Annotated in this window: 158 protein-coding genes, 1 tRNA gene and 9 pseudogenes; 53 read left to right on the top strand and 115 right to left on the bottom strand. The window is 61.2% G+C overall.

Annotated elements, in window-relative coordinates; all coding sequences use genetic code 11:
* Both DLM46_RS24135 and DLM46_RS24140 read right to left on the bottom strand, forming a co-directional pair.
* A pseudogene (locus DLM46_RS24135) lies at positions 1–366 on the bottom strand (helix-turn-helix domain-containing protein); the annotation flags it as partial.
* A 432-nt stretch (positions 367–798) separates the two neighbouring features.
* On the bottom strand, positions 799–1,941 hold the full coding sequence (locus DLM46_RS24140; protein WP_115104633.1) for a porin: 1,143 nt from the start codon (positions 1,939–1,941) through the stop codon (positions 799–801).
* A 283-nt stretch (positions 1,942–2,224) separates the two neighbouring features.
* On the opposite strand from DLM46_RS24140, the gene DLM46_RS39120 reads away from it, so the two are divergent.
* Complete coding sequence (locus tag DLM46_RS39120; RefSeq protein ID WP_133300368.1) at positions 2,225–2,479, top strand: hypothetical protein; 255 nt, start codon at positions 2,225–2,227, stop codon at positions 2,477–2,479.
* Positions 2,480–2,785: 306 nt separating this feature from the next.
* Positions 2,786–3,751 carry a LysR family transcriptional regulator gene (locus DLM46_RS24145; protein WP_115104635.1) on the top strand — a complete coding sequence of 322 codons (966 nt, stop codon included), beginning with the start codon at positions 2,786–2,788 and terminating at the stop codon, positions 3,749–3,751.
* An 84-nt stretch (positions 3,752–3,835) separates the two neighbouring features.
* On the opposite strand, the gene DLM46_RS24150 is transcribed toward DLM46_RS24145, so the two are convergent.
* The 3 genes from DLM46_RS24150 to DLM46_RS24160 all read right to left on the bottom strand — a co-directional run bounded on the left by DLM46_RS24150 (position 3,836) and on the right by DLM46_RS24160 (position 8,573).
* Positions 3,836–5,173: an MFS transporter gene (locus tag DLM46_RS24150; RefSeq protein ID WP_244306354.1), complete on the bottom strand. Its 1,338-nt coding sequence runs from the start codon at positions 5,171–5,173 to the stop codon at positions 3,836–3,838.
* Between the two features lie 172 nt (positions 5,174–5,345).
* Complete coding sequence (locus tag DLM46_RS24155; protein WP_115104637.1) at positions 5,346–6,725, bottom strand: MFS transporter; 1,380 nt, start codon at positions 6,723–6,725, stop codon at positions 5,346–5,348.
* A gap of 48 nt (positions 6,726–6,773) precedes the next feature.
* Positions 6,774–8,573: a tannase/feruloyl esterase family alpha/beta hydrolase gene (locus DLM46_RS24160; RefSeq protein WP_115104640.1), complete on the bottom strand. Its 1,800-nt coding sequence runs from the start codon at positions 8,571–8,573 to the stop codon at positions 6,774–6,776.
* Positions 8,574–8,935: 362 nt separating this feature from the next.
* Between DLM46_RS24160 and DLM46_RS24165 the strand changes: the two are divergent.
* A pseudogene (locus DLM46_RS24165) lies at positions 8,936–9,829 on the top strand (helix-turn-helix transcriptional regulator); the annotation flags it as partial.
* On the opposite strand, the pseudogene DLM46_RS41315 reads toward DLM46_RS24165, so the two are convergent.
* Positions 9,816–9,890 (bottom strand): annotated as a pseudogene (locus DLM46_RS41315) (DUF2970 domain-containing protein); the annotation flags it as partial. The pseudogenes DLM46_RS24165 and DLM46_RS41315 overlap by 14 nt on opposite strands.
* Before the next feature lie 272 nt (positions 9,891–10,162).
* Between DLM46_RS41315 and DLM46_RS24170 the strand changes: the two are divergent.
* Positions 10,163–11,953, top strand: a complete 1,791-nt coding sequence (locus DLM46_RS24170) for a nitrite/sulfite reductase (RefSeq protein ID WP_115104646.1) — start codon at positions 10,163–10,165, stop codon at positions 11,951–11,953.
* Entirely contained in the window at positions 11,950–12,327 is a 378-nt protein-coding gene (locus tag DLM46_RS24175) for a DUF934 domain-containing protein (protein WP_115104648.1), read from the top strand. The genes DLM46_RS24170 and DLM46_RS24175 overlap by 4 nt, the downstream gene beginning before the upstream one ends.
* 54 nt (positions 12,328–12,381) lie before the next feature.
* Here DLM46_RS24175 and DLM46_RS24180 read toward each other — a convergent pair.
* From DLM46_RS24180 to DLM46_RS24230, 11 genes and pseudogenes are all read right to left on the bottom strand, one after another.
* Positions 12,382–13,820, bottom strand: a pseudogene (locus DLM46_RS24180) (aminotransferase-like domain-containing protein).
* A 197-nt stretch (positions 13,821–14,017) separates the two neighbouring features.
* Complete coding sequence (scpA, locus tag DLM46_RS24185; RefSeq protein WP_115104651.1) at positions 14,018–16,150, bottom strand: methylmalonyl-CoA mutase; 2,133 nt, start codon at positions 16,148–16,150, stop codon at positions 14,018–14,020.
* Positions 16,147–16,971 carry a Pnap_2097 family protein gene (locus tag DLM46_RS24190; RefSeq protein ID WP_115104653.1) on the bottom strand — a complete coding sequence of 275 codons (825 nt, stop codon included), beginning with the start codon at positions 16,969–16,971 and terminating at the stop codon, positions 16,147–16,149. Before DLM46_RS24190 ends, scpA begins: the two co-directional genes overlap by 4 nt.
* 13 nt (positions 16,972–16,984) lie before the next feature.
* Positions 16,985–18,283 (bottom strand): MSMEG_0569 family flavin-dependent oxidoreductase, encoded by a 1,299-nt coding sequence (locus DLM46_RS24195; RefSeq protein ID WP_115104655.1) that lies wholly within the window; start codon positions 18,281–18,283, stop codon positions 16,985–16,987.
* Between the two features lie 78 nt (positions 18,284–18,361).
* Positions 18,362–18,646 carry an MSMEG_0570 family nitrogen starvation response protein gene (locus DLM46_RS24200; RefSeq protein ID WP_115104658.1) on the bottom strand — a complete coding sequence of 95 codons (285 nt, stop codon included), beginning with the start codon at positions 18,644–18,646 and terminating at the stop codon, positions 18,362–18,364.
* A 25-nt stretch (positions 18,647–18,671) separates the two neighbouring features.
* Positions 18,672–19,841, bottom strand: coding sequence for an MSMEG_0565 family glycosyltransferase (locus tag DLM46_RS24205; RefSeq protein WP_115104660.1), 1,170 nt, complete (start codon positions 19,839–19,841; stop codon positions 18,672–18,674).
* Complete coding sequence (locus tag DLM46_RS24210) at positions 19,838–20,824, bottom strand: sll0787 family AIR synthase-like protein (RefSeq protein ID WP_115104662.1); 987 nt, start codon at positions 20,822–20,824, stop codon at positions 19,838–19,840. Before DLM46_RS24210 ends, DLM46_RS24205 begins: the two co-directional genes overlap by 4 nt.
* On the bottom strand, positions 20,821–21,384 hold the full coding sequence (locus tag DLM46_RS24215) for an MSMEG_0567/Sll0786 family nitrogen starvation N-acetyltransferase (protein WP_115104665.1): 564 nt from the start codon (positions 21,382–21,384) through the stop codon (positions 20,821–20,823). The genes DLM46_RS24210 and DLM46_RS24215 overlap by 4 nt, the downstream gene beginning before the upstream one ends.
* A 2-nt stretch (positions 21,385–21,386) precedes the next feature.
* Positions 21,387–22,541: an MSMEG_0568 family radical SAM protein gene (locus DLM46_RS24220; RefSeq protein ID WP_244306355.1), complete on the bottom strand. Its 1,155-nt coding sequence runs from the start codon at positions 22,539–22,541 to the stop codon at positions 21,387–21,389.
* Entirely contained in the window at positions 22,495–23,532 is a 1,038-nt protein-coding gene (locus DLM46_RS24225; protein ID WP_115104972.1) for a Nit6803 family nitrilase, read from the bottom strand. Before DLM46_RS24225 ends, DLM46_RS24220 begins: the two co-directional genes overlap by 47 nt.
* Before the next feature lie 20 nt (positions 23,533–23,552).
* A complete protein-coding gene (locus DLM46_RS24230) occupies positions 23,553–24,035 on the bottom strand; it encodes an MSMEG_0572/Sll0783 family nitrogen starvation response protein (RefSeq protein WP_115104667.1) in 483 nt (160 codons plus the stop codon).
* 385 nt (positions 24,036–24,420) lie between these two features.
* Here DLM46_RS24230 and DLM46_RS24235 point away from each other — a divergent pair, with 385 nt between their 5' ends.
* Positions 24,421–25,812: an aminotransferase-like domain-containing protein gene (locus DLM46_RS24235; protein ID WP_115104669.1), complete on the top strand. Its 1,392-nt coding sequence runs from the start codon at positions 24,421–24,423 to the stop codon at positions 25,810–25,812.
* Positions 25,813–26,594: 782 nt separating this feature from the next.
* Here DLM46_RS24235 and xylB read toward each other — a convergent pair.
* The 3 genes from xylB to DLM46_RS24255 form a co-directional block, all read right to left on the bottom strand.
* Positions 26,595–28,058, bottom strand: coding sequence for a xylulokinase (xylB, locus tag DLM46_RS24245; RefSeq protein WP_115104675.1), 1,464 nt, complete (start codon positions 28,056–28,058; stop codon positions 26,595–26,597).
* Positions 28,059–28,091: 33 nt separating this feature from the next.
* A complete protein-coding gene (locus DLM46_RS24250; RefSeq protein ID WP_115104677.1) occupies positions 28,092–28,820 on the bottom strand; it encodes an SDR family oxidoreductase in 729 nt (242 codons plus the stop codon).
* A 408-nt stretch (positions 28,821–29,228) separates the two neighbouring features.
* The gene (locus DLM46_RS24255) at positions 29,229–30,140 is read right to left on the bottom strand and encodes a LysR family transcriptional regulator (RefSeq protein ID WP_115104679.1); all 912 of its coding nucleotides are present in this window, start codon (positions 30,138–30,140) and stop codon (positions 29,229–29,231) included.
* Between the two features lie 80 nt (positions 30,141–30,220).
* Between DLM46_RS24255 and DLM46_RS24260 the strand changes: the two genes are divergently transcribed.
* Positions 30,221–31,144 carry a carbon-nitrogen hydrolase family protein gene (locus DLM46_RS24260; RefSeq protein ID WP_115104682.1) on the top strand — a complete coding sequence of 308 codons (924 nt, stop codon included), beginning with the start codon at positions 30,221–30,223 and terminating at the stop codon, positions 31,142–31,144.
* Positions 31,145–31,491: 347 nt separating this feature from the next.
* Here the strand turns inward: DLM46_RS24260 and iaaH are convergent, their stop codons facing one another.
* The 6 genes from iaaH to mdlC all read right to left on the bottom strand — a co-directional run bounded on the left by iaaH (position 31,492) and on the right by mdlC (position 40,105).
* Positions 31,492–32,937, bottom strand: coding sequence for an indoleacetamide hydrolase (gene iaaH / locus DLM46_RS24265; RefSeq protein ID WP_115104684.1), 1,446 nt, complete (start codon positions 32,935–32,937; stop codon positions 31,492–31,494).
* A 337-nt stretch (positions 32,938–33,274) separates the two neighbouring features.
* A complete protein-coding gene (locus DLM46_RS24270) occupies positions 33,275–34,738 on the bottom strand; it encodes a benzaldehyde dehydrogenase (protein WP_115104687.1) in 1,464 nt (487 codons plus the stop codon).
* A 44-nt stretch (positions 34,739–34,782) separates the two neighbouring features.
* A complete protein-coding gene (locus DLM46_RS24275; RefSeq protein WP_115104689.1) occupies positions 34,783–36,132 on the bottom strand; it encodes an MFS transporter in 1,350 nt (449 codons plus the stop codon).
* Positions 36,133–36,241: 109 nt separating this feature from the next.
* Positions 36,242–37,321, bottom strand: a complete 1,080-nt coding sequence (locus tag DLM46_RS24280; RefSeq protein WP_115104691.1) for an enolase C-terminal domain-like protein — start codon at positions 37,319–37,321, stop codon at positions 36,242–36,244.
* Positions 37,321–38,505, bottom strand: a complete 1,185-nt coding sequence (locus DLM46_RS24285) for an alpha-hydroxy-acid oxidizing protein (RefSeq protein WP_115104693.1) — start codon at positions 38,503–38,505, stop codon at positions 37,321–37,323. The genes DLM46_RS24280 and DLM46_RS24285 overlap by 1 nt, the downstream gene beginning before the upstream one ends.
* Before the next feature lie 19 nt (positions 38,506–38,524).
* Positions 38,525–40,105, bottom strand: a complete 1,581-nt coding sequence (gene mdlC, locus DLM46_RS24290; protein WP_115104696.1) for a benzoylformate decarboxylase — start codon at positions 40,103–40,105, stop codon at positions 38,525–38,527.
* A gap of 107 nt (positions 40,106–40,212) precedes the next feature.
* Between mdlC and DLM46_RS24295 the strand changes: the two genes are divergently transcribed.
* Positions 40,213–41,109 carry a LysR family transcriptional regulator gene (locus tag DLM46_RS24295; protein ID WP_115104698.1) on the top strand — a complete coding sequence of 299 codons (897 nt, stop codon included), beginning with the start codon at positions 40,213–40,215 and terminating at the stop codon, positions 41,107–41,109.
* A gap of 126 nt (positions 41,110–41,235) precedes the next feature.
* On the opposite strand, the gene DLM46_RS24300 is transcribed toward DLM46_RS24295, so the two are convergent.
* Both DLM46_RS24300 and DLM46_RS24305 read right to left on the bottom strand, forming a co-directional pair.
* A complete protein-coding gene (locus DLM46_RS24300; protein ID WP_115104700.1) occupies positions 41,236–42,279 on the bottom strand; it encodes a carbon-nitrogen hydrolase family protein in 1,044 nt (347 codons plus the stop codon).
* Between the two features lie 75 nt (positions 42,280–42,354).
* Positions 42,355–43,236 (bottom strand): transporter, encoded by an 882-nt coding sequence (locus tag DLM46_RS24305; RefSeq protein ID WP_115104702.1) that lies wholly within the window; start codon positions 43,234–43,236, stop codon positions 42,355–42,357.
* 99 nt (positions 43,237–43,335) lie between these two features.
* On the opposite strand from DLM46_RS24305, the gene DLM46_RS24310 reads away from it, so the two are divergent.
* Both DLM46_RS24310 and DLM46_RS24315 read left to right on the top strand, forming a co-directional pair.
* Positions 43,336–44,412 (top strand): AraC-like ligand-binding domain-containing protein, encoded by a 1,077-nt coding sequence (locus DLM46_RS24310; RefSeq protein ID WP_115104705.1) that lies wholly within the window; start codon positions 43,336–43,338, stop codon positions 44,410–44,412.
* Positions 44,413–44,498: 86 nt separating this feature from the next.
* Positions 44,499–45,145, top strand: a pseudogene (locus tag DLM46_RS24315) (IS6 family transposase); the annotation flags it as partial.
* A gap of 67 nt (positions 45,146–45,212) precedes the next feature.
* On the opposite strand, the pseudogene DLM46_RS24320 reads toward DLM46_RS24315, so the two are convergent.
* From DLM46_RS24320 to catA, 6 genes and pseudogenes are all read right to left on the bottom strand, one after another.
* Positions 45,213–46,208: pseudogene (locus DLM46_RS24320) on the bottom strand (methyl-accepting chemotaxis protein); the annotation flags it as partial.
* 1,038 nt (positions 46,209–47,246) lie between these two features.
* Positions 47,247–48,023 carry a benzoate diol dehydrogenase BenD gene (gene benD, locus DLM46_RS24325; protein WP_115104710.1) on the bottom strand — a complete coding sequence of 259 codons (777 nt, stop codon included), beginning with the start codon at positions 48,021–48,023 and terminating at the stop codon, positions 47,247–47,249.
* Positions 48,020–49,048 carry a benzoate 1,2-dioxygenase electron transfer component BenC gene (gene benC / locus DLM46_RS24330; protein ID WP_115104713.1) on the bottom strand — a complete coding sequence of 343 codons (1,029 nt, stop codon included), beginning with the start codon at positions 49,046–49,048 and terminating at the stop codon, positions 48,020–48,022. The genes benD and benC overlap by 4 nt, the downstream gene beginning before the upstream one ends.
* Positions 49,049–49,087: 39 nt before the next feature.
* On the bottom strand, positions 49,088–49,576 hold the full coding sequence (benB, locus tag DLM46_RS24335; protein ID WP_115104716.1) for a benzoate 1,2-dioxygenase small subunit: 489 nt from the start codon (positions 49,574–49,576) through the stop codon (positions 49,088–49,090).
* Positions 49,573–50,931 (bottom strand): Rieske 2Fe-2S domain-containing protein, encoded by a 1,359-nt coding sequence (locus DLM46_RS24340; protein ID WP_115104718.1) that lies wholly within the window; start codon positions 50,929–50,931, stop codon positions 49,573–49,575. The genes benB and DLM46_RS24340 overlap by 4 nt, the downstream gene beginning before the upstream one ends.
* A 113-nt stretch (positions 50,932–51,044) precedes the next feature.
* The gene (gene catA / locus DLM46_RS24345) at positions 51,045–51,980 is read right to left on the bottom strand and encodes a catechol 1,2-dioxygenase (RefSeq protein ID WP_115104719.1); all 936 of its coding nucleotides are present in this window, start codon (positions 51,978–51,980) and stop codon (positions 51,045–51,047) included.
* A gap of 173 nt (positions 51,981–52,153) precedes the next feature.
* Here catA and DLM46_RS24350 point away from each other — a divergent pair, with 173 nt between their 5' ends.
* The 3 genes from DLM46_RS24350 (at position 52,154) to catC (ending at position 54,685) form a co-directional block, all read left to right on the top strand.
* The gene (locus DLM46_RS24350) at positions 52,154–53,077 is read left to right on the top strand and encodes a LysR family transcriptional regulator (protein WP_115104722.1); all 924 of its coding nucleotides are present in this window, start codon (positions 52,154–52,156) and stop codon (positions 53,075–53,077) included.
* Between the two features lie 106 nt (positions 53,078–53,183).
* Positions 53,184–54,311: a muconate/chloromuconate family cycloisomerase gene (locus tag DLM46_RS24355; protein ID WP_115104725.1), complete on the top strand. Its 1,128-nt coding sequence runs from the start codon at positions 53,184–53,186 to the stop codon at positions 54,309–54,311.
* 95 nt (positions 54,312–54,406) lie between these two features.
* Entirely contained in the window at positions 54,407–54,685 is a 279-nt protein-coding gene (gene catC / locus DLM46_RS24360) for a muconolactone Delta-isomerase (protein WP_115104727.1), read from the top strand.
* A 328-nt stretch (positions 54,686–55,013) separates the two neighbouring features.
* Here the strand turns inward: catC and DLM46_RS24370 are convergent, their stop codons facing one another.
* The 13 genes and pseudogenes from DLM46_RS24370 to DLM46_RS24435 all read right to left on the bottom strand — a co-directional run bounded on the left by DLM46_RS24370 (position 55,014) and on the right by DLM46_RS24435 (position 66,896).
* A complete protein-coding gene (locus DLM46_RS24370; RefSeq protein ID WP_133300369.1) occupies positions 55,014–55,295 on the bottom strand; it encodes a hypothetical protein in 282 nt (93 codons plus the stop codon).
* 66 nt (positions 55,296–55,361) lie between these two features.
* Entirely contained in the window at positions 55,362–55,778 is a 417-nt protein-coding gene (locus DLM46_RS24375) for a MarR family winged helix-turn-helix transcriptional regulator (RefSeq protein WP_115104975.1), read from the bottom strand.
* Between the two features lie 114 nt (positions 55,779–55,892).
* On the bottom strand, positions 55,893–56,312 hold the full coding sequence (locus DLM46_RS24380) for a Fe(II)-2OG oxygenase family protein (protein ID WP_244306356.1): 420 nt from the start codon (positions 56,310–56,312) through the stop codon (positions 55,893–55,895).
* A 244-nt stretch (positions 56,313–56,556) separates the two neighbouring features.
* A pseudogene (locus tag DLM46_RS40480) lies at positions 56,557–56,706 on the bottom strand (ABC transporter substrate-binding protein); the annotation flags it as partial.
* On the bottom strand, positions 56,679–56,837 hold the full coding sequence (locus DLM46_RS24390; protein ID WP_208866319.1) for a hypothetical protein: 159 nt from the start codon (positions 56,835–56,837) through the stop codon (positions 56,679–56,681). The pseudogene DLM46_RS40480 and the gene DLM46_RS24390, both read right to left, overlap by 28 nt.
* 52 nt (positions 56,838–56,889) lie before the next feature.
* Positions 56,890–57,591: an alpha/beta hydrolase gene (locus DLM46_RS24395; protein ID WP_115104734.1), complete on the bottom strand. Its 702-nt coding sequence runs from the start codon at positions 57,589–57,591 to the stop codon at positions 56,890–56,892.
* Between the two features lie 1,046 nt (positions 57,592–58,637).
* The gene (locus tag DLM46_RS24405) at positions 58,638–59,858 is read right to left on the bottom strand and encodes a tyrosine-type recombinase/integrase (protein WP_208866320.1); all 1,221 of its coding nucleotides are present in this window, start codon (positions 59,856–59,858) and stop codon (positions 58,638–58,640) included.
* 173 nt (positions 59,859–60,031) lie between these two features.
* Positions 60,032–60,119, bottom strand: a tRNA-Ile gene (locus DLM46_RS24410).
* A gap of 152 nt (positions 60,120–60,271) precedes the next feature.
* Positions 60,272–62,683: an RNA polymerase sigma factor RpoD gene (gene rpoD / locus DLM46_RS24415; RefSeq protein ID WP_115104739.1), complete on the bottom strand. Its 2,412-nt coding sequence runs from the start codon at positions 62,681–62,683 to the stop codon at positions 60,272–60,274.
* A 91-nt stretch (positions 62,684–62,774) separates the two neighbouring features.
* Positions 62,775–64,646 carry a DNA primase gene (gene dnaG, locus DLM46_RS24420; RefSeq protein WP_115104741.1) on the bottom strand — a complete coding sequence of 624 codons (1,872 nt, stop codon included), beginning with the start codon at positions 64,644–64,646 and terminating at the stop codon, positions 62,775–62,777.
* 78 nt (positions 64,647–64,724) lie between these two features.
* On the bottom strand, positions 64,725–65,171 hold the full coding sequence (locus DLM46_RS24425) for a GatB/YqeY domain-containing protein (protein ID WP_115104743.1): 447 nt from the start codon (positions 65,169–65,171) through the stop codon (positions 64,725–64,727).
* Positions 65,172–65,397: 226 nt separating this feature from the next.
* Entirely contained in the window at positions 65,398–65,610 is a 213-nt protein-coding gene (gene rpsU, locus DLM46_RS24430; protein ID WP_028196180.1) for a 30S ribosomal protein S21, read from the bottom strand.
* Between the two features lie 68 nt (positions 65,611–65,678).
* Positions 65,679–66,896: a BaiN/RdsA family NAD(P)/FAD-dependent oxidoreductase gene (locus tag DLM46_RS24435; RefSeq protein WP_115104746.1), complete on the bottom strand. Its 1,218-nt coding sequence runs from the start codon at positions 66,894–66,896 to the stop codon at positions 65,679–65,681.
* A 110-nt stretch (positions 66,897–67,006) separates the two neighbouring features.
* Between DLM46_RS24435 and tsaD the strand changes: the two genes are divergently transcribed.
* Positions 67,007–68,035: a tRNA (adenosine(37)-N6)-threonylcarbamoyltransferase complex transferase subunit TsaD gene (gene tsaD, locus DLM46_RS24440; protein ID WP_115104748.1), complete on the top strand. Its 1,029-nt coding sequence runs from the start codon at positions 67,007–67,009 to the stop codon at positions 68,033–68,035.
* Positions 68,036–68,113: 78 nt separating this feature from the next.
* On the opposite strand, the gene folE2 is transcribed toward tsaD, so the two are convergent.
* From folE2 to DLM46_RS24460, 4 genes are all read right to left on the bottom strand, one after another.
* Complete coding sequence (folE2, locus tag DLM46_RS24445) at positions 68,114–68,920, bottom strand: GTP cyclohydrolase FolE2 (RefSeq protein ID WP_115104751.1); 807 nt, start codon at positions 68,918–68,920, stop codon at positions 68,114–68,116.
* Between the two features lie 286 nt (positions 68,921–69,206).
* The gene (dxs, locus tag DLM46_RS24450) at positions 69,207–71,114 is read right to left on the bottom strand and encodes a 1-deoxy-D-xylulose-5-phosphate synthase (protein WP_115104978.1); all 1,908 of its coding nucleotides are present in this window, start codon (positions 71,112–71,114) and stop codon (positions 69,207–69,209) included.
* 86 nt (positions 71,115–71,200) lie between these two features.
* The gene (locus DLM46_RS24455; protein ID WP_115104754.1) at positions 71,201–72,082 is read right to left on the bottom strand and encodes a polyprenyl synthetase family protein; all 882 of its coding nucleotides are present in this window, start codon (positions 72,080–72,082) and stop codon (positions 71,201–71,203) included.
* The gene (locus DLM46_RS24460; protein WP_115104756.1) at positions 72,079–72,387 is read right to left on the bottom strand and encodes an exodeoxyribonuclease VII small subunit; all 309 of its coding nucleotides are present in this window, start codon (positions 72,385–72,387) and stop codon (positions 72,079–72,081) included. The genes DLM46_RS24455 and DLM46_RS24460 overlap by 4 nt, the downstream gene beginning before the upstream one ends.
* A 288-nt stretch (positions 72,388–72,675) precedes the next feature.
* On the opposite strand from DLM46_RS24460, the gene DLM46_RS24465 reads away from it, so the two are divergent.
* Together DLM46_RS24465 and DLM46_RS24470 are read left to right on the top strand one after the other, a co-directional pair.
* Positions 72,676–73,782, top strand: coding sequence for an aromatic ring-hydroxylating oxygenase subunit alpha (locus DLM46_RS24465; protein ID WP_115104758.1), 1,107 nt, complete (start codon positions 72,676–72,678; stop codon positions 73,780–73,782).
* Positions 73,783–73,961: 179 nt separating this feature from the next.
* Positions 73,962–74,831 carry a sulfurtransferase gene (locus DLM46_RS24470; protein WP_115104760.1) on the top strand — a complete coding sequence of 290 codons (870 nt, stop codon included), beginning with the start codon at positions 73,962–73,964 and terminating at the stop codon, positions 74,829–74,831.
* 161 nt (positions 74,832–74,992) lie between these two features.
* On the opposite strand, the gene DLM46_RS24475 is transcribed toward DLM46_RS24470, so the two are convergent.
* The 3 genes from DLM46_RS24475 to polA all read right to left on the bottom strand — a co-directional run bounded on the left by DLM46_RS24475 (position 74,993) and on the right by polA (position 80,186).
* Complete coding sequence (locus tag DLM46_RS24475; protein ID WP_115104762.1) at positions 74,993–75,865, bottom strand: dienelactone hydrolase family protein; 873 nt, start codon at positions 75,863–75,865, stop codon at positions 74,993–74,995.
* Between the two features lie 80 nt (positions 75,866–75,945).
* Complete coding sequence (locus tag DLM46_RS24480; RefSeq protein ID WP_115104764.1) at positions 75,946–77,286, bottom strand: NAD(P)/FAD-dependent oxidoreductase; 1,341 nt, start codon at positions 77,284–77,286, stop codon at positions 75,946–75,948.
* Positions 77,287–77,444: 158 nt separating this feature from the next.
* Positions 77,445–80,186, bottom strand: coding sequence for a DNA polymerase I (polA, locus tag DLM46_RS24485; RefSeq protein WP_115104767.1), 2,742 nt, complete (start codon positions 80,184–80,186; stop codon positions 77,445–77,447).
* Position 80,187: 1 nt separating this feature from the next.
* Between polA and DLM46_RS24490 the strand changes: the two genes are divergently transcribed.
* Positions 80,188–80,931: an LOG family protein gene (locus DLM46_RS24490; protein ID WP_115104769.1), complete on the top strand. Its 744-nt coding sequence runs from the start codon at positions 80,188–80,190 to the stop codon at positions 80,929–80,931.
* A 53-nt stretch (positions 80,932–80,984) separates the two neighbouring features.
* Here DLM46_RS24490 and DLM46_RS24495 read toward each other — a convergent pair whose 3' ends face one another.
* Positions 80,985–81,902, bottom strand: a complete 918-nt coding sequence (locus DLM46_RS24495) for a transcriptional regulator GcvA (RefSeq protein WP_115104772.1) — start codon at positions 81,900–81,902, stop codon at positions 80,985–80,987.
* 97 nt (positions 81,903–81,999) lie between these two features.
* Between DLM46_RS24495 and DLM46_RS24500 the strand changes: the two genes are divergently transcribed.
* The 3 genes from DLM46_RS24500 to DLM46_RS24510 all read left to right on the top strand — a co-directional run bounded on the left by DLM46_RS24500 (position 82,000) and on the right by DLM46_RS24510 (position 83,907).
* Positions 82,000–82,569: a chromate transporter gene (locus tag DLM46_RS24500; RefSeq protein ID WP_115104980.1), complete on the top strand. Its 570-nt coding sequence runs from the start codon at positions 82,000–82,002 to the stop codon at positions 82,567–82,569.
* Entirely contained in the window at positions 82,566–83,096 is a 531-nt protein-coding gene (locus tag DLM46_RS24505) for a chromate transporter (RefSeq protein WP_115104774.1), read from the top strand. Before DLM46_RS24500 ends, DLM46_RS24505 begins: the two co-directional genes overlap by 4 nt.
* 352 nt (positions 83,097–83,448) lie before the next feature.
* Entirely contained in the window at positions 83,449–83,907 is a 459-nt protein-coding gene (locus DLM46_RS24510; protein WP_115104777.1) for a hypothetical protein, read from the top strand.
* A gap of 512 nt (positions 83,908–84,419) precedes the next feature.
* On the opposite strand, the gene DLM46_RS24520 is transcribed toward DLM46_RS24510, so the two are convergent.
* Together DLM46_RS24520 and DLM46_RS39125 are read right to left on the bottom strand one after the other, a co-directional pair.
* Positions 84,420–85,178: a hypothetical protein gene (locus DLM46_RS24520; RefSeq protein WP_115104781.1), complete on the bottom strand. Its 759-nt coding sequence runs from the start codon at positions 85,176–85,178 to the stop codon at positions 84,420–84,422.
* Position 85,179: 1 nt separating this feature from the next.
* The gene (locus DLM46_RS39125) at positions 85,180–85,662 is read right to left on the bottom strand and encodes a hypothetical protein (RefSeq protein ID WP_133300370.1); all 483 of its coding nucleotides are present in this window, start codon (positions 85,660–85,662) and stop codon (positions 85,180–85,182) included.
* A 282-nt stretch (positions 85,663–85,944) separates the two neighbouring features.
* On the opposite strand from DLM46_RS39125, the gene DLM46_RS41145 reads away from it, so the two are divergent.
* Complete coding sequence (locus DLM46_RS41145; protein ID WP_341868597.1) at positions 85,945–86,280, top strand: hypothetical protein; 336 nt, start codon at positions 85,945–85,947, stop codon at positions 86,278–86,280.
* Complete coding sequence (locus DLM46_RS40485; protein WP_133300371.1) at positions 86,277–86,555, top strand: site-specific integrase; 279 nt, start codon at positions 86,277–86,279, stop codon at positions 86,553–86,555. Before DLM46_RS41145 ends, DLM46_RS40485 begins: the two co-directional genes overlap by 4 nt.
* A 55-nt stretch (positions 86,556–86,610) precedes the next feature.
* Here DLM46_RS40485 and DLM46_RS24535 read toward each other — a convergent pair whose 3' ends face one another.
* Complete coding sequence (locus DLM46_RS24535) at positions 86,611–88,137, bottom strand: AMP nucleosidase (protein WP_115104982.1); 1,527 nt, start codon at positions 88,135–88,137, stop codon at positions 86,611–86,613.
* Between the two features lie 200 nt (positions 88,138–88,337).
* Here DLM46_RS24535 and DLM46_RS24540 point away from each other — a divergent pair, with 200 nt between their 5' ends.
* From DLM46_RS24540 to DLM46_RS40490, 6 genes are all read left to right on the top strand, one after another.
* Positions 88,338–88,733: a hypothetical protein gene (locus tag DLM46_RS24540; protein WP_115104788.1), complete on the top strand. Its 396-nt coding sequence runs from the start codon at positions 88,338–88,340 to the stop codon at positions 88,731–88,733.
* 244 nt (positions 88,734–88,977) lie between these two features.
* Positions 88,978–89,973 (top strand): homoserine kinase, encoded by a 996-nt coding sequence (locus DLM46_RS24545; RefSeq protein ID WP_115104790.1) that lies wholly within the window; start codon positions 88,978–88,980, stop codon positions 89,971–89,973.
* On the top strand, positions 89,964–90,770 hold the full coding sequence (locus DLM46_RS24550; RefSeq protein WP_115104792.1) for a BPSS1780 family membrane protein: 807 nt from the start codon (positions 89,964–89,966) through the stop codon (positions 90,768–90,770). Before DLM46_RS24545 ends, DLM46_RS24550 begins: the two co-directional genes overlap by 10 nt.
* Positions 90,771–90,917: 147 nt before the next feature.
* Entirely contained in the window at positions 90,918–91,370 is a 453-nt protein-coding gene (locus tag DLM46_RS24555; protein WP_115104795.1) for a MarR family winged helix-turn-helix transcriptional regulator, read from the top strand.
* A gap of 168 nt (positions 91,371–91,538) precedes the next feature.
* Positions 91,539–91,958, top strand: a complete 420-nt coding sequence (locus DLM46_RS24560) for an organic hydroperoxide resistance protein (protein WP_115104797.1) — start codon at positions 91,539–91,541, stop codon at positions 91,956–91,958.
* A 128-nt stretch (positions 91,959–92,086) separates the two neighbouring features.
* Positions 92,087–92,218, top strand: a complete 132-nt coding sequence (locus tag DLM46_RS40490; RefSeq protein WP_341868598.1) for an FAD-binding domain-containing protein — start codon at positions 92,087–92,089, stop codon at positions 92,216–92,218.
* 216 nt (positions 92,219–92,434) lie between these two features.
* Here DLM46_RS40490 and DLM46_RS24575 read toward each other — a convergent pair whose 3' ends face one another.
* A complete protein-coding gene (locus DLM46_RS24575) occupies positions 92,435–92,611 on the bottom strand; it encodes a DUF3563 family protein (RefSeq protein WP_115104799.1) in 177 nt (58 codons plus the stop codon).
* 107 nt (positions 92,612–92,718) lie between these two features.
* A complete protein-coding gene (locus DLM46_RS24580) occupies positions 92,719–93,915 on the bottom strand; it encodes an extracellular catalytic domain type 1 short-chain-length polyhydroxyalkanoate depolymerase (protein WP_115104801.1) in 1,197 nt (398 codons plus the stop codon).
* A gap of 376 nt (positions 93,916–94,291) precedes the next feature.
* Between DLM46_RS24580 and DLM46_RS24585 the strand changes: the two genes are divergently transcribed.
* The 4 genes from DLM46_RS24585 (at position 94,292) to DLM46_RS24600 (ending at position 97,360) form a co-directional block, all read left to right on the top strand.
* The gene (locus DLM46_RS24585) at positions 94,292–94,993 is read left to right on the top strand and encodes a phosphatase PAP2 family protein (RefSeq protein ID WP_115104984.1); all 702 of its coding nucleotides are present in this window, start codon (positions 94,292–94,294) and stop codon (positions 94,991–94,993) included.
* A gap of 140 nt (positions 94,994–95,133) precedes the next feature.
* Entirely contained in the window at positions 95,134–95,907 is a 774-nt protein-coding gene (modA, locus tag DLM46_RS24590) for a molybdate ABC transporter substrate-binding protein (protein WP_115104804.1), read from the top strand.
* A 75-nt stretch (positions 95,908–95,982) separates the two neighbouring features.
* Entirely contained in the window at positions 95,983–96,657 is a 675-nt protein-coding gene (gene modB, locus DLM46_RS24595; RefSeq protein WP_115104806.1) for a molybdate ABC transporter permease subunit, read from the top strand.
* A 1-nt stretch (position 96,658) separates the two neighbouring features.
* Complete coding sequence (locus DLM46_RS24600; RefSeq protein WP_115104809.1) at positions 96,659–97,360, top strand: ATP-binding cassette domain-containing protein; 702 nt, start codon at positions 96,659–96,661, stop codon at positions 97,358–97,360.
* Positions 97,361–97,382: 22 nt separating this feature from the next.
* Here DLM46_RS24600 and DLM46_RS24605 read toward each other — a convergent pair whose 3' ends face one another.
* Positions 97,383–98,219: a TOBE domain-containing protein gene (locus DLM46_RS24605; RefSeq protein WP_115104811.1), complete on the bottom strand. Its 837-nt coding sequence runs from the start codon at positions 98,217–98,219 to the stop codon at positions 97,383–97,385.
* 89 nt (positions 98,220–98,308) lie between these two features.
* Positions 98,309–98,692 (bottom strand): tautomerase family protein, encoded by a 384-nt coding sequence (locus DLM46_RS24610; protein ID WP_115104813.1) that lies wholly within the window; start codon positions 98,690–98,692, stop codon positions 98,309–98,311.
* A 101-nt stretch (positions 98,693–98,793) separates the two neighbouring features.
* On the opposite strand from DLM46_RS24610, the gene DLM46_RS24615 reads away from it, so the two are divergent.
* Complete coding sequence (locus tag DLM46_RS24615; protein ID WP_115104816.1) at positions 98,794–99,645, top strand: LysR family transcriptional regulator; 852 nt, start codon at positions 98,794–98,796, stop codon at positions 99,643–99,645.
* Between the two features lie 366 nt (positions 99,646–100,011).
* On the opposite strand, the gene DLM46_RS24620 is transcribed toward DLM46_RS24615, so the two are convergent.
* Positions 100,012–100,605 carry a hypothetical protein gene (locus DLM46_RS24620; protein WP_115104989.1) on the bottom strand — a complete coding sequence of 198 codons (594 nt, stop codon included), beginning with the start codon at positions 100,603–100,605 and terminating at the stop codon, positions 100,012–100,014.
* Between the two features lie 112 nt (positions 100,606–100,717).
* Between DLM46_RS24620 and DLM46_RS24625 the strand changes: the two genes are divergently transcribed.
* Together DLM46_RS24625 and DLM46_RS24630 are read left to right on the top strand one after the other, a co-directional pair.
* Entirely contained in the window at positions 100,718–101,155 is a 438-nt protein-coding gene (locus DLM46_RS24625; RefSeq protein WP_208866321.1) for an MbcA/ParS/Xre antitoxin family protein, read from the top strand.
* Positions 101,152–101,853, top strand: a complete 702-nt coding sequence (locus DLM46_RS24630; RefSeq protein WP_115104821.1) for an RES family NAD+ phosphorylase — start codon at positions 101,152–101,154, stop codon at positions 101,851–101,853. Before DLM46_RS24625 ends, DLM46_RS24630 begins: the two co-directional genes overlap by 4 nt.
* Positions 101,854–101,907: 54 nt before the next feature.
* Here DLM46_RS24630 and DLM46_RS24635 read toward each other — a convergent pair whose 3' ends face one another.
* The gene (locus DLM46_RS24635) at positions 101,908–102,648 is read right to left on the bottom strand and encodes a metallophosphoesterase (protein WP_208866322.1); all 741 of its coding nucleotides are present in this window, start codon (positions 102,646–102,648) and stop codon (positions 101,908–101,910) included.
* 273 nt (positions 102,649–102,921) lie between these two features.
* Between DLM46_RS24635 and DLM46_RS24640 the strand changes: the two genes are divergently transcribed.
* The 8 genes from DLM46_RS24640 to treY all read left to right on the top strand — a co-directional run bounded on the left by DLM46_RS24640 (position 102,922) and on the right by treY (position 122,446).
* A complete protein-coding gene (locus tag DLM46_RS24640; RefSeq protein ID WP_115104823.1) occupies positions 102,922–103,584 on the top strand; it encodes a DUF1345 domain-containing protein in 663 nt (220 codons plus the stop codon).
* A gap of 476 nt (positions 103,585–104,060) precedes the next feature.
* Positions 104,061–107,504, top strand: coding sequence for a maltotransferase domain-containing protein (locus tag DLM46_RS24645; RefSeq protein WP_115104825.1), 3,444 nt, complete (start codon positions 104,061–104,063; stop codon positions 107,502–107,504).
* Complete coding sequence (gene treS / locus DLM46_RS24650) at positions 107,501–110,962, top strand: maltose alpha-D-glucosyltransferase (protein WP_115104827.1); 3,462 nt, start codon at positions 107,501–107,503, stop codon at positions 110,960–110,962. The genes DLM46_RS24645 and treS overlap by 4 nt, the downstream gene beginning before the upstream one ends.
* Positions 110,955–113,165, top strand: coding sequence for a 1,4-alpha-glucan branching protein GlgB (gene glgB / locus DLM46_RS24655; RefSeq protein ID WP_115104829.1), 2,211 nt, complete (start codon positions 110,955–110,957; stop codon positions 113,163–113,165). The genes treS and glgB overlap by 8 nt, the downstream gene beginning before the upstream one ends.
* A gap of 98 nt (positions 113,166–113,263) precedes the next feature.
* On the top strand, positions 113,264–115,459 hold the full coding sequence (gene glgX, locus DLM46_RS24660) for a glycogen debranching protein GlgX (protein WP_115104832.1): 2,196 nt from the start codon (positions 113,264–113,266) through the stop codon (positions 115,457–115,459).
* Positions 115,460–115,482: 23 nt separating this feature from the next.
* A complete protein-coding gene (treZ, locus tag DLM46_RS24665; protein ID WP_115104834.1) occupies positions 115,483–117,399 on the top strand; it encodes a malto-oligosyltrehalose trehalohydrolase in 1,917 nt (638 codons plus the stop codon).
* Positions 117,396–119,591, top strand: a complete 2,196-nt coding sequence (gene malQ, locus DLM46_RS24670; protein ID WP_244306357.1) for a 4-alpha-glucanotransferase — start codon at positions 117,396–117,398, stop codon at positions 119,589–119,591. The genes treZ and malQ overlap by 4 nt, the downstream gene beginning before the upstream one ends.
* Complete coding sequence (treY, locus tag DLM46_RS24675; RefSeq protein ID WP_115104838.1) at positions 119,588–122,446, top strand: malto-oligosyltrehalose synthase; 2,859 nt, start codon at positions 119,588–119,590, stop codon at positions 122,444–122,446. The genes malQ and treY overlap by 4 nt, the downstream gene beginning before the upstream one ends.
* A gap of 61 nt (positions 122,447–122,507) precedes the next feature.
* Here the strand turns inward: treY and DLM46_RS24680 are convergent, their stop codons facing one another.
* Positions 122,508–123,851 (bottom strand): hemolysin family protein, encoded by a 1,344-nt coding sequence (locus DLM46_RS24680; RefSeq protein WP_115104991.1) that lies wholly within the window; start codon positions 123,849–123,851, stop codon positions 122,508–122,510.
* A gap of 94 nt (positions 123,852–123,945) precedes the next feature.
* A complete protein-coding gene (locus DLM46_RS24685; protein WP_115104840.1) occupies positions 123,946–124,752 on the bottom strand; it encodes a sensor histidine kinase in 807 nt (268 codons plus the stop codon).
* Positions 124,753–124,936: 184 nt separating this feature from the next.
* On the opposite strand from DLM46_RS24685, the gene DLM46_RS24690 reads away from it, so the two are divergent.
* Entirely contained in the window at positions 124,937–125,278 is a 342-nt protein-coding gene (locus DLM46_RS24690; RefSeq protein WP_006047612.1) for an FKBP-type peptidyl-prolyl cis-trans isomerase, read from the top strand.
* A 32-nt stretch (positions 125,279–125,310) separates the two neighbouring features.
* Complete coding sequence (locus DLM46_RS24695; protein WP_115104843.1) at positions 125,311–126,090, top strand: AraC family transcriptional regulator; 780 nt, start codon at positions 125,311–125,313, stop codon at positions 126,088–126,090.
* Positions 126,091–126,218: 128 nt separating this feature from the next.
* Here DLM46_RS24695 and DLM46_RS24700 read toward each other — a convergent pair whose 3' ends face one another.
* The 5 genes from DLM46_RS24700 to folC all read right to left on the bottom strand — a co-directional run bounded on the left by DLM46_RS24700 (position 126,219) and on the right by folC (position 132,127).
* Complete coding sequence (locus tag DLM46_RS24700; RefSeq protein WP_115104846.1) at positions 126,219–127,409, bottom strand: O-succinylhomoserine sulfhydrylase; 1,191 nt, start codon at positions 127,407–127,409, stop codon at positions 126,219–126,221.
* Between the two features lie 288 nt (positions 127,410–127,697).
* Positions 127,698–129,248, bottom strand: coding sequence for an amidophosphoribosyltransferase (gene purF / locus DLM46_RS24705; RefSeq protein WP_115104849.1), 1,551 nt, complete (start codon positions 129,246–129,248; stop codon positions 127,698–127,700).
* 116 nt (positions 129,249–129,364) lie between these two features.
* Entirely contained in the window at positions 129,365–129,859 is a 495-nt protein-coding gene (locus tag DLM46_RS24710) for a CvpA family protein (RefSeq protein ID WP_115104851.1), read from the bottom strand.
* Between the two features lie 7 nt (positions 129,860–129,866).
* Positions 129,867–130,787 (bottom strand): SPOR domain-containing protein, encoded by a 921-nt coding sequence (locus DLM46_RS24715; RefSeq protein WP_115104854.1) that lies wholly within the window; start codon positions 130,785–130,787, stop codon positions 129,867–129,869.
* A gap of 29 nt (positions 130,788–130,816) precedes the next feature.
* Complete coding sequence (gene folC / locus DLM46_RS24720; RefSeq protein ID WP_115104856.1) at positions 130,817–132,127, bottom strand: bifunctional tetrahydrofolate synthase/dihydrofolate synthase; 1,311 nt, start codon at positions 132,125–132,127, stop codon at positions 130,817–130,819.
* 25 nt (positions 132,128–132,152) lie between these two features.
* Here folC and DLM46_RS24725 point away from each other — a divergent pair, with 25 nt between their 5' ends.
* Complete coding sequence (locus tag DLM46_RS24725; protein ID WP_133300372.1) at positions 132,153–132,407, top strand: hypothetical protein; 255 nt, start codon at positions 132,153–132,155, stop codon at positions 132,405–132,407.
* Between the two features lie 72 nt (positions 132,408–132,479).
* Here DLM46_RS24725 and accD read toward each other — a convergent pair whose 3' ends face one another.
* The 14 genes and pseudogenes from accD to DLM46_RS24795 all read right to left on the bottom strand — a co-directional run bounded on the left by accD (position 132,480) and on the right by DLM46_RS24795 (position 146,638).
* Complete coding sequence (accD, locus tag DLM46_RS24730) at positions 132,480–133,352, bottom strand: acetyl-CoA carboxylase, carboxyltransferase subunit beta (RefSeq protein ID WP_115104860.1); 873 nt, start codon at positions 133,350–133,352, stop codon at positions 132,480–132,482.
* A gap of 81 nt (positions 133,353–133,433) precedes the next feature.
* On the bottom strand, positions 133,434–134,246 hold the full coding sequence (gene trpA, locus DLM46_RS24735; RefSeq protein ID WP_115104863.1) for a tryptophan synthase subunit alpha: 813 nt from the start codon (positions 134,244–134,246) through the stop codon (positions 133,434–133,436).
* Between the two features lie 35 nt (positions 134,247–134,281).
* Complete coding sequence (locus DLM46_RS24740; RefSeq protein WP_115104865.1) at positions 134,282–135,190, bottom strand: DNA-methyltransferase; 909 nt, start codon at positions 135,188–135,190, stop codon at positions 134,282–134,284.
* Positions 135,191–135,201: 11 nt separating this feature from the next.
* Positions 135,202–136,395 (bottom strand): tryptophan synthase subunit beta, encoded by a 1,194-nt coding sequence (gene trpB, locus DLM46_RS24745; protein ID WP_115104868.1) that lies wholly within the window; start codon positions 136,393–136,395, stop codon positions 135,202–135,204.
* A gap of 60 nt (positions 136,396–136,455) precedes the next feature.
* Positions 136,456–137,169, bottom strand: coding sequence for a phosphoribosylanthranilate isomerase (locus tag DLM46_RS24750; RefSeq protein WP_115104870.1), 714 nt, complete (start codon positions 137,167–137,169; stop codon positions 136,456–136,458).
* Positions 137,166–137,978, bottom strand: a complete 813-nt coding sequence (gene truA, locus DLM46_RS24755; protein WP_115104873.1) for a tRNA pseudouridine(38-40) synthase TruA — start codon at positions 137,976–137,978, stop codon at positions 137,166–137,168. Before truA ends, DLM46_RS24750 begins: the two co-directional genes overlap by 4 nt.
* On the bottom strand, positions 137,975–140,518 hold the full coding sequence (locus tag DLM46_RS24760; protein ID WP_115104875.1) for a motility hub landmark protein FimV: 2,544 nt from the start codon (positions 140,516–140,518) through the stop codon (positions 137,975–137,977). The genes truA and DLM46_RS24760 overlap by 4 nt, the downstream gene beginning before the upstream one ends.
* A gap of 140 nt (positions 140,519–140,658) precedes the next feature.
* Positions 140,659–141,780: an aspartate-semialdehyde dehydrogenase gene (gene asd / locus DLM46_RS24765; protein ID WP_115104877.1), complete on the bottom strand. Its 1,122-nt coding sequence runs from the start codon at positions 141,778–141,780 to the stop codon at positions 140,659–140,661.
* Positions 141,781–142,114: 334 nt separating this feature from the next.
* A complete protein-coding gene (leuB, locus tag DLM46_RS24770) occupies positions 142,115–143,182 on the bottom strand; it encodes a 3-isopropylmalate dehydrogenase (protein WP_115104879.1) in 1,068 nt (355 codons plus the stop codon).
* A gap of 65 nt (positions 143,183–143,247) precedes the next feature.
* A complete protein-coding gene (gene leuD, locus DLM46_RS24775) occupies positions 143,248–143,901 on the bottom strand; it encodes a 3-isopropylmalate dehydratase small subunit (RefSeq protein WP_115104882.1) in 654 nt (217 codons plus the stop codon).
* 86 nt (positions 143,902–143,987) lie between these two features.
* Positions 143,988–144,146 (bottom strand): entericidin A/B family lipoprotein, encoded by a 159-nt coding sequence (locus DLM46_RS24780; protein ID WP_115104884.1) that lies wholly within the window; start codon positions 144,144–144,146, stop codon positions 143,988–143,990.
* Between the two features lie 5 nt (positions 144,147–144,151).
* On the bottom strand, positions 144,152–145,561 hold the full coding sequence (gene leuC / locus DLM46_RS24785) for a 3-isopropylmalate dehydratase large subunit (RefSeq protein ID WP_115104886.1): 1,410 nt from the start codon (positions 145,559–145,561) through the stop codon (positions 144,152–144,154).
* Between the two features lie 207 nt (positions 145,562–145,768).
* Positions 145,769–146,292, bottom strand: a pseudogene (locus tag DLM46_RS24790) (YbiU family protein); the annotation flags it as partial.
* 67 nt (positions 146,293–146,359) lie between these two features.
* Entirely contained in the window at positions 146,360–146,638 is a 279-nt protein-coding gene (locus tag DLM46_RS24795) for a YciI family protein (RefSeq protein ID WP_115104889.1), read from the bottom strand.
* A 228-nt stretch (positions 146,639–146,866) separates the two neighbouring features.
* Between DLM46_RS24795 and DLM46_RS39130 the strand changes: the two genes are divergently transcribed.
* On the top strand, positions 146,867–147,070 hold the full coding sequence (locus DLM46_RS39130; protein ID WP_133300373.1) for a hypothetical protein: 204 nt from the start codon (positions 146,867–146,869) through the stop codon (positions 147,068–147,070).
* A 23-nt stretch (positions 147,071–147,093) separates the two neighbouring features.
* Here the strand turns inward: DLM46_RS39130 and DLM46_RS24800 are convergent, their stop codons facing one another.
* Positions 147,094–147,882 carry an alpha/beta fold hydrolase gene (locus DLM46_RS24800; protein WP_115104892.1) on the bottom strand — a complete coding sequence of 263 codons (789 nt, stop codon included), beginning with the start codon at positions 147,880–147,882 and terminating at the stop codon, positions 147,094–147,096.
* Between the two features lie 413 nt (positions 147,883–148,295).
* Between DLM46_RS24800 and DLM46_RS24805 the strand changes: the two genes are divergently transcribed.
* Positions 148,296–149,162 (top strand): helix-turn-helix domain-containing protein, encoded by an 867-nt coding sequence (locus DLM46_RS24805; RefSeq protein ID WP_165848055.1) that lies wholly within the window; start codon positions 148,296–148,298, stop codon positions 149,160–149,162.
* Positions 149,163–149,226: 64 nt separating this feature from the next.
* Here the strand turns inward: DLM46_RS24805 and DLM46_RS24810 are convergent, their stop codons facing one another.
* The 11 genes from DLM46_RS24810 to DLM46_RS24860 form a co-directional block, all read right to left on the bottom strand.
* Entirely contained in the window at positions 149,227–150,186 is a 960-nt protein-coding gene (locus DLM46_RS24810; RefSeq protein ID WP_115104896.1) for a fumarylacetoacetate hydrolase family protein, read from the bottom strand.
* A 153-nt stretch (positions 150,187–150,339) separates the two neighbouring features.
* Positions 150,340–151,629 (bottom strand): MFS transporter, encoded by a 1,290-nt coding sequence (locus DLM46_RS24815; RefSeq protein WP_115104899.1) that lies wholly within the window; start codon positions 151,627–151,629, stop codon positions 150,340–150,342.
* Positions 151,630–151,730: 101 nt separating this feature from the next.
* Entirely contained in the window at positions 151,731–152,933 is a 1,203-nt protein-coding gene (locus DLM46_RS24820; RefSeq protein ID WP_115104901.1) for an acetamidase/formamidase family protein, read from the bottom strand.
* 39 nt (positions 152,934–152,972) lie between these two features.
* On the bottom strand, positions 152,973–153,386 hold the full coding sequence (locus tag DLM46_RS24825) for a GlcG/HbpS family heme-binding protein (protein ID WP_115104903.1): 414 nt from the start codon (positions 153,384–153,386) through the stop codon (positions 152,973–152,975).
* A 325-nt stretch (positions 153,387–153,711) separates the two neighbouring features.
* Positions 153,712–154,041, bottom strand: coding sequence for a hypothetical protein (locus DLM46_RS24830; protein ID WP_115104905.1), 330 nt, complete (start codon positions 154,039–154,041; stop codon positions 153,712–153,714).
* Between the two features lie 153 nt (positions 154,042–154,194).
* Positions 154,195–155,325, bottom strand: a complete 1,131-nt coding sequence (locus DLM46_RS24835; RefSeq protein WP_133300374.1) for a YncE family protein — start codon at positions 155,323–155,325, stop codon at positions 154,195–154,197.
* 108 nt (positions 155,326–155,433) lie between these two features.
* On the bottom strand, positions 155,434–156,552 hold the full coding sequence (locus tag DLM46_RS24840) for a porin (protein WP_115104911.1): 1,119 nt from the start codon (positions 156,550–156,552) through the stop codon (positions 155,434–155,436).
* A gap of 593 nt (positions 156,553–157,145) precedes the next feature.
* Complete coding sequence (locus tag DLM46_RS24845; RefSeq protein ID WP_115104913.1) at positions 157,146–158,153, bottom strand: ABC transporter permease; 1,008 nt, start codon at positions 158,151–158,153, stop codon at positions 157,146–157,148.
* On the bottom strand, positions 158,150–159,121 hold the full coding sequence (locus tag DLM46_RS24850; RefSeq protein WP_115104915.1) for an ABC transporter permease: 972 nt from the start codon (positions 159,119–159,121) through the stop codon (positions 158,150–158,152). Before DLM46_RS24850 ends, DLM46_RS24845 begins: the two co-directional genes overlap by 4 nt.
* A gap of 3 nt (positions 159,122–159,124) precedes the next feature.
* Complete coding sequence (locus DLM46_RS24855; protein WP_115104918.1) at positions 159,125–160,636, bottom strand: sugar ABC transporter ATP-binding protein; 1,512 nt, start codon at positions 160,634–160,636, stop codon at positions 159,125–159,127.
* Positions 160,637–160,731: 95 nt separating this feature from the next.
* Positions 160,732–161,730, bottom strand: a complete 999-nt coding sequence (locus tag DLM46_RS24860; protein WP_115104921.1) for a sugar ABC transporter substrate-binding protein — start codon at positions 161,728–161,730, stop codon at positions 160,732–160,734.
* Between the two features lie 352 nt (positions 161,731–162,082).
* Between DLM46_RS24860 and DLM46_RS24865 the strand changes: the two genes are divergently transcribed.
* The gene (locus DLM46_RS24865) at positions 162,083–163,144 is read left to right on the top strand and encodes a LacI family DNA-binding transcriptional regulator (RefSeq protein ID WP_244306359.1); all 1,062 of its coding nucleotides are present in this window, start codon (positions 162,083–162,085) and stop codon (positions 163,142–163,144) included.
* Positions 163,145–163,168: 24 nt separating this feature from the next.
* Here the strand turns inward: DLM46_RS24865 and DLM46_RS24870 are convergent, their stop codons facing one another.
* The 11 genes from DLM46_RS24870 to DLM46_RS24920 all read right to left on the bottom strand — a co-directional run bounded on the left by DLM46_RS24870 (position 163,169) and on the right by DLM46_RS24920 (position 174,777).
* Complete coding sequence (locus DLM46_RS24870) at positions 163,169–163,936, bottom strand: AraC family transcriptional regulator (RefSeq protein ID WP_115104923.1); 768 nt, start codon at positions 163,934–163,936, stop codon at positions 163,169–163,171.
* A gap of 57 nt (positions 163,937–163,993) precedes the next feature.
* Entirely contained in the window at positions 163,994–164,347 is a 354-nt protein-coding gene (locus DLM46_RS24875) for a cupin domain-containing protein (RefSeq protein WP_115104926.1), read from the bottom strand.
* On the bottom strand, positions 164,344–165,321 hold the full coding sequence (locus DLM46_RS24880) for a quinone oxidoreductase family protein (protein ID WP_115104929.1): 978 nt from the start codon (positions 165,319–165,321) through the stop codon (positions 164,344–164,346). The genes DLM46_RS24875 and DLM46_RS24880 overlap by 4 nt, the downstream gene beginning before the upstream one ends.
* A gap of 10 nt (positions 165,322–165,331) precedes the next feature.
* Entirely contained in the window at positions 165,332–165,871 is a 540-nt protein-coding gene (locus tag DLM46_RS24885; RefSeq protein WP_115104931.1) for a gamma carbonic anhydrase family protein, read from the bottom strand.
* Entirely contained in the window at positions 165,868–166,749 is an 882-nt protein-coding gene (locus DLM46_RS24890; protein ID WP_115104933.1) for a beta-keto acid cleavage family enzyme, read from the bottom strand. Before DLM46_RS24890 ends, DLM46_RS24885 begins: the two co-directional genes overlap by 4 nt.
* A gap of 17 nt (positions 166,750–166,766) precedes the next feature.
* Entirely contained in the window at positions 166,767–167,516 is a 750-nt protein-coding gene (locus tag DLM46_RS24895; protein WP_115104936.1) for an SDR family NAD(P)-dependent oxidoreductase, read from the bottom strand.
* Between the two features lie 14 nt (positions 167,517–167,530).
* On the bottom strand, positions 167,531–168,445 hold the full coding sequence (locus DLM46_RS24900; RefSeq protein ID WP_115104938.1) for a dioxygenase family protein: 915 nt from the start codon (positions 168,443–168,445) through the stop codon (positions 167,531–167,533).
* Positions 168,446–168,791: 346 nt separating this feature from the next.
* Positions 168,792–170,597 carry a tetratricopeptide repeat protein gene (locus tag DLM46_RS40495; RefSeq protein ID WP_244306360.1) on the bottom strand — a complete coding sequence of 602 codons (1,806 nt, stop codon included), beginning with the start codon at positions 170,595–170,597 and terminating at the stop codon, positions 168,792–168,794.
* Positions 170,598–171,123: 526 nt separating this feature from the next.
* Positions 171,124–172,935 (bottom strand): ABC transporter transmembrane domain-containing protein, encoded by a 1,812-nt coding sequence (locus DLM46_RS24910; RefSeq protein WP_115104941.1) that lies wholly within the window; start codon positions 172,933–172,935, stop codon positions 171,124–171,126.
* Positions 172,936–173,177: 242 nt separating this feature from the next.
* A complete protein-coding gene (locus DLM46_RS24915) occupies positions 173,178–173,525 on the bottom strand; it encodes an MTH938/NDUFAF3 family protein (RefSeq protein ID WP_115104997.1) in 348 nt (115 codons plus the stop codon).
* A 229-nt stretch (positions 173,526–173,754) separates the two neighbouring features.
* Positions 173,755–174,777 carry an SGNH/GDSL hydrolase family protein gene (locus DLM46_RS24920; protein ID WP_115104943.1) on the bottom strand — a complete coding sequence of 341 codons (1,023 nt, stop codon included), beginning with the start codon at positions 174,775–174,777 and terminating at the stop codon, positions 173,755–173,757.
* A 234-nt stretch (positions 174,778–175,011) separates the two neighbouring features.
* Between DLM46_RS24920 and DLM46_RS24925 the strand changes: the two are divergent.
* Positions 175,012–175,269 (top strand): annotated as a pseudogene (locus tag DLM46_RS24925) (cupin domain-containing protein); the annotation flags it as partial.
* 424 nt (positions 175,270–175,693) lie between these two features.
* Here the strand turns inward: DLM46_RS24925 and gltA are convergent.
* From gltA to DLM46_RS24960, 7 genes are all read right to left on the bottom strand, one after another.
* Positions 175,694–176,995 carry a citrate synthase gene (gene gltA / locus DLM46_RS24930; RefSeq protein WP_115104946.1) on the bottom strand — a complete coding sequence of 434 codons (1,302 nt, stop codon included), beginning with the start codon at positions 176,993–176,995 and terminating at the stop codon, positions 175,694–175,696.
* Positions 176,996–177,078: 83 nt separating this feature from the next.
* On the bottom strand, positions 177,079–177,351 hold the full coding sequence (locus tag DLM46_RS24935) for an FAD assembly factor SdhE (RefSeq protein ID WP_115104948.1): 273 nt from the start codon (positions 177,349–177,351) through the stop codon (positions 177,079–177,081).
* Positions 177,352–177,435: 84 nt separating this feature from the next.
* The gene (locus DLM46_RS24940) at positions 177,436–178,140 is read right to left on the bottom strand and encodes a succinate dehydrogenase iron-sulfur subunit (RefSeq protein WP_115104951.1); all 705 of its coding nucleotides are present in this window, start codon (positions 178,138–178,140) and stop codon (positions 177,436–177,438) included.
* A gap of 24 nt (positions 178,141–178,164) precedes the next feature.
* The gene (gene sdhA, locus DLM46_RS24945) at positions 178,165–179,940 is read right to left on the bottom strand and encodes a succinate dehydrogenase flavoprotein subunit (RefSeq protein ID WP_115104953.1); all 1,776 of its coding nucleotides are present in this window, start codon (positions 179,938–179,940) and stop codon (positions 178,165–178,167) included.
* A 4-nt stretch (positions 179,941–179,944) separates the two neighbouring features.
* The gene (sdhD, locus tag DLM46_RS24950; protein WP_115104956.1) at positions 179,945–180,313 is read right to left on the bottom strand and encodes a succinate dehydrogenase, hydrophobic membrane anchor protein; all 369 of its coding nucleotides are present in this window, start codon (positions 180,311–180,313) and stop codon (positions 179,945–179,947) included.
* Positions 180,314–180,317: 4 nt separating this feature from the next.
* Entirely contained in the window at positions 180,318–180,734 is a 417-nt protein-coding gene (gene sdhC / locus DLM46_RS24955; RefSeq protein ID WP_115104959.1) for a succinate dehydrogenase, cytochrome b556 subunit, read from the bottom strand.
* Positions 180,735–180,891: 157 nt separating this feature from the next.
* Positions 180,892–181,692, bottom strand: a complete 801-nt coding sequence (locus tag DLM46_RS24960) for a GntR family transcriptional regulator (protein ID WP_115104961.1) — start codon at positions 181,690–181,692, stop codon at positions 180,892–180,894.
* Between the two features lie 599 nt (positions 181,693–182,291).
* Between DLM46_RS24960 and DLM46_RS24965 the strand changes: the two genes are divergently transcribed.
* The 3 genes from DLM46_RS24965 to DLM46_RS24975 all read left to right on the top strand — a co-directional run.
* Positions 182,292–183,275: a malate dehydrogenase gene (locus DLM46_RS24965; RefSeq protein ID WP_115104964.1), complete on the top strand. Its 984-nt coding sequence runs from the start codon at positions 182,292–182,294 to the stop codon at positions 183,273–183,275.
* Positions 183,276–183,501: 226 nt separating this feature from the next.
* The gene (locus tag DLM46_RS24970) at positions 183,502–184,518 is read left to right on the top strand and encodes an HpcH/HpaI aldolase/citrate lyase family protein (protein WP_115104966.1); all 1,017 of its coding nucleotides are present in this window, start codon (positions 183,502–183,504) and stop codon (positions 184,516–184,518) included.
* 193 nt (positions 184,519–184,711) lie between these two features.
* Positions 184,712–185,082 (top strand): citrate/2-methylcitrate synthase (locus DLM46_RS24975; protein WP_279635219.1); only part of this gene is annotated, 371 nt, incomplete at its 3' end.

Here is a 185,082-nt window from a genome sequence, read left to right on the forward strand (position 1 = left end):
CTCCTGCCGGTGCGGCTGAAGTCCGAAGGCACGCCATATGCGCGTCACGGCCGTCTGCGACAGCCCCATCTCGCGGGCCATTGTGCGCGTGCTCCAGTGAGTCGCTCCCGTGGGCACGGACTCAAGCGTGCGTGCAATGAGCGCGTCTACCTGGGAGTCCTCGATCGTCCTCGGTGCTCCCGGGCGCGGTGCATCGAGCAAGCCGTCCACGCGGTGATTGATGAATCGCGAGCGCCACTTCGAAACCGTATGCGAGGTAACACGCTGTCTTGTCGCGACCGTCTTGTTGTCGATGCCCTCGGCGCAGGCCAGCACAATGCGTGCGCGCAAGGCCAGCGCCTGCGCGGTCTTGCGCCGCATGGTCAGNCACTAGCGTCGCAGCGCAAGAATAGCCTATAGGTCAATTTATCGAGGCTACTCCAGGCGCGCTTTCGCGAAGGTTAATTCTTGTCAGATGCGCACGTGCAGTCGTCCGAAATTGCAATGACTTGTTGCGCCAAAGAATTGATGGTGCTGTGAAGGTCGCGGTCTATCATCGGCGCGCCCAGCGCGTGACAAGCACGCTCGCGCGGGCCTCGATGAACGGAGCATCGGATCGAATTTCCGGGCAAGAACAATCGGACCGGGCTCGCGCTCGGTCTTCGCACGATTTTCTGAGTACCACACAACGGGGCCGGGTCCAACAAGGCGCGCAGCATCCCGCATTCACGCCGGTGCGCCGACCAACCAAGTGGCGCGCTCACAAAAAAAAGTGCCGCGAACGGCACCTTTTCTCCAACAACCAGCTTCCGCCGAAGCTTAGAAGCGGTGACGCAGACCGACCGTAGCAGCCGTCTGGTTCTTCGACGACGACGGCAGTTGTGTCACGTCGCCGCTGTAAATCGAAGCGACACCGCCGTCGCCCATTGCGTGCTGGTACACGGCTTGGGCGTAGACGTCCGTACGACGCGACAGCGAGTAGTCGGCTTGCAGGCCGATCTGGTGGTAGCGAACCGACTCCGAAGCACCGTTCGCGCCGACGCCATAACCCTTGCCGTCGGTGAAGGTGTAAGCAACGCCCAGGCCCAGAGCCGGGGTCACGTTGTACTTACCGTTGACTTCGTAGTTGTTGGCACGCAGCGATTGATGTGCGCCGGCGACGTTGTCGATACGCGATTGCGTCCATGCCAGACCGACGGTAGCCGGGCCGAACGAGTACGAACCTGCTGCGCCGAATTCACGCTGACGGAAGTTGCCGGTCAAGCCCATGATCGCGCCGTCCGAAGCACCGCCGTTGCTTGCCGTGCCTGCTGCGTTCGTTGCAGCCGGGTTGTTCTGCTGTGCGTAAGCAGCGCCCAAACGCAGACCTTGCCACTGGTATGCAGCACCAACGCTGTATTCACGGTTGTTTGCGAACGCGCCAGCCTGGTTCGAGAAGCCGTACGTGCCGCCGAACGTGAAGCCTGCGTAGTTAGCGCTCGAGTACTTGATCGAGTTGTTGACTGCAAAGCCGCCGTTCGTGTTCAGGTTGTCGTTGTTGAACGGGTGAGCGAAGTACGTGCCGCCCCAGCTGCCCGTTGCGGTCAGCGGTGCCAGGTAGTCTTGTGCCGCGTCGTATTGACGACCCAGCGTGACCGTACCGAATTGCTGGCTCGACAGACCGACGAACGCTTGACGGTTGAACATGCCGTTGTTGTTGGCGAACTTACCGTTGTTGATGTTGAAGCCGCTTTCCAACGTGAAGATGGCCTTCAGACCGCCGCCCAGATCTTCCGAACCGCGCAGACCGAACATGCTTTGGTTGATGCCGCCGCTACCCGCTGCCCACTTCGCGTTGTGGTTGACATTGCTGGTGTACGTCAGCCCGGCATCCAACAGACCATACAGCGTCACGCTGCTTTGTGCGTGAGCGACGGACGCGAACGATGCGGCAACCGCAACGACGATGAGACTCTTTTTCATGCGTGGGACTCCTGTTCGATAAATATACGCAGGGAGCAAGACCTGCCTCGACAGCGCTTGCACCGCACTGCCGCCCGGTTCGCCGAACCCTTTCGAGTCAGCCGGGCACCCTTGAAACGAGGCGTGAGTGTAGGGGGACACCCTAATAGCAATACGCGCAATTTGCGCAACAGGATTTTTCAGAATTCGCAACAATAACAACGGTTTTCGGATTAAGTCTTTGTTTTTTCGGCGTTTATCACGAATTAAGACGCACCGCGCGATTGCTCTAGACAGAAAATATTTGCAACTTCTCAATAATCAAAGTTGTGCGTATGCAACAACATTTAATATGCCTGACGCAATCGAGTCGGAGCGATTAAAAAATGAGCAACGGGCTTATTGCCTGAAAATGAGGCAAATGCATGAGGCAGATGTGGGGCAGCGTAAATTTATTTCAGAAAACCTGGAACTTAATTCAATTTTTTCCGGTCGCCATTTTACGGAGATTATTGGACACAGCGCGACACAGCGCTTATTCCGTTGTTTTGGCGATTAACAGATGGCGATTAACAAATCGGGTTGAATTTCTCGGTTCGACTTCCGTACAGCTTGAATTCGCTCCATGCGTGCGTACCACACTGACTTTTCGCAGAGTTTCTTCACGAGGCTGCTCCAGCGTGCAAAAAAGAAAGCAGCGTTGCACTTCTCCGCCTCGCCTGCTTTCTGACGGGACAACCTTTCGGACACAATTGAAACTCATTGTGCTAATCCGGCCGCGAATCACGCAAATCAATTTCACAAAATCTGAATCAATCAGGGCGCTGATATATGCAACAATCCGATCGAATTAAGAGGAGCAAAAATGGATACTCTTCAGAATATGCGGGTGTTCGTGCGCGTTGTTGAAGCAGGTAGCTTTACGGCGGCTGGACAACACCTGAATGCCACAACCGCTCAGATGTCGCGTTCCATTTCGGACCTCGAAGCGCATCTACGCGCGCGTCTGCTCAATAGAACAACGAGGCAAATCGCGTTGACTGAAGCCGGTGAGCGATATTTGCACCGCTGCGAGCAAATTCTTGCGTATGTCGAGCAGGCCGAAGCAGAGGCGGGTGACGCTCAGGCGAAGCCTGCCGGCAACCTCAAAGCCCACGCGATGACGGGCCTCGGTCAGTGCTACATCGTGCCGATTATAAGTCGTGATCAAGCACGCTATCCGGATGTACGCGTCGAGTTGACGCTCGCGCAACGCACCCCTGATCTGCTAGATGAAGGATTTGACGTGTCCTTGACGATGGCGACCAAACTGCCCGATTCAGGACTTATATCTCAGCGCTTGGGCAGTGCGTTCAGTATTGCGTTCGCGTCGCCCGCTTATCTCGGGCGTAATGGCACACCGCTGGTACCCTCCGATCTCAGTCGACATAACTGTTTGCAGATGGTGACATCGGTCTTTCCCGCCGACGAGTGGACTTTCGATGGGCCGAACGGTCAAGAATCGATCGCACTCGGGAACGCCGCGCTCCGGATCAATGTCGCCGAAGCATTAGCGGTCGCCGTGTGCGAGGGAATGGGTGTCGGACTATTGCCGGCCTACTCCGCTGCCGGCGGGCTGCGGAGCGGAAAGGTCGTCCGGATTCTGCCGGAATATACGTCGCAGCAGATGAATGTTTACGCGTTATATCCGTCCCGTCAGTATCTCGACGCCAAGATACGTACGTGGGTCGACTTTCTCCGCGAGGAATTACCAGCGGCGCTGGCCAAGGACCAGACAAGGCTTGGGACGATCACACACAACCATGATCTGTCTGTGTGCGGTTTCGAGTAAATCGGTTTTATGCACTGCCATGCCGGGAGCCGATAGAAGAACAGGCGGGCGCCCGGCCACCGCCCGTCCTCTGGCACGCCGACATTAATGTGCTACGACTAGATTGCCTTCGACGGCACGACCAGTCGTGCGAATCGCAATAACAGCAAGCAGCGCCGCGGCAAGCGGAATCGCCAATGCCAGATAGAAACCACTTGGGCCGCTGAAGCCAAGAACTGTCCCGCCCGCGGCAGAGCCAGCGATTGCGCCAATCCGGCCCATGCCGATGGCCCAGCCGGTCGCCGTTGCACGCAACGCGGTCGGATATGCACTCACCACGAGATAGTTCAGCGCAATCTGTTGACCGCCAATACCGAGTCCCGCAGCACCTGCCAGTGCAAAGACGAGACCCCACGCTGTCCCCGCATAAGCAAGGCCGACAGAAATCGCAACACCAAGTCCGAGTAGCACGATCAGCAATTTGCGCGTACTGACGCGCGGCAGCAGCATTGAAAGCGGAATCGCGCAGACGATGAAAACTGCATTCACGATTACGGTGCCCAACGGTGCCTGCGCGACCGGCAAACCCGCCGCCTTCAGCACTGTGGGCAGCCACGACAGGAACATGAACCACGATACCCAGTTGCACAGATAGACGGCCCAAATAGCGACGGTATTGCGCGCATTCCCATGCTTGAATAACGCGGTAACGCTTGCTCGCGAAGCTGTTTCGGGTACCCGAAATGCCGCATCTGCCGGCACAGGAACGGCCAATAGACGACGCAAGATTTTTCGCACACGTTGCGTACTACCGGCCTGTTCCCGATTAACCAGGTAGTGTAACGACTCCGGCAGTGCGAAATAAAGCACGACGAGTAGAAGCAACGGCGCTCCACCGCCGACGACGAATACGCCTTGCCAGCCAATCAACGGCATCATGCGCGCGGCGAGTAGTCCGCCCAGCATCGCCCCGGCCGGCAGCCCAAGTAGAACGCCCGTCATGATCGAACCGCGGTGTCGTGCCGACCCATACTCCGCTGCGAGCGCGAGCAGAACCGGTGTGCAGCCGCCCATCCCCAAGCCAGCGACGAACCGCAGAAACAGGATCTGAAAGGTGCTGGCGGAAAAAGCCGTAAGCAAGGACGCGATGCTGAAGACACCTACGCCGCCAAGCAGCGCGGGACGCCGACCGATCCTGTCACCGATCAGGCCGAGCGTCATCGCGCCGATAGTCATGCCGAGCGTACCCGCAATTAGTATCGGCGCCAGATCACCGGGCCGCAGGCCGAACGTCGCAACAATCGCCGGGCCTGTGTAAGCGATGGCTTGCGTATCGAACCCATCGAACAGCGCGGTTGAGAAACACAGAATAAAAATGATCCATTGATATGGCCTCAGCGGCTCGCGATCAATAAGCGATGAGATGTCGAGAGGCTGGCTCAAAGATGTCCCCCTGTTTGCGCGAACGCATGGCTTTCAATTTATATCGGTCGGCGGCCTGATCCCAGAGTAGAAGAACCGGTATGGGTTCGTCCAATACTGATTTGGACTGCTTTCATAGTGCCAACGCATAGTGGTCTAACGCCGGCTGATCAAGCGCATCTTCGAGTTTCGGCTAAAGGTCTCCCGCGGAGTGCAGCGCGTTTGTCGGGGCTGAATCTAGCGTCGCCCTTCCTTGATCCGCTGCAGCCAAACCCTCCCTCTTTCGATCCATGAGCAGAACGGCTATCGTGGCAATCACCGCTGGCGCGGCAATGGCGACGAAATTCAGCTTCAGCGGTAGCGCCATTTCCATCAGGATGCCTATTATGATAGGGGCGAGAATCGCTCCACTTCGACCAAACCCCGACGCCCAGCCGATTCCCGTCGATCGCATTGCCAACGGATAGAACTGCCCGGCATAGGCATAGGTGAGAATCTGCGTACCGATAGTCGAGGCGCCCGCAAGTCCGACGACAACGAACAGCATCGACGTAGGCACTTTGAAGCCAAGCAACGTGATCGACATGGCGGCAAGCGCATACATGCAAGCCAGCACATGCTTGATATTGAAGCGATCCGCGAGCCACCCGCCGCCGATCGCGCCTATCATCGCACCGAGGTTGAGCACCAGAACGAATGTCAGCGCCGAACCCAGCGTGTAACCCGCGCTTGCCATCAGCTTGGTGAGCCACGAACTCAGCGCGTACACCATGAACAGGCACATGAAGAAGGCGATCCACAGCATGACCGTACCGACCGCGCGTCCATCCTGGAACAGCTTGCCAATCGGCGTGGCCCGCGCTGTGCCGCCGTCGGACAAAACGAACCGGTCGCCTTCCTGCGCAACATGATCGGGCACGAGACGGGTCGCGATGGAGCGCAACGCGTCGGTGCGCCCGGAGCGGAGCAGGAACGCCATCGACTCCGGCATCATTCGCAAAACAAACGGAATCAGAAGCACCGGCAGGCCCGCGGCAATGAACACCGACTGCCAGCCGAAGCGCTCGATCAATCCTTTGCCAAGCAGCGCCGCCAACATGCCGCCAACCGAATAGCCGCTAAACATCAACGTCACCATCGTGCTGCGAATTTTGCGCGGCGAGTACTCGGACATTTGTGCGACGACGTTGGGCATCACGCCGCCAATGCCCAGTCCGGCGATAAACCGGAAGGCGCCGAACGTCACCGGATCTCGGGCGAAGCCGGCCGCGGCGGTAAAGACGCTGAACAGCAAAATGCACGTCGCGATTGTCCAGCGCCGGCCGAAACGATCCGCAATCGTGCCGAAGAACACGGCGCCGAACATCATCCCGAACAACGCGGTGCTCACCATGAAACCGGCGCTCGTCGACTTGATGCCCATCTCCTTCATGATCGAAGGCAACGCTATGCCCGCGACCGCCAGGTCGTAGCCGTCGAAGATGATGACAAGCGTGCACATGGCCAGCACGATTGCATGTAGACGCGTGAAGCGCGCGTCGTCGCCAAACTTATGAATATCGATTTGCCGCACGATTGTTCTCCTTAAACCGGCTTAAACGAGGCGCACGCGCACGGCGTGCTAAGAGCAGATGTAGCTGGTAGCTTGATTCGGATTGCCACTTGTGTAGGTACCCTTAGCCGGATACAGGCAGATAGGTCTTGATTTCGGTGCAGCCGCATTCGAGTTCGATATATCGATACGATTGGGCGACGTCTTGCTTTCGACCCAGGTAGTGAGTGCCGTGTACAACTGATCATGCGTGGGCAAAGGCGGATCCGCTGCAGCGTTCGCCGTTCCGTTACCCAGTCCATGCGTCATGCCGGGAATGAGATAGAACCGGAAAAAGTCCTGAATCGTAGAGAGTCCGCCCATCTGATCGGCGACACGGTTGTAGTAGTTGATCGACCCCTGCGGCATGATCAGGACATCGGCCAGTCCGTGGTACATCAACAGCTTCCCACCGTTGCTGCGAAACGCAGATAGGTCCGGATTGTCGGTATTGATGTTGGCGAAGGAGGGCTGAAGCGAGATACCTTGTGCAGACGCATTGGCAAGCTGGGCATACGTGAGCGCCGTCCAGCCGTTGGCACCGTTGCCGGTAGCGTTCGTGAAGGTCGGCGTCGCCAAAGCGGGCGTCTGCAATTCGAGCGCCACAAGGTCCGTCGAGATGGTAAAGGGCGTCGCACCTGCAAGAGCGGACAGATTCGTTCCACGTGTGAGCCCATACCAGAGCTGCGACCCGCTCGGCGTAACTGAAAAGCTGTTATCAGTTGCGGGAGACGGCACACTTCCGTCAGCCGTCTGGCCATACCACATCTTGTTGAATGCGGTGGCCTGAGTGGCCGTTACGCACGCCGCGCTCGCGTTGGTGCCGCCGCTAGCCGTGCAGATGACCGACGTATCCTGCGTCGGGTCGTACCGGCACTGGGACGGATCGGGTATGTACCCGAGATGCTGCCCGCCTGCGACGTCGCACGAACTGATAGCGGCATTCGATACGAGTGAAAGCTGAGCCGAAGTCAAAAGCGCTCCACCCAGGTCGCGCCGCATGACGATCTGCGGATAAAGTTCGTTGCTAATGAACTTTGTCCAGTTGATTGCTGGCGCCCCGTCAAGAATGCCGTCGAAATCGGTCGGGTTTGCCTGAGCTTCCTTGAGCCCCTGACGGCCGCCGGTCGAGAACCCATCCCAGTACGCGTACCTGGGCGCGGCTCCGTAATAGGCGCTCGCCAACGCCTTCGCCTTGACTGCCATTTCGTGGATCGCTCGCTGGGAAAAATCATTCCACAGCACGGTATTCGGCGTTCCGTCGGGGTTCATCGCAAATGAACCATTCGAGACGCTGTGGCCCGTATCGGTCGTCGCTGCAACCGCCCCCTCTTCGCCGGCCACCCGAAATGGTTCGGGGACCGCCGCGCCGGGATTATTCAGAATCGCTCCCGCGAGTTGCGTCAAGGACTCGTGGACGCCTCCCGCCCATCCACCACCGCCTTCCACATGCAGACGTTTGTTCCAGTTGGCCGGGGAAGGCAACCACACTTCGATGCCGATTCCGGGCGAGGTCGACGGAGCGTCAGCCGGTCCCGGATTGCCCGGCCCTACGTTGAGCTTGACCACGCACATGTCGTTGGCCGCGGTCGGCGTGGACGACGTCGCGGTGCCGGTCAGGACGAGGGCGTCCCCTTTTCTGAAGCTTTTAACCAATAACACTTTGGTATTGGCATCCGGCACGAAGCCGGTCTTGATGCTGTCGTCGCAAGTCAGCTTTTGCGTGACGGCGCTCAGGGAATCTACGTGCCCCCCGCATCCGCCCATTGCCAGTACGCACAGGGCGGCGGGTAGCCAAGGTTTGCCGATCTTCTTTGAAAGCGGGTACATCGTTGTCTCCTGACATGTCGTGTTCGTGTCGAACGGTGTCACCCGAACGACAGGTAATGCAGGAATCGTTAATGCCACGCGTCATTTGCAGACGGCGAATTCAAGAGCATCGAAGGTGGCTGCCTCAGGCGATCGCGGTCTTCCACGATGCCGCCCTCCGGCATGAAGCAGTGAGCGGGCTCAGTCGCGTCTCCAAGCACACCGCGCCGAAGATAATGCACTATAGAGCACACTTAACATGCATCATAATGCTCGTTAACACTACCGCAGGCGATGCGTCCCTGCCCTGATCCCAGGCAGGGAGCCGCCTGGCGGCGATATACTCGGCTCTTGCAACCGTGCGCTTTCCTTCTGGGAATCGAATGAACTCATCGCCGACCGATGTGCCCTCCGACGCAGCGCCCAAAGAACCCGTGCTCGTCGCGCTGGGTGAGCGAATCCGCCTTCTGCGGGCGCGGCGAGGCATGACACGGCGCGACCTCGCCCATCAGTCCAACGTGTCCGAACGTCATCTGGCCAACCTGGAAATGGGCACCGGGAATGCATCCGTCCTTGTGCTGGAGCAACTCGCGCAAACGCTTGGCTGCTCATTGGCGGCGCTCGTCGGCGATCCGTTGACCTGCTCACCCGAAGGCGAGCAGATTCTGGCGTTGTTGCGCGATCAACCACCGGCCGCCTTGCGACTCGCGCTCGAAACACTCAGGCAGTTGCTGAGTTCCAGTCCTACGGACCCCGACCGCTACCGACGGATTGCATTGATCGGCTTGCGAGGCGCCGGCAAATCGACGCTAGGCAAAATGCTGGCGGACGTAATGGAACTGCCTTTTATAGAGATCACCCGCGAGGTCGAACGGATCGCCGGTTGCAAGCCATCCGAGGTTCATGCGCTGTATGGCGCGACGGCGTATAGACGCTATGAATTCCGGGCATTGGAGGAAGTCCTCAAGCGTGAAGCGGAAGCCGTCATCGCCTCGCCGGGTGGACTTGTATCGGAGACGCGCACGTTCAATCTGCTTCTTTCGCGCTGTTTTACGGTCTGGTTAAGAGCCACGCCTGAGGATCACATGCAGCGTGTCATCGATCAGGGCGATCTGCGGCCGATGGCAGGCAGAAGCGAAGCAATGGACGACCTTCGCCGCATCCTCGCGGGTCGCTCCGAACTTTATGCACGCGCGGATGTTTCGTATGACACGAGCGGGAAAACCTTAAGGCAGTCGTATCAGGGATTGCGTGACTTGCTGGCGGCAATTTTATCGCCGCCATGTCGGCCTGATGCAACGAGCCCTTGCGAACACCAAAAAAACTCCACAACACAATTCTCAACGTTCTACGGAAAGTCACGGCACACCCCTCACGGTTGACCAACGGCAAAGCATTGCCCTCCACCCGATCATAAAGCGGGTGCGGCGCACGGAGACAGCAGCAGTTGGATCCAGTTTGACGACAGCAGGCGGAAACGAGTCACACACTTCGGGCGAGGCAAACCAGAAACCCGTCTGCTGCGTTCGTTTCGTCGACATCTGCTTCTTGTCTGGCGTGCGCGCGACAGGTAACTTCGGCTATCGCGACACGTCCGCAGAAACTACCCCATGTATCAATACACCGAATTCGACAAGGCCTTCGTGCGCAGCCGCGCTGCGCAGTTCCGCGATCAGCTCGAGCGCTGGCAGGCCGGCAGGCTGGACGAGGACTCATTCCGTCCGCTGCGCCTGCAGAACGGTTGGTATGTGCAACGCCACGCGCCGATGCTGCGCGTCGCCGTGCCATACGGTGAACTGTCGGCCGCGCAGCTGCGCGTGCTGGCGCGCATCGCGCGCGAATACGATGCGCCCGAAGCGGATGTGTACGAGCTCGCGTCTGCGACCCAGCTCAAGCTGGGCACGTTGAACCTGCCGACGCATTACGCGCACTTCACCACCCGCACGAACGTACAGTTCAACTGGATTCCGCTGTCGAAAGCAGCCGACGTGATGGACCTGCTGGCAAGCGTCGATATGCACGGTATCCAGACGAGCGGGAACTGCATTCGCAACATCTCGTGTGATGAACGCGCGGGTGTGGCGCCCGACGAAATCGCCGACCCGCGTCCTTTCGCCGAAATCATGCGGCAATGGACGACATTGCATCCCGAGTTCGCGTTTCTGCCACGCAAATTCAAGATCGCGATAACGGGGGCCATCGACGATCGCGCGGCCACCGATTGGCACGATGTCGGCTTGCGACTGCTGTCGAACGAACATGGTGATCTGGGCTTTTGTATCTCCGTAGGCGGCGGCATGGGGCGCACGCCGATGACCGCGACGGTGCTGCGCAAGTTCCTGCCGTGGCAGCACATCATGAACTACATCGAGGCGGTGGTACGCGTGTATAACCGCTATGGACGGCGCGACAACAAGTACAAGGCGCGAATCAAGATCCTCGTCAAGGCCGAGGGACAACGCTACATCGACGACGTCGAAGCGGAGTTCCTCGCGATCGTCGAAGAGGATGGCGGGCCTCATACGATTCCGCAATCGGAGCTCGATCGCGTGCGAGCGTCGTTCGTGCCGCCGCAGCGACGCGCGAGAACCGCGCACAACCCGCAAGCCTCTGTTGCCGCGCTGAACGCGATGGCTGCGCAACATCCAATGTTCGCGCGCTGGCTGCAGCGCAACGTCGCGTCGCACAAAGATCCGTCGATGCGTATCGTCACGCTCTCGTTCAAACGTTTGAACCAGGCGCCGGGCGATGCGTCGGCAAACCAGCTCGATCTCGTCGCCGATCTCGTCGACCGCTTTTCCGCGGGTGAAGCGCGCGTCACCCATACGCAGAATGTGGTGCTGCCGTGGGTGCATGTCGACGATCTGTTCGATCTCTGGCAGGCGGCCCGCAGCGCGGGTCTCGCGAGCGCGAACGTGCATCTGCTGACCGACATGATCGCGTGCCCCGGCGGCGACTTCTGCGCACTCGCCAACGCCCGTTCGATTCCCATTGCCGAGGCCATGACGGAGCGCTATCAGGATCTCGACGAATTGCACGACATCGGCGAAATCAACCTGCACATCAGCGGCTGCATCAACTCGTGCGGCCATCATCACAGCGGTCATATCGGCATTCTCGGCGTCGACAAGGACGGACAAGAGTGGTACCAGATCACGCTCGGCGGCGCGGACGGTTCCAATGCAAGCGGCGCTGCGCGCGCGGGGAAGGTGATCGGGCCGTCGTTTTCGGCGGCGGAAGTGCCGGACGTCGTGGAGGCGCTTATCGCCACCTATCGCGACGCGCGATGCGATGTGGAAGGACGAACGGAACGGTTCACCGAAACCGTCCAGCGTATCGGACTGGGTCCGTTCAAGTCGGCGGCCGACGAAGTCCGCGTCAAAGTGGAGGATCTCGCATGAAAACGGAGCGCATCCGGCTTCTGACGATGCCCGAGCACCAGGCAGAGAGCGCACTGCGCGTGCTCAAACTCGCTAACGACGAAGACCCGTTGTCGTTGAAAGACACGATAGATGGCATCGACCGCATCGAGCTCGAGTTTCCGCAATTCACCGATGGCCGCGCGTATAGCCAGGCGTATCTGCTGCGTCGCCGGCTCGGTTTCAAAGGCGATTTGCGCGCAACCGGTGACGTGCTCGTCGACCAGTTGCTCCAGATGGAGCGCACGGGCTTTTCGAGCGCGGTGTTGAACAAGGGCCTCGATCCAGCGGACGCGCGCAAGCAGTTTGATCGATTCCCTGCGTTTTATCAGCGCGATCTGGCGCATCGCGTGTAAAGAGGGGGCACTCGTTTTCAGTGCAATAAGTGACGGTAGCGCATTAACTGTGATTCACGAGTGCCGGGCGTTACCGAGCTGTATTGCCTGCTGCACGAGTTCGGCGAGGACACGCATTGCGCGATCGATTTCTGCGCTCCATGGATGCCCGAAGTTGAGCCGCACACAGTTTCTGAACGCCCGGGTCACCGAGAAAATTGGCCCCGGCGCGAGGCTGAAACCCTGTTCGATCGCCAGCCTGTGCAGTTCCAACGCGTCGATCTCGTCGGGGAATTCGAGCCACACGAAATAACCGCCTGCCGGCAACGTCCAGCGAACGCTGGGCGGCATCCAGCGCCGCGTTGCGCATCCATCGCGTCGCGCTGCGCGCGCAACGCGGCGCGCAGCTTGCGCAGGTGCTTGTCATAGCCACCGTGCTGCAGATAGTCCGCGATGCCCGCTTGCTCGGGAATGCTCGCCGAAAGCGTCGTCATCAGTTTGAGCCGCTGCACCTTGTCCGTGAATCCGCCGGCGGCCGCCCAGCCGATTCTGTAACCGGGCGCGAGTGTCTTCGAGAAAGAACAGCAGTGCATCACGAGCCCTTTCTTGTCGAATGCAATCGCAGGCAATGGATAATCTGCCTGAAAATGCAGTTCGCCGTAGATGTCGTCCTCGATTAACGGCACGTCACGTTGCGCGAGCAATTCGACTAGCGCCTTCTTCTTCTCCAGCGACAGCGTTGCGCCAGTAGGGTTCTGATAGTTCGTCATGAACCAACAGGCGCGGATCGGATGCCTGTCCAAAGCTTGCGCGAGCGCGTCGAGGTCGAGGCCAGTCAGCGGATCGACGGGGATTTCGACGGCACGCAAGTCGAGCCGTTCGATCGCCTGCAGCGCCGCATAGAAACCCGGCGACTCCACCGCGACCACATCGCCTGGCCGCGTCACTGCCATCAGACACAGGTTCAATGCCTCCAGCGCGCCGTTGGTCACGACGATTTCGTCCATTGACTGCGAAAGGCCCATGCCAAGATAGCGAAGCGCAATCTGCTGACGCAGCGCCTCATTGCCGGGCGGCAAATCGACCACCGTGCTCCACGGACTGATGAGCCGGGCCGATTGTGCAAGCGACTTTGCAAGCCGTGGCAGCGGAAAGAGCAATGGCGACGGAAACGCCGAGCCGAGTGGCACGACGCCCGGATGTTTGGCGGCTTCAAGAACGCTGAAGACCAGTTCGCTGATATCGACCTTCGCGGAGTCGGCAAGCGTGCGTGCCGGTCCCGGCATCCGTTCGCCCGACACCGCCGCGCCCCGCGCAACGTAGTAACCGGAGCGCTCCTGCGCGCGAATGAGGCCCCACTCTTCAAGCAGATAGTACGCACGAAACACGGTGGACTGGCTGACACCATGCTGCACGATGAGCTGACGCAGCGAGGGCATGCGCGCACCGACGGCAAGGCTGCCCGAGCGTATTTCTGCCGCCATCGCGTTGGCGAGTGCTTCGTATCGTGTCATCGAACGTCCGTCGTTCCGGCGCGCAGGAGTGCGCCTGAGCCTTTCATATTAGCGGTGACCACACTGTGTAATGAACGCCTGATTCGGCGCATCGACACGAAGACGATGACGGCAGCCGTCGCGGCGGCGATGAACGCGCTTGACGTGTTGGCTGACGGACGGTGCGTGCTCGCGCTTCGCGTGCCTCCGTCCGCTGCTCACGCCACCGTTCGCTCGTCCATTTCGCGCACTTGTCGGTCCGCGACGCACTCCACGAGCCGCACTATGCGCAGGACGATTTCGTGCATGCGTGTACCAGGCAGGAAAAATTCTGCGACACCCAGCGCTTTCAGCACACCCGTGCTTTCCGCTTGAACGTTCCCGCCAAGCACAACGGGCATCGCGGCGCGACACGCGCGCAGTTCATGCATCAGTTGCGATGTCAACTCGACATGTGCGCCTGCGAGCGACGACACGCCGATCATGTCGACGTCGTTCGCCAACGCGCGCTCCGCAACTTCCGCAGGCGAGATGAAGAGCTCGTTGGACACGACGTCGAAGCCCGCATCGATCAACGCGGCAGCCACCGCTTGCGCGCCGCGATCGTGGCCGTCCTGTCCGAGCTTCGTGATCATCACGCGGGGCTTGCGTCCCAGCGTCGATGTCAACCTGTCGACCTGTTCGCAGGCAGCCTTCCACATTGCATCCGATGAAAGCGCTTCCTCATAGATGCCGGCGCTCGCATGAAAACCGATCGCATGACGCGGCCACACGGCTTCGAGCGCGCGCGTGCATTCACCGACTGTCGCGCGCGCACGCATGCAGCAGATCGTCAACGCGAGCAGGTTGCCTGTGCCCTCGCGCGCGGCCGTTTCAAGCGCGCTCAACGCACGCGCCACATGCTCCGCATTGCGCCGCAGTTTGACCTCTGCGATGCGACGGACCTGGTGGCCGCGCACCTGTTTTCCGTCCAGCTCGAAACATGCGAGCGCTTCGTCCGCATCGCCATGAACGAACGCGTTGACGCCCACCACGATTCGTTGCCCGCTATCGATTTCCGCCTGCAGCGTCACAGCCGATTCGTGAATGCGTTCGCGAATCCATCCCGAGCGGATCGATTGCACGACGCCGCCGCACGCGTCGATCTCGCCAATCAGCGAACGGACGCGCGCTGCGATATCGGCCGTCAACGCTTCCATCATGTACGAACCGGCCCACGGATCGACGACGTCGCACAGTCCCATTTCGTGCTGAAGCATGAGTTGCGTGTCGCGAGCGAGGCGCGACGAGGATGCCGAAGGCAAGGCCAGCGCTTCGTCATGGGCGTTCGTATGCAGCGACTGCGTGCCGCCGAATACGGCCGCCAGCGCTTCGACGGTGGTGCGCACGACGTTGTTCGACGGCTTCTGCGCGGTCAGCGACCAGCCGGACGTCTGGCAATGCATCCGGAGCGCGCGCGCTTTGTCGGATGTCGCTCCGCACTGGGCTGCAAGTTCCGACCACACGAGACGCGCCGCACGCAGCTTCGCCACCTCGACATAGAAATCCGTGCCGACGCCGAAGAAGAAGCTCATGCGCTCACAGGCGTCGTCGGCACTCATTGAGCGCTCGCCAAGCGTTTCGACGTAAGTGCGCGCGTTGGCCATCGTCAGCGCCAGTTCGAGCACGGGATCGGCGCCGGCCTCCTGAAAGTGATAGCCGGACACCGATAGCGCGTTAAAGCGCGGAGCATGCCGCGCAAGATAGTCGACCACATCGGCGGCGATTCGCAACGACGGTTCAGGCGCGAAGATGCAGGTGTTGCGCACGATGAACTCTTTGAGAATGTCGTTCTGAATCGTGCCGGTCAGTTGCGCCGCGTCCACGTCGCGCTCGTCGGCCGCGACAATAAAGGCGGCCAGCACCGGCAGCACCGCGCCGTTCATCGTCATCGATACCGACGTCCGGTCGAGCGGAATGCCCGCGAAAAGGCGCGCCATATCTTCGACTGTATCGATCGCGACCCCGGCCAACCCGACATCGGCGCTCGCGCGCGGATCGTCCGAATCGTAGCCGCGCTGGGTCGGCAGATCGAATGCAACGGACAAACCCTGCGCCCCTTCCTCGAGCGCGGTGCGAAACGCGAGGTTCGAATCAGCGGCTTCCGCGTAGCCTGCGTATTGTCGAATCGTCCACGGCTTCGCCGTGTACATCGACGCGTACGGACCGCGCACGAACGGCGCAGCGCCAGGCATACTGTTCAGATGCGCAACGTTGGCGAGGTCGGAGGCGGTATAAAGCGTCTTCAGCGGCACGGCGCGTCGCCGGGACCGCACTCGCATCGGCGCCTCGCGTTTGACGGCGGATCTCATCGCTGTCTCCAGTGTTTTTCCGTGACGACGTCGGCGATCTTCAGGTTGTCGCTGCCGCGTCGCACTTCACTCCAATGCGTGATGCCCTGCCCGCTTTCGCGCTCGCCGACGACCTGCACGCTCAATGCGTCGCCGACATTGACGTTGCCATAGAAGTGTAGCGACCGGCTCGCGATCACCGGCGGCTCCGCAAACCGGTGCCGTTGCCATTCGGCGCGATCGACGAACGACTGGAAGCTCGCGAAGTAGAGAAAGTCCGCGCCATTGAAGTCATTGTTCGGGCATGGAAGAAACTGGGCGACCTCGTGCACGCCAGGCGCAAGGCCTTCGCACGATGCCCAGTCTCCTGCCCTCAGGCGCTTGCCCGTTTGCGTCATGGCAAGCGCTTCGTCGGGCGTCGGACTGACCGCACCCGCAAGCGCGGCAAGCGTTGCGCGCGCGACCGAGCGATTGTTGCGCGCTTCTCCGCGCGTGACGAACGTCGACGACATCGACACCTCCGCGATCGACGCGTCGCCACGCACGATGCGGTGTGTGCTGAAGTGCCGGACCGGGCCGGTCCTGCATAACGCGGTGTGAATCTCGAAGTCGTCGTTCTCGCGAACGGCATCGAAACCGTGCGCCCGCAGGCGGATCGCGGTGAAGGCGGCATACGAGCGGCCGCCGTTGTCGTCGCTGAAATCAGGCGTGGCTCGCCCTGTGTGCGCGGCCAGCGCCTCCCAATGGCGATGCCCGCATTCCTTCAGCAGCCAGTTCTCCGACAGGCCGGTGAAGCTCAGTTGCGGCATGCCGGCGCGATAGCGTCCAGTCGTGTTCTGCATAGGCTTCGGCCGGTCAAGCCGCGAGACTGTCGGTTGCCGGGACGGACGCATCGAGCGACGCACGGATCGCGTCGACGACATAAGCCGCGTCACGCGCAACGCCCGAGAAGCGCCCCGAACCCCACGTATGAAGCCACGGCAAGCCGATGAAATACAGTCCCGCTTGCGGCGTGATGCCCCGCGTGTGCGCCGGGTAGCCGCGTCCATTGAACACGGGCGCATCGATCCAGCTGAAGTCCGGCGTGAAGCCAATGCACCAGATGATCGACGTGATGCCGCTCGCCGCCAGATCGAACGACGTGCGCTCGCCGTCAGGCCGCCATACCGGCTCATAGGCCGCTTCGCGCGGCGCGTCGATGCCCTGCCTGTCGATGAACGCATCGATGCTCGCGTTGATACGGTTGTAGGTATCGTCCGCGCTATCCAGGTTCTCGATCAGGTTCGGCGAGAACTGCAGGCGGCCGTCGCGCAGATCCTCGAGCCGGCCATACAGTTCCATGCCTTCGAGCGCGAAACGCCGCAGATCGATATCGCGTCCGCCATCGCGGCCTGTCACGTAATGGTTCGTGTTGTCGCGCACGCCTTCGCGCAACGGATGCTGCTCGACCGGCATGTCGTAGTAGTGCATGTCGGCGAGCCAGTCGACCACGTCGCGCCCGCGATAGAAACGCGCGCAGCGCGGGGCCTCGCCGACCGCGAGGTACACCTTGCGCCCGCCCAGATGCAGATCTTCGGCGATCTGCGCACCCGACTGCCCCGAGCCGACGACGAGCACCGCACCGTCCGGCAAGACCTCAGGATTGCGATATTGCGAAGACTGTATCTGCAAGATCCCGGCGGGCAGACGCTCGGCCATGCGCGGCACGATCGGTGTGTGATAACCGCCCGAAGCCACGACGACGCGATCCGCAGTGAACTCCCCATTCGACGTCGAAACGTTGTAGCGTCCATCGACGTCGCGCTTCATGCGTTTGACCTCGGTGTGCTCGAGCACTGGCGCATCGACCATCGCAATGAAGCCATCCAGATACGCGATGATCTGATCCTTCTTCATGAAGCCATGCGGGTCGTCGCCACGATACGGGTAGCCGGGCAGCGCGCATTGCCAGTTCGGCGTGACGAGACAGAATGCGTCCCAGCGTTGCGAACGCCAGGTGTGCGTGACCGAATGCTTCTCGAGAACGAGATGATCGATGCCGGCCTCTTTCAGGTAGTAGCTGATGGACAGGCCAGCCTGGCCGCCACCGGCGACGATGACCGTGTAGTGACGATTCGCATGGGCCGCTTGAGGGCTAACGGTTGTGTTCGACATGGTTCTTTCCTGCCTTCCGTATGAATGTTCCTGCGCCCGCTGCAATCGCTTTGTCAATGGGCGCGCCGCATTCAGGTTTCACAAAAGTTCGACGACCTTCACGACCGCCAGCGGGTCCGACGAAAAGCCCTCGGCCTGCTGCTCGATCTGCGCGAGCTGATCCATGGCGGCGGAACAGGCGAAGCCGTATTTCTCGCGCACGCGCTCGGAGCCGATATGCAAAGCCTCGCGCGAGCGTTCGACAAACTCGCTCAACGCGTAGCTCTCGCCCGCGGCAAGGAACTCGCCGACTACCGTCGACGGCGAATAGCAGTTGGCTTCGGTGCCATCGGGCCACTGGACCCTGAAGTGCATGACTGGCATGACATATCCTTGATGAGTGATTTTTTCAGACGGGAGTGAATTGCAGTTGCCGCCGGTACAACGCGATGTGACGACGGGCGCTCGCGGTCCAACTGAAGCGCAGCAACAACTCAGGCACCGCGTGGGTGAAATCGACGCCGCCGCGCGCATTGAGCGAACGGCGCAGCGCGCTGGCGATGCTGTGCGCGTCGTGAGGCTGCGCCCAGCAGCAGACGCGTTCATCGAGGTACTCGATAAACGGCGCGATCCGCGAAACGACAACCGGCGTGCCCGACGCCAGTGCTTCCAGCACGACCAGCCCGAAACCCTCGCGCAACGAAACCATCGATACGACATCCGCGCGGCGAAAGAGCGCGGGCATGACGTCGTCGTCGAGCGGGCCGGTGACGACGATCGGACACCCCGCGCCAATTGCAAGATTCAGCGCCGAAGCGCGCTCAAAAAAACGCCGGCTATAGGCGTCGTGATCCAGAAGACTCGCGCCTCCCGCCACGACGAGTTGCGCATCGGCATGTGTCTGCCTGAGCAACGCGAACGCTTCGAGCAGTTGCAGCGTGTTCTTGCGTTCCTCGATGCCGCCGACTGCCAGAACGACAGGCGCGCCGACAATGCCGAATCTTGCGAGCGGCGCCGTGTCGGAGTTGTCACGTTTCACCGTGAAGCGCTTTAAATCGACGCCATTCGTCACGGTCACCGCGATCACGCCGAAGTCGCGCTGCATCCGGCACGTCCACGCATCGCTGACACAATAAACGGCGTCAGCATCCGCATACGCGCGCCGCTGCCATTCAACGAGGCGCGGCACGGTAAAGTCGTCGAGATGGTGGACCGTTCGCACGAACCCGCGTATCGCGCCTTCATGCCGAAGCTCGGCGAGTGCGTTGCCGCTGATGCTGTCCTGCGCGTGGAGAACGTCGAAGCTCGCCGGATCGTTGGCCAGCAATGCGGCCTTTAACGCGTCGATACGCGTCTGCACCATCGATACTGTGTCGCTCGCGTTCGCAGCGACGTGAGCGAGCACGATCCGGCACGGCGACGCCCGGAACATCGCGGCCCCGCCGACCGACGGCGCAAAGATCGTCACGCGATGCCCTGCGTCATACAACGCGCGCGCGAGTTCGAGCGTGTGCACGACGCCGCCGCGCGGGTTCACCGAATGCGTGAGGAGCGCGATTCGAAAGGGACGTGCCTTCATGCGCGCGCTCCCGAAGGCGCGCCGATAAACGGCCCGTCGCCTAAATTCCAGAGCAGCGCCGCGTCGCCGCGCTGAGTGAGCACCACTTCGCGCGACGCATCGACTTCGCCGATCACCGCGCACGTCAGATCGCGCGCATCGAAGCGCGCGAGCACTTCGTCCACGTGTTCCGCGCGCACCGACAGCACGAAGCCGAAGCTCGGAAACGCGCCGAGCCAGCGCTCGAAGTCGACGCCCTGCAGTCGTGGAATCGCGTCCAGATCGATTCGCGCGCCCATCGCCGAACATTCGAGCAGCATCAACGACGTGCCCAGCACGCCGGCCATGCTGATGTCCTTCGCGGCATCGCACAGGCCGCTTTCCGCGAGTGCGGGCAACAGTTCGAGATCGTCGCGCAAGCGCTGCGCCGGCGCGCCGACCGATGCGTTCCAGAACGGATACGGGTCTTCGAAGCGGCCACGCAGATCGACGGCCATCACCAGGCGATCGCCCGCGCGCGCGTTGAAGCTCGACAGCAGCGCACGCGCGCGGCCCACGATCGACACCGCGAGTTGCGGCTGCGCGCTGCGCGTATTGCTATGCCCGCCAACCACCGGCACGCCGTACGCAACCGACGCCGCCGCCATGCCGGCCAGCACTTCTTCGGCCGCGCCGATGCCGTCGCTCCACAACGCATCGACAACGGCAAGCGGCCGGCCGCCCATCGCGTACACGTCGCTGATGTTGACCATCACGCTGCTGTAGCCCGCGAACCACGGCATGGCTTCAACGAAATCGCTCACAAGCCCTTCGATCGCAAAAAGCAGGTAGCCGTCACCATCGCGGATCGCCGCGCAGTCGTCGCCGACCGCGACCGCCTGCGCGAGATCACGCACGCCGTGCGGCAGGCGCTGCGCCAACGACGCGACGACCCCGGCAATATCGGTCTTATGCCGAAAGCCTCGGCTTTCCCTTAGCCGTTCGACGAGCGAAGCGATGCTCATGACCGTCTCCGCGACGACGTGACGAGGCCGCTCTCCGGCGTAAAGCACGGCGGATAGTGCGCAAGCTCCGCTTCCATCAGATGATGCGCGCGCCCGAACAACATCTCTTCGCCAACCGATTGCCAGTGCAGACGCCGGAACAACGGCACATTCTGGCTTTGCACATGCGCAAGAAAAGTCTCGCAACCGAGCGCGTGCGCGCTGCTCACGGCGAGCCGGATCAGCGTCGAGCCGAGCTTGCCGTGCGAGCGGAACGCCGCATGCACCGCGAGCCGCGAGCCTAGCCACACATGCGGCTCGGTCTCGTGAATCCGTACGGTGCCGACTACCTGCTCTGGCACGCCCGCGACGCAACTCAATGCAACCAGCAGCTTCGCGTGGGTGTCGATTTCATCGCGATCGTCGCCGACGAAGATGCCCTGCTCGACGCAAAACACCGCGCGTCGCAGCGCATAGGCTTCGTTGCTTTCCCACGGTAGCGTCGCCCATTTCACGCGGTATTCCGCAGGCGTGAACGCAATCGGCAATGCGTCCAGCTCATCGACGGCTTCGCAGAACATGGCTACTCCTCGTACGATGCCAGCGACGAACATGCGCCGCATTTGCCGCAGCCCGCCTTGATGTCGGCGGAACGCATCTGCGCGTCGCGCAGCATCGCACCGAGCGGAACGAGCACCGATTTCATGAACTCCGGCGTCGGCGCCGGATGGTCTTCGAGCGGCGTGCCGCTGATCGGCACGAACGGCACGACGAACGGGTAGACGCCGAGCGCAATCAGTTCGCGCGAGATCGACAGGATCGCGTCGGCGGTGTCGCCAAGTCCCGCGAGAATGTACGTGCTCACCTGCCCTCTGCCGAACACCGCGACGGCCGCCTTGAACGCCTCCATATAGCGCGACACGGGCACGCTCGCCTTGCCGGGCATCACGCGTTCGCGCACGGCAGGCGTCACCACTTCCAGATGCATGCCGAGCGCATCGATACCGCTCGCTTTCATCCGTTCGAACCAGCGGTCGTCGTCGGGCGGCTCGCATTGCGCCTGGATCGGCAGATCGACAGCGGCCTTGATCGCGAACGCGCTTTCGCACAGGATCTGCGCGCCGCGATCGCTCGTCGGCGGCGTGCCCGTCGTCAGCACCATGTGCTTGACGCCGTCGAGCAGCACGGCCGCGCGCGCGACTTCGGCGAGTTGTTCAGGCGTCTTGCGCGCAATCGTGCGGCCCGCCGCGAGCGACTGGCCGATTGCGCAGAACTTGCATGTCTTGCGGCGGCTTTCGTAACGGATGCACGTTTGCAGCACGGTCGTCGCGAGCACATCGGTGCCGTGCAGCGTGGCGATGTGCGAATACGGCACGCCGTCCAGCGTTTGCAAACGCGTGAAGCGCGGCGCCTTCGGAAAGCTGATGTCCGCGATCGGTATCGTGCCGCGCATCAGCGCGCTCGCGCCCGCTTCATCCGGCGCACTGGCGACGAACGGCGAGTTCCACGCTGAACTCGTATGCACCGGCACCATGATCGTCACGCCGTCGACGGTGACCGCCTTGTGATCTGACGGCCCCGCGCCGCCGCGCCGGCCCGCGACGCCCGCATTCGGATCGACCAGACGCAAACCCGCGGACTGCAACTCGGTGCGCAGTTGCGTCATCTGCCTGTGCCGTTCGGTTCCCACTTCAGTTGACTGCCGGTTCATGGCCGGCAGATTCGCGCTGGCATTCATCCTGACCTCCACCCGTGGTATCGAAAGCGGCATCGGCGCTGAATCGCTCGAACGCCGTGTTCATCGGCGCGACCGGGGTCGCGGGACGATCGTTGATCGCAAGGCTCAACAACTCGGGCCGCGCGTAATGGCCGACCGAGTCCATCATCCGTTTACGCTTCGTGATCAGCGACATGTCGAGATCGGCGACCACCATCCCTTCGCCTTCGCGCAAAGGCTCGGCGAGATGCTGTCCTTCCGGCGACACGATCGCGGTATGACAGCCGCCGCGCAACGCCTTTTGCAGCTTCGGATCGGTCGTCACCGAATCGATCTGCGCTTCGCTCAGCCAGCCTGTCGAGTTGACGACGAAGCAGCCCGATTCGAGCGCGTGGTGACGGATCGTGACTTCGATCTGCTCGGCGAAGATCGGCCCGACGAGCGAGCCTGGGAACTGGCTGCAATGGATCTCTTCGTGCTGGGTCATCAACGTGTAGCGCGCGAGCGGGTTGTAGTGCTCCCAGCAGGCGAGCGCGCCGACGCGCGCGATGCCCGTATGCGCGACCTTCAGTCCTGCCGCGTCCCCTTGGCCCCAGATCATCCGCTCGTGAAAAGTCGGCGTGATCTTGCGGCGTTTGAGCACAAGGCGGCCGTCGACGTCGAACACGAGCTGCGTGTTGTACAGGCTGCCGTGATCGCGCTCGTTCACGCCGAGCACCACCACCATCGCGTGACGGCGCGCGCGTTCGGCTACCGCCTGTGTCACGGGCCCCGGCACGACGACGGCCTGCTCATACAGCCGCATGTGGTCGGCGCCCGACGCGACGGGCGGACGCACGAACGAAAAGTACGGATAGTACGGCACGAACGTCTCGGGGAAGACGATCAGCTGTACGCCTTTGGACGCGGCTTCGTCGATCGCGGCGCACACCTTGTCGAGCGTGCCGCCGGGACGATCGAACTCCGGTGCAATCTGCACCGCGGCCGCTCGGATGATTCGCTGGTCGGACATGATCGGCACCCGGCCCGCGCTCAAACGGTCCACGTGTGGATGACCAGCGCGTTCTCCTTGCGATGGAGAAGCTGAATATCGAGCACGTCGAGCGGACTGATCGGCCGGATGCCTTCGATCAGCGACGCTTCGCCATGACCGTACAGCGCCTGCAACGCGAAGCGGCAGGCGTACACCTTGCCGCCTTCTTCCATGAACTTCATCAGTTGCTTGTTGAAGTTCAGATGACCCGGAAAGGCTTCGTCGCCGAGCGTCGGAAAGCCGCGTTGCAGACCGAGCGTGACGCCCGGCCCGTACAGCAACACCGACGTATCGAAGCCCTTGCGTTGCAGACGCGTGGCCTGCAACAGGTTGACGAAACCGATCGAGCCTTCGAACGCGACCGTGTGAAACGTCACCAGCGCCTTTTCGCCGGGTTCGGCTTTGACGTCGGGGAAAACCTTCTCTTCGTAATCGACCAGAAAATCGCCTTTCTGATGCAGAGGTTTATTGACGGCAGGCATATCACTCTCCAATAAGTCGCGTAATTGATCGTATTTGCCCGCCGGAAAATGACCGGCTGGCGAATTCAATAACGCAACGGATATGCCACCATCCGGCCCGAAACATGCAATCAACTTCCAATCATTCAAACGGCGATTGTTCGAGCGACCCGAAAAAAATCTTTGAATGCCTTGTTTGACGGGGCTTTGCACCGAATCGCGCAAGCCGGCTGCGCACCGTCTCAGCGCAGCGCAAGACATGTTCGTGCGTGCGCGTGGTGCGGCAAACCCCGGAAACGTGCATTCATCCAATCAATGCGATCAACTTTCCGACAAAATGAGAAATGATTTATTTTTATTGCGAGCCACGTGCTACTTTTGATCGACCCATTAAGGAATGTTTAGCATGGACAGCCTCACGCATCACTGGCTCAAGCGATTAACCGAAAGCCGCAAACCGGCTTATCTGGTGATTCCGGATCTGATTGAAGAAGATCTCGCGAGCGGGCGTCTGCGTCCGCGTGACCGTCTGCCGGGTCTGCGCGATCTGGCGGCCGCGCTGCAACTGAACTACACGACCGTCGCGCGCGCCTATGCCGAAGCGCGCAAGCGCGGCCTGCTCGATGCGCGCGCCGGCAGCGGCACCTTCGTGCGCGGCCGGACGCAGACGTTGCCGCTCGCGGGCGGGAGCAGTGTCGAGATGTCGATGAACATGCCGCCCGAGCCGCCCGAACTCGCGGCGCGTCTGCGCGAGTCGGCTGCGAGTCTTTTCGCGCAGGCCGATCCGTACCGCCTGCTGCGCTATCAGGATTTCGGCGGCACGCCCGACGATCGCGCGGCGGGCCGCGCCTGGCTGAAAGAGCGCCTGCCCCATTGCGCAGACGATACCGTGCTCGTCTGCCCGGGCATTCATAGCGCGCTCGTTGCGCTCGTTTCGCAACTCGCGCGCCGCGGCGAGACGATCTGCCTCGACACGCTCGCGTATCCAGGCATCAAGGCTATCGCGTCGCAACTCGGCGTGCGCCTGCAACCGCTGCCGCGCGACGACGAAGGGCCGCTGCCTCATGCATTCGAAGCGCTGTGCAAGAGCGAAAAACCCGGCGCGTTCTATTGCAATCCGACGCTGCAGAATCCGAGCACGCTCACGTTGTCGGGTCAGCGCCGCGAAGCGCTAGCCGATGTCGCGTTGCGCTATAGCGTGCCCATCATCGAAGACGACGCATACGGCTGGCTGCCGGCGAGGAAGCCCGTCGCGCTTGCCGCGCTCGCACCCGAGTTGACCTATCACGTCACCGGCTTTTCGAAGACACTCGGCGCCGGTTTGCGCGTCGCCTACCTGCGCGCGCCGACTGCGCGGCAAACGCAACGCATTGCCGGCGCGTTGCGCGCGACGACGGTGATGCCCAGTCCATTCACGGTGATGCTGGCGACGCAATGGGTCAACGATGGCACGGCGCACGAGATGCTCGACGCGATTCGCGTGGAGGCCAATGCGCGTCAGGCGATCGCCGCGCAGGAATTGGCCGCATTGCGCTACGACGCGCACGTCGACGGCTTTCACCTGTGGCTGCCCATTCCGGCGCAATGCAGCTGGAGTGCACCGGAACTGGCATTGCAACTGCGCAATCAGGGCGTCGGTGTGGTGGCGGGCGCCGCGTTCTCGACGGACGGCAATCCGCCCAACGCCATCCGCGTGTGCCTCGGCGGCCCGCAAGATCGCGACGATTGCCGCGACGCGTTGCAACGCGTCGCGGAGACGCTTAACGATCCGCATCATTTGCATATGCCGATGATGTAGGCGGTCATCACGTTGAGCATTCGGCGCACACGGCACTGCTATGAAATGTTGAGCGTCAGGTATTTCTGCTCGATGCGCTTGTACATGCCGCCCTTCAGCATCGAATCGGTCCCCTGATACACCTCTTCCTGATTCGCGCACGACACAATGGATCGATCCTCGCCGCTTCATGCATCCGAGTCGCCGACGATTCAGTCCTCGTTCGTGCCTGCGCAAAACATAGCGTCTCATGACAAAAACGCGAAGCGCGCGCTAGGTGGAACAGGAACGAGCATGCGACATATCGACTGCAGGTGCTTCAGGTCGGGCGTTGTGTCAGCAAGCATCGATGGGTAGTACAACATTCCGTCGACTTCCATCGCGAAGACGCTTCCATTACTGAGCAGGCTTTTTATGCACCCCTCAGTTAAGCCTAACCGTGCGCGGAATACATCCGGCGAAATTAGCGGACCGCTTGCGGCCATGCTGCGACGCCCCTCATCGGCCTGCTGTCGAATGCGCTCGCGCATGGACCCAGATTCATCGTCTTCGCCCGCCTCGCGGCAGGTGTCTCGGACTATCTGCTCTATGCAGGCAATAACCCCATCGGGTAGCCGCGCAAGCACGCCATACCGCACGTGAACTCCTTTGCTGCAAGCTGGCACACGGCGACAACGCCGTTCCACAGCAACTGTTCACGGCGCAAATGAGGACGAACCTCGCTTCGCCGCGAGTGGCCTAAGTTTGGAGAAAATGTAATGTTGCCGCCACTACGTTGGCCCCGCTCCGAAATTGACTACATGTCACGCTGGAAAAAGCGGCCGCAGTTGTCGGTACAGGGCTCGGTACGACGCTAACCGTTCCAAAAGTATTGAATGTCGCTCATCGTCAGGAACGAATTCCTGCGATAGCGACGGGGTACGGACAACGACCGGAAAATCGCCGTCAGCCGCTAACCAGCCGAGACGCGCGGCTCCGAGCGCCGCGATGCATTGTGAATCGGGCGGCCGGCTTATCCGTACCCCAAACGCGTCAGCAATCAACTGCGTCCAGAGCGCACTGCGTGCGCCTCCACCGATAAGGCTCAGCGAGGTTTCACGGGTGCCGTCCGCACGCAGGGCATCGAGGCCGTCCGACAAAGCAAACGTGACGCCCTCAAGAACCGAATAGGCGAGTGTGGCGCGGTCGGTCGAATCGACAAGTCCGCAAAACACGCCTTGGGCGTACGGGTCATTGTGGGGTGTTCGTTCACCGGAAAGATATGGCAGGAACAATGGCGCTTTTGCGCGGCGGTTCGCGCTGACACTCTCGACCTCACCTAGCAAACATGCTTCGTCAGCCGAAGTGAGGCTGCTTAGCCAACGAACGCAGCTAGCCGCAGACAGCACGACGCTCGTTCGGTGCCACCTGTTCGGAATCGCGTGACAGAGCGCGTGTACCCCTAGATGTGGGCTCGGCCGAAACTGCTCGGTGACAACGGACAGCACTCCGGAGGTGCCGAGAGATAGAAATGCATCCCCCGATGATGCCGCGCCTACGCCCAGCGCACTTGTCGCGGTGTCGCCTCCGCCAGCCGCAACAATAACGTTTGCGGGCAGACCAAGCTCGCTGGCCACACTGCCACGCACGACGCCAGCCGCTCGGCTCCCTTCTTCTATTGGGGGTACCTGCATTTGTGTCATGTCACACGCTTGCAAAAGCTCGTCGGACCACTCGCGACGCCCGACGTCGAGCCAAAGGGTTCCTGACGCATCGGAGGGGTCCGTGAGCTTTATACCGGTCAAGCGCAGGCGCAGATAGTCCTTCGGGAGCAGGACGCACGTCAGCTTTCGGAAGTGCTCGGGCTCGTGTCGTGCGACCCACAATAACTTTGGTGCCGTGAGCCCCGGCATTGCGCAATTTCCGGCGATTTCATGCAGCCTTGGTGCACGGACCGTGAGTTCAGTGCATTCACTGACGCTGCGCATATCGTTCCACAGTATCGCGGGGCGCAGCGGCCGGTCATTGGCACCAAGCAGAACAGCACCGTGCATTTGACCGGAAAGGCCAATGGCCCGTATGCACCCAAACGCATCGGGATAATTCTTGCGCAGCGCCGATAGTGCAACTCGCGTAGCTCGCCACCAATCCTCCGGGTCCTGTTCTGACCATCGGTGCCTCGGCCTCGATATTTCCAGCGGATGGCGAGCGGTTCCAACGACATGACCGTCGTTGGCCAGCAGTAAGACCTTCAGTTCGGTCGTGCCGAGGTCAATGCCAAGAAACATTTGCGAGCTCGAGATAAGTCTTGCCTTTACCTCCTAGAGGTCGAAATTGGTTGGCATTAGGACTACGTCGCGAATGGTCATACCGCGTTGCCGCGTCAGCATGAACATAATGACCTCGGCTACCTCGCTGGCCTCGATAAGGCTCCCCGACTCTTTGGCTTCTTTCAATTTTTCCTCTGGCCAGTCGGCGAGAAGTGCACTAGCGACTGGTCCGGGCGAGACAGAACCGACGCGTATTCCATGTTTGAAAACCTGACGCCGCACCGTCTGCACGAAGCAGTTAATCGCCCATTTGGAGGATGCGTAGACCGGTTCCCACGGCGTCGGGAAGTGAGCTGCGAGCGAACTGGTGACGACAATATCGCCGGCCCGTCGCGCCATCATGTGGGGCAACACGTCGTGGACATTTTTCATCACGACATTAACGTTCAGATTCAGCATCCGGTCAATCGCAGCGGTCTCCGCATCCACCAGATCGCCACCCACATAGGTACCTGCGTTGGCATGCAGGATGTCAATTTGCCCCGCGATGTCCAGCACGCTTGGCACGAGCGTTGAGCAGGCAGTCGAGTCGAGCAAATCCACGACAAGCGGAATCGCCGCGTCGCCGTGTTTCCTGCAGACTACCGTCAAGGCGACTTCATCGCGGTCGACCAGCACGACGCGAGCACCCGCCGCCAACATCGCCTCGGTGCTGGCCAAGCCTATGCCTGACGCAGCCCCAGTGACAACAGCGACCTTGCCTTGCAGTTCTCCGGCCATTTCCTAATCCTCCTGTTGGCGCTCATCGCAGACTTGCTGCGGTAGCAATCTCCCCGGATAACCTGACGCCCGTTGTGTCCGTAGCCGACATTGAACGCGGCTTCATCTTTCCACCTTTGCGCCGCCAAGGGCGCTATCCGCGTTGCGGTCGCAGCCAGTGTGAGTCGACCGTTGCAAAACCACAAACGAGCAACTGCTCATCCAGAGAGCAAATAATCAAGCGCAGAACTAGCTCTGTCAAGGCGATTTCGAGAGGGAAAACCCCGATGACCGACGGGTGAACGATGTTAATTTGTCTGTCGCCGAGACTGCGCTGGCCCCGCAGATGGAGGTGCGCTGCTCTTCAACTGCTCTCCACAGTGAGTCAATCCGCCAAATCTATGTCGTTGAACATGACGTGTCTTGTCATCAGATGATGAGAGGAAAGCTTTCCTGAATCGCGGACTGGACCTTGACCACCGCGGAATCGCGCATCGAGCTAGTCCGCCATGCAAGTACGATCGGGTAAATCAGGAGTTTCACCGGGCACTCGAAAAGCGTCAGCCCGGTCAGTCTGGAAATCGCCAGCGCCGCATGCCTCGGAATGGTCGCGACCGCGCGGGAGCCCTTCAGCAGATGCGGCAGGGAAGCAAAATGTGTTGTTGATGCTATGACGTTACGCCGTCGACCGAGTGCCGACAGCCCCTCATCCACTATCCCTACCACCCCGCCCGAAGAGACGAGAATGTGTCCTCGAGACAAGTATTCATCAAGCGTCAGAGTAGACGCCGCGCGGCGCTTGTCATCCAGGAGACATGCGTAATCTCCTTCGCCTACAACCCGCTGGTTGAGCCCTCGGCCGGACGATGCACCCGCAAACAACGCGAGGTCCATTTCGCGATTTGCCAGCGCGTCGCCGACAATCTGACTATGGGTTTGCCGGAATATGAGCCTCAGTCCAGGCGCGCTCTGCGCCAGGCGTTCAATCAACTGCCGACCCACAGCAATCTCAAAGTCATCGGACAGCCCAATCGAAACTGAGCGGCCGTGAAACGAGGTCGCATCGGGCCAAGCGACAGCGACGGTCTGACGGCACTTGCCAAGCGCTTCGCTCACCAGCGGTTTCAGCTCTTTTGCACGGGATGTCGGCGCAAGCCCCCGTCCAGTGCGTACGAACAGGGTGTCGGAAAACACTTCGCGCAGCCGTCTGAGCGCCGCACTCACTGCAGATTGGGTCAGATTGAGCCGAATTCCAGCGCGGCTTGCTCCCCCTTCCTCGAACAAAGCTTCAAAGACCTTGAAGAGGTTTAGGTCGACAGCATCGATATCAATTTTATTCATATCAGATAGTGGCGATATGCGTTCACACGATTTTACATCCGGGTAAAGATGCAGGCACAAACCTTCCTCAAGGAAACGCCATGTCGAAGTCAAAAGTCGCCGCGCTGCAAATCGGTTCCTCTGCAGCCGGAAAAGCCCGGACCCTGCAGCACATCCTCTCTTTCGAAGAGCAGATTCGCGCCTCCGGCGCCAAGCTCGTGGTCATGCCTGAGGCGTTGTTGGGCGGCTATCCTAAGGGTGAAATTTTCGGCACCCGTCTGGGCTATCGGTTGCCGGAAGGTCGCGACGCTTTCGCGCGGTACTACGACAACGCCATTGACGTGCCGGGCGAGGAGACCCAAGCGCTCGCTGACCTCTCGGCTAAGTGCGGCGCTTCAATCGTCATCGGCGTTATCGAGCGAGAGGGCAACACCCTCTACTGCACGGCGTTGTTCTTCAACCCTGACGACGGGCTGGTGGCAAAACACCGCAAGCTAATGCCGACGGGCACGGAGCGACTCATTTGGGGACAAGGTGACGGGTCGACGTTGCCTGCCGTGAAGACCGAAGCCGGCGTGGCGGGGACGGCAATCTGCTGGGAAAATCACATGCCGCTCCTGCGCACGGCGATGTATGCCAAGGGTGTGCAGGTCTGGTGTGCGCCGACGGTGGACGATCGGGACATCTGGCAGTGCTCGATGCGACATATCGCTCACGAAGGTAGGTGCTTCGTTATCAGCGCATGTCAGGTACAACCTTCGCCAGCACAGCTCGGCATAGAAGTGCCGGATTGGGACGAAAACCGGCCACTCATCAACGGTGGCAGCCTCATCGTGGGATCTTTGGGCGAAGTTCTGGCAGGTCCGCTGCATGGCGAGACAGGATTGGTAGTCGCTGAAATCGATACCGATGAGCTTGTTCGCGCCCGATATGACTTCGACGTTGTGGGCCACTATTCGCGGCCCGACGTGTTTTCGTTGTCCGTCGACGAGCGCGCCAAGCGAACGGTGGAGTTCAAGTCGTAGTCGAAACGTCACGTAAGGCGATTGAGCGCCGCGCTTATGAAGCGCCAGTGCTTATCGTCCAGATGAGCCGCCCGCGCAGCGAAGTCCGGTTAGTTTTGACGAGCACGCGGATTGGTTCCAACGGGCGCCCAAGCGCCTCGTTGACTTACGGGCATGCAACGGACCTGGTCTTTCGCCAACGTAGCCGTTCAGCACGAGGTCCGGCCGGTTCCATCCGAGGTTGTCGAGGGACGACTCACCGAAACTAAGTTCAGTAAGCGAAGACGCCGGCAACTGCTGGCACGCAACGTTAAAGCAGCGCCGCACAGCTTCCTGCTGTCTGCACGATGGGGCACCAGCCGCGTTATTCAAACATTCGGTGCAGGTAGCGGTCCGAACAACTTCTCCATGGCCAGACCAATCGCGAGAAGTTTTTGGTCGCTTCCTACGGGCCCGTCGAGCGCCATACCCACGGGCAGTCCGCCTGATGTCTGACCCGCTGGAAGAGTCAGGCCCGGAATCCCAACGATGCTACCAGGGTCGCAGTTTCGGATAAACGTCGCAAACTCGTCAACTGCGGGCCCTCCATTCACGCTGACTGTTGACGAACCGTGTACGAAGTCGATAGGTACGGCAGGCAGCGGAGTTGTGGGAAAGAAGATTGCGTCTATATTGTTTGCACTAAAGTAGGCGTCAAAGAGGGCCCGCATCTGCGGTCGGTAGACGTTGAGGGCGTCAGGATATTCGGCGGCCGCGCTATCGGAGGTGACAGAAACGAATCCTGCCTTCACATCCGGGTCAGCGACGTTCGCAGCGATGTCCGACAGCGTTATATTGGCTGCGCCGCTATCAGCGAGGTAAGCCGGAATATCAACGGTGGCTTCATGGAAAACCAGTTGAAACCCGACCTTTGCTCCCAAGTCTCTGATAGTTGGTAAATCAACCGACACAAACGTCACACCGGCAGCCTGGAGTTTCGACTTCGCGGTATTCATGACTTGCAAGACCTGGTCGTCAACAACATCCCAATAGGTAGCGGGTATGCCAAAACGCAGCCCGGCAAGCGCGGCCGGAGCAGGAATTGCCGCCCCCGTAATAACCGAATCAAGAAGAGCCACGTCCGCCACGGTGCGTCCCAAGGGACCGACTGTGTCTCTCGTGTGGCTTAGCGGAAGCACACCAGTTCCGTCGTAGCGGCGCTCCGGTCCGCCATTTCCAACCGATGGCCTTAGGCCTGCAATACCGTTAAGGGCCGCGGGGATTCGTACGGAGCCTCCCGTGTCAGTTCCCAGGCCGACTGGTGCCATTCTGGCAGCAATCGCTACGCCGGTACCGCCAGATGAACCACCGACCATGCGATTTGTGTCGTAGGGATTCCTTGCGACGCCAGCAAAAGGCGCGAAGTTTGTGGTTGTAATGCCGAACGCTAGTTCGTGCATATTCGCTTTGCCAATGATGATGGCGCCAGCGCTCAGAAGTGGGCCAAGCACCTTGGCGTCAGCATTTGGCTGAAAGTTCATCATCGCCGGAGTCGCTCCTGTCGTTGGAAGCGTCCGCGTATTGATGTTGTCTTTTACGACGATAGGAAGCCCAGCCAATCGCGGCAACTTCTGCCCTGCAGCCCGAGCCGCGTCGACCGCACGGGCTGCCGAAATTGCCGCGTCGGTATTCAGCGTTATAAAAGCTCTGAGATTGTTCAAAGCCGCGGCCCGGGATAGTAGAGTTCGAACATATGTCTCAGCAGACAGTTGCCCTGAAGCGATGGCCGTCACGGCCTCTGACGCGGTCAATGCGAGTTGTTGGGTCTGACTCATGGATTCAGGAGGGGACAAGTGACTTCCGCCGCAGGCAGAAAGTCCGGCGGATGCGATTGGGGCAACTGCCAACGCACCAACTCCCGATACAAAACGGCGTCGACCCTTAGATTCCGGGGAATTCATACTGTCTCCGATATTATTTAGAACGTTCGCTCAGGGCGCCATGGCACGTTTTAAAATGATAAAAACGACTAGGTGACGAGTCGAACTGAATGTTGAATTCAAATTTGGATAATCGCTAAACCGCTTCTCGAGCAGATGCCGGACAGAGCCAGCCTCCGCCGTTTAATCCATGCACAACGGTATGTCGTCTACGCTTTCGCCGAGCCGCGCTCTAGAACGGGTAAGTTATTGGCTTGTCGAGCACGCTCACCCATTGCGTCTGAGTAAATTCGTGGAAGTTAGCTGGCCCCCCGAATCGACCACCATTGCCGGACGCACCCATTCCCCCGAACGGCACGTGGAACTCGTTGTTCACAGTCTGGTCGTTGACATGCACCATGCCTGCCTTGATACGCGCTGACAGCGCGAGCCCGCGTGCCAGAGAGCTCGTATGCACTGCCGCAGCCAGACCATATGGCGACCCGTTGACCAATTGAACCGCCTCGTCGTCTGTATCGAAGACAGTGATAGGCGCGACCGGACCAAATATTTCCTCCTGGAACGCTGGCATATCAACGGTCACTCCTGTCAGCACAGTCGGCGAATAGAAGAGCTTCGAGAATTCACCACCGACGCGGAGCGTTGCCCCGGCTGCCACGCTCTTGCGCACAATGTCGTCGATTCTGTCGAGTTGTTTTTTGTTGATGAGCGGCCCGAGGTGAACCTGTTCGGTATGCGGGTTGCCGACACGCAGATTTCTGGCGCGCTGAGCCAGCTTGTCCGCATACTCATCGGCGACCGCCCGATGTACGAGATGCCTTCCCGTCTGCATGCAAATCTGCCCCTGGTGAAGGAATGAGCCCCACGCTCCGTTCGAACTGGCAGCATCCAGGTCCGCGTCTTCCAGAATGACAATGGCATTGTTGCCGCCCAACTCAAGTGCAACTTTCTTGAGCATCTCACCGCAAATTCGGCCAATTGAGCGTCCAACGGCCGTAGAACCGGTGAACGAGATCATCCCGACCTGTGGGTGACGCACAAGGGCATCACCTGCTTCGGCAGCTCCTGGGATAACGTGCAGAACGCCCGAGGGCAAGCCAGCGTCCTCAAAGACGCTCGCGAGTAGCAATCCTCCGCTAACCGCGCTTTGCGGGTCCGGTTTCAACACCACGGCGTTGCCAACGGCAAGTGCGGGAGCGACCGAACGCATCGAGAGCAGGATGGGGAAATTCCATGGAGCGATGACACCGACAACGCCAATCGGTACATGACGGCAAATGTTCATGCGACCGGGCATCGCCGACGGGTACAGCGCGCCCTCCGACTGCATGGGCATTGCTGCTGCCGCCAGCAATTGCTCATACGTGGCATGCAGTTCCCACTGCGCTTTGGCCGTTGTGGACCCACACTCTCTAACGTTCCATTCATTAATCTCCGGGGCACGTTTCTTAAGCAACCTTGCCGCCTCGCGCAAGATTGCGGCTCTCTGGTCAAACGGGGTGGATGCCCACGCCTCCTGCGCGGCCGCTGCCGACTTTGCCGCGCGGTCAATGTCCTCCGGGCCGCCCAGTCCTACGTTGGCCAACGTCTCACCGGTTGAGGGTTCGGTTACGGGGTGGACGCCACCGATGGCGTTCGTCCATCCATCGGAAAAGATAAGGCCGGTCCACATGACTTTGGTGTCGATGCTGCTCATAACTACCTCTTTCAGAAGCGGGTTCAGATTCTGGGTGAGTACTGTCAGTCAGCCGCAGCCACGGCAATTTTTGCGTTCTCTGCCGACGGCTTTCTCGTCCGCGAAGTCAGCGTTATTGCGATGGCCGCGATAACACCAGGAACCGCGAACACCATGAAGTTGAAGGTAATGGGAAGATTCATGCTGACAAGGTAACCGCCTAAAGCGGGACCGGCGACGGCGCCAAATCGACCTGCCGCGGCAGCCCAGCCGACACCGGTTGACCGGACACTCGCCGGATAGAACTGGGCGGCGAACGCGTGCACGATGCACAAGGTCCCGATAGTCGTTGCGCCGGCTAGCATCAGAAGAACATCTAAGATAAAAGCGTTCTGCTTGTAGCCGAGGAGGCCGATTGACACTGTGGCAACCGCGAAGAACAGGATGAGCGTGCCTTTGCCACCCCACCTATCCGCCAGCCAGCCGCTCGCAAGTCCCCCTAAGACAGCGCCCGCGTTCAGCGTGATGAGGAAGGTGAGACTGGAGCCGAGTGAATATCCATTCGCCGTCATCAGTTTGGGAAGCCAGGTGTTCAGGCCATAGACCATCAGCATGCACATCCCGAAGGCAACCCAAATCAGCAGCGTGTCTGCTGCTCGACCGTCCTTGAAGATTTGTACAATTCGGGATTGCGTCGACTTTACCGATGTCGTCGACATCGTTGACGCGAGCGACTCGGCGCCACCCCGATAGCTCGGGGCGAGTTTGCGTAAGACGCGGTCAGCCTCGACGAAGCGGCGATTTGCGAGAAGAAATGCAATCGACTCTGGCAGCCAGCGGAACAGAATCGGGAGCGTGAGCAGGGGCAAACCTGCGATCAGAAAGTTGGCTCGCCAACCGAAAGTGGGGGTGATGACTTTTCCCATCACCGCGGCGATGACCCCGCCTACCGAAAAGAAACTTAACATCACGGTCACCATGATGTTGCGCTTTGCCTTCGGTGACATTTCAGTCACGAGGGCTACGATGTTCGGCACCATGCCGCCCAGACCAACCCCGGTAAAGAAACGGCAAATGACAAACTGCGTGGAATTCTCACAGAAGCCGTTTCCGAACGCGGCAAGTCCGAAGACAACCAGGCACGCGAGAATCACGCGGCGACGTCCAATTCTGTCCGATGAGCTGCCCAGCGACAGAGCGCCTACCATCATCCCAAACAGGGCGCTGCTACCAATGATGCCTGCCGTCACCGCCGGAAGCTTCCATTCGACCATCAGTTGCGGAAGGACCGAGCCATAAATGACCAGGTCGTAACCGTCGAATAGCATCAGCATCGAGCACCAGAACATAATCATCAGGTGAAACGAGTTGACGCGCGTCCCATCGACGACGTCGTCGATAATGTTGGTGCTCATGTTTGTCTCCAATTTAGATAAACGAAGCCGCTCTTATGTCGGTTAATAATTAGCAATACTTACAGATAGCAGCAATGTTGCCCAAGACGAACAGCGCTCTATTCCTCAGTTAAACCGAGAATCGCTTGATTTCCTGGTCTCGCCAGACGATGCCCGCACCCGGCAACTCGCCGAAGTACGCTTTGCCGTCTTTAAACTTCAGTGTCGGTTCAAGGATTGGGCCTGCAAGGTCCATTCGTTCCAGCCAGTGACACGTCGGACTAACAGCCAGAAGATGAGCGCTAAATTCCTGAAAGATGTGACTCGACATCGGCAGCCCATGCTGCTCCGCAAGGGCGCTTGCACGGAGCCAACCGGTAACGCCGCCAATTTTCATCAAGTCAGGCATGCACAGGTCGCAGGCCCCGGCGCTAAGCGCGAGACTCATTTCGTCAGGCCCGAACCAGTTCTCGCCCATCTGCACCGGGACATTCAATGCGTCGCGCACTTTTGCGTGTCCTTGGTAATCCTGCTGCAATGTCGGCTCCTCCACCCATGCCACGCCTTCCTGCTCTAGTACCTGACCTCGGCGGATGGCTTCTGGAACCGTCAGACCCTGGTTGTAGTCGACCATGATTTGGACGTTGTCGCCGACGACCTCCCGGATGCTACGGACGACCTTGATGTCGTCCTGAAGAGTCGGATAGCCGATTTTTGTCTTGATAGCGGCGAAGCCGGCTTCGGCAGCGCCCTTAGCACGATGCGTCGCGAGTTCTACGCCGTCCATGCTGTGGCTGTCGTACGCGAGCAATGGCCGGGCAACGCCGCCGAGGAGCTCGACAAGCGGAAGTCCGTGTACTTTGGCCTTCGCATCCCATAGCGCCATATCAATGCCGGCCGTCGCCATCCGAACGAGGCCCGTATTTCCAAGCAACCTGAATTTCGACTGCAGCAGCTGGTCGATATGGCGGGGCGCCAACGGGTGGCCTACGATGACTGCCGCCAGCTCATCAACCGTCTGTTGCACTGGCTTTAAGGCTAGAGGCGTATATGTGAAAAGGTAGGCATGCCCCGTCACACCCCTATCCGTCTGCAGGTCGAGCAGGACGAGCGGAGAGCTAGCCACCGTACCAACAGCCGTCTTAACCGGGTATTCCAAAGGAACGTTCACCGCGCGGGTGCGCAGACCAACGATTTTCGTGTCGCTCATCACTTCTCCATCACATCGGGTTCGTACCTCGGTGCGTCGACCCGCGAAAATTCCTGTGAGTTACCAGTCCAGACATAGTCCTTGGAAAGCTTCGAAACGGAAGGGCAACCGATTTGGGCGAGCGTCCTTTCAATCTCGTCCTTCATGATTTCCAGCACCGCGTCTACTCCTCGCGCTCCATCCGCAGCGAGTCCGTACAGGGTTGCGCGGCCGAGGAGCACGGCGCTCGCTCCTTTCGCGAGCGCCTTTACGACGTCAGAGCCTCTTCGAATTCCGCTGTCGAGGAGAACGGGAGCACGAAGGCGAGCGGCGGTCGGTTCGAGTGCTTCCAGTGGCGCGATGGCGCTATCAAGCTGGCGTCCGCCGTGGTTCGAGAGAATAACCCCGTCCGCACCGAGCGCTATGCATCGCTCGGCATCGTCCGGGCGGCTAATCCCCTTGATGAGGAGTTTGTGCGGCCAGAGGCTCCGCAGCCACGACAGGTCGTCCCAGGAAAAGCTCGCGTCCATCTGACGGCTCATCAATGCTGCCTGCAGTTCAGTGTCCTGCACGTCATCGCTGGCAAAGTTCGCGAGTTGCGGCACACCCTTGCGTACGAGGTCAAATGACCAGCGGGGATGAAGAGCGCCATCGAGAATCGTTTTGGGGCTGTAGCTCATCGGCAGCCCGAAACCGTTCCTGATATCGCGCTCACGCTTCCCATTCACGCCAACGTCGGTAGTCAGAATCAGCGTGGTGTATCCAGCGTTCAAAGCGCGCTTGACTAGCAACTCAGCCAGCTTCCGGTGCACGACGTAGAGCTGAAACCAGAGCTCGCCTCCAGATGCCTTTGCTACGGCCTCGAGTGAGGCTGTGGATGCGGTCGACAACGCAAAGGGAATTCCAAACTTTTCCGCTGCGCGAGCCAGCACGAGGTCGCCCTCTGGCCAGAGAATGCCGTTCAGCCCAGTTGGGGCTATGACAAGCGGCGCGCGCAACGGCTTGCCGAAGAGCGTTGTCTCAATGCTTCGCTTGCTCACGTCGACCAGACGGCGCGGCTGGAACCGAACGCTTTCGAAGACCTGCCGGTTGTGCTTCAAACCGAGTTCATCTTCTGCGCCGCCTTCGAGATAATCAAACACCATTCGAGGCAGGCGCCTCTTCGCCAGGAGACGAAAGTCGGCTACGTTCACAGGTTTGCTCATTTCACACTCCTCTGCTTGCTCACGCCGTGCGCGTCTCGACTTCGATAAGCATCGGCTTTTTGCTGGCAAGTGCCTGGCGCAGCGCAGAGGTCAAGGTCGCACTGGAATCCGCATGGAGAGCATCCACGCCGTAGCCGCGAGCGAGAGCGCAGAAGTCGAGGCCCGGCACATCAAGCCCAGGTACGTCTTCGACCTGAAGGACACCGGCGAACCAGCGCAACGCGCCATAAGTGCCATTCTTCATAATGACGAAAATCGCCGGTATATCGTATTGAGCCGCAGTCCAGAGTGCCTGAATGCCGTAGTTGGCAGAACCGTCGCCAATCACACCGATGACCTGGCGCTCCGGCTTCGCCAACTGAATGCCGACAGCGGCGGGAAGCGCGAATCCCAGACCACCTGCCGCAGCGAAGTAGTAGCTCCCCTGCTCGGTCATGCGTAAGCGCTGCCAGAGAATGTTCGTAGTCGACGTCGACTCGTTGACGTAGATAGCCTCACGCGGGGCCATCTCATCGAGAATGTCGAACACGCGCTCCGGCGTGAGCGGACCGGGCGCTTCAGGCGCTGGTTCCGGGCGACGGGTCGCGGCGGGTAGCGGCCGGGAGCTCTGAGAAACCTTCTCGCTGAGCGCGCGAAGCGTCAGTGCCACGTCCGCAATGATTGCATCACCCATCGGCGCGCGGGTCGCTTCGTTGATGTCGCAGGTGATAGCGATAAGGCGGGTGCCGTTCGGCAGGTACTCGCCCGGTTCGTACTGGTGATACCGGAACACTGGCGCGCCGACGACAAGCACGAGATCATGGCCGTCGAGGATACGGCTGATGCTCGCGATACCAGCCGGCAACAATCCACGGAAGAATGCATGCGTAGTGGGAAAAGCACAGCGAGGCGCTGACGGAGCCATCCATACCGGCATCGAAAGTTTCTCGGCAAGCGCGACTGCGAAGGCGTTTGCATTGCTCGCATCAACGTCGGGGCCGACAACCATGGCCGGGTTGCGGGCGCCCTCCAGCGATGCAAGCAAATCCGCCAGCGCTTCTCGGGACGGCAACCCGGCCAGCTCGACGCGCCGCTTCGCCAGATGTTCGACGCCGGGCCCGGCCTCCTGTTTCCAGTCGTCGTATGGCACCGACACATACACCGGGCCCGCAGCCGGCGTAGCGGCCGTATGAATAGCGCGGCTCAACGCGAGCGGGACCTCTTGCGCGCAGCTCGGCTCGCAGCTCCACTTCACTAGCGGACGAGGGAGCGCAGCCGCGTCCACGTTTGCCAGCAGGGCTTCGACGCCGGCCATTGCACGAACCTGTTGCCCGGCCGTTACGACCAGCGGCGTATGCGAATTCCACGCGTTCGCGAGCGCGCCCATTGCGTTACCGGTGCCCGCCGCAGAGTGCAGATTTACGAAAGCCGGGCGGCCTGTCGCTTGCGCGTAACCGTCAGCCATCCCCACAACTGCAGCCTCTTGGAGCCCCAGGATGTAGCGAAAGTCCTTCGGGAAATCTTTGAGAAACGGCAACTCGTTCGAACCCGGGTTACCGAAGAAAGTGGTCAATCCTTGCTCGCGAAGGATTTCGTAGCATGCTTGATGGACGGTGGTCATGAGATTTCTTCCTAGTCAACACTTCGATGCTAGGACCCGGTATAAAATAAATCAAATCATCAATTTTTCGATTCAATAATAGATATTATCTATATAGGCCAATCACCGTGACCACGACCGACCTGAACCTCATTCGCACCTTTGTAGCTATCTACGAGACGGGCAGCGTAAGTGCTGCAGCGAAGCGTCTTAACATCACCCAGCCATCGGTCAGTCATTCGCTGAGCCGGTTGCGGGACCTGTTACAGGACCCCCTTTTCACGCGGACACGTGAAGGAATGGTTCCGACGTTCAACGCAACCCAGCTGTTTCAGGCGTTCAAGCACGCGCTGGATAGCATCGAGACAGCCATATCGGCCACACGCAACTTTGACGCGATGCAGTCAACCCGGTGCTTCCGCCTCGCGTTGTCCGACCTCGGGGAGCTATATTTCCTGCCATTTCTTGTCAAGGAACTGCAGACAAGCGCGCCCTCGGTGGGGCTGGAAATCGTGCAACTCGAGAGCGAGCGGATTACCGAATGGCTGACCACGGGAAGTGTTGATGCTGCCGTCGGAAACCTGCAACTCACGGGCGGGCAGGCAAGAAAACGGACGTTGTTCACAGAGACCTATTCCTGCCTGCTCAGTGCTGCACATCCGGCCATCCGTGAAACGCTGAACCTGCAAGAATATGTGTCTGCGAACCATGCAGTCGTTGCTCCTTTCTCGGGACACCACCTGGTGGAGGACGTGATGACCGAGATGGGACTGTCCCGACGAATCGCGCTTCGCGTGCCACACTTCACAAATATCGTTGCAGTCATCGCGTCGACGGACCTCATCCTGACGCTCCCAACTCGCGTCGCGCGTGCTTTTGCCAGCGACGGAAGGATGCGGACGCTGCCGTTACCGTTTCCGATATCGTCGTTCGATGTCAACCTCTACTGGCAGCCCCACACAGAAGATTCGGCGGCTCAGCAATGGTTCTGCGACACCATTACACGCACGCTCAGCGGAGTTTGACATTCGACAGTCGCCGGCCTCGAACATCGCCTGCTGTACGCATTAATCCCTGAAGCAGGAAAGCGGGTCGCCCGCTCTGACGGCGCATCAGCGTGTACGCGCTTACGCATGAGCGACCCTTGGCGACTATTCAACTGCTTCCTTTCCAGGCCCAGTCTGCTCGCCAAGCGGCGCAAATGTCGTCCTGAGCTCTTCTGGCAGAGACTCCTGCTCGAAGTTGTGCACGCGTGCCGAGGGCTTGCGATTGAATAGCAGGCGCAAAACGTCTGGCCGCGAGTAATGGCCAACCGGGTCGTACGCGGCTTTCGCGACGCCAATCATGCCCAAGTCGATATCTGCGTAGAGCAGCCCTTCCTCGGTCTCGCCTAGCGGCTTGCAAAGCGGCGCGCCATCCGGCCCATAAATCACGGCGAAGCCGCCGCCTTCCGTTAACAGGGGAGCCTTCGCCGGTGTGTCGATGAGCATGTCCAGCATCCCCTTTGATACGGTCGCGCACGGTGCCAGCACGAAGCATTGACCTTCCAGCGCGTACACCTGGCTGGCCGCATTGTTGGCCTGCGCACTGAGCTGGAACGCGGCCCCGCGATAGACAGAGAAACTCGGCCACGCGGCGACGTGAATCTGTTCGTGCTGAGAGAACATCGCGAATTTCGACAACGGCTGAATGTGCTCTGCGCAGCAAAGCGCTCCCAAGCGGCCCAATGACGTTTCGTGCACGGCGAGGTCGCTTCCGTCGCCTTCGCCATACACGGTGCGCTCGGCATGAGTAGGCTTCAGCTTCCTTCGAGTCGCGACAACCTTGCCAGTGTCGTCGATGATTGCCTGCGCGATGTACAGCGTGCCATTAGAGCGCTCAGAGAAGCCCAGCACCACATGAATCTCGTTCCTGGCTGCTGCGAGCCTCAGTCTTTCGAAATGCTCGCTCCCAATCACGAGAGAATTTTCGACGTAGCGCCGAACGAACTGCATGCCCCAGGCCGGCGAGTCGAGCCATATCCACCACGGATAGCCCGGGAGCCATACCTCGGGGAACGCGATGAGTGACGCGCCGGCGGCCGATGCCTCCTCAATCAGTCGAATCGCCTTTGCGACGCCCTTTTCAAGGTCGAGAAATTCGGGCGCGGCCTGCACGACTGCGACCTTAAACTGCGTGGATACATTGCTGGACATGGTCCCTCCGGGAATCACTTTGCTTCAAAGATGAAGTATCTGGCAGCGAAAATCGCCTGCTTTCCATTGCGAATATCAAAAAACTTTCGTCAGTCTAAAATTCAGCCGAAGGTTTTCCTTCGCACCGTTTGTGACGCGGATGTCCTGCCCGACTTCACCCTCGAACTGAACGGTCGGGGTAATGAAATGCCCGGCAGACAGCCGATAGCTGTCCGCTATGCTGCTCCCGCTTTGTTGAACGCCGTCCAGCGTCGACCGGCCGCCTGCGGAGTGAAAATAGCTGACACCCAACGATGTCGCTTTACTGAGGTCGTAGCGTAGGTGAGTCTGGAGGCCCATGGTCGGTCGCTGTTTATACGTCCCACCGACGAAGTCGTTATTCGTACCGTACACGGCAAATTCACCTGTGACGTCCAGAAACAGTGAGCCGAAGAGGTTCTGCGAATAACTCAGGTGGGTGACCTGCACCCAGCGATTGGACCCAAGATTCGCAGCCCCTTTGCTCGCGTCGTAAGTGCCGAGTGGCGCGGAAACGTATAGGCCCAGAGCCAGATAGCGTTTCGTAGCCGGGTTGTTCACGAACCAGATTTCGCTACCAACGAACGGGTCACCGACGCCGCTGGAACTGATGGTGGTACCACCCGAATGAAGTCTCAAGCTGCCAAACGGGATGATGACCTGAGGGGTCACTGTGAAACCGAACAGTGACGTCCAATGAACCCATCGCGCAATGCCGACGTCGGTCGTAAGTCCAAACGGCTGATTCAGCCGATTCCCGTTAACATAATAGTTGTCACGGTTGACATGCTGGTAGTACAGGACGCCGAGGTCGATACCGGTAGGGATAGCCGGGGCATCGCCGGGGCTCGTCTCAATGACCATCGCTGATGCAGCGATAGGCACTGGCAATAATGCAATATAGACAAACGCTATAATTTTTCGACCTGCAATCTTCATCCAAACCTCCGCGTCGTTATGTGTTTGATGGCGGTATCGTAGGTAGGCAAAAAAACCTGCCCTTGACTGGGTCTATCGCGAAACCAGGACAGATATCTCATGTCGAAGCGCTGTCCCGGCAACGTAATATCGGGCTCAAACTCTTCTCAAGTTTTTGTGACCGGCCTATTCTGTTTACTTGGCGGCGTAACAGGAAAAGGGGGCACCGTTGTGAAGACGTATTGCATCACTGGCGAAGACTCGGCGTCTGCCAAGATTGAGGAATGGCTGCACCTTCTGGGGGAGCTATTCGTCAGGCTGGAATACGTGCCGACCGATGTAAGTGCCGACAAGGAACTAGCCGCCCAAATCGAAAGTCGTACGTTTTCCGACCTATATCTGCACCAGGTAGCGTCGACGAGACAGTCGCTGATGCGAACACCTCAACGCGCGAAAGACAGCGAGGGAGAATTCTTTCTGGTTGCCATGCAGGTCAGCGGCGTTGGTGAGGTTAAGCAAGATGGGCGACGCGCAGCTTTGGCCCCCGGAGATTTTGTCATCTACGACACGACGAGGGCGTACAACCTGGACTTCAGTGCGAAATTCCAGCAATTGGTGGTGAGCGTGCCGCGCGAGCATCTAAAAACTCACGTGCCGGGCGCGGAAAACCTGACCGCCTGCAAGATTTCCGGTCAGCGCCCCGTAGCGCGACTACTCTCAACTATGGTCAGTGGACTTCCTCTTGCTATCGACGATTCCCTCCCCGATACCCACACCCTTGTCTCAAAGGCCGTGCTGGACCTCATTGTCGCCAATCTCCGCAGCCTCCCTGAGTTCTCGGAGCCGAGCAGCACGAAATTGAAGCGTTATAACGAGAAGCGAATTAAGTCCTACGTCAGAGAGAATCTTGCCGATTCAGGATTGACTGTCGCGAAGATTGCCGAAGCCCTTGATATGTCGGTCAGCTCGCTCTATCGCGCATTTGAGGGGCAAGCCGCATCTGTCGCCGAGATGATTTGGCAAGAGCGGTTGACGGCGGCCCGAACGGCGCTGCAAGACCGGTCGTGCGCGGGAAAGAGCATCAAGGAAATTGCGTTTGATTGGGGCTTCTCGGACCCCGCACATTTCAGTCGAGCCTTCCGTCAGCACTTTGGGACCACGCCGCGAGAGTTTCGAACGGCAGCCCTTCTAGGATAGACCTGCCATTGACCGGTTGAATGGAGAAACTGCGGCGGCGAAGCGCGACGGGATACCCTCCCGACGCGGGAACAATCGATGCCTTCAGCCGGCGCGACATCGAAGAGCTGCTGTTCGAGCGCAGAGTGACGGTCCACTGCGAGACGATTCGCCGCTGGTGCGAGAAGTTCGACACGGGCTTTGCCCTTCGGGTGAAAGCGGTGCGTCGCAAGCCGGGTAGCACGTGGCACCTCGACAAGATATTCGTCACCCTGCGTGGCGAACCGTACCTGCTTTGGCGTGCAGTCGACGAGCACGGCGTCGAACTCGACATCTTGCTGCAGAAGCGGCGCGACAAGGTCGCCGCTAAACGTTTCTTCAAGCGTGTGCTGCGCTCCAACCTGGTGCCACACAAGATTGTCACCGATCAATTGCGCAGCTATCCGGCGGCGAAAGTCGACATCCTGGAGCTGGTCAACGTGAAGCATGTGTTCGTCAAGGCTGCGGCCCGTGTCAACAACCGAGCAGAGAGTAGCCATCAGCCCACACGGGAGCGCGAGCGGCGCATGCTAGGCTTTCTCGCGACCCGAAGCGCACACAGACCTTCCTGTCGAGCTTCGGTCCGATTCGGTAACACTTCGCGCTGAAACGACATCTGCTGCGCTCCTCTCTCTATTGCAAACATCTTGTCGCTCGGTTCGTTCCTTGGCACAAATTCACCGAAGTCACCCAATTTCCGTCTACCGCCTTCTGAGTCTTTGTCGATTCAGACCGCAACTGCACCCCAGGAGCTTAAGGTGACAATGCCGTACTTGTCGAAGTCAGAAAGTCTCCCAATCCGCATTCGCTGTATCAGTTGCAGTGGCGGTCGGTCTCCGCGCGACGGTGGCCAGAGCGACCCTTGGCTTTGCGGCCACCGCTTGACGCCTAGAGGAAATCCTAGGTGCGTGCACGCGCGTTTTGTCTTGCGGAACCACCAAGCGTGCCGCAGATTGCCCAGTATCAGCAACCTTGAACGCGGAAACGGCTTCCTTAAGCCTGGTTGCCTGTTCTTCAAGCGATTGCGCCGCCGCTGCAGCCTGCTCGACCAGCGCCGCGTTCTGCTGCGTGACTTCATCCATCTGCCCGACCGCCTGGTTCACCTGCTCAATGCCACGGCTCTGTTCTTCAGAAGCCGCCGCGATCTCGCCGACAATATCGGAAACCTGTTTGATTGCCTGTTTTACCTGTCCCATGGTGGCGCTGACTTCCGCGGCCTGCTTCGCGCCGTCCTGAATCGTTGTCACGGACGAACTGATCAGTTCCTTGATTTCCTTCGCAGCAGTGGCGGACCGCTGGGCCAGACTGCGAACCTCACTGGCGACCACAGCAAAGCCCCGCCCCTGCTCGCCGGCACGTGCAGCTTCAACCGCCGCGTTCAGTGCCAGGATGTTTGTCTGGAACGCGATGCCTTCAATGACACCGGTGATTTCGGAAATCTTGCTTGAACTACTGCTGATCTGACCGATTGTCCCGACCATAGCCTGAACAGAGTCGTTACCTGCATCAGCCATGTCTGTGGCACTGGTGGCCAGTGCGTTCGCCTGACGGGCATTGTCAGCGTTCTGCTTCACCGTTTCGGTCAACTGCGTCATGCTGGCTGCGGTCTCCTCCAGAGACGCAGCTTGTTCTTCTGTGCGAGCAGAAAGATCAAGGTTTCCGGCTGCTATTTCGCGCGTGGAGGTGGTAACCGAATCAGTCGTTAAACGCACGACAGACACTGTCTCTGCTACGCGACGCATCAACGTGTCGAACGCGACGGCTGCGCGCCCGAATTCGTCCATACGCGGACTCGACGACCGCTTTGACAAGTCAAGAGTTGTCGTAATTTCCTCAAATTTTCTACCCATGCGGTGCAGCCCACCGCATACGACGTGATAAAGATGGAGGCCACAGTAGATCGCGACGGCGCACCCCATTGACGCAACTGCAATCAGACTCGTCAGCGACGAGCGGTATAACGAAGCAGCGTTCGCATCGAGGCGCCATAGTCCGACTATCCCCACCAGCGTAAGGACAAACATCAATGTTACCCAAGTGCCGAAGGCAAGCATCAGTTTAAGTTTGATTGTGAAGACAAAATTCTGCATTTCGTGTCCATCCTGATTGACGATGCGACTGTGCTATGGAGTGTAGGCCCAGCAGGAGCGCGCGAAATAGTCAGATTTTTCGACGCTGGCTCTGGAGCCGGCTATAGCCGCGAGTTTTCTGTCCATGCGCATATCGACACACATAGCGTTCCGCTCCGAGCACGAATGCAAGGTATTCGTCCACCAAGGCCTTGACGGATGCTTGTGTTTGCCGCGAGCTATCCTGCAACTGATGTATCTCGTTCATTTCTAGCGTTGCCTCTCAGGAACTCTGTCTGTTCGAACCACGCGACCGAAGTGCATTCAGGTAACGGTTGACCTCAGTCAAGAGAGCCGAGTGGTACTCTCCCGGCAAATACCTGTCGTCACCCAAGGACATCAGATCTTCGATCCTCTCGCGGAACGCCCCGGCAATATCTGCCTGCATCGCGGCTGGCAGGTATGTCAGTACCGAAACCAGCAATTCGCCCCACCCAGCATCGCGGCACATTGGCGTTCAGGTCGCCATTCGGACCTATCGCGTCGACCGACACGTTTGGCTGCATCGCCGCACTCGCCGGACAATAAGTCAATTTCAGCGCGATACGTGCGCTGCTTATGATGAGCCGGTCTCGGCGACAGCGTCGACTCAGGACCCAGCCACCGTGCTGGCAATGGTCGGAAACAGGACAACGCCAGCGCAGGCTGTCAAGCCCGTCTGCGCGGTTGGTTCAAGGCATTCCTAGGTCAGCCTGTGTCACCACCGGCTACCGGCAACACGGTGCCGGTGATATAGCGTGCCTCGTCCGAAGCGAGGAACAGAATCGGCGCGGCCTGCTCGTCGATGCTGCCGTAGCGCTTGAAGAAGGTCGATTCAGTGACCTGCTTCACCGCTTCGCCCATCCAGAGTTTTTCCTGCTCGCTATCGCCGGCAGAGTTACGCGGGACACGTCGAGCAGGCGCGTCAGTCCCGCCCGGCGCAGTGGCGACCACACGGATGTTGTGCTCTGCGTACTCCATCGCCAGCGACTGCGTAATCGCGTTGACACCGCCCTTGGCCGCCGAATACGGTACGCGACGGATACCTCGAGTGGCATTCGAGGAGACGTTCACGATGGTTCCGCCTCCGCGCTTGAGCAGGTACGGCAAGACTGCATGGCAGGCGTACAGCGTCGGCATCAGGGAGCGGCGAATTTCCGCATCGATCTGTGCAGGCTCGAACTCGGCAAAGGGACGCATGCGAATCGCGCCGCCGACGCCATTGATCAGAATGTCGATGCCACCAAACCTGTGCGCGGCAAAGGCCATCGCCGAGGCAGCGCCTTCATACATCTCGAGGTCGGCGACAAACCCTGCTGTGTCCGCGCCGTGCGCTTCGGCGGCAACCTCGGAGACGAAGTCGGCCCGGTCGACGAACAGCACCTTGCCGCCTTCGGCGGCTGCGCGAAGCGCGACCGCGCGACCGATGCCCTGCGCGGCGCCGGTGACCACCATGACCTTGCCGGCAAATCGTTGCGTGCTCATGCGGTCCTCGGCGCTGCGTTGGGAGTGAACTTTTCGTAGTGGAAGCTGTTGGGCTTCACACCGTTGTCGTCGAAATGCTTACGCACTGCATCGACCATCGGCGGCGGCCCGCACAGATACACGTCCACGTCACCATCATTGACGGCCTCGGCCGGCATGTGCTGCGTCACCCAGCCCTTGCGGGGATGGGACGAATCCGTGTCGGCCACGACGGTGCTATAGGTGAAATTCGGCAACTTCGCCACGTACGCGTCGATTGCTTCGACCTGCACGAGGTCGAGGTCTCGCGTTACGCCGTAGATCAGATGAACTTTTTGCTGCGAATTCGCACGAGCCAGCACTTCAAGCATCGACAGGAACGGCGCCAGGCCTGTGCCGCCAGCGAGGAACAGCAACGGCCGCTCAACAGGGCGCAGATAGAAGCTGCCGAGCGGTCCGGTCAGCTCCACCTTGTTGCCTGCCTGCGCGGATTCGAGCCAGGTGCTCATCACGCCACCGGAAATTTTCTTGATCAGAAAACTGATTTTCGATTCGCCCGGTGCCGACGAAAAAGAATATGAACGGTGCTGGCCGCTCCCAGGAACATCAATGTTGACGTACTGGCCCGGCAGGAATACCGGCGCGGCTGCATCCACATCCACATCCAGTTCGAGCACGATGGCCGCATCGTTGTGCGATTCCACCTTCGATACGGTCGCGGCGAACTTGCTTTGCTCAGTCTTGCATGCAGTGGACGATGCCGGCACCGCAATGACGCAATCGCTTTCTGGCACCATCTGGCAGGTGAGTACGAGACCGCCTTCCTTCTCATCCTCGCTCAGCGCATCTTCGATGTAATCGTCGCCCAGGTCGTAGCTTCCGCTCTCGGCTCGGCACTTGCAGGTACCGCATACGCCATCGGAGCAATCCATCGGCAGGTTGATCTTCGCGCGAAAGGCGGCATCGAGCACCTTTTCGCCCGCCTTGCATGTAACGAAGCGGGTCACGCCGTCTTCAAAATTCAGTGCAATGTTGTAGCTGGACATCTTGCCTCCTGTACTTCTCATTTCCGCAGGTGTTTGCTCTCAAACGTGATAGATGTCGAGCACCTGGCGGATGTAGTCGTCCTTAAGCACAATTCGCTTGCAGGAAATCAACAGTTCATCGTTGACCTTTCGCAGAGTCACGAACATCGTGCCGAAAAACTGGTCGGTGGTTTTGTAACGGTGGCTGAGCGTGTTGAAGTTGTAGCGCACGTCCACTTCGTTCTCGCGCTCGGCCAGCACTTCCACATTGGTGACGTTGTGACTGGTTCGCGGTTCAGGCATCGAGGCACTACTGCGTTCGGTCTTGATGCGGAACACACGGTCTTCCAGGCCGCCACGGTCCGGGTAATACATCAGCGAAATCTGACTCTCGTGGTCGTCGGTGAGCTGGTCGTCGTCATCCCACGCCGGCATCCAGTAAGTGACGTCCCCGGTATAGCATGCAAGCCAGTCGTCCCATTGACGGTCGTCGAGCAGGCGCGCTTCGCGGAACAGCATGGCGCAAATTTTCTGGTAATCGAAGCTCATGCCAGGGCCTCCCCTTGTTCCTTTTTGAGTGCGTCGCGCATCCGGTGCACCCAGTATTCGTGCTGACACACAAACAGGCCTTCGTCTTCGCTGCGCTCGCCTGAGATGCGCGGCTTCAGTCCCATGCTTTTCGCGTTTGCGTCGGGACCTTCGACCCACAACGGCGCCCCGCGCGACAGGTCGTTCCACAAGGCAGTGGTACCGGCATAGCCAGCCTGGCAGGCGCGAAACTCTTCGAGGTCGTCTGCGGTGCCCATACCCGAGACGTTAAAGAAGTCTTCGTACTGGCGGATGCGGGTAGCCCGGTCGGCTGCGCTCTCGCCCTTCGGAGCGAAACAGAAGATGCTGACTTCGGTCTTGTCCACGCTGATTGGACGTACGACGCGAATCTGGGTGCTGAACTGGTCCATCAGGAACACGTTCGGATACAGACAGAGATTCCGGGTCTGGTTGACGATGAAGTCCGCCCTCACGTCTCCAACGCGCGCCTTGATTTCGTCGCGGTATTGATAGACCGGCCGCACTTCCGGGTTCATCGTCTTGGTCCACAGCAGGATGTGGCCGTGGTCGAACCCGTACACGCCGGCTACCGACTTGCTCCAGCTGTTCGCATCCACGGCCTTGGTGCCCTCGACCTTGCGCCGGTCCATCGTCGCGGCGTAGTTCCAGTGCACGGTGCTGACGTGGTAGCCGTCGCAGCCGTTCTCCATCTGCATCTTCCAGTTACCGTCGTAGATATACGATGAATTGCCGCGTAACACTTCCAGCCCGTCCGGGGCCTGGTCAACGATCTGGTCGATGATGACCCTGGTCTCGCCGAGGTGGTCCTCCAGCGGAATCGCGTCCGCGTTGAGGCTGCCGAACAGGAAGCCGCGATAGCTCTGGAAGCGAGCGACTTTCTTCAGGTCGTGCGAGCCGTTGGTATTGAATTGCACCGGGTATTCGGTGGTCTTCACATCTTTGACTTTCAGCAGCTTGCCGGTGTTGGCGAAGCTCCAGCCGTGGAAAGGACAGGTGAAGGTGCCTTTGTTGCCGTGTTTTTTACGGCACAGCATCGCGCCCTTGTGCGCGCAGGCGTTGATGACCGCGTGCAGTTCACCGCTCTTGTCGCGAGTTACCACTACAGGCTGGCGGCCAATCCAGGTGGTGTAGTAGTCGTTGTTGTTGGGAATCTGGCTTTCATGCGCGAGATATACCCAGTTGCTCTCGAAAATGTGCTTCATCTCGAGCTCGAACAAATCGGCGTTCGTGAAGATGTCGCGGCGGCAACGGAATACACCGTTTTGCCTGTCGTCCTGAACGGCGGTGTGCAGCAGTCCATCCAGCTGCTTGGCTTTGTCGATAATGGCAGACATGTGTGCTCTCCCTACGCGTGCTCCAGGGTATGGAGCACACGCATCGGTGTCGAAAGATTCTTGCGGAGAATTGAGCGGCAGCAGCGGTACGACGTAGCAGCCGCGTTGAGCGGTTACGCCGTGGCAGACGCACGCAGACGATGGACGACCTGGTTATCCTTGCCCTGAACCAGCGGAGTCAACTCGATGTTGAACTCGATTTCCTTGTACGCGTCAGCTTTCATGCCCAGCGCAGTGCCGCCGGTCCTTTCGACCACATGGGGAATCAAATCCTCGCGGGTGGCGTAGGCAAAGTCGTCCCAAATCAACGGGTCGCCCTCGATGTTGATTTGCGTCGTCAGCTTGCGGTACTTGTCCGTGGTGACGAAGAAGTGCACATGCGCCGGGCGGTTGCCATGGCGGGCAAGCGCGTCTAACAGTTGCTGGGTCGCGCCGCCTGGCGGGCAGCCGTAGCCGACCGGCATGAGAGTACGGAACTCGTATTTGCCGTCGACACCAGTGCTGAGCGCACCGCGCAGATTGAACTCGCTCTGCGCGCCGGTCGGGTCGAAGTGCGAATAGAAGCCTTTCGAGTTGGCGTGCCAGCATTCGACCACCGCTCCTGCAACGGGCTTGCCGTCCGGGCCGGTTACGGTGCCGCGAATAACCAGCGGGCCCGCATCCTGGTCTGCGTTGATGTCAATCTTCGATACGCCATCGCGCACGGGCGCACCGGCGACATACAGTGGGCCTTCAATGGTACGCGGCGTGCCGCCGGTAATTTCGGCCGCTTTATCCGCTGCGTCCATGCGAATGTCGAGATACTTTTCCAGACCGAGGCCAGCGGCAAGCAGCGCAGCTTCGCCGTCCTGGCCGAGCTTGTTGAAGTAGTGAACGCCGGTCCAGATTTCGTCGGGCGTCATGTCAAGGTCGTCAATGGCCTTGAACAGGTCGCTCAGCAGGCGGCCGACAACCTGCTTTGCGCGCGCATTGCCGTCCTGACTTCCGAGGTTAGCGGCGGCCTTCAGCAGGTCCTGCACTTCTTTCGTATCGAACACTTTGACGCTCATGTCTGCTCCTGAATCTCTATTTTCTATGGGGTAAACCCTTGGTTTAGCGCCCGCTTGAATATGCCCGAGAGGTATAATGGGTGCTGAAACAGAGTGTGAATGCAGAATAATGGACGCAGGAATGCCTCGTCCAACACTGATTTAGTATCGATCCATATCCACGAGGTATTGAAATGGAACTGCGGCATCTTCGCTATTTCGTCGCCGTAGCCGAGGAACGCAATTTCACGCGCGCGGCACAGCGACTGAACATGGCCCAACCGCCTTTGAGCCGTCAGATACAGCAGCTTGAAGAGATTCTTGAGGTGCAGCTATTCCAGCGCGACTCGCGCCCGTTGAAGCTCACCGAGACGGGTAAGTTCTTCTATGCTCATGCCGTCCAGTTGCTGGCCCAAACGTCCGAACTCGAATCGATGACGCGGCGCGTGGGCAACATTGAGCGCAGCCTCTCTGTCGGTTTCGTGGGCTCGACGTTGTACGGAATGCTGCCCAAAATCATCCGTCGCTTCCGCGACGAGAACACTACAGTCGAACTCAGCCTCCACGAGATGTCGACGATGGACCAGATTCGAGCGCTGAAGGACGGTCAGATTGATGTCGGGTTCGGCCGTATCCGGCACGAGGACGCAAACATCCGCCGGGTGATTCTCCGCGAGGAGAAGATGATCGTTGCCCTCCCTGAGGGGCATCCACTCTCACTAGCCAAGCCCGTCCTCGCTCTTAGCGACCTGGTCAACGAGACCCTGATTATTTTCCCTAAGGCGCCGCGCCCCAGTTATGCAGACCAGGTGCTGTCGGCATTCGAAGACCGTGCTATCAAGCCTCGCCGGATCTATGAAGTACGGGAGTTGCAGATTGCGCTAGGCCTCGTAGCAGCGGGAGAAGGAATTTCTGTCGTTCCGAGCAGTGTGTACGGCCTGAAGCGGGACGATGTGAGTTACAGGGAACTGGACGACCCCACGCTGGTTTCGCCAATCATCATGAGCATGCGTGCGCTCGACGAGTCGCGGGACATTCGGGAAATGCTTGAACTCATCTATCGGCTGTATGAGGAGGAAAGGATACCCTATACACCTCGTAACGATTTGGGGCGGTGATACCCTGCCATACTCCGGGGGTATGGCACCAGACGTCGACGGTGTTGGACAGCGGGTTATTGGGCGCGCAATACTTCAGCAACCCCTCCACTCTAACATTCCAGGTATGAACGCCCAAATCACCTCCGTCGAAGCGATTCTGGTTGACCTCCCAACCATTCGCGCGCATCAGCTAGCCATGGCGACGATGCAGCAACAAACCCTGGTCATCGTCCGTCTGCGCTCCAGCGATGGCATCGAGGGGCTTGGCGAAGCGACTACGATTGGCGGTCTGTCGTACGGCGACGAGAGCCCCGAAGGCATCAAGCTGACCATCGACACTTATCTTGCACCTGCTATTGTTGGGCAAGACGCGACCAACATCAACGACGCAATGCTCAAGCTGAACAAGGTTGCTCGAGGAAACCGGTTCGCCAAGTGCGCAATTGAAACGGCTTTGCTGGACGCTCAGGGCAAGCGCCTGGGCGTTCCCGTTTCAACGCTTCTTGGCGGCGCTGTCCGCAAGACGCTTCCGGTCCTGTGGACGCTCGCAAGTGGCGATACCCAACGCGACATCGATGAAGCAGAAACCCTGCTCGCCGAACGTCGCCACAATACTTTCAAGCTGAAGATTGGCCGGCGCAGCGTTCGTGATGACGTAGCGCACGTATCGATAATCAAAGCCGCGCTCGGCGACCGTGCCAAAGTCACCGTAGACGTGAATCAGGCCTGGAACGAGGTTGACGCAGCGCTGGGAATCGAAGCGCTTGAAGCTGCTGGCATTGACCTCATCGAGCAACCCACTCCGCGAGAGCAGCGCGGAGCACTCGCCAGACTTGCATCGCGTTTCATCGTACCCATCATGGCCGACGAAGCAGTGACGGGGCCGGAGGATGCCCTCGACCTCGTACGCGGTGCATGTGCAGACGTCTTTGCTTTGAAGATTGCGAAGTCCGGCGGAATCTACGGAATGATGCGTACAGCCGCCATTGCGGATGCAGCCGGAGTGTCCCTGTATGGCGGCACGATGCTTGAGGGCAGCATTGGGTCAATTGCATCGGCACACGGATTCGCCGCTCTCCCACAACTTGCCTGGGGTACCGAGTTGTTCGGACCGCTCCTGTTGAAAGACGACATCGTCACTGCGCGCCCCCAGTATCGGGACTTCGACCTTCATTTACCTGAAGGGCCCGGTCTGGGCCTGCATATCGATGAAGAGAAGCTCGCTTTCTATCGTCGCGACAAAAATAGCTGAGCGCACAGTCAATCCAGCACCAGGCACATCGAACCATTCCAACTATTGTGCTGGCGGACCCGAGAGACCCCCCTACTTTTTTGAATGAGAAACACATGCTCTATCTCGTAAGAATGGATGTACACCTGCCACACGATATGCCGGCGGCTCACGCTGACGAAATCAAGGCACGAGAAAAGGCGTACTCACAAGAGCTCCAGCGCCAAGGCAAGTGGCAGCAGCTACATCGCGTTGTCGGTGAGTATGCGAACTACAGCGTCTTCGACGTCGACTCGCACGACGAACTGCACACCCTCCTCTCAGGTCTGCCACTGTTTCCGTATATGACGATGAAGGTGACCGCGCTCGCGCGTCACCCGTCGTCCATCCGCTGAAGCCGCAACGGATGCCATGAATCGCGACACCGATGGTGCTTTAGTGTCTACCGTTCCCAAAGGGAACTGGTCCGTGTCGGCAGTAACCACCGAGCTGCTTGCCGTCAAGCATCTCCTATGCGGGGACGCGTGCGATATTTTTTCAGGCGGCACGCACCCCGCATATTGGCAATGAGGTCGTCGCATGTTGAGTCTGGTCGATTTCGATGGGTGCGGCGCAAAAATCACGGCAACGGAAATGCATAGCTGGAATTGTTTCCTGTCGTTCCTGATCGAAAACACTGCAAAGCATCGTCGCCGGATGTCATCGGGACGCACATACGAGCGACTATTTCGAACAGATCGTGACAGCCTGAACAAATGCGTCCTGTTGCGCCGGTTTTTGGAAAAACGCCTCAAGGTTCAGATGCTCCTCCTTGGCGATTTGCTGCAGGCACAGCGTATTGTTTGCACCAATGCTCGACGGCGCGTAGATCACCGCCGCAGCAAACAATCCGAGCGCCGTTACCGCAATTGCACAACCGACTACCCATCGCCTCACTTCTTCGGAGTGCCGACCGAGGCGTGCGTTCTGACGCGCTGTCGCAGGCGAAATCATGCTCTTTTCCATGACATCCTCATTTTTGATTAGCAAGACAATCATCTGGTGCGCACACGATGCATTTGTCGCCTGTGCTCAGGCGAGCGCCTTCCGGACCCCATGCATACTGGAGACGGCTGTCTCGAATAGTTCCGGCCCGATCTTCGCACGCAACGTTCTTGCAATCTCCGAACTCGCAGCGTTAATAGGCCTATCAAGCGCTTTTGCCGCGTCCGTCGGAAAGATTCCCCATTCCCTAGCATCCGATTCGCCCTGCTGCCGCTCAATCAGACCCTTACCGGCGAGATTGTCAATGAGGCGGGTCGCGGTTGGCCGCGCAATACCTAACACATCGGCGACATCACTGGCCAGGCATCCAGGCGAAGCTAGCACGACCCTCAGCACGAATCCCTGAGCAGGCGTCATGCCGAACCTGGCGTAGACGGCTGCCCACTCCCGCTCGGCCAGGCGAGCGAGGGCCACTGAATTGAAATACAGACAATGATCGAACATGTTGTCATTTAAACCCACTATAGTTAGCAAGACAACCATATTTTAACGCGCGACAGGCACATGCAATAACTTCGCCGTTACAAACTCTCGCATCAGGCCACTGCGGCCACCACTTCACGCCGTGGCGTAATGCGCCGATGCCGGCGCCACCGACAGGTTCTTCGGATCGAACACCCGCTGCACCCAGCGATGAGCACGGCCGTTGTCGTCGTCTTCCGGAATAAAGCGGTCGCGCGAATGCAACGTGAAAGTGTTGTTGATCAGCACCAGCCTCCCCGGCGTCACCTGCACACCAAACGACACCTGCCGGATCGCCTGATACAGATCGTCCAGTGCTAGCTTTGCCCGCGTATTTGCGGCAAGCATCATGCCGGGATAAAACGGCACCGTCACCCGGGGAGACTCCACCGGTCCGGACAGCACCACGCTGAGATCGGTGTTGTCGCGAGGCGTGGGCGTCGCGCCAGCGATACGCAACACGGATGATGTGGAGCCCCGTCCGTACAGATACTCGATGTCTTCGTCTGACAGCAAAGCGAGTGCGCGCCGCGCGTCGGCAAGCCGGGGATGCAGGCCACCGCCGGCAACGTCGTAGCCCGACTGCAGACGTCATCACATCAGTTCAGTCGAATTGGCTGGCCGTGCGAAAGCACGCCTGAGCCAGTCGCGCCTTGATTTTTGCAAGATCGTTCGGCGCGCCCTTCAACTGTTTGTGGTACGACACACGAGTGTGCCAGCGGGCGCCGTATGGACGAAACGAAAGATCATTGCAGTGTGTTCAGAATTTTGGCAAGCCCGACGGGTTGCTTTCGGAACGGTTCAGCGCCTCGGACTGTATCCCCCAGCGCGCGAGGGAGCGCGCGTAAGTACCATTGGCGATCACACCATTGGTCGCGAGTGTCAGCCCGTTGATGAGTCCGCTGCATTCCACAGTTCGGAGGTGCGCGCGGCGGTCCAGATGGTCGGCTGTTCCGTGCCTTGCATTTCCTCATAAGCGCGGCTCACATCGAAAGGAAACACGAACTGGAAGACCGGCCAGTCGCCAAATACCGGCTTCATCGCAGTGAGCGTCTAGAGAAGATACCCGAATTTCAAAACTCCGCCGCTCAGATCACTGGCCTTTCACTGCCTCGGTAGCCGCTTCGTCAATCAATGCCGCCACCTCAACCGCCTTCGATATAGGAGATGCATGACTCGCCGCGAGAGTAATCACTTTCCTCGCATTGAGTCGAGCCGACATTTTCTCCTGGTTTTCCGGCGTGATCATCCGGTCCTCGCTGGAGATCTGGTACCAGGACGGTTTCTCCTTCCAGGCCGCAGCGGTAATCACGTCGCCGAACGTCTTGGCAAGGGGCGCCTTTTGCGTCGCGGCCATGACGAGGCCTTCTTCCGGTGTAAGGTCCGGGCAGAAGCTCTCGGCGAATTTATCGGCCTTAAGCCACAGATACCCGTCGCTGTCGGGTTCGAGATTGTGTGCCGCGACAGGAAGATGCTGCTGGGTGATTCCGCCGGGACTTTCGCCCGCATCCGGCGCAAACGCGGCGATATAGACGAGACCTACTACGTTCGGCTGATCCCCTGCCTCGGTAATCACAACGCCGCCGTACGAGTGGCCGACAAGCAGGACGGGGCCGTTTTGCTGCGCGATCATTTTGCGCGTGCGCTCGGCGTCGTCGGCAAGCGATGTCAACGGCATTTCAACTGCGTGAATGGATGTATAGCCCTTGCGTGAAAGCTCAAGGATAACCTTGCTCCAATGAGCTGCCCCTCCCCAGAAACCGTGTACAAGGACAATCGCGGGTTTGTTACTCATGATTTGACTTCCCCTGTTCGTCCAGACTGCTCGGCGGTTCATCCAGCCCGAGGGTACAGCGGAAGTCGGATCGGAGGTCTTTCAGAAACGGCAACTCATTCGAACCCGGATTGCCAAGAAAGGTGGTCAGTCCTTGCTCGCGGAGAATTTCATAGCACGCTTGATGAACGGTGGTCATGAGAATTTTTCCAAGTCAACGCTTCGATGCTAGGTCCCGCCACAAAATAAGTCAAATAATCCATTTCTCTATTTCATAATAGATGTAGTCTATATACAAGTACGGCCACGACAACTACAGATCTGAACCTAATTCGTACTCTTGTCGCCATCTGCGAGAGTGCGGGCCGTACCCTGCGACATACATGACGCCCCCGTTTTGCCAGGCCCTCATTGGTAATGGGTCGATAATTGAGATTGCGACCATACATCCGGACTGTTGCGGGGCGAGTACGGCGCCTCTGTCCCTGATGGAATTTGCCGATCGGGTTCTAATCACCACCTCGCGCTCGAAGCGCCTGTGGCAGGGAAGAGTATTCCGATCCCGGTCCAACCTATCTTGCCATCACGTCATGACTGCCCGAGCAACCTCTTGGGGGGAACCTCTACCCGATCGGATTATGCGTCGGCTCTAGACGGCGCGTAATCCGATCGGAACATACGACCTTGTGCGAGCAGTGCCAGACGATTCGGGCATTCCTGTTGGCCACTGCCATTCCATCACGGCGATGTTCTTGTGACGTAGCTCCAGCAGGCGATAAAGCCAGTCCGAGAACGCATCGCCCTTGTTGGCGACGTAGCGAACGACAGCCTTGCCGAACGGGAGTCATACTGACTTGCTGATACCCAGCAGCGTCGGTTTCCCGAAACACAATAAGGCGGCGAATCGTTTCTCAATCAACAAGAAGCGGTCGATTTCCGAACAGATTTCACGTCTGTCAATGCCGCCCGTAATTTCCCCCCTCCGACCACCTGCACCCCATACGGATGACGTTCCGCCGGTCAATACTCTTAATGCAAATGCGGTCACCGGCTGTCCAAGTCAGATGCTAGCTCGCTCTTGGGAATTGCGTTCGAACAACCCTCGCACCGCGTTCCAATGCATCAAGATGATCAGCCCAAGCCTGAATCATCTTTCTTCGCACTGCCAAGTATTCGGCAAAGTTATAAGCTCCGCGCACCTCATCTCGCTCGCCATGAGACAACTGCCGCTCGATAGCGTCGGAAGGCCATCCCAGTTCGTTCAACAAGGTCGAAGCCGTGCTTCGAAAACCATGACCCGTCATCTCCTCACGTGTGTATCCGAGTCTACGGAGAGCCGCGTTGACCGTGTTCTCGCTCATTGGTCGCGTGCTTGTCCGGATACTGGGAAACAAATAGCGCCCATGCCCCGTCACTGAACGGAGTTCCTTCAACACTGCAAGCGATTGCGTGGAAAGAGGAACGATGTGTTGTTCCTTCATCTTCATCCGAGATGCAGGAATCCGCCATTCTGCTTGTTCACAGTCGAACTCCGACCACTCGGCCTTTCGCAATTCTCCAGGGCGGACAAACGTCAACATGCCAAGCAACAAGGCACACCGCGTCTCGAACGCTCCCATGTAATCCCGAATCGCGCGCACCAACTCTCCCACCGCCTTGGGATCCTGGATCGACGCGTGATGCCGTTTCTGCGCAGGTTTGAGTGCGTCGCGAAGATCCGTTGTTGGATCCCGTGTGGCCCGGCGAGTGACTACTGCATACCTGAAGATCTGGCCGCATTTCTGCAACGCACGATGCGTAAGATCGATCGCGCCACGTTGTTCGATCCGTCGCAAAACCGTCAGCAATTCCAGAGGCGTAATCTCCGCAATCGGACGACCGCCAAGCCACGGGAACATATCACGCTCGAGTCGATGGAGAACAAGGTCCGCGTATTCGCTTTCCCACTTCTCTTTAGTCAGCCCGAACCATTCGCGCGCCACGACCTCGAAGCTGTTGGCGGCCCTGTCTGCTGCCGCAGTCTTCTGAGCCTTACGTGCCTCGCCCGGATCATATCCAGCAGCGAGCTTTCTACGAGCATCATCGCGCCGCTCGCGCGCGTCCTTCAACGGTACATCCGGATAGGTGCCAAGAGAAATCAGCTTCTCCTTGCCACCAAAACGATATTTAAACCTCCACCAACGCGAACCGTTCGGGTTGAGTAGCAGGAAGAGGCCGCCACCATCCGACAACTTCGTCGGCCTGGGGCCAGCCTTGGCGTTGCGAATCGCGGCGTCTGAAAAGGGCATGGGGGTAACTCCTCTTTGTGGCATCGAGTTACCCCCAAAGTTACCTCTGCAAAACGATAGAAGTCAACGGAATCTAACAACCGTCTTGAGCATGAAGAATGAGCAAAAGCGCCCGCCCATCAAGGATTTGAGAGATTCGGACAGAACGTCTGGGAACACGCTGGAACAGCGAATGGTGGGCCGGGTGGGATTCGAACCCACGATGTCCTTTCGGAGGCGGATTATGAGTCCGCTGCCTGCAACCAGCACGGCGTCCGGCCCAAGAAAAAGACCCGGTCTGAAGGCCGGGCCTGTTCGGTGATTGGCCGACATACTACACGAAAAAGGGACCTTCGCAACCGCTTCGCTTATGCGAAACAACCGGAAGGCCCCTTCAAACCACTACATCATTTGCCGCGACCCGCCAGCTTCGATCAATTCCCTTCGAGGAACGACTTCAGCTTGTCCGAACGGCTCGGGTGACGCAGCTTGCGCAGCGCCTTCGCCTCGATCTGACGGATCCGTTCACGCGTCACATCGAACTGCTTGCCGACTTCTTCGAGCGTGTGGTCGGTGCTCATCTCGATACCGAAACGCATGCGCAGCACCTTCGCTTCGCGCGGCGTCAACGAGTCGAGCACGTCCTTCACGACATCGCGCATGCTGGCGTGCAATGCGGCGTCGGCCGGCGCGACCGTGTTCGTATCTTCGATGAAGTCGCCCAGATGCGAATCGTCGTCGTCACCGATCGGCGTTTCCATCGAGATCGGCTCCTTCGCGATCTTCATGATCTTGCGGATCTTGTCTTCCGGCATTTCCATCTTCTCGGCCAGCGTTGCCGGATCCGGCTCGAGACCGGTTTCCTGCAGAATCTGACGCGAGATGCGGTTCATCTTGTTGATCGTCTCGATCATATGAACCGGAATCCGGATCGTACGCGCCTGGTCGGCGATCGAACGCGTAATGGCCTGACGGATCCACCACGTTGCGTACGTGGAGAACTTGTAGCCGCGACGATATTCGAACTTGTCCACCGCCTTCATCAAGCCAATGTTGCCTTCCTGAATCAGGTCGAGGAACTGCAGACCACGGTTGGTGTACTTCTTCGCAATCGAGATCACGAGACGCAAGTTCGCCTCGGTCATTTCACGCTTTGCCTGACGCGCCTTCAGTTCGCCGGCCGCCATCTGACGGTTGGTTTCCTTCAGGTCCTTCAGCGGCAGCACGACGCGCGCTTGCAAGTCCAGCAGACGCTGTTGTTGCTCGCGAATCGCCGGAATATTCCGCGTGAGGATCGCGCTATACGCATGACCTTCGCCGACGATCTTGTCAGCCCATTCGAGATCCGTCTCGCTGCCCGGGAAACGCGCGATGAACTCGGCGCGCGGCATGCCGCACTTGTCGACCACCGTGTGCAGAATCTGACGCTCGACCTGACGCACTTCGTCCACTTGCGCGCGCAGCGTGTCGCACAGACGCTCGACCGTACGCGCGGTGAAGCGGATCGTCATCAGTTCGTTCTGGATCGTTTCCTGCGCCTTCAGGTAAGACTTCGACTTGTAGCCTTCCTTCTCGAACGCGCGACGCATCTTGTCGAACCATTCGCTGATGAGGGCGAACTTCTCGAGCGACGCGCGCTTGAGCGCTTCCATCTGCGCTGCGTTGGCGGTAGCCTGCGCGGTGCCGTCGTCTTCTTCCTCGTCCTCTTCTTCGTCCTCGTCGACTTCTTCGTCTTCGCTTTCGATCGCTTCCGCTTCCTGCTCGGAGAAGCCGTCCGCATCTTCCGCGTTGGCGTCGATCAGGCCGTCGACCAGTTCGTCGATGCGGATTTCCTCGTTCGCGACGCGTTCAGCCATGGCGAGAATGTCGGCGATCGTGGTCGGGCATGCGGAGATGGCCATCACCATGTGCTTCAGGCCGTCTTCAATCCGCTTCGCGATTTCGATTTCGCCTTCGCGCGTGAGCAGCTCGACCGTACCCATTTCACGCATGTACATGCGGACGGGATCGGTAGTGCGGCCGAATTCGGAGTCGACGGTGGACAGCGCAACTTCCGCCTCTTCTTCCACTTCGTCATCCGAAGAAGCCGCCGGCGCATTGTCGTTCAGCAGCAGCGTTTCGGCATCCGGCGCCTGCTCGTACACGGCCACGCCCATGTCATTGAACGTGCTGATGATGCCTTCGATCGCCTCGGTCTCGGTGAAGTTATCCGGGAGGTGGTCGTTGATTTCAGCGTACGTGAGGAAGCCGCGCTCCTTGCCGAGCTTGATCAGCGCGCGCAGCTTCGAGCGGCGCTCTTCAAGTTCCTCGACGGTGCCGGGCTGCGACGACGCGAACGCGTCCTTCAGCAGCGCTTTTTCCTTCGCGCGACGATCACGTGCCTTGACCTTTTCAACTTTGCCCGGAACGGCGGCAGGGGCATCTTCGCTCTGGGTTGCGTCGTCATCGACGGGTACTTCGTTCAGCTTTTTCGTCATGGAGTTCGCCGTACCGGCTGTAGTCTCGACTCGCGGCTGGTGGACAACAGCCGGTTGAACCGTGGATACTGGAGTCTCGCGCACTGCCGCATCGTCCTGCGCGGCAGCCGCTTCCCTTGCGCTTCTGGCACTCGGCCGTTTCGTGGCCGGTTGTGCAGCTTTCGCCGCCCTGACCGGCTCCGCTCGCGCAGCGGAAGAGGTCGAAGATTTCTTCCCGGCAGCAGGTGTGACACTGACGGCAGACGCTTTTCTGGCAGAAGAAACTAACCTGGCCTCGGTGACCTTTCTGGCCTGCTCCCCGGAGCTCGTGCCCGTCGCTTTCTTTCCGCCCGTAGTTCCGCCTGTAGTTCCGTCTGTCGTCTTTGCCATCGCATCGCCTTTTCGCCTTTGCTAGGAAAACCTTTAGAAAACAAACCGCTAGAAACCTTTTATTATAGCACCTAGGTTCCGCCCTTCCCGCCTACAGCCCGAGCTGGCGCTTCATCTCGGCCCGCTTCTGATTCAGCTCCGAGAGCTCCGCAAACTCCTCCGGCGTATGCCGGGATTGCCGCGAAAGCTGCTCGAGGCGATCGCAGTAGGCGTCGTACCGCATCTTCAGGATCGCCGCTTTCAGCTCCTCTCCCACGATCCGCTCCTGCTCGCGCCGCTCCTCGATGACGGTCGCATCTTCCGGGTCCTTCAGCAGCAAATCCCGGACGTTTTCATCATAGTCTAGAATTTTGCGAAAGATTTCCTCGAAAGTTGGGGCGTTTGCGCCGTTTCGCAATAGGTCGGACAGCAGCTGAAACTCCGCCGAATCGCCCAGCGCGCGCGCATGCGTGGTGACTTCTTCGAACAACTCGCCGTGCCGCGTAACTGTCAGAAGCGCCTGTTCGGCCTCCTCGTCGAGCATGGCGACAGTCCGCGGATGCATGACCAGATTGCGCAGCGTTTTTTCCTCGATCCCGGTCACGCTGCGCCGGTCCTTGCGCGCCGGCGCCGAACGGGCGGCCGCCGCAATCCGGGCATCGACCTCGCACAGCGCTGCCACTTCGTCGAACGGCACATCGAGCCGGTCGGCGAACATATGCATGATCTGTGCGCGCAAGGCGTTGGCCGGCAGCGCCTGCAGCAGCGGCTTGGCGTCGAACAGCGCGCGGGCCTTGCCTTCGGGCTGATCCAGCTCCTTGCCGGTCAGCACCTCGTTCAGCATGAACTGCGACAGCGGCATGGCCCGTTCGACCTGCTCGGCGAACGCCTCAGTGCCGAATTCGCGCACGTAGCTGTCCGGATCGTGCTCGGACGGCAAAAAAAGGAAGCGGATGGTCCGGTTGTCCGCGGCATGCGGCAGGCAGGCGTCCAGCGCACGGCGCGCCGCCCGGCGACCAGCCGAATCGCCGTCGAAACTGAAGATGACCGTGTCGGTCTGGCGCATCAGTTTCTGCACATGAATCGGCGTGCAAGCTGTGCCGAGCGTGGCGACCGCGTTCTGAAACCCCAATTGAGCCAGCGCGACCACATCCATATACCCTTCGACCACAAGCACATAGTGCTGCTCGCGAATCGCCAGCCGCGCCTCGAACAGGCCGTACAGCTCGCTGCCTTTGTTAAATAGAGGCGTTTCCGGGGAATTCAAATATTTCGGTTCGCCACCGTCCAGCACGCGCCCGCCGAAGCCGATCACCTGCCCCTTCACATTGCGTATCGGGAACATGATCCGCTCGCGAAAGCGGTCGTACCTGCGATTCTGACCCTGCGCGTCGGACTTCTCGCTGACAATCACAAGGCCAGATTCGACCAGCGAATCGTCCCGATAATTCGGGAACGCAGCTTCCAGGTTTTGCCAGCCGTCAGGTGCGTAGCCGAGCCCAAAACGGGCCGCGATCTCGCCGGTCAGGCCGCGCTTCTTCAGATACTGAATCGCGACTGGCGCGCTGCGCAACTGCTTGCGGTAAAAGTCGCAGGCGGTTTGCATGACGTCGGACAGCGCCGTGGTGACCGCCCTGGAAGCCGCCGGCGCATAGCCGCCGGAGCCGCCGCCACCGCCATATCCCGGCGAAGGTTCATTCGGCACGGTCAAACCAACCGACTGGGCCAGTTCGTTGACCGCCTCGGGGAAGGTCGAGCCGACGTGTTCCATCAGAAACCCGATGGCCGTGCCATGCGCGCCGCAGCCAAAGCAGTGATAGAACTGCTTAGTCGGACTAACCGTAAACGAAGGACTTTTCTCGTTGTGAAACGGGCACAGCCCCATGAAGTTCGCGCCGCCTTTTTTCAACTGCACATACCGGCCGACCACGTCGACGATATCGACGCGGTTGAGCAAGTCCTGCAGGAATGACGGTGGAATCACAGTGAATGACGCTACCTGAAAAGCTCAAAGCTGCGCACCCCGTCGAGCGACGGAGCGCGCAGGCCGGACATACAGGATTTACTTCGCGAGTGCGGCTTTGACCTGCGCCGAGACGGCGGTCATGTCGGCGCGGCCGGCCAGTTTCGGCTTGAGCACGCCCATCACCTTGCCCATGTCTTGCGGACCGGTCGCGCCGGTTTGCGCGACCGCGGCCTGAACTTCAGCGACGATCTCCGCCTCGGACATCTGTGCCGGCATGTAAGCGGACAGAATCGCCAGCTCCGCCTTTTCCTTGTCGGCCAGGTCCGTGCGGCCTGCGGCTTCGAACTGGCTGATCGAGTCTTTGCGCTGCTTGATCATCTTGTCGACGACGGCCGTGATCGCGGCGTCGTCGAGTGTGATGCGCTCGTCGACTTCGCGCTGCTTGATCGCGGCGAGCAACAGGCGGACGGTGCCGAGACGCTCGGTTTCACGCGCCCGCATGGCGGCTTTCATGTCGTCGTTGATCCGATCCTTGAGACTCATCACTCACCTGAATGCGTTGGAAATTGAAAGACCGGCGAGGCCATCTGCATCAACACAAAAACCCGCTTGGGACTGCTTCCTCAAGCGGGTTGGCGCAAATTCGCGTAGTGGATGCGACCCTGCCGGCTGGCCCGAAGGGGCCGTGTTTTCCGTGATAGCACATGCTGTGCAGTCACCGGTTGGATGTCGCCGCTCCGTTTCGACGGGAACCGCGGCAACGCCAGAATCAGTAGAACTTCTTTGGCAGCATCTGGCCACGTAGACGTTTGAAATGGCGCTTCACCGCTGCCGCTTTCTTACGTTTCCGTTCCGCCGTGGGCTTTTCGTAAAACTCGCGTGCGCGCAGTTCCGTCAGCAGCCCGTTTTTTTCCATCGTGCGCTTGAAGCGGCGCATGGCGACTTCAAACGGCTCGTTGTCTTTTACGCGGATGGTCGTCATTTTTCAATAACGGAACTTTGTAAAGGTTCAGGAGTATAGCAGAGCTTTCTCACAAAGGTAGCGCGCCGTCAAGCCCCTCTAGCATACTCTGCGGCGGCCTGGCCGGCCGCCACGCCCGACGCCCACGCCCACTGAAAGTTATAGCCGCCGAGCCAGCCGGTCACGTCGACCGCCTCGCCGATGAAGTAGAGGCCCGGCGCGCGGGCGCTCATCATCGTCGAGGACGAAAGATCGCGCGTATCGACGCCGCCGCGCGTCACTTCGGCTTTGCGGTAGCCTTCGGTGCCGTTCGGAGTGAGCGTCCAGCGCGACAAAGCCTCACCGATGCGGCGCAGCGTCTTGTCCGGCAGATCGGCGACGCGGGCTTCGGCGGAAATCTGGTGGGTTTCCAACCAGGCGTGAGCGAGCCGCTGCGGCACCCATTCCGACAGCAGGTTGGCGATCTGGCGCTTCGTGCTGGTTTTCGCTTCCAGCAACGCGGTGCTCGCGTCCTGTTCGGGAAGCAGATTGATATGGATGGGCTCGCCAGGCTGCCAGTAGCTCGAAATTTGCAGCACGCCCGGTCCGGACAAGCCGCGATGGGTGAGCAGCAGATCTTCGTTGAACTCGGCACCGGTCTTTTTGTTGCCGGTTGCGAGCTGGACTTCCAGCGACACGCCGGACAGCGCCGCAAACGGCTCCCAGTCGGCCGCGGCGAACGTCAGTGGAACGAGCGCGGGGCGCGTGTCGATCAGCTTGTGGCCGAATTGCTTGGCGAGCCGGTAGGCGAAGTCCGTCGCGCCGATTTTGGGGATCGACAAGCCGCCGGTCGCAATCACCAAGGCGCGCGTGGCAATGGGACCCGACTGTGTATCCAGTGTGAAGCCGCTTTCGGCGCCCTGCCTCACCTGCTCGACTGCGAGCGGCGCGCGCCACGCCACGCGGCCGGTGTCGCACTCGCTCTTGAGCACATTGATGACGGCGTCGCTCGACTGGTCGCAGAACAGCTGGCCTTTGTGCTTCTCGTGCCACGTCACGTGATGCCGCTTGAGCAGCGCCATGAAATCGCGCGGCGTATAGCGCGCCAAGGCCGAGCGGCAATAGTGGGGGTTCGCTGACAAATAATTGGCCGGCCCCGCGTACAGATTCGTGAAGTTGCAGCGGCCACCGCCGGAAATGCGGATTTTTTCCGCGAGGCGTTGCGAGTGGTCGATCAGCACCACGCGGCGGCCGAGCTGCCCGGCCACCGCCGCGCACATCATGCCGGCCGCGCCTGCGCCGATCACCGCGATATCGAAGGATTCCATGGGGCCGCATTGTACCTGCGCCTCTGCGGCCCTTTGCCCGCACTGCTATACTTTCAGGCTTGCCTTTTCACTTTCGGGCGCACCCAGGCGTCCGTCCAAGCCCGCCCATCATGCTCGTTCTCGGCATCGAAAGCTCCTGCGACGAAACCGGACTCGCGCTCTACGACACAGAGCGCGGCCTGCTCGCGCACGCGCTGCATTCGCAAATCGCGATGCACCGGGAATATGGCGGCGTGGTGCCTGAGCTGGCTTCGCGCGATCATATTCGTCGCGCGCTGCCCTTGCTCGAAGAGGTGCTGGAGCGCTCCGGCGCGGCGCGCGGCGACATCGACGCGATCGCGTATACGCAAGGGCCGGGGCTCGCCGGCGCGCTGCTGGTCGGCGCGAGCGTCGCCAATTCGCTGGCCATGGCATGGGACAAGCCGACCATCGGCATCCACCATCTCGAAGGGCACCTGCTGTCACCGTTGCTGGTGGATGAGCCGCCGCCGTTCCCATTTGTCGCGCTGCTTGTTTCGGGTGGTCATACGCAATTGATGCGCGTGACAGAGGTAGGCGTCTACGAGACGCTCGGCGAAACGCTGGACGACGCCGCCGGCGAAGCGTTCGACAAAACCGCCAAGCTGCTCGGCCTCGGCTATCCGGGCGGACCGGAAGTCTCGCGGATGGCGGAGTTCGGTACGCCCGGCGCGGTCGTCCTGCCACGTCCGATGCTGCACTCCGGCGACCTCGATTTCAGCTTCAGCGGCCTGAAGACCGCCGTTCTCACGCAAGCGAAAAAGCTCGGCGGCGCGAACATCTGCGAGCAAGCGAAGGCGGATCTGGCGCGCGGCTTCGTGGACGCAGCCGTCGAGGTGCTGGCGGCAAAATCGCTGGCCGCCCTCAAGCGGACCAAGCTCAACCGGCTCGTGGTAGCAGGCGGCGTAGGCGCGAACCGGCAACTGCGTGATGCGCTTTCCGCCGCAGCCAAAAAGCGCAATTTCTATGTGCACTACCCCGACTTGTCGCTGTGCACGGACAACGGCGCGATGATCGCGCTGGCCGGTGCTTTGAGGCTTCAACGCTGGCCCGATCAAGCGGGCAAAGACTACGCGTTCACGGTCAAGCCGCGCTGGGATCTGACGTCCCTCGCCCGCTGAGCCTCACCACGAGATGCAATAAAAAAACCGCTTCGAAAGCGGTTTTTTTATCGAAGCAAGCAAGGCTGGCGAGCGCTATCAAGCGGCCCGCTTATCCCGCTCGATCACCGCATACGCGCTGTGATTGTGAATCGATTCGAAGTTCTCGGCCTCGAGCACATATGCAACGATCCGCTCATTGGCATTCAGACGCTGCGCGACGTCGCGCACCAGATCTTCGACGAACTTGGGATTTTCATACGCACGCTCGGTGACGAATTTCTCATCCGGGCGCTTCAGCAAGCCCCACAGTTCGCACGAAGCTTCTTCTTCAGCGATGCGAATCAGTTCTTCCACCGCGACGTCGCCTGCGAGCTCGGCATTGATCGTGACGTGCGAACGCTGATTGTGCGCGCCGTACTGCGAGATCTTCTTCGAGCACGGGCACAGGCTCGTGACCGGCACCAGCACCTTGAGGAACAGACGCGTCGCGCCATGACGGGTCTCGCCCGTCAGCGTCACTTCGTAGTCCAGCAGGCTTTGCACGCCCGACACCGGCGCGGTCTTGTTCACGAAGTAAGGGAATGACACCTCGATGCGGCCCGCCTCGGCTTCGAGCTTTTCGAGCATCGAGGCCAGCATCGTGCGCAAGCTTGCCGGTTCGAGCGGCGCCTTGTTCTCTTCGAGCAGCGCGACGAAGCGCGACATGTGCGTGCCCTTCTGATCAGCCGGCAGATGCACGTCGAGGTTCCACGTACCCACCGTCGGCTGCACGTCGCCGCCTTGCGTGCGCACCGTCAGCGGATGACGCACTGCCTTGACGCCGACGCGCTGAATCGGGATCTGACGCGTATCGGGCGTGCTTTGCACGTCGGGCATCACAAAGGCGGGGTTCATCTGGTTCATATTCTTGTCCTTTCAAGAAAACGCCGGGCCGCCCCACGTTTTCCGCTCCGCAGGAAGTCCCCCGCCCCGAAGGAACTCCGCTTGGGGAATTGAGGGATTGCCCGCCCTCGATGGCTGTCGCGAAGCGACAGGTTGGGGGCTCTCAGCGGCCGTGCGGATCAGAGCGCGCGACGCCAAACGCCGGCCTCTGCCGGCGCTGGATGATGGACCCGAACGTCCATCGATTCAAGTTGGAGATTGCTATGGCCGCCATAGCATCGCGGCGGCACAGCGAGCGGCAGCGAAATTACGCGACTCGCTTCACCGACGACTGACCGGCGGCCGAGCTGCTCGACAGAAAGCGCTCGCGGATCGACCTGGCAATGCCCGCGCTGTCCAGACCGCATTGGGCGAGCAGTTTGGCCGGATCCCCATGATCGATGAACCGATCCGGGAGGCCCAATTGTAGTACGGGTCGCATAACCCCACTCTCGAGCAGGGCTTCAACGCAAGCCGAGCCCGCGCCACCCATCACGCAGCCTTCTTCGACTGTGACGATAGCGTCGTGCGTTTCGGCCAGCTCGCGGACCAGATCCGCGTCCAGCGGTTTGACGAAGCGCATGTTGGCAACGGTCGCATCCAGTTGCTCCGCGGCCGCCAGCGACGGCGCAACCATCGTGCCGAACGCGAGAATCGCGATCCGATTGCCGGCCTGCTGCGACGTTTCACGGCGAATCTCGCCCTTTCCGAGCGGCAACGCGGCCATCTGCTTGACCGTCGCCACACCGGCACCGGCGCCACGCGGATAACGCACCGCCGTCGGGTTCGGCTGCTGCAAAGCGGTGTAGAGCATCTGGCGGCATTCGTTTTCGTCCGACGCGGCCATCACAGTCATGTTCGGGATGCAGCGCAGGAACGCCAGATCGTACGCACCCGCGTGCGTGGCGCCGTCCGCGCCGACCAGACCCGCGCGGTCGATGGCGAACACCACCGGCAGATTTTGCAGCGCGACGTCGTGAATCAGCTGATCGTAAGCGCGTTGCAGGAAGGTCGAGTAGATCGCGACGACCGGCTTCATGCCGTCCGCAGCCAGGCCCCCGGCGAAGGTCACCGCGTGCTGCTCGGCGATACCGACGTCGAAATACCGGTCCGGGAAGCGCTTTTCGAACTCGACCATGCCCGAGCCTTCACGCATGGCCGGCGTAATGCCGATTACGCGCGCGTCCAGTTCGGCAGCGTCGCACAGCCATTCGCCGAACACCTGGGTATAGGTCTTCTTCGACGGCGTGGTCGCGGGCTTGATGCCTTCGGCCGGATTGAACTTGCCCGGTCCGTGGTACAGCACCGGATCGGCCTCGGCCAGCTTGTAGCCCTGACCTTTCTTCGTGACGACGTGCAGGAATTGCGGGCCGCGCAGTTCCTTGATGTTTTGCAGCGTCGGGATCAGCGAATCGAGGTCGTGACCGTCGATCGGGCCGATATAGTTGAAGCCGAACTCTTCGAACAGCGTGGCCGGCACGATCATGCCCTTCGCGTGCTCTTCGAGCTTGCGGGCGAGATCCAGCATGGGCGGCGCGACGCGCAGCACGCGTTCGACGCCCGCACGCGCGGCGGCGTAGAAGCGGCCCGACATCAGACGCGCCAGATGGCGATTCAGCGCGCCGACCGGCGGCGATATCGACATGTCGTTGTCGTTCAGGATGACCAGCAGCGGCACGTCGTCTTCGACGCCGGCGTTGTTCAGCGCCTCGAAGGCCATGCCGGCGGTCATCGCTCCGTCGCCGATCACGGCGATGCCCATGCGATTCTCGCCCTGCAGCTTGCTGGCGATCGCCATGCCGAGCGCGGCGGAGATCGACGTGCTGGAGTGCGCGGTGCCGAAGGTGTCGTATTCCGACTCGTCGCGCTTCGGGAAGCCCGAGATGCCGCCGAGCTGCCGCAGAGTGTGCATCTGGTCGCGGCGGCCCGTCAGGATCTTGTGCGGATAGGTTTGATGGCCGACGTCCCAGACGATCCGGTCACGCGGCGTGTCGAACACGTAATGCAGCGCAATGGTCAACTCGACCGTGCCGAGGTTGGACGAGAGATGGCCGCCCGTCTGCGATACGCTGTCGAGCACGAAAGCACGCAACTCGTCGGCAAGCGGTTGCAATTGGCGGCGATCGAGGCGGCGCAGGGCAGCCGGGTCGTCGATGGTTTTCAGCAAGTCGTACATCGTCGTTCCATTGTAGGAAAACTTACGCGCCCGCACTTCATACATGCACCTCGTAGCGGAAGGTGCGCGGCGGCGGGCTTTCGCGTTTAGCTGACCCGGTTCACCACCAGGTCCGCCAATTCGGCAAGACGCTGCGCTCGCGCGCCAAACGGCGCGATCGCAGCGTGGGCGTCGGTGCGCAGTTGCGCTGCGAGCGCACGCGACGCGTCAAGCCCAATAATCGACACGTAGGTCGGCTTGCCGTCCTTCGCGTCTTTACCTGCTGTCTTGCCGAGCGTCGCGGAATCGGTCGTCACGTCGAGAATATCGTCGACGACCTGAAACGCGAGGCCGACAGCGGCCGCATACGCGTCGAGCGAACGCATGGCGTCCGCGCCCGGCGTTTCGCCCGCCAGCGCGCCCATGCGCACCGCGGCACGCAGCAAGGCACCGGTTTTCAGCCGGTGCATGGTTTCCAGTTGCGCGCGCGTCAGCGTGTGGCCGACGCTCGCCAGATCGATTGCCTGGCCGCCGCACATGCCGATCGAGCCGCTCGCGACAGCCAGCTCCCGCACCAGCGATGCCTGCTGCGCCGGGGTCAGAACGTCCGACGTCAGCGCAATGAAAGCCTGCGATTGCAGCGCATCGCCAACCAGCAATGCCGTCGCTTCATCATATTTGACGTGTACCGTGGGCTTGCCGCGGCGCAGCGCGTCGTCGTCCATGCACGGCATGTCGTCGTGCACGAGCGAATAGACGTGGATCATTTCCAGCGCCGCCGACGCCGCGTCGAGGCATTCGGCGCGCGCACCGGTCAGCTCGCCGGCCGCATGGCACAGCAGCGGGCGAACCCGCTTGCCGCCGCCCAGCACCGCATAGCGCATGGCTTCGTGCAGCTTCGCCGGCTCGGTCGCTTCCGTCGGCAAGTAATGTTCTAGTGCCGCTTCGACGCGTTCAAGCGCCGAGCGCGTCCATTGTTCGAATGTCATAGGTCGTCCCCGCTTTCTGTAGCGGCTGTGCCTGCGCTATTCACGGGCAGCGGCTTGAGCGTCTCGCCATCGAGCACGCGCACCTGCTGCTCGACCTTCTCGAGCTGCTGCTGGCAAAACGCCACGAGGGCCGCGCCGCGCCGGTAGGCGGTGAGCGATTCTTCGAGGCTCAAACTGCCGCCTTCCATTCGCGCGACCAACCCTTCCAGCTCCGCCTGAGCCGCCTCGTAGCTCTCGGGCAGCGGCGTGGTATCGACGCCTTCAGCAGATGCAGCAGCAGTATCCTTCGATGCGGTCTTCGCCATGAATAGTCGCAAAATTAAAACAAGTCGGACATTCTACGGCAAAAGCGACATTTCCAGCCGCTCGCCGCCCCGCCTCCCCGCCTTTGCGCTCCCGCGCCCGGCCCTCAGTCTCGCAGAAAAATATCCGTAGGTCTGCGGCGTAAACCGCGAACTTCCTTGACATTTTTGACCCAAATCAGTCACTTAAGCGCCCCGAGGAGGGGTAAACAGGTATAATCTCGGGCTCCCTAAATCGAATCTTCGATGGTTGGGTTGTTCACTGCTTTCACGTCTTCATCGGGAGTGGGAATGTCCAATCTGAGCAATGCATTGCAGTTGCGGTCTGTTCACAGCCAGCTGCCAGTCACGGCTTACTTTGACGAAGCGCTTCTAACGCGCGAAATCGAAACCCTTTTCAAGAAAGGTCCACGCTACGTCGGGCACGAACTCATGGTGCCGGAAGCGGGGAATTATTTTGCTTTGCCCAGCGAGAGCGAAGGGCGTGTGCTCGTCCGTAACCAGCAGTCGCAAATCGAATTGCTGTCGAACGTGTGCCGCCACCGGCAGGCCATCATGCTCAACGGCCGCGGCCAGACGGAGAACATCGTCTGCCCCTTGCACCGCTGGACGTACGACCTGAACGGCCAGCTCCTCGGCGCACCGCATTTTGCGGATAACCCTTGTCTGAATCTCGGCGGCACGCCGTTGCAGAACTGGCAGGGTCTGCTGTTCGAAGCGCAGGGGCGTGACGTCGCCCGCGATCTGGCGCGGCTCGGCACCCGGCAACACTTCGATTTTTCGGGCTTCATGTTCGATCACGTCGAAGTGCACGAGTGCAACTACAACTGGAAGACCTTCATCGAGGTCTATCTGGAGGACTATCACGTCGCACCATTCCATCCGGGCCTCGGCAGCTTCGTCAATTGCGACGATCTGACGTGGGAATTCGGCGACTGGTACAGCGTGCAGACAGTCGGCGTGCACAAGGACCTCGAACAGCCGGGCAGCCCGACCTACCGCAAATGGCACGACGCCGTGCTGCGGTTCCGCGACGGCCAGCCGCCCGAGTTCGGCGCCATCTGGATGGTGTACTACCCGGGCATCATGATCGAGTGGTATCCGCATGTGCTGGTCGTGTCATGGCTGATTCCGCGCGGTCCGCAGAAAACCACCAACGTGGTGGAGTTCTATTACCCTGAGGAAATCGCGCTGTTCGAACGCGAATTCGTCGAAGCCGAACGTGCCGCCTATATGGAAACGGCCAGCGAAGACGACGAAATCGCCGAACGGATGGACGCCGGCCGCCGCGCGCTGATGGAGCGCGGCGAATCGCAGGTCGGCCCGTATCAGAGCCCGATGGAAGACGGCATGCAGCACTTCCACGAGTTCTTGCGGCGCGAACTGGGCGCGATCTGAGCCGCAACCGGTATGCGTGTGGTCTGCGCATGATCCGGTTGGCGCGCGGTAAGCTTCAAAGCATGGAAAGACGGGCTTCGGCCCGTCTTTTTTTGTTTAGACTAACAACATGTTTCGGCCATCAGCGAACGGCGCCAAACCGCCGCGCCAGCGCCGCAATCGCCCGATCAGGAGACGTCATGCCCCACACTCACTACACCACTCTGATTTCCGCGACGAATCTCGCGGAACGGCTTGCTGCTGCGCCGGGCAGCGTGTTCGTCATCGATTGCAGCTTCGATCTGACCGATACCGACGCGGGCGAAAAAGCCTATACGGCCGGGCACCTGCCCGGCGCCCACTATCTCCACCTCGATCGCGATCTGTCGGGGCCCAAGACCGGCACCAACGGCCGCCATCCGTTGCCGGACCGCGTGCGCCTCGTGGAAACGCTCGAGTCGCGCGGCCTGAAGCAGGGTCAACAAGTGGTCGCCTATGACGCGCAAGGCGGCATGTACGCCGCCCGTGCCTGGTGGCTGCTGCGTTGGCTGGGGCACGATTCCGTGGCGTTGCTCGACGGTGGATTGCCAGCCTGGCAGGCCGCGGGTCAGCCGCTGACGCAAGACGCGCCGGCGCAAAACACCGGCGACTTCAAAGCCACGGCGCCGCTCTCCGTGACGATCGACGCCCAGGCGATCGAGCGCAATCTCGGCACGCGGGAGCGCGTCGTGGTCGATGCACGCGCGCCGGATCGCTATCGCGGCGAAAACGAAACGCTCGACCGCGTCGGCGGCCACATTCCCGGCGCGCTCAATCGCTTTTTCAAGGACAACTTCACCGCGGATGCGCGCTTCAAGCCGGCGCACACGCTGCGCGAGGAGTTCCATGCGTTGCTGGCCGATACGCCGCCGGAGCACGTCGTGCTGCAATGCGGCTCGGGCGTGACGGCATGCGTCAACGCGCTCGCGATGGAGATCGCCGGCATGCACGGCGCGGCGTTGTACGCTGGGTCATGGAGCGAATGGACTTCCGATCCGGCGCGGCCGGTTGCCACCGGCCCGAATCCATAAGCGAAGCGCGGGACCGTTACGGAGCGCGTGACCGTTAGTAAAAAGGCCGTTGCCGCGGGAAAGCGGCAACGGCCTTTCTCATTCTTCGAGCCGAACGCATCGGCTCCCGGCTAGATCGCGCTGAATCGGAGTCTCGAACCGGGGCGAGCAGGCGCGCGCCTTCACGCGACGCCATGCTGCTTGAACCACATCAACGCGCGGCGCCAGCCATCTTCGGCATCGGCCTTTTTGTAACTCGGCCGGTAGTCCGCGAAAAACGCGTGACCTGCATCGTCATACACGACGAATTGCGAACCGCGTCCCGCTTGCGGACCTTGGGCGATGGCCTGCTTCATCTGCTCCAGCGTGTCCTGCGGAATGCTTTGATCCTGGCGCCCGTATAGACCTAGCACCGGTGTATGCAGCTCCGATACCTGATCGAGGGGATTGGCCGGCGTCATTGCGTTCTTCGCGCCCGTGACAGGCCCGTACCAGGCCACAGCCGCCTTCGGCCGCGGATTGTGCTCGGCATACAACCACGCAATCCGGCCGCCCCAGCAGAAGCCATTCACACCGAGCCTATTCAGATCGCCTCCATGCTCGCCGGCCCATGCAACGGTCGCGTCGAGATCGGCCAGCGCCTGCTCGTCCGGCACCTTTTCGAGAATTTCCGCAATGAGCTGCTGGATGGTCGGGTACACCGACGGATCACCCTGGCGGACAAACAGGTCCGGCGCGATTGCGAGATAACCCAACTTGGCAAAGCGCCGGCAGACGTCGGCAATGTGCTCATGCACGCCGAACGCTTCATGGATAACGATGATCACCGGCAAATGCGTCTTGCCCTTCGGCTGCGCGCGATAGGCGGGCACCAGCGTATCGCCCGAGCGCACGCCGACCTCGCCGGCTTCGAGGCCTTCGCTATCGGTATGAATGGTTTGCGCCGACACCGGCAGCACGGCCGCGGCGAAACCGCTGCCGAGCGCGGCCTTGATGAAGGTGCGTCGATTGAACGGAACGTGCGGGACCAGGCTGTCGACATCGGGTTTCAGCATGCGGCGCTCCTCGGATAAACGGTGAAGGCAACAGGATACGCTTCATACGCATCCCGTTGCAGATGCAACCGTCCAGCCCCTCAGTGCAGCTTGACCCGCGGCAGCGTGGTGCGGCGCAGCCAGTGCGCGAAGGTGTCGAGCACCATCCGCGCATAGCCGTGCAGCGCGGCGATATGCAGCCGGTAAAGCGACATGTACATGAAGCGCGCGAACAACCCCTCAATCAGCATACTGCCGCCGATTACGCCGCCCATCAGATTGCCCACCGCGCTGAAATGTCCGAGCGACACCAGCGAACCGAAGTCGCGATAGGTGAATTCCGGCAGCGGCTTGTCCTCGAGCCGGGCCGCGAGCGCCTTCATCAGGAAGCTCGCCTGCTGGTGAGCGGCTTGCGCACGCGGCGGCACGTTGCGCTCGTTGCCGGGCCATGGACACGCCGCGCAATCGCCGAGCGCGAAGATGTTGTCGTCGATTTCGGTTTGGAGCGTGCGGCGTACGATGAGCTGCCCGAGGCGATTGACCGGCAGGCCGTCGAGCTGGCTCAGCACAGCGGGCGCCTTGATGCCCGCCGCCCACACGGTCAGATCGGCACGCACCGTTTTACCGCTCGCGGTGCGGATGAGGCCGGGCGCGACTTCCGCCACCGTCTCGCCGATCATCAGCTTCACGCCGAGCTTGGTGAGCAATTCGGCGGTGGCCGTCGACACGCGCTCCTGCAAGGCCGGCAAAATGCGCGGCCCCGCTTCGATCAGCACGATGCCGACGTCGTGCCGCGGATCGAGCTTATGCAGGCCGTATGCGGACAACACCTGCGCCGTATTGCGCAACTCAGCGGAGAGTTCGACGCCCGTCGCACCACCACCGACGATCGCCACCTGGATGCGCGGCTCGGTGGAAAGTGGCGTGCCGGATCCCGACTCGACGGGTTCATGCACCTGATGCTCGGCCCGCATGCACGCCGCGATCAGCCGTTTGCGGAAGCGCTCAGCCTGACCGACCGTGTCGAGCGCCAGGGAAAACTCAGGCGCACCCTTCACACCAAAGAACGCCGTCGTGCTGCCGATGGCGATGATCAGCGTGTCGTATTCGAGCTCGCGCACCGGCAGCAACTCTGCGCCGTCGTCGTCGAGCACGGTGCCGAGCGTCAAACGCCTGTTCGTCCGGTCGAGACCGGTCAGCTCGCCCTGTTGAAACTCGAAGCCATGCCAGCGCGCTTGCGCCGCGTATTCGAGTTCCTGCGTGAACGGGTCCATACTGCCGGCCGCGACTTCATGCAACAGCGGCTTCCAGATATGGGTCGGATAGCGATCGACGAGCGTTACCTGCGCCCGCGGACCGCCCTTGTTCTTATAGCGGTCGCCTAAGCGCGTCGCCAGCTCCAGCCCCCCTGCGCCCCCGCCAACGACGATAAAACGATGCATTGAACTCTCCGTGTTTGCCGATGGTTGTGCGTCGAGGCGGCGCGCATGAAAAGCGCGCCGCCTGTCAGCGATTGTCCACGAGCAGCACGGGTTGTCACAAGCCGTCAAAACGCATGTGTGACATGCGCACGACGATATCGCGTTCCGTCACACGCACGTCAATGCGCTTCTTCCCAGTTCAAGCCGGCACCGACCTCGGCGACCAGCGGCACCTTCAGCGCGGCCACACCGCACATGAGCTCCGGCAAGCGCTTGCGTACCTCGGACAATTCGCTGTCAGGTACCTCGAGAATCAGTTCGTCGTGCACCTGCATGATCATGCGCGTGCCGACCTTCGATTCCTCGAGCCACTTCTGAACCGCAATCATCGACAGTTTGATCAGGTCGGCTGCCGTGCCTTGCATCGGCGCATTGATTGCGGCGCGCTCGGCGGCCTGCCGGCGCGGACCGTTGCCGCCGTTGATCTCCGGCAGCCACAGGCGGCGGCCGAACACGGTTTCCACATAGCCCTTGGCCTTCGCGCTCAGACGCGTTTCGTCCATATAACGCGCAACACCCGGATAGCGCGCGAAGTAGCGGTCGATGTAGAGCTTGGCGGCATCGCGCGTAATGCCGAGGTTCGACGCGAGGCCGAACGAGCTCATCCCGTAGATCAAGCCGAAGTTGATCACCTTGGCCACGCGCCGCTGATCGCTCGAGACTTCGAGCGGCGTCACGCTGAAAATTTCCGCGGCCGTGGCGCGGTGAATGTCTTCGCCTCGCGAAAACGCGCGCAGCAACGATTCGTCGCCGGAGATGTGCGCCATGATGCGCAACTCGATCTGCGAGTAGTCCGCGGAGACGAGCTTATGGCCCGGCGGCGCAATGAACGCCTCGCGAATCCGGCGGCCTTCGCCGGTGCGTACAGGAATGTTCTGCAAGTTCGGATCGTTCGACGCCAGACGGCCTGTCACCGCCACCGCCTGCGCATAGTTCGTATGCACGCGGCCGGTTTCGGCGTTGACCATGCGTGGCAGCTTGTCCGTATAGGTGGACTTCAGCTTCGACAAACCGCGATGTTCGAGCAGGATCTTCGGCAACGGATAATCTTCGGCAAGCTTTTGCAGCACTTCTTCGTCGGTGGACGGCGCGCCGCTCGGGGTCTTCTTGACCACCGGCAATTCGAGCTTCTCGAAAAAAATCTGACCGATCTGCTTCGGCGAACCCAGATTGAATTCGCCGCCTGCCAGCACGTAGGCTTCGCTTTCGAGCTGAATCAGACGCGCGGCGATTTCGCTGCTTTGCTGACGCAGTTTCGCCGCGTCGATCAGTACGCCGGCGCGCTCCATCTTGCGCAATACGCGCGAAGTCGGCACCTCGATGTTGCGATAGACGTAGTCGAGCGTCTTCTCCGCGGCCACTTGCGGATACAACGCCCGATGCAGACGCAACGTGATATCGGCGTCTTCCGCTGCGTATTCCGCGGCCTTGTCCAACGCCACTTCGTCGAAGCCGATCTGTTGCGCGCCCTTGCCCGCCACTTCCTCGTACTTGATGGTCTTGACGCCGAGATGGCGCAGCGCGAGGCTGTCCATATCGTGCGTGCGATGCGATTCGAGCACGTACGATTGCAGCAGCGTATCGTGTTCGATGCCGCGCATTTCGATGCCGTAGTTCGCCAGAACCTGTTCGTCGTACTTCACATGCTGGCCGACTTTCTTGTGCTCATCGCTCTCCAGCCACGGCTTGAGCTTCGCGAGCACTTCGTCGCGCGGCAGTTGCAGGGGGGCGTCCGGCCCGCGATGCGCGAGCGGCACATAAGCCGCACGCCCGGCTTCGACCGAGACCGACAAGCCGACGATTTGCGCTGTCATCGGATCGAGCGACGTGGTTTCCGTGTCGAAGGCGGTCAGTTCGGCCGCGTTGATCTTCTCGAGCCACGCGTCGAACTGTTCCCACGTCTGCACGGTGTCGTAGTGACGTTGTTCGTCCACCGTGAGCGCCGGCGGCACGTCGGTCTCAGGTCCTTCCACAGCGTCCGCGGTTTCCACTTCGCGCAGCCAGGTCTTGAAGCCGTAGCGCGTGAACACGTCGCGCAGTTCCTCGCGCGACTCCGGACGGCTCTCCAGGCCTTCCTCGATCGACGCGATATGGCCGGTCAGATCGCAATTGCGCTCGACGGTGACGAGTTTTCTCGCCATCGGCAGAAAATCGAGCGCACGGCGCAGATTGTCGCCTACCGCACCTTTGATCTCGTCCGCATGTGCGACGATGCCATCGAGCGAATCGTATTGCGTGAGCCATTTGATCGCCGTCTTCGGCCCGCACTTCTCGACGCCTGGCACGTTGTCGACGGTATCGCCGATCAGCGACAGGTAGTCGATGATGCGCTCCGGCGGCACGCCGAATTTGGCGAGCACGCCAGCGCGGTCGAGCGTTTCGTCGGTCATCGTATTGATGAGGGTGACACGATCCGTTACGAGCTGAGCCAGATCCTTGTCCCCAGTCGACACGATCACGTTCATGCCGCGTTTTTCAGCCGCGGTGCTGAGCGTGCCGATCACGTCATCGGCTTCCACGCCGTCGATCATCAGCAACGGCCAGCCGAGCGCGCGCACGGCGACATGGATCGGTTCGATCTGACGCGAGAGGTCGTCCGGCATTGAAGGACGATTCGCCTTATAGTCGGGATACCAGTCGTCGCGAAACGTTTTGCCCTTGGCGTCAAACACGCACGCGCTATACTCTGCTGTGACTTCCTTGCGCATGCGCCGCAGCATGTTGATCATCCCGTAGAGCGCACCCGTCGGGCCACCCTCGGGTCCGCGCAGATCGGGCATCGCATGGTAGGCCCGGTACAGATAACTCGAACCGTCCACCAATAGCAGGGTCTTACCTTCCAGGCTTCGTTCTTCAGGCATTATGACTAAGAGAAAAGTGATTCCGAGTCTGCGATCACTCGCAGATCAAGAGCGCGCAACGGCTAAGAAGGCCCGCGCATCGTGGCAGATGTTCACGATTATGGCAGAGTTTATCGAGGCGACCGAGTACCTCTCGGAGATTCGCCCCGCTGTCAGCATCTATGGTTCAGCGCGCCTGAAACCGAACTCGCCGTACTACAAACTGGCCACGCAAATCGCGCGCAAGCTGTCGGACGCCGGCTTCGCGGTAATCTCCGGCGGCGGCCCCGGCATCATGGAGGCGGCCAACAAGGGCGCACATGGGGGCAAGGCGCCGTCGGTGGGTTTGAACATCGAACTGCCGCACGAGCAATCGGGCAATCAGTGGCAAGACATCTCATTGCGCTTCCGCCATTTCTTCACGCGCAAGGTCACGTTCGTGAAGAACTCGGACGCGGTGATCGTGATGCCGGGCGGCTTCGGCACGCTGGATGAACTGGCCGAAGTCCTTACGCTGATTCAAACCAAGAAATCGCGCCACGTGCCGATCATTCTGGTCGGCGCCGAGTTCTGGGAAGGTCTGCTTGCATGGTTCCGGAACTCGCTCACGCCGATGGGCCTGATCAATCCGACGGACATGGACTTGATGCAGGTGATCGACGATCCGGACCAGGTGCTCGAAGCGGTGTTGAAGTTCTACGAAGACCGCGAAGAAGCCGAGCCGCATCCGGCCAAATCGGACGAAGACCGGATGTTCTATCTGTGATCTCCCGTACCGCGTGAAATAGCGCGATACGGGTCGACACAGGTCGATGCGAGCTAACGGGCGGCGTCCACGCCGCCCGTTTCCGTTTCATCGGCCTGATCGCCTTGCGCTTGCAGCCATTCGCAGAACTGCGCCACCAACGGCGCCTCTGCCACCTCGCGTCTTGCGATCCACCAATAGCCGCGTGCATCGATACGCGGACCCGCCAGCGGCACCACGAGCCGTCCCGATGCCAGTTCGTCCGCGAGCAACGGCAACGGACCGAGCGCCACGCCGAGCCCGTCCACCGCAGCCTGCAATGCCAGATAGAAGTGGTCGAACGATTGCTTCTTCCGGCATTTCGCCGTCACGCCTGCCGTCGACAACCAATTGCTCCACGCTTCGGGCCGCGTGTCCGAGTGCAGCAGCACGTGGCGCGCGAGATCGTCGGCGACATTGATCGGCGAGCGTTGCAACAACCCGGGACTGCACACCGGAATCTCGCTCTCGGCGAGAAAATGGCCGCTCACGCAGTTCGGCCAGTGGGCCGGCCCGCGCCGCACGGCAACGTCGAAACTGTCCAGCATTTCGACCGGCGCGTTCGAGGTCGATAAGCGCAGCTCAACGTTGGGCGCCTTTCGCTGGAACTGATTCAGACGCGGCAGCAGCCATTTCATGGCGAAGGTGGGCAACGCGTTCACCCGCAGCACACGGACGACGCCCGTGTCGCGCAATTGGTCGGTGGCGAGCGCGATGCTGTCGAACGCCGCCTGCACGGTCGCCAGATAGCGGCGGCCGTCGTCGGTCAGACGCACACGCTTGCCGCGGCGATGAAAAACCTGCACGCCGAGCCATGCTTCGAACGTGGCAACTTGCCTGCTGATTGCACCGTGCGTCACATGCAATTCGTTCGCCGCCGCGCTGAAGCTTTCATGCCGTGCAGCGGCCTCGAAGGCGCGCAGCGCGGGAAACGGAGGAAGGTTACGGGCCATGCTTGTGATTCTAGATCACAAGCGCGCGCTCAAAAATCGTTTTGTGCGCCGATGGTTCGGCGCTAACCTCCTGAACTTGAACTGGAAGGCTAGCGCTATGGACCACAATCTCACTTCGTCCGAACCCGCACAGGCGCCCGCGCCGACGCTGCGGGAAATCTTCGGCGGCTTTCTCGGCCTTGGGCTGATCTCGTTCGGCGGTGCGCTGCCGCTCGCGCGGCGCGCGGTGGTCGAACGGCGCGGTTGGCTGACTGCCGCCGAATTCACAGACCTTCTCGGCCTGTGCCAGTTCTTGCCGGGCGGCAATGTGATCAATCTCTCGGTAGCGATCGGGATGCGCTTTCGCGGCTTGCCCGGCGCGCTCGCTGGCTTGCTGGGTTTGATTGCCGGGCCGTCGCTGGTGGTGATCGGCCTTGGCGTGCTGTACGAGCACACGCAAGACGATCCGCATGTCCGGCACCTGTTCGCCGGTCTCGCCGCAGCGGCGGCCGGTCTGCTGGTTTCGATGGCCCTGAAGATCCTGCTGCCGTTGCGGGATAAGCCGATGGCGGCGCTGATCGCGGCGCTCGGGTTCATCGCCATCGCCATCATGCGCCTGCCCCTTCTACCGACGATGCTGGTGCTCACGCCGCTCAGCATCTACCTGGCGTCGAGGGCCGCACGATGACCGATACGCTCATTTCACTCGCCATCATTTTCAGTCAGCTGTCGCTGATCGCATTCGGCGGCGGCAATACGATTCTTCCGGAGATGCAGCGTCAGGTGGTGGACGTGCATCACTGGATGCCGGCCAGCGAATTCAGCGCGCTGTTCGCGCTCGCGCAGGCCGCGCCGGGGCCGAATCTGATGATCGTGACGCTGGTCGGCTGGCATGTGGCGGGCTGGGCCGGGATGCTGGTGAGTTCGGTCGCGAAGTTCGGGCCGTCGTCGATCGTGACGATTCTCGCGCTGCATGCGTGGGACCGGTTCAAGGACCGTCCGTGGCGGCGCTATGCGCAGGCCGGACTGGTGCCGGTGACCGCCGGCATCGTCGCGGCGAGCGCGGCCTTGATCGCCGAAGCGTCGGATCCGACGGCGATTGCGTGGGCGATTACCGCTTTTACCGCCGTGCTGGCGTTGAAAACGCGCATTCATCCACTGTGGCTGCTGGCGGCCGGAAGCTTGATCGGGCTGACGGGCTTCGGGCAATTCTGACCCCCCCTGGGGGGACCCGACAGATTGCTTTGGTAAGCAAGGCTCTTTCGGATTCCAGCAGAGACTGAAGGATGCTAATCACCTGCGGTCTAGCCGCTCACAGAAACAGGCAGCAGCTCACCGCGCCAGGAGACGGAATAGGTAGGTCGCTGACCTGCGGAATGCAACCCGCAACTCGACGCGTCACCAGCGTGACGTGATGAAGTGCCTGGCGCACAGAACTCCTGCAAACACAGCAGATCGAGAAACGCATTGACCAAACGCAACGTAATGCCAAAAAATCGTAAGGTCAGTGCCTTGGGATTAGGGAGCACAGCTATGCTTATAGACTCAGCTACTGCGCCATCTGCCCATGACCTACCATGTCACTACCGTCACGCTCGAAAACTTCGGCGGAATAGTCATCCAGAAAGACAGAAGTGGCACGAGAACAGTAGGAACAGCCTTTAACGTTACAGTTGCAGGCAAACGTCAGTACGCTGTACAAATCCGCGGCGCGCCTCGACTTGAAAACGGCATGGTCGTGACGGCAGTACTGCGCGATACGGATAACTGGCAAACACTGGTGGGATGGTTAAATCACGCCACGGGCGAGATTTGCGGTGTCGATTCACCCGAGATGTCCTTCTGGTTGTTTGTGGCTGGTATCTTGATATCAGCCCTGCTTTCCCTTAAGTTGATAAACGAAGCTCACGGCGGCAACGCCAGTGCCCGCGTCGTAGTTTGGACTATCGGAATCGTAGCGATGAACGCCTGGTCGCTATTCTCCTGGCGGAGGTCGGCGAGGGTCTACAGGTTGCTGAAACCCTAAGCTTGGGTACTTTCAAAGTCACGGGCATCCTGTAGGAAAAATCTCTGCCACCACCTACCGCGCAATGCGGTAAGTGATGGCAGAAGAGGAAGGCCGCTTATTCGTCATTCATCTACGCCACTGCAGACCGTCGCCGGCAGTAGTCGCTTCGATCCAATCTTTCACCGCCTTTCGCCGCAATATAAGCAGCGCGCCGAGTCGGAGCCACACACAAAGGGTAATTAGCGCGATGGCCCACAACCCCAATTCCTGCAAATATGAGTGGCCGAATATAGTCCATAAAATCATAACGGCTGCGATCCACTTAAGCAGGTCGTAAGCCCATCTCTTTCTCTTTATCGCATACACAAGAGCCAGGGGATTGGCCACAAGACTTGCGAATACGGCCAGACAGCCTTCCCACGGCAGAGAGCCGGATTGAAGTAAGGCGATTTCCACCCAAGCCTCGCACAGGAAGGCGAGAAAGAATCCAATAAGTGAAGCCCGAATACAACGCGGCATTGCTATCATAGCTACCTGAATTTTACGTTCTTGCAATAATCCATCCCACTAACAATATCGCTCCAACCCTGCTTAACGCTCAGATATCGGCAGTAGTTTTCCTTGTATTGATCCTCGTTGACTTGCGTGAAGCTACCTGGAACGGGGGTCCCCATAGGAAACAAGCCGCCACCTGAAACAGTACCCTTGTCACTCAGGCAAAAGAACAACCCTTTTTGCGTCAATATTTCGTTGTATGAGGCAAGCATGTCTCCACTACCAGCTCCGAGACTTGACCAATAAAGCGATGCACTAGCAACCGATGGGGGGTTCGAGACTTGCAGCAATCTTGACATATAGTTACCCAGCCATATTTTTGTAGATTTTATATACGGCTGAAAGGAGGATTGCAGGTCGGCAGCCAGGACGAGTCCACCGACTACTGCTGCGGCACCCGGGCCAATTTCCGCCCAAACAAGCAGCGTAACAGCGATCGTTCCGGCCGCACTTATAACGGTCAGCACGTCTCCTGTCTGGACCTTTTTGTTCGAGTCCTTCCAATCTGTCACAATTCGTATTAATGCGGACGTTGCGGCTAATCCGTTTGTCATGATACGTACTGGCTGCATCATCGGAGCGACATTTGATATCGTTGCAACGACGTTGGTGCCATTCTGAATAACTGACAGCGAGTCATGTGGGCTATTTGCCGCGGACACAAACGCCTGATAAGTAGTCATCGAATTCGAGCCGTTTTCGATGAATTGCAACACCATTTCCACTTTTGCCATTTTATTCAGCCTTTGACTCTGTATTCCAGGGGGCAATTGAATTCACTGAAGAACTGACGGATGGTGCGGTAGACGGACTCGACCCGACAACATAGCGATAATAGAGCTGTGTATTACCTTTTTTTGGCATGTACACCGTCTGGGCGATAAATGATCTCGTCTTTGCGAGAATGACAGGCAGGACATCAATAATCTGCGAGAACTCTCTATCTGTCGCCACCTGAAGACTCGCTGCAATATCACTATTCGGGTCTTCAAAATTTATGATGCGCACCCAGAATACCCATGCCCCGTCGTCGCGCCTCAATGCAGTCGCGCCGTTTGTTAACGCATATCCGCGCAGCGAAGTGGCTGTAATCTGGGGGGATGTGGGAGTCGCCTTTGCGATTTGAGACGTGATACCGAAAAGAGACAATGCACTTGTTCGCAAAAATAATCGTCTAGTAGTCATCGTGTTTTTATTTAGTTTGGTAGATGTCATCATTTATGAATGTAGTTTTCACTACATTTAAAATGTATCGTTACCGACGATGTGATTGACATCGGATAATTCCGAAAAATGACGGTTATTGCGGAGGATATCCAGGGCGATTGCATGAAGCGTTACAGATGGTGAAGAGCACCTTGTAAGCTTTGTTGAAGGCGCGCGTGCTCTGGCTTTTGTGGCCAAGAAAAATCGATGCAAGAAGGCGTGTTCGGTATCGGGGAGGCGTTTGGAGATTTGCGCGATCCGCGCAGCCGCATGCCTGCTCATGATCTGACGGAGATGCTGGTGGTGGCGCTGCGTGCAATTCTGTCGAGCGCCAATAGCTGGGTGGAGATCCAGACATGCGGCGAAGCGAAGCTGGAGTGCGCATCTGTTCCCGGCGTTGGCCGATCAGGTGGTGACCCTCGACGGCAAGACAGTGCGCGACGCCCATCGCAGCGATCAGCTTGCGCTCCACCTGGTGTCGGCCTACGGCAGTGGCTTGGGCGTGGTACTGAGACAGGTGTGCATCGCAAACAAAAGCAACATGATCACGGCAATTCCGGAGTTGCTCGATCCTCCAATGGGATTTCCTTCAGGGCGTCGAAAACAGCATGCACTGGGTACTCGACATGATCTTTGGCGAAAACCGGTGCCGTGTGAAAATCGAGAATACGGCGCGGAACGTCGCAATGCTGTGCCGTATCACATTGAATCTGCTCAAGCGCGATACCAACACAAGCGCAGAACTGAAAATACGCCGCCTCGAAGGCGTCGAGGCCGCGCAGGCGCTGGCTGGACATACCACTGCGCAGATGACCGCCCACTACACGAAGGCGCGTGAAGTGGAGCGCGTTGCGCCGGTATCGCTGCAGCGTGTTGGGGCGGGCAAGTTAGACACCGGCACTTAAGTTAGACAGTCAGCAGTCCGGCGGAGCCCGCAAAGGTCCACCGGATAATCCTTTGCTACTGAAACGCCACTTCCGCAAAGCTGCGCAGCTTGCGGCTATGCAACCGATGCAGCCCGTTCATCCGTAGCAACTCCATCGCCTTCACGCCGATCTGCAAATGCTGATCGACCTGCGCGCGATAGAACTGATCGGCCATGCCGGGCAGCTTCAACTCCCCATGCAAGGGCTTGTCCGATACGCAGAGTAAGGTGCCGTAAGGCACGCGGAAACGGAAGCCGTTCGCCGCAATCGTCGCGCTTTCCATATCGAGTGCGACCGCACGGCTCTGCGACAGCCGCTGCACCGGCTCGCGATGATCGCGCAACTCCCAGTTGCGGTTATCCACACTCGCCACCGTGCCCGTACGCATCACGCGTTTCAACTCGACGCCATCCAGTTGCGTGACCTGTGCGACCGCGCGCTCCAACGCCACCTGCACTTCGGCAAGCGCCGGAATCGGCACCCACAGCGGCAGATCCGCGTCGAGCACGTGGTCCTCGCGCACGTAGCCGTGCGCCAGCACGTAGTCGCCCAGACGCTGCGTGTTGCGCAGACCGGCGCAGTGACCCAGCATGATCCATGCGTGCGGACGCAGTACCGCGATGTGATCGGTAATCGTCTTCGCGTTCGACGGCCCGACGCCGATGTTGATCATCGTGATGCCGCTGCCGTCCGCGCGCTTCAGGTGATACGCGGGCATCTGCGGCAGACGCGGCGGCGCCGTGCCTTCCTGCGCCTGCTCACCGAGATTCTCGTTGTACGTGACCACGTCGCCCGGTTCGACGAACGACGTGTATTCGCTGCGGTAGGCGCGCAGTGCTTCGTCGTCGGTATGGGCCATCATCGTGCGACCGAGTTTGACGAACTCGTCGATATAAAACTGGTAGTTCGTGTACAGCACGTAGTTCTGGCAATGCGTGGGCGACGTCGCTGTGTAGTGCTTCAGCCGATGCAGCGAAAAATCCACGCGCGCCGCCGTGAAGAGCGCCAACGGATGCGGCTCGCCCGGCAGCGGCTCATACGTGCCGTTGACGATGCGGTCGTCCAGCAGCGCGAGGTCCGGCGTGTCGAACACATCGCGCATCAGGAACAGACGTTCGCGATCCAGATCGCCTTCGAGGTGAATGCCTTCGGCGAACGCGAAATGAATCGGGATCGGTTGATCGGACACCCCCACGTCGATCTGCACGTGATGGTTCTTCGCCAACAGGCGCAATTGCTCGCGGTAGTAGTTGCCGAACAGGTCCGGCCGCGTCACGGTCGTCTCGAACACGCCCGGACCCGCGACGAATCCGTACGAGCGGCGCGAGTCGATATGCGTGTTGACCTCGGTGCACACTCTGACGAACGGGTAGCAGGCGCGCACCCGGCGATCGAACAATTCGTTGCGGCGGTAGCGCGCGAAGGCGTCGCGCAGATACGAAGTGTTCGCTTCGTAGATGGCGGACAGGCGAGTGACGGCCTCGGTGGCGTCGTCGAAGGATTCGGTTGGGAAGCTGTTGGCGGGAGTCTGCACCGCGCGTTGATTGGTATCGTTGTTCATCGTCATTCGCCTCTATTAACGAGACGACATTACCACGGAACCCGCGCTCGCAAAATGACCGTGCAGCGCGGGTGGCGCCCGCGGCGGCAATGACCGCGCGATTGCGGGCACGCCGCGCGAAAGCGGCGCAAAATAAGGCGATCGCGCCCGTAGGCAAGGCTGGATTTGCTAGAATCGGGGCACCATATTGGAGAGTCACCATGAAGCCGTTCCTTCCCATCGCCGTTGCGCTGGCCCTCGCCTTCGGCAGCGCCGCGATGGCTGCCCAGCCCGTCGACGCCACGCCGCCCCCGGATCAACCGCAGTCCGCCAACGAACGGGCCGGCCTGCCGGACCTGAAGGCGATCAACCGGCCGGCCGCGCAAGTCAGCTCCAAGGTCGAAATCAACGTACCGCGCACGCCGAGCTTCCACGAACGCAGCGCCAACGGCACCGAAATCACCGAATACCGCGACAAAGGCAAGCCGGTTGAAATCAACGTGCACTCGAACCTCGGCACGCACTATCAGATGAGTGCGCCGCTCGACACGTCGCCCACCGTGCGCGACAACGGCCGCGCAAGCACACGTTTGCCGTCGGTGAATCTGAGCTATTGACAACACCGGAGCGGCGGCCTGGCGTAAGCCGCCGCCCTCCTGCTCTGCGCGGTCTGCGGAGCGTTGCCCTTGGGGCTTTCAGCCAGATTGCCGAGATGCGGCGCTTAGCTCCGGCGCTGAGTTGCAGCGCCGACTTGCCGCCCAGACTTAGCGCGCTTCGGCAGCGCTTTTTGACACCGCACCTGCCACACCTCGCACTGGCCGCAACGCGCCAGCCCGACCAACCTGATCCGACGTTTCCCGCATGGCTGTCTTCACCGCTGTCACCGAACCCCAACTAGCAGAATGGATGCGCCATTACGATCTCGGCGAAGTCGTCGAATTTCGCGGCATCCCGTCCGGTATTGAGAACAGCAACTTCTTTCTGACGACGACGCGCGGCGAATACGTCCTCACGATTTTCGAAAAGCTGACGGCCGAACAACTTCCGTTCTATCTCGATCTGATGCAGCATCTGGCCGCGCACCGCGTGCCGGTGCCGGACCCGATGCCGCGCGAAGACGGCACGCTGTTCGGCACGCTGCATGGCAAACCCGCCGCGATCGTGACCAAGCTCGAAGGCGCGCCCGAGTTGGCGCCGGACGTCGAACACTGCATCGAAGTCGGGCAAATGCTCGCGCGCATGCATCTGGCGGGCCGCGATTACGCACGCTATCAGCCGAATCTGCGCAGCCTGCCGTGGTGGCAGGAAACCGTGCCGACCATCCTGCCGTTTCTGGACGGCGCGCAACGCGAGTTGCTGTCATCTGAACTCGCCTATCAGGAAGCTTTCTTCGCTTCGGCCGATTACGCCGCGCTGCCCGAAGGCCCGTGCCACGCCGACCTGTTCCGCGACAACGCGCTGTTCGCGCACGCCGCACCCGAGACCGGCCATGAGGTGCGCCTGGGCGGTTTCTTCGACTTCTATTTCGCCGGCTGCGACAAATGGCTGTTCGACGTCGCTGTAACGGTCAACGACTGGTGCGTCGACCTCGCCACCGGCAAGCTCGACGATGCGCGCACCGAAGCCATGCTGCGCGCCTACCAGACCGTGCGCCCCTTCACCGCCGAAGAAAACAGCCATTGGGGCGACATGCTGCGTGCGGGCGCGTACCGATTCTGGGTCTCGCGCCTGTATGATTTTCATTTGCCGCGCGCGGCCGAGCTGCTCAAACCGCACGACCCCGGCCATTTCGAGCGCATTCTGCGCGAACGCCTGTCCGGCGTTGCACTTCCTGGCATTCATACCTCATGCAACTGATCGAAGTCCCCGCGAAAACCGGCTATGTATGGTTCCGGCAGGGTATCTGGCTGTTCCGCAAGAACCCGCTCGCGTTTCTGACGCTGTTCTTCACCTACCTGCTGGTCATGACGCTGGTGGCGCAGATTCCGGTGATCGGCGGGGTGCTGCCGCTGGTGTTCATTCCGGGCGTCGCGGTCGGCTTCATGGCGGCGTGCCGCAATACGATCGCCGGCAAACCGGTGTTTCCGACCATTCTGGTGGACGGCTTTCACTCGTATGGCGCCGTGGTCGCCAAACGCCTGCTGGCGCTCGGCGTGCTGTATGTCGTCGCGATGGCGTTGGTGCTCGCCGGCTCGGCGCTGGCTGACGGCGGCATGCTGCTGAAGGTGATGCTCGGCGGCGTGGCAATGGATCAGGAGGCGTTCGCGAACAGCAATATTCCGCTCGCGGTGGTCACCGCATTCGTGCTCTACATTCCGGTGGCAATGATTTTCTGGTTCTCGCCGACGCTCATTGCGTGGCACGACATTCCGCCGGTCAAAGCGATGTTCTTCAGCCTCGTCAGTTGCTGGCGCAATCGCGGCGCGTTCATTGTGTTCGGCGCGCTGTGGTTCGCGGTGGCCATGACGGTGTCAATCGGTTTGTCGGCGCTGATGCAGGCGCTGGGCGCCGGCGACTTCGCATTCGCGATCCTGATGCCCGCCACGATGATCGTCACGACCATGCTGTATTGCTCGTTCTACGCAACCTATCGCGGCTGCTTCGGCGTGCAAACGCCCGAAACGCCGGACCTGCCGACCACCCCGGCGGCTTGAGTATTTTGGCGCGCGGGCGCGGAGCGCTGATCGAGCGCTCACGCGCCGCTTCGCCGGCTTCTCGACTCCACTCGTCAACGCGATGCGATTTGCGGCACAATAGTTTGCGCGCAATCGATTTGCACGCTATTTCAGACGAGATGCACCATGACCCAGCGCCCCGCTTTGCCCTCCACGCTCGACGAGCAACTCTGCTTCGCACTCTATTCGACCTCGCTCGCGATGACGAAAGCGTACAAGCCGCTGCTCGACAAGCTCGACCTCACGTACCCGCAATATCTGGCGATGCTGGTGCTATGGGAAACCGACGACATCACGGTCAAGGACATCGCCGCGCGTCTGAATCTCGACTCGGCGACGGTCACACCGCTGCTCAAGCGCCTCGAGACGCAAGGCTATCTGCAACGGGTGCGCGGAGTCGAAGATGAGCGCCTCGTCTACATCCGGCTGACCAAAGCCGGCACGGCACTGAAGCGCCAGGCGCGGGAAGTGCCGGCGGAAATCTTCTGCGCGACCCAGCAGACACCCGAATTCCTGCTTTGTCTGCGCGACGACCTGACGCGCCTGCGCACCACCCTCAACGATTACATGGACCACTAGCCAGCCTGCTGCAAAAGCACGCTATCGATTCGATTCGCAAATTCATTTGTACACAAATCATTTGTGTACTATCTTTATCGCATGCCGCTTCGATAGCGATGAGCCGGAACGGTGAGCAAGCAGCGGCACACATGCAGATCCTGACAACCCAGATTGAGGAGCAGCAAAATGAACGTACTCTACAAAGCAAGCGCAACCAGCACCGGTGGCCGTGACGGCCGTGCAGTGTCGTCGGACAATGTGCTGGACGTGAAGCTGGCCGCGCCGCGCGAACTAGGCGGCAACGGCACGGTGGGCACGAACCCGGAACAACTCTTTGCCGCCGGCTATTCGGCCTGTTTCCTGAGCGCGATGAAGTTCGTCGCCGGCCAGCACAAGCAGGCTTTGCCGGCGGACACGCAAGTCAAGGCGGAAGTGGGCATCGGCCCGAACGACAACGGCGGCTTCGCGCTCGATATCGATCTGCTCATCTCGCTGCCGGGTCTCGCCGCGGAGGCGGCTAAGGAACTGGTCGACGCCGCGCATCACGTTTGCCCGTACTCGAACGCCACGCGCGACAACGTCGCAGTGCGTTTGCAAATTGTGTGAGCGTACGACCTGTATGTATAGCGGTGGTGGCGCGACAAAACCGCGCCGCAACGGTCAGCGCCTGCTCCTCGCAAAACAGGCGCGGGCGTTGTGCTTTCTTACGGCTGGCGAAACTGCAGCCTAAGTGAATTCACGCGCCGTGGCTGGCAAGCGCTGAAGAGCTCGCCGATTGCGTCGTGGTGCTGAGCAAGAATTATCTCGCGCCGATCGTCGACCATGCGCAAGCGCGGCAGCACACACTGGCTCGCTTCGGCACGTAACCGTCGGCATTGCATTGGCCGATATCGCGGGGCCGCTGGCATTGCTCGTCGCGCGATGTTCGTGTTCGGCGACGGCACCGCTGGGCAGGCGGCTTATTGATGCCCGATGTGGCTTGGGTGGCGTTCGCCGCGGTGTTGAATCACGCGTTGTGACAATCGAATCCGGCTGCCTGAGAGTTCATGACAGCTTGGGCGCCTCACCCGAACAGCAACAGCTTAGTGCTGGCTCATCCACGCCGGTTGGCGGATGTTCGCCTCGCGATCCAGCTTGCGCATGCGGAATTCGAGATCGTACAGATCCGTAGCTTCGGCGAGAAATGCGTCAGCACGTTCTTTCGCAAGCTGATCGGGCGATTTGGTCAGAAACAGGAACAGGCGGCTCAGCAGGTACATGGTCAACCTCGACTATGAATTTAGGCGTTAACGCCTAAGGGATAACCCCTATTATAGGGAAAACCCTAGGAATGTGCCAATCTTCTTTTCGAAGTGTTGTTCCTGTGTCACCTTTCGCCGGCTGAGGCCGCACTGACGGCACTTTCCGCGATACGGCCGGCGCCCGTGCGGCGCTGGTTCCTGAAGAACTCCCACACCAACGTGCTCGCATCCGGCCCTTTGGACGAGTGAAACGGCACCGCGTCGTCACCGCCGCTCCACGCGTGTGCGAGCCCTTGCACGCGGCACAGCCGCACCAGGCGCCGGCCGCCGCGCAGATAGTCGCGCGTCACCACGCCGCCTTTGCGCTCTTCGCGCACTTCGCCGGATTTGCGCGCGCCGTTTTCGTCGACGATCCGGTTCAGCCGGAGAAATTGCACCGCCAGTTGGTCCGCATTGACAGGCGCGACCACGTGATCGGCGTCGCCGTGAATGACGATCGCCGGCATGCCGGGGTACTCCGCCACATTGACAATTTCATCGACCAACTCGGCCGGTTCATGACGCGCGCCACGCCGCATCACGTCCATCGCCGTAATGCCGGAGTGAGCCTCGCCCAAAGCCGGACCGGAATGCAGTGCGACTGCCGCAAAATGCTCCGGATGGTTGACCGCCAGCAGCCCCGTCAGACCCGCGCCAGCGGATATCCCGGCGACGTACACCCGTTCGCCGTCGAACCCATGTTGCATGACGAGTGCATCCACCAGCGACACCACGGCGCGCGCCTCGGCGCCGCCGGCGCTTTCGCCAGAGTCGTACCAGTGCCAGCAGCGGTGCGAATGCACATGTTTCGACTGCTCCGGATACACCACCGCAAAGCCGAACCGGTCGGCCAGCACATTCATGCGCGTGCCTTCGGCGAATTCATCGATCGATTGCGTGCAGCCGTGCAGCATCACCACCAGCGGCATGGCTTCGAGCGCACGGCCGGACGGAATGTACAGCCCATATTGGAGATGATTGACGAGCCGCCCGGGCATCGCAGGCGCCGAGTGAAAAGAGCGGGTCCACGAACCGCTCGCCCAAGCCGACGCCCGCGGACGGACGCGCGACTCCCGGGCGACGGCGCGCGGCGCCTCGCGTTTCGTGGGTGCGCGCACCGCAGCCGCCGGTGTGAGCGGACGGACCTTGGTCGACGGCTTCGCGGTGGCGGGCCGTGCAGAACGCGTGGTGGTGCGCTTGGTGGTTTTGTGAGCGTGCTCGGTCTGAATCGCGAGCAGCCGTTTGAGACCGCGTAGCCAGATTTTCGATAGACTTTTTGCCATCGGCGGGAAACCTCGCAAAAAGGGGCAGGGGCCGTTCGGTGGAACGACGCTTTGTTGTGCAATGCACAATAACACCAATCCTCATGCAATGCTGGAAGCGTCGCTTCCTGCCCACTACCGAAAATTTCCACTCGCCGAACCTTATCGCCGGGTCGGCGTCAAACCGCGTCAAAGCTCGGTTGACAAGCCGGCCATCGACGACAAAACCGCCGCGCACGTTAAATCTACGCGGCAGCGCCCGTCTATACTGGCGGGTAACCTGACGGGCATGCGATACCTTTGTCTCGTCGGTGATTGTCTCGTCGGCGAATCGCGCTGTTCGCGCGTTAAATCATTACCAACCCGATTCGACGCGGCCCTGGCCGCGCTTTTTGCCATGCCCGGTTTACCGTCTCACCTGTGGTATTTGATCACCAGCGTCGGCGGCGCCGGCATGACGCTGCCGATCGCGCTCGCCATCGCGCTTTGGTTGGCGGTCGGATACACGTGGAGGATGGCGGCGGGCTGGTTGTTGTTGCTCGGCGCTGCCATCGCCGTCGTGACCGTCACAAAGCTGGCGTTCCTCGGCTGGGGTGTCGGCGTGCGCGAACTGGATTTCACCGGCGTCAGCGGTCATGCGATGTTGTCCACTGCCGTGTACCCGGTCGCGCTGTTCCTCATGCTGTTGCCGACGCGGCCGGCAATTCGTCTGATCGGCGTGCTGCTTGGCCTCGCCGCGGGCGCCGCGGTCGGTCTGTCGCGGGTCGTGCTGAGCGCTCACTCGCCGTCCGAAGCGATCACCGGCTGCCTGGTCGGCGCGCTGGCCGCGCTCGTCTTCGTGCGCATGGCGTGGCGCGCCGAGCCGGGTCGGCTTTCGGCGCCGCCCGTCGCCGCGAGTCTGATGGTTCTCGCAGTGCTGATGCACGGTGTGCACGTGCCCACTCAGCGCTGGGTCACGCACATTGCACTGAAGGTTTCCGGTCACGAGAGGCCGTTCATCCGCGCACGCTGGAAGGCCACGCGTGACAACCGCCCCGCCGCGGCACCGCTCTCGCCAACCCTCAATACGCTTGAGCCGCCGCGCTCATCCGACGTCTGACACACTCTCCCCTCAGGTTCGCTGGCGGCGTCATGCGCCGGGTTGAATAATCGTCATGGGTCACCGTTATAACCTTCCATATATTACGATAGCGTTTTAACCCGCCGCCGTTCCAGCTCACGCCGGACCTTCGAACCTTCATGACACTGTCCCGCCGCTTTCTGAAACACGCGCTGTACATTGCAAGCGCCGTCTCCGTTGCCGTCAGCGCCAACGCACACGCCGACGAACTGATCGTCTCGGCCGCCGCCAGCCTGACCAACGCGTTCAAGGCGGTCAGCGAGGTCTTTGAACAGCAGCATCCGGGCACCAAGGTGCTATTGAACTTCGGCGCGTCCGACGCGCTGATGCAGCAGATTGCCAAAGGCGCGCCCGCCGACGTGTTCGCGTCCGCCGATCAGAAGGCGATGGACAAGGCCGCGATCGAAAAAGTCATCGTGCAAGCAAGCCGCAAGGATTTCGCCGCCAATTCGCTGGTGCTGATCGTCCCGTCCGACAGCCGTTTCGCGCCCGCCGCACTGAGCGATCTGGCGGCGGCGAATGTGAAGCGGGTCGCTTACGGCGATCCGGCATCCGTGCCGATCGGCCGCTACGCGCAAGGCGCGTTGCAGGCCGCCGGCGTCTGGAACGCCGTCAGCGCCAAAGCCGTGTTGGCGGCGAACGTGCGCCAGAGCCTCGACTATGTGTCGCGCGGCGAAGTCGATGCCGGCTTCGTATTCGGTACCGACGCCGCCGTCATGCCGGACAAGGTCAAAGTCGCGCTGAACGTGCCGACGCAAACGCCGATCAGCTACCCGATCGCGCAGGTCGAAGGCAGCCGTCATGCGGCGGACGCGCAAGCTTTCATCAGTTTCGTGCTGTCGCCGGCCGGCCAGGCGGTGCTCGCGAAGTACGGCTTCAAGCCGGCGCATTGATCAACCTCCGCATTGATCAGTCTCAGCCTTGATTAGCCCCATTAACTCGCTTCACTAAAGATCTTTCATACGCTCATGCAACAGGCCTGGATTCCGCTCTTGCTGTCGCTGAAAGTGGCGGGCTGGGCCACCGCGCTCAATCTGGTGTTCGGCGTCGCCGCCGGCTTCGGCTTGTCGCGCTGGCGTTCGGGCGCGCGCGACGTGATCGATTCGCTGCTGATGCTGCCGCTCGTGATGCCGCCCACGGTGCTCGGCTACTACCTGCTCGTGTTGCTCGGACGGCGCGGTGTGGTCGGCGCCTGGCTCGACCGGCTCGATATCCAGTTGGTGTTCACCTGGCAAGGCGCGGTGATCGCCTCGACGGTGGTGGCGTTCCCGCTGGTGCTGAAATCGGCGCGCGCCGCCTTCGAAGCCGTCGATCCGCAACTCGAACGGGCCGCGCGCACGCTCGGCGTCAGCGAGACGGCGATCTTCTTTCGCGTGACGCTGCCGCTCGCCGCACGCGGCATTCTGGCCGGCGGCTTGCTGGCTTTCGCCCGGGCGCTCGGCGAATTCGGCGCAACGCTGATGATTGCGGGCAACTTGCCGGGACGCACGCAGACGCTCTCGGTCGCAGTCTATTCAGCCGTGCAGGCCGGCGACGACAGCACCGCCAATTTCCTCGTGCTCGTCACGTCGGTGGCGTGCGTTGTGATCCTGTTGCTCGCGGGCCGTCTGGTGCCGCAGCACACGCTTTTGGCGTCGCGCTGATATGCCGCTCGCCGTCGATATCCGCAAGACCTTCAAGAGCGCCGAGCGCAGCTTTACGCTCGACGTTTCGTTTCAGGCGAGCACGCAGCGGGTGGTGCTGTTCGGACCGTCCGGCGCGGGAAAAAGCCTGACCTTGCAGGCTATTGCCGGTTTGCTGCGCCCGGACGAAGGCGCGATCACGCTGCATGGCAAAACCTTGTTCGACAGCGCGCGCGGCGTCGATCTGAAACCGCAGGCGCGCAAGATCGCGTATCTGTTTCAGGACTACGCGCTATTTCCGCATCTGAACGTGCGGCAGAACATCGGCTTCGGTTTGCAGCCGGGCTGGTTCAATCCGCGCGCGCGGGTCGCGCATCCGCAAGTCGACTACTGGCTCGACGCGCTTGACCTGAAAAGCGTGGCGGGCAATCATCCCGTACAGCTGTCAGGCGGACAAAAGCAGCGGGTGGCGTTGGCGCGCGCGTTGGTCGCGCAGCCCCGGCTGCTGTTGCTCGACGAACCGTTTTCCGCACTCGATAGTGCTTTGCGTCAGCGCATGCGGCGCGAGTTGTCGGACCTGCAAACGCGTCTGGACATTCCGATGGTGCTGATCACGCACGATCCCGACGACGTCGCCGCCTTCGGCGATCAGGTCGTGCAGGTCAGCGACGGCTGCGTGCGCGAGAATCAGCCGTTCACCGGCTACGCGCGCAGCGTGCCGTAAGCGGGTGCCTTCAGTCCCGCTTTCAGTCTTTCACGCCGAGAATCACGCTCGACGCCTTGAAGGCGGCAATCGCGGCGCCGCCTTCTTCAAGGCCGAGCGTGTCGACGCTTTCGTTCGTCACGACGGCCGTTATCACGGTGCCGCCTTCGAGCGTCAACGACACCTCCGCATTGACCGCGCCGCGTTTCACGCTCTGCACCGTGCCGCGCAGCTGATTGCGCGCCGACAGTTTCAGCGGCGCCCCATCAGCGTCCTCGACGAGCAGCACCACCCACGAAGCCTTGATCAACGCGAACGCCGCCGAGCCTTGCGCGAGCCCCAGCGTCTCGGTGCTTTCATGCGTCAGAACGGATACGATCGTGTGACCACCGGGCAGCGCCAGCGACACTTCGTCATTGACCGTGCCACGCTCGATGCTCGAAACCGTGCCGTACAACTGGTTGCGCGCACTGGTTTTCACGCCGATACGCCCGATCAGATCCCAATCCGTCGCGAAACCTTCGATCGCCGCGCCCGCGCGCTCCAGAAAACGCCGGTGCTCGCGTTCGACCGCGCGAAACGTGTCGATCAGCTTCACGGCGCGTGGCGTGAGCGTCGTGCCGCCACCGCCTTTGCCGCCGGTCGAACGCACGACGAGCGGCTCGCCGGCCAGGTTGTTCATCGCATCGACGGCGTCCCACGCGCCTTTGTAGCTCATGCCCACGGCTTTCGCCGCGCCGGTGATCGAACCCGTTTCGCGAATCGCCGCGAGCAGCGCGATTCGCGACGCGCCGCCGAGCGTTTGCGCGCCGGCCCGGAACCAGACCGAGCCGCCGAGTTCGAGCGGTTCGTGAGACGAGTCGGGGTGATCGGATGTCATGGCGGCGCGGGGTCGATGAGAGGAGCGGGCAGTCAATGATTATAGCGACGCAAGCTTCCGCGGCCACCGGCGCGGCACTGCGGGCAGGCTCAAAGCGCGTACTGCGCAATCCCGTTACCGAACGACCAATTCTCCTTCAGCACCTCGACGAGATTGATGAACACGTCCTCCCGTCGCAGCCCGGGCGACTCCGCCAGCTCATCCGCCATGCGCTTATACAGCGCCTTTTTCTGCTCGAGCGTGCGGGTGTTGTTCAGCGTGATCTGAATCAGCACGAGATCGTCGCTGCGCTCGACGTTCAGATACTGCGGGTCGTACACGAAATTGCCGGCCTCGTGCTCGGTGATCAGCATGAAGATGTCGTCCTTCGGCACGTTGAAGGTGTCCACCAGCGAACGCTGGATGCTGTCCGTGAGCGCCTTCCGGTATTGCGCCGGCTTGCCGGCGCGCAATGCGATTCGTGTGAGCGGCATGATGAAACTCCCTGTTGGCAGGTGAATGGGTAAACACAGCTTAGGCGTAACCAGTCATAATTAAAATACATTGATATCAATTTCATCTATTTTCATCTGAAATGAAAGTCCTCGATCTCGACGCTGTGCGGGCCTTCGTGCTGGTCGCCGATCTGCACAGCTTTACGCGCGCCGCCGATGCGCTCGACACCACGCAGTCGGCCGTCAGCCTGAAGCTCAAGCGGCTGGAAGCGCATCTGGGCAAGCAATTGGTGGAGCGCACGCCGCGCGTTGTGCGCCTGTCCGCCGACGGCAACGCCTTTCTCGGCGCGGCGCGCGATCTGCTGAACGCGCATGAGCGGGCGCTCGGTTCGTTGTCGGTGGAGCGCCGGCGGCTGGTGTTGGGGCTGAGCGAGCACGTCGCCGGCCCGAATCTGCCGACGTTGCTTGCCACGCTCAATGCGCACGATCCGGGTCTGGTGATCGAATTGCATCTGGGCATGTCCGCCGCGCTGCTTGCGCAATTCGACGAACGGCGGCTCGATGCCGTGATCGTCCGCTACGGCGCCGACGAGCCTCCGCGCGACGACGCACAGGCGCTTTTCAGCGAGCCGCTTGGCTGGCTTGCTACGCCGGAGTGGTTGCTGCGCGTCGGCGAGCCGCTGCAACTGGCGTTGCTGAGCGCACCGTGCAACGTGCGCACAGTGGCGCTGCAAACGCTGAACGAGGCGGGAATTGCGTGGCAGGAAGTGTTCGTCGGCGGGGGCGTGGCCGCCGTCGGGGCAGCGGTCGCGGCCAGTCTCGCGGTGTCGCCGCTGGCGCGCAGAGTGGCGCCGCGTGGTTTGGTCGACGTCGGCGCGCGGCTGGGATTGCCGCCGCTGCCGGAATCGCGCGTCACGCTGCATTCGCGGGTTCGCGAGAAACGGTCGATGGAGACGCTGCGGTTAGTGGCGAATGGGTTGGCAACGCAATGACAAACCATCGCCCGACCTGAATCAGCGGTAAAGGCCAGCGGCTTTTTGCTTAATCCAGGAGCTCGTCATTTCACGGTAGCCAAGTGGACCTCGCCCGCCGACAAACCGCCGCCGTCCGCACGGTCATCGAAGCCGGCGGTGCCTCGAAAAGCTGTCGGCGCGTATCGTCGAACTCGGCCGCGCGGTGCTGGGTCCGCCGAGCGGCAAAACCAGACGCACGCCAGACGCAAGTGCTCGGTCATCGAAACCGACAGCGCCTCGAAAAGCTGTCGGCGCGTATCGTCGAACTCGGCCGCGCGGTGCTGGGTCCGCCGGGTGGCAAAACCAGACACACGCCAGACGCAAGCGCGCGGCCTGAGAGCGGGGTCAGTGAAGAATCGGCGGCAGCGAACCACTGCTGGCCAAAGCGGGATTGGTCGTAACGTTCGCTTGAGAAACGGTCGATACGGCCGGCTTGGCTGTGTCGGTTTTCGCGGCAACCTTGATCGCGCGGGGATGAGCGGTGCCTTGAGCAACCGCGGCATGCACCGTTCTGGACTGACCGGCCTTCGCCTGCGCTATTTGCGGCCGCGATTTCCTGGCCTGCACCACGAAGGCGGGCTTCGGCTTCACCGCGCCCTTGAGCGATCCTTTAGCTGCACCCTTATCTGCCCCCTTGGCTACGCCATTGACCACCCCTTTGCCCGTGACTTTCTTCACGCTGCCATGCGCAGGCTTCGCCCCGTTCTTCGACGCCAGCGCAACCCGCTGCGCCGCATGCTGGCTGTTCGCCACATGCTTCGGTGCCGCCTTCGCGCCAGTTGCGGACTTGGCCTTCGGCCCATCGGCCGTTTTCTTTGCGTGCTTCGCGGCATGTCCGGTGGCCTCGGGCGGATTCCATACTTCGGCATACCCGGCAGCCATTGCCGCACCAGACACACACCACACGGCCACCGCCGTTGCTACTGCTCTAACCCACATCTCCGGCTTCTCCTGATCTTCGGCTTCGTAACGAGCCGGGATTATATTCTCTTGCAATAATCCATAATTGGACTAATATTAAAAACAAGTACAAAAAAGGACTCACGCACCTATGTCTCACGCTGCCCGCATCCCCCAGTCCGAACCGCCGATTCGCCGGCCTGCGTCGGATCCCACGCTGACGGAAATGTCCGCGGCGGGCCTGCGTGCATTCTTCAATATCGCGCGCGATTGGGACCTGAGCGCCGACGAGCAGATCGTGTTGCTCGGCTCGCCCGGCCGCTCCACCTTCTTCAAATGGAAGGCCGCGCCGGAAACGGCCCGCGTCGGGCGCGACACGCTCGAACGGCTGTCGCTGCTGCTCGGCATTTATAAGGCGTTGCAGATTCTGCTGCCGCAGCCCAGCGCCGCCGATGCGTGGATCAAGCGCCCCAACAGCGCGCCGCCGTTCGGCGGCCGGCGCGCGCTCGACCGCATGCTGGCCGGCAACATCAGCGATCTCGTCGCCGTGCGCCAGTATCTCGACGCGATGCGAGGCGGCTGGGCGTGACAGAACCGTATTGGCAGGACCGCTGGCGCACCGCGCCGCTCGACTGGTCGCCCGCGTATCGCGTGATTCCTACGCGCTTTCCGGCCGTCAATCTATTCGACCGGGTTGCTTCGCCGGAAGATTTCGACGCGCTCTACGCGCTCGAAGCATTGACCAACGACCGTCTGCGCACCGAAGTCGGCGAACTCGATCTGGTGCCGCGCGAAGAGCGCCGCTTCGGGCCGGGTTACGGGCCGATCATGGCCGCGCTCACCCACCTGAATCCGCTCGGCAGCCGCTTCTCGGACGGCAGCTACGGCGTGTTCTATTGCGCCCGCTCGCGCGCCACCGCGATCGCGGAAACGCGCTATCACACCGGCAAGTTTCTGGAGGCCACCGCCGAGCCGCCAATGCGTCAGCAGATGCGTCTGTACACGGTGCTGGCGCAAGGCGAGGTGGTCGACATCCGCAGCGACCCGTCGCTCGATCGCGCGGTGCTGTCGCCCGACGACTACCTTGCAGGACAGACGCTCGGCTGCGCCGTGCGCGAAGCCGGTGCGCCGGGCATCGTGTATCCGTCGGTGCGGGACGACGACGGCGAATGTCTCGCCGCCTTCAGAACGACGCTGCTGCGCGACTGCCATCACGCGGCTTATCTGGAATACAACTGGAACGGCAAGAGCGTCGATATGGTGTTCGAACTCAACCAGGTCGGCTGACCGACCCGCGCGGAGAAGCGCCGCCAGGCAGCGAAAAACGGAGGATGACCGTCCTCAGGAAGGCAAAGCCAGCGCCGCCGCGCCGTCCGCGCGCGCCGCTTCGACCGAGATCGACCAGCGCCGCAACCGGTGAGGCTCGACAATCGTTAGCTTGCCGCCGGGCCCGAATGCGCCGGTATCGATGAACACCTGCGAGCCGATCTGCTGGATGTCGCGCATCGGCGTGTGACCGCAGTAGGTCAGCGAGAGTCCGCGCTGCCGCCCTGGATCGCCATTGCCGATCGCCAGATCGCGGCCCCACAGCAATTGCTGGCGCACGTCTGCGGAAAAATTCGCGGCGTCGAGATCGGCGTCCGTGCCGAAAAATTCGGCATGCAGAATATTGAAGCGCTCTTTTCCGCTGCCCACCACGCGCACGAGCGGCAGCGTCCGCAGACGTTCCGCGTAGCGCTGCAGCCGTTCGTCGGACACCTCAGCCGCCCACGACCCGCCAATCCCGTACCACCATTGCCGCCGCAAGCGCCCGTCGGCGACAGCGCATAACGTGTCTTCGTGATTGCCGAGCACGGCATAGAACCACGGCTTGTCGAGCAAAGCCAGCGCCTGTTCGGAATGCTCGCCGCGGTCCACCAGATCGCCGACCGAAAACAACCGGTCGTGCGCGGGATCGAAAGCGATGTCGCGCAGCAGATAGCGCAGCGCATCCATGCAGCCATGCAGATCGCCGACGATAAAGTCGCGGCCGCTCAGATTGACCGCATGATGCTGGACGGGAGTGACGAGGACGGATTCCATTCGACCATGATAGTGCGGCACGCGCGGATGCGTATGCGCGCTTCCTATCTTTTCCGGGCGCCGTACGCGGCGCAATCGTCGCGAAAACGGCGCATTCCCGGCAGGGTTTGCCGGAAATACGCCGCGTACGCGGTCATTGTTGCTAAGAAGACAAATTTGCCGCCTGGTCTACGGTCACTGCCGGCTGCCCGTGACTTGCTCATTCGACAAATGATGCCCGATGCCGCGGGTAGAATCCGCGACACACCCAGAAGGCTCGACTCTCCCGTTCCGATGCTCACAAAATACTACCCGAAAGTTTTTCGCAATCGTCCGCGCCTGCTGATTGGTCTCGCCATTGGCATCGTCGCCGCACTGGTGGTGCCCGAACACACACGCCCCGTGGTGCGCGGCCTGATGGGCTGGGACGCGGCCGTATGGAGCTATCTCCTCCTGATCTGGATACACATGGGCGCCGCAGACGAAGGCCAGGTCCGCGAGTTCGCTCTACGCGATGACGAAAACGCGGGTGTGGTGCTGTTCGTGATCTGCGTCGCGACCATCGCCAGCGTTGCCGCCATCGTGCTCGAACTGGTCTCGGCGAAGGGCACGGCCGGCGTTTCGACCGTATGGCACTACCTGCTGACCGGCCTCACGATGTTCGGCGCATGGTTCATGATCCCGACCATTTTCACGCTGCATTACGCGCGCCTGTATTACGACCCCGACGCGCAGGAGACGCCGCTCCTGTTCCCCGACCACAAGCTCCAGCCCGACTACTGGGACTTCATGTACTTCTCGTTCACGATCGCGGTGGCCTCGCAAACCTCCGACGTGGTGCTGCGCTCGCGTTCGATTCGCCGCGCAGCGCTCGCGCAATCGATTCTTTCGTTCTACTTCAACGTGGCCGTGCTCGGCTTGTGCGTGAACATCGCGGCGGGCTTGCTCGGCTCGTGACGCCGCCGCTTCACCTGCTTGCGGTCACCGCGCCGACTTCTGCAAGACGCGTGTAAAACCCGGACAACGCCCGCCCGTTTTACACGACGCAGCCTATGCTGCCCGCTTGGGCCTGATTGACCCCGCTTGAACCCGCTCGGCCCGCTTGAGCCCGCTAGCCGCCCCCCGCCATCCCCGCTGCGCCCCACCCTTCGGGCGCACGCTTCGCGCCCTTGCGCCCGGTCCAAAACTCGCTGGCACAGCGTTTGCTGCGATTTGCCGTGTGTATTGTCGAGCGATCGGGCCCCCCGTGCAATCGGCCGCTAGCGTCAAAACACCTGTTACTGGCAAGCGGCGTGACGATCTTTGCACTACATTGACCAGTACGCGCGCTCGCTTCACGCATCGCGCGGCAGCCGGCTCTGGAAGCCCAATGAGCGCTGTGATCGCATGTCAATTGCATCCACACCGCAGCAGGACGAATCTGGAAAAGACCGATGGAATCTCCAAACGGGTATGCGCCGCGGATCTACTTTTTTCATTCACTCCTCGTTGGGCCGCTCGATGCCTGGCCTGCGCAATTCGCTCACGCAGCCGCGCTGGGCTTCGATCACGCGCTGATCGGCAGCCTCTTCGAGCCGGGCCGGGCGGGACACGGACAGGTGGTCGGCAATCACGGCCAGGTGCATCCAGTGTTCGAGACGCAGCAACCGGCCACCGCGGCTATCAGGACGCTCGCGGATGCCGCCCGTCAGAACGGTTTGACCTTGCTGGTCGACCTCGTGATCGACCGGATGGCCGCCGATGGCGCGCTGTACGCCGAACATCCCGGCTGGTTCCATCCGTTCGAATCCGAACAGGCGCGGCTCGATCCACGCCATGCGCATCGCGAGGACAACGTCGCCTATGCGAACTTCAACGACGCCGGCAGCAGTGCAGCGCTAGCCGGCTGGTGGACGCGTCAACTGCTGGCGCTGGCCGAGGCGGGCGTCGACGGCTTCCGTTTCGATTCGCCGCACCGCGTGCCGGCCGCGGTCTGGAGGCAACTCGGCGAGGCGGTGCGCACGCGGCATCCGGACGTACGCTTCCTCGCCGCGACGCCGGGTCTCACGCGTGGCGACCTGCACGGCCTTGAAGGCGCGGGCTTCGACAGCGTGTTCTCGTCGGTGCGCTGGTGGGACTTCCGCGCCGGCTGGATGGTCGAGGAGCATGCGGCGCTCGCGCACGTCGGCGCACCTGTCGCGTTTCCCGAAGCGCCTTACGGCAAGCGGCTCGCCGCCGACCTGAACGATGCGCACGACGCCGCCATCGTCGAACGGGCTTACCGGCGCGCGCTGTTCACGGCGGCCTCGACCGGCGCCGGCTGGATGATGCCCATGGGCTTCGAATACGGGGTGACGGAGCCGATCTGGCAAACGCACGGCAACGCCTCGCAATATGCCCTCGCCTGCCGGTCGAAGCAATTCGACCTCTCGGATCAGATCGCGCTGGCGAACGCGATGGTGCGCAATACGAAGGCACTGCAGGCCAACGGCGAATTGCGTCCGCTCAGCGGTCCGGGCGCACCCGCGGCGCTGCTGCTGCGCGCCGACAACCCCGACCTGCGCAACGCCGGCGAAGCCATCCTGATCGCCATCAATCCCGAACTCGGCGCGCCGGTGCGCGTCGATCCGGCGCGCTTCCTCGGCGGCGTGCCGGGCAACTTCACGCGCTTCGTGCCTCTCGAAGCGCCAGGCCATGCCGCACCCGCCGGATTGACGCCGTTCGCGCTCGAGCCCGGCGCGATCCGCCTGTTCCGCGCGGTGGCCGAGAAGCCGATCCGTCTCGCGCCGCCGATCGACAAGGCGAGCAGCAAGCTCAGCGGCCACAAGACCGTCATGGACGCGATCGCCGCGCCGCGCGTGGCGATCGAAAGCGTGACGCCCTCGGTCGATAACGGGCGCTTTCCAGTCAAGCGCACGGTGGGCGAGCGCGTCGAGATCGGCGCGGCGATCTTCGCCGAAGGTCACGACAAGATCGCTGCCGCCGTGATCTGGCGCGCCGCCGACGAAACCGCATGGCACGAAGTGCCGATGGTCCCCGCGCCGCCGGCCGGCCTCGACCTCTGGCGGGCGCGCATTCCGCTCGAACGCCTCGGCCGCCACGAGTTCACCGTGATTGCGTGGCGCGACGACTTCGCGTCGCTGGTCGAGCACATCGAGAAGAAGCTGAAGGCCGGCCAAACCGTCGAGATCGAACTCGAAGAAGCCGCGCACCTGTTCGCGCTGGTGCTCGCCGAGGTCGAAACGTCTGGAGGCGCCGTGACCAGGCCGCTCGAACAGATCGTCAAGGACTTCGCCAAGGCCGGGCCCGACGCGAAGCTCGCGCTGATCCTCGCGCCGGGCACGGCGAAGGCGATGACGGCGGCGCGGCACCGCCCGTTCATGAGCCGCGATCCGATCGTCTACAAGATCGAGGCCGAGCGCACCGCCGCGCGCTTCGCGAGCTGGTATGAGATCTTCCCGCGTTCGATGAGCGACGACGAATCGCGCCACGGCACCTTCGCCGATGTGATCACGAAGCTGCCGCGCGTGCGCGACATGGGTTTCGACGTGCTGTACTTCCCGCCGATTCACCCGATCGGCCGCGTCAACCGCAAAGGCCGCAACAACACGCTGAATGCGCAGCCGGGCGACTTCGGCAGCCCGTATGCGATCGGCGCGGCGGAAGGCGGCCACACTGCCGTGCATCCGCAACTCGGCACGCTGGGCGACTTCAAGACAATGCTGGCCGCCGCGCACGCGCACGGCCTCGAAATCGCGCTCGACTTCGCGATCCAGTGCTCGCCCGATCATCCGTGGCTGACAGAGCATCCGACGTGGTTCGCCTGGCGTCCCGACGGCACGCTGCGTTACGCGGAAAATCCGCCGAAGAAGTACCAGGACATCGTCAATCCGGACTTCTTTGCGCACGACGCCAAGCCCGACTTGTGGCTCGCGTTGCGCGACGTGATCCTGTTCTGGATCGAAGCGGGCGTGCACATTTTCCGCGTCGACAATCCGCACACCAAGCCGCTGCCGTTCTGGGAGTGGATGATCGACGACGTCCGCTCGCGTTATCCCGACACGATCTTTCTCGCCGAAGCATTCACGCGGCCGCGCATGATGAACCGTCTCGGCAAGATCGGCTTCTCGCAGTCGTACACCTATTTCACGTGGCGCGAATCGAAGCGCGATTTCATCGAGTACATGACCGAACTCACGCAAACCAATGCGCGTGATTTTTATCGGCCGAACTTCTTCGTCAATACGCCGGACATCAATCCACGTCATTTGCAGTCGTCAGGGCGTTCGGGCTTTCTGATTCGCGCGGCCCTGGCGGCGACCCTCGCCGGTTCGTGGGGCGTGTACTGCGGCTTCGAGTTGTGCGAGGCAACTGCGCTGCCCAACAGCGAGGAATATCTCGACTCCGAGAAGTATCAGCTGCGCGCATGGGACTGGCACCGGCCCGGCAACATCGTCGGCGAGATCAGCGCGTTGAACCGGATCCGCCGCGCGAATCCGGCGCTGCAAACGCACCTCGGTCTCACGTTCCTGCCCGCGCACAACCACAACGTGCTGTTCTTCGAAAAAGCGACTGAAGCACGCGACAACGTGATCCTTGTCGCGATCAACCTCGACCCGTTCAACGAACAGGGTGCCGACATCGAATTGTCGTGGGACACTTTCCAACGATGGCATCTGCACGACCACGGCGCGCTGGAAGTGACCGATCAGATGACCGGCGCGCGCTTCGAATGGCATGGCCGCTGGCAGCACGTGCAGCTCGGTTCGGGCCAGCCCTTCTCGATATGGCGCATCGCGCCGCTCGGCGGCCTGCCCGCCGACCGCCCGGACGATGCCGACAGCGGCTATCACGCAGACGACGCTGGCAACCCAACCCCAACGGAAGGTGCGATATGAAGCGTGACGATCCAGCCCCGACCACGTCGCAAGCCCATACGAGCACCGCCACCGGCAACACGGCGAAAGTGCGGACGGGGCGGCGCGGCAAACCCGCCGCCCTCAGCGACGACCCGCTCTGGTACAAAGACGCGATCATTTATCAGGTGCACATCAAGTCGTTCTTCGACGCGAACAACGACGGCGTGGGCGACTTTCCGGGCTTGATCGCGAAGCTCGATTACATCGCCGAACTCGGCGTGAACGCGATCTGGCTGCTGCCGTTCTACCCTTCGCCGCGGCGCGACGACGGCTACGACATCGCCGATTACCGCAACGTGCACCCCGACTACGGCCAGCTCGCCGACGTGAAGCGCTTCATTCAGGAAGCGCATGCGCGCGGCATCCGCGTGATTTCCGAACTGGTGATCAACCACACGTCGGATCAGCACCCGTGGTTTCAGCGCGCGCGGCGTGCGAAACCGGGCTCGAATCATCGCAACTACTACGTGTGGTCGGACACCGATCAGAAGTACCAGGAGACACGGATCATCTTTATCGATTCGGAGCCGTCGAACTGGACGCACGACCCGGTTGCGGGCGCTTATTTCTGGCACCGTTTCTATTCGCACCAGCCCGATCTGAATTTCGACAACCCCGCCGTGCTGCGCGAGGTGCTGCAGGTGATGCGCTTCTGGCTCGATATGGGGATCGACGGGCTGCGGCTCGATGCGGTGCCGTATCTGGTCGAACGCGAAGGCACCAACAACGAGAACCTGCCGGAAACGCACGCGGTGCTGAAGAAAATCCGCGCGACCATCGACGCCGAATATCCGAACCGGATGCTGCTCGCCGAAGCGAACCAGTGGCCGGAAGACGTGAAAGAGTATTTCGGCGACGAAGACGAATGCCACATGGCATTCCACTTCCCGCTGATGCCGCGCATCTACATGTCGATCGCAAGCGAAGACCGCTTCCCGATCACCGACATCATGCGGCAGACGCCGGACCTCGCCGAAACGAACCAATGGGCGATTTTCCTGCGTAATCACGATGAGCTGACGCTCGAAATGGTCACCGATTCGGAGCGCGATTATCTGTGGAACACGTATGCGAGCGACCGCCGCGCGCGCCTGAATCTCGGCATTCGCCGCCGCCTCGCGCCGCTGATGGAACGCGACCGCCGCCGCATCGAGCTGATCAATTCGCTGCTGCTGTCGATGCCCGGCACGCCCGTGATCTATTACGGCGACGAACTCGGCATGGGCGACAACATCCACCTCGGCGACCGCGACGGCGTACGCACGCCGATGCAATGGTCGTCGGATCGCAACGGCGGGTTCTCGCGCGCCGATCCCGAGCAACTGGTGCTGCCGCCGGTGATGGGTTCGCTGTACGGCTTCGACGCGGTCAACGTCGAAGCACAAAGCCGCGATCCGCATTCGCTGCTGAACTGGACGCGGCGCATGCTCGCCACGCGCCGCGCAAAACAAACCTTCGGACGCGGCACGATCCGCTTCCTGAAGCCGGAAAACCGCAAGATTCTCGCGTACCTGCGCGAGATGCCGGGTGAAGCGCCGATCCTGTGCGTGGCGAACCTGTCGCGCGCACCGCAAGCGGTGGAACTCGACCTGTCGGAATTCAACGGCTCGATGCCGATCGAAATGACGGCGGATTCCGTGTTCCCGGCGATCGGCCAGCTCACCTATCTGCTGACCTTCCCGCCGTACGGCTTTCTGTGGTTCATGCTGTGCGAAGGCAGCCAGCGTCCGACGTGGGCGCAAGCGCATTCCGAACCGCTGCCCGAATTCGTCACGATCGTGATCCGCGAGGGCCAGGCCGGCCCGACGCCTGAGAATGTCCGTCTGCTGGAATCCGAAGTGCTGCCGTCATGGCTGAGCCGGCGCCGCTGGTTTGCATCGAAGGATCAGAAGATGCACGCCGTGCGCCTCGCCGCGCTGACCACGATTCCGAATGGCGGCTTCGCGTTCACCGAAATCGAAGCGGACGTGGGCGATCACACCGAGCGCTACGTGGTGCCGATCGCGATCACGTGGGGCGGCGAAACCACCACGCCGCTGTTCATCCAGCTGGCGCTCGCGCGCGTGCGCCGCGGCCGCAACGTCGGCCACCTGACCGACGCATTCGCACTGCCGATCTTCGCGCACGGCGTGCTGCGCAAGTTGCGCGAACGCGCGGTCATTCCGACGGTGCAGAAGAGCGAAATCAGGTTCATCCCGACCGAGCGTTTCGCCGAACTCGAGCATCTGGGCGAACGGCCCGACGTTCGCTGGCTCGCCGCCGAGCAGAGCAACAGTTCGCTGATCATCGCCGATGCCGCCGTGCTGAAGCTGGTGCGGCGCCTCGTGAGCGGCATTCATCCGGAGGCGGAAATCAGCCGCTATCTGACCCAGCTCGGCTACGCCAACACCGCGCCGCTGTATGGCGAAGTGGTGCGCGTCGATCCCGAAGGCGTGCCGCACACGCTGGCGATCCTGCAAGGCTATATCGACAATCAGGGCGACGCCTGGAACTGGTCGCTCGACTTCCTGCGCCGCTCGGTCGACGAGCTGGCGCTTGCCGTCGATGGGGATGCGCAGTCGCCCGATCGCGATAACGAAGCGATTCTGGTGGAAGGCTATAGCACGCTGGCCGGCACCATCGGCAAGCGCCTCGGCGAGTTGCACGTGGCGCTCGCCTCGCCTACCGACGACCCGGCCTTCGTACCGGAACGTGCCGACGCCGAACAGGTGAAGGCGTGGGTCGACGGCACGCAAGCAATGCTCGCCGCCGCGCTCGATCTGCTCGCGCAGCGCATCGATCAAATGACCGACCCGGAAACCCAGGCGCTGACACAAAGCCTGATGGACCGCCGCGCGGCACTCATCGAAGCCGTCGACAAGCTCGTGCCGGCCGACGCAGGCGCCTTGCGCATCCGCATTCACGGCGACTTCCATCTGGGTCAGGTGCTGGTCGCGCAGGGCGACGCGTATCTGATCGACTTCGAAGGCGAGCCTGCCCGTACGCTCGAAGAGCGGCGTCAGAAATCGAACCCGTGGCGCGACGTGGCCGGTTTGCTGCGCTCGCTGTCGTACGCCAGCGCGGCGGCGCAGTCGACGATGGAAAGCGCACCGCAGCAAACCGCCGATCGCAAGCGTGTGCTGTTCGAGCGTTTCCGCGCGAGCGCGGCGGAAACGTTCCTGAAGGAATACCGCGCCGCGATCGCCGCCGCGGACTCGCCGCTGGCCACCGCGGAATCGGAACAGGGCTTGCTCGATCTGTTCCTGATCGAGAAGGCCGCGTACGAAATCCGTTACGAAGCGGCCAATCGTCCGACGTGGCTCGGTTTGCCGGTACGCGGCCTCGCCGCGCTCACCAGCCGTTTGCTTGGCTACACCGGCACGCCGGCCTACGATTCGTCCAACCAGGCGCCCGGCGCCGACGCACAGCCCAACCCGGCCGAGGGCGATTATGAGTGAGCACGATCCGGCCTCGGGCCTTCAACCGCTCGATATCGACGCGCTCGTCGAAGCGCGTCATCCTGATCCTTTTTCGCAGCTCGGGCTGCATCACACGGACGCCGGTCCGGTGGTGCGCGCGTTGCTGCCGAACGCCGCGCACGTCAGCGTGATTGCGCGCGCCAATGGCACGACTCTCGGCGAGCTTCAGCAGTTGCGGCACGGGCTGTTTGCCGGCCGCGTCACGTCCGCCGCGCCGTACCGATTGCGCATCGACTGGCATGGCGCGGTGCAGGAGATCGAAGACACCTATTCATTCGGCCCCGTGCTTGGCGACGAACCGCTGGGGCGTCTCGCCGGCGGCGATCCGTATGCGGTGCTCGAATGTCTCGGCGCGCGTCCGATGGAAATAGACGGCGTGCCCGGCGTGCGCTTCGCCGTGTGGGCGCCGAACGCCCGGCGCGTCTCGGTGGTCGGCGACTTCAATTCGTGGGACGGCCGCCGCCATCCGATGCGGCTGCGCCATCAGGCCGGCGTGTGGGAATTGTTCGTGCCGCGCGTCGGGGTGGGCACGCGCTACAAATACGAGTTGCTCGCCCGCGACGGCCATCCGTTGCCGCTGAAGGCCGATCCGTGCGCGATGCAAACGGAAAAGCCGCCCGGCACCGCCTCGGTGGTCGCGCAGGTCGACGAGATCGAGCAGTTTCAATGGACCGATAAAGCGTGGATCGAGTCGCGCGCCGCGAGGCAGACCGCACGCGCACCGATCTCGATCTACGAAGTGCATGCCGAATCCTGGCTGCGCGTCGTTGAAGAAGGCCAGCGCGGTCTCGTTTGGGAAGAGCTCGCCGAACGCCTGATTCCGTACGTGAAGAGCATGGGCTTCACGCACGTCGAATTCATGCCGATCGCCGAACATCCGTTCGGCGGGTCGTGGGGCTATCAGCCGCTCGGGCAGTTCGCGCCGTCCGCACGTTTCGGCAAACCCGAGCAGTTCGCCGCGTTCGTCAACACGGCGCACAAGGCCGATATCGGCGTGATTCTCGACTGGGTGCCCGCGCACTTCCCCAACGACGCGCACGGTCTGGTCGACTTCGACGGCACGCCGCTCTACGAGCACGCCGATCCGCGCGAGGGCTTTCACCAGGACTGGAACACGATGATCTACAACCTCGGCCGCCACGAGGTGAGCGCGTTCCTGATCGCCTCCGCGCTGGCGTGGCTCAAGCGCTATCACGTCGACGGCCTGCGGGTGGATGCGGTCGCCTCGATGCTGTATCGCGATTACTCGCGCGCTGCCGGCGAGTGGGTGCCGAACATCTACGGCGGGCGCGAGAATCTCGAATCGATCGCGTTCCTGAAGCGGCTGAATCATGAGGTCGGCTATGTGCCGGGCGTGCCGGGCGCGATGACGATCGCCGAGGAATCGACCGCGTGGCCCGGCGTCACCGCGCGCCTCGAAGACGGCGGCCTCGGCTTCCAGTTCAAGTGGAACATGGGCTGGATGCACGACACGCTGCACTACATGCACGAAGACCCGATCCACCGCCGATACCATCACCATGAAATGACCTTCGGCATGGTGTACGCGTACTCGGAGCGCTTCGTGCTGCCCCTTTCGCACGACGAAGTGGTGCACGGCAAGGGCTCGCTGCTCGGCAAGATGCCAGGCGACACGTGGCAACGCTTCGCCAATCTGCGCGCGTACTTCGGCTTCATGTGGACGCATCCGGGCAAGAAGCTGCTGTTCATGGGCGGCGAATTCGGCCAGATGGCGGAATTCGATCACGACACGTCGCCGCATTGGCATCTGCTCGACGATCCGAACCATCACGGCGTGCAGAAACTCGTGCGCGACCTGAACCAGCTGTACAACCAGGAGCCGGCGCTGCACCAACTCGACTGCGAACCCGGCGGCTTCGAATGGCTGATCGGCGACGACAGCGGCAACAGCGTATTCGCCTATCGCCGCAGCGACGGCACGGGCCGAGAACTGGTGGCGGTCTGCAATATGACGCCGGTGCCGCGGGTCGGTTACCGGATCGGCATGCCGCACGGCGGCCGCTGGGTCGAAGTGCTGAATACCGATGCCGGCGTGTATGGCGGCTCGAACATGGGTAACGGCGGACTGGTTCACAGCGAGGAAATCGCGAGCCACGGCAAGCCGTATTCCGCTTCACTGATTTTGCCGCCGCTGGCGACAATCGTTTTGCGCGCGGATTGACCGATGCGCCGTAATGCGAGCGCGCGGCGCATGCGTCGCGCGCTCGTTGCATGAAGACTTACGACAGCGTCCACAAATCAGAACAAGGAAGGGGAACCATGTCGCATGCAATGCCCGACCGACTTCTGCCCGGTTCGCCCTATCCGCTCGGCGCCAGCTGGGACGGCCTCGGGGTCAACTTTGCGGTGTTCTCGGCGAACGCGCAGAAAATCGAGCTTTGTCTGTTCGACCCCACCGGCCGCAAGGAAATCCGGCGTTTCATGCTGCCCGAATGCACCGACGAGGTCTGGCACGGCTATCTGCCGAACGCGCATCCCGGTACAGCGTACGGATTTCGCGCTCACGGTCCGTATCAGCCGCAACATGGTCACCGCTTCAATCCGCACAAGCTGCTGCTCGATCCCTATGCGCGCAAGCTGGTTGGGCAGTTTCGCTGGTCCGATGCGCTGTTCAGCCACCGCGTGCATTCGAATCGCGCGGACCTATCCATCGACCGGCGCGATTCGGCGCCGGCCATGCCGAAGTGCGTCGTGGTCGACGAAGCATTCGACTGGTCGCACGACCGGCGCCCGAATGTGCCGTGGGGCGAAACCATCGTCTACGAGGCGCATGTGCGCGGTACATCGATGCTGCGCAGCGATTTGCGCCAGCATGAACGCGGTACGTTCGCCGCGCTGGCCTCGCCGGAATTCATCGCGCATCTGCTGAAGCTCGGCGTCACCGCCATCGAACTGCTGCCGGTACATGCGTTTCTGAACGACCGCTTTCTGGTGGAGCGCGGCCTGCGCAACTACTGGGGTTACAACACGGCGGCATTCTTTGCGCCGGAGCCGTCGTATCTGAGCACGCGCCGGCTCGACGAAATGCGCATTGCCGTGCGTCAGTTGCACGCGGCCGGCATCGAAGTGATTCTCGACGTGGTCTACAACCACACCTGCGAAGCCAACGAAATGGGGCCGACCGTGTCGTGGCGCGGGCTCGACAACGCCAGCTACTACCGGTTGATTCCCGGCGACGAACGCCACAACATCAACGACACAGGCTGCGGCAACACGGTGAACCTGCAGCATCCGCGTGTCCTGCAAATGGTGATGGATTCGCTGCGCTACTGGTCGACCGCGTTCAACATCGACGGCTTCCGTTTCGATCTCGGCGTGACGCTCGGCCGTGAGCAACACGGCTTCGATCCGGGTTCCGGTTTTTTCGACGCCTTGCGCCAGGACCCGGTCCTCTCGCAACGCAAGCTGATTTCCGAGCCGTGGGACATCGGCCCGGGTGGCTATCAGCTCGGCAATCACCCGCCGGGATTCGCCGAATGGAACGACCGTTTCCGCGACACCGTGCGCCGTTTCTGGCGCGGCGACGCCGGCTTGCGGCCCGACCTCGCCGCGCGTCTGACCGGCTCGGCCGATCTGTTCAACCGGCGCTTCAGGAAGCCGTGGGCATCGATCAATTTTGTCGCGTCGCATGACGGTTTTACGCTCGCCGACATCACCGCGTACGAGCTCAAGCATAACGAAGCGAATGGCGAAGACAACAACGACGGTCACAATGAAAATTGCAGCAGCAATTGGGGCGTCGAAGGCCCCACCGACGATCCGCAGATTCTCGAAACCCGCGCACGCGTGACCCGCTCGCTGACCGCCACGCTGCTGATGGCGCTCGGCACGCCGATGCTGCTGGCCGGCGACGAATCGCTGCGCACGCAGAACGGCAATAACAATGCGTACTGCCAGGATAACGAACTATCATGGCTCGATTGGGAGTGCGCGCAGGCGCCGGAAGGCCGCGGGATGACCGAGTTCGTCGCGCGGGTTATCGCGCTGCGCAAACAGCATCCGCTGCTGCGCGAGACGCGCTTTCTGTTCGGCGACCGTGAAGTGTTGCCGGGCCTGTTCGACGTCGGCTGGTTCGACGAGAACGGCGACCCGCTGACCATCGAAGCGTGGCAGGACCCGGAAGGCCGCGCCTTTACGCTGCGGCGCGCCGGCCCGGGCTTGAACGGCGAAACGGAAGTATTGTTGATGATGCTCAACGCGTCGGCGGAAATGCTGCGTTTTACGCCTCCCGCACCGCACCTGGAATGGCACGTGCTGCTGGATACCGCCGAGCCGGAAAGCGCCCCGCATCGGTTGGCGGTCGCGGAGCTCGAAGTCGCCGCGCATAGCCTCGTGATGCTGGCGGCGCAACCGGTCGGCGAGGCGGATTGGCAAGCGGGCTGGAAAGCCGGCGCACAGCACGGGTCGCGGCTATTGACGGCGCTGCCGCCGGATCCGGGGACGCAACCGGGATAGCGAAACCGAAGGGTAACGAAATCATGTCCGAATGTCCGATTGATCCTCACGCGCATCACCACGCACATTGCCTGCCGTTCGGCGCACAGTTGCTCGGCGCGGCGGGGACGACGCCGCGTACCCGGTTTCGTTTCTGGGCGCCTTCGTGCGCAACGGCGCAGGTGGAAATCGAAAGCGGACCTGCGCAAGGCGCACACGACATGGCACCCGGCGGCAACGGCTGGTTCGAAGCGACCGTCGATTGCGGCGCGGGTACGCTCTATCGCTTCCGGCTCGACGGCAAGCTTGCGGTGCCCGACCCGTCGTCGCGCTTCCAGCCGCAAGACGTGCATGGTCCGAGCGAAGTGATCGATCCGCGCGCTTACCGTTGGGACAACACGCACTGGCATGGCCGGCCGTGGGAAGAAACGGTGCTGTACGAACTGCACGTCGGCACGCTGGGCGGCTATGCGGGCGTGCAGGCGCGCTTGCCGGCGTTCGTCGCGCTCGGCGTGACCGCAATCGAGTTGATGCCATTGAGCGATTTTTCCGGCAAGCACAATTGGGGCTATGACGGCGTGCTGCCGTATGCGCCGGATTCCGCCTACGGCCGCCCCGAAGAGCTGAAAGCGCTGATCGACGCAGCGCATGGCCTCGGTCTGATGGTGTTTCTCGACGTGGTCTACAACCACTTCGGTCCTGACGGCAACTATCTGCACCAGTATGCGCGCTCGTTTTTCCGCGACGGCACCCATACGCCGTGGGGTCCGGCGATCGACTTCGAGCGTACCGAAGTCAGCGATTTCTTCACTGACAACGCGGTGTACTGGCTCAATGAATATCGCTTCGACGGCCTGCGTTTCGACGCGGTACACGCAATCGGCGATCACACGTGGCTGCGCGAATTGTCCGACCATATTCGCGCGAGGACGCAGCACGGACGCCACGTGCATCTGGTGCTGGAAAACGAACACAACAGCGCGAGTCTGCTGGAAACGCACTTCGACGCGCAATGGAACGACGACGCGCACAACACGCTGCACGTTCTGCTGACCGGCGAAACCGAAGGCTACTACCACGCCTACGAGGACCAGCCGATCCGCCGATTGGCGCGCGTGCTGTCGGAAGGCTTTGCGTATCAGGGCGACCCGTCGCCGATTCACGACGGCGCGCCGCGTGGCGAACCGAGCAGACATCTGTCGCCGACCTCGTTCGTGATGTTCTTGCAGAATCACGACCAGATCGGCAATCGCGCGTTCGGCGAGCGTCTGCGCAAGCTGACCTCCGACGACGCGTTACGCGCCGCGACCGGCCTGCTGCTGTTGTCGCCGCAAATCCCGTTGCTGTTCATGGACGAGGAATACGGCTCGACCCAGCCGTTCCTGTTTTTCACCGACTATACCGGCGAGCTCGCCGAGGCCGTGCGTGAAGGACGCCGCCGTGAGTTCGCCCGCTTTGCGGCGTTCAGCGACGAGAAGCACCGCGCGCAGATTCCCGATCCGAACGATGCGAAGACGTTTGCGGCATCGTCGCCGCCCGCGCTTGCTGAGGCGAGCGCACAGGAAGACGCACAAGAGCGCCTCGAATGGATGCATTTCTACAAATCCGCGCTCGCTGTGCGGGCGAAGCTGATCACGCCGCGTCTGAAGCATTCGAAAGCCCTCGGCGCGACGGTGTTGACAGCGCCAAGCGGCGCTGATGCCAATGCGCTGATCGCGCGTTGGAAACTCGGCGACGGCGAGACTTTGTCGATCGCGCTGAATCTTTCTAGCGACAACGTCCCGTTCGCCGATGTGCCCGCCGGCAAGTTGATTTTCGAAACGCCGCCGCGCGTGCGCGAACAGATCGACACCAAGGTGTTGCCCGCGCATGCGTTCGTCGCATGGCTGACTGGCGACGTCAGCGACTACGCCATCAGCCACGATGCCCGCATCGCAGGTATTCAGGAGCGCAACGCGTGAGTCCGACCCGCCGCCCGAACGATACGATCGCCTCCCTCGCCACGCGCGCCGGCTTCGAGGTGGAATGGCGCGACGCGCACCATGCGACGCGGCATGTGCCCGAGCATACGCTCGCCGTTCTGCTCGAACGGATGGGGCTGCCGTGCGGCAGCGCCACGCAGATCCGGCATAGCGCCACCACGCTCGAAGCCGAACTGTCCGGACGCAAACTGCCGCCGCTGATGACCGCCGAAGTCGAACGCGGCATCGCCTTGCCTGCCGCCGCGATCAGATCCGACAGCCACTATCGGATCGAACTCGAAAGCGGCTCGATCATCGACGGCCGTTTCACCGCGCCCAAAGGCGAAGAGGCCTTGCTCACACCGATCAGCGAGCCCGGCTATCACACGCTCGTGATCAACGAGCAGCGCATGACGCTGGCCGTCGCGCCGTCGCGCTGCTACACCGTTGCCGACGCATGGCGCACACGGCACGGCGGCTCCGCGCAAACGCCGCCGCTGTGGAGCATCGCGGCGCAGTTATACGGCTTGCGCCGCACGGGCGACGGCGGCATCGGCGATTATTCGGCGCTCGCGCAGCTGGCGATCGAAAGCGCGAAGCGCGGCGCGCATGCGCTCGCCGTCAGTCCGACACATGCGATGTTCAGCGCGGAGCCGCATCGCTTCAGCCCGTATTCGCCATCGTCGCGTTTGTGGCTGAACGTCACGCATATCGATCCTGCCGCAGTGTTCGGCGCGGATGCGGCACGCGCTGCGATCGACGCGGCGCAAGCGGCCGATGCATGGTCGAGGCTCGAAGACCTGCCGCTGATCGACTGGCCGAATGCGGTCGTGTTGAAGCTGAAGGTACTGCGCGCGCTGTACGAGAACTTTTGCGCACACGAACGCGCGCAGGGCGCACCGCGCGCACTGGAGTTTCACGGCTTCTGCGAACGCGCCGGCCGCGCGCTCGAAGAGCACGCGCGTTTCGAAGCGTTGCAGGCGGCGCAACTCGGGCAGAAAGGCGGCAATGGTCACTGGCGCAACTGGCCCGAAGCATTGCGCGATCCGCGCAGCCCGGAAGTCGAAGCGTTTGCCGAGGCCCATCGCCATGAAGTCGAGTTTCATCTCTTCCTGCAATGGCTTGCCGCCAAGGGTTTGTCGCACGCTCAGCACGCGGCTTGCGACGCAGGCATGGCCGTCGGCCTGATCGCCGATCTCGCGGTCGGTTGCGACAGCGCCGGCAGCCATGCATGGTCGTATTGCGACGACATGCTGCAAGGCGTGTCGGTCGGCGCGCCGCCCGACCTGTTCAACCAGGCGGGACAGGCGTGGGGCCTTACCACCTTTTCGCCGCGCGCGATGCGCACGCAGGGCTTCTCCGCATTCATCGACATGCTGCGCGCCGCGTTCGCCCATGCGGGCGGCATCCGCATCGATCACATTCTCGGCTTGCGGCGCTTGTGGCTCGTACCGGAGGGCGAAAGCGCGCGCAACGGCGCCTATCTGCGCTATCCGCTCGAAGACCTGCTGCGGCTGATCGCGCTCGAATCGTGGCGGCATGGTTCGATCGTGGTCGGTGAAGATCTCGGCACCGTGCCGCACGGCTTTCGTGAACGGCTCGACGAACACGGCATCGCCGGAATTCGCGTGCTCTGGTTCGAGCGCGGGCAAGACGACAAGGGTTTCAAGCCGCCGCACGCATGGGACCGCAACGCCGTGGGCACCACGACGACCCACGATCTTCCGACCGTGGCGGGCTGGTGGCGCGGCAGCGATATCGCGTGGCGCAACCGGATCGGCCAGACGATGGCGCGCGCCGACGGCCGCGACCCCGAGGAAGCCGCGCAGGAAGAACGCGCCGCGGATCGCGCCGAACTATGGAGCGCGTTCCAGCAGGCTGGCGTCGCCGCGTCCAACGTCGCTGCGCCGCCGCCCGACAACGCGCCCGTGGACGAAGCGCTGGCCTTCATCGCCGCGACGCCTGGGCCGCTCGTCACCTACCCGCTCGAAGATCTGCTCGCGCAAGTCGAGCAGCCGAATCTGCCTGGCTCGATCGACGAGCATCCGAACTGGCGCCGCCGCATGAGCTTGCCGATCGACGCGCTATTCGAGGACACGACGTTTTGCGATCGCCTGCTGGCAGTCGATCGCGCACGCAGCGCCGTTATCCGTTCTACGACTCGCACTTCTTCGGAGCCTGATACGCCATGACCGTCCCGCGCTCCACGCTGCGCCTCCAATTCCATCGAGGCTTCACTTTCGACGACGCCGCCAGGCACGTCGAATACTTCGCCGCGCTCGGCATCAGTCACCTGTACACGTCGCCGATCACGACCGCCGAGCCAGGCTCGATGCACGGCTACGACACCGTCGACTACACCCAGGTTAGCCCCGAATGCGGCGGCGAGGCCGGCCTCAAGCGCCTCGCCGACAAGCTGCACGCGCACAACATGGGGCTGATCGTCGACGTGGTGCCGAACCATATGGGCGTCGGCGGCTCGAGCAACGCGTGGTGGCTGGACATACTCGAATGGGGCCGGCACAGCGCGTATGCGCGGCATTTCGACGTCGATTGGCATTCGCCCGATCCGGCTTTGCGCGGCAAGGTGCTGGCGCCGGCGCTCGGCGCGCCGTACGGCGAGGAACTCGCGGCGGGCCGCATTGCACTGCAGTTCGCCGCCGATACCGGGCGCTTCCATATCGGCTACGGTCCGCACGTATTCCCCGTTTGCCCGATCGATTACGCGTCGATTCTGCAAAGCGCCGAGCGCGCCGATCTCACCGCGCTGGCCGAGCGCTTCCAGGGGCTGACGACGCAGCCCACCGATCAACCCCGCGCCGCCGAAGGCCGCGCCCGGCTGCGCGAGTTCGCCGCGCAGCCGGGCGCCTCGGCGATCGAGATCGCGCTCGAAACGTATGCGCCCGAGGACCCGGTCACGCGTGACAGGCTGCATCGCCTGATCGAACGGCAGCACTTCCGCCTGGCGTGGTGGCGCACCGCTTCCGATGAAGTGAACTGGCGGCGCTTCTTCGACATCGCCACGCTAGCCGGCGTGCGCGTGGAACGACCTGAAGTGTTCGAAGCCGTGCACGCGCTGATTTTCCGTCTGTATCAGGAAGGTGTGGTGGACGGTTTGCGGATCGACCATATCGACGGCCTCGCTGAGCCGCGCGAGTACTGTCAGCGTCTGCGGCAGCGCCTCACTGAGTTGCGCGACACCGCGCCCTACGTGGTCGTCGAAAAGATTCTCGGCCGTGACGAGCCGTTGCGCGACGATTGGCCGGTGGACGGCACGACCGGCTACGACTTCATGAACGACATGGGCGCACTGCTGCACGATCCGGCCGGTGCCGAGCCGCTCGCGGCGACGTGGGCCGAACTCACCGGCCGCAGCGCCTGTTTTGCGGACGAGGCCTTAGCCGCACGGCGCAAGATTCTCACGGAAAACCTCTGCGCGGAACTGGATCGCGCGACGCGTGCCTTGCATCGCATTGCACGCGATTCTCTGACGACGCGCGACTTCACCTTCACCTCGCTGCGGCGTGTGTTGACCGAGCTGGTCGTGCATTTTCCGGTGTATCGGATTTATCCGCAGAACGGCTTGCGCAGCGCCACCGATAACGTCTATTTCGAGCAGGCGCTGGCCGGCGCGAAGGAGACGCTATCGCGCGCGGACCACGTCGTGCTCGAACGCGTGAACGCATGGCTCGGCGGCAGTGCCGAAGAAGTGCCGAATGCGCGGGGCGGCACAGCGCAGCAGCAAGGCCAGAATGGCACGCCGCCGATTCATGCCGGCTCCGCGCGGCGCACCGCGCAAACGCTTTTTTCACAACTGAGCGCACCGCTCGCCGCCAAGGCCATTGAAGACACCGCGTGCTATCGCTATGGCCGCCTTCTGTCGCGCAACGAAGTCGGCTCGGATCCGGGCGACTTCGCGTTGTCGGTCGAGCAGTTTCATGCGGGGAATTTGCAGCGTGCGCAGCGTTTTCCTCACGCGATGCTCGCCACCGCCACGCACGATCACAAACGCGGCGAAGACGTGCGTGCGCGGCTCGCGGTGTTGAGCGAAATTGCTCACGACTGGAACGCGACATTGCGCGCGTGGTCGACATTGAATACGCCGCATCGCCGGGCGCTCGACGGCGCGCCGATCAGCAGTGTCAGCAAGGATGCGAGCTACGACTGGGCGCCCGGCCCCGCCGCCGAAGCAATGCTGTATCAGACGCTGGCAGGTTGCTGGCCGCCGGCTCTATCGCCGGACGATGAAGCTGGCGTCAAGGACTTGGCCGGGCGCGTCGCGCAATGGCAACTGAAGGCGTTGCGCGAAACCAAGCTGCAAACCAACTGGCTCACGCCTGACGAAGCGTACGAAGCGGGCTGCCGCGACTTCCTGTTCGACATCCTGGCGCCGCAGCGGCGCGATGGATTCTTGCGCGAGCTGTCTGGATTCGTGGCTCGGATCGACCGCGCCGGTGCGCTCAATAGCTTGCAGCAGACGGTGCTAAGGCTGGCGTCGCCTGGGATTCCCGATCTTTATCAGGGCACTGAGCTGTGGGACTTCAGCCTGGTCGATCCCGACAACCGCCGGCCCGTGGATTTTGCCAAACGCGAGGCGTGGCTCGTGCAGACGCCGCCGTCCGAATTTTTGCCGAGCTGGCGCGACGGACGCGTGAAGCTAGCGGTGGTGCAGCGCGTGTTGGCGCTACGGGCGCATTTGCCGGAATTGCTGAGTCAGAGCACCTATTTGCCGTTGACCGTGAGTGGCAAGCATGCGGCGCAGGTGATTGCGTTTGCGCGGCGGCATGGGAATGCATGGGCTGTGGTGATTGCCAGCCGGCTCGCTACTGGATTGCTGGGTGACGACGGCGATTTGCCTTTGGTCGATCCGGCCAAATGGGACGATACGGCGCTCGAGATGCCAGCCGATCTGGCTGGGCGGGCTCTGTTTGACTGGCTGAGCCCGGCGGCGCCCAAGGTCGATGAGAACGGATTGCTGTTCCTACGCGATGCGTTGGGCGGGATGCCGGTGGCTGTTCTGGTGGAGGATGGAGTACCAAGGGCTTAGGTTTTTTGCCTGCGCGGGCAGGCAAAAAGACATTTCAGGCGGCGCGGACGAAAAACCCGTGTCACCCTCCTTCATCATCGAAAACCTTTGGGTACACCCGCACGAGCACAATGCGAGGCCCCTTCATCTTCTTGACGACGACGTCGAAACGATCGAATTCGACCTTCTGCCCTTCAGCAGGCAGATCATTGAGCGCCTGAATCACGAGACCGCCGACCGATTCGGCCCTGCCCTCCTCGATATCGATCCCCAACGCGCGCTCCAGCGACACCACCGGCAAGCTGCCCTTGCCCATCAGCGTGCCATCGTCCATACGCGACCAGTCGGCGTCGCCTTGCCGGAATTCGTCATGAATCTGGCCGACCAGCGCGCCCAGCAGATTGTCGAGCGTCAGAAAACCGATCGGCTTCGAGTTCTTGTGTCCGACCAGCGCGAGATGCGGCGCGCCCTTCCGGAAGCGGCGAAACAACTCGAGCGCGGGCGTATCCGGTTTGACGTACTGCACCGGCCGCACATATTTGGAGAGGTCGTCGAGCGTACTGCCCGCGTGGCGCGCCAGCAGCAGATCCTTCAGGTGAATCATGCCGGCCACGCGCTCGCCAGCTGCGTCTTCGAATAACGGATAACGGCTGAAGCGATGCCGCGCCACCACCTGCATGTTCTCGCGCAACGGCAAATCGCGCCGCAAGCCGACCATTTCATAAGCAGGCCGCATCAGGTCGGACACGGTCATGCGCGAGAAATCCAGCGAATGCGCGATCGTGTTCCATTCGTCCTGACTGTAGGCGCCATCCGGCGAACCGAGCCCAGTCGCGACATTGGCATGGCGGCCGCGCAAGATCAGCTTGAGTTCGTCGGTCGAATAGTGCGAATCGTGGCCGTGACCGGCGTCGAGACCCGCGAGCTTCAGCACCGCGTTGGCGCTGGTATTGAGCACCCAGATCGCCGGATACATCGCCCAGTAAAAGCCGTAGAGCGGCGTGGCGGCCCACAGCGATACCTTCTCCGCTTCGCGAATTGCCAGCGACTTCGGCGCCAGTTCGCCCACCACGATGTGCAGGAACGAAATGCACGAGAACGCGAAGAACAGCGAAATACCGTGGATCAGCTTCTCCGACTCCACGCCGGCCAGGCTGAACAGCGGCGTGAGCAGTTGGGCAAACGCCGGCTCGCCGATCCAGCCCAAGCCGAGCGACGCCAGCGTAATGCCGAGCTGACAGGCCGACAGATAGGCGTCGAGCCGGCCATGCACCTTCGCCAGCAAACGTCCGCGCATGCCGTGCTTGACGGCAAGACTCTGCACGCGCGTCTGCCGCAGCTTGACCAGACCGAACTCGGCGGCGACAAAAAAACCGTTGAGGGCAACGAGAAACAACGCACCAATAAGGGCGACAAGCTGGATCAAAGCGGCAAGCTCCGGCAACAAAAGTGGTCAGTATAGAGGGTGAAAGCTCGACGAAAGTGAGCCGCGGACTGGAAAACGATGTGACAGCCGGCGCTCACGCGGTCGCCGTCGCACTGAGCGGCACATGCAGCGCGAGCGTGGCCGCTTCGCCGTCTTGCGTTTCGCTTTGCTCGAAACTGCCGCCGTGGGCATCCGCGACACGCTTGCTCAGCGCGAATACCCATGCGATCCGCCCGGCTTCACGCGGTTCGCGCGCCTGTTTGCGGGCGAATGCTTCAAGCGCATGCGGCAACGAAGGATCGTCCAGCGTAGCGGCTGTCACATTGAAGGTGACGGTGGCGTGCCACGTGGCAGCATCGGCACGCGCGGCCAGCGTGACGGTTGCACCCTCCGCGCTCGCTTCCACGGCGAAGGTGAGCATCAGCCACAAGGCGGCGGCAAGGCGCTCCCGATCGCCGTTCAGTTGCTCCACATCAAGCTGCGAATTCACGACGATCTCGACGCCGCGTGAACGGGCCAATCCTGAGCGCACCTCTTCAGCGGTTTCGTCGAGTAAAGGATGCAGCGGAAACGGTTCGTACGCGAGCGCCAGCGATCTGGTTTCAGCGCGGGTCGCGTCGACGATTGTTTCGAGCAGCTTGACCTGCTGGTCCACGCCATTCCGGATGCCGGTCACGGCGCGCTGCGAGTTGGGGTCGTTCGCATCGAGCTTGCGCTCCAGCACGTAGGCCCAGCTATGAATCGCATTCAGCGGACTGCGCAGATCGTGCGACACCAGCGACAGCACGTGGTCGCGCATGAACAGCGCGGTTTCCGCCCGCAGATGCGCGGTGCGTTCGGATACGGCGAAGCCGGGACGAACCGGCTGACTGCCGCCGGCTCCGGTAGAAGACGTTGTCACGATCGAGCCCTCTCAGCCGGTATATGAATTGTCGAAAGAACCTGATTATAGGCATGCCCTGCGCAACCACCCCGCCCGGACGGATAAGGTGGCTGCAAACCGCGTGCCGCGCGGCAATCCTCGGCGATGCTGCGCCAACGCGCCTACAATGTCGGTTTTTACGATTTGACCTAAGGAGCGACTCATGTCGACTGTGACTACCGAATCCGGCCTGAAATATGAAGACATCGTTGAAGGCACCGGCGCCGAAGCCGTCGCCGGCAAGACTGTCAGCGTGCACTACACCGGCTGGCTGACCGATGGCCAGAAGTTCGACTCGAGCAAGGACCGCAATGACCCGTTCGCCTTCGTGCTGGGCGGCGGCATGGTCATCAAGGGTTGGGATGAAGGCGTACAGGGCATGAAGGTCGGCGGCACGCGCAAGCTGACGATTCCGCCGCAACTCGGCTACGGCGTGCGCGGCGCGGGCGGCGTGATTCCGCCGAATGCGACGCTCGTGTTCGAAGTCGAATTGCTCGACGTCTAAGTTTTTCGCAGCTTTGCAATCGGGCATTGCCAATGAGTCACGCCGCCATCACCGCGCCTAGCGTTTCGTTGCGCCGATACGGCGCGATCGAAGCGTCGGACGTGCACGACTTTCACCAAGTCGTGCTCGGACTCGACGGCGCGATGGTAATGGCCGTGGACGGCGTCGCGCAACACATCGACGCCGGTTCCGCGTGGCTCATTCCGGCGGGCGCGCGGCACGATTACGCGGGTGTCGGCGAAAACCGGCAGTTGGTGCTGGATCTGCCGGCCGCCTCGCTGGCCGTGCCGGAACGTCTGTTCGATCGCGCGCGTGCTGTCACGGTGGATGCCTCGCTCACGGAGCTCGTGCATCGGATTGCGGCGCATGCTACGGGCGGCGCACAAGGCGACGATCTGGATACCCGGCGTTTTCATTGGGACGCCGCGGCGCGCTTAGGTGCGGCGTTGGTCGCCGACGCAGGCACGACAGCTGGAACGCAAGCGCCCGGCGCCGGCCTCGATTTCGCGCGTATCGACCGCTGGCTGCGCGCGCATCTGTCGGAGCCGCTGCGCATCGCCGACCTCGCCGCGCATTGCGGCTTCGGCATGCGACGCTTTCATCAGCTTTTTATCGAAGCCTTCGGCGAAACGCCGCATCGCTATTTGCAGCGGCTGCGGCTCGATACGTCCATTACGCTGCTCGCCGATCCGCGCCGTTCGTTGACTGACATCGCGTTCGAGATCGGATTCGGTGATCAGAGCGCTTACACGCACGCTTTTACGCGGCGTTTCGGGCTGGCGCCCGGTCAATGGCGCGCGTTGAGACACTGAGTCTCCAACGCGAGCTTTTCAGGCGAACCGCCTGATCAGGCGGCCTGCTTTCCTGCTTCGAGCTCAGTTGCTTCAAGCTCCGTTGCTTCACGCTCCGTTGCTTCAAGCCCCGTTGCTTCACGCTCCGATTACCCCGCCAAACCACGCTCCAGATCGCCGCGAATATCGCCGGCGTTTTCCAGGCCCACGGCCAGACGGATCAACCCTTCGCTGATACCCGCGGCCGCGCGCGCCTCCGGCGTCACACGTCCGTGCGTGGTCGTGGCCGGATGCGTGATCGTGGTACGCGTATCGCCGAGGTTGCCGGTGATCGAACAGATCTTCGTGCTGTCGATCACGCGCCATGCGTTCGCGCGCATGGCCTCAGGCGTCTCGCCCTTCAATTCGAACGACAGAATCGCGCCGCCCGTCTTCTGCTGACGCATGGCCAGTGCGTGCTGCGGATGCGATTCGAGCCCCGGATAAAACACGCGATTCACGGCCGGATGCGTTTCCAGCCAGCGCGCGATTTCGAGTGCGTTCGCCGACTGCCTGTCGACCCGCAGCGACAACGTTTCCATACCCTTGAGCAGCACCCATGCGTTGAACGCCGACAGTGTCGGCCCAGCGCTGCGCACGAACGGAAACACCTTTTCCATGATGAACTGCTTCGAGCCGACCAGCGCGCCGCCGAGCACACGGCCCTGGCCGTCGAGAAACTTGGTGGCCGAATGCATCACGACGTCCGCTCCGAGCTTCAACGGCTGCTGCAAGGCCGGGCTACAGAAACAGTTGTCGACCACGAACAGCGCATTGGCCGCCTTCGCGATCTTGCTGATCGCCTCGATATCGGCGACTTCGGTCAGCGGATTCGACGGCGTTTCGAGGAAGAACATTTTCGTCTCGGGGCGCACGGCGTTTTTCCACGCGTCCAGATCGGTCGGATCGACGAACGTGGTCGTGATGCCGAACTTGCTGAAGATCTGCGAGAACATGCCGAGCGTCGAACCGAACAGCGCTTGCGAGCTGACCAGATGGTCGCCGGCCTGCAACGCCGACATCACCACCGACATGATCGCGGCCATCCCCGAGGCCGTGGCCATGCATGCCTCGCCACCTTCGAGCGCGGCCAAACGGTCCTGAAACATCGAGACGGTCGGGTTCGTGAAGCGCGAGTAGGTGTAATAGTCTTCGGAATTCTTGAAGCGGTCGGCGGCTTCGGCGGCGTTCGCGAAAACGAAGCTCGACGTCAGGAAAATCGCTTCCGAATGTTCGTTGAAGTCGCTGCGCACAGTGCCCGAGCGGACTGCCAGTGTGTCGAAGTTCAGGGAGTCGTCCATGTTGGTTCTGGTTTCCAATGTTCCAGGGCTGCGTTCAACGCGGCTCACGCGAGAAGCGCGCGCAACGCCGAACGGCAGCAACAAAAAAGCCCGCTTTTGCGTCGGCATAAGCGGGCTTCATGTGCGGGGGAAGCTGGAGCGGAGGCGGATGACTACGGCTTTTCCACCATTCGCTTTAGCTGTTTCGGGTTGCCCCGCGTCCGCAAGCTGAGATCAAATCGACGCAAGCCGCCATGCTAACACGCTCGCGGCGTGGCGTGCAGCGCGCCACGCCGGTTGCGGGACCGCTCAACCTACCGACAGCTGCAGATGCAGTTGCGAACGCGCAGGCGCCCCGCCGTCGATCGCTTCGCTCGCGGCGTCGCGGTCCGATTGTGCGGACGGCGCAAGGCGCGCGGTTTCGATGCGGTCGAGGTACTCCGTGGTGACATCGCCGGTGATGTAGTTCCCGTCGAAGCACGAGGCTTCGAACTCCTTCAGCGCCGGATTGATGTCGCGCACCGCCTGCTTCAACGCATCGACGTCCTGATAAACGAGATGGTCGGCGCCGATCAAGCGCGCGACTTCTTCGTCGGTGCGGCCGTGGGCGACAAGTTCACCGCGCGTCGGCATGTCGATACCGTAGACGTTCGGGAATTTCACCGGCGGCGCCGCCGAGGCGAAGATCACCTTGTTCGCGCCCGCGTCGCGCGCCATCTGCACGATTTCATGCGAGGTGGTGCCGCGCACGATCGAATCATCGACGATCAGCACGTTCTTGCCCTTGAACTCGATGCCCATCGCGTTCAGCTTCTGGCGTACCGACTTCTTGCGCACCGCCTGGCCCGGCATGATGAAGGTACGGCCCACGTAACGGTTCTTGAAGAAGCCTTCGCGATACTCGACGCCCAGCTTCTTGGCGACCTGCATCGCGGCCGGCCGCGACGAATCGGGAATCGGCATCACGACGTCGATCGCGACGTCAGGCAGTTCGCGCTTGATCTTCTCGGCGAGGTAGTCGCCCATGCGCAGACGCACGTTGTAGACCGGCACGCCGTCGAGCACCGAGTCCGGACGCGCGAGGTACACGAGTTCGAAAATGCACGGGTTCAGGCTCGGGGCCGTGGCGCATTGCTGCGAATGCAGATTGCCGTCGAGGTCGATGAAAATCGCTTCACCCGGCGCCACATCGCGCACGAACTCGAAGCCAATACCTTCGATCGCCACCGATTCCGACGCCAGGATCCACTCGACACCTTCCGACGTTTCCTGCTTGCCGAGGCACAGCGGGCGGATACCGAAGGGGTCGCGGAACCCGAGCAGTCCATAACCGGCGATCAACGACACGATCGCGTACGAACCCCGCACCCGGCGATGCACGCCCGACACGGCCTTGAACAGCGCGGCCGGATCGAGTTGCAGGCCCGAACTGGACAGCTGCAATTCGTGCGCGAGCACGTTGAGCATCACTTCGGTGTCGGAATTGGTGTTGATATGGCGGCGATCGATGCGGAACATCTCATCTTTCAGCTGCTGCCAGTTCGTCAGGTTGCCGTTGTGCGCAAGGATGATGCCGAACGGCGCGTTCACATAGAACGGCTGGGCTTCTTCTTCGCTCGACGCGGAACCGGCGGTCGGGTAACGGACCTGGCCGATACCGGTGGTGCCGGGCAGGCTGCGCATGTTGCGCGTGCGGAACACGTCGCGCACCATGCCGTTGGCCTTGTGCATGTGAAAATTGCTGCCGTTCGCTGTCGCGATGCCGGCGGCGTCCTGACCGCGGTGCTGCAGAAGCAGCAGGCTGTCATAGATCAGCTGATTGACCGGAGAATGGGAAACTACGCCTACGATGCCGCACATGGCATGTCCTTCAAAGGTACGAAATTCGTAACGGCGCCCGGTGCCTGCTATGGAACGTAAAAGCAGCCGGATTGCGCCGGAGTACTGCGGGCTTCCTCTGATCACCCGCCTGATCGTCACACATGGACGTAGGCGGCGAGCGTCTCGGGAAGCAGCGGTTTCATGACGTGCACGCCGTCGACCGCGTAGGGCCGAAGCAGGGCGTTGCGCCAGAATTCCTGTTGGGGCAGTTCGGTCAAGCCTGCAAGAGCGACCAGAATCAGCACCAGAACGACCCCGCGCACGAGGCCGAACATCAAACCAAGCGAGCGGTCCACGCCGCTCAAACCCGTTGCCTGCACGATGCGGCTCAGCAGCGCATTCAGCACGCTCGCCACCAGCACTACACCGATCGCCACCAGCGCGAACGCCAGCAGCCATTGGGTCAACGCGCCGCCCGGCCACGTGGCGGGAATAAACGGCACGACATAACCGACGAAGCGGCAAGCAATGAAAAACGCCGCGATCCAGCCAATCAGCCCGAATACCTCGGACAAGAAGCCGCGCCACGTGCCACGCAAAGCCGACAAACCGATCACCGCCATTACAGCGTAGTCGAATGCAGTGAACATCGCTCGCTTACTGTGCAGCGGTGCTGTTCGCGCCCGACGTCAAGCCGGCCTCGCGAACTTTCGCAATCGCGGCGGAGGCCGCTGCACGGTCGGCGAACGGGCCGGCGCGCAATAGCGTGCGGGTCGTGCCGTCTGCCTGCTTCCGACGTTCGGTATATGCGGGCACTCCCGCCGCCTTCAACTTGGTGGCCCAATTTCGCGCAGCGGCATCGTCCGGAAACACGCCGAGTTGCACAGCGAAGCGGCTGCCCGGCGGCGACGCTGGCGTGCCGGAATCGGCGTCCGCACTCGCGGCGTTGCTGGTGGTGCTGTCTTCGCTCGGAGCCGGAACGTTCGCGGCGCTATGCGTAGTCTGCGGTTTCGCTGGTTTGGCTGGTGTCGGGGCCACAGCCACGGGCGCGGTATTGGCTGCGACGGCCGGCACTTGTGGTTTCGCCGCAGGCTTGGCTGCCGGCGCTGCGCTCACGGCTGCGCTCTGCTGCTTGGCGGAATCGGACTGACCTTGCGCAGCTGTCGTTGCCGGTGCCGCCGGCGTAAGGCCGGAAGCGGCGAGAGCCGCGTCGGGCGCCGGATTGTCAGGTGCTACGCCGGCCTGCGTGTCTTCGTCGACCTTGTGGGCCTTCGGCGCGGGGCGGCTCGGGATGTCGATGGAGATGTCGTCGGTGACGGGCTTGGGATGCGAGTCGAGCACCATGGGCAGGACGACTACCGCTGCCACGACCAGCGCGATCGCGCCGACAAGCCGGCGCCGCGCACGCTGCTTTTCAGGCAACGTAGGGTCGAGCAGCATCGCATCGGCGTCCACGGCGCGCTCCGTGCGGCGGGTTCGCCGCTCCACGCGTTCGCCACGGGCGGCACGAGTGGAACTGGTGTTTGCGCCACGCCGACCGGGCGTGTCGTCTTTCTTGCCGAACGAGAAAATTCCCATGAATCGCTTGGTTCGAGGCTGGCGCCCGTTCAGTGTTGCTGCGATTTACGGTAGGCCATGACGCCTGCTACCGTATAGAAACTGCCGAAAACCACGATTCTATCATTCTCCGACGCTCGTTTTAGGGCGTCTTGAAAAGCTTCGGCCGGCGTTGCGTAGCGCATCACGCTGCTATCGGCGCCATCGCTCACGCCCTGCTCGCGCAACGCGGCTTCGAGCTCTTCAGCGGAAGCGGCACGCGGAGTCGGCAAATCGGTCACGCACCAGTGGTCGATTTCGCCTTTCAGATGCGCCAGTACGCCGGCAATGTCCTTGTCGCGCATCGCGCCGAACACCGCATACGTGTACGGGAAAAAGCCCATATTGCCGAGGTTTTGCGTGAGCACCGCCGCTGCGTGCGGATTGTGGCCGACATCGAGCACAATGGCCGGCTTGCCGGGCAGAACCTGAAAACGTCCCGGCAATTCGACATTGGCAAGGCCGAGCCGAATGTCTTGCGCCGAGACCGGCAAACGGTCGCGCAGCGCTTCAAGCGCGGCAAGCGCCGCCGACGTGTTGATCAACTGGTTCGCACCACGCAGCGCCGGATAGGCGAGCGCCGAACGGCGCATTGTCGGGCCCACGTAGCTCCATTGCTGGCGCTCGCTGCCCGCCTGCCCTTCGTAGCGGAAATCGCGTCCGAACAGCCACAGTTCGGCGCCGATCTGTTCGGCGTGATCGATCAGCGTTTGCGGCGGCACCGGGTCGGCGCAGATCGCCGGCTTGCCCGCACGGAAAATGCCAGCCTTTTCGAAGGCGATTTTTTCGCGCGTGTCGCCAAGGTAATCCGTGTGATCGATATCGATGCTGGTAATGATCGCGCAGTCCGTGTCGAGGATATTGACTGCGTCCAGCCGGCCGCCCAGACCCACCTCGAAAATTACCGCATCCAGTCCGCGCGAAGCGAACAGGCTCATGATCGCCAGCGTCGTGAATTCGAAGTACGTTAGCGTAACCGGTTCGGCGAGGCTCAGGCGCGCAGCTTCCACCGCTTCGAAATGCGGGAGCAGATCGGCGTCGCTCGCCATTGCGCCATTCACGCGCGCCCGCTCGTTGAACGACAACAGATGCGGCGACGTGTGGCAGCCGACCGTAAAGCCGGCGCGCAGCAAAATCGATTCGAGGATCGCGCAGGTGGAACCCTTGCCGTTCGTGCCGCCGACCGTGATGATCGGGCACGCAAACGACAACTGCATCGCGTCGCGTACCTTGGAGATGCGATCCAAACCCATGTCGATGCCGACCGGATGCGCGGATTCGAGGTGCGTGAGCCACGCGTCGAGGGTAGAGAATGTGGTCATCGGGTGAATCGCGAATGAATTGCGAGTGGATCGGTTAGGCAGTGTGGCGAATATGCGCGGGGCCGCCGATTCGGTGCGCTGCTGCGACGACGCTGTCGGGGTCCGCCGCGGACTTTATGCGCGAAAACTGGGCCGGGCAGCGCTGCGTCACGAGACCGTGATTATCCCGGAAATGACAGCGCGCCGCATGGTGACTCTCGCGGCGCGCTATTTTTTGCTGCTTGTCTTACTGCCGCAGCGCTTCGGGAGCGCGGCGCTGATTAATGCCCGAACAGATTGATGCCGCTGCTTATTGCCACTCGACGGTGGTCACTCAACGGCAGCTCACGCACCCACGGCTTACGTGACGGCCTTACGCGACGGCGTCAGCCGGCTGGCGGCTCAGCAGCGCCATCAATTGCGCGAGTTCTTCGCGCAGCTTGCGGCGGTCGACGATCATGTCGATCGCGCCCTTCGTCAGCAGGAACTCGGCGCGCTGGAAGCCTTCCGGCAGTTTTTCGCGCACGGTTTGTTCGATCACGCGCGGACCGGCAAAGCCGATCAGCGCCTTCGGCTCCGCGATCACCACGTCGCCGAGGAAGGCGAAACTCGCTGACACGCCGCCCATGGTCGGGTCAGTCAGCACGGAGATGAACGGCAGCCTGGCTTCGGCCAGTTTAGTCAGCATGGCCGTGGTCTTGGCCATTTGCATCAGCGACAGCAAGCTTTCCTGCATCCGCGCGCCGCCCGAAGCGGTGAAGCAGATGAACGGCACTTGCTGTTCCAGCGCGTTCTGCGCGCCGCGCACGAAACGCTCGCCGACCACCGAACCCATCGAGCCGCCCATGAACGAGAACTCGAAGCACGCGACCACCACCGGCAGCGTATGGATTGCACCGCCCATCACGACCATTGCGTCGGTTTCGTCGGTGTCGTCCATCGCCTCTTTCAGGCGATCCGGGTACTTGCGGCTGTCTTTGAACTTAAGCGCGTCGACGGGCACAATTTCCTGGCCGATTTCATAGCGGCCTTCAGGATCGAGCAGGCCGTCGAGCCGTTCACGCGCGCCGATGCGCATATGATGGTCGCATTTCGGGCAAACATGCAGATTGGCCTCGACGTCATTGCGATACAGCACCGCTTCGCACGACGGGCACTTGATCCACAAGCCTTCTGGAATCCCCTTGCGGCTCTTCGGGTCGGTTTGCTTGATTTTCGGCGGCAGCAGCTTATCGAGCCAGCTCATATTGAATCCTTCTCGGGGTCTACGGTTGCGCAAACGGCGGGACGAACCCGCCGTTCACACTACTGACGACAAAAATAACTGTTATCGGGCAGTCGCGACGCTGTCGAGCGCCTCGCGCACTTCGGCGACGAAACGCGTGAGCGTTTCGGCAGCGGTGTCGGGTGCGGCTTGTTCGAGCAATTGCACGATACGGCTGCCGATCACGACGGCATCGGACACTTCGGCCACCGCACGCGCCGTTTGCGCGTCACGGATGCCGAAACCGACACCCACCGGCAGGGGGACGCGCGACTTGATGCCCGGGATTTTACCCGCGATGCTGGAAACGTCCAGATTTGCCGCTCCGGTCACCCCTTTGAGCGACACATAATAGACGTAGCCGCTGGCGATCTTGCCGACTTCCGCGATGCGCTCATCGGTGGAGGTGGGCGCAAGCAAAAATATCGGATCGATGTCTGCAGATCGCATCTGTTCGGCGAAGTTTGCGCATTCTTCCGGCGGATAATCGACCACCAGCACGCCATCTACGCCCGCTTCCTTCGCGGCCTTGGCAAACGCTTCGGTGCCCATCCGTTCAATCGGATTGGCGTAACCCATCAGCACGACCGGGGTTTTGTCGTCGGTTTCGCGGAAGCGCTTCACGTCGGCGATGACGTGGCGCAGCGACACCCCCTGCGCCAACGCGCGCTCCGACGATTGTTGAATTACCGGACCATCAGCCATCGGGTCGGAAAACGGCACGCCAAGTTCGATCACGTCTGCGCCGCCGGCAGCGAGCGCGTGCATGAATTCGACCGTGCGCGCCGGATCGGGATCGCCGGCCGTCATGAACGGGATCAGGCCTTTCTTACCCTGCGCGGACAGCGCGTCGAATGTGTTCTTGATACGGGACATGGAATATTCTCGGATTTAGGCTACTGCGCGCTCGCTTATTGCGCCTCGGTTTGCCGTTCGGTTTCGGCTGCATGCGGCCGGGGAGCAGCGGGAGTTGCCGCGGCCGCGCTCACGCGTTCGCGCGCTATCGCGCAGTAACTTTCATTGATCTCATAGCCGACGAATTCGCGTTGCTGACGCGCGCAAGCGACTGCAGTGGTGCCGCTGCCCATGAAGGGGTCGAGCACGCGCCCGCCCTTCGGACAACTTGCCAGCACCATGCGCTCGACAATTTCCAGAGGCTTCTGGGTCGGATGATCGACGCGTTCGGCGTGTTGCCGATGCAGCCGGGACACCGACCAGACATCCTTGGGATTATAGCCAAGCTCCAACCACTTGCTGCCCTCGAACAACTTACGCGAACGCGCCTTCTTCGTCACGGCATCGTACGGGATGCGGACGGGATCGAGATCGAAGTAGTAATCCTTCGATACCGCGAAAAAACCGATGTTGTCGTGCACCGACGTGAACCGGCGCGTCGTTCCGCCCATGCTCGGCACCCGCCGGTCCCAGATGATCTCGTTGACCATCGTGAGCTTTGTCTTCAGGAAACAGAAGATTTCCGGCGCGTACTGCCACGTGCAGAAGATATACAGCGAACCCGACGGCTTGAGCTTCGGAATGGCCAGCTCGAGCCAACCCCGCGTCCAGGCGAGAAAATCGTCGCCTGAACGCATGTCGGAGTCGTTTCCGTAATCCTTGCCGAGTCCGTAAGGCGGATCGCACAGGATCAAGTCGATCGACCCGTCGGGGATGTTCGCTACATCGGTCAGAAAATCGCGGTTCAACAGCTGGATGCCGGCAGGCACCTGCGGCAACAAGGATGCAGGCGCCGCGGCCGCCATTGCACCGGCAGCCGGGTTGGCTTCAACCGCAGGCTGAGGCTCGTCGAACTCGTCGCGCATCGTCGCGGCGCTCAGAACTGGATACCCGATCGCTCAGCGACCGTGTGCATGTCCTTGTCGCCGCGGCCCGACAGATTGACCAGAAGGTATTTATCCTTCGGCAACGTGGGCGCGAGTTTCGCGGCATAGGCCAGCGCATGGCTGGATTCCAATGCCGGAATGATGCCTTCGATGCGGCAGCAGTCGTGGAAGGCTTTGAGCGCTTCTTCGTCGGTGATGCCGACATATTGCGCGCGCTTGCTGTCTTTTAGCCACGCATGCTCAGGGCCCACGCCCGGGTAGTCGAGGCCTGCCGACACCGAATGAGTCTCGATGATCTGGCCGTTCTCGTCTTGCAGGAGATAAGTCCGGTTGCCGTGCAGCACGCCCGGGCTGCCGCCGATCAGCGACGCCGCATGGCGGCCCGATTCGATGCCGTCACCTGCCGCTTCGACGCCGATCAACTGCACCGAAGCGTCGTCAATGTACGGGTAAAAGATACCCATTGCGTTCGAACCGCCGCCAACGCACGCGATCACGGCATCTGGCTGGCGGCCGACCAGTTCCGGCATCTGCACCTTGCATTCGTCGCCGATCACACGCTGGAAATCGCGCACCATCATCGGATAAGGATGCGGCCCTGCCACCGTGCCGATGATGTAGAAAGTATTTTCGACGTTCGTGACCCAGTCGCGCATTGCTTCGTTGAGCGCGTCCTTCAGCGTGCGCGAGCCGGATTCGACCGGCACGACGGTCGCGCCGAGCAGCTTCATCCGGTACACGTTGGCAGCCTGACGACGGACGTCTTCGGCGCCCATGTAGACGACGCACTCCATGCCGAAGCGCGCCGCGATGGTCGCGGTCGCGACACCGTGCTGCCCCGCACCGGTTTCGGCGATCACACGCGGTTTGCCCATACGCTTGGCGAGCAGCGCCTGGCCAATCACGTTATTGACTTTATGAGCGCCGGTGTGATTCAGGTCTTCGCGCTTCAGGAAAACCTGCGCGCCGCCGAGCAGTTCGCTCCAGCGTTGTGCGTGATAAATCGGCGACGGACGGCCGACGAAATACTTCAGCTCGCGCTCGTATTCCGCGACGAATTCAGGGTCTTTTTTGTATTTCTCGTACGCAGCGCGCAACTCGTCGAGCGCGTGAATCAGCGTTTCAGCGACGAACACGCCGCCATATTGGCCGAAATGGCCTCTTTCATCAGGCAAGTTATACATAACGATCACTCTTCTCAGTGTGGCGCGCGGCGTTCATGCGAGAAAACCGCGCCGCCAGAATCATTCGGCGTCCGCTGCGCGCACTGCGCGTACAAACGCCGCCATCCGGGCGTGATCCTTCACGCCCTTGGCACCCGACACTTCGATGCCGCTCGAGACATCGACCGCGTACGGGCGCACGCGATGGATCGCGTCACTGACGTTTTGCGCGTTCAACCCACCACTCAAAACGGCCCGACGCGCGAGCTCTGCTGGAATAAGTGACCAATCGAAAACCTTCCCGCCACCGCCATAGCCTTCGACATGGGTGTCGAACAGGAGGCCGCTGGCTGCTGAATAGTTAAGCGCTGATTTTACCAAATCAGCGGGCTGAGTATCCGCCGCGATGCGTAGCGCGCGCAACCAAGGCAAACCCGCAAGGCTGGCGAGCAATTCGCACTGGTCCGCGGTCTCGTCGCCGTGGAACTGCAGCAGCGTAAGCCCGACATTGCTTGCAACTTCGCGGATCCAGTCCGGCGTCGCGTTGACGAACAAACCGACTACCGATACGAACGGCGGCACGTCGTGCACCAGCTCGACCGCCTGCGCCACGCTGACGGAGCGCGGGCTGGGCGGATAGAACACGAGGCCGATCGCGTCGGCGCCGAGATCGATCGCGTGCGCTACGTCTTCAGGCTTCGACAGGCCGCAAAGCTTGATGCGCGTACGGCGCGGCGCGGCTTGCTGCTGCGCGTTGGAATGGGCTTCGGCCGCCAGTTTCTCGGTTGATTTCATGATTGCGCTTGCTCGGTCCATACGGTATTCCACGGCACGCTGCCGGTCTTCGGCGCGGGCACGGCGAATTGCTCAGGATAGCCCACCTGCGCGAGGTACAGGCCGTCCGGCATGAAAGTCGGCGCGGCGCATTCACGATTGCGGCTGGCGAGGACCTCGGCCATCCATTCGGCCGGATGCCGGCCGCGGCCTATGGACACGAGACAGCCCATCAGGTTGCGCACCATATGATGCAGGAACGCATTCGCCCGAAAGCGCAAATGGATGAAGTCGCCCTGTTGCCGGATATCGATCTGGTACAGATGCTTGACGGGAGTCTTCGCCTGGCAATCCGACGAACGGAACGACGAAAAGTCGTGCTCGCCGATCAGATAGGCGGCCGCCGTGCGCATCGCGTCGACATCGAGCGGCGTGTGCACCCAACCGGCGCGCGTGTCCAGCATCGGCGAGCGCACCGGGTTGACGTACAGCACATAGTAGTAGGTTCGTTCGAATGCCGAGAAGCGCGCGTGGAACTCGTCGGGCATCGGCTTGGCCCATTGCACCGCGATGGTTTTCGGCAGAAACGCGTTGGTGCCGCGAATCCACGAAAAATCCGCGCGATCGAGTTCGGTATCGAAATGCACGACCTGGCCAAGACCGTGCACGCCCGTATCCGTACGACCCGCGACGACCGTTTGCACCTTCGTCTGCGCGAACTCGCGAAGCGCCCGTTCGAGCTCGTCCTGCACCGTCTTGCCGTGCGGCTGCGACTGCCAACCGCAGAATGCCGAGCCGTCGTACTGAACCCCTAAAGCGATACGCTTCACGACAACGGCGCGAGCGTGGAGAGCAACGCGCGGGCTTCGGTGCGCGTAGCCGGATCGTTCGCTTCGATCACTTCGTTGATAAGCGCGCGCGCACCCGACAAATCGCCGAGGTCGATATATTCGGCGGCCAGATCGAGCTTGTTGCGGGCAATGCGTGCGAGATCGGCCTGCGTGAAGGCCGGCAGCGGCAGAGCGGGGCTCGGCGGCAGTTCGAGGTCGAAATCGAGCTTCAGCGCGCCAAAACCAGCCGCGCCCAGACCCGCGAGCGTCGCGGGGCCTGCGACGCCGGAAGCGATTTCATCGGTGATAGGCCGGGCGTCGTCCGGGTCGTGAGGCGCGCTGGTTTCCGGGGGCAAAAGCGGCTGCAGCGCGTGCGCGTCGTCGTTCTCAGCGCCAGCGGTTGATTCGACGCGCGGCGGCAAGGGCATGTTGAGACTGCCGAAGGCGTCGACGGCGTCGCGCGGGAATTCGGTCAGCGCGGTCGGCGCAGGCTGAGCTTGCGTGACGGGAGCCGGCTCGAAGTGTGGCGCGGTTGCTGGCGATGCGTCCTGTTGCGGGAACGGCGTTGCGGCTGCTGGATGCGCCGACGCGTCGCTGGACGGCTGACCGGACGGTGAAGTCGCGTACGGCTCGACGGGCTGCTGCGTGAGATCGATTGCCGGCTGCGGTGCATGCGGATCGTCGTGCGGCTGCGTGAGCGGCGCCGGCAGCTTGTCTTCCCATTGCAGACGATGGAGCGGCTGCTCTTGACGCAAGACCTCGCTGACCGGTTCGAGCGGCGTCGCCGGCAGCGCTTCGGCGCCGAGTTCGGCAGCGGCTGCAAGACTCGCGGCCGTGGTCGCACCGTCGAAGTTTTCGTGATGGGCCGGTGGAACTGGTTCGGAGGTGAAGTCGCTGTGAGCGGCTGGCAAGACGTCGGGGGTCGGTTGCGCTGGCTCGGCGAGGACAGGCGCTGAGCGGCCGTCTTGCCAAGGATGCTCAGACGCGGTGAACTCCTGCGCCGCTAACGGGGTGCTGGTCGTGTCGGGTTGGTGGGCCGCTGCTTCGCGTTCTGCTGCTCCATGTGCTGCTGCTTCGCGTTGGGCCGCTTCACGTTCCGCTGCTGCACTCTCTGCCTCTGCACGCTCTGCCTCTGCACGCTCTGCCTCTGCACGCTCTGCCTCTGCACGCGCCGCCGCCTGACGTTCCGCCGCTTCACTCTCGCTCGCTGCTACTCGACGCTGTTCCGCCTCACGCTCCGCCGCCAGTGCCGCCGCGCCCAGCGTCACAACGTCGTCGCTCACATCTGTCGGTTCGCTCACGGGGCTCTGCTCATGCGTCGAAACGATCTCCTGCGCACCGGCGGCTCGCTCCGACGCCGTCACCTCATCCGTAGGCGCAGCGTCAGTCGCCGCAATCCTCTCGCGCTTGCGGCGACGCAGACGCAAAGCCGCCAGCAACGCCACCAACGCCGCGCCAACCGCCGCCGCCACGCTCAAATTCGCTTGCGAAATTCCAGATTCGTTCGACGTGGAAATCGCCGCACCACTATGGCCGGCAACCGCCGCTGCGGACGACGCCCCCACCGGCGGCTGCATACCAGTCGACGCAGTGCCCGTCGCTTTCGTCGAACCGCCGATGCCGTGCTTCTGCAGTTCCATCAGCACACGGTTTTTCAGCGCAAGCAGTTGCTGCAGGCTGGACACCTGGGTGTGCGCCTGCGAAGCCGGCTGAGCGGCGCTCGACGCCGGCGCAGCGAGCGCCGAAGCTCCTTCAGCCGACTCGCTGGCGGAAGCCTGGATCGACCCGGACCATGCATGTGCGCCGCTGCCCGGCAAGGCGGACGAGGCGGTCGCCGACGCACCCGCTGTCAGCGCTACAGACGAAGCCGCACCCGCCACAGCTGCACCGCCCGCAGACACTCCGCTCGCACCCGCCATCGCGCCGTTTGTCTGAGACGCCGCGCCGGCCGCGCCCGTCACCACGGGCGTCGCCGGGGCCGCAACGCGAGCCGCGGCACTTGCCGCACTCGCTGCGGCGGCATTGACCTGTGCTACGCCACTCGCTGCACCAACCGCCGTCGCGGCGCTCGACGCGGAGACCGGCGCCGCCGCAGGAGCGGATGCGGCCACAGCCGCGGACCCCACACTCGCCGACGCAGCCACCAGGGCTCCGGACGCGTCCAGCGCCGGCACGGTCAGCACGGCACCCATCCGCATCCGGCTCGGGTCATGGCTCATGAAAGCGTTCGGATTCGCGTCGAACAACGCGCGCGACGCTCGAGCGAGCGTCGCCCGGTCGTGCGATTGCGTGACGGCAATCGCGACGTCGTTCAGCGACTGCCCTGGCCGAACCGTGTATTGACTGCCTGCGGCATATGACGTGGCCGTGGCGGCCGACGCGCCCTGCGGCGCGCTCGCGGCATCGACCGTGGCGGCTACAGCGCTGCCTGCGCCGACAACGGCGCCAGCCAGCGCAAACGCCAAAGCGGCCGCAGCCGCCAGGCGGCCTGCACCGTGATGAATGAACATAGCCCGAAGGGACGAGAGTCGAAGGTTCATCGGGACTCCTGGCGCATCAGCGCGCAGCCCTTGTTTGCGGTTGGAAAGAGACAAGATAATCGGGGCACACAATGAAAAAAGCGTCGCGAGAAACGCGACGCTTTTTGAGTTTTCTACGCGTCGTGAGCGCGTAGTTTACTTTACTTGTCGAGCACAATGCGAAGCATGCGACGCAGCGGTTCGGCCGCGCCCCACAGCAGCTGATCGCCGACCGTGAAGGCCGACAGATATTCGCCGCCCATTGCCAGCTTGCGCACCCGGCCGACCGGCACCGTCAGCGTGCCCGTGACCACCGCCGGGGACAGATCACGCATCGACGCTTCGCGTTCGTTCGGCACCACCTTGACCCAGTCATTGCCCGACGCAAGGATGCTGTTCACTTCGTCCAGCGGCACGTCCTTGTTCAGCTTGATGGTCAGCGCCTGCGAGTGGCAGCGCATGGCGCCGATCCGCACGCACAGGCCGTCCACCGGAATCGAACCCGGCGTGCCCATGGCCGGCTTGCCGAGAATCTTGTTGGTTTCCGCGCCACCCTTCCACTCTTCCTTCGACATACCGTTGCCGAGATCCTTGTCGATCCACGGAATCAGCGAGCCGGCGAGCGGTACGCCGAAGTTGTCGGTCGGCATGCGGTCGCTGTTCATTGCGTTCAGCACGCGGCGGTCGATGTCGAGAATCGCCGACGACGGATCCGCCAGATCTTCCTTGGCCGCGCCGTACAGCGTGCCCATTTGCTGCAGCAGCTCGCGCATGTTTTGCGCGCCCGCGCCCGATGCGGCCTGATACGTCATGGCCGTCATCCAGTCGACGAGGTTTTCGCGGAACAGGCCGCCCAACGCCATCAGCATCAGGCTGACCGTGCAGTTGCCGCCGATGAAATTCTTCTGGCCCTTGACCAGCGCATTCTTGATCACGTCGAGGTTGACCGGATCAAGGATGATGACTGCATCGTCTTTCATGCGCAGCGACGAAGCCGCGTCGATCCAATAGCCGTTCCAGCCCGCTGCGCGCAGCTTCGGGAACACTTCATTGGTGTAATCGCCGCCCTGGCAGGAGATGATCGCTTCACACTTCTTCAGGTCTTCGATGCTTGTCGCATCCTTGAGCTTGGTCTCGTTTTTGGCGAACGACGGCGCGTTGCCGCCCGCATTGCTGGTGCTGAAAAACACCGGTTCGATCAAGTCGAAATCGCCTTCCTGCTGCATACGTTGCATCAGGACGCTGCCGACCATGCCGCGCCAACCTACGAGACCTACGTTCATGACTTCATACCCTTCGAGTGGAAACTTCCCCGCATCTTTGCCCGCAGTGACCGCGCGGGGAAGACGAGCGGACACGACGGACGATCAGCGTTTCGTGATCGTTTTCGGGGTAATCGTTTTGGTGGTAATGGCGAACGCAACCACACGGGCCGTTTTGCCGTGCTGGTTAGAAATCGAGGAGATTTGAGAGATCTGCGCCATCGCGACAATATACACGAAAACCGGAATCTGGCGACGCCATCGTCCGTATTACGCGCGAATTGGCCTGTTTTCGAGGCCAATCCGCGTTTTAAAGGCCGTTTGAGGGCCTGACGACTGCTCAGGCTAAAACGCTTTACAGCGCGGCGACCACGGCGTCGCCCATCGCCACGGTGCCAACTTGCTGGCAACCCGGCGTCAGAATGTCGCCAGTGCGGAAGCCCTGCTCCAGCACCTTCCTGACCGCGGTTTCGATGCGATCGGCCTGCTCCGCCTTGTTCAGCGAATAGCGCAGCATCATGGCGGCCGAGAGAATCGTGGCCAGCGGATTCGCCACGCCCTTGCCGGCGATGTCCGGCGCGGAACCGTGCGACGGCTCGTACAGGCCCTTGTTGTTCTTGTCGAGCGAGGCCGACGGGAGCATGCCGATCGAACCCGTCAGCATCGCGGCTTCGTCGGAGAGAATGTCGCCGAACATGTTGCCGGTAACGATCACGTCGAACGACTTCGGCGCCTTCACCAGTTGCATGGCCGCATTGTCGACGTACATGTGCGACAGCTCGACGTCCGCGTATTCCTTCGACACGTCGATCATCACGTCTTTCCAGAACTGCGACGTTTCGAGCACGTTGGCCTTATCCACCGAAGTCAGCTTCTTGCCGCGCTTTTGCGCCGCCTGAAACGCGACGTGCGCGATGCGGCGCACTTCGGGTTCCGAATAACGCATCGTGTCAAAGCCTTCTTTCGCGCCGGCGAACAGGCCGTCCGGCGCTTCGCGCACGCCGCGCGGCGAGCCGAAGTAGATGTCGCCATTCAGTTCGCGCACGATCAGGATGTCCAGACCCGACACGATTTCCGGCTTCAGCGACGAAGCGCCTGTCAGTTGCGGATAGCAGATCGCCGGACGGAAGTTCGCGAACAATTGCAGATGCTTGCGCAGACCGAGAATCGCCTGTTCCGGACGCAATGCGCGTTCGAGCGAGTCGTACTTCCAGTCGCCGACGGCGCCGAACAGGATCGCATCGGCTTCCTTCGCCAGCGCGAGCGTCGAATCGGGCAGCGGATGACCCTTCGCTTCGTAACCCGCGCCGCCAACCGGCGCCTCTTCCAGTTCGAACTTTTCGCCGAGTACGTTCAGGACCTTCACGGCCTCCTTGACGATTTCGGGACCGATGCCGTCGCCCGGCAACACTGCGATCTTCATGCGAATTCCTTGATGATGTTCTTTGAGACGTGTGTGCTTGAATCCGTGAACGGGTCTCTAAGCCCTTAGCCGACGATGCGGTGATTCAGCCAAGGCTGCTTCGCGATCCGCTCTGCCTCGAACTGGCGAATCTTGTCCGCGTGACGCAGCGTGAGGCCGATATCGTCGAAGCCGTTCAGCAGGCAGTACTTGCGGAATGCCGCGACTTCGAACGGATATTCGGCGCCGCCGTCCGACGTGCGCACCACTTGCGCTTCCAGATCGATAGTCAACGTGAAGCCGTTGAACGCGTACGTTTCGTTGAACAGGTGATCGACTTGCTGTTCGGTCAGCACGATCGGCAGCAGGCCGTTCTTGAAGCAGTTGTTGTAGAAAATATCCGCGAAGCTCGGCGCGATCAGCGCACGGAAACCGTATTGCTGCAACGCCCACGGCGCGTGCTCACGCGAGCTGCCGCAGCCGAAGTTCTTACGCGCCAGCAGCACCGACGCGCCTTGATAACGCGGCTGATTCAGCACGAAATCCGGATTCAGCGGGCGCTTCGAATTGTCCTGACCCGGTTCGCCGTGGTCGAGGTAGCGCCATTCGTCGAACGCGTTCGGGCCGAAACCCGTGCGCTTGATCGACTTCAGGAATTGCTTCGGAATGATCGCGTCCGTGTCGACGTTCTCGCGATCGAGCGGCGCCACGACGCCGGTGTGTACGATGAATTTATCCATGACGCTTGCGCCTGTTTCAAGACCGGACGCTGCGCGCGGCGACCGCAAAGCCGCCCGCGCGTTGCCGGCAAAAAATCAAAAACCGCTTATTTGTCAGCGTGGCTGCTGATCGAATTGCCGAGGTGCGACATGTCCTCGCCAAATCCGTGCACCGTGTTGCAGCCGGCCAGACCGAACAGCAACCCAGCCAGGGTACCTAGCGCGAAACGGCGCAATAGAGTGGTGCGATTCATGTTCTTCATCATGCGATTTATCCAAGCTTGCGAATATCGACGAAATGCCCTTCGATGGCCGCAGCCGCAGCCATTGCGGGGCTCACGAGGTGGGTACGGCCACCGGCGCCCTGACGACCTTCGAAATTACGATTCGACGTGGACGCGCAACGCTCGCCCGGATCCAACCGGTCGGCGTTCATCGCGAGACACATCGAGCAACCGGGTTCACGCCATTCGAAACCGGCATCGGTAAAGACCTTGTCGAGGCCTTCACGTTCCGCTTGCGCCTTGACCAGACCCGAGCCCGGCACCACCATCGCCAGGCGGATGTTCGGCGCGACGCGGCGGCCAAGCTTCTTCACGACGTAAGCCGCGGCGCGAATGTCTTCAATGCGCGCGTTGGTGCACGACCCAATGAAGATTTTATCCGGCTTGATGGATTCGATCGGCGCATTCGGTTCGAGCGCCATGTACTTCAGCGCGCGCTCCATGGCGTCGCGCTTGACCGGATCCTTTTCGCGTTCCGGATCCGGCACGCGGCCGTCCACAGCGGTGACCATTTCCGGCGACGTGCCCCACGTGACTTGCGGCACGATCTCGGCGGCGTTCAGTTCGACCACGCGATCGAATTGCGCGCCTTCGTCCGACTTGAACTGCTTCCAGTACTCGACCGCGTGATCCCACTCGACACCTTCCGGCGAGAACGGGCGGCCCTTCAGGTATTCGATGGTGGTGTCGTCCACCGCGACCATGCCGGCGCGCGCGCCTGCTTCGATCGCCATGTTGCAGACCGTCATGCGGCCTTCCATGGACAGCGCGCGAATCGTCGAACCGCCGAATTCGATCGCGTAGCCGGTGCCGCCCGCCGTGCCGATCTTGCCGATGATCGCGAGCACGATGTCTTTCGCGGTGCAGCCGTGCGGCAGCGGACCTTCGACCTTCACCAGCATGTTCTTGCTCTTCTTCTGCAAGAGCGTTTGCGTGGCCAGCACGTGCTCGACTTCCGACGTGCCGATACCATGCGCCAGCGCGCCGAACGCGCCGTGCGTGGACGTGTGCGAATCGCCGCAGACGATCGTCATGCCAGGCAGCGTAGCGCCCTGCTCCGGCCCGATGATGTGCACGATGCCCTGGCGCAGATCGTTCATCTTGAACTGCGTGATGCCGTAGGCGTCGCAGTTCGAATCGAGCGTGTCGACTTGCAGCTTGGAGACCGGATCGGCGATACCGTGGCTGCGATCCGTGGTGGGCACGTTGTGATCGGAAACTGCCAGATTCGCGCTGATGCGCCACACCGGACGCTCAGCCAGCTTCAGGCCTTCGAACGCCTGCGGGCTGGTGACTTCGTGCAGCAGGTGGCGGTCGATATAGAGAATCGTCGTGCCGTCTTCTTCCGTGTGGACCACATGCGTGTTCCACAATTTGTCGTAGAGAGTCTGTGCCATGGTATGCGGGGTAGTAATGACTGCGGGCTGACTGTGTTCGGTCGATTATGCCACGCAGAGCCGCCCTTTGGCCCATAAAACACGGAAAAACCGATAAAAAACAGTGAGTTGAGTGGTAGTGCCGATACCTGTATGGGTGTTACCCGGCAGCGGAGTTCGTGACGGCGGCCCATGCGCCGCCGCGCTTACAGGCAGTCGGCGCACGAGATCGAAGCCGAGTTGCGCGCGGCCGAGCGGCGTCAAATCGCCTTCCTGTGCGCGCCCAAGCCGGTTTCGAAGTGATCGGCCGGAAAGTCCGGCGGGCTTTCGCCACGCAGGAAGCTAGGCAACTGGCGCTTCAGATATGCCTCGTTTTACGCGCACCAAGGCGCGGACGAGATGTACATCACGTTGCTGTAGCCACTGCCGCGACGCGCGGCTGTTTGCGGCTTCGACCAGTAGACGCCGTAGATCTGCGGCTTGCTCGACGACAGCGTGCCGAAGTACTTGTCCTCGGCGCGATGCGCGAGCCTGTCGTCGAGCTTCTTGCGCTCGACGTATTGCGCGATTTCGTCGTTCCAGTCGCTCGCCCGCTGCGGATCGAATGCGCGTCGCACTATGCACGCGCCGCGCTCCTTGATTCTTCGGATCACGCTCGCGTCTACATCGCCCGAAACGATAGCCGCGTAATCGAATACGGGGATGGCTTCGAAGCCGCGCTCGCGCTCACCGCGAATCGCGTCGACCTGCCGCACTCACTTCGCTTTCGCCTCACAGGCGGCAGAAGACCTGTCTAACATTAACCGCCGCACTACTGCATCAGCCCATCTTGCGATGAAAACGATGAATTCTGACTTCGTCCCAGATCCCAGCGGCGAAGAGCGGGTCATTACGATTGAATGCCTCAACTTCGCCGCGTGTTTGCGCTTCCACAAGAAAGAAGCTACCGATCTTGTTTTCGCCAGCGTCGTCTACCAATGGCCCGGATGTGAGAAGCGTGATCGGCCTGCTCTCCAGATAAGCGCGATGCTTCGGGGTGCTGGCTTCGCGAAGGGCCAAGGAACCAGGCGTATCGGTACAGAAAACAATCCAATGCATGATTTTGAGTTCCTATCAAAGTCGGACAGGATTGATATGCACCTGCTGAGCAGCACAAAGAATCCCGTCCGGTTAACGATGACACCGCCAACTTGTTGTCCATAAAACGAATGAATTAAATGCGATCATTTAGATCGAGCCACCCGCGGGTTTCCACTGACCCTCGTCGTGCATAGAATGTAAACGGCGTTAAACCAACGCGATTCAGATCAAGCGGAGAGGATCATCATGAATGTCACTGCGTTTTTCGCGGTTGTGGTTTTAAGCATTTCCCTTTTTACGCCGGCCTTTGCCAGTGAGCATATGCATGTGAATCACGATCACGAACACACCCGTTATCAACCGCCCGGCGCGCACCAGGGCGGAGCGGATCAAAATACATCGGCTCAGGCGCCACGGGATAACAATCAGACCGTTCCGGGCAGCAAGTAAGATCGAGGCGCGCGTGCCTCGCCTTAGCGCGCATAGCGAAGCAGGAAATCTCGTAACGGCGGATTCACAATATCGGCATGCGTCAAATTCGGCGTATGTCCCGCTCGGTCGACCAGAACAAGATCTTTGCAGTTCGGCAACCGGGCGGCGAGCGCCTCTGCGCAGTCAGGACTGATGGCGGCGTCGTCGCGTCCATGGAACACGATCGACGTATGCGTAATCTCGGCAAGGCGCGGCGTGATGTCGTCCCTGGAGACAAGGGCATTGACCGGATGTTCGAAGTGATCCGCGCTAGCGTTCATCCATTTCCGGATCCATGCCGATGCCTCGTACTCGGGACCGAACAGAAACGCTGACAGATTCTGCGCGACATTTTTTGCGCCGTTACGTGCCCACTCCGCTTTGAGCTCTTCGAAAGACTGCCGAACCGCTTCGGAGTCTACATCGCTTCTTGTCGATATCAGAGCGATCGCCCGAAAGCGATCGGGCTCCAGCAACGCTGCACGCATCGATATAAATCCGCCTTGAGACATGCCGACAAGCGATACCGAGGCAACCTCCAGATGATCGAGCAAGGCAATGAGATCCCTCGCGGAGTCCCAGTAGCTGAACGCCCGGGTTGCGGCTCCGGTTGCACCAAAACCTCGCTGGTCCCAAACGACGCAACGGAATTGATTACTTAGTTCCGCAATATTCGGCTGGAACATGTCGCCGTCCATCAGGAAGCCATGACTGAAGACAACGACAGGCGCCCCGGAAAGGCCGAACTCATCGTATGCGAAGCGTATCCCTTCTCGTTCAAAAAACGGCATACGTATCCCTACTTTCGAATAACATGGTGGATTCAATATAAGCCGACCTCCGCTGGAACACCTGACCGCAAGAGCCGATTGCTTGTCAAATCGTCCAGAATTCTTCGCGCGGCCCAGGCTATTCAGGCGTAGACGACCGAGACCTTCGCGTTGAAGGGATACACACGCAGCAGCCAGTTCATACGCATCTCATCACGGTCCCATGCGTGTCAAAGAGATCGGATACATCGCATGCCAGAACACGTTTCCACCCATTGACTGCAATCCTAACTTTTGATTAAGTGACGCTACTGGAGTTTTCAATCGACTGGCTTGCCGCAAGATCTCGCCGCTGACCAAAGCGTCTTTTTTGTATTCATGGAATCCGGCGAAGCGTAATGCACTGCCTCATTCCACGTGGAGAAATGTTGGGTATGACGACAGTACCAATTGATGGAGACAAGCCCGTCTGGATTCTGCAAGGAAGTTTCGGGCGAGCAACGGTTAACTTCATTAGCCGCCCGCTTGTCGCTCACGCTCACTCCCAATACCAGTTCCTTTTCAAGCTGGGTGGAAGCAACTGCAATTTCCGCATCGGCGCAGACGATTGTGCGCTTACAGCGGAGCGGGCAATCTGTCTGAACCCCTGGGTCGAACACTCGAAGAGCTGCAGCGACGACGAACCTTCCCTGATCCTTTCCCTCGTCATTGAAGTCCCCTGGCTGCGCCAGCAATTGAAACTCGCCGAAAACGGCACCGCGAACATCTTCCCGAAGGCAGAGGTCGTCGTCACGCCGGACGTGCGGCATCACGTGGATCGTATCGCCGCGGCGATCACCAACCACCTGGTCGCCCAGGACGACGATTGCATGCCCATTCTCGCGGATCTGGTGACCGCACTCGGTCGAGATTTTGCCGATCCTGCGTTGACAGTCGGCATCATCCCGTCGGGCAGACCGATCGATTTTCGCATCCGCAAAGCGGTGGATTTCATCAAGCACGCCTCGGTGGCGAATCCCACTGTTGCCCAGGTCGCTGCTCAAGTCGGCTTATCCAGGTCGAGATTCTTCCAGCAATTCCGACTATGCATGGGTATTTCACCGCAGCACTATATCGATTGGGTCCGCATGTCTCATGCGATCCAGCTCCTCGGCGCTAGCGATAAACCGCTTTCCGATGTAGCCGAAGAGTTGGGGTTCGAAGAACACAGCCACTTCACCCGTTTCTTCGCACAACACATGGGCGTGCCGCCCAGTGAGTTTCGCAGGCATTCGGTGACGCTCGACAATCAGCGCGGCTGAGCGCTGGTGTGGGGCCCCGAACGATCCCCACACCATCTGAAAGCCAGGATTGTTTTAACCGGAATCAGGCCGCGGACTTCTGTGCTGCGTCACCACTTTCACTGATGGCCGCGTCGGCGGCTACCGGATTGCCAAGCACGCCGAGTCCATCGATCTCTACCTCGACCCAGTCTCCCGGCCGCATATGCACGAGCCCCGGTGTCGGAAAGGGACCGTATTGCCGCGAGAGATCGTGGCCCTCGACATCATCCGGCTGAGGCTTCAACGCGCCAGGCGTTCCCATAGCAATCAGGTCGCCAGGCCGCAAACGATAGCCCTGGCTCAGATAGCTGATGACTTGCGCAACGCCCAACAGCATATCGTCGAGAGGCGCGCTCTGACGAACGACACCGTTGATGCGAGTCTTGATAGTGTGCGTGGCAGGATCGCCGAATTCGTCGCGGGTCATCAACCACGGCCCATAGGACCCGGATGCTTCGAAATTCTTGCCGAGGCCGAATTGGCGATTGTGCATCTGGAACTCGCGAACCGATCCTTCGTTGAGGCAGGTGTAACCCGCCACATGGTCCAGCGCTCGCTCCACCGGAATATAACGGCCAGGCGTGCCTATGACGACACCAAGTTCGCCCTCATAGTCGAACGCGCGTGCAACGGATTCCGCAGGTGCCAGAATCGGCTCGCCGGCGCCGACATAGGACGCAGCCGTGCGCATGAAAAGGTGGGGAAATTCCATCGACGTTTGAAGTCCCGTCTCCGCGATATGGCTCTTGAAGTTCAACGCCAGTGCCCACATCGCGTTCGGGCGGTCGAGAAAAGGCTTGAGTGTGACGTCAGCGAGCGCCCGATCGCCTTGCCGCCCTTCTGCCGCCAGCCGCAGCCGCGTTAGGCCATCCTCCTGCTCCAGGATTGAAATGAGGCTGGATGGTAGGTCCGGGGCGATGTCGGAGACAGCAACGAAATGGGCGGGGCTGGTGACAATTCCCAGTGCGATGCGGCCGCCGTCGGAGTAAGCAATAATCTTCATGATCGAGAATGTCTTTGCGTTGGATTAAACAGCTGGTTTTGCAGTCTGCATGTAGGCGCGCTGCCCCATGTGCATGGATAGCGCCAGCAGCGCGCTGGCGTTTGCGAGTCCAATTGACCACTTGTCAGTGAGCGCAGCATGACGTGGCGAGTCTCAGTTCTGCGCCACGGCGCTGTCGGAAAACTTTTGAACCGCTCTACGACCGACCAGCGATAGGACGCCGAGCGCGAGGATCGCAGCGCCGGCGGGCACCACGGAGGTGAGGACGATATCGCGCACCGGCCAACCGAGCGACAGCAAGCCCCCTCCAATCGCCGGCCCAACGAAGGAACCAACCCGCCCGATCGCATGCCCCCAGCCCACCCCGGTCGCGCGTATTTCCGGCGGATAGAAAGCGACTGCGAGCGCGGTCTGCCCCATGATGCCGTTGACCAGACCGGCACCGATTACGCCGATGAGCAGCAGCACGATGCCCGGCGTCACCGCTACCTGACTAAGGCCGGTAATGCTCAGCATCACCAGCAACAATCCCAGAACCAAAGCCGATTTCACCCTAAGCCGGCCAGCAAGCGTCATCATCGCGACAGCCCCGGTCATCAGGATGTTGCCGCTCAGACCACCGATACTGAAGGCCGCCATGCCGACCGACGCATGGTCCGCTGAGAAGCCGAAATCCACCAGCAGCGTCGGCACCCAGAACAGCAGTGCGTAGACGTCCATGAAGATCAGGAATGAAAACAGCCACAGCAGGCACGTATAGGCGCCCAGACCGTTTTCGAACAGCGCCTTGAGCGGGTTAGACGCACGCATGGCGGCGGTATCCGCTATCACCGGGCTGCGCGCCGGGAGGATGCGGAAGAACGCGGGAACCAGCAGGAAAGGAAGGACACCGCCAGCCACGAAGATGGACTGCCAGCCAAAGTGACCCATCAGTGGGCCACCGGCCACGCCGCCCGTGACCGCGCCAACGGACATGCCGGTCGTCACGAGCAGGGACGCCGCCACCTTATGCCTGGCGCCAATGAGGCTGGCGGCCGCCGTAATGGCGATCGGCAACGCCGCGCCCAAACCGATGGCCGCCGCGAGGCGCATGACGGACAAGCTGGCGATATCGTTCGCATACATGGTCAGCAGCGTGCTTCCGGCGAACAGCACAACGCTGGCGACACCCACGGAACGGTGTCCAAAACGTTGAGCGAGCGGACCGGAAATCATGAAACCGATCGCCGCGCCAATGTTCGTCGCCACAAAAACGGTGGTGAAGAGCGCCGGCGCCAGGTGCCATTCATGAGCGAGCCTGGGTACGACAAAGGAGATCGACGTGGTGTTGAATCCGTCCAGCACGATCACCAGGAAGCACACCAGCAGGGCCAGCACGGGCCCTGCCCAGCGTGTTTTCGCCAGGCCGCCTTCCATAGACGGTCTCGGGTCTTTCGTATTCATCGAATCACCTCCTTGCAATACATGCACGGGCACGCGACCCGGCTGAAATGCTGTAGCCAGGCATGAGCAAACGCCTGTTGAACGGACGCACCACCAAGGACTCAGGCCCGTATGGACGTTGCGATGCGCTCTTGCAGCGCAGGGGAAAAAATGCGCTTGGGAAGCATGCAATGAATACCCTTGGGCGGAATGGTCGAGTAGACCGTCCCGGTCTGATTGGCGTATTGCGTCACACGGAAGCTGCCTGCCACGCTATAGATTCCGTAACAATCTTCCGGTGCAATGCCGGAGGCGGCGGACAGCCAGCTGATCATCTGACGCAGGCAGGCAACCAGTGAATTCTCGAGAGAGTCGGAAAACCCGAAGCCGATCCAGTGGTCAGGCGTCTCCGCCATCGGCACATTCAGTGCAGCGCCCTTGTGCAGGATGTACTGGATACGCATCTCTTCGAAGGCCGTCTCAATCGAGGTCTGATCGACGTTGCCTTCACCCGACGCCCCCATGGAGCCGCCCGTCCACACCCGTGCACCACTGACCTGTACAGGCAGGAAGATCGACGTGTCCACACCCAGCACGGCACAGTCGAGATTGCCGCCATAATTGCCGGCCAGATTCGCGCTGATGGGTTTGTCGCCGGCCGGCTGCGCGGCGATGTACGCCTGGAATGGCTTCAGCGGAATATTGACGCCTGGCACATACGCGGCGGCGGTCCTGTCTTTGTCGAATTTCAGATATCGCAGGTAAGGCTTGAAATCGTGCGGCAATGCGCCGACGCCCGGAGGCGCGGAGTTCCAGCCCCAGTCGATCGGCCGCATCTTCAACATCCGGCATTCGACCAGATCGCCCGCTTCGGCACCGATGATCGAAACGGGCCCGATCAGCGAAAAGGGACCGTTGGGGTACTTCTTGCGGATCGGCTCGCGCTCCTTGAAGGTCAGCCCATACTTTGCCTCATTGCCCCAATTGGTCCACGTGCCGTCATACCAGACGGTATCGCCCGACTTGATCATGACTGCCGTCGGCGCGCTCGGATCGATCTGCCCGACCTTGACCGTGTCCAGCGACGGCACCAGTCTGATGGTCTGACCTTCGCGCGAGGCTACCGCAACAGCCGCCCCTCGCAACGTACCGCTCTGCGCGCGAGCTGCGCCGGACAAACCTAAAGCACCCGCGGCAAACGCACCGAATCCAAGCTTCAGGATCGAGCGGCGGCAAGCGTCGGTAGCGTCACATGTCGAGGCATGCCTGTCGGCCGCGGCGCTTGTTACGCCCACTGCATCACGTTGTTCTGTTTCGCGTTTCATGAAAATTTTCCCAATATCGTTTCAATAGGACACGACGTGTCATCGCACAGTCGTTGCACCGATTGCTTCAATTGCACCCTTGACGACCTGATCATCGATCTCCGAGGGGGCACCACTCGCGCCAACGGCACCTAACAGATGCCCATCGACAAAGACAGGAAACACACCCCTTGCCGGCAGAAACGGGGCGAAATACCCCGCACCCGAGACATTGCTGTACTCCGAAGGATCGTCCTTGAAGCGCTGCTCCAGCGTCGAACCGGACTGACCGCCGAGCGCAACGGAAGCGAAGGCTTTGCCGCGCGCGAAATCAACGCTGACAAAGGGCGCGCCGTCCATGCGTAAGGCCATGATGAGGTGACCTCCCGGGTCGAGCACGGCGAAACTCATCGCGAGATGGCGCTTCTGCGCGGTTGCCGTTGCGATTTCAACGAGCTTCATTGCCTGCTTCATGCTCAGCGAATAGCTTGCAAGTGGGGGCGCTGTCTGCTGCGCTTGGGTCGCGTCGGCTACGCAAACGTTGCTCAGGAAAACGAGGCACGCCGACCCAAGTAATGTGGCCAATACGGCCTCGTTTGACCGAGCGGAACGACAGAGTCTCAAGCTAGTCTCCTCTTCATGACACCTCGAGCAGCGCTCGATAGATGAAGCTTATGCTGGGGAGCGCGCGTCGCCATAACCAGAAAGATCGCGCGCTTACCAACACGTCCGATAATTTTTTGATCGGGCTCATCGCTGAGGACGTAGCCCCCAGCGCCATCTTTAAAAGTTGAGCGTGTTATTGACCCGATGTGGACGCTGGCGTAGCGGGTTTCGATGCAGCAGCCTTGCGCTCCGCGTCCATGAGATTCTGCGGATAGTTATCCTGATTGCCTGACTCTCGATAGCCGTTCTTCTCGAGCGCCTTCAACTCGGCGTTCTTCTTTTCCTGCCGGACCTTGCGCGCAGCCTTCCGTTGAGCCTTGGCGACCTGCTTTGGCGTTGATGCGCCCATGGATGAGGACGCCTGCTCCTCACTGGCCGGTTGAGCCGTCGCCACAGGCGCCTCGATAAGCACCAAACCAAGCGATACGACGAGTGCAGCTGAAACTGCACGAAACTGGACCATGATTGAGTCTCTTTGAAAGTTGGATTACTGGGGGCAGAGGGATCGTGATGCAAGGTGCCCCCCAGGACCGCTCGACGAAGTCCTGGGGAAACGGCAACGGCCCGACTGCGAGTCACATCCGCCAAACGACTGCCGGGTCGCTTACTGGGTCAGTTACTCGGTCGCGAATACCGCCACGCCCGCACCCGCAAACTGCTCCGAGTGGCCAGGTCCGTGCGGCACGAAGACACGATGGGACTCGCCGTCCACCGCCACCGAGTGCGCGCCCGTCGTGGTCGGAACAATCGCGACGATGCTGCGCGTAGCGGCGTCGACAATACCGAGCGCTGGGTCGAACTTCGCCGTCTTGCTGCCAACCTGCGAGACGTTATCGGCCGAACGGTGGCCGGCGGCCAGGAAGTAGCGGTTCGATACCGGGTCGTACACGACTTCGTCCGCGCCGCCGAACGGCAACTCGGCGACGGTTTTGCCGTTCGTACGGTCGATGATCACCGTGGTCTGCTTGCCGCCCTCGTCCGGATCACATCCGATCAGTGCATCGTTGCCCGGGCCCATTGCGAGACCGGTCGGGCCCTCACAACCCTTCAGCACGAATACGTTGGCAACAGCAGGCTTCCCTTCGAGAACCGACGCGACCGGAATCACATCGACCTCGCCTTTCGGATTGGCTTTCGTACCATCGTTGTTCAATACGAAGTTCTTGCCCTTCGGGTCGTACGCGCACGCTTCAAGACCGGTCGAGTCCTTCAACGAGAGTTTCCCGATCACATTCTGCGTCTCGGTATTGATAAAGGTGGCAAACGGCGGCTGCTCCGCGCCGCTCGAGAACATCACGACATGATGCTCAGGGTCCAGACAGCTCTCGTCGGCGCGAATGCCGGACGTGCTGACGGTAATGGTCTTAACCAGCTTTTTGGTTGCAACGTCGATCACCTTGACCGCGTTGACGTCCCCCACGTACACCAGCGACGTGCCCGGCACCGGGGTGACCCCCGACGGTCCCGATTTGTCATGGCTGGGTCCAATGCCGGCGAAGTTCGCCGGAATCTGGTCGAGCAGCGTGGCCGTTTTCGCGTCGAACACGTCGAGCGTTGCATTCGCTCCGTCCGCAAGATAGTACTTGCCGTCCGCCGATGCGCTGATATCGAAGCCAAACGGCTTGGCGCTCGTCACCGGAATATTCGCAAGCCATTTGGGCACGGCCTCAGCCGCGCCGCTCGCCCACGTATAAGCGCTGGCCGCCAAAGTACCCGCTAAAGCCAGTCCAAGGTATGTACGTTTCATGTGTTGACTCCTCCAATCGGTCGTTAAAATTTCCAGCGGCAGCTGGGACGGGGATCAGGTCCCCAATTCGGTTATCGCAACGCAGACCAACCTGCGATATAGGGGCGCTTAGAAAGCGTGATACATGCCGATTCGCACGTCGGCCTGCTGACCTGCGAGCGAGGGTGCGAAACTTCCGCCGATGACGGCGTCCACACCGGATGACGCCTTCAGGTAATCCGAGGAGATATAAACCTGGGTACGTTTGGACAGCGAATAAAGCGCCGCCGCGGTCACCTGGTTCCACGTGTGGCCTTCGAAGCCGGTATGCTGATAACCCAGAACCAGTTGCGTGGCAGGCGTGACCTGGTACGTCGCCCCGGTTTCATAGACATGCATAACCGAGGTCTGCGCCTGGTACTTCAGGACGGTGTCGCTGAAGTCGCCATAGAGGGTGAAGTCTCCAATCGCGTACGATGCGCCGATCCCGAACGTTCCCAGCGAGCTGATCTGGAACTCGGGCATCAGATCGGTCGCGGTATTACCCGACACGGTGGCGACAGGCACATTGAAGAACGTGTGGACACCGATTTGCGCATAAGGGTCCAGCGTCGGCTTGGCCTGGTACGTGTACGCTGCCCCCACTGTCAGAGGCCCATTGGCGTATTGCAAACCGGCGCTCCAACCGCTTCCGTCATGAAAGTTTCCCGGCGTATTGCTAAAGCCGTACATCGCGCCGAACGTGAAGCCGCCCCATACGGGACTCGTGTACTTGATGGAGTTCTTTATGCGGTCATTGTTGGTGTGGTCAAAGTCACCCTGGTGGATCGCGTAGCCGCTGCCGGAAGCGCCCACGTTGAACTGGCCAAAGAAGTCCGCGCTGAAATCGAACTGATTGCCCATTGTCAGCGTGCCGTAGTCGGTCTGCAGACCCACCCATGCTTGCTGACCAAATAAGGTGTTCGGCTGATTGAGCTGACCGTTGTTCAGGTTAAACAGCGTCGACAACTTGAACACGGTCTTGATGCCGCCACCCATATCCTCGGTGCCGGTCAGTATCCATAGATTCGGAAACAGCACACCGCTATCGGCTTTGTAATTGTGGTGACCGCCGTCGTTGTCGACGAACGTGATACCGTCGTCCAATTTGCCCGCCATCGTGATGCTGCTCTGCGCAAAGCTCGCACAGCTCAGACCAGCGCCGCACAACCCCACACCAATGACCGCAGCAATTAGCCTTCTTTTCATGTCTTCCTCGCTCGCTCTAACTAATGGATTCACCGCCAGCCGTTTCCGGCTTCACAGCTCGAATTTATATATTCGTTGTACGAATCGTTCAGGCAGGAAAGGCAGGCTAAAAGAGACACAAGACGCACCTGCAAGACAGCCAGATTTCCTTCTTCGTCGCCTTAGCCGGCTTTCCGACCCACCATCACGCCAAATCCTTCCTCTAGCTCCTCTCATGCAAACGTTATGCAATCGATTGCATTCCGGTGCGCAATTTTTGGCCATCAAAAATTTGTTTGACTCACTTTTTCCCTACGTACGTCGATGAATCGGATGAGATTTATTAAACAATCGATTGCTTAATGATCCACACTGATACCGGTAGTTTCTCGACCGATCTGGTTACCGATTGTGTTTGTGTCGACCGGACCGTTATCCAGATAATACGGAACATACGGTTAAAGTCCTTGACCTCGCAGTCTCGCCGCTTGTCAAAGCGTCCTTTTTCGTGACTAGCGGTAACTGGAAATAGCGACAACGGTGGCAAAGGACAGGCAAGACGAGCAACACAATAAGCGATAAACAACCCTGAGGTCATTTATCGCCCGGCAGAGTCAGCCGATCCGCTCTTTTCTGCCCCGTCCGAGCACGTCCGCGAGCACTGCAATGAGCAGAACAGCGCCAATGATCAGTGGCTGCCAGTTTGCGTTGAGGTTCAGGAGATTCATCCCGTCGATCACGAGTGCAAGAATGACGCACCCGGACAACGTGCCCAGCAAGCTCCCTGCGCCACCGAACAGGGACGTGCCACCGATCAATATGGCCGCGATAACGGGAAGTAGAAGCGGCTCGCCCATGGCTGAATCTGCTGCATTGACCCGCGCGAGATAGATGAGCGCGGCAATCCCGGACATCAGGCCACTTATCGTATAAACGGCAATTTTGCGCCGACGCACCGGTATGCCTGAGAGCCTCGCAACCTCGCTATTGGCACCAATCGCATAGATTTCCCGGCCGAAATTGAGTCCTCCCGTGACGATCGTCGCGCCAACCAGCACGAATACCATCATGTAGACGGGCAACGGTATGCCGCCGAGGAATCCTGTGCCCAGCGTTCTGAACCCCGTCGGGAAGCCGTAGATTTCGTTACCGCCCATGTAATGGAACGCGAGCCCCTGAACGACCCAAAGCATCCCATAGGTGGCAAGAAACGGTGGAAGCCGCAGCAACGTCACGGCGAGACCATTGAGCAGCCCGATCAGCGTACTGCATGAAAGCGCGGTTGCGGCCGCCAGAATCGGCGATCCGCCTGTCTTCATGACACCCGCCGCGAGACAGGCCGACAGCGTAAGATTGGCCGCGATCGAGAGATCAAAGCCGCCAGACAGGATCACGAGTGTGAGCCCGGAGGCGAGCAGGAACATCAGGCTGGCCTGACGCAGAACGTTGAGCAGATTGGGGGCTGCAGAGAACGTAGACGTCGCGAAAGCCAATGCCATCGCAATCAGAACGATGAGGGCGGCGCGATAGATCAGTGTGGCCGTTTCCTCGCGGACATGATGACGCACATCCAGCTGGCTGACGCGGGACCATACGAAGCGGGAGTTGTTGAGAATACTCATGCTTTCGCTCCATTGACTCTGGACTTGCGCACACTATCGATAACAACGACAAGGAGCACCAGCATCCCGACGGAAACAACCTGAAGAGAAGACTCAATGCCAAGGAGATTCAAGGCATTGCGCAAAACGCCGATCGTCACGACGCCCATGACCGTGCCGAACAGCCATCCTTCGCCACGCTCGAAAGACGTGCCACCGAGGACCACGGCCGCAATCGCATCGAACTCCATGCCGATTGCCGAGTTGGGCTCTGCAGAATTCATTCGACCGACCAGCACCAGCGCAGCCAATCCGACCATCAGCCCACCGAAGACATAGATCGCGATGTGAAAAGCCTTGGCCTTGATACCGGCGAGAAGCAGCGCATCCCGATTACCGCCGATGGCGAACACGTAGGTGCCAAACCGGGTGTGATACAAAAGGAGATGGGTGAGCGCATACGCGAGGAGCGCAAAGATCACCGGAAACGGAATGCCGAGGAGGGTCCACGCGTAGAGCTGGGCTACGCCGGGGTTGCCGACGACAACCGCGTTGCCGTCCGTCAGCACCAGCGCGATACCGTGGGCAATGCCGAGCGTACCGAGCGTGACAACAAAGGGAGGAAGCCCCAGCTTTGCGATGAGTGCGCCGTTGAAGAGACCCGTCAGCATCCCCACCGCTACTGAAGCACATAACGCCAACGCAATGCCCCACCCCAACTCCAGAGTCTGAGCGAAAACGACCGCACAGAGACTGAGGAGCGCACCCACGGAGAGGTCGAGCCCCTCGCTCAGGATGACTAGCGTCATCGGCATGGCAATCATGAGCAGGATCGAAACCTGCAGTCCGATGTTGGTGATGTTGCCACTTGACGCAAACCCAGGCACACCGAGCATCGCCGCCACCGCAAGTACGCCACTCGCCGCGACAATCGACGGCACAGGCCGTCGCTTCCGTATCACGCTGACTCTTTCAACGCTTGCTTCCATGATTTAACTCCCGTGCATCGCCAGGCGAAGAATGTTCTGTTCGCTCAGGCTTTCTCTGGGCAATTCACCCGAGACCACGCCTTCGCGCATAACGTATGCGCGATCGCAAACGTGAACAATCTCCGTCAATTCAGAACTGATCAGCAGAACGGCGGCACCGTCTTTAATCAGGTTCTCGATCAGATTGAATATTTCCGTCTTTGCGCCTATGTCAATGCCGCGCGTCGGTTCATCGAATATGAACAGCCGGCAGCCGGCACTGAGCCATTTGCCAATCACGATCTTCTGCTGATTGCCGCCGCTGAGGACACGGGCGCTCTTACCGGGATCGCCGGGTGCGATCCGCAAGGAATCGATGAGCGCTTGAGTCGCACTCCTTGCCTTCTCCGCTTGATACCATCCTCTCGGAAAGAGTTTCCACAAGCTGGCAGTGAGCAGGTTTTCGTGCACGGAGCGCTTCAGCGCCAGCCCCTCCTGCTTCCGGTTCTCAGGAATCAGACCCACGCCCATCGCCGCGACTTTGTGAGGACCGCCGGTCACCGCCTCCCCAAACACGGTGACCTGGCCGGTTTGAATCGGGTCTGCGCCGAAGACCGCCCGCACGACCTCCGTGCGCCCGGCGCCGACCAGTCCCGAGAGTCCGACGATCTCGCCGCACCGGACCTGCAGATCGACACCTCGAACGCCGGTTGCGGTGGTCAGTTGGCGAACGTCGAGCGCGACCTTGCCCGGCTCGCCGAAATATTGGCGCTTGTACACCGTCCCGACTGACCGGCCAACCATCAACGCGATCAGTTCATCGGGTGTCGCCGCGGTTGCCAGCATCGACTGCACCAGACGGCCGTCACGCAGTACCGTGACGCGATCGCCCAGGTCGAACACCTCCTTCATGCGATGGGAGATATAGACAATCGCGACACCGGACTCGCGCAGCCTCCTGACGACACTGAACAGCGCCTCGGCCTCACGATCGGAAATCGCTGCCGTCGGCTCGTCCATGACCACCACGCGGGCATCGTGCGAGAGCGCTTTCGCAATCTCCACCATCTGCTGCTGCGCGACGCCGAGATCGGCCGCATACGCGTGGGTATCGTAGGCAAGCCCAAGTTCTTCGAGCGCGGCCCTGGCGTCGAGATGCATCTTGCGATGATCGATCAGGCCAAAGCGATTGCGCGGTTCACGCCCCAGGTAGATGTTCTGCGCGATGCTCAGATGCGGCACGAGGGAGAACTCCTGGAAGATCACCGCAATGCCGAGCCGTTTGGCGTCGGCAGGCGACCCGATTGTTATCGGTCGGCCGTCGCTGAAGAACTCGCCGGAGTCGGCTCTGTACGCGCCGAACAGTACCTTCATCAAGGACGACTTCCCTGCGCCGTTCTCCCCGAGCAGCATATGCACTTCACCGGCATACAGATGAAGATCGACGTCAGTCAGGGCGCGCACACCCGGGAAGCTCTTGCAGATCTTGCGCAATTCCAGAAGAGGCACGCCATCGGTCGGAATCGTTGTTTCCATATTTCCCTTCACTTTGCGGCTTGAGCCGTCGCTGGCGGTGCCGGCGTATCGTTCGAGCTATATCCCGCACCGCGGCAGCGCGAGCCCTTGCCTCGTTAATTACTCACGATTTCGTCCCATTTCGGACACTGCCGTTTGTCGCCCGGCACCTCGAATGGCGCGTAGTTCGTCTTGTCGATGACGATGCCCTTGATCAGAATGGACTGCGGAACGGACTCCTTACGCACCGTTCTTACACCCGCCATCGTCGCAATGCAGCCCATCTTGTAGCCGTTGAATTCGGCGGTCGCCAGCAGCCGGCCGTCCTTGATGGCTTTGACCGATTCCGGCACGCCGCCGATACCCACGACCTTGGTCTGCTTGTGCCCGGCCGCCTCCAATGCCTCGATAGCCCCCATCGCCATTACGTCCGCTGCTGCGAGGACACCGTCGATCTTTGGATTCGACTGAATCAGGTTCTCCATCACCTGAAGCGCCTGCAAACGCTGATAGTTCGCAGGCTGGGAGGCGAGGAGCTTGACGTTCGGAAATTCCTCCAGCGCCTTGTGAAAACCGCGTACCCGCTCGTCACTCGTGGTGGAACCCTTCACCCCTTCAAGAATGACGACATTGCCTTTCCCGCCCATGCTCTTCAGCAGATAGCGGCCGACGTCCAGCCCAAGATTGAAGTCATCGGCAACGACGACGGACGCGAATTTGCCACCTGCGACCCGGTCGTTGTAATTGATGATCGGGATGCCGATCGCGTTGACCTTCTCGATCTCCGGAACGACGCCATGAGGATTGACGCCCATGAACAGCACGACGCTGGGTTTTTTGACACTGACGTCCTCGATCTCGCTGAGCTGTTCGCCCAGATCATTGGGCCGCGTAGGCGCGTAATGGGTCACCGAAACGCCAAGCTCCTTTGCCGCCGCGTCGACGCCGGCGTGAACGAGCGCGAAATGTGGATCGACCTGATTTTTGTAGAAGGCCGCAACGCTCTCGCCTGTCGCAAATGCGTTTGGCCCCGCGGCAATGCCCAGTGTGAACGCACAGGTGATGAGAATGCGGTTTTTTGCCAGTCGGCTCGTCAGTTCTGTCGTCAGTTTCAAGGTCGTCTCCGTTTAAATTTTTTTTGGCGGGCTTCAAGCGAGTGCCCGGCCCTGGTACGCCAGCCCGGTTGCGGGAATGCATCCCGGGAAGCACCTCCAATCTTGCGCACGATATATGCAATCGTTTGCTTGAAAGCAAATCAATTATTAAGCTGTTGCCGCATCACAAATGCAGCCTCTACTTTTGCTGGGCGGCAAACTTCATGCAAACGTATGCACATACTATCCCGACAGATACCTTTGTCAATTCATTTATGCCGTTCAGCGCATAGGGTTTGTACTTGCAACATTGAGAGCAACCCTTTGCACCTATACAATGACTTCCATGGCCAAAACATCAGAATCCCGGGCAATGAGCCGCGTCACCATTCGCGAAGTCGCGCTGCATGCATCTGTCAACGCGTCGACGGTCTCTCGAGCCCTCAATCCTGCAACCCGTCACCTGATTGGGGACGAAGTCGTCCGTAGAGTGTTGGCGTCCGCGAAATCGCTTGGTTACCGTCAGAACAAGCTCGCGTCCGCGCTTCGCGGAGGCCAGTCAAGGGTGGTCGGAGTGTGCCTGCCCGATATCGAGAACCCAGTATTCCCGCCGATTGTCTGTGGCATCGAGGAAGAACTCGCAGCCGAGGGCTATGGCGTCCTGATCGCCAACACCGTTGGAACGTTGAAAGACCAGGAGCGCATGCTTGAGCAGATGCTCGAGCGCCGGGTTGACGGCCTGGTCCTCGCAACCGCAGCCCGTCACGACCCGCTGGTACGACGTTGCATTCTCGATGGCATACCCGTCGTGCTGGTGAATCGCGCGGAGGAAGGCGGACAGGTGCCGGAAGTGATCAACGACGACTTCCTCTCCATGAAGCTTGCGGTCGATCACCTGGTGAAGCTGGGGCACAAGCGGATTGCGCATCTCGCCGGCCCTGAGCGCCTGGCAACCGGGCTCTCGCGAATCCAGGGCTTCCAGATGGCGACGCAGCAGCATCGTCTGACCGGGACCGTCATCCTCGAGGCCGCCGAATTCACACGTGAAGCGGGCCGGGTGGCCTGCGACCAGCTGTTGAAGGAACACAAAAGCGTGACTGCAATCATTGCCGCGAATGACCTGATCGCGCTGGGATGCTATGACGTGTTTGCGGAACAACGCCTGGTGTGCCCGAAGGATATTTCTCTCATCGGGCACAATGACATGCCGCTTCTCGACATGCTCCATCCGCCGCTCACTACTCTGCGCATCCAGCACCGCGAAATGGGTCGCCAGGCCGCAAGACTGCTGCTCGGGATGATTACGACACCGGGCGCCGCCCCGCACCGTATTACGCTCCCCCCCGAACTCATGGTTCGCGGCTCGACCGCCATGCCACGCAACGCGCCGCTACGAGCGAGAGCACCGAAATCCGCGCCCGCTTCTGCGGAGTGACTACGGCAAAAAACCACTAATGCTTCAGGCGGAAGCGCTTCGTTCAGGCGGCGTGATGCGCTGACGCGCGAGCCATTCGCGCGGTGCATTGCCGATCCGTGATTTAAAGAACGTCGAAAACGCACTCGATGTGAACCCAAGAACACGGGCCGTCTCCGCCACGGAAATGCCGTGTAGAAGTGCGCACATCGCCGCCCCTACCTGCACCTCCCGGCGCCATCTGCCGACACTGGTGCCCAGCTCCCTGGTAAAAATCCGGCTCAAAGTACGGCAGCTGACTCCTGCCCGGCTTGCCGCGTCCTCGAGCGCCATCTCCCTGGTTGGATGCATGAGCAGCGCCTCGCATAGCGCCGCGACACGGCTTCCCGATGACGGCATGCGGACAGCAAAATTCCCGACAATTTCAGGCACCCTCCCCAGCTCATCCGCTAACAGAGCCACGACCGCTGCGTATGAGCGTTCGATAATCGATCGCTGCGTCGCCGAGAAGATCGCGATCAACACGTCGGAGCAATGCAGAACGCGCGCCGCCGGTACGAAATCGGCGCGCGGGCCGGTATCGATTCGAAGCTCGCAAATATCGGCTTCGTACACCGCAGAGACGCTATGTGTGACAGCCGGCGGGAGCCAGATGCCATTGCCCTGCGTCACACAGTACGCGCGTCGCCCCGTCGTTATCCACACGCCGCCGTGCCGCACATAGAGAAAACAGCCGACAGCGGCAGATTGGGCGTGCCGCTGTTCACCAGCGTCAAGCCGCATATCCGTCACGACACTGGCGGAATGCATCATGCGCAACCTTTGCGGGCCGCCATGGAAAGCACGCAGGCGGTTATCACCACCGTGGCCTCATCGGCAGTGCTCAGCCCGCAGAAACGGCATCGCAAGCAAAATCTTCGCTGGGCTGCGGGAACGGTTATGCAATGCACGCCGTTCGCCCGGCGCAATGCGGCACGAATCAAAGGCCGCGAGAATAGCCTCGCCTTCATCGGTCATCACGATGACTTCACCTTCCAGAACCAAATAGTGCTTTTCAACGGGCGACGCATCCGATGTGGTGTAGCCGCCCGGCTCGATCGTCGAAACGCCTAGCCACAGCGACTCTGCCGGTCCGGCTTCATGGCCTTGAAGCCGGACGCACCGCATCGAAAAGTGGTTGGGCGGAAAATATTCGGGCGCCTCTTCGAAGCGGGTTACGTTCATGGCTTGAGCAGAACCCGGTTAGCCGCGCCGCGGAAAACAGCCTGATACGCGAGCGCCGCGTCGGACAGATCGAAGACAAAATCCTCAACGATGGGAAACGGCTTTAACGTGCCACGTTCGAAAGCCGGCAACAACGCATCGAGAATAAGCGCGCCTTCAGTGCTGTCGAGTGCGAGCGTATCGATGCCGACATAGGTGTGCTGCCCCCGATAGAACGTAAAGATGTCGAATGGCACCGGACGTTCGATGGTAGAGATGAAAATCTGTGTCCCTCGCACCGCCATGGCCTTGTTGGCCTTTTCGAAGTATGGACTGCCAACCGTGTTGTACACGATGTCCGCGCCGTGGCCGTCTGTCATTTGACGAACCACCTCGTCGAGGTTTTGCGAGGAGGCATCGATCATGGTGACGTCGGCGTTCGCATGGCCGATATACGGTCGATTCGTGCGCTCGACACCCAACACCTTCGCCCCAGCCTGGGTCGCCAGCTGTATCGCTGCCTGGCCCACCTTCCCGTTTGCACCCAGCACGAGGACGACGTCACCTTGTTCCACGCCCCCCGCGCGTTGCAGTCCTTCGAAGGCGGTAACGAACGGTACGCCGATCGCTCCCGCCTCCTCCATGGTCAGATTTTCCGGCTTGGCGCGCACGCTACCCACGGGCACAGCGAGATAGCCGGCATGCGTGCCATCGCGCCGGATACCCAACTCGCCGCCGCTGCCCCACACTTCCTTGCCGAGCATCTCCTGCGGCCCCTCGACAACAATGCCGGCATAATCCCGCCCCGGCGTGCGCGGCCACACCGCATGCGGCATGAAGCCCAGCACAGCCTTCACGTCGCTCGGATTCACGGCAGCACTCACCACGCGCACGAGACACTCGGCAAAGTCGACGTCCGGCGCATCTTGCGCGGCAATGTGCAGATCGAGCGAGTCGATATCGGCGCTCTTTTCCGTGACACGAACTGTTTTCATTTTTTGTTTCCTAAAAGGTCAAGATGACAGGTCGAGCGGCTCTATAACGCGCGGCAAGTGCCACGTAGCGGTCAGCAGACGCTGCCATTCTCTCGAATTCTTCTTCATTCAGCGCGCGCAACAGACGCGCTGGGTTTCCCGCCCACAACTCACCCGCACCCACCACTTTGCGAGGCGTGAGGACCGCCCCTGCGGCCAGCATGCCGCCTGACTTGACGACGGCCCCATCGAGTACGCGCGCACCGAACCCGACAAACCCCGTGTCTTCCAAGGTGCAGGCGTGCAAAATCGCGCCATGGCCAACGGTCACGTCATCGCCAATGATGACGGGCAGACCGTTGGTCGTGCCGTGGATGACCGTGCCGTCCTGGATGTTCGTGCGCATGCCGATCACAATCTTCCGGACGTCGCCGCGCAGCACGCAGTTGTACCAAACGGACGACTGACGACCTATTGTCACGTCGCCGACAAGCGTCGTGCCCTGGGCGATGTAGGCGCTCGGATCCACGGTTGGCTTGCCGAATACCGACGCGTCCTGAACTGCGCTCATCGGTTCAGCCCCAGAAGCTCGCGAGCCTCCTGGCTCGTCGCCAGTTCGCCGCCGAGCGAGTGCACGATGTCGCGAGCACGCGTGACCAGCTCCGCATTGCTGTTGGTGAGCACGCCCTTGGCGATGTAAATGTTGTCTTCCAGGCCGACCCGAACATGGCCGCCCGCCAACCATGACTGGGCGACGACTGGGAATTCGAAACGGCCGACACCGAAGGCCGACCAGACGGCCTGACGGGGTAGCAGGTTACGCGCATAGATAAGCGTTTCCGGACTGGCCGAGAATCCGTATTTGACGCCCATCACCAGGGTCCAAAGGGCCGGTCCGTCAAGAACGCCCTCCTTGATCAGGTCCAACGCGAGATGCAGGTCACCGGAGTCGAAAATCTCAAGCTCGGGCTTGACACCCGCCTCGCGGATGAGCTGGGCCATGCGCGTGACATTCTTAGGTGTATTGATGACAACGTCGCCACCGGAGTTCATCGTGTTCAGGTCGAGACTGCAGATGTCCGGCTTGAGTTCGAGAATGTGCTCGACGCGCCTTTCCGGCGGCAGCAACGTGGTGCCTGGCGCCGCGACTCTGGGGTCGTCGTCGCTCGGGATGAAGCGACCGCCGGGGCCTGTGGTCAGATTAATGACGAGGTCGATATTTACGGCGCGGATGCGCTCGATGACTTCCCGGTAAAGCGCCACATCCATCGAGGGTCGGCCCGTCTCGGGATCACGCACGTGGATGTGAACTGCGGCCGCACCGGCGCGTGCCGCCTCGAGCGAGGCGGTCGCGATCTGCGCGGGTGTGATCGGCAGCCCCGGATGTTGCTCCGGTTTGGTGATATTGCCTGTAACAGCGCAGGTGATGATGGTCTTGCGGGAATGCATATTCGGCCTCGCTGCAACTAGTTCAGGCGACGGCCACCGTCCACGACGATGGTCACCCCAGTGCTGAATTTCAGATGAGTGGCGCAGGCCTCGATGGCCGCCGCGATATCGTCCGGCGTCCCGATGCGGCCTAGCGGCGTGGTAGCCGCAACCTTCTCGTTGAAGTCATCGCCACGACCCGGAACGAAAGACGTGTCGACCACTCCCGGGGACACGTTCAGGACACGAATGCGAGGTGCAAGTGCACGGCCAAGCGACGCCGCCATCACGTCAAGCCCGGCTTTGGCCGCGCAGTAGGCGATGTTGCTGCCAACGCCCGTCGTGCCGGAAATCGACGAAACGTTGACGACCAGTCCGTCCCCTGACGCATCGAGCAGCTCGCGAAAAGCGCGGATGGCCGCGAATTGTCCGCGCCAGTTGACCTTCAGAATCTCATCGATCAATTCGTCGGTGAGCGCGTTCAGGTCGGAATGCTTGACGGGCTGGGTGAAGCCCGCCGTGTTCACGAGAATATCCGCGCGGCCATACCGGTCACGAACCAGCCTGGCCAGTGCGTTCAGACTCTCGCTCGCGGTAATGGACGCAAGCGTCGCGGTGTGCCCCTCGCCCGGCAGATCGTCGGCCACGCGCTGCGCTCGGGCCAGGTCATTCTGGCCGACGACTACGACGCGGGCGCCCGCTTGCCCAAGACGGTGGGCCGCAGCAGCGCCGATCCCTCCGGTTCCGCCCAGGATGACCGCGACCTTCCCTGAAAGTGTGTTGGACACGTAAGACCTCTTCTTTACTTGATGGGGGGAGTGGGATAGGTCGGCATTCCTTCGGCAAGGACGAAGTCGTAGTCGAGCGTGTAGTACAGCCTGTCTACGTCCGGCCTCGGACCCGTGCCGGAATCGTGGCGCTGAAACGTGCCGACGAGACGGCGGTTGACACCAAACACGACGTCGGAATTCAGGTGCTCCGAGTCGTCGGCGAACACTTGCGAGACCAGGGTTGCATAGCCTTGCGCGATGATGACGAAGTGAAGATGCGCCGGCCGGAACGGGTGGCGATTCTGCTTTTCAAGCAGCACGCCTACCGGCCCGTCGGTGGGCACAGGGTAGCCGGCAGGACGCACGCTCTTGCAGGTAAACCGCCCCTCGCTGTCGGTGTAGAAGTGACCGCGCAGGTTCTTGTCGGGCTGGCTCGAGTCCTGGTTTTCGTACAAGCCGACGGGCGAGGCCTGCCAGACGTCGACCTTGGCGTTGGCAACAGGCTCGCCTTTGGTGTTGAGCACGCGTCCGTTCACGAAGAGCGGCGAGCCGGGTGAGTTCTCACATGCGATGCATTCACCATTCGCGTATTGCGGCGAGTTACCCCGGTAGAAGGGCCCCAACAGGGCGCCCGGCGTACGACCGCTTGCGTCCGAGTTGTTCAGCAACGTAACCAGGGTCGAGAGACCCAGCACGTCGGCGAGCAGAACGACCTCATTGTGCTTGTCGTTGCAAGCCAGACCGACCGCCCTCACGAAATCAAGGCCCTCCTCGAATTCCTCGTCAGTCAACTTCACCTGCTTCAGGAACGCGTGGCCATGCTCCACTAGCGCGTCAAGGAGCTCCTTGAGCCGAGGATTGTCAGTGCGGCTCATTGCCGTCTTAACCACTGCGGTGATCGAAGCGGCGTCGTCGACGATGTTCTTCAGATGGTTTGAATCTTCCATAGGTCTTCTCCATCAATGCAATCGTTTGCATACTAATTTGCAAATATGCCGATGTCAAAGCCTAAAGATGTCATAGTTAACCCTGCCTACTCGGGTGTGCCGGACAACGCCAATAGACACGAGTCGCGCAACCAATTGCATCTTGACGGCTTCGACCGCCTCTCTGCGACATGTGCGCCGCGTTGCAATGCAGGTAGCCGTGGCGCGGGTATGGGCGCTGCGCCCCGTCAGACGTAGAACGCAATAAATCTGTCAATCCGGAACGCTGGGGAGACGCTGATTCAGTGACTGCAGCCGGAGTAATGCGCAACCACTTGCCCTGGCGCCCATCACAGAGCGTCGTCCTTCAGATCTGGTTGAACCCGACGCGGGATAGCAGTTCGGAGAATCTGGGATCCAAGCGAGCGCTGTCGAAGGTAGGTTCTGTCCTGAGCTCAATGAAGTCAGGACTGTGCTCATCGTAGGCTTTTTCCAGCCAGCCGAAGGTCTGCTCTTTGTCCCCGAGCGAACCAAACACTTTCGCCATGTTGTAGGGGTGGACGTAGTGCTTTTCGGATTCCGTCTCCAGCGCATCCACGATCTGCTGCATGGCCGCCCTCATGTCGGCGGCAGCGTAGGTCTGGGCCAGCCCCGTCAGCGCCTCTGTGCTCCTCCCGGAAAGCGTTACAGCCTTCTGCATCTCCTCGATTGCGTCATCGAACAAATTCTGTTGCTGGTAAACCAATCCCAGCCTGAAGTGAAGCAGAAAGTGGTGTGGATCGATTTCCAAGGCTTTACGGAGTTCTTCTCGTGCCTGGTCGTATCGCCGAGCAAGGTACAAGATGATGGCAACAGATGAATTCAGCATTGAATTCAATGGATCCATCTGTTGGGACTGCCTGACCCTGGCAATGGCTTCTTCGGCTCTGCCTGCCATCATGAGATATTCCGCGTACCAATAATAGGCGATCGCGTGTCCTGGATTCAGTTCAATGGCGCGCAGAAAATCCTGTTCCAGATCGACCCAATCCCAATCGTGCAAACGCACATGGGCCAGTGACGCATAAGCCTCACCCAAATCAGGTTCAATCTGCAGCGCTTTCCTGGCTGCCATTTTTGCTTGATGAAACGTTTCGCGCGCAGGGCTCACGCCGCGACATGCAAGCATCGTGTAAGCATCGGCCACTCCGTCATAGGCGGCCGCAAAGTTCGGCTGGTGTCCAATAGCGAGCTGAAAATACTCAATGCTCTTTCGCATTCCTTCTTCGGTGCGCTTGGACCAGAAGTGACGCCCCTTGAGATACGCTTCGTGCGCCTGCGCATCAATGGCAGGAGTACGGTCTAAACGCCCTTGCTCGTGCGGCGTGAGCTTGATCTCAATTTCGCGGGCAATGGCCTTGGCCACCTCGATCTGGAGTGCCAGGATGTCATGTCGGTTTCCCTCGTAGGTCTCGGCCCAAAGGTGCGTTTCGTCGCTTACCCGGATGAGCTGCGCCGCAACCCGTACCCGATCTCCGGCACGCCGGACGCTTCCCTCAAGCACGTGGGAAACCCCGAGGTCTTGGCCGATCTGATGAATGGTCTTGGTCGTGGATTTATAGCGCATCGCCGAAGTCCGGGCGATTACACCCAGGCGCTCCGGGCTGAGCCGGGCAAGTTGGGTGATCATATCCTCAGTTAAGCCCTCACTGAAGTAATCATATTTGTCGCCGCCGCCGAGACTTTCGAACGGAAGCACGACCAGTATCACTCGCCCCTCCGGTGGCCATGGATTAGTTGGGAGCGGTAATGCTTCCGGTTCACTCGGTTCGCTTTCCACCAGCGCGCTGCCGTTAGGTTGCAAACGCCCCGCTCCATCCTCGGTGAGTGGCGGCCTTCCTGGGACAGCAGTGACCGGTCGGTGCCGGTTCCGATACAGCGCATCAGCCACGATGATTGCGATTCCAACAAAGACAATCGCCGGCCGGGCATCGAGCGCCAAGCGCGACAAATGCTCCACCCTCTCTGGCGCCGCGATATAGCGGATTAGTCGAGCGAAGAATTCCTGCGGCGCGAAGCCGGTGATTGCCAGGAGGACGCCCCCAATGAACCATTCGCTAACCTGCGCTCGCAACATCGCCCACAGGTGCCTCGGTATTCGCTGTGGGGTTCGTCCGTCTTTTTCATCTTCCATGGCGTCCCCGCATAGAGTCGTGTCGACCAGCGTTACGGTCCCTGGCTCGGCACAGGAAGTTGGCAAGTGGGCTAAGGCGCACACGCCGTCGCAATCTTCGCGCGACATTCTCTAGCCTACACAAAGAGCGCTCATTGTTTCTGTGGCGAGAGGTAGCGCAGCGCTGCGGTCCGCTAGCAGCCGTCAAGTGACTCGAACGATTCGTGCGCGCGGGAGGATCAAGAAGATTGCAATCCGTACCAAGCCAACATAGCTACATTAATAACTATCTGCTTTTCTCAGACGAAGATCTACGCACCACCGCGCAGACCACCCAGCCCCTCCAGTGGATTCGCCCCCGCGGAGGGGGCGTCGCGACCTCCTCACGCAACCTCGTCATGTCGACCCGTTTGGGCCATTCAGCCGCGGCTCTCGACGATCCGCTCGCGCCACCATGAGCCTGTCGTTTGCGAAGCATGTATCTGTGGCTGGTCGGTCTTTGCGGGCGGTTGTGGATCGCGGCCGTTGGGTGAGCTCGATCGTGTCTTCACGCAGAGTCGACGTGATCGCGCACAGCGCCGCGCTGCACCGTCTGCCCCAGCGGCTCGCCGAACTGCAGGGCGGCAAGCTGCGCATAGAGCGGCGAGGTCTGAAGGAGATCGGCGTGACGGCCCTGCGCGACGATACGACCTTGTTCCAGCACCACAATGCGGTCGGCTTGTTGTACGGTAGCAAGGCGGTGCGCGATGACCAGCGTAGTGCGATTCTGCGCGGCATTGTCCAGCGCCAGTTGGACCAGTCGTTCACTGGCGGCATCGAGCGCGCTGGTGGCCTCGTCGAGCAGCAGGATGGGCGGATTCTTCAGGATCGCGCGGGCGATCGCGATACGCTGACGCTGTCCACCAGAAAGCCGCACCCCGCGCTCGCCGAGAAACGTGTCGTAGCGTTGCGGCAGTTCTTCGATAAAGCCAGCCGCGGCGGCCATTTCGGCGGCCTGCTGAACTTGAGCGAGTGTGGCTTCCGGCGCGCCGTAGCGGATGTTGTCGAGCACGCTGCCTGAAAAGATCACCGATTCCTGCAGTACCACGCCGATTTCACGGCGCAACTCGGCAAGCGGCACATGCCGTGTCGGGACGCCGTTGATCAGAATGCGGCCGGACTGCGGGTCGTAAAAACGCAGCAGCAACTGGAACAGGGTGGTCTTGCCGGCGCCGGACGGGCCGACCAATGCGACATGTTCGCCCGGACGGACATCGAGCGAGAGTGCGGAGAGCGCGGCAATGCCAGGGCGCGATGGATACGAGAAGCCGACGTTGTCGAAGCGGATGCCCCCGCCTCGCGCAGTCAGCGCGACCGTGGTCTCGGCCTCCACCACCGGTGAGCGCGCAGCCAGCAATTGCAGCAAACGTTCGGTGGCGCCGGCAGCCCGCTGCAGATCGCCCCACACTTCGGCGACCGCCCCCACAGCCCCGGCGGTGATCACTGCGTAGAGGATGAACTGGGACAATTGGCCAGCCGTCATATGCCCGGCCAGCACCGCCTGCGCGCCTAGCCACAGGACGAACACGATGGCCGCGAACACCAGCACGATGACCACGGCGGTCAGCCAGGCGCGCGCCCGAATGCGCGTGAGCGCGGTCTCGAATGCCGCTTCCACCATGCCGGCAAACCGCCGCGCCTCGCGGGGCTCCTGCGTAAACGATTGCACGGTCGGCATGGCATTGAGCACCTCCCCCGCCAGCGCGCTCGCGTTCGCCACCCTGTCCTGGCTCGCACGCGAGAGCCTCCGCACGCGCCGCCCGAAAATGACGATGGGTGCGACCACCACGACCAGCGTGGCCATGATGTAGCCCGACAGCACAGGGCTCGTCACCGCCAGCATCGCCAAGCCGCCGGTAAGCAGGAAGAAGTTGCGCAACCCCATAGACAGGCTGGTGCCCACCACCGTCTGGATCAACGTGGTGTCCGTGGTGAGTCGCGACAGCACCTCGCCGCTCTGCGTGGTCTCGAAGAATTGCGGACTCATCCCCAGCACGTGTTCGTAGACCGCCTTCCGCAAGTCGGCCGTGACCCGCTCGCCGAGCCACGACACCAAATAGAAGCGCAGCGCCGTGGCCCCGGCCAGTACCAGCGAAACGGCGAATAGCGCCAGGAAATAGCGATCGATGTGCGTGCGGTTGCCGACGGCGAAGCCTCGGTCGATCAGATATTTGAACGTTACCGGCAACGCCAGGGTCGCACCCGCCGACGTCACCAGCGCCACGAAGGCGAGCGCCCAGCGTCCGGCATAAGGGCGCAGGAAGGGCAACAGGGCGAACAGGGGACTGATACGCGGAGTAGATGGGGCGACATCTGGCATGAGGATTCCTGAACGGCTCGAGGGTCCCCTCGATTGTGCCAGTCCTGCAGATTCGGAGTCAGTGCGCCTGCATGCTTGTCATTGATCCGTGAGGGCTCGCTCGCTTACACCGCTGCGGACTGCCCGCCTGTCTGACTACGCGCCGATCAGTGACCTGCTTCCACATGCTTGCTGCGACTGTGCCACCACCCGACCAGGATTCAATACACACTCGAACCCGGAAACCCGCGCCAATGCGCGGTCTAGCACGTGACATGCAGGATCGCATTGGTCTGGTCAGGGTGCTCCTTGAGTTTGGCGATGGCTTCCGCTGTCGGCAGGATAACCAACTCGACTTGCCGGCGCTGGGCCTCGCGCTTCACCTCTTCCATCACCGGTAACGCCCCGGTGCCGGTGCCAATCACGAGCCGGCGGCACTTCCAGGGTATGTCCTCCTGCGCGGACAGCGGTGTGTGCCCGAAGGCCTCGCGGAACGGCTTGGAGGGTTTCTTCGTGCGTTTGCGAACCTGCCCGTGGTCGATCACCACGTCATGCTGGTAGGTGACCCCATCAATGCGGATGGAACCGAACGAAAATGCTTCGAAGCGCATACCCACCTCCGCCAGTTTCGTGCTGGCAACGACTCCCTCAGGCAAGGCCCATCGGATTGATGTCCGACACGAATAATTATAGGTTGGAACCATTTGTCGGCAAACCGCGCGAGCCGACTTAGGCGACCGACGACATCGACGATTCGGAGGTGATGTCACGAGTGCCATTGAGAAGGTCGAACGGGCGAGAACCCGACGATACTGTTGGCGAGTCGTCATTTTCCCGGGCTCAGTGACCAAGACCGCTCCTGGCGATCTGCTGCTCCACGAACTGGGCGAACAGTGCGTGCAGACGCGTCGTCGGATGAAGGTCGTCGGCGAACATGTACGTCTGATCGGCATTGGCCGTCACGTAGGTACCCGGCGAGCACAGCAATGCTGTCGCATGGGGCGTTTTCGCAGGGTCGCAGGCGACGCTGGTGTTGGACACGGCGAAGCCATTGGCCTGAAAGTTCGCGACGATCTGGCTCACCCATGTATAAGAGTCGATCTGGATGACCTTGCCTTGCAGGCCATTGGCCTGCAAGGCAGCGTTCAAGCTATCGTTGAAGATTTGCGATAACTGGGTCAGGTTTGCCCCGCTGTCGGGCGAGGCAATGCCTTTGGGCGATAGTCCGACATTCGGAACATTGATCACCACGACGTGAGTGGCGCCGTTCTGGACGATCTGTCCGACCACTTGAACCAGGGTGGTTGCCGCCGTCTGCACGGTCTGCGCCGCGGCCGGCAGCGCCCCGGCGCGAAGCACGTCGTTCGAGCCAACCCAGACCAGCACAAGTTGATTGGAGCCGAAGTTCCCGTGCGCGGCCAAATAGCTCGAAACCTGCTGATTGACGGGCATTTCGATGTTGCCGATCAGGTCGCCAAGAAAGTCGTACAGGTTTGCCGGCGTCGCCACCGTGGCGCCGCCCTCCGCGTAGCCGAGTCCGCTTTGCGCACTCAATTTATGAGTGATGTCGATCGTAAATGCCGCGCTTAGCGTATCGCCGTAGTATTGCGCGACATCCTGGGTCCACACTTGCCCCGGGTTGGTCGTGAAACGCCCCCCGCCCAGCGCGCTGGCGATCGGCGCATAGGTCCCGACGTCCGACAGGCTGTCGCCGAACGAGACCACTTGCAAATGAATGCCGCCCGCCGGGGTGGCCGCACCACTGCCGTTACTCGAGCCGCCTCCATGCCCGCCGCATGCTGTAAGCAGTGCAATTACCACGGCAAGAATTGCAGCACATACCCTGTCATTGATTCCTTGCATGGCTCCTCCCCCGCTGGTCGGCAGGGCAACTGCGCTCACGTGGCGGCTGACCGCCAACCCGCAAACCGTTCTTGCGATATGCACCTTCGTCAAGCAAAAAGGATGCGCAATCGTTCAAGTGACCGGGAGCGTCCTTAACCGAGTGGGCGTTTGCTGGTCGAAGCGGTCATCTGATTGTCCTGACTTTACAATTCCTGCGGGCATTGAAGTGGCGCCAGTTGCGACGGCTGCTCGATCCGCGTCTGTCACCTGCAACTCGCACAGATTCCGTTCGAATGGCACCACCACCCCGAATACGAACTGACGCTGACGATGAACAGCCGTGACCGCCGTTTCGTCGGCGATCACAGCGCCGATTACAGCGGCGACGATCTCGTGCTGGTGTCGCCGGACATGCCGCACACGTGGTCGTCCGTCGAGCCGATTGATCCGCGCGAGCCGCAGCTGGCAATCGTCATATGGTTCAGCGGCGATTGGGCGCGGCGCCTCGCCGCGCAAACCGGTCAACGCGTCCAGATTCCGGGAGGATCAGGCCGCATTTGCAGCGGCGCGAAGTTATCAGCAGTGGGAGTTTAGTTATGCGCCGTGAGGCCGCTGATAGGCACATGTCACGTTACGCTATCGATACGCGCCCGCCGACTCCTTCGCCGAACCTCCGGGCAAGCTGAAGCTGGTGCATCATAGCCCGGCACATTGGTCACCACACACTTACAGCGGTTACCGCCCGCAGGAAAGATCGGGCGGTTGGACGTCGCCGGGTCACTGGCCGCAAGTCGCGATAAAGCGGTCCATACTTGCAGCCACCAAAAGCAAAACGCCTCAACAGTCAACCCGTTGAGGCGTTTCCTTACTCACTTTGCTCCGCGCGATTCACGGCACCACGGAGCACCGTGAACCGCCGCAATGCGTCAACCGCTTACCGTTCTGCGAGCGGCTTCGCTTCGCGCTGCGTAGCGCCGATGAACAGCTGACGCGGGCGGCCAATCTTCTGCTCAGGATCGGCAATCATTTCGTTCCACTGCGCGATCCAGCCGACCGTACGCGCCATCGCGAAAATACACGTGAACATCGAGGTCGGAATGCCCAGCGCGCGCTGCACGATGCCCGAATAGAAGTCGACGTTCGGGTACAGCTTGCGCGACACGAAGTATTCGTCTTCCAGTGCAATCTTTTCCAGCGCCATGGCCAGCTTGAACAGCGGGTCGTCGTGCAGGCCCAGCTCTTCCAGCACTTCGTGGCAGGTTTCGCGCATCAGCTTCGCGCGCGGATCGTAGTTCTTGTAGACGCGGTGACCGAAGCCCATCAGCTTCACGCCCGAGTTCTTGTCCTTCACCTGCCTGATGAACTCAGGAATGTTGTCGACCGAGCCGATCTCTTCCAGCATGTTCAGCGCAGCTTCGTTCGCACCGCCGTGCGCCGGGCCCCACAAGCAAGCGATACCGGCTGCGATACACGCAAACGGGTTCGCGCCCGACGAACCGGCGAGACGCACGGTCGAGGTCGATGCATTCTGCTCGTGGTCGGCATGCAGAATCAGGATGCGGTCGAGCGCGCGCACCAGCACGTCGTTGACCTTGTACTCTTCGCACGGGTTCGAGAACATCATGTGCATGAAGTTCGCGCTGTACGACAGGTCGTTCTTCGGGTACGCAAACGGCTGGCCGATGCTGTACTTGTACGCCATCGCGACCAGCGTCGGCAGCTTCGCGATCATGCGAATGGCCGACACTTCACGGTGACGCGGATCGTTGATGTCGAGCGAGTCGTGATAGAACGCCGACAGCGCGCCGACTGCGGCGACCAGAATCGCCATCGGATGCGCGTCGCGGCGGAAGCCGCGGAAGAAGAAGTGCATCTGCTCGTGCACCATCGTGTGCTTCGTGACGGTGTTGACGAACTCTGCATTCTGCTGCGCGTTCGGCAGTTCGCCCTTCAGCAGCAGGTAGCAGGTTTCGAGGAAGTCGGCATTTTCCGCGAGGTTGTCGATCGGGTAGCCGCGGTACAGCAGCTCGCCCTTGTCGCCGTCGATGTACGTAATCGCCGAATTGCAGGCCGCCGTCGACATGAAGCCCGGGTCGTACGTGAACTTGCCGGTCTGGCCGTACAGTTTGCGGATGTCGATCACGTCCGGGCCGAGAGTGCCCTTGTAAATCGGCATTTCAACGCTCGGCGAATTGTCGCTGAACGATAGCGTGGCTTTAACATCTGACGGGGTCATAGCACATCCTCAATCGAAGTATGGAAACAGGGTTTCGATAATTTGCACGCCTGGGAACAACGAACAAGCGGCGCTCAAACCGCTCAAGCGTCTCGCAGCAGTTCCAGCACCCGGACGACATCCGGGTCGGCAAGGTCGCCTTCTGGTTCCTTGCGCACGAGCAGCAAGTCCATCAGGTCGTTATCGCTCAGCTCGAGCAGGCGGGTGAGTGCGCCCACATCGGCGTCGCTGAGGTCATGCTCATATCGGCTGAAAAAACGCTCAAAGATCAGATCGTTTTCCAGCAAGCCGCGCCGCGCGCGCCAGCGAAGGCGCGCGCGGCGAAGAGGGTCGGACTGATGCGATGTTTCGTTCATGTCAGTACGCGCCGGGCCGCCCCCAAGCGTACTGACCGCCCCCTCGGGGGCAGCGAACGATAGGGAGCGTGGGGGTTGTTCATCCTAGACAGCGCGGCGAACCATCAATTCCTTGATCTTGCCAATCGCCTTGGTCGGGTTCAGGCCCTTCGGGCAAACGTCGACGCAATTCATGATGGTATGGCAACGGAACAGACGGTACGGATCTTCCAGGTTGTCGAGGCGTTCACCGGTCGCTTCGTCGCGGCTGTCCGCGATGAAACGATAGGCTTGCAGCAGGCCCGCCGGACCGACGAACTTGTCCGGATTCCACCAGAAGCTCGGGCACGAAGTCGAGCAGCTGGCACACAGAATACATTCATACAGGCCGTCCAGCTCGTCGCGTTCTTCCGGCGACTGCAGACGTTCCTTTTCCGGCGGCGGCGTATCGTTGATCAGGTACGGCTTGATCGAGTGATACTGGTTGAAGAACTGCGTGAAGTCGCAGATCAGGTCGCGCACGACCGGCAGGCCCGGCAGCGGACGCAGCACAATCTTCTGCGGCAGGTCGTTCAGGTTCGTCAGGCACGCAAGGCCGTTCTTGCCGTTGATGTTCATTGCGTCCGAACCGCACACGCCTTCGCGGCACGAACGGCGGAACGACAGCGTTTCGTCCAGCGCCTTCAGCTTGACGAGTGCGTCCAGCAGCATGCGTTCGTGCGAGTCGATTTCGATCTCGTACGTTTGCATGCGCGGCGCTGCGTCCTTATCCGGGTCGTAGCGGTAAATTTCAAATGTACGCTTAGCCATTTCTGAATTCCTTTGACTTGTGCCTTAGAAGGTCCGCGCTTTCGGCGGAACCGATTCGACAGTCAGCGGTTGCATGTGAACCGGCTTGTAGTCGAGGCGATCGCCTTCGCTGAACCACAGCGTATGGCGCAGCCAGTTTTCGTCGTCGCGATGTTCGAAGTCGTTCTGCGCGTGCGCGCCGCGGCTTTCCTTGCGCGCTTCGGCGGAAACCATCGTGGCGCGGGCCACTTCGATCAGGTTCGCCACTTCCAGCGCCTCGACGCGCGCGGTGTTGAACACCTTCGACTTGTCCTTCAAGTGGATGTTGTCGACGCGTTCAGCCACTTCACGGATACGCTCGACGCCTTCGGCCAGCAGCTTCGACGTGCGGAACACGCCGGCGTGCGCCTGCATCGTGGCACGGATATCGTTCGCGACGTTTTGCGTGTATTCGCCCGACGAGGACTTGTCCAGCTTGTCCAGACGCGACAGCGCGAAATCGGCAGCGTCGGCCGGCAGCGGCTTGTGCTCCTTGATTTCCTTCACATGCTTGACGATGTGGTTGCCGGCCGCACGGCCGAACACCACGAGGTCGAGCAGCGAGTTCGTGCCAAGACGGTTGGCGCCGTGCACCGACACGCACGAGCATTCGCCCACGGCGTAGAAACCGTTGACCGGCACTTCGTGACCCTTCGACGTACCCACGACCTGGCCGTGGATGTTGGTGGGAATACCGCCCATCTGATAGTGGATGGTCGGCACGACCGGGATCGGCTCTTTAATGCAATCGACGTTCGCGAACTTCAGCGCGATTTCGCGGATCGACGGCAGACGCTTCATGATCGTCTCGGCGCCGATGTGCGACAGATCGAGCAGCACGTGGTCCTTGTTCGGACCGACGCCGCGGCCTTCCTTGATTTCCTGGTCCATCGAACGCGAAACGAAGTCGCGCGGCGCCAGATCCTTCAGCGTCGGCGCGTAGCGTTCCATGAAACGCTCGCCGTTCGAGTTACGCAGGATGCCGCCTTCGCCGCGCACGCCTTCGGTAATCAGCACGCCTGCGCCGGCCACGCCGGTCGGGTGGAACTGCCAGAATTCCATGTCTTGCAGTGCGATACCCGAACGCGCGGCCATGCCCAGGCCGTCACCGGTGTTGATGAACGCATTCGTGGACGCCGCGAAGATCCGGCCTGCGCCGCCCGTGGCGAACAGCGTGGTCTTGCCTTCGAGGATGTAGACGTCGCCGGTTTCCATTTCCAGCGCCGTCACGCCGAGCACGTCGCCGTCGGCGTCGCGGATCAGATCCAGCGCCATCCATTCGACGAAGAACTGCGTCTTGGCAGCAACGTTCTGCTGGTACAGCGTGTGCAGCAGCGCGTGACCGGTACGGTCAGCCGCCGCGCAAGCGCGTTGCACCGGCTTTTCGCCGTAGTTCGCGGTGTGGCCGCCGAACGGGCGCTGGTAAATCGTGCCGTCGGCGTTACGGTCGAACGGCATGCCGAAGTGTTCGAGTTCGTACACGGCGTTCGGTGCTTCGCGGCACATGAACTCGATCGCGTCCTGGTCGCCGAGCCAGTCGGAGCCCTTGATCGTGTCGTAGAAGTGATAGTGCCAGTTGTCTTCGCTCATGTTGCCAAGCGATGCGCCGATGCCGCCTTGGGCAGCAACCGTGTGCGAACGCGTCGGGAACACCTTCGAGAGCACGCACACCGACAGACCGGCGCGCGCGAGTTGCAGCGAAGCGCGCATCCCCGAGCCGCCTGCGCCGACGATAACCACGTCGAAACGGCGACGCGGCAGAGAATTCTTGATTGCAGCCATTCTTTTACACTCTCCAGAGAATCTGCGCAGCGTAGCCCGCACAAGCGAGCAGCCAGACGATCGTCAGCGACTGAAGCAACAGGCGCGTGCCAACGGGCTTCACATAGTCCATCCAGATGTCGCGGATACCCACCCACGCGTGATAGAACAGCGAGAGCAGCGTGACGAACGTGGCGAGCTTCATCCATTGCGTCGCGAAGATCGACGCCCAGCCGTCATACGAGAAATCGCGCGCGCCGAAGAACCACGCAAGCAGGATCACTGTGTAGATCGCCATCACGCAGGCGGTGATGCGCTGGGCGAGCCAGTCGCGCAGACCGTAATGTGCGCCGACGACGAGACGCTTCGGACCGATTCGGTTATTAGCTGCCATTTTTTTAGAATGCTCCGAAGAGTTTGAGCGCGAATGCAATCGTCAGAAGCGACGAAACGACCAGCACCACGATGGAGGTTTGCTTGCCCTTCTCTTTAGTCGTGAGACCGTGGCTTGTGTCCATGAACAGGTGACGGACACCGGCGCAAAAGTGAAACAGGAAGGCCCACGCGAGAACGAGCGTGATGAGCTTGACGATGATGTTGGAAAGGAAGCCTTTGAATACTTCGAAACTAAGTTCGGAAGTGAGGCTCTGATCGAAGAGGTACAGCAGGAACGGAAGAAAAACAAAAAGCAGACCACCGCTTACGCGATGCAAGATCGACACTCGCCCCGCTAGCGGGAGACGGTATGCCGTCAAAATCTGCCCGATACCGATGTTCCGGAATTCCGGCCTCGGTTTTTTTACGGCTTCAGCCATGCTAGACCCCTACTATGTAGTCACACTAATCCGCAATTTTAGCGCCTTTTTATATCGCGCTGCAGCGAAAACCACCACAGGTCCGTTACAGCGTGCGCGATAAAGACGCCCTCAAACAGGCGCGCGCGTGGGACGCAGCGCCTTCATCCAGCCCGACTCAGCTTAGATCGTTCTGATAGTAGTACCCGGTTGTGACATACCAACCGCGCCGGACTTCAACCGGCCGGTCCCCGTATGTATAGGACACGCGTTCCACCGACAGCAGCGGAAAACCCGCCGGCACATGCAACAGATCAGCCACCGAAGGCTCGGCCGCGACCGCGCGGATTTTCTCCGTTGCGCGGATCATGCGCGTGCCGAACTCCGTCTCGAACATCGCGTAGAGGGGACCTTTATACTCCGACAGACGTTCGAGCGTGAGCCCGCGGAACACACCGCCGGGCAACCATATTTCGTCGAGTACGGTGACTTCGCCGTCGAACTGCAGCAGGCGTTTGATCAGCACCACCGGATCGGCGGGCTTCAGGTCAAGTTGCCGGGCGATATCCGCTGAAGCGCGCAAACGCCGGCATTCAAGCAGGCGGCTGACGTGCGGATGCTCCGCGCCGTCATCGGCCAGCAGCCGGAGGAAGCGAAACTGGGCGCGGTCTTCGTTGTGCGTTGCAACAAATGTGCCTTTGCCCTGGCGGCGCACCAGCAGGTTGTCGGCGGCAAGCTCGTCGATCGCTTTGCGCACTGTTCCCTGACTGACCTTGTATCTGGCCGCCAATTCGACTTCACTAGGAATGATCTCGCCGGGCTTCCATTCGCCGCTTTCGAGGCTCTGCGTAATCAACCCTTTGATCTGCTGATACAAGGGGCTGAAAGTGGGCGACGCAGCGGGCGCGGCAGCGGATACACCCTCGCCCGCGGCCCCATGGCCGTTCGGATTCGTGGTGTTCGCCGGGTTCGAAGTCATCCGCGCATTTCATCATAAAGGGCTGGGGCGCGTCTAGGGTTTTCCCCGCGATAGATATGTCTTATATAAGACATAAGATAATGTTGACTTTGTGTCTACCGACTCCTACACTCCTTGTCGAGCAAGGGTTTGCGGGTTTTTCGGCGGCTATTTTGCACCGTGCAGTGCAGCGCCGCCACGCACCGGCAGCCACTCTGCACCATGCTGTTCCCACGCAGTCCAGGTTTCGATTCGCCGCCATTCGCTGGTCAGACGCTTGCCGAAACGCGCTGTTTGCAGGAGCCCGCACCGTGCAGAGGCTACCCGGCGCCTTATATATCCCGCTTCCCGCTCCCTCAAGAAAACGCCGGGCTGCTCCAGGTTTTCCGCTCCGGAGGAAGTCCACTTGGCGGGAGCTGGCGTGAAGCGCCAGGTTTGGGGGCACTCAGTGGTACAGGTTTCCGGCATGGCGGTCTTGCTGCAGCGCGCCGCACGGCCCCGCAAAATCGCGGGGCGGTACGCGAACAGTGGATTCCGCCGTGTTTCACAACGCTTCGCTGAACGCGCATATAGAATGGCGTTTTCCCTAGCGTCTAACGCATCGTCCTGGAGATTTCTCAATGGCTAAGCCCGCAAAGCGCGTTGCCGTCACCGGCGCCGCAGGTCAAATCGCTTACTCCCTGCTGTTCCGCATCGCCAACGGCGATCTGCTCGGCAAGGACCAGCCGGTCGTCCTGCAACTGCTTGACCTGCCGCAAGCGCAAGCCGCCGTCAAAGGCGTCGTGATGGAACTGGATGATTGCGCATTCCCGCTGCTGTCGGGCGTCGTGATCACCGACGATCCGAAGGTCGCATTCAAGGATGCCGACATCGCCCTGCTGGTCGGCGCACGTCCGCGTTCGAAAGGCATGGAACGTAAGGATCTGCTGTCGGCCAACGCCGAAATCTTCACGGTTCAGGGCAAGGCGCTGAACGAAGTCGCGAGCCGCGACGTGAAGGTGCTGGTGGTCGGCAACCCGGCCAACACGAATGCATACATCGCGATGAAGTCGGCGCCGGATCTGCCGAAGAAGAACTTCACCGCCATGCTGCGTCTGGACCACAACCGCGCGCTGTCGCAACTGGCCGCCAAGTCGGGCAAGCCGGTCGCTTCGATCGAAAAGCTGGCTGTGTGGGGCAACCACTCGCCGACCATGTACCCGGATTTCCGCGTCGCAACGGCAGAAGGTCAAGACCTGACCAAGCTGATCAACGACGAAGAATGGAACCGCAACACGTTCATCCCGACTGTCGGCAAGCGCGGCGCCGCGATCATCGAAGCGCGCGGCCTGTCGTCGGCAGCGTCGGCAGCCAACGCCGCAATCGACCACGTGCGTGACTGGGTCCTCGGCACGAACGGCAAGTGGGTCACGATGGGTATTCCGTCAGACGGTTCGTACGGCATTCCGGAAGACATCATCTACGGTGTGCCGGTTACCTGCGAAAACGGCGAATACAAGCGCGTCGAAGGTCTGGAGATCGACGCGTTCTCGCGCGAAAAGATGGACGGCACGCTGCAGGAGCTGCTCGAAGAGCGTGACGGCGTTCAACACCTGCTCGGCTAAGCACCCGATGCAGAACTACCGGAACTCCAAAGCATCATCGCGGCGGGTTCCGGTTTTTTACGTGCGAATGCAGGTACGACGCTCCATTTTGCAGTTCACTTCGCAATTTGTCGTGCCAGCATTCGCATCTGATCCGAACGCATTTTGCGTCCTGTCTCGCTGATGGTTCAGCAGAGTGCGTCCGAATCAGAATTCTCCAACGACCACCCACGCCCTGACGCCGAAGATGCGCGCCCTCACACCCGCCGAAGTGCTGTTTGAAGGCGAAGTGCCGCCCGCTGTACTGCCTGTCTGCGATCACTACGCCGGCAGCGAAAAGCTGATGCTGAAATCGCTCGCGCTGCAGCAGCAACTCGGCCCGGTGTTCGACATCACGCTCGATTGTGAAGACGGCGCGCAGGTCGGCCGCGAAGCAGAGCACGCGGAGCTGGTCGCGTCGATGCTGGGCGGCGAGCATGACCGCTTCGGCCGCGTCGGCGTGCGGATTCACGATTTCGATCACGCGCACTGGCGCGACGACGTGCGTCTCATTCTGCGCACCGCCAGGCGCGCGCCCGCCTACATTACCCTGCCGAAAGTCCGCAACGTCCCCGATGCCGCCGAAATGGTCGCGTTCATCGAAGCGACGCGGCGCGAACTCGGCGTCGCTCAGCCCGTGCCGGTTCAACTGCTGGTCGAGACCCACGGTGCGCTGGCGCGTGTGTTCGATCTGGCCGCGTTGCCCGGCGTCGAAGCGCTCAGCTTCGGCCTGATGGACTTCGTCTCCGCACACGACGGCGCGATTCCCGATACCGCGATGCGCTCGCCCGGCCAGTTCGATCATCCGCTGGTGCGGCGCGCGAAGCTCGAGATTTCAGCGGCCTGTCATGCGCATGGCAGGGTGCCCTCGCATAACGTCAGTACTGAAGTGCGCGACATGAGCGTTGTCGCCAACGACGCCGCGCGCGCCCGCAACGAATTCGGCTACACGCGGATGTGGAGCATCCATCCGGCGCAGATCGAAGCGATCGTTGCCGCGTTCGCACCGCACGACGAAGAGATCGTCACGGCCACCGAAATCCTGCTGGCCGCGCAGTCCGCGCAATGGGGACCGACACGCCATCACGACACGCTGCACGACCGGGCCAGCTATCGCTACTACTGGTCGGTGCTGCGCCGCGCGCAATCCACTGGCCGCGCCGTCCCGCAAGACGCTGCGCCGCTCTTCACGAAAGTGGGCACTAACGGGCAAGCCGCATCATGAGGACGTCGATTCCGGCAGTGGCCAGCGCGCTGGCGGCGGACGGTGCGAACGCGCGCCGTGCTTCGGCGCCCGGCCTGCGTTTGCCGCGGCGGCAGACTGACGCTGAATACGCGGCACAAGGCTCGGCCAAGTTTGTGGCTCGACCAGCGGCTCGATCCGAAACGATCGGCCGGCACAAAGGAGATCGGGGGAAATGAGCGAGACGACGCAAACCGCCGGCGGACAAGGCGAGAGCGGTTCCCAAAGCGGCTTCAAACCGAAGAAATCCGTCGCGCTGTCCGGCGTGACCGCGGGCAACACGGCGCTGTGCACGGTCGGCAAGACCGGCAACGACCTGCACTATCGCGGCTATGACATTCTCGACATCGCCGGCGCCTGCGAATTCGAAGAGATCGCGTATCTGCTGGTCCACGAAAAGCTGCCGACGCAGGCCGAACTGAGCGCCTACAAGACGAAGCTCAAGGCGCTGCGCGGGCTGCCCGCGAACGTGAAAGCCGCGCTCGAATGGATTCCGGCCGCCGCGCACCCGATGGACGTGATGCGCACCGGCGTGTCGGTGCTCGG

The sequence above is a fragment of the Paraburkholderia lacunae genome (assembly GCF_003353175.1).
Lineage (GTDB): Bacteria > Pseudomonadota > Gammaproteobacteria > Burkholderiales > Burkholderiaceae > Paraburkholderia > Paraburkholderia lacunae.

Coding starts and splice junctions, on each gene's coding strand:
- DLM46_RS24350 (WP_115104722.1), top strand. CDS start 52,154: ATGGAACTGCGGCATCTTCGCTATTTCGTCGCCGTAGCCGAGGAACGC.
- scpA (WP_115104651.1), bottom strand. CDS start 16,150: ATGAGATCCGCCGTCAAACGCGAGGCGCCGATGCGAGTGCGGTCCCGG.
- DLM46_RS24550 (WP_115104792.1), top strand. CDS start 89,964: ATGCAACTGATCGAAGTCCCCGCGAAAACCGGCTATGTATGGTTCCGG.
- DLM46_RS24210 (WP_115104662.1), bottom strand. CDS start 20,824: ATGAGCATCGCTTCGCTCGTCGAACGGCTAAGGGAAAGCCGAGGCTTT.
- DLM46_RS24585 (WP_115104984.1), top strand. CDS start 94,292: ATGCCCGGTTTACCGTCTCACCTGTGGTATTTGATCACCAGCGTCGGC.
- DLM46_RS24635 (WP_208866322.1), bottom strand. CDS start 102,648: ATGGAATCCGTCCTCGTCACTCCCGTCCAGCATCATGCGGTCAATCTG.
- DLM46_RS24455 (WP_115104754.1), bottom strand. CDS start 72,082: ATGACATTCGAACAATGGACGCGCTCGGCGCTTGAACGCGTCGAAGCG.
- DLM46_RS24370 (WP_133300369.1), bottom strand. CDS start 55,295: ATGGAAAAGAGCATGATTTCGCCTGCGACAGCGCGTCAGAACGCACGC.
- DLM46_RS24175 (WP_115104648.1), top strand. CDS start 11,950: ATGAAAACGGAGCGCATCCGGCTTCTGACGATGCCCGAGCACCAGGCA.
- DLM46_RS24375 (WP_115104975.1), bottom strand. CDS start 55,778: ATGTTCGATCATTGTCTGTATTTCAATTCAGTGGCCCTCGCTCGCCTG.
- treZ (WP_115104834.1), top strand. CDS start 115,483: ATGTCCGAATGTCCGATTGATCCTCACGCGCATCACCACGCACATTGC.
- DLM46_RS24640 (WP_115104823.1), top strand. CDS start 102,922: ATGCTCACAAAATACTACCCGAAAGTTTTTCGCAATCGTCCGCGCCTG.
- rpsU (WP_028196180.1), bottom strand. CDS start 65,610: ATGACGACCATCCGCGTAAAAGACAACGAGCCGTTTGAAGTCGCCATG.
- DLM46_RS24840 (WP_115104911.1), bottom strand. CDS start 156,552: ATGAAAAGAAGGCTAATTGCTGCGGTCATTGGTGTGGGGTTGTGCGGC.
- DLM46_RS39125 (WP_133300370.1), bottom strand. CDS start 85,662: ATGATGACATCTACCAAACTAAATAAAAACACGATGACTACTAGACGA.
- DLM46_RS24305 (WP_115104702.1), bottom strand. CDS start 43,236: ATGAAGATTGCAGGTCGAAAAATTATAGCGTTTGTCTATATTGCATTA.
- catC (WP_115104727.1), top strand. CDS start 54,407: ATGCTCTATCTCGTAAGAATGGATGTACACCTGCCACACGATATGCCG.
- trpB (WP_115104868.1), bottom strand. CDS start 136,395: ATGTATAACTTGCCTGATGAAAGAGGCCATTTCGGCCAATATGGCGGC.
- DLM46_RS24610 (WP_115104813.1), bottom strand. CDS start 98,692: ATGCCGCTCACACGAATCGCATTGCGCGCCGGCAAGCCGGCGCAATAC.
- xylB (WP_115104675.1), bottom strand. CDS start 28,058: ATGTTTCTTGGCATTGACCTCGGCACGACCGAACTGAAGGTCTTACTG.
- mdlC (WP_115104696.1), bottom strand. CDS start 40,105: ATGACCACCGTCCATCAAGCATGCTACGAAATCCTTCGCGAGCAAGGA.
- DLM46_RS24940 (WP_115104951.1), bottom strand. CDS start 178,140: ATGGCTAAGCGTACATTTGAAATTTACCGCTACGACCCGGATAAGGAC.
- DLM46_RS24815 (WP_115104899.1), bottom strand. CDS start 151,629: ATGAATACGAAAGACCCGAGACCGTCTATGGAAGGCGGCCTGGCGAAA.
- polA (WP_115104767.1), bottom strand. CDS start 80,186: ATGCCTGAAGAACGAAGCCTGGAAGGTAAGACCCTGCTATTGGTGGAC.
- DLM46_RS41145 (WP_341868597.1), top strand. CDS start 85,945: ATGCTGGTGGTGGCGCTGCGTGCAATTCTGTCGAGCGCCAATAGCTGG.
- DLM46_RS24935 (WP_115104948.1), bottom strand. CDS start 177,351: ATGAACGAAACATCGCATCAGTCCGACCCTCTTCGCCGCGCGCGCCTT.
- benB (WP_115104716.1), bottom strand. CDS start 49,576: ATGAGCTTCGATTACCAGAAAATTTGCGCCATGCTGTTCCGCGAAGCG.
- DLM46_RS24340 (WP_115104718.1), bottom strand. CDS start 50,931: ATGTCTGCCATTATCGACAAAGCCAAGCAGCTGGATGGACTGCTGCAC.
- DLM46_RS24810 (WP_115104896.1), bottom strand. CDS start 150,186: ATGAAGATTATTGCTTACTCCGACGGCGGCCGCATCGCACTGGGAATT.
- glgX (WP_115104832.1), top strand. CDS start 113,264: ATGTCGCATGCAATGCCCGACCGACTTCTGCCCGGTTCGCCCTATCCG.
- DLM46_RS24875 (WP_115104926.1), bottom strand. CDS start 164,347: ATGAACGTAACCCGCTTCGAAGAGGCGCCCGAATATTTTCCGCCCAAC.
- DLM46_RS24900 (WP_115104938.1), bottom strand. CDS start 168,445: ATGGAAGATTCAAACCATCTGAAGAACATCGTCGACGACGCCGCTTCG.
- DLM46_RS24145 (WP_115104635.1), top strand. CDS start 2,786: ATGGATACTCTTCAGAATATGCGGGTGTTCGTGCGCGTTGTTGAAGCA.
- DLM46_RS24625 (WP_208866321.1), top strand. CDS start 100,718: ATGTCTCACGCTGCCCGCATCCCCCAGTCCGAACCGCCGATTCGCCGG.
- DLM46_RS24170 (WP_115104646.1), top strand. CDS start 10,163: ATGTATCAATACACCGAATTCGACAAGGCCTTCGTGCGCAGCCGCGCT.
- DLM46_RS39130 (WP_133300373.1), top strand. CDS start 146,867: ATGAATGTCACTGCGTTTTTCGCGGTTGTGGTTTTAAGCATTTCCCTT.
- DLM46_RS24620 (WP_115104989.1), bottom strand. CDS start 100,605: ATGTGGGTTAGAGCAGTAGCAACGGCGGTGGCCGTGTGGTGTGTGTCT.
- DLM46_RS24390 (WP_208866319.1), bottom strand. CDS start 56,837: ATGAAGCCGGTATTTGGCGACTGGCCGGTCTTCCAGTTCGTGTTTCCT.
- accD (WP_115104860.1), bottom strand. CDS start 133,352: ATGAGCTGGCTCGATAAGCTGCTGCCGCCGAAAATCAAGCAAACCGAC.
- glgB (WP_115104829.1), top strand. CDS start 110,955: ATGAGTGAGCACGATCCGGCCTCGGGCCTTCAACCGCTCGATATCGAC.
- tsaD (WP_115104748.1), top strand. CDS start 67,007: ATGCTCGTTCTCGGCATCGAAAGCTCCTGCGACGAAACCGGACTCGCG.
- DLM46_RS24560 (WP_115104797.1), top strand. CDS start 91,539: ATGAACGTACTCTACAAAGCAAGCGCAACCAGCACCGGTGGCCGTGAC.
- leuC (WP_115104886.1), bottom strand. CDS start 145,561: ATGGCACAGACTCTCTACGACAAATTGTGGAACACGCATGTGGTCCAC.
- folE2 (WP_115104751.1), bottom strand. CDS start 68,920: ATGAACCAGATGAACCCCGCCTTTGTGATGCCCGACGTGCAAAGCACG.
- DLM46_RS24260 (WP_115104682.1), top strand. CDS start 30,221: ATGTCGAAGTCAAAAGTCGCCGCGCTGCAAATCGGTTCCTCTGCAGCC.
- DLM46_RS24830 (WP_115104905.1), bottom strand. CDS start 154,041: ATGGTCCAGTTTCGTGCAGTTTCAGCTGCACTCGTCGTATCGCTTGGT.
- modB (WP_115104806.1), top strand. CDS start 95,983: ATGCAACAGGCCTGGATTCCGCTCTTGCTGTCGCTGAAAGTGGCGGGC.
- trpA (WP_115104863.1), bottom strand. CDS start 134,246: ATGTCCCGTATCAAGAACACATTCGACGCGCTGTCCGCGCAGGGTAAG.
- DLM46_RS24435 (WP_115104746.1), bottom strand. CDS start 66,896: ATGGAATCCTTCGATATCGCGGTGATCGGCGCAGGCGCGGCCGGCATG.
- DLM46_RS24200 (WP_115104658.1), bottom strand. CDS start 18,646: ATGCCAGTCATGCACTTCAGGGTCCAGTGGCCCGATGGCACCGAAGCC.
- DLM46_RS24500 (WP_115104980.1), top strand. CDS start 82,000: ATGGACCACAATCTCACTTCGTCCGAACCCGCACAGGCGCCCGCGCCG.
- dxs (WP_115104978.1), bottom strand. CDS start 71,114: ATGTACGACTTGCTGAAAACCATCGACGACCCGGCTGCCCTGCGCCGC.
- DLM46_RS24700 (WP_115104846.1), bottom strand. CDS start 127,409: ATGGACGACTCCCTGAACTTCGACACACTGGCAGTCCGCTCGGGCACT.
- DLM46_RS24225 (WP_115104972.1), bottom strand. CDS start 23,532: ATGTCCGACCAGCGAATCATCCGAGCGGCCGCGGTGCAGATTGCACCG.
- DLM46_RS24395 (WP_115104734.1), bottom strand. CDS start 57,591: ATGAGTAACAAACCCGCGATTGTCCTTGTACACGGTTTCTGGGGAGGG.
- DLM46_RS24575 (WP_115104799.1), bottom strand. CDS start 92,611: ATGTACCTGCTGAGCCGCCTGTTCCTGTTTCTGACCAAATCGCCCGAT.
- asd (WP_115104877.1), bottom strand. CDS start 141,780: ATGAACGTAGGTCTCGTAGGTTGGCGCGGCATGGTCGGCAGCGTCCTG.
- DLM46_RS24825 (WP_115104903.1), bottom strand. CDS start 153,386: ATGAAGCAGGCAATGAAGCTCGTTGAAATCGCAACGGCAACCGCGCAG.
- DLM46_RS24845 (WP_115104913.1), bottom strand. CDS start 158,153: ATGAGTATTCTCAACAACTCCCGCTTCGTATGGTCCCGCGTCAGCCAG.
- DLM46_RS24280 (WP_115104691.1), bottom strand. CDS start 37,321: ATGAGCGACACGAAAATCGTTGGTCTGCGCACCCGCGCGGTGAACGTT.
- DLM46_RS24865 (WP_244306359.1), top strand. CDS start 162,083: ATGAGCCGCGTCACCATTCGCGAAGTCGCGCTGCATGCATCTGTCAAC.
- DLM46_RS24855 (WP_115104918.1), bottom strand. CDS start 160,636: ATGGAAACAACGATTCCGACCGATGGCGTGCCTCTTCTGGAATTGCGC.
- DLM46_RS24880 (WP_115104929.1), bottom strand. CDS start 165,321: ATGAAAACAGTTCGTGTCACGGAAAAGAGCGCCGATATCGACTCGCTC.
- DLM46_RS24255 (WP_115104679.1), bottom strand. CDS start 30,140: ATGAATAAAATTGATATCGATGCTGTCGACCTAAACCTCTTCAAGGTC.
- DLM46_RS24580 (WP_115104801.1), bottom strand. CDS start 93,915: ATGGCAAAAAGTCTATCGAAAATCTGGCTACGCGGTCTCAAACGGCTG.
- DLM46_RS24475 (WP_115104762.1), bottom strand. CDS start 75,865: ATGCTGAAACCCGATGTCGACAGCCTGGTCCCGCACGTTCCGTTCAAT.
- DLM46_RS24465 (WP_115104758.1), top strand. CDS start 72,676: ATGTCCAATCTGAGCAATGCATTGCAGTTGCGGTCTGTTCACAGCCAG.
- DLM46_RS24820 (WP_115104901.1), bottom strand. CDS start 152,933: ATGAAACGCGAAACAGAACAACGTGATGCAGTGGGCGTAACAAGCGCC.
- DLM46_RS24215 (WP_115104665.1), bottom strand. CDS start 21,384: ATGTTCTGCGAAGCCGTCGATGAGCTGGACGCATTGCCGATTGCGTTC.
- gltA (WP_115104946.1), bottom strand. CDS start 176,995: ATGACCCCGTCAGATGTTAAAGCCACGCTATCGTTCAGCGACAATTCG.
- DLM46_RS24645 (WP_115104825.1), top strand. CDS start 104,061: ATGGAATCTCCAAACGGGTATGCGCCGCGGATCTACTTTTTTCATTCA.
- DLM46_RS24495 (WP_115104772.1), bottom strand. CDS start 81,902: ATGGCCCGTAACCTTCCTCCGTTTCCCGCGCTGCGCGCCTTCGAGGCC.
- purF (WP_115104849.1), bottom strand. CDS start 129,248: ATGTGCGGCATCGTAGGCGTAGTTTCCCATTCTCCGGTCAATCAGCTG.
- leuB (WP_115104879.1), bottom strand. CDS start 143,182: ATGAAGATCGCAGTGTTGCCGGGCGACGGCATCGGTCCCGAAATCGTC.
- modA (WP_115104804.1), top strand. CDS start 95,134: ATGACACTGTCCCGCCGCTTTCTGAAACACGCGCTGTACATTGCAAGC.
- DLM46_RS24460 (WP_115104756.1), bottom strand. CDS start 72,387: ATGGCGAAGACCGCATCGAAGGATACTGCTGCTGCATCTGCTGAAGGC.
- DLM46_RS24250 (WP_115104677.1), bottom strand. CDS start 28,820: ATGGCCGGAGAACTGCAAGGCAAGGTCGCTGTTGTCACTGGGGCTGCG.
- DLM46_RS24885 (WP_115104931.1), bottom strand. CDS start 165,871: ATGAGCGCAGTTCAGGACGCGTCGGTATTCGGCAAGCCAACCGTGGAT.
- DLM46_RS24605 (WP_115104811.1), bottom strand. CDS start 98,219: ATGACATCCGATCACCCCGACTCGTCTCACGAACCGCTCGAACTCGGC.
- DLM46_RS24965 (WP_115104964.1), top strand. CDS start 182,292: ATGGCTAAGCCCGCAAAGCGCGTTGCCGTCACCGGCGCCGCAGGTCAA.
- benC (WP_115104713.1), bottom strand. CDS start 49,048: ATGTCCAGCTACAACATTGCACTGAATTTTGAAGACGGCGTGACCCGC.
- DLM46_RS24490 (WP_115104769.1), top strand. CDS start 80,188: ATGACTAAGAGAAAAGTGATTCCGAGTCTGCGATCACTCGCAGATCAA.
- DLM46_RS24545 (WP_115104790.1), top strand. CDS start 88,978: ATGGCTGTCTTCACCGCTGTCACCGAACCCCAACTAGCAGAATGGATG.
- DLM46_RS24510 (WP_115104777.1), top strand. CDS start 83,449: ATGACCTACCATGTCACTACCGTCACGCTCGAAAACTTCGGCGGAATA.
- DLM46_RS24870 (WP_115104923.1), bottom strand. CDS start 163,936: ATGATGCATTCCGCCAGTGTCGTGACGGATATGCGGCTTGACGCTGGT.
- iaaH (WP_115104684.1), bottom strand. CDS start 32,937: ATGAGTCAGACCCAACAACTCGCATTGACCGCGTCAGAGGCCGTGACG.
- DLM46_RS24470 (WP_115104760.1), top strand. CDS start 73,962: ATGCCCCACACTCACTACACCACTCTGATTTCCGCGACGAATCTCGCG.
- DLM46_RS24235 (WP_115104669.1), top strand. CDS start 24,421: ATGGACAGCCTCACGCATCACTGGCTCAAGCGATTAACCGAAAGCCGC.
- treS (WP_115104827.1), top strand. CDS start 107,501: ATGAAGCGTGACGATCCAGCCCCGACCACGTCGCAAGCCCATACGAGC.
- sdhC (WP_115104959.1), bottom strand. CDS start 180,734: ATGGCTGAAGCCGTAAAAAAACCGAGGCCGGAATTCCGGAACATCGGT.
- leuD (WP_115104882.1), bottom strand. CDS start 143,901: ATGGATAAATTCATCGTACACACCGGCGTCGTGGCGCCGCTCGATCGC.
- DLM46_RS24850 (WP_115104915.1), bottom strand. CDS start 159,121: ATGGAAGCAAGCGTTGAAAGAGTCAGCGTGATACGGAAGCGACGGCCT.
- DLM46_RS24520 (WP_115104781.1), bottom strand. CDS start 85,178: ATGGCAAAAGTGGAAATGGTGTTGCAATTCATCGAAAACGGCTCGAAT.
- DLM46_RS24540 (WP_115104788.1), top strand. CDS start 88,338: ATGAAGCCGTTCCTTCCCATCGCCGTTGCGCTGGCCCTCGCCTTCGGC.
- rpoD (WP_115104739.1), bottom strand. CDS start 62,683: ATGGCAAAGACGACAGACGGAACTACAGGCGGAACTACGGGCGGAAAG.
- DLM46_RS24890 (WP_115104933.1), bottom strand. CDS start 166,749: ATGCATTCCCGCAAGACCATCATCACCTGCGCTGTTACAGGCAATATC.
- DLM46_RS24555 (WP_115104795.1), top strand. CDS start 90,918: ATGACCCAGCGCCCCGCTTTGCCCTCCACGCTCGACGAGCAACTCTGC.
- DLM46_RS24275 (WP_115104689.1), bottom strand. CDS start 36,132: ATGAGCACCAACATTATCGACGACGTCGTCGATGGGACGCGCGTCAAC.
- DLM46_RS24750 (WP_115104870.1), bottom strand. CDS start 137,169: ATGAAATCAACCGAGAAACTGGCGGCCGAAGCCCATTCCAACGCGCAG.
- DLM46_RS24800 (WP_115104892.1), bottom strand. CDS start 147,882: ATGCCGTTTTTTGAACGAGAAGGGATACGCTTCGCATACGATGAGTTC.
- DLM46_RS24600 (WP_115104809.1), top strand. CDS start 96,659: ATGCCGCTCGCCGTCGATATCCGCAAGACCTTCAAGAGCGCCGAGCGC.
- DLM46_RS24310 (WP_115104705.1), top strand. CDS start 43,336: ATGTCGAAGCGCTGTCCCGGCAACGTAATATCGGGCTCAAACTCTTCT.
- DLM46_RS24205 (WP_115104660.1), bottom strand. CDS start 19,841: ATGAAGGCACGTCCCTTTCGAATCGCGCTCCTCACGCATTCGGTGAAC.
- DLM46_RS40495 (WP_244306360.1), bottom strand. CDS start 170,597: ATGGAAGATGAAAAAGACGGACGAACCCCACAGCGAATACCGAGGCAC.
- DLM46_RS24285 (WP_115104693.1), bottom strand. CDS start 38,505: ATGAGCAAACCTGTGAACGTAGCCGACTTTCGTCTCCTGGCGAAGAGG.
- sdhA (WP_115104953.1), bottom strand. CDS start 179,940: ATGGCTGCAATCAAGAATTCTCTGCCGCGTCGCCGTTTCGACGTGGTT.
- DLM46_RS24300 (WP_115104700.1), bottom strand. CDS start 42,279: ATGTCCAGCAATGTATCCACGCAGTTTAAGGTCGCAGTCGTGCAGGCC.
- DLM46_RS24740 (WP_115104865.1), bottom strand. CDS start 135,190: ATGCGCGACGAGTTCGACGAGCCTCAGCCTGCGGTTGAAGCCAACCCG.
- DLM46_RS24425 (WP_115104743.1), bottom strand. CDS start 65,171: ATGAGTCTCAAGGATCGGATCAACGACGACATGAAAGCCGCCATGCGG.
- DLM46_RS24715 (WP_115104854.1), bottom strand. CDS start 130,787: ATGGGAATTTTCTCGTTCGGCAAGAAAGACGACACGCCCGGTCGGCGT.
- DLM46_RS24805 (WP_165848055.1), top strand. CDS start 148,296: ATGACGACAGTACCAATTGATGGAGACAAGCCCGTCTGGATTCTGCAA.
- DLM46_RS24230 (WP_115104667.1), bottom strand. CDS start 24,035: ATGCCTGCCGTCAATAAACCTCTGCATCAGAAAGGCGATTTTCTGGTC.
- DLM46_RS24910 (WP_115104941.1), bottom strand. CDS start 172,935: ATGCCAGATGTCGCCCCATCTACTCCGCGTATCAGTCCCCTGTTCGCC.
- DLM46_RS24160 (WP_115104640.1), bottom strand. CDS start 8,573: ATGTACCCGCTTTCAAAGAAGATCGGCAAACCTTGGCTACCCGCCGCC.
- DLM46_RS24220 (WP_244306355.1), bottom strand. CDS start 22,541: ATGAATGCCAGCGCGAATCTGCCGGCCATGAACCGGCAGTCAACTGAA.
- catA (WP_115104719.1), bottom strand. CDS start 51,980: ATGAGCGTCAAAGTGTTCGATACGAAAGAAGTGCAGGACCTGCTGAAG.
- DLM46_RS24535 (WP_115104982.1), bottom strand. CDS start 88,137: ATGAACAACGATACCAATCAACGCGCGGTGCAGACTCCCGCCAACAGC.
- DLM46_RS24795 (WP_115104889.1), bottom strand. CDS start 146,638: ATGCATTGGATTGTTTTCTGTACCGATACGCCTGGTTCCTTGGCCCTT.
- sdhD (WP_115104956.1), bottom strand. CDS start 180,313: ATGGCAGCTAATAACCGAATCGGTCCGAAGCGTCTCGTCGTCGGCGCA.
- DLM46_RS24915 (WP_115104997.1), bottom strand. CDS start 173,525: ATGCGCTTCGAAGCATTTTCGTTCGGTTCCATCCGCATTGATGGGGTC.
- DLM46_RS24780 (WP_115104884.1), bottom strand. CDS start 144,146: ATGATGAAGAACATGAATCGCACCACTCTATTGCGCCGTTTCGCGCTA.
- folC (WP_115104856.1), bottom strand. CDS start 132,127: ATGACCACATTCTCTACCCTCGACGCGTGGCTCACGCACCTCGAATCC.
- DLM46_RS24195 (WP_115104655.1), bottom strand. CDS start 18,283: ATGTCGAACACAACCGTTAGCCCTCAAGCGGCCCATGCGAATCGTCAC.
- DLM46_RS24695 (WP_115104843.1), top strand. CDS start 125,311: ATGAGTCACGCCGCCATCACCGCGCCTAGCGTTTCGTTGCGCCGATAC.
- DLM46_RS24505 (WP_115104774.1), top strand. CDS start 82,566: ATGACCGATACGCTCATTTCACTCGCCATCATTTTCAGTCAGCTGTCG.
- DLM46_RS24710 (WP_115104851.1), bottom strand. CDS start 129,859: ATGTTCACTGCATTCGACTACGCTGTAATGGCGGTGATCGGTTTGTCG.
- DLM46_RS24690 (WP_006047612.1), top strand. CDS start 124,937: ATGTCGACTGTGACTACCGAATCCGGCCTGAAATATGAAGACATCGTT.
- DLM46_RS24760 (WP_115104875.1), bottom strand. CDS start 140,518: ATGAACCTTCGACTCTCGTCCCTTCGGGCTATGTTCATTCATCACGGT.
- benD (WP_115104710.1), bottom strand. CDS start 48,023: ATGAGCACGCAACGATTTGCCGGCAAGGTCATGGTGGTCACCGGCGCC.
- DLM46_RS24960 (WP_115104961.1), bottom strand. CDS start 181,692: ATGACTTCGAACCCGGCGAACACCACGAATCCGAACGGCCATGGGGCC.
- DLM46_RS40485 (WP_133300371.1), top strand. CDS start 86,277: ATGATCTTTGGCGAAAACCGGTGCCGTGTGAAAATCGAGAATACGGCG.
- DLM46_RS24140 (WP_115104633.1), bottom strand. CDS start 1,941: ATGAAAAAGAGTCTCATCGTCGTTGCGGTTGCCGCATCGTTCGCGTCC.
- DLM46_RS24270 (WP_115104687.1), bottom strand. CDS start 34,738: ATGAGCAGCATCGACACCAAAGTCATGTGGACCGGCCTTATCTTTTCC.
- DLM46_RS24480 (WP_115104764.1), bottom strand. CDS start 77,286: ATGCATCGTTTTATCGTCGTTGGCGGGGGCGCAGGGGGGCTGGAGCTG.
- DLM46_RS24970 (WP_115104966.1), top strand. CDS start 183,502: ATGCGCGCCCTCACACCCGCCGAAGTGCTGTTTGAAGGCGAAGTGCCG.
- DLM46_RS24190 (WP_115104653.1), bottom strand. CDS start 16,971: ATGCAGAACACGACTGGACGCTATCGCGCCGGCATGCCGCAACTGAGC.
- DLM46_RS24355 (WP_115104725.1), top strand. CDS start 53,184: ATGAACGCCCAAATCACCTCCGTCGAAGCGATTCTGGTTGACCTCCCA.
- DLM46_RS24405 (WP_208866320.1), bottom strand. CDS start 59,858: ATGCCCTTTTCAGACGCCGCGATTCGCAACGCCAAGGCTGGCCCCAGG.
- treY (WP_115104838.1), top strand. CDS start 119,588: ATGACCGTCCCGCGCTCCACGCTGCGCCTCCAATTCCATCGAGGCTTC.
- DLM46_RS24920 (WP_115104943.1), bottom strand. CDS start 174,777: ATGCAAGGAATCAATGACAGGGTATGTGCTGCAATTCTTGCCGTGGTA.
- DLM46_RS24615 (WP_115104816.1), top strand. CDS start 98,794: ATGAAAGTCCTCGATCTCGACGCTGTGCGGGCCTTCGTGCTGGTCGCC.
- DLM46_RS24835 (WP_133300374.1), bottom strand. CDS start 155,325: ATGAAACGTACATACCTTGGACTGGCTTTAGCGGGTACTTTGGCGGCC.